178 protein-coding genes, 1 other RNA gene and 1 riboswitch are annotated in these 179,223 nt (G+C 58.9%); of the genes, 112 read left to right on the top strand and 67 right to left on the bottom strand.

Features of this window, described 5'->3' with window-relative positions:
- Positions 1-254 precede the first annotated feature (254 nt).
- The 7 genes from GOW09_RS18450 (at position 255) to GOW09_RS18420 (ending at position 5,964) form a co-directional block, all read left to right on the top strand.
- Positions 255-1,409, top strand: a complete 1,155-nt coding sequence (locus tag GOW09_RS18450; RefSeq protein WP_171119972.1) for a phosphoserine transaminase — start codon at positions 255-257, stop codon at positions 1,407-1,409.
- Between the two features lie 64 nt (positions 1,410-1,473).
- Complete coding sequence (gene serA / locus GOW09_RS18445) at positions 1,474-3,069, top strand: phosphoglycerate dehydrogenase (RefSeq protein WP_171119971.1); 1,596 nt, start codon at positions 1,474-1,476, stop codon at positions 3,067-3,069.
- Positions 3,070-3,188: 119 nt separating this feature from the next.
- On the top strand, positions 3,189-3,917 hold the full coding sequence (locus GOW09_RS18440) for a metallophosphoesterase family protein (RefSeq protein WP_171119970.1): 729 nt from the start codon (positions 3,189-3,191) through the stop codon (positions 3,915-3,917).
- 36 nt (positions 3,918-3,953) lie between these two features.
- Positions 3,954-4,832 (top strand): phosphoserine phosphatase SerB, encoded by an 879-nt coding sequence (gene serB, locus GOW09_RS18435; RefSeq protein ID WP_171119969.1) that lies wholly within the window; start codon positions 3,954-3,956, stop codon positions 4,830-4,832.
- Between the two features lie 42 nt (positions 4,833-4,874).
- Positions 4,875-5,204, top strand: coding sequence for a helix-turn-helix transcriptional regulator (locus GOW09_RS18430; protein WP_171119968.1), 330 nt, complete (start codon positions 4,875-4,877; stop codon positions 5,202-5,204).
- A complete protein-coding gene (locus GOW09_RS18425) occupies positions 5,192-5,620 on the top strand; it encodes an SRPBCC domain-containing protein (protein ID WP_171119967.1) in 429 nt (142 codons plus the stop codon). Before GOW09_RS18430 ends, GOW09_RS18425 begins: the two co-directional genes overlap by 13 nt.
- 23 nt (positions 5,621-5,643) lie before the next feature.
- A complete protein-coding gene (locus tag GOW09_RS18420) occupies positions 5,644-5,964 on the top strand; it encodes a YciI family protein (RefSeq protein ID WP_171119966.1) in 321 nt (106 codons plus the stop codon).
- A 5-nt stretch (positions 5,965-5,969) separates the two neighbouring features.
- Here GOW09_RS18420 and GOW09_RS18415 read toward each other — a convergent pair whose 3' ends face one another.
- The gene (locus GOW09_RS18415) at positions 5,970-6,968 is read right to left on the bottom strand and encodes an asparaginase (RefSeq protein ID WP_171119965.1); all 999 of its coding nucleotides are present in this window, start codon (positions 6,966-6,968) and stop codon (positions 5,970-5,972) included.
- A gap of 179 nt (positions 6,969-7,147) precedes the next feature.
- Here GOW09_RS18415 and GOW09_RS18410 point away from each other — a divergent pair, with 179 nt between their 5' ends.
- From GOW09_RS18410 to GOW09_RS18395, 4 genes are all read left to right on the top strand, one after another.
- Positions 7,148-7,684, top strand: a complete 537-nt coding sequence (locus tag GOW09_RS18410; RefSeq protein ID WP_171119964.1) for an invasion associated locus B family protein — start codon at positions 7,148-7,150, stop codon at positions 7,682-7,684.
- Positions 7,685-7,826: 142 nt separating this feature from the next.
- Complete coding sequence (locus GOW09_RS18405) at positions 7,827-7,997, top strand: hypothetical protein (RefSeq protein ID WP_171119963.1); 171 nt, start codon at positions 7,827-7,829, stop codon at positions 7,995-7,997.
- A gap of 117 nt (positions 7,998-8,114) precedes the next feature.
- Complete coding sequence (rlmN, locus tag GOW09_RS18400) at positions 8,115-9,302, top strand: 23S rRNA (adenine(2503)-C(2))-methyltransferase RlmN (protein ID WP_171119962.1); 1,188 nt, start codon at positions 8,115-8,117, stop codon at positions 9,300-9,302.
- Between the two features lie 285 nt (positions 9,303-9,587).
- Positions 9,588-10,205: a cytochrome P460 family protein gene (locus GOW09_RS18395; protein WP_171119961.1), complete on the top strand. Its 618-nt coding sequence runs from the start codon at positions 9,588-9,590 to the stop codon at positions 10,203-10,205.
- A gap of 6 nt (positions 10,206-10,211) precedes the next feature.
- Here GOW09_RS18395 and GOW09_RS18390 read toward each other — a convergent pair whose 3' ends face one another.
- From GOW09_RS18390 to GOW09_RS18380, 3 genes are all read right to left on the bottom strand, one after another.
- Complete coding sequence (locus GOW09_RS18390; protein ID WP_171119960.1) at positions 10,212-11,873, bottom strand: U32 family peptidase; 1,662 nt, start codon at positions 11,871-11,873, stop codon at positions 10,212-10,214.
- Between the two features lie 63 nt (positions 11,874-11,936).
- Entirely contained in the window at positions 11,937-12,275 is a 339-nt protein-coding gene (locus GOW09_RS18385) for a hypothetical protein (protein ID WP_170345537.1), read from the bottom strand.
- Positions 12,272-13,192 (bottom strand): DnaJ C-terminal domain-containing protein, encoded by a 921-nt coding sequence (locus tag GOW09_RS18380; protein ID WP_171119959.1) that lies wholly within the window; start codon positions 13,190-13,192, stop codon positions 12,272-12,274. The genes GOW09_RS18385 and GOW09_RS18380 overlap by 4 nt, the downstream gene beginning before the upstream one ends.
- Positions 13,193-13,352: 160 nt before the next feature.
- Between GOW09_RS18380 and GOW09_RS18375 the strand changes: the two genes are divergently transcribed.
- On the top strand, positions 13,353-13,736 hold the full coding sequence (locus GOW09_RS18375) for a hypothetical protein (protein WP_171095725.1): 384 nt from the start codon (positions 13,353-13,355) through the stop codon (positions 13,734-13,736).
- On the opposite strand, the gene GOW09_RS18370 is transcribed toward GOW09_RS18375, so the two are convergent.
- Together GOW09_RS18370 and GOW09_RS18365 are read right to left on the bottom strand one after the other, a co-directional pair.
- Entirely contained in the window at positions 13,737-14,834 is a 1,098-nt protein-coding gene (locus GOW09_RS18370; protein WP_171119958.1) for a cystathionine gamma-lyase, read from the bottom strand. It abuts the gene before it with no gap.
- Positions 14,835-14,837: 3 nt separating this feature from the next.
- Entirely contained in the window at positions 14,838-15,680 is an 843-nt protein-coding gene (locus tag GOW09_RS18365) for a TIGR00730 family Rossman fold protein (protein ID WP_152459318.1), read from the bottom strand.
- 79 nt (positions 15,681-15,759) lie between these two features.
- Here GOW09_RS18365 and GOW09_RS18360 point away from each other — a divergent pair, with 79 nt between their 5' ends.
- From GOW09_RS18360 to dapD, 3 genes are all read left to right on the top strand, one after another.
- Positions 15,760-16,671: a threonine/serine dehydratase gene (locus tag GOW09_RS18360; protein ID WP_171119957.1), complete on the top strand. Its 912-nt coding sequence runs from the start codon at positions 15,760-15,762 to the stop codon at positions 16,669-16,671.
- A 44-nt stretch (positions 16,672-16,715) separates the two neighbouring features.
- Entirely contained in the window at positions 16,716-17,315 is a 600-nt protein-coding gene (locus GOW09_RS18355; protein WP_171119956.1) for a GntR family transcriptional regulator, read from the top strand.
- A gap of 107 nt (positions 17,316-17,422) precedes the next feature.
- On the top strand, positions 17,423-18,250 hold the full coding sequence (gene dapD / locus GOW09_RS18350; RefSeq protein ID WP_171119955.1) for a 2,3,4,5-tetrahydropyridine-2,6-dicarboxylate N-succinyltransferase: 828 nt from the start codon (positions 17,423-17,425) through the stop codon (positions 18,248-18,250).
- 139 nt (positions 18,251-18,389) lie between these two features.
- Here the strand turns inward: dapD and GOW09_RS22260 are convergent, their stop codons facing one another.
- Positions 18,390-18,857, bottom strand: a complete 468-nt coding sequence (locus GOW09_RS22260; RefSeq protein WP_174829458.1) for a hypothetical protein — start codon at positions 18,855-18,857, stop codon at positions 18,390-18,392.
- 337 nt (positions 18,858-19,194) lie between these two features.
- Here GOW09_RS22260 and GOW09_RS18340 point away from each other — a divergent pair, with 337 nt between their 5' ends.
- Positions 19,195-19,539 (top strand): hypothetical protein, encoded by a 345-nt coding sequence (locus GOW09_RS18340; protein ID WP_171119954.1) that lies wholly within the window; start codon positions 19,195-19,197, stop codon positions 19,537-19,539.
- On the opposite strand, the gene GOW09_RS18335 is transcribed toward GOW09_RS18340, so the two are convergent.
- Entirely contained in the window at positions 19,536-20,594 is a 1,059-nt protein-coding gene (locus tag GOW09_RS18335; protein WP_171119953.1) for a transporter substrate-binding domain-containing protein, read from the bottom strand. The two genes, GOW09_RS18340 and GOW09_RS18335, sit on opposite strands and share 4 nt — an antisense overlap.
- Positions 20,595-20,804: 210 nt before the next feature.
- Between GOW09_RS18335 and dapE the strand changes: the two genes are divergently transcribed.
- From dapE to rnr, 3 genes are read left to right on the top strand one after another with little or no spacing between them, the layout of a single operon-like run.
- Positions 20,805-21,944, top strand: coding sequence for a succinyl-diaminopimelate desuccinylase (gene dapE, locus GOW09_RS18330; RefSeq protein WP_171119952.1), 1,140 nt, complete (start codon positions 20,805-20,807; stop codon positions 21,942-21,944).
- A 3-nt stretch (positions 21,945-21,947) separates the two neighbouring features.
- A complete protein-coding gene (locus GOW09_RS18325) occupies positions 21,948-22,523 on the top strand; it encodes a TIGR04282 family arsenosugar biosynthesis glycosyltransferase (protein ID WP_171119951.1) in 576 nt (191 codons plus the stop codon).
- Between the two features lie 47 nt (positions 22,524-22,570).
- The gene (gene rnr / locus GOW09_RS18320; protein ID WP_171119950.1) at positions 22,571-24,829 is read left to right on the top strand and encodes a ribonuclease R; all 2,259 of its coding nucleotides are present in this window, start codon (positions 22,571-22,573) and stop codon (positions 24,827-24,829) included.
- Here rnr and GOW09_RS18315 read toward each other — a convergent pair.
- Positions 24,820-25,206: a DUF1801 domain-containing protein gene (locus GOW09_RS18315; RefSeq protein WP_171119949.1), complete on the bottom strand. Its 387-nt coding sequence runs from the start codon at positions 25,204-25,206 to the stop codon at positions 24,820-24,822. The two genes, rnr and GOW09_RS18315, sit on opposite strands and share 10 nt — an antisense overlap.
- On the bottom strand, positions 25,203-25,901 hold the full coding sequence (locus tag GOW09_RS18310) for a glutathione S-transferase family protein (protein WP_171119948.1): 699 nt from the start codon (positions 25,899-25,901) through the stop codon (positions 25,203-25,205). The genes GOW09_RS18315 and GOW09_RS18310 overlap by 4 nt, the downstream gene beginning before the upstream one ends.
- Positions 25,902-25,986: 85 nt before the next feature.
- On the opposite strand from GOW09_RS18310, the gene GOW09_RS18305 reads away from it, so the two are divergent.
- Together GOW09_RS18305 and GOW09_RS18300 are read left to right on the top strand one after the other, a co-directional pair.
- Positions 25,987-26,700, top strand: coding sequence for a YafY family protein (locus tag GOW09_RS18305; RefSeq protein ID WP_171119947.1), 714 nt, complete (start codon positions 25,987-25,989; stop codon positions 26,698-26,700).
- A 62-nt stretch (positions 26,701-26,762) separates the two neighbouring features.
- On the top strand, positions 26,763-28,079 hold the full coding sequence (locus GOW09_RS18300; RefSeq protein WP_171119946.1) for a lytic murein transglycosylase: 1,317 nt from the start codon (positions 26,763-26,765) through the stop codon (positions 28,077-28,079).
- A gap of 54 nt (positions 28,080-28,133) precedes the next feature.
- Here GOW09_RS18300 and GOW09_RS18295 read toward each other — a convergent pair whose 3' ends face one another.
- Positions 28,134-29,531: an aspartate aminotransferase family protein gene (locus GOW09_RS18295; RefSeq protein ID WP_171119945.1), complete on the bottom strand. Its 1,398-nt coding sequence runs from the start codon at positions 29,529-29,531 to the stop codon at positions 28,134-28,136.
- A 77-nt stretch (positions 29,532-29,608) separates the two neighbouring features.
- Positions 29,609-30,292: a GntR family transcriptional regulator gene (locus GOW09_RS18290; RefSeq protein ID WP_171119944.1), complete on the bottom strand. Its 684-nt coding sequence runs from the start codon at positions 30,290-30,292 to the stop codon at positions 29,609-29,611.
- A 140-nt stretch (positions 30,293-30,432) separates the two neighbouring features.
- Between GOW09_RS18290 and GOW09_RS18285 the strand changes: the two genes are divergently transcribed.
- From GOW09_RS18285 to GOW09_RS18265, 5 genes are all read left to right on the top strand, one after another.
- Positions 30,433-31,518: a polyamine ABC transporter substrate-binding protein gene (locus GOW09_RS18285; protein WP_171119943.1), complete on the top strand. Its 1,086-nt coding sequence runs from the start codon at positions 30,433-30,435 to the stop codon at positions 31,516-31,518.
- Positions 31,519-31,593: 75 nt separating this feature from the next.
- Positions 31,594-32,721 carry an ABC transporter ATP-binding protein gene (locus GOW09_RS18280; RefSeq protein ID WP_171119942.1) on the top strand — a complete coding sequence of 376 codons (1,128 nt, stop codon included), beginning with the start codon at positions 31,594-31,596 and terminating at the stop codon, positions 32,719-32,721.
- Positions 32,721-33,611: an ABC transporter permease subunit gene (locus tag GOW09_RS18275; protein WP_152459301.1), complete on the top strand. Its 891-nt coding sequence runs from the start codon at positions 32,721-32,723 to the stop codon at positions 33,609-33,611. The genes GOW09_RS18280 and GOW09_RS18275 overlap by 1 nt, the downstream gene beginning before the upstream one ends.
- Complete coding sequence (locus tag GOW09_RS18270; protein ID WP_171119941.1) at positions 33,608-34,426, top strand: ABC transporter permease; 819 nt, start codon at positions 33,608-33,610, stop codon at positions 34,424-34,426. The genes GOW09_RS18275 and GOW09_RS18270 overlap by 4 nt, the downstream gene beginning before the upstream one ends.
- Positions 34,423-35,724, top strand: coding sequence for an FAD-binding oxidoreductase (locus tag GOW09_RS18265; protein ID WP_171119940.1), 1,302 nt, complete (start codon positions 34,423-34,425; stop codon positions 35,722-35,724). Before GOW09_RS18270 ends, GOW09_RS18265 begins: the two co-directional genes overlap by 4 nt.
- A 9-nt stretch (positions 35,725-35,733) precedes the next feature.
- Here GOW09_RS18265 and GOW09_RS18260 read toward each other — a convergent pair whose 3' ends face one another.
- From GOW09_RS18260 to GOW09_RS18250, 3 genes are read right to left on the bottom strand one after another with little or no spacing between them, the layout of a single operon-like run.
- Entirely contained in the window at positions 35,734-36,600 is an 867-nt protein-coding gene (locus GOW09_RS18260; RefSeq protein WP_174829457.1) for a phosphotransferase, read from the bottom strand.
- Between the two features lie 53 nt (positions 36,601-36,653).
- Positions 36,654-37,316 carry a flagellar hook capping FlgD N-terminal domain-containing protein gene (locus GOW09_RS18255; protein ID WP_171119939.1) on the bottom strand — a complete coding sequence of 221 codons (663 nt, stop codon included), beginning with the start codon at positions 37,314-37,316 and terminating at the stop codon, positions 36,654-36,656.
- Positions 37,317-37,319: 3 nt separating this feature from the next.
- Complete coding sequence (locus GOW09_RS18250) at positions 37,320-38,543, bottom strand: flagellar hook-length control protein FliK (protein ID WP_171119938.1); 1,224 nt, start codon at positions 38,541-38,543, stop codon at positions 37,320-37,322.
- 110 nt (positions 38,544-38,653) lie between these two features.
- On the opposite strand from GOW09_RS18250, the gene GOW09_RS18245 reads away from it, so the two are divergent.
- The 6 genes from GOW09_RS18245 to GOW09_RS18220 all read left to right on the top strand — a co-directional run bounded on the left by GOW09_RS18245 (position 38,654) and on the right by GOW09_RS18220 (position 42,343).
- Positions 38,654-38,929 carry a rod-binding protein gene (locus GOW09_RS18245; protein ID WP_171119937.1) on the top strand — a complete coding sequence of 92 codons (276 nt, stop codon included), beginning with the start codon at positions 38,654-38,656 and terminating at the stop codon, positions 38,927-38,929.
- Positions 38,919-39,278, top strand: a complete 360-nt coding sequence (locus GOW09_RS18240) for a flagellar biosynthesis protein FlgN (protein WP_152459294.1) — start codon at positions 38,919-38,921, stop codon at positions 39,276-39,278. The genes GOW09_RS18245 and GOW09_RS18240 overlap by 11 nt, the downstream gene beginning before the upstream one ends.
- Positions 39,279-39,487: 209 nt before the next feature.
- Positions 39,488-40,699, top strand: a complete 1,212-nt coding sequence (locus GOW09_RS18235) for a flagellin (RefSeq protein WP_171119936.1) — start codon at positions 39,488-39,490, stop codon at positions 40,697-40,699.
- 77 nt (positions 40,700-40,776) lie between these two features.
- Positions 40,777-41,151, top strand: a complete 375-nt coding sequence (gene flaF, locus GOW09_RS18230; protein ID WP_170345565.1) for a flagellar biosynthesis regulator FlaF — start codon at positions 40,777-40,779, stop codon at positions 41,149-41,151.
- Entirely contained in the window at positions 41,151-41,552 is a 402-nt protein-coding gene (flbT, locus tag GOW09_RS18225; RefSeq protein ID WP_152459291.1) for a flagellar biosynthesis repressor FlbT, read from the top strand. The genes flaF and flbT overlap by 1 nt, the downstream gene beginning before the upstream one ends.
- Positions 41,549-42,343 (top strand): DUF1217 domain-containing protein, encoded by a 795-nt coding sequence (locus GOW09_RS18220; protein ID WP_171119935.1) that lies wholly within the window; start codon positions 41,549-41,551, stop codon positions 42,341-42,343. Before flbT ends, GOW09_RS18220 begins: the two co-directional genes overlap by 4 nt.
- Before the next feature lie 100 nt (positions 42,344-42,443).
- Here the strand turns inward: GOW09_RS18220 and GOW09_RS18215 are convergent, their stop codons facing one another.
- From GOW09_RS18215 to GOW09_RS18205, 3 genes are all read right to left on the bottom strand, one after another.
- Positions 42,444-44,018, bottom strand: a complete 1,575-nt coding sequence (locus GOW09_RS18215) for a DUF427 domain-containing protein (protein ID WP_171119934.1) — start codon at positions 44,016-44,018, stop codon at positions 42,444-42,446.
- 106 nt (positions 44,019-44,124) lie between these two features.
- On the bottom strand, positions 44,125-44,826 hold the full coding sequence (locus GOW09_RS18210; RefSeq protein ID WP_152459288.1) for a helix-turn-helix domain-containing protein: 702 nt from the start codon (positions 44,824-44,826) through the stop codon (positions 44,125-44,127).
- On the bottom strand, positions 44,798-45,085 hold the full coding sequence (locus GOW09_RS18205) for a hypothetical protein (protein ID WP_171119933.1): 288 nt from the start codon (positions 45,083-45,085) through the stop codon (positions 44,798-44,800). Before GOW09_RS18205 ends, GOW09_RS18210 begins: the two co-directional genes overlap by 29 nt.
- A gap of 176 nt (positions 45,086-45,261) precedes the next feature.
- On the opposite strand from GOW09_RS18205, the gene GOW09_RS18200 reads away from it, so the two are divergent.
- The 4 genes from GOW09_RS18200 (at position 45,262) to GOW09_RS18185 (ending at position 49,180) form a co-directional block, all read left to right on the top strand.
- Positions 45,262-45,720, top strand: coding sequence for a hypothetical protein (locus tag GOW09_RS18200; protein WP_171119932.1), 459 nt, complete (start codon positions 45,262-45,264; stop codon positions 45,718-45,720).
- 111 nt (positions 45,721-45,831) lie between these two features.
- The gene (locus GOW09_RS18195) at positions 45,832-46,449 is read left to right on the top strand and encodes a ribonuclease HII (RefSeq protein WP_171119931.1); all 618 of its coding nucleotides are present in this window, start codon (positions 45,832-45,834) and stop codon (positions 46,447-46,449) included.
- Between the two features lie 107 nt (positions 46,450-46,556).
- The gene (locus tag GOW09_RS18190; RefSeq protein ID WP_117871999.1) at positions 46,557-47,657 is read left to right on the top strand and encodes a site-specific DNA-methyltransferase; all 1,101 of its coding nucleotides are present in this window, start codon (positions 46,557-46,559) and stop codon (positions 47,655-47,657) included.
- A 140-nt stretch (positions 47,658-47,797) separates the two neighbouring features.
- Positions 47,798-49,180: an adenylate/guanylate cyclase domain-containing protein gene (locus tag GOW09_RS18185; protein ID WP_171119930.1), complete on the top strand. Its 1,383-nt coding sequence runs from the start codon at positions 47,798-47,800 to the stop codon at positions 49,178-49,180.
- A 79-nt stretch (positions 49,181-49,259) separates the two neighbouring features.
- On the opposite strand, the gene GOW09_RS18180 is transcribed toward GOW09_RS18185, so the two are convergent.
- Both GOW09_RS18180 and mutY read right to left on the bottom strand, forming a co-directional pair.
- Positions 49,260-50,396 carry an alkane 1-monooxygenase gene (locus tag GOW09_RS18180; protein WP_171119929.1) on the bottom strand — a complete coding sequence of 379 codons (1,137 nt, stop codon included), beginning with the start codon at positions 50,394-50,396 and terminating at the stop codon, positions 49,260-49,262.
- Between the two features lie 61 nt (positions 50,397-50,457).
- The gene (gene mutY / locus GOW09_RS18175) at positions 50,458-51,513 is read right to left on the bottom strand and encodes an A/G-specific adenine glycosylase (RefSeq protein WP_171119928.1); all 1,056 of its coding nucleotides are present in this window, start codon (positions 51,511-51,513) and stop codon (positions 50,458-50,460) included.
- Positions 51,514-51,594: 81 nt separating this feature from the next.
- Here mutY and GOW09_RS18170 point away from each other — a divergent pair, with 81 nt between their 5' ends.
- Positions 51,595-52,101, top strand: a complete 507-nt coding sequence (locus GOW09_RS18170) for a DUF721 domain-containing protein (protein ID WP_152459280.1) — start codon at positions 51,595-51,597, stop codon at positions 52,099-52,101.
- 13 nt (positions 52,102-52,114) lie between these two features.
- Positions 52,115-52,777 (top strand): DsbA family protein, encoded by a 663-nt coding sequence (locus GOW09_RS18165; protein ID WP_171119927.1) that lies wholly within the window; start codon positions 52,115-52,117, stop codon positions 52,775-52,777.
- A gap of 39 nt (positions 52,778-52,816) precedes the next feature.
- Here the strand turns inward: GOW09_RS18165 and lpxK are convergent, their stop codons facing one another.
- The 5 genes from lpxK to GOW09_RS18140 all read right to left on the bottom strand — a co-directional run bounded on the left by lpxK (position 52,817) and on the right by GOW09_RS18140 (position 58,893).
- Entirely contained in the window at positions 52,817-53,818 is a 1,002-nt protein-coding gene (gene lpxK / locus GOW09_RS18160) for a tetraacyldisaccharide 4'-kinase (protein WP_171119926.1), read from the bottom strand.
- Complete coding sequence (locus GOW09_RS18155; RefSeq protein WP_171119925.1) at positions 53,805-55,043, bottom strand: 3-deoxy-D-manno-octulosonic acid transferase; 1,239 nt, start codon at positions 55,041-55,043, stop codon at positions 53,805-53,807. Before GOW09_RS18155 ends, lpxK begins: the two co-directional genes overlap by 14 nt.
- Positions 55,040-55,840 carry a 3'(2'),5'-bisphosphate nucleotidase CysQ gene (locus tag GOW09_RS18150; protein WP_171119924.1) on the bottom strand — a complete coding sequence of 267 codons (801 nt, stop codon included), beginning with the start codon at positions 55,838-55,840 and terminating at the stop codon, positions 55,040-55,042. Before GOW09_RS18150 ends, GOW09_RS18155 begins: the two co-directional genes overlap by 4 nt.
- Positions 55,827-57,173 (bottom strand): TldD/PmbA family protein, encoded by a 1,347-nt coding sequence (locus tag GOW09_RS18145; RefSeq protein ID WP_171119923.1) that lies wholly within the window; start codon positions 57,171-57,173, stop codon positions 55,827-55,829. Before GOW09_RS18145 ends, GOW09_RS18150 begins: the two co-directional genes overlap by 14 nt.
- Before the next feature lie 172 nt (positions 57,174-57,345).
- Positions 57,346-58,893, bottom strand: coding sequence for a DUF2125 domain-containing protein (locus GOW09_RS18140; RefSeq protein ID WP_254442755.1), 1,548 nt, complete (start codon positions 58,891-58,893; stop codon positions 57,346-57,348).
- Positions 58,894-59,000: 107 nt separating this feature from the next.
- Between GOW09_RS18140 and GOW09_RS18135 the strand changes: the two genes are divergently transcribed.
- Genes GOW09_RS18135 through GOW09_RS18125 form a run of 3 tightly spaced genes read left to right on the top strand, consistent with a single transcriptional unit; the run spans position 59,001 to position 61,083 of the window.
- Positions 59,001-59,744: an SDR family oxidoreductase gene (locus tag GOW09_RS18135; protein WP_171119921.1), complete on the top strand. Its 744-nt coding sequence runs from the start codon at positions 59,001-59,003 to the stop codon at positions 59,742-59,744.
- A complete protein-coding gene (locus GOW09_RS18130; RefSeq protein WP_171119920.1) occupies positions 59,741-60,349 on the top strand; it encodes an enoyl-CoA hydratase/isomerase family protein in 609 nt (202 codons plus the stop codon). Before GOW09_RS18135 ends, GOW09_RS18130 begins: the two co-directional genes overlap by 4 nt.
- Positions 60,346-61,083, top strand: coding sequence for a VOC family protein (locus tag GOW09_RS18125; protein WP_171119919.1), 738 nt, complete (start codon positions 60,346-60,348; stop codon positions 61,081-61,083). The genes GOW09_RS18130 and GOW09_RS18125 overlap by 4 nt, the downstream gene beginning before the upstream one ends.
- On the opposite strand, the gene GOW09_RS18120 is transcribed toward GOW09_RS18125, so the two are convergent.
- Positions 61,084-61,380: an HNH endonuclease gene (locus GOW09_RS18120; protein WP_152459270.1), complete on the bottom strand. Its 297-nt coding sequence runs from the start codon at positions 61,378-61,380 to the stop codon at positions 61,084-61,086.
- 48 nt (positions 61,381-61,428) lie between these two features.
- On the opposite strand from GOW09_RS18120, the gene GOW09_RS18115 reads away from it, so the two are divergent.
- Positions 61,429-62,613, top strand: a complete 1,185-nt coding sequence (locus GOW09_RS18115) for a TIGR03862 family flavoprotein (protein WP_171119918.1) — start codon at positions 61,429-61,431, stop codon at positions 62,611-62,613.
- A 1-nt stretch (position 62,614) separates the two neighbouring features.
- Here the strand turns inward: GOW09_RS18115 and holA are convergent, their stop codons facing one another.
- The 4 genes from holA to GOW09_RS18095 all read right to left on the bottom strand — a co-directional run bounded on the left by holA (position 62,615) and on the right by GOW09_RS18095 (position 67,210).
- Complete coding sequence (holA, locus tag GOW09_RS18110) at positions 62,615-63,643, bottom strand: DNA polymerase III subunit delta (protein WP_152459268.1); 1,029 nt, start codon at positions 63,641-63,643, stop codon at positions 62,615-62,617.
- Positions 63,640-64,131 carry an LPS assembly lipoprotein LptE gene (gene lptE / locus GOW09_RS18105; RefSeq protein ID WP_171119917.1) on the bottom strand — a complete coding sequence of 164 codons (492 nt, stop codon included), beginning with the start codon at positions 64,129-64,131 and terminating at the stop codon, positions 63,640-63,642. Before lptE ends, holA begins: the two co-directional genes overlap by 4 nt.
- Positions 64,118-66,655 carry a leucine--tRNA ligase gene (gene leuS, locus GOW09_RS18100; protein ID WP_171119916.1) on the bottom strand — a complete coding sequence of 846 codons (2,538 nt, stop codon included), beginning with the start codon at positions 66,653-66,655 and terminating at the stop codon, positions 64,118-64,120. The genes lptE and leuS overlap by 14 nt, the downstream gene beginning before the upstream one ends.
- A gap of 72 nt (positions 66,656-66,727) precedes the next feature.
- Positions 66,728-67,210: a DUF3576 domain-containing protein gene (locus GOW09_RS18095; RefSeq protein ID WP_171119915.1), complete on the bottom strand. Its 483-nt coding sequence runs from the start codon at positions 67,208-67,210 to the stop codon at positions 66,728-66,730.
- A 286-nt stretch (positions 67,211-67,496) separates the two neighbouring features.
- Here GOW09_RS18095 and GOW09_RS18090 point away from each other — a divergent pair, with 286 nt between their 5' ends.
- The gene (locus GOW09_RS18090; RefSeq protein ID WP_171119914.1) at positions 67,497-68,552 is read left to right on the top strand and encodes a porin; all 1,056 of its coding nucleotides are present in this window, start codon (positions 67,497-67,499) and stop codon (positions 68,550-68,552) included.
- Positions 68,553-68,653: 101 nt separating this feature from the next.
- Positions 68,654-69,313 (top strand): YggS family pyridoxal phosphate-dependent enzyme, encoded by a 660-nt coding sequence (locus tag GOW09_RS18085; protein WP_171119913.1) that lies wholly within the window; start codon positions 68,654-68,656, stop codon positions 69,311-69,313.
- Here the strand turns inward: GOW09_RS18085 and GOW09_RS18080 are convergent.
- Positions 69,297-69,797, bottom strand: coding sequence for a L,D-transpeptidase family protein (locus GOW09_RS18080; protein WP_171119912.1), 501 nt, complete (start codon positions 69,795-69,797; stop codon positions 69,297-69,299). The genes GOW09_RS18085 and GOW09_RS18080 overlap by 17 nt on opposite strands.
- Entirely contained in the window at positions 69,794-70,885 is a 1,092-nt protein-coding gene (ribA, locus tag GOW09_RS18075; protein ID WP_152459261.1) for a GTP cyclohydrolase II, read from the bottom strand. Before ribA ends, GOW09_RS18080 begins: the two co-directional genes overlap by 4 nt.
- 162 nt (positions 70,886-71,047) lie before the next feature.
- Between ribA and GOW09_RS18070 the strand changes: the two genes are divergently transcribed.
- The gene (locus tag GOW09_RS18070) at positions 71,048-71,734 is read left to right on the top strand and encodes a response regulator transcription factor (protein ID WP_117872957.1); all 687 of its coding nucleotides are present in this window, start codon (positions 71,048-71,050) and stop codon (positions 71,732-71,734) included.
- 216 nt (positions 71,735-71,950) lie between these two features.
- Here the strand turns inward: GOW09_RS18070 and GOW09_RS18065 are convergent, their stop codons facing one another.
- Complete coding sequence (locus GOW09_RS18065; protein WP_171119911.1) at positions 71,951-72,769, bottom strand: DUF2189 domain-containing protein; 819 nt, start codon at positions 72,767-72,769, stop codon at positions 71,951-71,953.
- Positions 72,770-73,011: 242 nt separating this feature from the next.
- Between GOW09_RS18065 and GOW09_RS18060 the strand changes: the two genes are divergently transcribed.
- From GOW09_RS18060 to GOW09_RS18045, 4 genes are all read left to right on the top strand, one after another.
- Entirely contained in the window at positions 73,012-73,800 is a 789-nt protein-coding gene (locus tag GOW09_RS18060) for an exodeoxyribonuclease III (RefSeq protein WP_171119910.1), read from the top strand.
- A 75-nt stretch (positions 73,801-73,875) separates the two neighbouring features.
- A complete protein-coding gene (trxA, locus tag GOW09_RS18055) occupies positions 73,876-74,790 on the top strand; it encodes a thioredoxin (RefSeq protein ID WP_171119909.1) in 915 nt (304 codons plus the stop codon).
- Between the two features lie 27 nt (positions 74,791-74,817).
- A complete protein-coding gene (locus GOW09_RS18050; RefSeq protein WP_171119908.1) occupies positions 74,818-75,459 on the top strand; it encodes an LON peptidase substrate-binding domain-containing protein in 642 nt (213 codons plus the stop codon).
- Positions 75,456-75,641 (top strand): Trm112 family protein, encoded by a 186-nt coding sequence (locus GOW09_RS18045; RefSeq protein ID WP_171119907.1) that lies wholly within the window; start codon positions 75,456-75,458, stop codon positions 75,639-75,641. Before GOW09_RS18050 ends, GOW09_RS18045 begins: the two co-directional genes overlap by 4 nt.
- On the opposite strand, the gene GOW09_RS18040 is transcribed toward GOW09_RS18045, so the two are convergent.
- The gene (locus GOW09_RS18040; RefSeq protein WP_171119976.1) at positions 75,638-76,864 is read right to left on the bottom strand and encodes an FAD-dependent monooxygenase; all 1,227 of its coding nucleotides are present in this window, start codon (positions 76,862-76,864) and stop codon (positions 75,638-75,640) included. The two genes, GOW09_RS18045 and GOW09_RS18040, sit on opposite strands and share 4 nt — an antisense overlap.
- 88 nt (positions 76,865-76,952) lie before the next feature.
- On the opposite strand from GOW09_RS18040, the gene GOW09_RS18035 reads away from it, so the two are divergent.
- The 4 genes from GOW09_RS18035 (at position 76,953) to GOW09_RS18020 (ending at position 83,143) form a co-directional block, all read left to right on the top strand.
- A complete protein-coding gene (locus GOW09_RS18035) occupies positions 76,953-78,281 on the top strand; it encodes an amidase (RefSeq protein WP_171119906.1) in 1,329 nt (442 codons plus the stop codon).
- Between the two features lie 108 nt (positions 78,282-78,389).
- Positions 78,390-79,571, top strand: a complete 1,182-nt coding sequence (locus GOW09_RS18030; protein ID WP_171119905.1) for an aminotransferase class I/II-fold pyridoxal phosphate-dependent enzyme — start codon at positions 78,390-78,392, stop codon at positions 79,569-79,571.
- A 14-nt stretch (positions 79,572-79,585) separates the two neighbouring features.
- Entirely contained in the window at positions 79,586-82,507 is a 2,922-nt protein-coding gene (locus tag GOW09_RS18025; RefSeq protein WP_171119904.1) for a DNA translocase FtsK, read from the top strand.
- Between the two features lie 39 nt (positions 82,508-82,546).
- Complete coding sequence (locus tag GOW09_RS18020; protein ID WP_152459252.1) at positions 82,547-83,143, top strand: outer membrane lipoprotein carrier protein LolA; 597 nt, start codon at positions 82,547-82,549, stop codon at positions 83,141-83,143.
- 14 nt (positions 83,144-83,157) lie between these two features.
- On the opposite strand, the gene GOW09_RS18015 is transcribed toward GOW09_RS18020, so the two are convergent.
- Positions 83,158-83,739 (bottom strand): lytic transglycosylase, encoded by a 582-nt coding sequence (locus GOW09_RS18015; protein WP_152459251.1) that lies wholly within the window; start codon positions 83,737-83,739, stop codon positions 83,158-83,160.
- A gap of 61 nt (positions 83,740-83,800) precedes the next feature.
- A complete protein-coding gene (locus tag GOW09_RS18010) occupies positions 83,801-84,682 on the bottom strand; it encodes an AEC family transporter (RefSeq protein WP_171119903.1) in 882 nt (293 codons plus the stop codon).
- Between the two features lie 80 nt (positions 84,683-84,762).
- Between GOW09_RS18010 and hspQ the strand changes: the two genes are divergently transcribed.
- Positions 84,763-85,089, top strand: a complete 327-nt coding sequence (gene hspQ, locus GOW09_RS18005) for a heat shock protein HspQ (protein ID WP_117872061.1) — start codon at positions 84,763-84,765, stop codon at positions 85,087-85,089.
- Positions 85,090-85,124: 35 nt separating this feature from the next.
- Here hspQ and ggt read toward each other — a convergent pair whose 3' ends face one another.
- From ggt to GOW09_RS17990, 3 genes are all read right to left on the bottom strand, one after another.
- A complete protein-coding gene (gene ggt, locus GOW09_RS18000; protein ID WP_171119902.1) occupies positions 85,125-86,702 on the bottom strand; it encodes a gamma-glutamyltransferase in 1,578 nt (525 codons plus the stop codon).
- A 215-nt stretch (positions 86,703-86,917) separates the two neighbouring features.
- Positions 86,918-87,367: an ATP-binding protein gene (locus tag GOW09_RS17995; protein ID WP_171119901.1), complete on the bottom strand. Its 450-nt coding sequence runs from the start codon at positions 87,365-87,367 to the stop codon at positions 86,918-86,920.
- Between the two features lie 21 nt (positions 87,368-87,388).
- Positions 87,389-87,727, bottom strand: coding sequence for an STAS domain-containing protein (locus GOW09_RS17990; RefSeq protein ID WP_117872067.1), 339 nt, complete (start codon positions 87,725-87,727; stop codon positions 87,389-87,391).
- Between the two features lie 102 nt (positions 87,728-87,829).
- On the opposite strand from GOW09_RS17990, the gene GOW09_RS17985 reads away from it, so the two are divergent.
- From GOW09_RS17985 to rarD, 13 genes are all read left to right on the top strand, one after another.
- The gene (locus GOW09_RS17985; RefSeq protein WP_171119900.1) at positions 87,830-89,002 is read left to right on the top strand and encodes an acetyl-CoA C-acyltransferase; all 1,173 of its coding nucleotides are present in this window, start codon (positions 87,830-87,832) and stop codon (positions 89,000-89,002) included.
- Between the two features lie 73 nt (positions 89,003-89,075).
- Positions 89,076-89,531, top strand: coding sequence for a GAF domain-containing protein (locus tag GOW09_RS17980; protein WP_171119899.1), 456 nt, complete (start codon positions 89,076-89,078; stop codon positions 89,529-89,531).
- A gap of 141 nt (positions 89,532-89,672) precedes the next feature.
- Positions 89,673-90,422 carry a hypothetical protein gene (locus tag GOW09_RS17975; protein WP_171119898.1) on the top strand — a complete coding sequence of 250 codons (750 nt, stop codon included), beginning with the start codon at positions 89,673-89,675 and terminating at the stop codon, positions 90,420-90,422.
- Between the two features lie 333 nt (positions 90,423-90,755).
- Positions 90,756-91,325 carry a helix-turn-helix domain-containing protein gene (locus tag GOW09_RS17970; protein ID WP_152459243.1) on the top strand — a complete coding sequence of 190 codons (570 nt, stop codon included), beginning with the start codon at positions 90,756-90,758 and terminating at the stop codon, positions 91,323-91,325.
- Complete coding sequence (locus GOW09_RS17965) at positions 91,325-91,948, top strand: LysE family translocator (RefSeq protein WP_152459242.1); 624 nt, start codon at positions 91,325-91,327, stop codon at positions 91,946-91,948. Before GOW09_RS17970 ends, GOW09_RS17965 begins: the two co-directional genes overlap by 1 nt.
- Positions 91,949-91,952: 4 nt before the next feature.
- A complete protein-coding gene (locus GOW09_RS17960; protein ID WP_171119897.1) occupies positions 91,953-92,333 on the top strand; it encodes a GFA family protein in 381 nt (126 codons plus the stop codon).
- Positions 92,334-92,348: 15 nt separating this feature from the next.
- Positions 92,349-94,796 (top strand): FAD-dependent oxidoreductase, encoded by a 2,448-nt coding sequence (locus GOW09_RS17955; protein WP_171119896.1) that lies wholly within the window; start codon positions 92,349-92,351, stop codon positions 94,794-94,796.
- Between the two features lie 15 nt (positions 94,797-94,811).
- A complete protein-coding gene (locus GOW09_RS17950; protein ID WP_171119895.1) occupies positions 94,812-95,288 on the top strand; it encodes a cupin domain-containing protein in 477 nt (158 codons plus the stop codon).
- Between the two features lie 12 nt (positions 95,289-95,300).
- The gene (locus tag GOW09_RS17945; RefSeq protein ID WP_152459238.1) at positions 95,301-96,353 is read left to right on the top strand and encodes an alcohol dehydrogenase family protein; all 1,053 of its coding nucleotides are present in this window, start codon (positions 95,301-95,303) and stop codon (positions 96,351-96,353) included.
- Between the two features lie 11 nt (positions 96,354-96,364).
- Positions 96,365-97,258 carry a homocysteine S-methyltransferase family protein gene (locus GOW09_RS17940; protein ID WP_171119894.1) on the top strand — a complete coding sequence of 298 codons (894 nt, stop codon included), beginning with the start codon at positions 96,365-96,367 and terminating at the stop codon, positions 97,256-97,258.
- Positions 97,259-97,263: 5 nt separating this feature from the next.
- Positions 97,264-98,241 carry a GlxA family transcriptional regulator gene (locus tag GOW09_RS17935; protein WP_171119893.1) on the top strand — a complete coding sequence of 326 codons (978 nt, stop codon included), beginning with the start codon at positions 97,264-97,266 and terminating at the stop codon, positions 98,239-98,241.
- A gap of 89 nt (positions 98,242-98,330) precedes the next feature.
- A complete protein-coding gene (locus GOW09_RS17930) occupies positions 98,331-100,784 on the top strand; it encodes an FAD-dependent oxidoreductase (protein ID WP_171119892.1) in 2,454 nt (817 codons plus the stop codon).
- A gap of 263 nt (positions 100,785-101,047) precedes the next feature.
- Positions 101,048-101,953 (top strand): EamA family transporter RarD, encoded by a 906-nt coding sequence (gene rarD, locus GOW09_RS17925; RefSeq protein ID WP_171119891.1) that lies wholly within the window; start codon positions 101,048-101,050, stop codon positions 101,951-101,953.
- On the opposite strand, the gene GOW09_RS17920 is transcribed toward rarD, so the two are convergent.
- Positions 101,944-102,654: an SGNH/GDSL hydrolase family protein gene (locus GOW09_RS17920; protein WP_171119890.1), complete on the bottom strand. Its 711-nt coding sequence runs from the start codon at positions 102,652-102,654 to the stop codon at positions 101,944-101,946. The genes rarD and GOW09_RS17920 overlap by 10 nt on opposite strands.
- Positions 102,655-102,656: 2 nt before the next feature.
- Positions 102,657-103,067 (bottom strand): nuclear transport factor 2 family protein, encoded by a 411-nt coding sequence (locus GOW09_RS17915; RefSeq protein WP_171119889.1) that lies wholly within the window; start codon positions 103,065-103,067, stop codon positions 102,657-102,659.
- 96 nt (positions 103,068-103,163) lie between these two features.
- On the opposite strand from GOW09_RS17915, the gene GOW09_RS17910 reads away from it, so the two are divergent.
- Positions 103,164-103,811 carry an RluA family pseudouridine synthase gene (locus GOW09_RS17910; protein WP_171119888.1) on the top strand — a complete coding sequence of 216 codons (648 nt, stop codon included), beginning with the start codon at positions 103,164-103,166 and terminating at the stop codon, positions 103,809-103,811.
- Positions 103,812-103,813: 2 nt separating this feature from the next.
- On the opposite strand, the gene GOW09_RS17905 is transcribed toward GOW09_RS17910, so the two are convergent.
- Complete coding sequence (locus GOW09_RS17905; protein WP_170345624.1) at positions 103,814-104,005, bottom strand: hypothetical protein; 192 nt, start codon at positions 104,003-104,005, stop codon at positions 103,814-103,816.
- Positions 104,006-104,111: 106 nt separating this feature from the next.
- Between GOW09_RS17905 and GOW09_RS17900 the strand changes: the two genes are divergently transcribed.
- The 4 genes from GOW09_RS17900 to GOW09_RS17885 all read left to right on the top strand — a co-directional run bounded on the left by GOW09_RS17900 (position 104,112) and on the right by GOW09_RS17885 (position 107,084).
- A complete protein-coding gene (locus GOW09_RS17900; RefSeq protein ID WP_171119887.1) occupies positions 104,112-104,804 on the top strand; it encodes a YafY family protein in 693 nt (230 codons plus the stop codon).
- Between the two features lie 126 nt (positions 104,805-104,930).
- Positions 104,931-105,602: an OmpA family protein gene (locus GOW09_RS17895; protein ID WP_171119886.1), complete on the top strand. Its 672-nt coding sequence runs from the start codon at positions 104,931-104,933 to the stop codon at positions 105,600-105,602.
- A 132-nt stretch (positions 105,603-105,734) separates the two neighbouring features.
- Complete coding sequence (locus GOW09_RS17890; protein ID WP_171119885.1) at positions 105,735-106,277, top strand: NADPH-dependent FMN reductase; 543 nt, start codon at positions 105,735-105,737, stop codon at positions 106,275-106,277.
- A gap of 15 nt (positions 106,278-106,292) precedes the next feature.
- Positions 106,293-107,084: an acyl dehydratase gene (locus GOW09_RS17885; RefSeq protein ID WP_171119884.1), complete on the top strand. Its 792-nt coding sequence runs from the start codon at positions 106,293-106,295 to the stop codon at positions 107,082-107,084.
- Here the strand turns inward: GOW09_RS17885 and GOW09_RS17880 are convergent.
- Positions 107,076-108,110 (bottom strand): FAD-binding oxidoreductase, encoded by a 1,035-nt coding sequence (locus GOW09_RS17880; RefSeq protein WP_171119883.1) that lies wholly within the window; start codon positions 108,108-108,110, stop codon positions 107,076-107,078. The two genes, GOW09_RS17885 and GOW09_RS17880, sit on opposite strands and share 9 nt — an antisense overlap.
- A gap of 55 nt (positions 108,111-108,165) precedes the next feature.
- On the opposite strand from GOW09_RS17880, the gene mnmD reads away from it, so the two are divergent.
- Entirely contained in the window at positions 108,166-108,831 is a 666-nt protein-coding gene (gene mnmD, locus GOW09_RS17875; RefSeq protein ID WP_171119882.1) for a tRNA (5-methylaminomethyl-2-thiouridine)(34)-methyltransferase MnmD, read from the top strand.
- Positions 108,828-109,697 carry a DMT family transporter gene (locus GOW09_RS17870; protein ID WP_171119881.1) on the top strand — a complete coding sequence of 290 codons (870 nt, stop codon included), beginning with the start codon at positions 108,828-108,830 and terminating at the stop codon, positions 109,695-109,697. The genes mnmD and GOW09_RS17870 overlap by 4 nt, the downstream gene beginning before the upstream one ends.
- Here the strand turns inward: GOW09_RS17870 and GOW09_RS17865 are convergent.
- Positions 109,671-111,644, bottom strand: a complete 1,974-nt coding sequence (locus GOW09_RS17865; RefSeq protein ID WP_171119880.1) for a lytic transglycosylase domain-containing protein — start codon at positions 111,642-111,644, stop codon at positions 109,671-109,673. The genes GOW09_RS17870 and GOW09_RS17865 overlap by 27 nt on opposite strands.
- Positions 111,645-111,778: 134 nt before the next feature.
- Between GOW09_RS17865 and dapA the strand changes: the two genes are divergently transcribed.
- Positions 111,779-112,651 carry a 4-hydroxy-tetrahydrodipicolinate synthase gene (dapA, locus tag GOW09_RS17860; RefSeq protein WP_171119879.1) on the top strand — a complete coding sequence of 291 codons (873 nt, stop codon included), beginning with the start codon at positions 111,779-111,781 and terminating at the stop codon, positions 112,649-112,651.
- 135 nt (positions 112,652-112,786) lie between these two features.
- On the opposite strand, the gene GOW09_RS17855 is transcribed toward dapA, so the two are convergent.
- The 6 genes from GOW09_RS17855 to GOW09_RS17830 form a co-directional block, all read right to left on the bottom strand.
- Positions 112,787-113,659 (bottom strand): DmsC/YnfH family molybdoenzyme membrane anchor subunit, encoded by an 873-nt coding sequence (locus GOW09_RS17855; protein WP_171119878.1) that lies wholly within the window; start codon positions 113,657-113,659, stop codon positions 112,787-112,789.
- On the bottom strand, positions 113,659-114,408 hold the full coding sequence (locus GOW09_RS17850; protein ID WP_171119877.1) for a 4Fe-4S dicluster domain-containing protein: 750 nt from the start codon (positions 114,406-114,408) through the stop codon (positions 113,659-113,661). The genes GOW09_RS17855 and GOW09_RS17850 overlap by 1 nt, the downstream gene beginning before the upstream one ends.
- 109 nt (positions 114,409-114,517) lie before the next feature.
- The gene (locus GOW09_RS17845) at positions 114,518-117,337 is read right to left on the bottom strand and encodes a molybdopterin oxidoreductase family protein (protein ID WP_171119876.1); all 2,820 of its coding nucleotides are present in this window, start codon (positions 117,335-117,337) and stop codon (positions 114,518-114,520) included.
- Between the two features lie 90 nt (positions 117,338-117,427).
- Positions 117,428-118,435, bottom strand: a complete 1,008-nt coding sequence (pta, locus tag GOW09_RS17840) for a phosphate acetyltransferase (RefSeq protein ID WP_171119875.1) — start codon at positions 118,433-118,435, stop codon at positions 117,428-117,430.
- 22 nt (positions 118,436-118,457) lie between these two features.
- Positions 118,458-120,233 carry a sulfoacetaldehyde acetyltransferase gene (gene xsc, locus GOW09_RS17835; protein WP_171119874.1) on the bottom strand — a complete coding sequence of 592 codons (1,776 nt, stop codon included), beginning with the start codon at positions 120,231-120,233 and terminating at the stop codon, positions 118,458-118,460.
- A gap of 125 nt (positions 120,234-120,358) precedes the next feature.
- Positions 120,359-121,819, bottom strand: a complete 1,461-nt coding sequence (locus tag GOW09_RS17830; RefSeq protein WP_171119873.1) for a PLP-dependent aminotransferase family protein — start codon at positions 121,817-121,819, stop codon at positions 120,359-120,361.
- A gap of 133 nt (positions 121,820-121,952) precedes the next feature.
- Here GOW09_RS17830 and GOW09_RS17825 point away from each other — a divergent pair, with 133 nt between their 5' ends.
- Together GOW09_RS17825 and GOW09_RS17820 are read left to right on the top strand one after the other, a co-directional pair.
- On the top strand, positions 121,953-122,261 hold the full coding sequence (locus tag GOW09_RS17825; RefSeq protein WP_171119872.1) for a helix-turn-helix transcriptional regulator: 309 nt from the start codon (positions 121,953-121,955) through the stop codon (positions 122,259-122,261).
- Positions 122,254-123,285 carry a permease gene (locus GOW09_RS17820; protein ID WP_171119871.1) on the top strand — a complete coding sequence of 344 codons (1,032 nt, stop codon included), beginning with the start codon at positions 122,254-122,256 and terminating at the stop codon, positions 123,283-123,285. Before GOW09_RS17825 ends, GOW09_RS17820 begins: the two co-directional genes overlap by 8 nt.
- Positions 123,286-123,341: 56 nt before the next feature.
- Here the strand turns inward: GOW09_RS17820 and GOW09_RS17815 are convergent, their stop codons facing one another.
- Entirely contained in the window at positions 123,342-123,731 is a 390-nt protein-coding gene (locus GOW09_RS17815; RefSeq protein ID WP_171119870.1) for a hypothetical protein, read from the bottom strand.
- Positions 123,732-123,782: 51 nt separating this feature from the next.
- Positions 123,783-124,544: a DUF1013 domain-containing protein gene (locus GOW09_RS17810; RefSeq protein WP_171119869.1), complete on the bottom strand. Its 762-nt coding sequence runs from the start codon at positions 124,542-124,544 to the stop codon at positions 123,783-123,785.
- Between the two features lie 130 nt (positions 124,545-124,674).
- Here GOW09_RS17810 and GOW09_RS17805 point away from each other — a divergent pair, with 130 nt between their 5' ends.
- Positions 124,675-125,316, top strand: a complete 642-nt coding sequence (locus GOW09_RS17805) for a ribonuclease T2 (RefSeq protein ID WP_171119868.1) — start codon at positions 124,675-124,677, stop codon at positions 125,314-125,316.
- On the opposite strand, the gene GOW09_RS17800 is transcribed toward GOW09_RS17805, so the two are convergent.
- From GOW09_RS17800 to GOW09_RS17780, 5 genes are all read right to left on the bottom strand, one after another.
- Positions 125,313-125,801 carry a hypothetical protein gene (locus tag GOW09_RS17800; RefSeq protein WP_171119867.1) on the bottom strand — a complete coding sequence of 163 codons (489 nt, stop codon included), beginning with the start codon at positions 125,799-125,801 and terminating at the stop codon, positions 125,313-125,315. The genes GOW09_RS17805 and GOW09_RS17800 overlap by 4 nt on opposite strands.
- Before the next feature lie 86 nt (positions 125,802-125,887).
- Positions 125,888-126,232 (bottom strand): hypothetical protein, encoded by a 345-nt coding sequence (locus GOW09_RS17795; protein WP_171119866.1) that lies wholly within the window; start codon positions 126,230-126,232, stop codon positions 125,888-125,890.
- A gap of 153 nt (positions 126,233-126,385) precedes the next feature.
- On the bottom strand, positions 126,386-126,979 hold the full coding sequence (gene recR, locus GOW09_RS17790) for a recombination mediator RecR (protein WP_171119865.1): 594 nt from the start codon (positions 126,977-126,979) through the stop codon (positions 126,386-126,388).
- A gap of 61 nt (positions 126,980-127,040) precedes the next feature.
- A complete protein-coding gene (locus tag GOW09_RS17785) occupies positions 127,041-127,394 on the bottom strand; it encodes a YbaB/EbfC family nucleoid-associated protein (protein WP_170347293.1) in 354 nt (117 codons plus the stop codon).
- A 400-nt stretch (positions 127,395-127,794) separates the two neighbouring features.
- Entirely contained in the window at positions 127,795-129,558 is a 1,764-nt protein-coding gene (locus tag GOW09_RS17780; RefSeq protein WP_171119864.1) for a DNA polymerase III subunit gamma/tau, read from the bottom strand.
- Between the two features lie 170 nt (positions 129,559-129,728).
- Between GOW09_RS17780 and GOW09_RS17775 the strand changes: the two genes are divergently transcribed.
- Positions 129,729-130,241: a dual specificity protein phosphatase family protein gene (locus GOW09_RS17775; RefSeq protein ID WP_171119863.1), complete on the top strand. Its 513-nt coding sequence runs from the start codon at positions 129,729-129,731 to the stop codon at positions 130,239-130,241.
- On the opposite strand, the gene GOW09_RS17770 is transcribed toward GOW09_RS17775, so the two are convergent.
- Positions 130,233-130,640 carry a hypothetical protein gene (locus GOW09_RS17770; protein ID WP_171119862.1) on the bottom strand — a complete coding sequence of 136 codons (408 nt, stop codon included), beginning with the start codon at positions 130,638-130,640 and terminating at the stop codon, positions 130,233-130,235. The genes GOW09_RS17775 and GOW09_RS17770 overlap by 9 nt on opposite strands.
- Before the next feature lie 90 nt (positions 130,641-130,730).
- A riboswitch (cobalamin riboswitch) is annotated at positions 130,731-130,953 on the bottom strand.
- 133 nt (positions 130,954-131,086) lie between these two features.
- On the opposite strand from GOW09_RS17770, the gene GOW09_RS17765 reads away from it, so the two are divergent.
- Positions 131,087-131,944 carry a hypothetical protein gene (locus GOW09_RS17765; RefSeq protein ID WP_171119975.1) on the top strand — a complete coding sequence of 286 codons (858 nt, stop codon included), beginning with the start codon at positions 131,087-131,089 and terminating at the stop codon, positions 131,942-131,944.
- A gap of 39 nt (positions 131,945-131,983) precedes the next feature.
- On the opposite strand, the gene rsgA is transcribed toward GOW09_RS17765, so the two are convergent.
- The 3 genes from rsgA to GOW09_RS17750 all read right to left on the bottom strand — a co-directional run bounded on the left by rsgA (position 131,984) and on the right by GOW09_RS17750 (position 135,174).
- Positions 131,984-133,009, bottom strand: coding sequence for a ribosome small subunit-dependent GTPase A (gene rsgA, locus GOW09_RS17760; protein ID WP_171119974.1), 1,026 nt, complete (start codon positions 133,007-133,009; stop codon positions 131,984-131,986).
- A gap of 158 nt (positions 133,010-133,167) precedes the next feature.
- Positions 133,168-133,266, bottom strand: an RNA gene (gene ffs, locus GOW09_RS17755) — signal recognition particle sRNA small type.
- 39 nt (positions 133,267-133,305) lie between these two features.
- The gene (locus tag GOW09_RS17750) at positions 133,306-135,174 is read right to left on the bottom strand and encodes a bifunctional 2',3'-cyclic-nucleotide 2'-phosphodiesterase/3'-nucleotidase (RefSeq protein WP_371808058.1); all 1,869 of its coding nucleotides are present in this window, start codon (positions 135,172-135,174) and stop codon (positions 133,306-133,308) included.
- 182 nt (positions 135,175-135,356) lie between these two features.
- Here GOW09_RS17750 and nudC point away from each other — a divergent pair, with 182 nt between their 5' ends.
- Genes nudC through GOW09_RS17735 form a run of 3 tightly spaced genes read left to right on the top strand, consistent with a single transcriptional unit; the run spans position 135,357 to position 137,437 of the window.
- Positions 135,357-136,340 carry an NAD(+) diphosphatase gene (gene nudC, locus GOW09_RS17745; RefSeq protein WP_171119861.1) on the top strand — a complete coding sequence of 328 codons (984 nt, stop codon included), beginning with the start codon at positions 135,357-135,359 and terminating at the stop codon, positions 136,338-136,340.
- Positions 136,341-136,377: 37 nt separating this feature from the next.
- Positions 136,378-136,845 (top strand): SRPBCC family protein, encoded by a 468-nt coding sequence (locus GOW09_RS17740; protein ID WP_171119860.1) that lies wholly within the window; start codon positions 136,378-136,380, stop codon positions 136,843-136,845.
- Positions 136,846-136,894: 49 nt separating this feature from the next.
- Positions 136,895-137,437, top strand: a complete 543-nt coding sequence (locus GOW09_RS17735; RefSeq protein ID WP_171119859.1) for a chloramphenicol phosphotransferase CPT family protein — start codon at positions 136,895-136,897, stop codon at positions 137,435-137,437.
- A 4-nt stretch (positions 137,438-137,441) separates the two neighbouring features.
- Here the strand turns inward: GOW09_RS17735 and GOW09_RS17730 are convergent, their stop codons facing one another.
- Entirely contained in the window at positions 137,442-138,275 is an 834-nt protein-coding gene (locus GOW09_RS17730; protein WP_152459200.1) for a prephenate dehydratase, read from the bottom strand.
- Between the two features lie 120 nt (positions 138,276-138,395).
- On the opposite strand from GOW09_RS17730, the gene GOW09_RS17725 reads away from it, so the two are divergent.
- The 5 genes from GOW09_RS17725 to GOW09_RS17705 all read left to right on the top strand — a co-directional run bounded on the left by GOW09_RS17725 (position 138,396) and on the right by GOW09_RS17705 (position 144,760).
- Positions 138,396-138,908 (top strand): cytochrome c family protein, encoded by a 513-nt coding sequence (locus GOW09_RS17725; RefSeq protein ID WP_152459925.1) that lies wholly within the window; start codon positions 138,396-138,398, stop codon positions 138,906-138,908.
- A 170-nt stretch (positions 138,909-139,078) separates the two neighbouring features.
- Positions 139,079-140,983 carry an extracellular solute-binding protein gene (locus GOW09_RS17720; RefSeq protein WP_171119858.1) on the top strand — a complete coding sequence of 635 codons (1,905 nt, stop codon included), beginning with the start codon at positions 139,079-139,081 and terminating at the stop codon, positions 140,981-140,983.
- Between the two features lies 1 nt (position 140,984).
- Positions 140,985-142,079 carry a microcin C ABC transporter permease YejB gene (locus tag GOW09_RS17715; RefSeq protein WP_171119857.1) on the top strand — a complete coding sequence of 365 codons (1,095 nt, stop codon included), beginning with the start codon at positions 140,985-140,987 and terminating at the stop codon, positions 142,077-142,079.
- The gene (locus GOW09_RS17710; protein ID WP_171119856.1) at positions 142,080-143,186 is read left to right on the top strand and encodes an ABC transporter permease; all 1,107 of its coding nucleotides are present in this window, start codon (positions 142,080-142,082) and stop codon (positions 143,184-143,186) included.
- Entirely contained in the window at positions 143,183-144,760 is a 1,578-nt protein-coding gene (locus GOW09_RS17705) for an ABC transporter ATP-binding protein (RefSeq protein WP_171119855.1), read from the top strand. The genes GOW09_RS17710 and GOW09_RS17705 overlap by 4 nt, the downstream gene beginning before the upstream one ends.
- Before the next feature lie 24 nt (positions 144,761-144,784).
- Here the strand turns inward: GOW09_RS17705 and GOW09_RS17700 are convergent, their stop codons facing one another.
- Entirely contained in the window at positions 144,785-146,713 is a 1,929-nt protein-coding gene (locus tag GOW09_RS17700) for an elongation factor G (protein WP_171119854.1), read from the bottom strand.
- Positions 146,714-146,925: 212 nt separating this feature from the next.
- Positions 146,926-148,281 carry an oxygen-independent coproporphyrinogen III oxidase gene (gene hemN, locus GOW09_RS17695; RefSeq protein ID WP_171119853.1) on the bottom strand — a complete coding sequence of 452 codons (1,356 nt, stop codon included), beginning with the start codon at positions 148,279-148,281 and terminating at the stop codon, positions 146,926-146,928.
- A gap of 61 nt (positions 148,282-148,342) precedes the next feature.
- Here hemN and fnrL point away from each other — a divergent pair, with 61 nt between their 5' ends.
- Both fnrL and GOW09_RS17685 read left to right on the top strand, forming a co-directional pair.
- Positions 148,343-149,086: a transcriptional regulator FnrL gene (gene fnrL, locus GOW09_RS17690; RefSeq protein ID WP_171119852.1), complete on the top strand. Its 744-nt coding sequence runs from the start codon at positions 148,343-148,345 to the stop codon at positions 149,084-149,086.
- Positions 149,087-149,157: 71 nt separating this feature from the next.
- The gene (locus GOW09_RS17685) at positions 149,158-149,412 is read left to right on the top strand and encodes a GlsB/YeaQ/YmgE family stress response membrane protein (RefSeq protein WP_171119851.1); all 255 of its coding nucleotides are present in this window, start codon (positions 149,158-149,160) and stop codon (positions 149,410-149,412) included.
- A 37-nt stretch (positions 149,413-149,449) separates the two neighbouring features.
- Here GOW09_RS17685 and GOW09_RS17680 read toward each other — a convergent pair whose 3' ends face one another.
- A complete protein-coding gene (locus GOW09_RS17680; RefSeq protein WP_171119850.1) occupies positions 149,450-150,289 on the bottom strand; it encodes a universal stress protein in 840 nt (279 codons plus the stop codon).
- 200 nt (positions 150,290-150,489) lie between these two features.
- Here GOW09_RS17680 and ccoN point away from each other — a divergent pair, with 200 nt between their 5' ends.
- The 10 genes from ccoN (at position 150,490) to nusG (ending at position 159,593) form a co-directional block, all read left to right on the top strand.
- Positions 150,490-152,097: a cytochrome-c oxidase, cbb3-type subunit I gene (gene ccoN / locus GOW09_RS17675; protein WP_152459190.1), complete on the top strand. Its 1,608-nt coding sequence runs from the start codon at positions 150,490-150,492 to the stop codon at positions 152,095-152,097.
- Positions 152,098-152,111: 14 nt separating this feature from the next.
- Complete coding sequence (gene ccoO / locus GOW09_RS17670; protein ID WP_152459189.1) at positions 152,112-152,840, top strand: cytochrome-c oxidase, cbb3-type subunit II; 729 nt, start codon at positions 152,112-152,114, stop codon at positions 152,838-152,840.
- A 12-nt stretch (positions 152,841-152,852) separates the two neighbouring features.
- Complete coding sequence (locus tag GOW09_RS17665) at positions 152,853-153,038, top strand: CcoQ/FixQ family Cbb3-type cytochrome c oxidase assembly chaperone (RefSeq protein ID WP_050605006.1); 186 nt, start codon at positions 152,853-152,855, stop codon at positions 153,036-153,038.
- Positions 153,035-153,898 carry a cytochrome-c oxidase, cbb3-type subunit III gene (ccoP, locus tag GOW09_RS17660; RefSeq protein ID WP_171119849.1) on the top strand — a complete coding sequence of 288 codons (864 nt, stop codon included), beginning with the start codon at positions 153,035-153,037 and terminating at the stop codon, positions 153,896-153,898. The genes GOW09_RS17665 and ccoP overlap by 4 nt, the downstream gene beginning before the upstream one ends.
- Positions 153,899-154,330: 432 nt before the next feature.
- A complete protein-coding gene (gene ccoG / locus GOW09_RS17655; RefSeq protein ID WP_171119848.1) occupies positions 154,331-155,758 on the top strand; it encodes a cytochrome c oxidase accessory protein CcoG in 1,428 nt (475 codons plus the stop codon).
- A 2-nt stretch (positions 155,759-155,760) separates the two neighbouring features.
- Positions 155,761-156,219 carry a FixH family protein gene (locus GOW09_RS17650; RefSeq protein ID WP_171119847.1) on the top strand — a complete coding sequence of 153 codons (459 nt, stop codon included), beginning with the start codon at positions 155,761-155,763 and terminating at the stop codon, positions 156,217-156,219.
- Between the two features lie 2 nt (positions 156,220-156,221).
- The gene (locus GOW09_RS17645) at positions 156,222-158,399 is read left to right on the top strand and encodes a heavy metal translocating P-type ATPase (RefSeq protein WP_171119846.1); all 2,178 of its coding nucleotides are present in this window, start codon (positions 156,222-156,224) and stop codon (positions 158,397-158,399) included.
- A gap of 5 nt (positions 158,400-158,404) precedes the next feature.
- Positions 158,405-158,563 (top strand): cbb3-type cytochrome oxidase assembly protein CcoS, encoded by a 159-nt coding sequence (gene ccoS / locus GOW09_RS17640; protein ID WP_152459183.1) that lies wholly within the window; start codon positions 158,405-158,407, stop codon positions 158,561-158,563.
- A 99-nt stretch (positions 158,564-158,662) separates the two neighbouring features.
- Positions 158,663-158,860 carry a preprotein translocase subunit SecE gene (gene secE / locus GOW09_RS17635; protein ID WP_050605011.1) on the top strand — a complete coding sequence of 66 codons (198 nt, stop codon included), beginning with the start codon at positions 158,663-158,665 and terminating at the stop codon, positions 158,858-158,860.
- A gap of 199 nt (positions 158,861-159,059) precedes the next feature.
- Positions 159,060-159,593: a transcription termination/antitermination protein NusG gene (gene nusG / locus GOW09_RS17630; RefSeq protein ID WP_171119845.1), complete on the top strand. Its 534-nt coding sequence runs from the start codon at positions 159,060-159,062 to the stop codon at positions 159,591-159,593.
- 86 nt (positions 159,594-159,679) lie between these two features.
- Here the strand turns inward: nusG and GOW09_RS17625 are convergent, their stop codons facing one another.
- Positions 159,680-160,909 (bottom strand): peptidoglycan-binding domain-containing protein, encoded by a 1,230-nt coding sequence (locus GOW09_RS17625; RefSeq protein ID WP_171119844.1) that lies wholly within the window; start codon positions 160,907-160,909, stop codon positions 159,680-159,682.
- 382 nt (positions 160,910-161,291) lie between these two features.
- On the opposite strand from GOW09_RS17625, the gene rplK reads away from it, so the two are divergent.
- The 9 genes from rplK (at position 161,292) to GOW09_RS17580 (ending at position 174,933) form a co-directional block, all read left to right on the top strand.
- On the top strand, positions 161,292-161,741 hold the full coding sequence (gene rplK, locus GOW09_RS17620; protein ID WP_037314971.1) for a 50S ribosomal protein L11: 450 nt from the start codon (positions 161,292-161,294) through the stop codon (positions 161,739-161,741).
- Position 161,742: 1 nt separating this feature from the next.
- Positions 161,743-162,441: a 50S ribosomal protein L1 gene (gene rplA / locus GOW09_RS17615; RefSeq protein WP_171119843.1), complete on the top strand. Its 699-nt coding sequence runs from the start codon at positions 161,743-161,745 to the stop codon at positions 162,439-162,441.
- 122 nt (positions 162,442-162,563) lie between these two features.
- On the top strand, positions 162,564-163,328 hold the full coding sequence (locus GOW09_RS17610) for a nuclear transport factor 2 family protein (RefSeq protein WP_256368187.1): 765 nt from the start codon (positions 162,564-162,566) through the stop codon (positions 163,326-163,328).
- 322 nt (positions 163,329-163,650) lie between these two features.
- Entirely contained in the window at positions 163,651-164,169 is a 519-nt protein-coding gene (rplJ, locus tag GOW09_RS17605; RefSeq protein WP_152459179.1) for a 50S ribosomal protein L10, read from the top strand.
- Between the two features lie 79 nt (positions 164,170-164,248).
- The gene (gene rplL, locus GOW09_RS17600; protein ID WP_152459178.1) at positions 164,249-164,626 is read left to right on the top strand and encodes a 50S ribosomal protein L7/L12; all 378 of its coding nucleotides are present in this window, start codon (positions 164,249-164,251) and stop codon (positions 164,624-164,626) included.
- Between the two features lie 250 nt (positions 164,627-164,876).
- Entirely contained in the window at positions 164,877-169,013 is a 4,137-nt protein-coding gene (gene rpoB / locus GOW09_RS17595; protein ID WP_171119841.1) for a DNA-directed RNA polymerase subunit beta, read from the top strand.
- A gap of 50 nt (positions 169,014-169,063) precedes the next feature.
- On the top strand, positions 169,064-173,305 hold the full coding sequence (gene rpoC, locus GOW09_RS17590; protein WP_171119840.1) for a DNA-directed RNA polymerase subunit beta': 4,242 nt from the start codon (positions 169,064-169,066) through the stop codon (positions 173,303-173,305).
- Between the two features lie 219 nt (positions 173,306-173,524).
- Positions 173,525-173,974 carry a hypothetical protein gene (locus GOW09_RS17585; RefSeq protein WP_171119839.1) on the top strand — a complete coding sequence of 150 codons (450 nt, stop codon included), beginning with the start codon at positions 173,525-173,527 and terminating at the stop codon, positions 173,972-173,974.
- 89 nt (positions 173,975-174,063) lie between these two features.
- The gene (locus GOW09_RS17580) at positions 174,064-174,933 is read left to right on the top strand and encodes a DMT family transporter (protein WP_171119838.1); all 870 of its coding nucleotides are present in this window, start codon (positions 174,064-174,066) and stop codon (positions 174,931-174,933) included.
- Here the strand turns inward: GOW09_RS17580 and GOW09_RS17575 are convergent.
- Complete coding sequence (locus GOW09_RS17575; RefSeq protein WP_171119837.1) at positions 174,918-175,724, bottom strand: putative rhamnosyl transferase; 807 nt, start codon at positions 175,722-175,724, stop codon at positions 174,918-174,920. The two genes, GOW09_RS17580 and GOW09_RS17575, sit on opposite strands and share 16 nt — an antisense overlap.
- Positions 175,725-176,114: 390 nt before the next feature.
- Here GOW09_RS17575 and rpsL point away from each other — a divergent pair, with 390 nt between their 5' ends.
- From rpsL to fusA, 3 genes are read left to right on the top strand one after another with little or no spacing between them, the layout of a single operon-like run.
- Entirely contained in the window at positions 176,115-176,486 is a 372-nt protein-coding gene (gene rpsL / locus GOW09_RS17570) for a 30S ribosomal protein S12 (RefSeq protein WP_005621086.1), read from the top strand.
- Between the two features lie 15 nt (positions 176,487-176,501).
- Complete coding sequence (gene rpsG / locus GOW09_RS17565; protein WP_010441203.1) at positions 176,502-176,972, top strand: 30S ribosomal protein S7; 471 nt, start codon at positions 176,502-176,504, stop codon at positions 176,970-176,972.
- An 18-nt stretch (positions 176,973-176,990) separates the two neighbouring features.
- The gene (fusA, locus tag GOW09_RS17560) at positions 176,991-179,108 is read left to right on the top strand and encodes an elongation factor G (protein WP_152459172.1); all 2,118 of its coding nucleotides are present in this window, start codon (positions 176,991-176,993) and stop codon (positions 179,106-179,108) included.
- The last annotated feature ends 115 nt before the right edge of the window (positions 179,109-179,223 follow it).

Raw genomic sequence — 179,223 nt, 5'->3', positions numbered from 1 at the left:
ACAGAAACCTCGTCTGCACATGCCCCCCAATGGACGCATACGCAGACGCCGCGGAGTAGCATCAAAAACCCCGCCGAGTTTCGGCGGGGTTTTTTCGCCAATCGGAAACTCATGTTCTGATTTGAGCCCTTTTGGGATGTCGTTTTTACCCAGCGAAGCGTCTTTTTCGCTTGCTGCGCGTGCGAAGGGCTCATAGCTCTGTGCGTGGGACACCCCTCCCCAACGAGGGGCGTGTATCTGGAAGGGTAATACAGATGAGCACTCAAAAACCGGCGACGCGGCCGGCCAATCCGCGTTTTTCCTCGGGCCCTTGCGCCAAACCCCCCACATTTGATCTGACCAAACTGGCCGATGCGGCCTTGGGACGCTCGCACCGTGCCGCCGTTGGCAAGGACAAGCTGAAAGCGGCCATCGAAGGCACGCGCGAGGTGCTTGGCATTCCGGCAGATTACAGGATCGGCATTGTTCCCGCCTCGGACACGGGCGCGGTTGAGATGGCTCTTTGGTCGCTATTGGGCGAACGCAAGGTCGAGATGCTGGCGTGGGAAAGCTTTGGGTCCGGTTGGGTGACCGATGTGGTCAAGCAGCTTAAGATCGACGCCGAGGTGAAGACTGCCGATTACGGACAGATCGTGGATCTGGCATCGGTCGATTTCGCCAATGACGTTGTATTTACCTGGAATGGCACCACCTCGGGCGTGCGCGTGCCGAACGGTGACTGGATCGCCGATGATCGTCAGGGTCTGACGATCTGTGATGCGACCTCGGCTGCCTTTGCGATGGACCTGCCCTGGGACAAGCTGGATGTGACCACCTTCAGCTGGCAGAAGGTTCTGGGCGGTGAAGCCGCGCATGGGATGCTGATCCTGTCGCCGCGCGCCGTTGAACGTCTGGAGAGCTACACCCCTGCATGGCCGCTGCCGAAGATTTTCCGCCTGACCAAGGGTGGCAAGCTGATCGAAGGCATCTTCACGGGGGCGACGATCAACACGCCGTCAATGCTGGCGGTTGAGGATTATCTGTTTGCACTGGATTGGGCCCGTTCGGTGGGCGGTCTGAAGGGCCTTATTGCCCGCGCGAACGCCAATGCCGATGCCGTGCATGCGTTCTGCGATCGGAACGACTGGATCGAAAACCTGGTCGAAGACGCTGCGACGCGGTCGAACACATCCGTCTGTCTGAAATTCACCGACGCCCGAATTCAGGACGGCGCAAGCTTTGCCAAGGCTGTGGCCAAACGGCTGGAGTCCGAGAATGTCGCGCTGGACATCGGTGCCTATCGCGACGCGCCTGCGGGCTTGCGGATCTGGTGCGGCGGTACGGTCGAGACCTCGGATATCGAAGCGATGCTGCCTTGGCTGGCATGGGCCTTCGAGGCCGAAATCGCGGCGCAAACAGAAGCCGCCTGATCGCATCCCATCTTCACCGGGCAGCATCGGCCCGGACCTCTCAATACATTCAAGGACCACAAACATGGCTCCCAAAGTACTCGTTTCCGACAAACTCAGCGAAACCGCCGTTCAGATTTTCCGTGATCGCGGCATCGACGTGGATTTCATGCCCGATCTGGGAAAGGACAAGGACAAATTGGCCGAGGTGATCGGCCAGTATGACGGTCTTGCCATCCGCTCGGCCACCAAGGTCACGCCGACCATTCTGGAAAAAGCCGACAAGCTGAAGGTGATCGGCCGCGCCGGAATCGGCACTGACAATATCGACAAGGAAGCGGCGTCGAAAAAAGGTGTGATCGTGATGAACACGCCATTCGGCAACATGATCACCACTGCCGAACACGCCATTGCGATGATGTTTGCCGTGGCGCGGCAGATCCCCGAGGCCTCGACTTCGACCCATGCGGGCAAGTGGGAAAAGTCCAAATTCATGGGGATCGAGCTGACGAACAAGACGCTCGGCGTCATTGGTGCGGGGAACATCGGTGGCATCGTGTGCGAGCGCGCGCTTGGCCTGAAGATGAAAGTCATCGCCTATGATCCCTATCTGGGCGAAGAGAAAGCCGCCAAGATGGGCGTGGAAAAGGTAGAGCTGGACGAGTTGCTGTCCCGCGCCGACTTCATCACCCTGCACGTGCCGCTGACGGATCAGACCCGCAATATTCTGAGCCGCGAGAACCTCGCCAAAACCAAGAAGGGCGTGCGCATCATCAACTGCGCTCGTGGTGGTCTGGTTGATGAGGAGGCTTTGGCAGAGGCTCTGCAATCCGGTCACGTTGCCGGTGCCGCGTTCGACGTGTTCAGTGAAGAACCCGCCAAGGACAACCCCTTGTTCAACCTGCCCAACGTGGTCTGCACGCCACATCTTGGTGCAGCAACAACTGAAGCGCAGGAGAATGTGGCGCTGCAAGTGGCCGAGCAGATCTCGAACTATCTTCTGACAGGTGCGGTCGAGAACGCTTTGAACATGCCCAGTGTGACGGCGGAAGAAGCCAAGGTGATGGGGCCGTGGATTAAGCTGGCCGGCCATCTGGGCAGCTTCATCGGCCAGATGACCGATGAGCCGGTCAAGGCGATCAATATCCTGTACGATGGTGTTGCCGCTGAAATGAACCTGGCGGCGTTGAACTGCTCGGTGGTCGCCGGGATCATGAAGAAGTTCAACCCCGAGGTGAACATGGTGTCGGCCCCGGTTGTCGCCAAGGAACGTGGGATCAAGATCTCGACCACCAATCAGGACAAATCGGGTGCCTTCGAAGGCTATATCAAAGTCACCGTTGTGACCGACAAGCGCGAGCGTTCCATCGGTGGCACCGTGTTCAGCGACGGCAAGCCGCGGTTCATCCAGATCAAGGGCATCAATATCGACGCCGAGGTCGGTGCCCATATGCTCTACACCACCAACGAAGACGTGCCGGGCATCATCGGTGCTTTGGGGCAGACCATGGGCGAGAACAACGTCAACATCGCGAACTTTACCCTTGGTCGATCCGAGGCCGGCGGAGAAGCGATTGCGTTGCTTTATGTCGACGAACCCGTTCCGGCCGAGGCACGCGCCAAGCTGGCGGAAACGGGTCTGTTCACGCAGATCAAGCCGCTGGAATTTGATGTCACCTGACGTGGCCTGTTGAGTTTGAGAAACAGTTCAGGACCCGGTTGACCGAAGGCCCGGGTCCTTTGTTTTCTCGGGCTGCAATCTGCGGCACAAGCGAGCTGAACCTTACCGTCGGAGGATCTATGACACAGCCAGTCTACGTTGTTGGTGATCTGCACGGGCAGGTGGCAGAGCTGGAACGCGCGCTGTCTCTGATCCGGGGCGATGGCGGCCCGGATGCCCAGATCGTGTTTCTGGGTGACTACGTGGATCGCGGCCCGGACAGCCGCGGGCTGATCGAGCGTCTGATTGCCGGGCGCGATGCGGGCCTGAACTGGATCACTCTGCTGGGCAATCACGATCGCATGTTCGCCTGGTTCATGGAGGATACGCCGCGTCACGATCCGCATTTGCTTGTAGGATATCACTGGCTGCATGAAAGGCTGGGTGGGGTCGAGACCCTGCGCAGTTATGGCGTGGAATTCGAAGGCCAGATTCGCCTGGAAGATCTGCATCAGATGGCGCAGGCGGCGGTGCCGAAATCGCACCTGACCTTTTTGCGAGATCTGGTTCTGATGCATCAGACGCCCGAACTTGCCTTTGTTCACGCAGGCATTCGCCCGGGCGTACAGCTCAACGCGCAGCGCGCCAACGATCTGGTCTGGATCAGGCAGGATTTTCATGCTCATCGGGGCCCGCATCCCAAGCTGATCGTGCATGGCCATACTCCGGTAGACCGGGCAACGCATTATGGAAATCGCATCAATCTGGACACAGGTGCCGGATATGGGCGCCCGGTGGGTGTCGCGGTGTTCGAGGGGCAGACCTGCTGGGAATTGACCGATCAGGGCCGTTTGCCTTTGACCCCCTAGATCACCTCGCCCGGCCACGAAATTTGGAGATTGAATATGTATGTCGCCACTTTGCTGACCAATCCGGCTGCGCCTTCGCTGGACAGCGCATTGCCCGAGTCATTGCGCAATGCGTGGGGTGGCGGGGACATCCTCTGGCTCAACCCGGATGAGGCGGCAGAGTTCGAGTTGAACGCCATCCCCGACAATCGCTGGGACGTTTGGGCAGACCTGCAAGGGATGGGGGTGGACCTGATCGTGCAACCTGCGCAAGGACGGCGCAAACAGATGCTGCTGGCCGATATGGACAGCACGATGATCCAGCAGGAATGTATCGATGAACTGGCGGATGAGGCCGGCGTCGGCGACCGGGTCAAGGACATAACGGCCCGTGCCATGAACGGAGAGCTTGATTTCGAAGGCGCCCTGATCGAGCGGGTTGGTTTGCTGAAAAATCTGGATGAACGCGTCATCGGCAAAGTTCTGCAGGAACGGATCACCCTGATGCCCGGAGGCAGGGAATTGCTGGCGACGATGCGGGCCAACGGGGCCTATACAGCATTGGTATCCGGTGGCTTTACGGCCTTTACCGCGCGGGTGGCAGAGCTTTTGGGGTTTGATGAAAACCGGGCCAACACTTTGCTGGCGGAAGATGGCAAGCTGACCGGAGACGTCGCGCGTCCTATTCTGGGGCGTCAGGCCAAGGTCGAAGCGCTGGCGCAGATTTCAACGCGTCGGGGGCTGTCGGAAAGTGACGTGATCGCCGTGGGTGACGGGGCCAATGACCTTGGAATGCTTGGCCGGGCCGGGACTGGGGTTGCCCTTCATGCCAAACCGTCGGTGGCCGCACAATGTGATGTGCGGGTGAATCACGGCGACCTGACGGCGCTGCTTTACCTGCAAGGCTATTGCCGCGCCGATTTCGTAGGCGGCTGATCAGGGCTATCTTTTATTTAACATTTGTGTTAAATAAGGGGTATGAACACACTTCTGACCACGTTTTCCGCTTTGTCCGATGCCACCCGGTTCTCGATTGTCGAGCAACTGATGGAGCAGGGCGAACTGCCTGCCGGTGATCTGATCGACGGGCGCGGCATGTCCGGCGCCGCGATTTCGCGCCACCTCAAGGTGTTGCGCGAGGCCGGGTTGGTGCAGCAACGCGTGCAGGGAACCCAGCGCATGTATTCCATCCGATCCGAAGGATTGCGGGCGATTGCCGACTGGACGATTTCCAAGCGGCAATTCTGGGAAGGCAGCCTGGATCGTCTGAGTGAAATAATTGAAAGGGAGAATTCATGGCCGACCTGAAACTGGAACGGGAATTCCCCGTCAGTCCCGAAGAACTGTTTGCATGGATCAGCGATGGTGCCAAGCTGTTGCAATGGTGGGGGCCCGAAGGGATGCACGTGCCGGACCACAACCTGGATTTCTCGCGCACCGGTCCTTGGTACTCGGTGATGGAGAACGGCGAGGGCCAGCAATACAAGGTTTCGGGCCACGTGACGCATGTCGACCCGCCTAAATCGGTGGGTTTTACATGGGGTTGGCATGACGATCAGGATCAACGCGGTGCCGAAAGCCACGTGACCCTTTCCGTTTCCGCAACCGAAAACGGTGCCCGCCTTGTGCTGGACCACCGTGAGCTGGCCGATGCCGAAGCAGCTGCGAACCACACTCAGGGTTGGACGTCTTCGCTGCGCAAACTCGAAGCACTTTGCACTTAGGTTTTTTGTCACGGAGGAGCGATATGCCCAAGTTTCTGTTTGTCTATCACGGGGGTCACACCCCGACCGACCCCGCCGAGATCGAGACGACCATGGCGGCCTGGGGCGCCTGGTTTCAGGATATGGGCGACGCCCTCGATATCCCCGGAAACCCAGTGGGGCAGTCTTACACCGTCAGCAACAACGGAGTGGTCGATAACGGCGGCGCAAACCCGGCCTCGGGCTTCACGGTGATCAAGGCTGACAATATCGACGCTGCGACCGAGATGGCCAAGGGCTGTCCGATGGTCGTCAACGGCACAGGCTCGGTTGAAGTGGCCGAAATCCACGAAATCGAGATGTGAGGGCCTTAGTCGGGGAAACCCGTCGCAGGCTTGATCACGCCGCATTCCAGCCCGCGACGGCTGTATTGCGTGGCGTTCATGAATTTGCGGGTGGCCGGGTGTTCGGCCTCCAGCACGCCAAGGCTGACAAGAATGGCGGCAATCGCGCATTCACTGGCGCGGGTGGTGCCATCGGTGATCTTCAGCGCAACGCCCATGCGTTTTTCCGGAATGATGGCCACGAACACGGCCTCGGCCCCGGTTTTGATGGCAACACGTCCGTTCATCGCGCGCATCAGTTCGGTGCAGGCCCGGTTCTCACCGGCAACAAGTTCCGGGTGTTTGACCATCGCGGCCACCAGCTGCATCGCTGCATCGCTGGAACGGTCGGACCGGTCTGCGGCTGAAGCAAACCACGCCATCGAACGTGCCAAACCGAAAAGCGATGTGGCGAAATTCGGGGCGGAACAGCCATCGATGCCGTATGCCGGGCTGGTCTCGCCCGTTGTTTCTTCGACGGCAGACAGGCAGGCTTGTTGCACCGGATGATCAATTTCAAGGTATTCCGGCCCGGCGCCCATATGCTGTGCCAGAGTCAGAAAGCCGCAATGCTTGCCGGAACAGTTGTTGTGGATCTGGCAAGGCGTGTCGTCCGCCAAAATCAGCCGGTCGCGCGCGGCGGTGTCGGCGGGCTCCTGTGGGCCGCACCGAAGATCGTGCTCGTTCAACCCCAGATGGTCCAGCCACGCCGTCACGCGATCCGTGTGGATTGCCGCCCCGTTATGCGAAGCGCAGGCCAACGCGAGGTGTTCGCTGGTCAGCCCGTATTTCGCCGCCGCCCCTGATGTGACCAACGGAAGCGCTTGAATCATCTTGGCCGATGACCGCGGGTATATGACGGATTGCGGGTCGCCCCAACTGCGCACGATCTGGCCCGTGTCATCGCAAATAACCGCATGACCCAGATGCAGACTTTCCAGCAGAGGGCCGCGCCAAAGTTCTGTCATGGGTACGGGCTGCGTCATCTGGACCTCCGAAATTTATGCGCAAAATTCTGCCAATCGCCCTTTCGCCTGTGGCGAAATCTGCGTTAGTGTGTGTATGTCGGCAATCATCGGAAGACGCAAACGAATAGACGAACTGGCAGGGTTCGCAGACGTGTCCGATGGGTATGAGGTAAGGGTCGAGCTAGGAGGCTGGACAAATGGGATCAATGCTCGTTCGCACAATAGCGGGCCTGTGTGTGGCAGGCATCGCAGCAACATCTGCAATCGCCCAACAGGCGACAAGCACCAACCGCGTTGCTGCAAAAACGGATTGGAGCGTTTTTGTCGAAGACGATCCCACCGAATGCTGGAGCGTCTCGGCACCCAAGGAAACCGTAAACACCCGCGGAGGACGTGTGGTTTCCGTACGGCGCAGCGATATCCTGCTGTTTGTGTTCTATCGTCCGAATGCCGAGGTGAAAGGCCAATTGACCTTTACTGGCGGCTACCCGTTTGCCGCGGGTTCGACGGTGAACCTGAATGTGGACGGGACCGAGTTCGAACTGTTCACAGAAGGCGAATGGGCCTGGGCCGCATCGGATGCGGATGATGCAAAGATCATCACCGCCCTGAAGCGCGGAACCGAGGCGGTACTGACCGCCCGGTCCGAGCGCGGGACGCAGACGAAAGACACCTTCTCGCTGCTGGGCTTTACCGCAGCGATTGAAGACGCTGAGAAGCGCTGCACCAACTGATCTTGTCGCGTCGAGTGTTGAAAAGGCCCCGCCTCGTAGCGGGGCTTTTGACGTCTGGTCATCTGCCAGTTTTGATCCGTATCAAAGTTTCGCACTCGGCAATGTGAACTAAGTGGTTCAGCCACCTAGAGAGGACATCGTGATGAAACAGAAAACTTGGATCACTCTGGTTCTTGCCGCATCCGTCGCCGTGCTGAGCGCTTGCGAGAAGAACGCTGATTCCTATCCGATATCGGGCGAGCAATGTGGCCCGGAAGATCCGGTTCAGACCCTGGACGCCAGTGATTGCTACACACCGCCGCCGGTAAACTGATCAAAAAGGCCCGGCATGTGCGTCGTGCCGGGCCTGCCGGCTTAGGAAACCTTTTGAACTTTGCGCAGGTTCCTATATAGAGGCGCATCCCAAGCCCGATTCCTTTGAGATACGCCAATGTCGCCCAAAGCGCCGATCACCCAAGACGTCATGACCATCCCGCGCAAACTGCTCGACGGGAAGATCAACCTTGTCGGCCTTACGCGCGACAGGTTGCGCGACACCTTGATTGAACACGGCACGCCCGAGAAACAGGCCAAGATGCGCACCGGCCAGATCTGGCAGTGGATCTATCAATGGGGTGTACGCGATTTTGCCCAGATGACCAATCTCGCCAAAGCCTATCGCGCACAACTGGCCGAGCATTTCGTGATCGAAATCCCCGAAGTGGTGACGCGTCAGGTGTCCGAGGATGGTACCCGAAAGTATCTGTGCCGCATCGCCGGCGGGCATGAGGTCGAGGTGGTCTATATCCCCGAAGAAGATCGCGGAACCCTGTGCATCTCGTCTCAGGTGGGCTGTACGCTGACCTGTTCGTTCTGTCACACCGGAACCCAAAAACTTGTACGAAACCTGACATCCGCAGAAATCGTCGGCCAGATCATGATGGCGCGCGACGATCTTGAAGAATGGCCAACCCCCGGCGCACCCAAGGACGAAACTCGCCTGCTGTCGAACATCGTTCTGATGGGCATGGGCGAGCCGCTTTACAATTTCGAAAACGTCCGCGACGCGATGAAAATCGCCATGGACCCCGAGGGCATTTCTCTGTCACGCCGGCGGATTACCCTGTCGACCTCGGGCGTGGTGCCCGAGATCGCGCGCACGGCCGAGGAAATCGGGTGCCTGCTGGCGATCTCGTTCCACGCCACCACCGATGAAACCCGCGACGTTCTGGTGCCAATCAACAAACGTTGGAATATCGAGGAACTGCTGACAGCTTTGGCCAGCTATCCCAATGCTTCGAATTCCGAACGGATCACGTTTGAATATGTGATGCTGGATGGTGTGAATGACAGTGACGAAGATGCGCATCGTCTGATCGATCACATCAAGCGACACAACATTCCGGCCAAGATCAACCTGATCCCGTTCAACGAATGGCCCGGCGCACCGTACAAGCGCAGCTCGAACAACCGCATCCGCGCCTTCGCCAACATCATCTATCAGGCCGGCTATGCCTCGCCCATCCGCAAGACACGCGGTGAGGACATCATGGCGGCTTGCGGTCAGTTGAAGTCGGCGACCGAGCGGGCGCGCAAATCACGCAAACAAATCGAGGCCGAAACGGGTCTGAGCCGATAGGGTTTGGTCCATCTCGGCTTGGCTTGATCGGATCGCGCCTTAAGTGTTTTCTGGCTCTGTCTGCACGTCACAATTGTTTTGTTCAAACTTAATGTTTCAGATGCTGAAACCACATGCATAATTTGCTATATTTCTCGAGCCCGTCGCTGAATTTGCCTCTTCAATTCGATGCACAAGCCGGTGAGGTGTCCGGGTCAGAGATGGCGAGTTATTGCGATTCCGCTAGACTGTTCCAAGTGGTGCAGAAAGCGCTCAGGTGAACTGAATTTCAGGTGGGCCACGATTATGAATGCAAGTTCTTTTTCGATCATCCGTTTTGGTGCCGCTGCGCTTGCTATCGTCTCGGGTTCAGGCTTGGCCTTTGCTGACGGCCAGGACGCTCATATCGCAATCGAAAACCCTGCCGAGTTGAGCAAACAAGAGGCTTTGGAACACTACCGATCCCTCAATCGCCGCATGGCGCGTGGCTACGCCGTGGCGCAACTGGACCTAATCCTCAACTACCAAAGCTGGCCGCTTTTCAACGATGCGCCCTATATTTCGGCAACCCACGGGCAAAGGTATGTGAACAGCTATGCCAATCGCATGGCGCATAACTACGCGACGTTGCAGGAAGGTGAAGAACTTCCCATGGGGTCGGTTCTTGCCAAGGACAGCATGACCGTGACGGATGAAGGTCACGTGCATCCCGGTGCTATGTTCGTAATGGAGAAACTGGCAGAAGATGCCAGCCCGGACACGGCGGATTGGCGTTACATCATGGTCTTGCCGGACGGCTCGGTCTTTGGGGACACTATGGGCGACCGCGCCGGTGCCGTGGCCTATTGCCATGTCTGCCACGAACAGGTGGCAGATCGGGACTATACGTTTTACGTGCCGGAAGAGTATCGAACACGCGACTGAGCCGGCTCAGGCTTGTTGCGCGCCCGGCAGCTTCAGTTCCGTCGCCTCGCGGCGGCTGAGTTGTTCGCCTTGTTTGCGCTTTGACAGAACTTCACGGGCCAGCGCGTATTTGTCGTCCTGCCAGAAAATCAAGCAGCCGTTGCAACCTTTGCCACAGCAACCCTCGGTGCCGATGCGGTTGGTTTTGAAACGGCGTTCGGTGCCGTCTTCGCCGATCTTTTCAACCAAGGCGTCGCGACGGCGGGCATAGGCGCCAGGGTTGTCACGGCCCGAGGTTTCCAAACCCTGCACCAGCTTGTCAAAGCGGATGCGGCTCCAGTGTTCGTCGGTCAGGGCGCGTTCCTTGCGCAGAACGGAATAGACGGGGAACCGGGCGCGCAGATCGTCGATATCCTCGTGGTCGAACAGGGTGAAGGGCAGGCGGATCACTGTTTTGGTGCTGCCATGCACCACGTCCATCCGCGCACCATCGGATGCGCGTTCGAAATCATAAACCCGCAGCAGAACCGTCTCGCGCGAGATGGGCGAGACGAAATCCAGCACATCACCCGGTTCCAGCTTGTTCTTTACCTCGACCAGAAACGCATCCTCGGTCACTTCGGTGACGATCCCGGCATATTCCCACTGCGCGATGGACGCCGTGTGCTCGTAATCATGGGCGTAGTTGGTCAGCCGCCCTTCGTGGAACGCCAGCGTGTAGCCGCGGTTTCCCACGGTCTCCAGCTCGCGCATATAGGGTTTCGGGTCCCAGTTCTCGGGGTCGGCATAGTAATCGTCGATGGCCATGCGATAGGCGCGCGCGACGATGGCGGCATAATATTCCGATTTACCGCGCCCCTCGACCTTGAGGCTGTCCACGCCGATCTTCAGGTATTCGTCCAGCTTGGGCATGATGCACAGATCGCGCGAATTGAGGATGTACGAGCCACGATCGTCCTCTTCGATGGGCATCAGATCACCGGGGCGGCAGCCTTCCTCCAGCAGAAACTCGAACAGGTCGGCGTTTTCCTCCGTGATCCGCAATTCCTGATGGGTGCCGTCCTTCAGGCGCAGTTTCAGCGCATAGTTCCAGCGGCAGGAATTGGCGCAGTTGCCCTGGTTGGCGCCGCGTTCCGCCATGAAGTTCGATAGCAGGCAGCGGCCCGAATAGGTCATGCACATGGCACCGTGGACGAAGGCCTCGAGCTTGATGTCGGGGCATTTTTCACGGATCTCCACCAGTTCGGGGTAGGAAACCTCGCGCGCCAGAACCACCAGTTCCGCGCCCTGATCCTGCCAGAACTTCACCGACAGCCACGAACAGATATTGGCCTGGGTCGAGATATGCAGCGGCAGTTCCGGCGCGCGGTCCCGCACGTACTGAAACACGCCGGGGTCGGCGATGATCAACCCGTCCGGCTGCACTTTGCGGACCGTGTCGATATATTCGTCCAGCTTCGGGATGTCCTTGTTGTGCGAGAACAGGTTCAGCGTCAGATAGGCGCGCCGGCCATGGCTGTGGCAGAACTCGACCCCTTCGATCACCTCTTCCAGCGAAAACTCGGATTTCGTGCGCAGCGACATATCGGGCGTTCCCAGATACACCGCATCCGCCCCGTATAGGACAGCGAGTTTCAGCTTGCGCAGATTGCCCGCAGGCATCAGCAATTCGGATCTGGACTGGGTCATGGCGCCACCTGTCAAAGGATCAAGCCGGCCTTCTAATCCAAATGTTCCGAGTCCAAAACCCCGTTATCTGCGACGGAATCGCGCTGTACCGATGACCTTGACCAGTTGCTGCCGCACAGGTTCGGGCTGCGCCTCGATCGCGTTCAGAACTTCGCGCAGTTCGGCCCGCAGCCCATGCAACTGGTCGATCAGTGAGATCATCATCGACAGCGCATCGGCCTCCATGTCGTACTGTTCGTGCAACTCACAGGCCAGTTCCAGACGGGCGACGTCGATGTTTTGATAAACCAGCCCTTGATCCGACTGTTCTGGAATCACGATTTCCGCCGCCAGGTATTCGGTCAGGCGGTCCGAGGTCAGGCGGGTGACCGTTTCGATCAGTTCCTTTTCGGTCAGGGTCATGACGGCATTCCTTTCCGCGGATCGTAGCTGTGTGTTTTGCGCCAGGTCTCCATGAACTGTTTCAGATCGTCATCGATTTTGTTGGGCATCGAGACGGTCAGTTCGATCAACTGATCCCCACGCTCGGACGAGCCGCGTTTTTTGACACCCTTGCCCCGCAATCGCAGGGTTTTACCACTGCTGGTGCCCGCCGGTACGCTGACATTCACGCCGCCATCAATCGTAGGGGCGGGGACTTTGCCGCCCAGAATCGCCTCATCAATGCTGATGGGCAGCGTGATGTGGATGTCGTCGCCCTGACGATCAAACACCGGATGACTGGCGACCGAAACAGTTACCAGAGCGTCGCCAGGAGGGCCTTCGCCATATCCCGGGGCCCCTTTGCCCCGCAGGCGGATGGTTTGGCCGTCGGTAATACCTGCAGGGATTTTGACTTCGATCCGGTCGCCGTCTGGCAAGGTCAGTTTCTGGCTGGCACCGAACACGGCATCCAGAAAGCTGATCTGCAGCGAATAGTTCAGGTTGTGCCCCGGCGCGTGAAACTCATGGCCGCGCTGGCCGCCAAAACCGCCACGGCCCCTCATGAACTCGGCGAAGATGTCGGACATGTCGTCCGGGTCTGCCTGACGTCCGCGATAGGGGTTTCCAGCGGCTTCAGCATATTCACGGTAGTACTGTTGTTGCGGACGTTCCTGCCCCGAGGCGTCGATCTCACCATTGTCATACCGGGCACGGGTTTCCGGGTCTTTCAGCAGATCGTATGCGGCGGCGGCGGCTTTGAACTTTGCCTCAGCCTCGGCATCGCCGGGCTTCAGGTCCGGATGGCATTCCTTGGCGATGCGCCGATAGGCTTTCTTGATATCGGCGGCGCTGGCGTCTTTGGCCACGCCAAGAACGGAATAGGGATCGTCGCTCATCTCACACTCATGGCTCAGGGACAGGTCTGATCTTGATGAATGTGTTCTACCATGCGATTTCAACGGGTCAAAAGGAAGAGGCGATTGAATTGCCTCGTAAAATCCTGCAGGTCTGTTAACATTTCCATGTTTCTAATTGTTGATTGACGGAGATCGTCACATGTCGCGTAGAATTAAATCGGCTTTGGCCTTGCTGGCGGGGAATGCCATTGGGTTGTTGCTTGCCTCGCTGATACTGTCAGGATTTGCGATCAAGCCGATCTCTTTCATCGTCGTTGTAATCGTCTTCACCGTCGTGCAGCTGATTGCCGAACCCCTGATCCTGAAGCTGGGTGAAAAGAAAGCGCCTGCGCTGAAGGGCGGGATTGCTTTGATTGTGACCTTTGTGGGCCTGTTGGTGACTGATCTCATAACCGCTGGGCTGACCGTAGGTGGAGTTGCGAACCTGTTGGGAGCAACGCTGTTGGTCTGGCTGGGGGCGCTGATCGCCAGCGTTGTGCTGCCGATCTACGTGTTCAAAGAACTGCGCGAAGCCAAGAAGTAATCACAGCGCGTTCAGGCTGGCCTCGATGGCTTGCCACAGTTCTTCTACAGGTTCGCATCCGACGGACAGGCGGATGAAGGCGGGATCGACATCGTCGCCCCATCGCGCGCGCCGCTCGGCCGAGCTGTGGACGCCCCCGAATGACGTGGCCGGGCGCAGAAGCGGGCAATTGTTGATGAAGGCTTCGGCCTGTTCTTCGCTGTTCAGCGTCAGGGACAGAAGAAAGCCGAAACGTGTGGTCTGTTCTTGCGCCAGTTTATGCGACGGGTCGTTGGCCAGCCCGGGATAGCGCACCTGTTTCACTGCGGGATGTGCCGCCAGGCGTTCGGCCAATACTTCGGCCGAGCTGCACATCCGGTCGAACCGAACGTCCAGCGTTTCAAGGCCGCGATGCAGCAGCCATGCTTCATGTGGCCCCGGTATCGAGCCAGAGACTTTCCGCCATTCCCCGACCCGTTCCATGATGTCGCCGTTGCGGCTGGCCACATGACCCATCAGCATGTCGGAATGCCCGCCCATCGCCTTGGTATCGGACGAGACGACCACGTCGATGCCCAGATCAAGAGGACGCTGACCCAGCGGAGTCATCGTCGTATTGTCGGCAATGGTTATGCCCCCGGCAGCGCGCACCCGATCCGCCACCTCGGTCAGATCGATCATGTCCAACCCCGGATTCGAAGGGCTTTCGGCAAAGACCACATCGAACCCGTCAAAACCGCCTTCGGCAAAGGCGATGGTGGGGCGTTCTTCAACGATCACACCCAGCCGCGACAGGAAACGATCGGCCAAAAGGCGCGTCACGTAATAGCCGTCGGAGGGGATCAGCAGGCGTGATCCGGCCTTTACGGTGGCAAACAGTGCCGCGGAAATCGCCGCCATGCCCGAGGGAAAGCTGAGGCAGGGCGCGTCTTCCAAATGCGACAGAACATGCTCCAGATGCACCCAAGTCGGGTTGTCCACCCGGCCGTAACTCGCCCGCCCGTCCGGGGTGCCCGGCAGGTGGTACATGCTGCTTTGAGTCAGTGGCAGCGCTACGGGTTCGCCCTTGCTCAGGGTATTTCCACGCAGATGCAGCATCTCTCCGGTCTTGGGCGCCATGGTTCAGCGCCCCGGAATTTCGTCGCGGGGCGGGGCGGGCTCCCAGTTTTCGATGATCTCGACCGCCTCTTGCGCCGTGTCCACAAAGCGGAACAGATCAAGATCCTCGTCCGAGATGGTTCCGGCATCGGCCAGCGCTTTCCAGTTGATGACCTTTTCCCAGAATTCGCGACCAAACAGCAGGAAGGGCACGCGGTCCATCCGGCCGGTCTGAATCAGGGTCAGGGATTCGAACAGCTCGTCCATGGTTCCGAAACCGCCGGGGAAAATCGTGATGGCGCGGGCGCGCATCAGGAAGTGCATCTTGCGGATGGCGAAATAGTGAAAGTTGAAGCTGAGATCCGGCGTCACATAAAGGTTCGGGGCCTGTTCGTGCGGCAGAACGATATTCAACCCGATAGAACATCCGCCCGCATCCTGTGCCCCACGGTTGCCTGCTTCCATCACACCGGGGCCACCGCCCGTGACGATCACGTTTTCACGGCAGCCGGTCTCGTTCGATTTCACGGTCATCAGCCGCGCGAACTCGCGCGCCTCGTCGTAATAGGCCGACAGACCAGCCAGCGTTTCCGTTCGTGCGGTGTGTTTCTGCGATGGTTCAGGGATGCGCGCGCCGCCGAACATCACGATGGTCGAGGTGATCTCGCGTTCGCTCATGATCATCTCGGGTTTCAACAGTTCCAGTTGCAGACGTACCGGGCGCAGCTCGTCCCGGCACAGGAATTCGTCATCGGCAAAGGCAAGGCGATAGGCGGACGATCGCGTCTGCGGCGTGTCCGGCACTTCGCTCGCGGTCGAGCGATCTGTCTGCGCATCGCGAAACGGATTGTGGCGGTCTTCTCTCATGGGTGATCGATCCCTGCTTGCGTGTTTTCCAAACAGCTATAGGGTTCGCGGGCAGAGTGCCAGTCACGGAAAGACAAGAATGAATTGGAAGAGCGAAATATCAGCGGCGCGGGATCGTATCGCCGGACATACGCAGGTGACGCCGGTGATCGAGAGTCGAATTCCGGGCCATCCCATTGAGCTGAAGCTGGAGCACATGCAACACACGGGCAGTTTCAAGGCGCGCGGTGCGTTCAATACGTTGCTGAGCCTCGACGTACCCGATGCGGGTGTCGTGGCTGCATCCGGCGGCAATCATGGTGCAGCGGCGGCCTTTGCGGCGCAGGCGCTTGGATATACGGCCAAGATTTTCGTGCCCGAACTGGCGGGGCCATCCAAGATTGCATTGATCCGGCAAACCGGAGCGGATCTGAGCGTTGTGCCCGGCGAATACGCCAATGCGCTGACACAGGCGCAGGCGCATGAAGCGGAAACCGGAGCGATGCAGATTCACGCCTATGATGCGCCGGCTACCGTGGCGGGGCAGGGGACCTGCTTTGCGGAATGGGATGCGCAGGGTCTACAGGCAGATACGGTTCTGGTCGCCGTGGGCGGGGGTGGGCTGATCGCCGGGGCGTTGGCCTGGTTTGACGGAGCGCGCAAGGTCGTGGCGGTCGAACCCAAGACCTCTTGCGCATTGAATGCGGCGTTGCAGGCCGGTGAACCGGTGGATGTTTCCGTATCCGGGATCGCGGCAAACGCGCTGGGCGCGCGCCGGATCGGGCAGATCTGTTTCGACCTGGCACAGGGGATGACGTCGGTCCTGGTGTCGGATGATGCCATCGCGGCGGCGCAGAAGATGCTGTGGCAGGCGCATCGTATTCTGGTGGAGCCGGCGGGCGCCACGGCGTTGGCAGCCTTGACCTCGGGAGTGTATCGGCCCGAACCGGGCGAACGCGTGGCCGTTCTGGTGTGTGGTGCGAATATCGCCCCGGACCCGCTTGCGGGGTGAATTATCTGGTTGAGGATAGCTGTCGTAGATTTTATCTATAATTTATGACCGCTACGATCTCGGACACGATTTACCAGAACCTCAGCCAGCAAATCATAACCGGAGAGCTGAGCGCCGGGGAAAAGCTGCGGCAGGATCATATTGCCCGCACCTTCGACACCAGCCATGTTCCGGTGCGGGAAGCTCTGTTGCGGCTTGAGGCGCATGGATTGGCCCGGCACGAGCCGCGCCGGGGCATGCGGGTTACGGCGCTGGACCCGGCAGAGGTGCGAGAGGTCATCGAAATGCGCGTGGCGCTGGAAACACTGGCGTTGCAGCAATCGGTGCAGAACATGTCTCCGGTCGCATTGGACAAGATCGATCGCGCACGCATCGCCTGTGACGAGGCGCAGACGATGCCCCAATGGGAGGCGTTGAACAGAGCATTCCATCGCGCCATCCTGACACCTTGCGGGTTGCCCCGTCTGTTGCACACCATCGACGATCTACATATCGCAAGCGCACGCCACTTGTTTGCGCACTGGCGGTCGAAATGGGTGCAACAAACTGACAAGGATCACGCCGCACTTGTTCAGGCGCTCAGGCGGAAGGACCTGAGCACGGCAAAAGGTATTCTGACCCGACATATACGCCGCGCCAGCTGAATAGCGCCTTTCAGACGCAAAACGGCCCGTGTTCGTCGCATTGCGCCATTGGCCCGGCTTGCGTATAGGCCAAACCAACATGAACAGATTCTGTAGGGAGACGCCCCATGTCCAACGCGCAACTGGAAGCCGCCATCGAAGCCGCCTGGGAGGCACGCGACACGATCACACCCGCCACGGCAGGTGAACAACGCGAAGCGATCGAAGACACGCTGAATGCGCTGGACAGCGGGTCTCTGCGTGTTGCCGAAAAGCTGGAAAACGGTGACTGGCACGTGAACCAGTGGGCCAAAAAGGCGGTTCTGCTGGGCTTTCGCATCAAGGACATGGAAATTCAGACTGGCGGTCCGCAGGACGGCGGTTGGTGGGACAAGGTGGACAGCAAGTTCGCTGGTTGGGGTGAAGATCAATGGCGCTCGGCCGGGTTCCGCGCGGTTCCCAACTGCGTTGTGCGCAAGTCGGCCTATATCGCGCCTGGCGTGGTGCTGATGCCGTCCTTCGTCAACCTTGGCGCCTATGTGGATGAAGGCACCATGGTCGACACCTGGGCGACCGTCGGCTCATGCGCGCAGATCGGCAAAAACGTCCACCTGTCGGGCGGCGTAGGTATCGGCGGCGTGCTGGAGCCGATGCAGGCCGGCCCGACCATCATCGAGGACAACTGCTTTATCGGCGCGCGCTCCGAGGTGGTCGAGGGCTGCATCGTCCGCGAAGGCTCGGTTCTGGGTATGGGCGTGTTCATCGGCAAATCTACCAAGATCGTGGATCGGGAAACCGGCGAAGTGACATATGGCGAAGTCCCGCCCTATTCCGTGGTCGTTGCGGGTTCGATGCCGTCAAAGAACAACATCAGCCTGTATTGCGCGGTGATCGTGAAGCGGGTGGATGAAAAGACCCGGTCGAAAACCGGCATCAACGAATTGCTGCGGGACTGATCGCCCCGGTTGTACAGAAAGGCCGGAGCTGACCCGCTCCGGCCTTTCCAGTTTTTGGGGTGTTACGCGTATGTGACCGAACCTTGGTCAGAGCCGGTCCTGAGATTGTGTCCAGGCTCGGACGAACGCTCTGTGTGGATCAGCGATTTTCACCCTGCATAGCGTCAACTTCTGAGCTTCCTGCGTTGGTTTCCGTGCCTTCGCTTTCGTTGTCGCCGCCGCTTTCGCTGTCGCCTTCGCTTTCGTTGTCGCCGCCGCCTTCGTTTTCTCCACCACTCTCGTTATCGCCGCCGCCTTCGTTGTCGCCGCCGCTTTCGTTATCGCCGCCGCCTTCGTTATCGCCGCCGCCTTCGTTATCGCCGCCGCTTTCGTTATCGCCGCCGCTTTCGTTATCGCCGCCGCTTTCGTTGTCGCCGCCGCTTTCGTTATCGCCGCCGCCTTCGTTGTCGCCACCGCTCTCGCTATCGCTACCGCCTTCGCTTTCACCGCCGCCGTCTTGGGCGTAAGCTGCACTTGGCGTCGCAAAAGACAGCACGGTGACAGCAGGTACTCCGGAAAGCACAATCACACTTGCAGTTGTCATCATTAACTTGGACAGAACACTCATCTTAATTCTCCTGTAAAAAATGACTTACGCAGTGGCTGCATCTTAGAGTCGGCTTCTCTTCACCGTTGTGAAAGGCAGGAAACGCGTCGAACTCAGCAGGAAATGGCCAAAATTGAGGCCGAAATGTGGCAGAAATGTGCCCGATTCAACTCAGGGAATGGAGATGAAACGCTGCTCAATTTTTGGGCGAAAACGGGAAAAGGGCTTTGCTGAGTCGCATTTCTGCAAGTCCTCAGTGCCTATGGGCGGGGCAAGGGGCTGCGTAAGATCCCATACTTAAAGCTAGGATCGATGGAAGCAGTTGACCCTTCAAAACGCCGCGCGTAATGCAGGGCCCATGGAAAAGCGCAAGAAGCCCTCACGTCAGCAAGTCTATACCCTTCTGGTCCAGATCGGCCGTAAGGATGGCGACGGGCTGCCCGACGGTGCGACCGGGGCGGCACTGATCTGCTACGCCAGTGGCGTGGACGAAGCCGAAGCCGTGCGCGAGACGGTGGCTATTCTGAAGCAGGCCGACACCGCGCCTTTGGATGTCACCGGGTACGGGACCTTGGCCGAGCGTGAGGCACAGGGACATGAAATCGAACCTGACGAACGTGCCCTGATGCAGCGTGCTCTGGATGAAAACGCCGTGATCGTCGCGCAGATGACACCGTTCTTCGGAGACGAGGCGCAGGCCTAGTTCCGCATACCGAACCACTTGCGATAGATTTCGTCATAAGTTCCGTCTTCACGCAATGAAAGCAGAGCCTGGTTGACATCCTCGACCAGAGGCGACCCGGTCGGGAAAGCGATGCCATAGTTCTCGCGCAGGAAAACGCCGCCTGTCATCGACGCCGTTCGCCGGCCTTCATGGGCCGCATAGTAGGACAGGATTGGCGCGTCGAATACGACGGCATCCAGTTGTTTGGACTGGAACGCATCCAGCATCTGCTCCAGCCCGGGATAGCCGGTGAATTCAATATCACGCCGGTTCAGAAAACTTGCCGCGGTCGAGTCTGTGATTGTCCCGACACTTTTGCCATAAAGGTCATTCACCGAATTCACGCTGCCTGTGATCGCATCCACGGTCATGACCGAGGTGATGCGGGCCGTGAAAACGGACACGATGAACAGTGACGAAACAACCAGAACGACACCCAGAAGCCGGCCGAACGGCGTGCGCGGCATCCTCTCTTCGAACCCGCCGTTCACGACGAGGTTCAGCGCCCACCAGAACGAGGGAAACCATGCCTCGTTCAGCTTGCGATCGAAATAGGGTTGAGCACTACGCTCAAAGCTCCACATCAGCATGCCGCCGCCCAACAGAATGGCGAAGGCTAGGCCGATGGCGATAAACAACTCTTTTGAGAGCAGCGCATGCAGCAGCGAAGGCTGGCGCGCGGCTTCCGATGGCACCATGATCTGTAGGCCCGCCTCAAAGATCGGCTGGCTGAAGTCCATTTGCGTTTCCCGCAGCGCAGTGATCGAGATATTGGCGACCGCAAGATCGGCGGACCCATTCTGAACCGCCTCCAGCATATCCGAGAATGAATCGACCCGATTGATGGAATAGTCCCAGTTCAGCGCCTCTGATAGCGCGGCGAGAAGATCCATTGAAAAGCCGGTTTCCGCACCGTCTTCGACATAGGAAAACGGGGGGCGGGTCACCGTCGTAACCGTTAGAGACTGTGCCATGCTCTGCTGCGCGAGGACGGCGAAAGTCAGGCAGATCAGTGCGTAGAATGCGCGCTTCATTTTCATTCACCTGTTTCGCGGCCCTGTAACGCGATTGTGCGGCGGGCGGCAAGATGGTCGCCGGGTAAACCGCCATGATTTGTTGGGGTGTCGCTTTGATATCTGCGCAGTCGGGTGAAATGATATTTTTGCGAATTGGGGTTGGAAAACCGGCCAATTCGTTGAATCTGTGCGCGAACCCGCGAAAGATACAGTTCCAGAGGCCATTGCATGACCGACCCCGTCCAATTGACAGCCGATCTGATCCGTTGCCCATCGGTCACACCTGCCGAGGGTGGCGCGCTGGTTCTGCTGGGATCGGTGCTGGCGGATGCGGGGTTTGAATGCACGCGTGTCGACCGTGGTGGCGTCAGCAACCTGTTCGCACGATGGGGTCAAAAAGGCCATCCGCGGAGTTTCGGGTTCAACGGCCATACTGATGTTGTGCCGGTCGGCGACGAGGCCGCGTGGACGATGCCGCCTTTCGGGGCCGAAATACGCGATGGTGTGATGTATGGGCGTGGGGCAACGGATATGAAATCCGGCGTTGCGGCGTTTGCGGCGGCGGCAATCGATTTCGTGCGCGACACCCCACCGGACGGAGCCATCATCCTGACGATCACCGGCGACGAGGAAGGCGACGCGCTGGATGGCACGACCGCTTTGCTGGATTACATGGACGGCGCGGATGAACTTATGTCTGTCTGTTTGGTGGGTGAGCCGACCTGCCCGAACAAGATGGGCGAAATGATGAAGATCGGCCGTCGCGGGTCGATGACCGCATGGTTTACCATCACCGGTGTTCAGGGGCATTCGGCCTATCCGCATCGTGCCAAAAACCCGTTGCCAGCCATGGCGCGGCTGATGGATCGGCTGGCGGGGCACGAACTGGATCAGGGCACGGACCACTTCGATGCGTCGACATTGGCAGTGGTGACAATCGACACCGGGAATGCGGCCACCAACGTAATCCCGGCGCAGTGCAAGGGAACGGTGAATATTCGTTTCAATGATCTGCATTCCGGGGCCAGCCTGAGTGACTGGCTGAAGACGGAAGCAGATGAGGTGGCCGCTCAGTTCGGCGTTGAAATAGATGTCACAATCAAGATTTCAGGCGAAAGCTTTCTGACCCCGCCGGGGCCCTTGTCGGATCTGGTGGCCAAAGCGGTAGAGGCGGAAACAGGCGCATCGCCCGAGCTTTCGACGACCGGTGGTACGTCGGATGCGCGTTTCATCAAGAACCATTGCCCGGTTGTAGAGTTCGGTCTGGTCGGTCGCACGATGCATCAGGTCGACGAATGCGTCGAGGTGGCCCAGATCCAGCAACTCAAATCGATTTATACTCGTATCCTGACCGACTATTTCGCCTGATCCATGCAGCGCACATTGGTGATCATGGTGAAGGAACCTCAACCGGGCCGCGTCAAAACGCGGCTTGGGCGAGAAATCGGCATGGTCGCGGCGGCGTGGTGGTTTCGGCACCAGACCCGGTCCTTGATCCGGCGGCTGCGTGATCCCCGTTGGCGAATCGTTTTGGCCGTCTCACCCGATCAGCAGGGTCTGAACAGTCGGGTTTGGCCCGCTGACCTGCCGCGCGCCGCGCAGGGGCGTGGGGACCTGGGGGATCGCATGGGGCGGATGCTGCGCGGGATGCCCAAGGGGCCGGTTTGCCTGATCGGTGCGGATATTCCGGGCATTTCGCGCCGCCATATTGCCCGTGCCTTCGACGCATTGGGGCGTTCTCAAATGGTGTTTGGGCCAGCCCCGGATGGTGGCTATTGGCTGGTCGGCGCGCAACGATATGCAGCCTTGCCGGCAAGTCTGTTCCAAAACGTGCGCTGGTCGACGGAACACGCATTGGCTGACACGCTGGCCTCGATTTCTGGCGGTCGGGTGTCATTGCTTGATCAGCTGCGCGATGTGGATACGGTTGCCGATCTTGAACCCTGAGGCTTTTTGGTCATGACGCGGTCGCAAACGCGTGCTAGGCCGGACGTATGACTCGCATCCCTACCAAGCAGGAGGTCCTGGACTGGATCTCGGCGAACCCCACCCTGACCTCGAAACGCGATATCGCCAAAGCCTTTGGCATCAAGGGCGCGGATCGGATTGATCTGAAACGTATCCTCAAAGAGCTTGAGGCCGAAGGCCATCTTGAGAAGCGCAAGCGCAGTTACCGCGACCCGGATCGCCTGCCGCCGGTCAGCGTGTTACAGGTAAAGGCGCCGAATGCCGATGGCGACCTGTTCGCGCGGCCACTGGAATGGCATGGCGAGGGGGTCGAGCCCATCGTTCTGATCATTGCTCGTGCCAGCGACCCGGCGTTGGGCGAAGGTGATCGCATTCTGGCTCGTCTGACCGTGGTGCATGAGGAAGACCACAATTACGAAGCCCGCCTGATCCGCCGTATCGGGACGAACCCTCGGAAAATCGTGGGTATCTTCCGCAAAGGGGCTGAAGGCGGGCGGATCGTGCCGATCGACAAGGCCGGATCGACCGAATGGCTGGTGGCCGAAGGCGCTGCGCTGGGCGCCAGGGATGGCGAACTGGTCGAGGCTGAACAAGCCGGGCCGAAAAACCGCATGGGGCTGCCACGCGCGCGTATCGTAGAACGGCTGGGCGACCCGACTGCGCCCAAGGCCGTTTCGTTGATCGCGATCCATCAGCACGGCATCCCGGATGATTTCCCCGACAAGGTGATTGCCGAGGCCGACAAGGCCAAACCTGTTGGCCTGAAAGGCCGCGAGGATCTGCGGGATATGCCTTTGCTGACGATAGATCCCTCGGACGCGCGCGATCATGACGACGCCTGTTATGCCCATGCAGACGATGATCCCAAGAACCCCGGAGGGCACGTCATCTGGGTCGCCATTGCTGATGTCGCCGCCTATGTGCGGCCCGGCACCGCGCTGGACCGCGAGGCGCGCAAGCGCGGCAATTCCAGCTATTTCCCCGACCGCGTCGTGCCGATGCTGCCCGACCGTCTGTCGGGTGATCTGTGTTCGCTGCATGAAGGAGTGCCGCGCGCCTGTATCGCGGTGCGGATGCAGATCGACGCAAACGGCAACAAGATCGACCACCGGTTCGTGCGCGGGCTGATGCGCTCGGCCGCGTCCCTGAACTATGCCGAGGTGCAAGAGGCCATCGACGGCACCCCCAATGACCGGACTGGCCCGCTGCTGGAGTCGGTTCTAAAACCGCTTTATGCTGCATATGCCGCGCTGAAAAAGGCCCGTGCTGATCGCCAGCCGCTGGAGTTGGACCTGCCGGAACGCAAGATCGTGCTGAACGACAAGGGCGAGGTCGAAAGCGTGGCCTTCCGCGAGCGGCTGGACGCGCACCGGCTGATCGAGGAATTCATGATCCTGGCGAACGTGGCCGCCGCCGAGACGCTGATCGCCAAGCGCAGCCCGCTCCTGTTCCGGGTGCACGAAGAACCCGCGCCCGAAAAACTGGAAAGCCTGCGCGAGACGGCGCAGGCCGCCGGGCTGAATCTGGCCAAGGGGCAGGTGCTCCAGACCCGTCACCTGAACGCGCTGCTGAATGCTGCCGCCGGTACCGAGGATGCCGAGCTAATCAATCTCAGCACCTTGCGGTCGATGGCGCAGGCCTATTACAGCCCGGAAAACTACGGCCATTTCGGGCTGGCGCTGCGCAACTACGCACATTTCACCTCGCCCATCCGGCGCTATGCCGACCTGATCGTGCACCGGGCGCTGATCTCGGCCCATGGCTGGGGCAAGGACGGGCTGACTGAGGACGAAATTGCCCGGCTCGAAGAAACGGCCACGCATATTTCAGATACCGAACGCCGCTCGATGATGGCCGAGCGCGATACGACCGACCGCTATCTGGCGGCTTATCTCAGCGAACGTGTGGGCAACGAATTCACCGGGCGGATCAGTGGCATTGCCCGGTTCGGGGCCTTCGTGAAAATGGACGAAACGGGCGCGGATGGCCTGGTGCCGGTGCGGTCTTTGGGGCGCGAATTCTTCCATTTTGATCGAGAGGCCGGAACGCTGATGGGCTCGGATTCCGGGCTGATCATCGCCATCGGCCAGCGGGTCACGGTGCGGCTGACCGAGGCGACACCTGTGACCGGCGGGTTGGAGCTGGAACTGCTGTCCATCGACGATCAGGCCCTGCCGCGCGGGCGCGGGCCCGCCAAGCGGTCGACGCGACGCAAGGCAGCCAGCACCAAGCGCAAGAAGGACAAGATCAAGCGCAAGGTCGAACGCAAGCGCCGTCAAAGGTGATAGGTCAGCGCCCGGGCAATCAGCCAGCCATGGCGGGTTTCATCGATCTGGCTCGGGTCATCGAACAGAATGGCCCGGTTTCCGTCAATCCGGTCCTCGCCCGGAAAGGCCGTGGTGAAATCACCGATCAATCGGCTTTGGCAGTGCACGAACAGTGCGAAATCCGCGGATTTGTGAGCCCCCAGCCGGATCGTTGATCCTTTGGGGGCAAGATAGGCGGGCTGGCCCCAGCGCAGCTCTTCTCGCAATGGATTGGCGGCGGGCAGAGACTCTGCTGTGTTCAGTATCAGGTCGCGAAGAGCCAGGGCCCCCGCGCGTGCTTGCGGGGGCATGGCTTCAAAGGCCGAGGCGACCGAGGGGTAATCAAAAGGTTTCATGCAATCGGTATCGCCTGTTCCATCCGGTCTACGTAACTGTTCAACAGATTATCCTGTTTGATCCTGCGGGTCAGTGGGGTATCGGCAGGCGTTCCGCGCATGGCGGCGAGCATCGGGCCGACGCTCATATCTGCTGAAGTCGGTTGATCCGCCAGCAGGAAGCGGGATTGCCACAGATGGGCCGAGATCGCCTCGAGATCGCGTTCGACCCGGTCCATGCGCTCGGGCAACGAGAACCGGCCGATCCCTTGTGACGTGATCCCTTTCAGAACGGATTTTCGGATCGCATTGGACGCCGGCTTTCGGATCAGAGCCGGAATTCCAGTGAAAAAGGTTTCGCGAAGGATCGGCCAGACCTCGTCATTGCCCCAGCGGTCCAGAACGATGTGGAAATACAGATGCTCTTCGGCCATTCGTACCAGCGCGCGGGATTGCGCTTTTTCCACATCCGAAAGCCCCTGATCGAACTCCGCCCCCTTCTGTTCCAGCCAATCGCGGATCAGATCGCTGTCTGGTATCAACCGCTCTGGCGTGCGCAGCACTGGCAGTTTTTGATGCGGCATCCTGCGCGGGTCAAGCATGTCCGAACGCTGCCAGACCTGACCGGAGTGCTGAAGCATCAAGGCTGTCTTGACGCAGAACGGGCTGGCGCTGAACAGTCCGAAAGCGGAAGGATAGGTGAGAAGGGTCAGCATCGCGTGGCTCCGTGTTTTTGACGTGCCGGATGAGTAAACCGGCCTGATGACAGTTTTTGTCATTAGGGATAGGCTAGGGTTCATCATGTCCCGCACCGCCCGATTGTTCCAACTGATGCAAGCTCTGCGTTCTGGCCCATCGCCCAGAACGTCTGAACAACTGGCGCAGGATCTGGGAGTTTCTGCCAGGACGATACACAGGGATATTGACGCGCTGCGTGGTCTGGGGGCCGTTATCGACGGTGAGGCAGGGTTTGGGTTCACCCTGATCGAAGATGCCACTTTGCCGCCATTGGGTTTCACCGATGACGAGCTTGAGGCCCTGGTTCTTGGCCTGCGCGAAGTTCAGGTGATTGGTGACCCGGCCTTGTCAGATGCAGCCAGCGCCGCCCTGCGGAAATTGCAGGGGCGATTGCCACAGCGACAATCCCATCGGCTGAGCCACGCGGTTCTGGCGGCAACGCGGTTCAATCGCCCGCCCGCGCCGACAATCGACGTGGCCATTTTGCGGCAGGCGACGTGGGACGAACGCGCGGTCGAGTTCTCGTACACGGACGCAAAAGGCGATGCCACACATAGACGGGTCAACCCGCTGAGCATCGTCTATATGGATCGATCAAATGTGTTGCTCGGCTGGTGCCACCTGAGACAGGATTTTCGCGTCTTCCGGTTGGATCGCATGCAGGACATGTCCGTGACAGATCAAAGCTTTAGACCGAACCGGGTGCCCATGCTGCGCGAAGTTTTGGCGCAAATCCGCGCAGCGCGCGCAGCGCAAGAACGCGATGAGGGTGCCTGAGACTTTGTGATTCGCCGATTTTGCGCTACCCTGAGGTCGAGCAGTAATCAGGAAAAATCGGAATGCAAAAATGCGTAGGCGGCGTCATGACCGTCGCATTGTGGGCATCCATGGTGCAGGCGGACATATCAGAAAAAACGACTTGGCCAGACAGTGCAGTGTCAGGCGAAAAGATACAGCTGGCCTCGGCGGATGTGGCGGTTTCGATCCGTCCGGTCCCGCGCCCGGCGGTTGAGGCTTTGCGGGTGTCCGCGGCCGTGACCGCACGGTTTCAGGCCTGGCTCGGCGCGTTTCAGGAGCGCGCGAAGCAGCAGGGTATATCGGAAAGAACATTGAACAGGGTGTTCTCGGACATGATCTTTGACGAGGACATCCTGAAACGAGACCGCAATCAGGCTGAATTTTCGAAACCGATCTGGGAGTATCTGGATTCCGCCGTCTCGGACATGCGCGTTTCCAATGGTCGTGCCGCGATGCAACGATATCGGCAGGTGTTGCAGCAAATCGAGGCGGAATATGGCGTTGAAAAAGAAGTGGTCACGGCGATCTGGGGGCTGGAAACATCATTCGGCTCTTATCGTGGCAGCAACCGGACGCTGAGTTCCTTGGCGACACTGGCCTTTGATGCACGGCGGGCGCAGTTCTTTGAAACGCAGTTAATCGCCGCCCTGAGGATCGTGCAGGCAGGTGATGTCAGCGCCAAAAATATGCTGGGCAGCTGGGCAGGTGCGATGGGGCACACGCAGTTCATGCCAACCTCGTATCTGGATCACGCAGTTGATTTCGATGGCGATGGTCGGCGTGACATCTGGTCGGATGATCCGACGGATGCGCTGGCCTCGGCCGCGTCCTATCTGGCGCGGCACGGTTGGAAAAAGGGGCAGCCCTGGGGCGTCGAGGTGCGCTTGCCCGAAGGGTTCGACTATGCCATCGCCAAACGGGACTACACTCTGCTGCCGTCAGATTGGGCGGCGCGTGGCGTGGTGGGGCGTGACGGCAAACCGGTACCGGATCACGGGCAAGCCGCAATCCTTTTGCCCGCCGGGGGGCAGGGCGTGGCGCTGATGATTTTCGACAATTTCAGCGTGATCGAGGCCTATAACGGCGCCGACGCTTATGTGATCGGTATCGGGCACCTTTCCGACCGGCTTGCGGGTGGCACACCGTTTCAGTCCGACTGGCCCCGAGGTGAGCGGGCGCTGAGCTTCACCGAGAAGAAAGAGCTGCAAACCCGCCTGACTGATGCAGGGTTCGATACAAAGGGTATCGATGGGCGCACCGGGCCGAACACCATCAATGCGGTTCGCGCCTACCAACTGGCGCAGGGTTTGGTGCCGGACGGCTATCCAACTGCGACACTTTTGGAGCGGCTGAGGTGAACGATAAGAGGCGACCCAGACGGGCCGCCCCTTTATAGAAGCCTTTTTCTGAACTCAGGATGCGGCTTTCATCAGCCCCTGAGCGATGATCTCGGCCTGCGCTTCGTCCAGCGATTTGTAAATCCGCACGAACATCTCGTCGATATCCGCCGGGGTCAGGATCAGCGGCGGCGAGATGATCATGCGGTCGCCCACATGGCGCATGATCAGATTGTTGGCAAAGCAACGGTCACGGCAGATATAACCGACCGTGCCGGGCTCGGACGCGAACTTGGCGCGGCTGGCTTTGTCGGGTGTCAGAGCGATGGAGGCCATCATTCCGACAATCTTCGCCTCACCCACCAGCGGGTGATCGGCCAGCGCCTCCCATTTCTCTTTCAGATAGGGGGCGGCAACATCGCGCACATGCTCGACGATCTTCTCTTCTTCCAAAATGCGCAGGTTCTCAAGCGCCACGGCGGCGGCGACGGGGTGGCCGGAATAGGTGTACCCGTGGTTGAATTCCGTCCCGCCAATCACTTCGGCGATCTCGTCATTCACGATGGACCCGCCGATCGGCGCATAGCCCGAGCTGAGCCCCTTGGCGATGGTCATGATATGCGGTTTGATGCCCACGGTTTGCGATCCGAACCAGTTGCCGGTTCGGCCGAACCCACAGATCACCTCGTCTGCAATCAACAGGATATCGTATTTGTCGCAGATGCGCTGAATTTCCGGCCAGTAGGTATCGGGCGCCACGATCACGCCGCCTGCACCCTGAACCGGCTCGGCGATGAAGGCCGCGACACGGTCCTCGCCCAGCTCCTGTATGGCCTCTTCCAGCTCGCGCGCGCGGGCCAGGCCGAATTCCTCGGGCGACATGTCGCCGCCTTCGGCCCACCAGTTGGGTTGGTTGATGTGGTGAATGTTCGGGATCGGAATGCCGCCCTGCGCATGCATGCCTGCCATGCCGCCCAGCGAAGCCGACCCGACGGAAGACCCGTGATACGCGTTTTTCCTGCTGATGATGATATTTTTGTCCGGCTGCCCCTTCTCGGCCCAGTATGTGCGCACGAGGCGGATATTGGTGTCGTTTGCCTCGGACCCGCCAGCTGCGAAAAAGACATGGTTCAGATCACCTGGTGCCAGTTCGGCGATTTTGGCCGCCAGTGCGATTGCCGGCACATGGGTCGTCTTGAAGAAGGTGTTGTAGTAGGGCAGTTCGCGCATCTGACGCGCCGCGACATCGGCCAGCTCATCGCGGCCATAACCGATATTGACGCACCAAAGACCTGCCATTGCGTCCAGGATTTCCTCACCTTCGCTGTCGGTCAGGTAAACCCCGCTGGCGCGTGTAATCACGCGGGCCCCTTCCTGCCCCAGCGCACCATTGGCCGAGAAAGGATGGATGTGATGCGCCGCATCCAGCGCCTGCAATTCGGCGGTCGGCATATGGTTGGTTATGGTGGACATCGGAGAATCTCCTACAAGAACGCAGTTGCGGATCACAATATGATCAAATTCATCGCTGTCAATCGAATCAGGCTGAGTTAAGCGGAAGTCAGGGCGTCCGACATCAATTCCATACCTTGCTCAATGTCCTGAGCCGTTGCCTTTGCCGCTTTTTCGGCGTCGCCTTCGCGCAAGGCGGAAATGATATCCTTGTGCCGATCCGGCAGGCTTTGAGTCCCGAATCGACCACATACGACACGCAGCGAAGGGCCGAACCGCAACCAAAGCCTTTCGGCAAGATCACTGAGAATCGGTGCGTTTGCATGAGAGTACAGCGTTTCGTGGAACGCCTGATTCAGACGCAGATATCCGCCCACATCCCCGTCGGCGATCATACGGTCCAAATGCGTATCGAGCCGCTCAAGGTGATCGATGTCCTCGGCCTGCAAATTCGACGTCGCGCGCCTTGAAAGCTCTGATTCTATTGAGGTTCTTGCAAAGATCATTTCCTGGATATCGCCCGGGGACAGCAGCGGCACGCTTACGCGCCGATTGCCCTGGAACACCAATGCCCCGTCCGAGATCAACCGGCGGATGGCTTCGCGCACCGGTGTCATGCCAACACCCAGCGAATCAGTCAGGCCCTGGATCGTGACAGGTTGGCCCGGAACCAATTCGCCGAACAGGATCTGTGATCTGAGCGTTTGATAAACCTGCTCATGCGCGGGCTGTTTCCCTTTGTCGTTTGTCGACGCAGATGCCTTATTTTTGATCAAATCCAATTGGTTCTTCCCATTTCGACTAACCCTGACTTGTCAGGTGACAGACCTCGTGAAACCATACGCTGGATCGAGGAAAAACGCAAAACTTGATCAAATCCAAAAAAACGGGAAAATAGCCGTACACTTGCAGGGAGAAGAATATGACAATCAAAACGCTGACCATGACAGCGGTCATCGCATTGGGGACTTCGGCGGCATTCGCCGAAGAGGTGCGTGTTTACAACTGGTCCGACTATATCGACGAAGATTTGCTGAGCAAATTCGAGGAAGAAACCGGTCTGACCCTGATTTACGATGTGTTCGACAGCAATGAGGTTCTGGAAACCAAGATGCTGGCCGGTGGTTCGGGATACGATGTGGTGGTGCCGTCGGGCACATTCCTGCAACGCCAGATTCAGGCGGGCGCATTTCAGGAACTGGACATGGCCAAGTTGCCGAATGCGGTAAATCTGTGGGACGTGATTCAGGAGCGTACCGCAGGGTATGATCCGAACAATGCCTACTCGATCAACTACATGTGGGGAACGACGGGCATCGGCGTGAACGTCGACAAGGTCAGGGAAGTCTTGGGTAACGATGTGGCCCTGAACAGCATGGATTTGGTTCTGAAGCCGGAGAATATGGAAAAGCTGGCCTCGTGTGGCGTTCACTTCCTTGATGCGCCAGCCGAAATGATACCGATGACCTTGCAGTACATCGGTGAAGACCCCGACAGCCATGACCCGGAAGTGATCAAGAAGGTCGAAGACGTTCTGACAAGCGTTCGCCCTTACATCCAGAAGTTTCACAGTTCGGAATACATCAACGCGCTGGCCAATGGCGATATTTGCGTAGCCGTGGGTTGGTCCGGTGATATTTTGCAGGCGCGGGACCGCGCGGCCGAAGCCGACAACGGTGTGAACATCGAATACCACCCGTTCGCAGAAGGGTCATTGATGTGGTTCGACCAGATGGCAATTCCCGCCGACGCGCCGAATCCGGAAGGTGCGCACAAATTCCTGAATTTCATTCTGGATGCCAACAACATGGCTGCTGCGTCCAACTACGTGTACTACGCCAACGGCAACAAGGCGTCTCAGGAATTTCTTGAGGAAGACGTGATCGGCGATCCGGCAATTTATCCGGATGAAGCCACGATGCAGAACCTGTACATCACGACTCCGTACCCCGCGAAGACACAGCGGGTCGTGACCCGTCTTTGGACCAAGATCAAGTCAGGCACCTGATCCGGTCAAAAGCGCGGGGCGGTCTGGCGATCGCCCCGCCGCACTATTGTCCAAACTGACCATGCGGGGGCTGCTTTGAGTTCTAACGTTTTTGCGCCGTGGAATGACCCACAGGCGAAACCCTTGATCCAGTTCCAGAACGTGACCAAGCGCTTTGGTGAATTCACCGCGATCGACAACCTGTCGCTGGATATCTTCGAACGCGAGTTTTTTGCCCTGCTCGGCCCTTCTGGGTGCGGCAAGACAACGATGATGCGTATGCTGGCCGGGTTCGAGACTCCGACCGAAGGCCATATCCTGCTGGGCGGGCAGGATATCGACCCCATCCCGCCGAACAAGCGGGCCGTGAACATGATGTTCCAGTCCTATGCCCTGTTCCCGCATCTGAGTGTCTGGGAAAACATCGCTTTCGGTCTGCGACGGGACAACATGCCCAAGCACGATCTGGAAGACCGGGTGGAAGAAATGCTGCGCCTGACCCGGCTGGAACAGTTTGCCCGTCGCAAACCCCATCAGATCTCGGGCGGTCAGAGGCAGCGCGTCGCGCTGGCGCGCTCGTTGGCCAAAGCGCCCAAGCTTCTGCTGCTGGATGAACCGTTGGGTGCGCTGGACAAAAAACTGCGACAAGATACCCAGTTCGAGCTGATGGATATTCAGGAGAAGACGGGCACCACCTTTGTCATCGTCACCCATGATCAGGAAGAGGCGATGACAGTTGCCACCCGCGTCGCGGTGATGGATCAGGGCCAGTTAAAGCAAGTGGCCACCCCGGATCGGATCTATGAAAACCCTGAGTCTGTTTATGTCGCTGACTTCATCGGAGATGTGAACATCATCGAAGGCCGCGCGACGCCATCCGGAGAGGACGCCTATCAGATCGATTGGGCCGAAGGTCAGGCCCCATTTTCGGCGTCTTCGCCTGCTGTTTTCTCAGACGGTCAGTCCTGCCATCTGGCGATCCGCCCCGAGAAAGTGACGATCTCTGCCGAACGGCCCGTCGATGCGGTCAACGCCGTGCAGGGCAAGGTTCACGACATTGCCTATCTGGGCAATCTGTCCACCTATCACGTTGAATTGGCGAACGGCACAATCATCAAGGCGCAGACGGCCAACACCCGCCGCATCTCGCGCCGCTCTTTCACCTGGGAAGACCCGGTCTGGCTGTCCTGGACAGCCACGGCTGCGGTTCTGCTGGCCAACTGATGCGCCGCGCCGTTCTGATCGCCATTCCTTACGTCTGGCTGTTGGCCCTGTTTCTGGTGCCGTTCTTCATCGTTCTGAAGATTTCGCTGTCGGATACCGCGCTTGCCATCCCGCCTTATACTCCGACTTTGGACCTGTCTGCCGGTTGGGCGGGAATCAAAGAGTTCTTCAGCCAGCTTGATCTGGAGAATTATGTCTGGCTGACCGAGGACGATCTGTATTGGAAAGCCTACCTGTCCAGCGTCAAGATCGCTTTGATTTCGACATTCCTGACACTGCTGGTGGGCTATCCCATTGCCTACGGCATGGCCCGCGCGCCTCAGGAATGGCGACCGACACTGATGATGCTGGTCATCCTGCCCTTCTGGACTTCGTTCCTGATCCGGGTTTACGCTTGGATGGGCATTCTGTCGAACGAAGGGTATCTCAACCAGATCTTACTGTGGACCGGCATCATCTCGACGCCGCTGACGATCCTGAACACGTCAACTGCCGTCTATATCGGCATCGTCTACACCTACCTGCCTTTCATGATCCTGCCGATCTATTCTGCGTTGGAACGGTTGGACGGATCATTGATCGAAGCGGCCGAGGACCTGGGGTGTTCCCGTTTGCAGGCTTTCTGGCTGGTGACCATCCCGCTGTCCAAACCCGGCATCATTGCAGGGTGTTTCCTGGTGATGATCCCCGTGATCGGTGAATTCGTGATCCCATCCCTTCTGGGTGGTTCCGGTACGCTGATGATCGGCAAGGTTCTGTGGGAAGAGTTCTTTTCGAACCGTGACTGGCCGGTGGCAAGTGCGGTGGCCATCGTGCTGCTGCTGATCCTTGTCATTCCCATCGTGCTGTTCCAGCGCAACCAGCAGAAACAGGCGGAGGCAGAGGGATGAACAGATTGAGCTGGTTCAACACGGTTTCGCTGACGCTGGGTTTTGCGTTTCTGTACATCCCGATGATCATCCTGATCGTCTTCAGCTTCAACGAAAGCAAGCTGGTCACGGTCTGGGCCGGGTTCTCGACGAAATGGTACGGAGAGCTGCTTCGGAACGAAGCGTTCCTTGATGCCGCCTGGGTCACGATCCGGGTCGCGGTCTTTTCGTCGACGCTGGCGACAATTCTGGGAACGGCTGCCGCTTATGTGATGGTCCGCAGCGGGCGCTTTTTTGGCCGGACACTGTTTTCCGGCATGATCTATGCGCCGCTGGTGATGCCCGAAGTGATCACCGGCCTGTCGCTGCTTTTGTTGTTTATCGGCATCGGCCTGGATCGGGGTATTCTGACCATCGTTCTGGCACACACGACTTTCTCGATGTGTTTCGTTTCGGTTGTCGTATCCTCGCGTCTCATAACTTTTGATCGCTCGCTGGAAGAGGCTGCGCTGGATCTTGGATGCTCGCCCGCGCAAGCCTTCCGTCTTGTCACCCTTCCGATCATCGCACCTGCGGTAATCTCGGGTTGGTTGCTGGCCTTCACCTTGTCACTTGATGATCTGGTGATTGCATCCTTCACTTCGGGGCCGTCGGCAACGACATTGCCGATCAAGATATTCTCGGCCGTGCGCCTTGGCGTCAGCCCGGAAATCAACGCGTTGTCGACGATCATGATCGCTGTGGTGACGGTCGGGGTAATCACGGCCTCGCTTGTGACCAAACGCGCGATGGTACGTCAGCAGCAGGATGAAATGGCCGCAGCGCGCACCGAATGAAGCGGATTTTTCCAGACTACGCCTATGGCAGCGAACCTCGCGACGGCTGTTGGTGGGACGAAACTGTTGCCAGCCCGGATTGGCCAGAGTTCCAGGGTGACATGCATGTGGATGTGGCCATCATTGGCGGCGGATTTACAGGCGTTTCGGCTGCTCTGCATTTGGCTGAAAAAGCTTCGGTTGCGGTGTTCGAAGCCGGCGCACCGGGGTGGGGAGCCTCGGGCCGAAATGGCGGGTTTTGCTGTCTTGGCGGCTCAAAACTTGGCCACGCATCCATGCAGCGCCGATTTGGCTGCGATGCCGCTTTGGACTATGCGGCAGCGGAACAGGAAGCGGTCCGACTGGTCGCCGATCTGTTGGCACAACATCAGATCGATGCGGATACCCACTCCAGCGGGGAAACCCAGCTGGCGCATTCCAGGCGGGCGATGGACATGCTACGCCGCAATGCCGACGAGGCGGGAACCCTGCACGAAGCCAGAGACCTGCCCGCGAAGGGCATGGGTGGCGCGTTTCATGGTGGATACACTTCGCCGGTTGGTTTCGGGTTGAATCCCCGCAAATACCTGTTCGGGATTGCCCGAGCCGCCGAAGCAATGGGCGCGCATCTGTTCCGGAATTCCCCGGTTCTGAGCGTTGAAAAAACGGCGTCCGGCTTTGTGTTGCAAACGCAGAGCGGGACAGTCAAAGCGCAGGCGGTGTTGGTGTGTACCAACGGCTATTCCAGCGAGGATATCCCGGCCTGGATGTCCGGACGATACATGCCTGCTCAGTCGACCGTCATGGTAACGCGACCCCTTGGTCGAACCGAGCAGATGGCACAGGGATGGACATCGGATCAGATGTGCTATGATACGCGCAATCTGTTGCACTATTTCCGCCTGATGCCGGACGGGCGCTTTCTGTTTGGTATGAGGGGCGGCCTGCGGTCATCGGCCGAGGCTGAAGCAGCCATTCAGCGAAAGGTTCAGCAGGATTTCAAACATATGTTTCCTGCTTGGTCGACGGTCGAGGTCACTCATATCTGGTCCGGTTTGGTGTGCCTGTCGCGGGCCCTGACACCTTTTGTCGGCCCCGTTCCGGATCAACCGGGGATGTTTGCCGGTTTTGCATATCACGGCAATGGCGTCGCCATGGGCACGTATTGCGGTCGAGCATTGGCGCGGTTGGTTCTGGGGCAGGACGCCAGGCTGCCGGTCGTGATGACGCAAACACCGGGTCGGTTTCCTTTGGGTCGCTGGCGCCGTGTGCTCATGCCGCCAGCCTACGCCATGCTGGCGCTGGCCGACCTGCGATGAGGCGGGGCGTTACAGAATTGCGGTTTCCAAGTTCAACCCTGTCGCGTAATCGGGCGCACCATTTTCAGCGCGCCAGAGGCAATACGTCGCCATGCGCCACGCATACCATGGCCTGAGTTGTTCATAGCGCGCGACGATTTCGGGCCTGCCGTAGGCCGAAAGAAACTGGTCTTCCTCTTTCTTCGACAGCGGTGAGCCTCGGTAAAGCTGCTGCATTGCAGGCGACAAAAACAGCGCAAGGTCTTCGCAGGGATCGCCCAGGGCCGGGCATTGCCAGTCGATCAAGGTCAGACCACCGGTCGCCACCAGGATATTGCCTGCCACGGGGTCGCCATGGATCAGGCACGTCTGTTGCGTGGGTGCGACCGAATTTGATGGTTGCAAATCAGCGAGTTTGTCGCGCCCGTTTGACGTACAGCCTTGCAGAATTATTTTTCCATGAGCGCGCAAGTCTGCGCTGCCATTGCATCCGGCTGGCGCCTGGACGGCAATGGGCAGGGTATGAAGCTTGCGCAGCAAGGCGCCAACCTGTGCTGAATCCTGCCGCCAGGGGGCTCCGGGGGCGTGGTCGTAAAACACCCAACGGGCTTCTTTGTATTGCCCTGTGGCCCGCAGCCTTGGCACGAAGCCCGTGGTGCCAAGCGCCTTCAGGCATAGGGCCTCCAACTCTGCATCATTGCGAAACAAAGGATTGCGCAATGCCGTGCTGTAGAGTTTCAGGACTTTGTCACTGTCGCGGCCCTTGACCTTCCACACCTTGTTGGTGCGCCCGCCATACAAGGTCTCGAACCGAGGATGCGCGTTGACCAATCTTTGCGCGTGAAGATGGTCAACCAGATCACGAGGGGGGGCAGGCAGGTCGGGCAGAGGTTCCATCACTTCTTATGGCGAGTCGATTTGCCAAGGTTTGGCCCGTCCCGCCCGACAGATCAAGCACCAGTTCGGACTGCGGTGACCTGAGTTGCGGGAATCACTTGACCGCCCTGCAAGGTCAGCAAAACAGCATCGTCGCCAACCTGCGCTTCGACGACGCGATTGTAGGCGGCGACAGGTTTTTCAGAGAGCAACTTGTCGCCCTTGTAGCTTTCCAGGGTTGCGGTGTAGTTGCCTGATGCCAATGGATTGCCTGAAGAATCCACTCCGGCCCAAACAAATTCCTCGGTTGTCGTGGGTACGATGACGTTATCGATTACCGTGCCATCACTGTCGCGGATCACCAATTTCGTCGCGTCCGCATCAGGGTCGGCCTGGGCAAACAATGTCACGGGCTGGCCGTCAAAGTTAAAAGCTGACGTCGAACGGACGTCCATGCCCACCCAGCTTGCAAGCTCGTTCAGTTTCGTGCCGCCCAATGCGTTGGCCAGGTTGGACAAGAGGTCATTGGTCTGGACTTGTTGCTCGACCATCGAGAACTGCGCCAGCTGAGACGCATATTCGGTCGAATCCATCGGCTCCAACGGATCTTGATTCTTTGCCTGCGCCGTTAGCATCAGCAAGAATGTCTCAAAGTCCGACGTAATCGCGGATTTCTGAGATGCCCCGGCCTTTTGTTGATCCGCAACGGGCTGCGTGGTGTTGACAGGCGTAATCATTGGTCAAAACCTCATGTCGATGCCCCGGCCCGAGGCCAGATACTGTGTGTGGGAAGTTGTGTGATCGATCCGTTCGTGCGGCGCAGCTTCTGAATGTGAAGGGGATTGTGTGTCAGCGTCGTTTGCGTCCTTTTGATGTGCGCTAGAACCCCAAGAGGTTCCCAGATCAAAGCTCAGATCCCCATAACCCAGCTTCTGAAACTCTTCTGTCAGAACGGACAAATGACGCCGCATTAAATCGAGGGTTTCCGGGCGCTCGGTCGCAATGGTGATTTGCAGCCCGTCCTCCCGCCCGTTCAGAACAATGGACACACGCCCAAGCTCTTCCGGATTCAGCGCTATTTCCGTTGCTCCTGATCCGGTGCGGGTCTGGACAGCCGCCGACAGCTGACCAGCAATCGCCCGGGCGATTTCCGCTCGGGCGGCAGTGGACGGAGCCGCAAATTGAGGCACGGACTCACGCGAGGTCAGCGGCAAAGGTTCCTCTCTGGCGGCCGGCGGGGCCTCAGCTTCGACAACGGGTGCCACGGGTTCGGCTTCAACGGCAGTTGCCATCAGCTGAAGCTGCGCCACCGAGGGCGCCCGGTCAGGCGCTGACGATTTGGGCGTCAGAATGTTCACTTCGGGCAACGGCTTCTTTTCAGGGTCCAGCGGGAGGGGGACGGCCCCCGTTTGTTCGACCGTGCCTTTGGGCTTTGCAAGCTGATCAAACATCTGGCCGATTTCGGTCATGGCTGTCACGTGCACAGGTTGGGGCGTCGGACCCTGCACCTTCTGCGAGAGCGCCGGAACCGGGGAAGGTGTGTCGCTTTGTGTGGGCAAACCTTTTGGTACCGATACCGGTGGTTGATCCGGTGTTTCAGAGGGTGCTTGATTTACCTCCGCCACCCGAACCGGCACCACCTTTACCTTGCCCAAGTCCGGGGTTTCCAGGAATGCAGAAGGGTTTTGCTGTTTGCCGATGTGTTCTGAAATCGGGGTCGGATGGACCGTTGCAGATGCCTCGGCCGTTGTCTCCGGCACAGGTTCGGGCTCCGCTTCGACACTTTTCAGCTCGGCATTGATGGCAGCGTTTTCGCCTTCTGGGTGGCCGGTGGCACCGACCTCTTGCCCGAGGACATCCTGAAAGCTCTCCGAGCCAGTGTTTTGGCCCGGAGCCTTACGCGATGTGACGGCTTTCTCGGGTGTAGTAGGCATTGCGTTCGCCAGCGTTAGGGGGTTGGGCATTTTGCTCCGGCTCCTTGTGACTTGTCGGAACACTGCCTGTAGGAAGTTACGTTTATTTTAACCGCTTTCACCTTTGATCGAGAAAGTTCGATGCAAATTCGGAGAATGCCATGAAGGTTTCCACCCTTCCTCACGTATCTCAATCACAGTCACCCCAGACCCGGCTGGAAAACGCCGCCATAGAGCTTGAGGCCGCGTTTCTGGCCGAAATGCTGAAATCTGCCGGGTTGGGAAAGACCCGGCAGTCCTTTGGCGGTGGCGCCGGTGAGGATCAGTTTTCTTCGATGCTTGTTCAACATCAGGCGCAGCAACTGGCCCGGTCCGGCGGCGTGGGCCTTTCCGAAATTCTGTTCAAGTCACTGATGGAGAAAACCGATGACGTCTAAGGCCGATAAAGCGTTGATCAAGTCTTTGGAAGAAGTCCTGGATTTGGAACGTGCCGCACTTGTACAGGGAGATCTGGACCGTTTGTCCAGCATGGTGCCTGAAAAAGAAAAGCTGATCGGGGCAATCAATGATCTTCAGGTGCTGGAAAGTGAGGCACTGATTCGCGTTCAACAGAAAGCCGAGCGCAATCAGGCGCTGCTGAACAGCGCGGCTGAAGGCATCCGGGCGGTCGCCAGCCGAATGGCTGAATTGCGGCGCGTTCGGCAGGAATTCAGCACCTATGGTGCAGACGGACAGCGAAGTGAATTCGCGGTGCGCAGCACGGCAAAGCTGGAAAAGCGGGCATAGGCAGAAGTTTGATTCAAATCCGAAATTTCTAGGCCGGGCGCTTTAGCACTCCGTTAGGGGATCGGGTTCAAAATTGGTGTTGCACCTGAGATCAACAGGTGGCGCGAACGGCCACGCGGCGCGTCGCACAGGTCAGAAAGACACCAATGCCCGCAAATAGTGCGGGGTGAACATGGGCAAAATGGCCCGAACGGAAAAGGATGAAAGCTATGTCCAGCATTCTGACAAACAATGGCGCGATGGTTGCGCTGCAGACTCTCAAGTCGGTCAACAAAAACCTGGCGATGACCCAGAACGCAATCTCGACCGGCAAGGATGTCGCAACGGCCAAGGACAACTCGGCAGTTTGGGCGATTTCCAAAGTGATGGAGTCGGACGTCAAAGGTTTCAACGCGATCAAGGACAGTCTTGCGCTTGGCGAATCGACCGTCGCCGTTGCGCGGAACGCCGCGGAAACCGTCACCGATCTGCTGACCCAGATGAAAGGCAAGATCGTCGCGGCGCAGGAAGACAACGTTGATCGCGGCAAAATCAATGATGATGTGACTGCACTGAAAGATCAGATCGCGTCCGTCGTCAGTGCGGCGCAGTTCAATGGTCTGAACCTGGTTGACGGCTCTGCCGGTTCCGCTTCGATCCTTGCATCGCTGGATCGTGACAACACAGGTGCTGTGACCTCGTCGTCCATCACCGTTGCAGGGCAGAACCTGTCGACCGGTGGTTATGTCACCAAGCAGGTTTTTGACGGTTCGACCGGCGCATCGACAGGCAACGATCGCGTCGGCGCAACCATCGATAACGGCGCAACCGCCGCAACCGCGCTGGTCACCGACGAATCCAGCGGTGTTTTTGCCGCCGGGGACAAGGTCGTCGTAGCGATCAACGATCAGGTCGTATCCTATACCGTTTCCGCCGAAGACGCTGCCGCGACAACAACCGGTGATCTGGTTGCTGTTGGGTTGAAATCGAAGATTGAAGAGCTTGGGATTACCGGTCTGACCGTCGATTATGACTCGGGTACAGCCGGAACTTTGTCTGTTACCAACGGTACGGGCTCGGACATTTCGTTTTCGGCTCAATTCGTGAACGCCGGTGCAGGTGGTCTGGGCGCGCTGGCCGGCATTGATGTTTCGACCGGTGCGGGTGCGACCGCTGCCCTGGCCGCCGTTGAGTCGCTGATCGATACTTCGATCGACGCGTCGGCTGCTTTCGGTTCCTCTCAAAGCCGGATCGAAACTCAGAAAGAGTTCATCTCGAACCTGTCCGACTCGTTCAAGTCAGGCATCGGGTCGCTGGTCGACGCGGACATGGAAGAGACTTCGGCACGGTTGCAGGCGCTTCAGGTTCAGCAACAGTTGGCGACACAGTCGCTTTCGATCGCCAATCAGGCACCGCAGTCGATTCTGTCGCTGTTCCGCTAATTCGCGAAATCGGTTGGGGCGCGGTCTTCGCGCCCCATCAATGACTGCCTGATGACGGCCCTTTGGAAGGATTTCAAGTGACACCGCAAACCCTAGCCCATCAAACCTATGCGCAAACCGCCGCGCCGACTCGGACGCCTCGAGACACGGAATACGAAGCGATTTCAAGGATCACACGGCGTCTGAAGGCAGCAACAGCGCAAAAGGCAACGGATTTTTCGGGCTTTGTACAGGCCGTGCACGAAAACCGGCGGCTATGGGGGGTGCTCGCCACCGGCGTTGCCGATTCCGAGAATGCCCTGCCCAACGACCTGAGAGCCAGGATCTTCTACCTTGCCGAATTCACCGAACAACACAGCAGCCGCGTTCTGGGAGACGGCGCAACCGTTGAACCGTTGGTGGAAATCAACACGGCCGTATTGCGCGGATTGCGCCAGATGAGGGCAACTTGATGAGTGGTCTGGTCCTGAAGCTTGCCCCGAAAGAAAGGGTTCTGATCAACGGGGTCGTGATTGAGAACGGCGATCGCCGCGGCCGGTTTTCGATCATGACGCCACAGGCAAATGTACTTCGACTGCGGGATGCGATTCATCCGGATGAGGTGAATACGCCGGTGCGCCGCGTCTGTTATGCCGCGCAGCTTGTATTGTCGGGGGACATCGAACCTGGCCAAGCACGTCAGCAATTGTTGCGCCGCGTGGAAGAGCTGAGCCAGGTTTTTACGGATGCAGATAGCCGCCGGGTCTTGGCCGAAGCCACGGATGCCCTGGTTGCAGAGCATTATTACAAGTGCCTCAAATCGCTTCGCTCGCTTCTGCCGCGCGAAGAGCGGCTGATGGCTTATCAGCAATGACATTCCAGCCCGTCATCCCAAGCGGTGGAATCGTGGGCTGGCGGTTCTTGCAACGTACCTATGAAAGCCAGCTCCAGAGTTTTTCGTCGTCAGCTGCGAATGAAAGAGAGACACAGTTTTTTCTGGACAACATCGGAAAAATCCAATCCGCCGAACAGCTGGTGTCGGATTGCAGGTTGTTGCAGGTCGCATTGGGTGCGTTCGGACTGGAAGGAGATTTGGACAACCGGTTTTTCATACGCAAAATCCTCGAGGATGGGACACAGGCGGATGACGCGTTGTCCAATCGATTGGCCGACAAGCGATACCGGGAGTTTTCTGACGCCTTTGGGTTTGGTCCCGGTGCTGTCCGAAAAACCGCGCTGACGTCCGACATGGAGCAAATCGCCCAGGCCAATTTGACGGCCCGGTTTGAAATTGCCGTTGGCGAGTCGGATGAAACGATGCGTATTTCGCTCCATGCACAACGAGAGCTTTCAGATCTTGCCAACAGAACCTCAAGCGCAGACACAAAGTGGTTCGATCTGATGGGGTTGCCGCCCTTGCGCAGCATGATGGAAACGGCACTTGGACTGCCGTCATCCTTTGCGCAGCTGGACATTGACAAACAACTGGTCGAGTTCAAGGCCAGGTTGCTCAAACTGACCGGCTCGGAGGATCTGGCACAGTTTTCGAACCCAAAGTCCATCGAGAAACTGACCGACACCTATTTGGCCAGAAGTCAGATTTCGCAACTTCAGAACACGATCTCGCCGGCGCAGACCGCATTGATCTTGTTGGGGGCCGTTTGAGCAGAACGCCTCCGGATCGAAGTGATCGGTGGAGCATGATCGCAAGGGCGTCACGCTGATCAAGGCAATGCGGTTTTCTTCAGAACTGCAACGAAAGGCCTCAACCGTTCAGAATTTCATCGGCTGCGGTTCGCAAAGCATATGATCTGACGGGTCGGGACACGTTGTGCAGATTGACGTCTCCCAGCGGTACAGCATTGGAACAGGCCGGTTCGATGTCTTCTGAAACGACAATGCGGTGCCCTTGCGACTTGCCGAACTCGCCCAAACGTGCGGCGATGTTTGCGGCCTGACCGATAACTGTGAAATCAAGCCGTTCGCGAGATCCCACATTGCCGTAGGTGACACGCCCATACGCGACGCCGATCGAACAGTCGCAATGCCTGTCCGTACCTTCTTTGCGCAGCTCTCCCAAAGTTTCGACGATTTTGATCGCCGAGCGCTGGGCATTGGTGCGGGCCGTACTGGCATCCTCGTCCGTTGCAGGGAAGACGGCCAGCACAGCGTCGCCAATGAACTTCAGGACTTCTCCGTTGTTGTCATGAACAATGCCCGAGACCGTTTCAAAGAACTCGTTCAGGAGATTGATATACTCGCCCCGGCCCAGCTTCTCTTCCAGGCTCGTTGAATTGCGGAGGTCGCAGAACATGATGGCGGCGTCGATCTCATCCCCGTCACCCCGCCTGATTTCGCCGCCCAATACGCGCGCGCCGGTGCGTTTGCCGACATAGGTTTCCAGCAGGACCTGCGCGTTTTCGCGCTGCATGAACACTTCGTAGAAACGGGCGATTACCGAAGAACATTCAAAGACAAGACCCAGATTTTCGGTGGTAAACCCGTCCGGGTGATCGCAGGTCAGCGTCAGAACATTGGTGCGCCCGTCGGAAAACGGCAAGGGCATGGCCACGTAATCTGTTGCGCCCTTGGCCCGCAGATCCTCCATGATCGGGAAGCTGTTTTGCGGGTTTTCATCATTCAACCTTTGCCGCACGCCACCCAGGCCGTTCGAGACATGCCGCAAGGGGCTGTTGATGAAAGCTGGGTGATCATAGATTTCGTATGTCGGAGCCCTAGTCAGAATCTCTTCTTCATCTTTTTCCCAGATATAGTGCTTTCCCGCGATCAGGGGGTGAAGGGACCAGGCCAGAATGCTCAGCCTTTGTATTGCGATGCCGTGCTCCAGCATCCTTTCGGCCAGCGCTTTGGTAAAGCTTTCGGGTGTTGCCGCGGTCGAAGCACCACGCATCAACCAATCAATCAGGGGCCCGCTGATGTTGCCGTCTTCAGGTTCACGAAGGCGGTTGTCGCCCAGATCGATTTTCGTATAGGCGCCGGGCACAAAGCCGATACAGCCTTGAATGGCCGCGCTTTCGGGCAGGGCTTCTTCATAGGCCCAGACAGAATTGGCCAGGTTTTCGGACCCCAGATTGATGTCGCGATACGTGGCAGTGCCTTTGAACGGGCAGAATGTTTGCAGGTCTGTTTCTTCGCTCAGATCAACACAGACATCCGCGCGGGGAACATAGATCGTGGGCGGCAGGCGCGTTTCATACATCACCTTGGCATCTGTGCTTTCAGCCAAAAGCACATCATTGCGATAAATGGCAATTCTGCCATTTAGCGATTCAACCGAGATTCCATACCCATTGATTTTTGGTGCGGCGTGGACGTTCATATGCGACCTCCCTTGCCTGGGTTTTTTCTAGAATGGGGCTTTGCATCCCACATTCCAAGAGGCGCAGAACGGAAAAGTGTCAACGCATACGGTCATGCAGCAAGGCTCAGACCATTTGTATCACGTCTTTTTCGATGGACAGCATATACCCTTTTTTGGCGATGTTCTTGACCAGAAGTTCACTGACCATCTGGTTGCCAAGCGCATCCCGCAACCGTTTTATCCGTGTCGCGCCTGCGGCTTCGTCGCAATCGGCCTCATTACGGCCGGAAATCATCGCCTCGATCTGGGCGCCGGACAAAACCTCATCATCCAGCCGGGATTCAGCCAGAACCGAGAGGGTTTCCATCGCGGCGGGCGTGAGTTTGAAATCCATGTTGTTGAGGTAGACGGTGTTTTCCTCGCGGCTGATCAGCAACGAGGTCACCTGAATGCCGGTGCGTTCGATCTGCGCCATGCGTCGGTTCAGCAGTACCAGCATCACCAGAAAGACCAATGCCGAGGCCATCATGGCGCAGGCAAAAACCAGCAGCACATAGATCACCATCCGATAACTGGACAGGGTGTCGGCGAAGGCGGTGCCGGACTGGGCCAGAATTTCTAGCAACCGGATTTCGGTTTGCGAGGTCAGATCGGTCTCGATGAACAATCGCTCGACCCGCGCGTTGAATGCGTTGGCGTCCGGCAGGGTCCAGAACAGGAAAACGGCGGCGGTGATCAGAATGGCGACAATGGCTGCGACGCCCAGCACGACCAGACGGACCCCCGACCGGCGCGCGTCAGAAACGGAGATAGAATTTTCCGGCATTGCCTTTCCTCTGATCCAACCCTTCCGGCCCGAAAACGGACTGCACTTCAAGCAAGGTCCAGCCTGACGCGCTCAGGCGCTGGGCGATTTCTGCCTGGGCCTGGCCCTTGTCGCAGTTCGAGACCTGAATGACCCCATAGTGCAGACGCAGCGGGTTGTCTTTCTTGGCCTTGTAGTCCGCATAGCAATCCGCCGCAGACGCAGCAGAGCCAAGCGATATCAGGACCGCAAAGGTCAGAGAAGAGAGGATCTGTTTCATAGGCCGCATCCTGCGCATGAGTTGCCGCGATATTCAATAACCCAAGGGGTTTGCGGGCTCTGATATCCGATAACACCGGGCCGTTATTGCTTGTCTGGACCGGTCGCACCCAGTGTCAGGGCAATCATTACGCGCTCCGTCACACGGTCGCCCAAACACTATGAAGGACACGCATCATGCACAGGAAATTCATCGCTTTCATCGTTGCAACCGCGGTTGCAATAACCGGGGTTTCTGCGACTCAGGCACGGGCTGCGGACGCAAAGGACATTCTTGGCGGGCTGGCGGCCATCGCGCTCATCGGGGCCGGGGTTCACTATTACAACAAGGAAAAGAAAAAGGACCGGGCAACTCGCGACCAGACCTATACACCGGCACCTTACACGCCGCAACCGGTGCGTCCTCTGCCGCCGCGCGTGGCGCGCTATGATCTTCCCCAGCGCTGCCTGCGCACATTCAACGGGTATTCACAGGATCATCCGTTGCTTGGGCCGAAATGCCTCAAGAAGCACTACAAACATGCCAATAGCCTGCCGCAAGAGTGCAAAGTCGGTTTCTGGAATGGCCAAAAGGTCAAGCGGGCATACGAACCCGCGTGCTTGCGCCAGAAAGGATACCGTGTCGTTTACCAGTAATACCGGTTGAGCAGGAGCGGCGCCAAAGACGCGCCGCGTGAGAGAGGGTGGTGTGGGCTGCCCTCTCTCTTTTTTCTTGCGGCGCTGTGTGAAACGCGGTTTTCCAAGGGTATGACAAAACCAGATTTCGAACTTGAACAGGCGCTGCTGGACCGGGGCCATTTTCGCATCGCGGGAGTGGATGAGGTCGGGCGCGGCCCCTTGGCCGGCCCGGTCGTCGCCGCGGCCGTGATCCTGAGCCCACAGGCCATCCCCGAAGGATTGAATGATTCCAAAAAGCTGACGGCCAGACGTCGGGCCGCCCTGGATGCCGAGATCCGGCACAGCGCCGAGTTTGCCGTGGCCGAAGCTTCGGTCGCCGAGATTGACGAGATCAACATCCTCAGGGCATCGCATCTGGCGATGCTGCGCGCGGTCGAGGCACTGACACTGGCCCCTGATTTCCTGCTGATCGATGGGAACATGATTCCACGCGGCCTGAAAATCCCGTCGCAGGCCGTCGTGAAGGGGGATGCCCGATCGGTGTCAATTGCAGCCGCGTCGATCCTTGCGAAAAACTGGCGCGATCAGGTGATGGTGGATTTGGCGCAACAGCATCCGGGATATGGATGGGAAACCAACGCCGGTTATCCGTCAAAACAACACAAGGAAGCACTGCAAAATCTTGGCGTGACCCCACACCATAGACGTTCGTTCAAGCCGGTGCACAATATCTTGTATCAAGAGTAAATCGTAAGTCGCTGATTCAAAAAAGAAATTGACGCCGATTCGTCTTTGACTCATCCTTGTCTCAACCAAATGAGCGCAAAAGCGCCGTGGACACTTGAGGCAGTGATATGACGACAACCACCAAAAAGGGCGCGAAAGCGCCCCCTTTAAACACGATTCTATCCGGGGACTGCATCGACGTGATGAACAGTCTTCCCGAGGCGTCCGTTGACCTGATCTTTGCGGATCCGCCCTATAATTTGCAGTTGAAAGGCCAACTGCATCGCCCGGATAACAGCCAGGTGGATGCGGTCGACGATCACTGGGATCAGTTTTCCAGCTTTGGTGCCTATGACGAATTCACCCGCGCGTGGTTGAAGGCGGCGCACCGTCTGCTCAAACCAAACGGCGCGATCTGGGTGATTGGCTCTTACCACAACATTTTCCGTGTCGGTTCGGCGTTGCAAGATGCAGGGTACTGGATTCTGAATGACGTTGTCTGGCGTAAATCAAATCCGATGCCCAACTTCCGCGGTAAGCGTTTCACCAACGCGCATGAGACGATGATCTGGGCGTCCAAACGTGAAGGGGCCAAATACACGTTCAACTATGAGGCGCTGAAGGCCCTGAACGAAGGCGTTCAGATGCGCAGCGACTGGGTGCTGCCGATCTGCACCGGGCATGAACGTCTGAAGGATGAAAATGGCGACAAGGCGCATCCGACGCAAAAGCCGGAATCACTGCTGCACCGTGTTCTGATCGGCTCGACCAACCCCGGGGACGTGGTGCTGGATCCGTTCTTCGGCACCGGAACGACCGGAGCCGTCGCCAAGATGCTGGGCCGTGAATTCATTGGCATCGAACGCGAGGAAAGCTATCGCAAGGTGGCCGAGAAACGCATCGCCAAGGTGCGCAAGTTCGACCGTGAGGCTCTGGAAGTCAGCGCCAGCAAACGTGCCGAGCCGCGTGTTCCGTTCGGGCAGCTGGTCGAGCGCGGCATGCTGCGCCCGGGCGAAGAGCTCTATTCCATGAACCAGCGCCACAAGGCCAAGGTTCGCGCCGATGGCACGCTGGTCGGCGACAACGTCAAAGGCTCGATCCATCAGGTGGGCGCTCATCTGGAAAATGCGCCGTCCTGCAATGGCTGGACCTATTGGTGCTTCAAGCGCGACGGCAAAACGGTTCCGATCGACGTTCTGCGCCAGCAGATCCGGGCCGAGATGAACTGATTTCAAGAACACCGCCGGTGCCTGTGGCCTGACACAAGGCACTACGCCTTGCCCCGCCGATCCTACGGCGGGGTCTTTTGTTTTTGGACCAACAGTGATTGCATGAAGATGACCCTGACACTGCAAGAAAGATCACGGCCATGACCGAGACAACCGCGCAGCCCCGCCGCAGTCTGTTTTTCACGGAACCTGACACGTTCGATCTGGACAACAAGTACACAGAGGCCGCGTTAGAGCGGCACAAGCGCGAAGGGCTTGAACTGGCTGTACGCGCGCGCTGGGTGGCCATGGCCCTGACCGGGGCTCTGCTTATTTTTCTGAACCCGCAATGGGATGTGCTGTGGTATCATTTCATCCTGCTGCTGATCTGCGCCAATGGATGGCTGATCCGCAGCGCGGGCCGGGTGGGGCAATCCCGGGTCGAGCTTCTTTTGATCTTTGTTGATCTGTTGATCATGACACTGGGGATGATCGTACCCAATCCGTTCAGCGATGATGTCCGGCCGCTGGCCATGCAATATCGGTTTGACAACTTTCAGTATTTTTTCGTCATTCTGGCGGCTGGAACCCTAGCCTATTCCTGGCGTACGGTGATTGCCATCGGTTCGTGGACGGCAATGATGTGGACGATCGGTTGGATCGTCGCCTGGTGGGTGGCCACGCCTATTCCGGAGATCAGCGAAAAGGTTGCAGAGGCCTTGCAGGGCTATCCGGATGTTGCCGAGCTGCTGGATCCCAACAGTTTCATGGTCCCTCAACGTATACAGCAGGTGATCGTGTTCATGATGGTTGCAGTAACGCTGGGCATCTCGATGCGGCGTCTCAATCAATTGTTGATGAACAACGCGGGATTGGAACGGGAACGGGCCAACCTGTCGCGGTATTTCTCGCCCAATGTGGTGGATGAGCTGAGCCAGAACGATGAGCCGCTGAAACAGGTCCGCAAAGAAGATGTGGCGGTACTGTTCATCGATATCGTCGGGTTCACCAAATACGCCGCCGGGCGGGATCCCTATGAAGTGATCGAGGTTCTGCGCGGGTTTCATGCCCGTATGGAAACCGAGGTTTTCCGGCACCACGGGACCTTGGACAAGTATCTGGGCGACGGTTTGATGGCGACCTTCGGCACTCCGGTGCCAACGCCCCTGGACGCGAGCAATGCCCTGGACTGCGCGAGTGCGATGGTGGGTGTGATCGACCGTTGGAATCTGGAACGTCGCAGGGTGGGAGAGCCCGAAATCCATGTCGGAGTTGGGGTGCATTACGGCTCGGTCGTACTTGGGGATATCGGTGCCAACCGGTTGGAATTCGCGGTGATTGGCGATGCGGTCAATGTGGCGGCCAAGCTTGAGGCACTGACGCGTGAATTCAAGGCGCGTATCGTTGTCAGCGATGCCGTACGCCTGCGGGTTGAGCAAGAAAACCCGCAGGCGCCGGAGGTCATGGCCGGTTTTGTTGCCTGTCGCGACCAACCCGTGCGAGGGGTCGAGGCGCCGATGGATGTCTGGGTGATGAAAAGCTGAGGGCCTCCCGCCCGTCAGAACAGCATCGCAGATGCAGTGCTGACAGTTGGGCCAAGCAGCGCGCCTGTGCGCGCTGCGATCACGCTTTGGGCATGGGGTTCAAAGATTTGTTGTAGGGGTGCCAGTCGGTGATCTCGGGATAGTAGTGGCGCCGCCACGCGCGAACGCGCGAGTTCATGACCCGCCGCCAAAGCGGCGGTATCATCGCGGCTACAGTCATGACGGGATAGCCATAGGGCAATTGCGGTGCCGTGTCCGACGCGTAATGTTGCAGCAGCGGAAACCGGCGATTGGGTTTGTAATGGTGGTCCGAATGGCGTTGAAGATTGATCAGCAACCAGTTCGAAGCTTTCTGCGAGGCATTCCAGGAATGGCGTGGCAGGACATGCTCGTACCGTCCTTCGCCCAGGTGTTTTCGGGTCAGGCCGTAATGCTCGACATAATTGACCAGCTCGAGCTGCCAGATCGCGACACCAGCCTGAAGCAGAAACAGCGCCACGCCGGACCATCCTCCGATCAGGCCGGCCAGTGCCAGCATCCCACCTTGCAGCGCCCAGTACCGCCAGAACGGGTTTGAACGATCTGTCCACGGTCTGTCGATACGGGCCAGCTTGTTGCGCTCGGCCTTGAGGGCCGAAACCCAGCATTGCCACAGAACGCGGGGATAGTAGCGATGGAAACCTTCGTTGTAGCGCGCCGTTACCGGATCGCGCGGGGTGCCAACATGGCGGTGATGGACCAACAGGTGCTCGGACCGAAAATGAGAATACAGCACCATGGCAAGAAGGATGTCCCCAAGCCAGCGTTCCAAGCGGCTTTTCTGGTGCATCAACTCGTGGCTGTAATTGATCCCAATCGTGCCCGAAATGACGCCCATGCCAAAGAAGAGGCCGATTTTCTCAAGCGTTGAAAGATGGGTGTTGTGGGTTGCGTACCAGATCAGACCAAAAAGGGTGACGAACTGGATCGGGGCCCAGAGTTTTGTCAGCAATATGTACCATTGCAGCGCCGTGTCCGGCGTCTCGGGGTCGGCGTTTTGAGTGTTGAGCCCGGTGATCCGGTCCAGCACTGCAAAAGCCCACCAGGTTGCGGCAGGAACCAGCAGCAGTGACCATCCACCGGTAGCAGCTGAAAACCAGACCAGCGGAATCAGCAACAACGACACCCAGAAAGGGGATGCAGATTGCCAGCGGGACAATGTGCCTGTTGCGATCATCTTTTCTGCTCCGACTTTATGGAGATATCCTAGCCATGGCCCGAAGACTTACACAACGGACTTATTGTCCTCGCCAAAGATCATAGGCCTTGCGCATCACGGTTGGTAGGTCGCCGGGCCTGAAGCTGTGCTTGTCTACAACTGTCAGATGTTCGGGTATGTCGTGATCGGCGGCATCCGTGGTCCAGATCCGCAAAATCAGGTGGAAATGCGTAAATGTATGGCGCACTTCGCCCGACAACATCTTCCAATTCGCGGGGAACGGAGGCCGTTCGGCCGGGGCATCGTTCCACTCTGATCCGGGCCAGCCCAGCATTCCGCCCAACAAACCTTTGTCAGGCCGGCGTTCCAGCACCATGGCCCCGTCTGCGCTTTGCGCAACATACACGTGCCCATACCGCGTGGGTTTGGGCTTTTTGGGTGTTTTTCGTGGCAGGTCGGCCTGGGTGCCTGCGACGCGGCTCTGACAGGGGTGACGCAGGGGGCAAATGCCACATGTCGGCGACTTCGGCGTGCAGATGGTTGCCCCCAAATCCATGACCGCCTGCGCGTAATCGCCGGGACGTATGGCCGGGGTCAGGGCCGACGCCTTTTCCTTCAGCAGGGGTTTGGACCCGGGTAGCGGATCGTGAATGTCATGGAGCCGGGCCATGACCCGCTCGACGTTTCCGTCCAACACGGTTTCAGGCTGATCAAACGCGATGGCCGAGATCGCAGCGGCGGTATAGGGGCCTATGCCGGGTAGGTTCAGCAGCGCTTCAAAGCTGTCGGGAAACCGGCCATCGTAGTTCTGCGTGACGGCACGGGCGCATTTCAAAAGATTGCGGGCGCGGGCGTAATAGCCAAGCCCGGCCCATTCCCCCATGACCTGCTCGTCCGGTGCGGCGGCCAGAGCCTGAACCGTAGGCCAGCGGGTGGTGAAGCGCAGGAAATAGTCGCGAACGGCGGCAACTGTTGTTTGCTGCAACATCACTTCGGACAGCCAGACCCGATAGGGATCGGGGCGCATCCCGGCGGCGCGATCTGCCGGACCGATGCGCCATGGCATTTCGCGGGCGTGGCGGTCGTACCACTCCAGCAACGCATCACTGACGGTGAATTCAGCAGAGTCACGCAAGTTTTATTCAACTCCCGGTCGGGTTTCGCTGGCACATGGTGGCCTGCCCAGTACAATAGAGGTGTAGGAGCAGGAAACCAGATGCAACGCAGACGTTCTTCGACCCGCGGGTTCAAACGCACCGCATCCTTGCTGAACGATCAGATCCGGCGCGCCGGGGAAAGCCGGGGGTTTGCCGTGTCGCGGCTTTTGACCCACTGGGCCGAGATTGTCGGCCAGGAAACCGCCGCCATCGCGCGCCCGGTCAAAGTGGGTTATGGCAAGGGCGGATTTGGTGCCACCCTGACCGTGTTGACGACCGGGCCACAGGCTCCGATGCTGGAAATGCAGAAGGAACAGCTGCGCGGCAAGGTAAACGCGGTCTATGGCTATAACGCCATCAGCCGTGTCCGCATCACCCAGACCGCTCCGACCGGATTTGCCGAGGGGCAGGCCAGTTTCGACCACAAGCCGAAGCAAGCCAAACCCCAGATTGCGCCTGACATTGCCACCGAGGCCGACAAAATGTCACGCGATGTACATGATGAAGATTTGCGCGCGGCTCTTGAACGTCTCGGGCGCAACGTTTTATCCAAACAGAAACGCTGAGAAAGGGCTGAAAATGAGCCGTATTGCAACCGTAATCTGTGCGGCCGTCGCCGTGGCCGCTGGCGGCTATTGGCTGACAGGGTCGAACACCAATGTCACCATTCCACTGGTCAGTGCCGCCGAAGCGCAGGAGGCGGACCTGGATACTTCGACGATCGTCGAGATGGTGTTGGGCGCCGAGGATGCACCTGTCGAAATCATCGAATATGCGTCCTATACCTGCCCGCATTGCGCGAGTTTCCATCAGGGCGCCTTCAAACAACTCAAGAAAGACTTCATCGACACCGGCAAGGTCAAGTTTACCTATCGTGAGGTGTATTTTGACCGCTACGGCCTTTGGGCATCGATGGTTGCACGCTGCGCTGGCCCCGAAAAGTTCTTCGGTATCACAGACCTGATCTATGAAGGGCAGGCAGAATGGACACGCGCAGGTGGTCCGGCCGAGATCGTGGACGAGCTGCGCAAGATCGGTCGTTTGGCCGGCATCGATGGCGATCAGCTCGAGGCTTGCCTGCAAGACGGTACCAAGGCGCGGACATTGGCTGCGTGGTATCAGGAAAACGCCGAACGCGATGGTATCCAGGCGACGCCATCATTTGTGGTGAACGGCAAGAAGGTCGACAACCAGTCCTACGCTGACTTCAAAAAGCTGATCGAAGACGAACTGGGTGGCTAAACACCCTTTTCCGGTTGGCCCTGTCTGGGCCGACCGGGCCTATTGGGGTGCAGGTGCTGCCTTCAGCAGCATGTCGCGGACCTTGTCAGTTTCGCCGACTCGCAGACGCACCGGCAGAGTGATCACTTTGCTCCGAAAAGCCGGGGGCAGACGTACGGCATCTTTCTCGGTCGTTATCATCTGAGCACCCAGTTGGCGCGCCTCGTTTTCCAGACGGGCCATCAGTGCTTGAGTCAGAGGCTGGTGATCGTCCAGGGCTTCGGCGCGGACCAGGTCTACGCCCAGCTGCCGCAGGGTTTTGAAGAACTTCTCGGGGTGGCCGATACCAGCAAATGCCAAAGCGCGTGTGCCGGTCCAGTCCATGCCGGTTTGCAGGGGCTCGATTGCTCCGGTGACATGGGGAACGGACAACTTGTCGCCCCACTGAGCGGTGAAAGCCATTTGCGCGGCCTCATCGCCCAGAGACAACACAAGGTCGGCCCGTTTCAACCCGATGTCGACCGGTTCCCGCAGTGGCCCGGCAGGCAGGCACAAACCGTTTCCGAACCCGCGTTGAGCATCGACAACAATGATCGAGAAATCCTTGGCCACCGAGGGGTTTTGAAACCCGTCATCCAGCACGATTACCGTGGCGCCCGCCGCTGCGGCGGCCCGTGCGCCCGCCGCTCTGTCCTTTGCAACCCAGACTTCGGCAAACATCGCCAGAAGCAGCGGCTCGTCTCCTACTTCGGCAGCCGTGTGCCGGGCCGGATCAACCTGCACCGGCCCGTCCAAAGAGCCTCCGTGCCCCCGCGTGACGACATGTGGTTCGTGCCAGGCGCCTCGAAGCTGTTCAAGGGTCCAGATCACCGTTGGTGTTTTACCGGTTCCACCAGCATTGAGGTTGCCGATACAGATCACGGGCACACCCGGCTTTTCGCCGGATTCCGAGGCGATCCTACGGGCGGTTGCCGCTGCATATAGGCGCCCCAACGGTGCCAGCATACGCGCCCTCAGATCCGGTTGATCCGGAGTCGTGTTCCAGAATTCAGGTGCCCGCATGATCCGCACCCCGCTGATCCAGAATATCCTGCACCATTTCGATCAGGGCGTCAGCCTGCGGTGCGCCTTCGGTCAACAACTGCCATCCAGCCAACGCCATGCCGGCAGCTTGATCCGGTGCCAGAAGCTGCACAACGGCGTCGCCCAGTTCGGTTGCCGTCTTAACCTCTTTGGCGGCGTTCACCTGTTGCAGGCTGGAATAGAATTCCTGATGGCGATGCACATATGGTCCGAACATGATCGCAGACCCCAGCGCGATTGCTTCGGACGGGTCCTGACCGCCCGCGCCGCGTTCCAGTGAACTGCCCATGAAGGTCACTGGTGCCATGCGATGCCATAGGCCCAGGTTTTCGGGGTCCGATGTCAGGACGACCTGAGTAGTGTCTTCAATCATGTCCCCTTCATCCCAGTTGACGCAGCGCAGGTCCATCGATTCCAGCCGCCGTCTCAGCGGCGTGACTTCCGGCTCGTTTGCCACGTGCAACACCAGAACCAGCCGATGCAGCATTCGCAGCGCCTGACGGTGGGCTGTCAGAACCGAGATGAACTCCTTGTCCTGAACCCATGCCGCCAGCCAAACCGGACGCCCGGCAAGTGTATGAGTGGTCTCGATAAGTTCGTCTTCTGGCCAGGGCCGGGGGTTGGGGCTGATCCGCAAAGGCGGTGATTCCGCAACTTTTCCAGATTGGATCCCGAGGCGGCGAATCTGTCGAGCTGTCTCGGCGGATGGCGTGAGAATCTTGCGGAAACAGTCAAAGGTCACCCGTGTGATGTCGGGCAACCAACGGGCGTTCCGGGACAGTGTGACGCTGAATTGGGCATCGAACAGGACCAGCGGGGTCGCCTGTTCGTCAGCGCGCGTGACAATGTTGGGCATCAGATCGCCACCGACCCACAACCCCATGTTCGGACGCCAGTATTCGATAAACTCGCGGGCGGCGCCACTCTGTTCCAGTGGCAGGTTGATCAAAGGGAACCTGCTGTCCGGCCAGTTGGACAGATCCTCATCCGGGGGTGCTGTCAGCAGGAAATTCAGCTTGGCCCTGACCTGCGACAGCCGACGGCAGAAGTCGGTCACAGCCCGCAGCCGATCCGGTGTGGCAACATGGATCCATAGCAACTCACCTTCGGGGCGCGGCAGGTTGGATTGCGGCGCAACCCCGTTGCGCAACCCCCATGACAACACCCTGTAGGCGGCCAGGCTGAGTGAGCGCGGTTTGCTCATGTTCCGATTCCCGGCCCGGCCGGATCCAGCAGTGCCGACAGTTGCAGATGAATCGAGGCGCTGGCGGCGATCACGCCGTTCAACCTGGGACGCATGTTGTTGAAGATAAGCCGTTGACCCGTACGGTCGGAACAGACGCCGCCGGCCTCTCGGACGATCAAGTCGCCGGCGGCGATATCCCATTCCCAACTGGGGCGCAGGGTCAACATGCCATCGAACCGCCCCTGCGCGACCAAAGCCATGCGATAGGCAAGCGACGGGCGATACGCGCGTTCGAATTCTGGCGCCTGCGCGTCGCGCCAGTGCCGAGCGTCAAGATTTGGCTTGGCAGCCAGAATTTCTGATTGCAAAAGCTCTGCGGTATCCGAGGTCGTGATCGTCTTACCATTGAGAGTCGCGCCCTGACCCTGTGCCGCCGTGTAAAGCAAATCCCGCATCGGTAGGTAAATGACCGCCGCCGTCACCACGCCGTTATCGGCGACGGCTATGGAATGTGCCCAGGTGCGCGCGCCTTCTGCAAAGCTTCGGGTGCCGTCGATCGGGTCGATGATGAAAGTGCTGTTGCGGTCCAGCCGGTCGGTGGAATCCTCGGATTCCTCACTGAGCCAGCCATAGCCCGGTCGCGCCGAACACAACCGCTCCTCCAGCATCGTGTTCACGGCAAGGTCCGCCTCGGTCACTGGCCCGGCGCCATCGGGTTTGTCCCAGCGCTGTGTTTGCGTGCCGGAATAGCGCGTGGCGATCTTGCCGGCCTCCAGCGCCGCCTCGATCAGCAGGGGCAGGTCAGTTGCCGGCAAGTGTCATTCCTTCGATCAGAAGCGACGGAACCACGCGCGACAGGTATGGGCGGGCATCGTTCGCCGGGATGATCCGGCGCAGCATGTCCCGCAGATTGCCCGCGATGGTGCATTCATTGACCGGATGCGTGATCTCGCCATTCTCGACCCAGAAGCCCGATGCACCCCTTGAATAGTCACCGGTATTGGGGTTGATCGTCGATCCGATCATGGATGTGACCAGCAACCCGGTTCCCATATCGCGCAGCAGGTCGGCGCGGCTTTGGTCACCTTGTGTCAGGCTCAGGTTCCAGTTGCTGGGCGATGGTGGGCCCGAGACCCCACGAGCGGCATTTCCCGTGGACGCCATGTCCAGTTTTCGCCCGCTTGACAGGTCCAGCGTCCAGCCCGTCAGAACGCCGTTTTCCACGATTGCCCGGCGTTGTGTCGGCAAACCCTCGGCATCAAAGGGACGCGAGCCCGAAATGCGCGGGCGGTGTGGGTCTTCGATCAGGGATAGGTGCGCAGGCAGAACGTCCTGCCCCAAACAATCCTTGAGCCAGGATGCGCCCCGTGCGATCGCTGCGCCATTGCTGGCGGCCAGAAGGTGGCCGACGAGCGAGGACGAGATCCGTTCGTCGAAGAGCACCGGAAAACTTCCTGTCTCAGGTTTGCGCGCACCAACCTGTTGCACGGCGCGTTCGCCTGCTGTGCGCCCGATTTCTTCCGCGCTGCGCAGGTCGGATTGGAACGTCCGGCTGTCGCCGTCATAGTCCCGTTCCATCCCGGTGCCTTCGCCCGAGATCGCAACACAGGAAACCGACCGGCTGCTGCGCGCGTACCCGCCGGTGAACCCGTTTGTCGCGGCCAGATGCACATGGTGGGTCCCGTAACTTGCGGCCGCATCCGACACCTGGGTAACACCGGCGACGGCCAGCGCTGCGGCCTCGGCCGTCAGAGCATCCTGCATCAGGGCTTCGGCAGACGGGGCCGGGGCGGGGTCTGACAATTCCAGTGACTCTATGTCCCAGTCTGTGACCAGCTGGTCCTTGTCAGCCAGCCCGGAAAACGGATCTTCGGGGGCCTCCCTGGCCATTGCGACAGCTCGTTCCGCCATGGCGCGCAGGGTTTCAGGGCGGCTGTCGGAACTGGACACAATGGCGGATCGTTTGCCCAGAAACACCCGCAATCCCAAATCAGTCCCTTCCGAGCGTTCGGCATGTTCCAGCGCGCCGCCCCGCACTTCGACGGAAACAGAGGATCCGTCGATAACGATGGCATCCGCCGCGTCCGCGCCTGCCTTGCGGGCCACGTCAAGCAAGTGATGGCTGATTTCTTCTGGTGAGCAGGTCATGAGGCCTCCGGGTTGATTGCCAAGGACCTAGCCTTGGACCGCCCGTCTCGCAAGACCTGTGACCAGATTGTGCGTTGAGGATCGCGGTGAACCCGTGCCGTTTCAGAGGTTTGGGCAGGGGTTGGCAGGACAGAGAAAGGGCCGCATGTTGCGCGGCCCTTTCCGTTGATTGTCACTTGATACGCTGACCATTCGCGAGGATCTGGCCGTCTTCGGTGAACTCGATCTTCGAGTTCAAAGTGTCCGGTTCTTCGCCCGGAACTGCCATCAGACCCATCATCATGCGGGCGCCCAGCGCGTCTTCGTCCGAGATGATTCCCATTCCGATCAGGGTGTCGATCAACTGGTTGGCGCCAACCAGCTGAAGGTTCGCCACGCCGCTTGGGCTGGGCAGGCCATCAAACTCTTCGGTATTGGTGTTGTCGAAAGCAAAATCACCGTCACCGGTCAGTTTGGCGCCAACCAGCGAAACCAGCAGTTCGTTGACCTTCAGCGAGTGCAATTCCCCCGGCACTTCGTCGGATTCGACGTCGATTTCAGGATCGAAGATATTCATCAGCACTTTCGCGGTTCCCGTCGCATCCAGCGCAATCGTCGCCGGATCACGCGGCAACGCACCCGCAGGATCGAAAATGCCCCACAATATGTCCGACATGGTGAAATCGGTCAGGTTCAGCCCAAAGCCGAAGGGTTGAACCTCGTCCGATTGCTGGATGGGGAATTCGAAGTTCAGGCCCGCCTTGGCCATCGAAAGTTCGATCGGGAACGGCAGGCCCGCCGTGGTAACGGCCATCTTCGTGCTGTTCTGGTCAATGTCATAGACGATACGCTCTGCATCGATGCTGGCTGCAAAACGCCCGCCTTCGGACGTGCTGTTCATCGAGAACGCCTGACCTTCGCTGGTCCCGCTCAGATCCGTGCTGCCCGCGGCATAGGTGAAGGTGCCGTCAAACGAAAAACCAGCCTTGTAAAAGGCTTCTGGGTCCGAAAAGTCAAAATCCGGCGGGACCACGTTGTTGCCCTCAAATGCCAGTTGATCGAGTTGACCGTTGATCAACCCGCTTTCGCCGCTTTCAGGATCCTGAAAGTTCAGATCATAAGTTAACGTGGCTGCGTTGAACGTCTGGCTGATGTTCCGATTGTCACCGATCTGCATCCGCGAGCTGCCGGACAGATCGCTTGCTTGGACATCGATGCCAAACACATCATTGGGCAGAGCCTCACCATCGACCTCAATCGAATCCAGTTTCACGCCCAGATTGTCAGCCTTGTAGTCATAGGTCATGTCGTCCGGTGTGCCTGACACGACCATTTTCAGTTGGTTGTGGGAATAGGTGACAGTGGCTGCGAAGTTTTCGTCTTCGGCCTGACCGGTGATTTCCATGGGAAAGCTTTCCGGCAGGTCAATGGTAACGGTCCCGTCACCATTTTCGGTCAGTGTCATTTCCGGCATGACCATCTGAAACTGTCCGTCCTCTTCGGGAAGGGCCACTGAAAGTGTCATGTTGGAAATCGTGGTGACGTCGCCCGAGGTGCTTTCGTCTCCTGTGACGGTGTAACCCATCGAGGTGAAATAGCTCTGCCAATCGGACCAGACGTCATCGGCCGACAGATCGGCAAACGCCCCTTGGGTGGCAACGGCATAAGCCAGGGCAGCGCCGCAGCTGCGGCGAAGGAAAACGGACATAAGGTAACCCTTCTTGATCAATTTGTGGCGCATGGTCGGTTTTGTGGCGGGTATCGTCAAGGGGGCAAGGGCTGGACCCTTTCCCCGTTTACGCGCTACGGCTGTAGCCGACAGAGATTGCAATGCGTGAGGAAGGGCAAATGCAGGGAAAAACTGTTCTCATAACCGGGGCCAGCCGAGGAATTGGGGCCGAGGCAGGGCGCGTTTTTGCCGCAGCCGGCGCCAATGTCGCATTGGTGGCTCGCAGCAAGGACCAGATTGACGCTCTGGCGGCCGCATTGGGCGATCAGGCCATCGCATTGGCCTGTGACGTCAGCGATTTCGCGCAGGTTGAACAAGCCGTGGTCACATGCGTGGACCGGTTCGGTGGGTTGGATGTTCTGATCGGCAACGCGGGTGTGATCGATCCGATTTTTCATCTCTCGAATGCTGACACCGAGGCGTGGAGCAAGGCCATCGACATCAACCTGAAAGGTATTTTCTACGGGATGCGCGCGGCGTTGCCGGTGATGCGGGCTGCGGGAGGAGGGAGCATTCTGACGATCTCGTCCGGTGCTGCATCGAACCCGGTCGAAGCCTGGAGCCACTATTGCGCCTCGAAGGCCGGGGCCAAGATGCTCACGGAATGTCTGCATATGGAAGAAGCCCATAATGGTATTCGCGCCATGGGCCTGTCACCGGGGACGGTGGCCACCGATATGCAGCGGTCGATCAAGGCCAGCGGCATAAATCCCGTCAGTCAGCTGGACTGGGATGTGCATATCCCTGCGGACTGGCCCGCACGGGCGCTGTTGTGGATGTGCTCGGATGATGCCGATGAGTTTCTTGGCACTGAAATTTCGCTGCGGCTTGAAGACATTCGCAAACGGGCCGGGCTGATATGATCGATTTGACCAAAGAGGACGGCCTGTGGACCGTCACGATCAACAATCCCGGCAAGGCGAACGCCCTGACCGGGGCCATGCTCGCGGAACTGGCCGAGATCGCCGAATCCGCGACAGAGGCCAAGGCGTTGATCCTGACCGGCGCGGGCAAAGTGTTCAGCGCTGGGGCAGATCTGGACGAAGCGCGCGCCGGTCTGGCCAAATCGGATGTCTGGGAAAGGCTGTCCGGCGCCATTGCCGCGTTGCCCTGTCTGACCGTTGCCGCACTGAACGGCACTTTGGCAGGCGGGGCCAACGGTATGGCACTGGCCTGCGATCTGCGCATTGCCGTGCCATCGGCCAAGTTCTTCTATCCGGTGATGAAGCTGGGGTTTCTGCCACAACCGTCCGACCCCGCGCGGCTGGCGGCTCTGGTCGGACCGGCAAGGGCCAAGTTGATCCTTGTGGCGGGTCAGAAAATCACCGCGCAGGAGGCGTATGAATTTGGCCTGGTGGACCGGATTGTCGATCCCGATCACCTGATGCAAACCGCACGCGATCTGGTGGCCGACAGCGTGAACGCCGACCCCGAGATCGCGGCGGGAATCGCAAGGTTGTGCTCATGAGGCTGTCTGCACTGCGCCTGCGGGTCGCCGACCCGGATCGGCTGGCCGCGTTTTATCGCGACATTCTGGGCATGTCCGTCGGCCCAGCAGAAACCGGCTACCGTGTCGGCTATGACAGTGCAGACGCAGATATTTTGTTGCTGCCGGGTGGAGGAGGGTACACCCACGACAAGGGGCAGCGCTTCTGGAAGATAGGAATCACCGTGCCGGATGTCGATCTTGCTGCGGCTCATCTCCGCAGGTTCGACGTTCCAGTTAGCACGCCGAACCAGTTTCTGGACATCGGCTACATGTGCCATCTTGCGGATCCCGAAGGATTCGTCATCGAACTGCTGCAACATGATTTCGAAGGCAACCGGCCGCCGTATGCAGCGGATCCCGACGCGCCTTTTGCACAGGCTCGGATCGGTCAGATTACCCTTCGAACCGGCGATATTGCCGCCGAAGACGCATTCTGGCGCGCCCGGGGCATGTCGTTGCTGTCGATGCAGGAGGTCGCCCCTTACGGCTTTGACCTGCATTTCTATGCCTTTACCGACGAAACCCCGCCCAATCCTGAGCTTTGGGCTGTTGAAAACCGCGAATGGCTGTGGAAACGCGCCTATACGACGTTGGAATTCCAACATGTTGCGGGCGCACAATTCGCCCATGTACCGGACTTTCGGGGTGTCGAGATCGAAGGCATGTCCGAACCTCTCACAGATATTGTCGGCGACCAGATCCTGCCAGGTTGATCAGCGCCCGCGCCGCTTGCCCGGAACTTTCGAACGAAACCCGGGTGGACGCTTGCGGACCCAAGTCAAAAATTTCTCGAGCCTAGGATGCGCACGCAGGGCCTCGACTGTGTTGAAACTGCGTGCCAGTTCGGCTTCGGTCAGGGTGGCGTGCACCTCTTTGTGGCAGATCTGATGCAGCAGAACGGTAGGTCCGCCCTTGCCTCCTTTGAGTTTTGGGATCAGATGATGCAGGCTGCCACCCCCGTTGGGGATCGGGCGGCCGCAAAGCGGGCAGATCGGATCGCTGTTCGTCATGATGATGTGAAACTTGCGCCTGTGACGGGCGAAGGCAAGAGGGTGCGAATGGCGCAGGCAGTGGTGATCGGAGCAGGCCCCGCCGGGTTGATGGCGGCCGAGCAGTTGGCCGCAGCCGGGCATTCCGTGTTGATGGCCGAGGCCAAACCGTCGGTCGCGCGCAAGCTCCTGATGGCCGGGAAATCGGGGCTGAACCTGACCAAGGACGAGCCGCTTGGTGACCTGATCCGCGCCTATGGTGAAGCGGCAGATTGGTTGCGTCCGATCATGTCTGAATTTGATGCCGAAGCTGTTCAGCACTGGGCGCGTGGGTTGGGGCAGACGCTGTTTGTCGGCTCGACGGGGCGCGTGTTTCCCGAAGCAATGAAGGCCTCGCCCTTGTTGCGGGCCTGGTTGGCACGATTGGACAAGGCCGGGGTCGAGATCAGGACCCGCTGGCGTTGGACTGGCTGGGAAAGTGATGCGCCGGTGTTCGACACTCCGGACGGGCGGCGCAGTGTTTCGACGGATGTCACCGTGCTGGCACTGGGCGGTGCAAGCTGGGCCCGCCTTGGCTCGGACGGTCACTGGGCGCAGATATTGGCCGGAAAAGACGTGGCTTTGGCACCCTTTGAACCCGCGAACTCAGCCATTTCCGTTGATTGGAGCCCATATATGCAGCCCCATTTCGGGGCCGCATTGAAATCGATCCGATGGATGGCAGGCGATTTGGAGAGCCGAGGAGAGGCTGCGATTTCCAGAACCGGTCTGGAAGGCGGAGGGCTGTATACGCTGACACCGGCCTTGCGCGCGGGGCAGCCATTGTTTGCTGATCTGACGCCTGATCTGGACCAACAGGCTCTGCTGGCGCGGTTGTCCGCGAAACGGTCGAAAACAACACTGTCCCAGTGGATGAGAAAATCGCTGAACCTGTCTGCTCAGAAAATCGCTCTGTTTCATGAAATGGCAAAACGCGGCGGCCACCCTCAATCCGTGCAAGTGAGCATGTTGAAAAAGCTGCCTGTCCGGCATGCCGGCCTTCGCCCGATGGACGAAGCCATTTCGACCGCAGGTGGTGTCAAACGGACAGCGCTGGATGGCGGGCTGATGCTGACAGCCCTGCCGGGTGTGTTCTGCGCCGGGGAAATGCTGGATTGGGAAGCCCCGACCGGGGGCTATCTGCTTACGGCTTGCCTGGCGACCGGGCGCTGGGCCGGTCGGTCTGCCGCGGACTGGCTGGAAAAGGCTGAATGACCTAGCGGGATCGCGCCAACATCGCCAAACGGATCATCGCGCGTTCCACCAGCGCCATTGCGGGGGCTGTCTGCCCCGCAGACCGCAGCGCCAAATCCGTATCGGTCAGAACCGTCAGCGCGGTTTGCAGCTTGGCCGCCCCCCAACCTTGTGCCTGCCGCAGGATACGGTCACGCCGTTTGCCGTAAACCGGCGGACGCAGCTTGCCGATGCCCTGCGCAGCACCACCGGGATCAGAAGCGCAGGCATAGAGTGTCCGAAAATGCCGCATCGCTCCGATACACAGAGTCACGCCATTGGTGCCCTGCGCCTGCAATCTCCGGATCAGCGGCCCGATCTCACCGGCGCGGCCTTCGGCAACGACGTTGAGAACATCATCCAGCGCCGCCTCGGTCGAGCGCGGGGCGCAGGCCTCGATATCTTCGATTGTCAAATCAGTGCTGTCACCGCGTTTGTAAAGAGACAGTTTTTCAATCGTTTGGGCGAAATCACCGGGGCTGAGGCTTACTGCCAATTCGCTGATTGCAGACATGACATCACGGGGCACGTTTTTCATACCCGACTCGGCAAGAACCCGTTCCACTTCGGCGCGTGAGGGAGGGTCGTCATAAATGCCGACGGCATAGGCGGCAGGGTGGCCTTCGAACGCCTTGCGGATCTTCGAGCTGGGTTTCAATTGCCCCGCGGTCACGATGATCTGGGCGTCTCCGGGGGCCCAATCTTCGAGCGCGGCCAGAATTGCCGACGCCGCGGTTTCGGTTGCGTCTTCCACGAAAACGGCACGTGGACCGGGAAAGAAGCCGACCGCCTTGACCGCGTCCAGCAGCAGGGCGGGATCACCACGCAGATCGCCACCGGGCATGCGGGTCAGGCGCATTTCTTCTTCGGCTTGGGGGCCAAGCAGAGCGGCCAGCACCTGTTGCCGCTTGAGCGCAACCCGCATCGCATCCGCGCCATAGATAAGCAGCCCGGTCTTGTCCGCGTCCGGCTTGGCAAAATACCCCTCAGCCTCGCGCGGGCTCAGCTTCATGCGGCCAGATCCGGTGTGGCGTAAAGACGGTTCATGATCTGACCCGACAGAATCATCATCAACCGTCTCTTGGCATCGCGCTCATCCGCCAAGGTGGAAACGGTCGATCCTGCGGCAGAATATGACACGAAATCCGCCACCGAGCCCGAGGCGATGATCTGACCGGTTGCGTTGGAGCGCAGGTTGTATTGCGCGCGTCCGTCGATCGTGTAGCGCTGCGTTTCGTTTGTGGTGGTGATTGCTGCGCCACGCGTTACGGTCGAAACTTGAACATCCAGCTTGTAATCGTTCACCGACCCGGCGCTTCGCCCCAGTTGCTGTTCCAGATTTTGGACCAGCAAATAGCTTTCCACGGTGTTGGGCGCCGACACCTCGACGCGGCCATATAAGGCCGAACCCGATCCACCAGGTGCATAGACGGGCTCAAAGCCGCAGGCGGCCAGCGCCAGCGGCATCAGCAAAAAGGTTCTGCGATCAAACGACGACATTCACAATCCGGCCCGGAACGACGATCACTTTCTTCGGCGCATTCCCTTCCAGCGCCTTTTGGACAGCTTCGGTGCTGAGCGCGATTTTTTCAACCTCGGCTTTGTCCAGATCCTTGGCCACGCTGATTTCCGCGCGACGCTTGCCGTTGATCTGAATCGGCATGGTGACGGTGTCATCGACCAGCATCGCCTCGTCGGCGACGGGCCATGGCGCAACGGCCACAAGGCCTTCGCCGCCCTGATGGGCCCAAATATCTTCCGCCAGATGCGGTGTCATCGGCGACATCAGCTGTGCCAGCGTTTTGATGGCCTGCTTTTGGGCCGCGGCACCTGCCTTGGATTTCGCCAGGGTGTTGGTGAAGGCATAAAGCTTGGCGATGGCCGCGTTGAAGCCAAAGCTTTCAACACCCAAGGTCACATCGCGGATGGTTTTGTGCATCTCGCGCAGCAGTTCCTCATCGCCTTCGCCTGTGGCGTTCGGGTCCATGGCGCCGATCTTGTCGCAGAGATTCCAGACTCGGTTGAGATGCTTGTACGCGGCCTCGGCCCCCGCAGCCGTCCATTCCACGTCCCGTTCGGGTGGCGAATCGGACAGCACGAACCAGCGCGCGGTATCGGCGCCGAAGGCCGAGATGATACTGACCGGGTCGACAACGTTCTTCTTGGATTTCGACATTTTGGCCGATGGGATGATCTCGACCTCTGTGCCGTCAGCCAGTTTTCCGTCCGTGACCTCTTCGGGCAGGTGATAGACCGGACGACCGTTGGCATCGCGGGTTTGGTAGATCTCGTGCGTCACCATGCCTTGGGTAAACAGCGCGTCGAAGGGTTCGATGGCTTTGTCCGGCAAATGCCCGGTGATGTTCATCGCGCGGGCGAAGAACCGCGAATACAGCAGGTGCAGAATCGCGTGTTCGATCCCGCCGATATACTGGTCAACATTCATCCAGTATTCCGCCTCGGCCAGATCGGTGGGCGTTTCCGCGCGCGGAGCGGTGAAGCGCGCGAAATACCACGACGAATCCACGAATGTGTCCATCGTGTCGGTCTCACGCTTGGCAGGGGCGCCACAATTCGGGCAGGCGCAGTCGCGCCAGGTCGGGTGACGGTCCAGCGGGTTGCCCGGTTTGTCGAAGGTGACATCATCGGGCAGGCGAACCGGAAGGTTCTCTTTCTTTTCAGGGACCACACCACAGCTTTCGCAGTGAACGACTGGAATCGGACAACCCCAATAGCGCTGACGGCTCAAGCCCCAGTCTCGCAGGCGATATTTCGTGACCCCTTCGCCCCAACCGGCTTTTTCGGCGAAATCGATGGTGGTGTTGATCGCCTCTTCTCCGGTTGCTTCGGTCAAGCCTGCGAAATGGTTCACCCAGCGGACTTTCTCGGTCTTTGGCGGGACAAAGGCGATCTTGTCGACCGGCGTGTCGTCGTCCAGCGCAAAGAACGTATCGATCACCGGCAGATCGTATTTGCGGCAGAAATCAAGGTCGCGTTGGTCATGGGCCGGGCAGGCAAAGATCGCGCCGGTGCCGTAATCCATCAGGATGAAATTGGCGATCCAGACCGGCAGTTCCCAGTTCGGGTCCAACGGGTGCTTGACGCGGATGCCGGTGTCGAAACCCAGCTTTTCGCCAGTTTCGATGGCCTCTTCCGTGGTGCCGCCCTTGCGGCATTCGGCAACGAATTCAGCGACCTCCGGGTTCTCGGCCTCAAGCTGTTTGGCGATCGGGTGATCGGGCGAGATCCCCACGAAGGATGCTCCCAGCAGCGTGTCGGGGCGCGTCGTGTAGACAGTGATCGGTTCCCCACCATCGGTGCGCTCGAACCCGAATTGCAGGCCGCGCGACTTGCCGATCCAGTTTTCCTGCATCAGTCGAACCTTGGCGGGCCAGTTTTCCAGCGTGTCCAGAGCGTTCAGCAGTTCTTCGGAATAATCCGAGATCTTGAAGAACCACTGCGTCAGCTCGCGCCGCTCAACCAACGCGCCCGAGCGCCAGCCGCGCCCATTTTCCACCTGTTCATTGGCCAGAACGGTCATGTCGACCGGATCCCAGTTGACCACGGCGTTCTTGCGATAGACCAGCCCGGCCTCAAGCATGTCGAGGAACAGCGCCTGCTGCTGGCCATAGTATTCCGGATCACATGTGGCGAATTCACGGGACCAGTCGATCGACAGGCCCAGTGGCTTCATCTGGGCGCGCATGTCGGCGATATTGCCGTAAGTCCACTCTTTGGGATGGCCGCCGATCGCCATGGCAGCGTTTTCCGCCGGCATCCCGAACGCGTCCCAGCCCATGGGGTGCAGAACATTGTGCCCGGTGGCCAGCTTGTGCCGCGCGATGACGTCGCCCATCGTATAGTTGCGCACATGCCCCATATGGATTCGGCCGGACGGGTAGGGGAACATCTCAAGCACATAGTATTTCGGCTTGTCCGCCTTGTGGTTGGCGGTGAAGATTCCTGCCTTGTCCCAGGCCTCTTGCCATTTTGCTTCGATTTCGGTGGCCGAATAGCGCGACATTTTGCGGTCCTTCGTGAATGAAAACGCCGGGTAGGAACCCGGCGTGGTATTAGTGTGATTTTCGGCGGAGTGCTAGAACTTGTTGTCCGCGATGCGCAGCTGACGCGCGCGGGACAGAATCGCATCCTCCACCGCACGGGTTGTTGCCGCGCTTACCGGGGCGCCGCCGCTGGATTGCAGGGCGACGGACAAAGACCGGGCCGCAAGCGCCGGATCACTGATGTGTACGGTCGCCCTGTATGACCGTCCTCCGCCCGGAGGAGTGCCGTAACCCGTTACGATCACTCCGGTAAACGGATCGACCTCCTGCACAGGCAAGAAGTTCAATATGTCCAGAGAAGCTGCCCACAAGTACCGGTTTACATTGGTGGTCTGCTCGGCCGTGCTGCGGTCGAAAATGTCCCACAGCGTCGAACGTTCAGGATCGTTCAACTCGCGTTCATCGGAATTACCGCTGGCGGGATTGGCGGAATATGTCGAAGTGCTTCGATTCTGCCCGCATGCCGCAATAGTGGTGGTCAGCATGATTAATCCCAAAATCGTAGGCAGGCGCATTGTCAGCAGGTCCTGTTTTCACTTGTTGTGCAGTATTCAGGGCATACTCCTAGCCAAGGACCCTCGCTGCAACAAGCCTATTCTTCTGAAATGTAAGCGTGTCAGCCTGATCCGGGCAAAAACGAACTGTGGCATCCTTGCACCAATCTGACCCCAATGACGTGACCGGGTTTATGCCAAGCTTGCGCAACAGGGGCAAAAAGAGCGAAACGGTGTCCGTGCTGAGACATATGCCGAGGCATGTGTCGAGTAGATAACTCTTTTGAATGAAACCGAGGGAAACAAGATGAAAAAAGTTCTCTTCGCATCGACGGCGCTGATCGCGACCGCAGGCGTTGCAGCAGCTGAAGTTAACTTCAGCGGTTATGGCCGTTTTGGTATTGGCTACACTGAAGATCGTAGCGAAACCACCATCGTACGTGGCCCTGGCGCAGATGGCCTGAACGGGACAGCCGACGACGTCCTGGCAAGCTCGACCGCTCAAACCGACGACGTCATTCTGGTGTCGCGCTTCCGTCTGAACATCGACGGTATCGCAGAAACCGACGGCGGCGTACGTTTTGAAGGCCGTGTTCGTCTGCAGGCCGACGAAGACGCCAGCAACGGTGAAGCAAACTCGGCCGGCCTGAACGGCGCGCGCTTCTCGGTCATCTACGGTGGTCTGCGTGTTGACGCGGGCAACGTCGCAGGTGCCTTTGACAACCTGGCAAACTACTACGGCAACGAAGTAGGTCTGGAACTGTTCGCTGGTCAGTACTCGGGCGTTAACTATAACTTCCTGGCGTACTCGTCGACCGGTTCGGGTGCGAACGCTGTGTTCTTCCAGTACTCCGTAGGCGACTTCTCGTTTGGCGCATCGTATGACCAAGCACAGGCTACCGTTATCGGAGCTGGTGGTACAACTTCGACCACCGTTGACGCAGACCGCTGGGACATCAGCGCAACCTACACCTTCAACAACATCACTGCTGCTGTGGCCTATGGTCAGACCGACGCGGGTGTTGCCGGTGTAAGCGATCCGAGCCTGACCGTTCTGACCCTGGGTGGCGAATGGGGTGACTTCTCGGGTACTCTGTTTGTCGCGGACGACGCAACCCAAGTTGCTTCGACTGACGGTACTGCATGGGGTCTGTCGGCTGCCTACAACTTGGGCGCTGCAACCACCCTGCTGTTCACCTACGGTGACGGTAACGCTTCTGCTGACACTCAGCAGGTTGCTATCGGTGCGATCTACGACCTGGGTGGCGGTGCATCGCTGCGCGGTGGTCTGGGTGTAAACGACTGTGACTCTTGCGCAGACTCGACCATCAAGGCTGACTTCGGTGCTCAGTTCAACTTCTAAGCTGATCTGAACCGTAAGGTTTAAGGGCGGGTCTTCGGACGCGCCCTTTTCTTTTGTGCCGACTTGGTGTTTTTCTGCGCCAAAGACAGATTGAGGGCCCCATGTCGTTGCAAGAAATCACCTCACGCATTGCAAATGCCGAAGCCAGATCGGACCGCCCTGCCGGTTCCGTCAAACTGATCGCTGTATCCAAAGTACAACCGAATGAGCGGGTTCAGGCGGTGCTGGAGCAGGGCCACAGGTGTTTTGGTGAGAATCGCGTACAGGAGGCGGCCAGCAAATGGCCCGCTTTCAAAGAGCAATTCGATGCCGTCGATCTGCATCTCATCGGCCCGTTGCAGACCAACAAGGCCAGGCAGGCGATGGAACTGTGCAATGCGATCCATTCGGTCGACCGCCCCAAACTGGCCAAAACCCTGGCGCGGCTGGCGCAAGAGGTGGGATACTGCCCCGACCTTTTCATTCAGGTCAACACGGGTGAAGAAGCGCAGAAGGCAGGCGTTCTTCCTGCGGATGCGGACGGGTTTATAGCGGAATGCCGATCGCTGGACCTGCCGGTGCGCGGGTTGATGTGCATCCCGCCGGTCGATGAAGAACCCACTTTGCATTTCGCCCTCTTGGCCAAGATCGCCGCACGCAATGGGCTTGAGGGGTTGTCGATGGGGATGAGCGGTGATTTCGAGCAGGCCATCGCCTTGGGCGCGACCCATGTTCGTATCGGGTCGGCCATTTTTGGTGAGCGGGTCAAACCTCAGGGATGATCAGGCGCGTTCCAAGGGCAATTCGCCCTGCAATCCAGTGCAGATGGTCCCGACGGAAGGCAATGCAGCCCTCGGTGGGGTAGCCGGGCCTGCGCCATTGATGCAGAAAAATCGCCGATCCCTTGCCGGGAACGGCATTCGGCCAGTTCCAGTCGGTCAACAGGACCAGATCATAAAGCGGATCAGCCCGGCGCAGTTTTTCATGACTGAACGCATAAGGGGCGGGCACCATGTGATTGTAGTGGCCGTCCTCGACGTCATCCGACCACAAGTCCTGCGGCCCAATCGGGATCGCCCAGAAGTTGGGGGCGACCAGCCGGTCGGGCCGGTAGAGCATGCCGACGATTCGATGGCATCCGGTAGGCGTCGCCCCATCACCCTCGTGTTTCGTGTTGCTCAATCCGCCTTTGCCAATCGAGCAGGGGAACGTTCTGCCAAGAAAGCGAACGCCACGCGGGGTGAGCACAAGATCGTCTGGGGTCACAACAGGTGCCCAGATTTCGCGGCTTTCGTGGCCAGGTATCCCCGGTTGTGCGCGGTTTCACCCACTTTCAAAGGAACGCGCTCGGTCACGGCGATCCCCGTGCGTTCCATCATCGAGATCTTGGCAGGGTTGTTGGTCAGCAGGCGCACCGAGTTGAAACCCAGAGATTTCAGGATATCCGAGCCGAGTCGGAAGTCGCGCTCATCATCCTCGAAACCCAGCCTGTGGTTTGCTTCTACCGTGTCAAAACCCTGATCTTGAAGAAAATAGGCACGCATCTTGTTGGCCAGCCCGATACCACGCCCTTCCTGGTTCAGATACAGAAGAACGCCAGCCCCTTCGGCCCCCATTTGTGCCAGCGCGCCCCGCAATTGCGGACCGCAATCGCATTTCAGGCTGCCCATCAGATCGCCCGTGAAACAGGCGGAATGCAATCGGGCCAGCACTGGTTTGTCCCGATCCGGGCGGCCTATTTCGACTGCGTAATGTTCTTCTCCGCCATCTTCGGGGCGGAAAACATGCAGGCGGCCGGCCTCGGATACTTCCATCGGAAGACGCGCGGCAACCACCTCATGCAGGGCGCTGCGGTCCGCCAGATGCGGGGCGGCGCGCGTGTGGTCAATGCAGGTCAGGCCGTGCGATACGGCAAAGGCCCGACCGTCTTCGACCGGCACGACGACCGCGGCGGGAAGAATGCGCGCGGACTTGGCCAACGCAATCGCGATGCGGTGCAAATTGGCGTTGCCGTGGCGCTCGGTCATCAACGGGCCTTTCATCGGCGCGTTCAGATCGTCCGAGGGATCAGCAACCGCCTGCACCCAAGTGATATCTGCATCGGCGGGAATCGAAACGCGCGCGAGATCGCCGTCATAGGCCCGCGCCTTGAGTGTTTCGGCCCGCCGCCCGGTAATGGCCACCACCGGGTCTCCGAGCTTTTTCAGATCGGCCAGGCGTTGAGGGTTGAGCGTTTCCGCAGAGATCGCCACAACGCTAAAGCCGCTGTCATCGGTCAGCACCACTGGAACGCCCATGCGCAGATCGGCCCGGGCCCGGGCAAGAAGTTCGGTGATATCGGGGATGAGGCTCATCTATGTTACCCTATAACGCTCAGCCCTTCTCCTAGCTGTTTCGAAAGGAAATGTGAAACATTTCTGCCAACTCTGACACGAAGGCGTGAAACCGTTGCAGCAAATCTTGTTGATTGCATATTCCGCGCGCAAGTGATGGAAAAGCGTTTGGAGGATCGGGAAATGGCTCAACTCAAGAAAATCCTGTTGGTGGACGATGACGAGGATCTGCGCGAGGCGCTCAGCGAGCAACTTGTCATGACCGAAGACTTTGACGTTTTCGAAGCGTCAGACGGCCAGTCCGCGATGGAGCGCGCACGCGAAGCGATCTATGATCTGGTTATTCTTGATGTGGGTTTGCCGGATACCGACGGGCGGGAACTGTGCCGCCTGATGCGCAAACAGGGCGTCAAAAGCCCGATTCTGATGCTGACCGGTCATGACAGCGATGCCGATACGATCCTGGGCCTGGACGCCGGCGCGAATGACTATGTCTCCAAACCGTTCAAATTTCCGGTATTGCTGGCCCGGATCCGCGCTCAGTTGCGGCAGCACGAACAATCCGAGGACGCGGTATTTGTTCTTGGCCCCTATACGTTCAAGCCGGCGATGAAGATGCTGATCACGGAAGAAGACCGCAAGATCCGTCTGACCGAGAAGGAAACCAACATCCTCAAGTTCCTGTACCGATCAACCGACGGTGTCGTGGCGCGGGATGTGCTGTTGCACGAAGTGTGGGGATACAATGCGGGGGTCACGACCCACACGCTGGAAACCCACATCTATCGTCTGCGTCAGAAGATCGAGCCCGATCCGTCCAATGCGCGCCTTTTGGTCACAGAATCGGGTGGATATAGGCTCGTGTCTTAACTGGTTGTGGATTGATGTGGATCAAAGTGATACTCTGCACTCATAATTAGGTTACTCCCAACCCGTGCATGTCCGGGTTATGACATGTACCTCCCTGTTGGACTGCCGGGCCGAATGGCCCGGCTTTTTTTCGCTGCTGAGGGGCGGTTTCCACACAAGGCAGACAGCAGCACTGACCGGTATTCGACCAATGGTGGAGGTGAGTTCTGCCGCGGTTCACCCTTGCGCCGGGGCAACGGCGCGCTGGTAAAGGTGCCACGTGGTGTGGCCTAAGATCGGAAGGGTAAAGATCAGGCCCAGAAACGCCGGAACCAGCGACAGCAGTATGGTGACCGAGATGATCGCCGCCCAGCCGAGCATGACCGCCGGGCTTTCGGATACGACGCGCAATGAGGTCAACATGGCAGAGATGAAGTTGGTGTCCCGGTCCAGCAGCAAGGGCATGGCGACGACGGTCACCGAAAACAGTACGGCTGACAGGAACGCGCCGACACAGGTGCCTACGGCAAGGAAGATCCAACCCTGCGGCGTAAAGAAAACGGTGTTCAAAAACCCGTCGAAGTCCGAGAAGGATGCGTTCTGGAGGATGATCGCCAGCCAAAGCCGGACCTGGTAGATCCACACCCAGAAAATGAAAAGTGTGACAAAGGCCATCCAGCCCAATTCGCGTTTGCGTTGATTGGCCATGACGTTGAGGATTTCAGCCCAGCCAAAGCTTTCGCCTTTCTGCAAGCGGCGCGACATTTCATAAAGCCCGGCGGCGGCGAAAGGCGCGACCAGCGGAAAACCGACAATGGCGGGAATGATCATCCAGATCTGGCCAAGCCAGATCAGAGCCCAAACCAGCAGAATTCCGAATACTGCATAGAACAGACCGAAAAAGCCGCTCAGGACAGGGCGGGCCAGAAAGTCGGAAAACCCGGCTTTCAGCGACGCCCTGATGTCATCCGTCGTGATCTTGTTGACCTGCGGCATGTCCCGCTGCTGAGGCGTCAGATTCTCCGGTGGCGTGGAACCTGCGGTCTCGGATGCCATGACACACTCCTCCCAAAGCATGGTGCCGGGCCGGTCTGTTCGCGAACAGACCCAGCGGTGAAACAGACATTCCTCATTCGCAGACAAGTCTGCATCAGGCGAGATATCAGGGCAAGGGAAAGCATGAATGTGACGCCCGCCTAACTGCCGGCCTGTGGTCCTGGCATCGGGCCGCCTTTTCTCGTGGCAACTGGCGTTGTGCCACGCTAACCTGCGCCAATCGCGACAAAGGAATCCCCGACATGCCTTTCACCCTTGCCACATGGAACATCAATTCTGTTCGCCTGCGCGAGCCTATCGTGCTGAAATTGCTGCAAGAAGAAGCCCCTGATGTATTGTGCCTGCAAGAGTGTAAATCACCGGTTGAGAAAATCCCGACTGAAGGGTTTTCCGAGCTGGGCTACACCCACATGATCGCGCGCGGGCAGAAGGGGTATAACGGCGTCGCCATCCTGTCGCGCCTGCCGATGGAAGAGGTGGGCGACAAGGATTTCGCGGGTCTCGGACATGCCCGCCATATTGCCGGGCGGTTGGAAAATGGTGTCACGATCCACAATTTCTATGTCCCGGCGGGCGGCGACGTGCCGGACCGGGAGGTGAATGAGAAATTCGGCCAGAAGCTCGACTATCTCACTGATATGCGCGATTGGTTCCGTGCGGAAAAGCCGGCTAAATCCATCCTTGTCGGCGACCTGAACATCGCTCCGCGTGAGGATGATGTGTGGTCACACAAACAACTGCTGAAGGTCGTCTCGCACACGCCCATCGAGGTCGAGCATCTGGCCGAGACACAGGAAGCAGGTGGCTGGGTCGATATCACCCGTCAGGACATCCCGGAAGGGCAGCTTTACAGCTGGTGGTCCTATCGCGCCCGGGATTGGGATGCGGCGGACAAGGGGCGCCGGCTGGACCATATCTGGGCCACGGCCGATATCTCGAACGCGGGCCATTCCAGCCGTATTCTGCGAGACGCCCGTGGGTGGGAAAAACCAAGCGATCACGCTCCGGTCTTTGCCAGTTTCGACGTCTGATCCGCAACTCAGCACTTGGTTTCCGCGGCAAGCGGCTGCATATAGGGCGCAAGTTCGAACGAAAGAGTGATTGCCATGGACCTTCTGAACGGCGGAAACGCCCCAGCAACCGATCTGATCAAAGACGGGACCGAGGCCACTTTCATGGCCGATGTGGTGGAAACCTCGCAGGAAACACCTGTGATCGTCGATTTCTGGGCACCTTGGTGTGGCCCGTGCAAAACCCTTGGGCCGATGCTGGAAGAGGCTGTGACAGCCGCGAAAGGCGCGGTGAAGATGGTCAAGATCAATGTGGATGAGGCACAGACAATTGCCGCGCAAATGCGCATCCAGTCGATCCCGACCGTCTATGCCTTTTTCAAGGGCCAGCCTGTGGACGGGTTTCAAGGCGCGTTGCCGGGATCCGAGATCAAGGCTTTCGTCGACCGTGTGATCGAAGCCGCAGGGGGGGAAAGCCCGGGGGGCCAACTGGATGATGCCGTGCAGGCTGCTGAGGAAATGCTTGCCGAAGGCGCGGCTGCGGACGCGGCTCAGACCTTTGCCGCAATTCTCGGTGAAGATCCGAACCACGCCGCGGCGTACGGTGGGCTGGTGCGGGCGCATATCGCCACCGGTGATCTGGAGCAGGCAGAAGCGATCCTGAACGGCGCTCCGGCCGAGATCTCCACATCGGCCGAGCTGGAGGCCGCACATGCGCAGCTGGAGCTTGCAAAGCAGGCAGCAGATGCCGGCCCCGTCGCCGAGCTGACGGCGGCTGCCGAGGCGGATCCGGACAACCATCAAGCCCGCTTTGATCTGGCGCAGGCGCTGCATGCGAACGGCAATGTGGAAGAAGCCGTGGCACAATTGCTGGAACTGTTCCGCCGGGATCGTGAATGGAATGAAGGCGCAGCCAAGACACAGCTTTTCACCATCTTCGATGCGCTCAAGTCCAATGACCCGATTGTTCTGAACGGACGTCGCAAACTCAGTTCGATGATATTTGCCTAATCTCTCATCAGAGCTAGACTCGGATACATGATGCATCCCGCCGACCTGCCGGAAACGGTATCAGTTTTTCCCTTGCCCGGGGCGCTGCTGCTCCCGCGTTCGCGCTTGCCGCTTCACATATTCGAGCCGCGCTATCTTCAGATGCTGGACGACGCGTTGAAAACCAAGGAACGGTTGATCGCAATGGTTCAGCCGAATCCTTCGGTCAATGACGACGACAAGCTGCACCGTATTGGATGCGCAGGGCGGGTGACGCAGTTTTCGGAAACCGAAGATGGCCGGTACCTGATCACGTTGACCGGCATATCCCGGTTCAGGGTCATGTCAGAGCTGGATTCGTTCACGCCCTACCGGAGGTGCGCGGTCTCGTGGGACGGGTTCGACCGTGATCTGGGAAAGGCCGAGAAAGACAACGGGTTTGACCGCAACGCGTTCCTGACACTGTTGGAGCGTTTCTTTTCATCCCGTCAATTGTCCACCGACTGGGATTCGCTCAAGGACGCAGAGGATGAGCTTTTGGTGAATTCCCTGTCGATGCTTCTGGATTTCGACCCCGAGGACAAACAGGCCCTGCTGGAAGCCCCCTGCCTGCGCACCCGGCGCGAAACGTTGGTGACGCTGATTGAATTCGCCTTGCGCGGCGGATCAAACGAGGAAAAACTGCAATGACCGATCCTGAACACGCCTTTGATCGCCACATGCTCGAGGCGATGATCTGCCCTCAGACGCATACGACCCTGCACTATGACGCCGAAAAGCGAGAGCTTGTTTCAAAAGCGGCGGGTTTGGCTTTTCCCATCCGCAACGGCATTCCGGTCATGCTGGTCGATGAGGCCCGGCAGCTGGATTAAATCGGGCGCCCTTGCAACAGCTTGGGCAGATCCCCGGTCAGCCCGGCCGCTTCGCGAACGAAACCGCGACGGAGGCCGGGCAAAGCGCCGACAACCCCCATGCCAATGTCACGCCCAAGCCGCAGCAGCGGGTTGTCGTTGGAAAACAGCTTGTTGAAGATATCCGTCGCCATCGCCAGCGAGGCCGTGTCGAAACGGCGCCATTCCTGATAGCGCTCCAGTACCATCAACGAGCCGATATCCTCGCCGCGCCGTCCCGCCAAAGTCAGAACCTCAGCCAGAGCGCCGACATCGCGCAGGCCAGCGTTCAGGCCCTGACCGGCAATGGGGTGCATTCCGTGCGCGGCATCCCCGACTAGCGCCATGCGATCACTGATGAAGGAATTGGCGATGGTCAGGTTCAGCGGATAAGTGAAACGATCACCCGCCAGACTGATTTCACCAAGAAAATCGCCAAATCGCGGGCGTAGCACTTGCACGTAGTCATCCTCGGGCAGGGCGTTGATGTGCTGTGCGGTGTCGGTGCGTTCGCTCCAGACGATGGAACTGCGATTGCCAGTCAACGGCAGAATCGCCAGCGGACCGGGTGGCATGAAAAACTGATGCGCAATGCCATTATGCGGCAGCTCATGTTCGATGGCGCAGACCAATGCCGTCTGGCCGTAATCCCAACCGGTGCGTTTGATGCCGGCCCGTGACGCGGTTCCGCTGCGGCGACCGTCACAGCCAACCAGCAGGCTGCCGCCCAGGGTTGTGCCGTCATCCAACGTCACGGTCACGCTGGCCGCGTCGGCCTGTTGCGAAACGACGGATTTGCCGCTTACCTGGGTGATGCGCGGTTCTTCGGCCATCGCGTCCAGAAAAGCACGGCGCAGGTGGCGATCCTCGACCATATATCCCATCGGGCCTTCTTCGATTTCGGCATGGTCGAAATGCATGAAAAAAGGCGATGGCCCCGTTCCGGCATGTCCATCTGTGACCTTGATTTCCAGCATCGGTTGGGCGTGCTGCGCGACGCGGTCCCAAATGCCGATGGCATCCAACAAACGCTGTGAGGCCAGAGCCAGCGCATAGGCGCGCCCGTCGAATGCCGCGTTTCTGCGCACCTTTTCGACCAACGCATCGATCACCGTGACCGAATGACCGGTTTGTGCCAGTGCCAGCGCCAAAGCCGGGCCGTTCAACCCGCCGCCCACGATCAGAATGTCAGAAGCCTGTGTCATGCCCTGCAATATGCGCGCCCTTTCGGGATTGTCCATGTGCAGTCCTGTCGCTACCGTCACCCAAAGACGAAAAACCGGGAGGGATGAGATGCAGGATTGGTTGACAATGACCGCGTGTGATTTGGGCCGTGGCATTGGCATGGGTCAGATCGATCCGGTCGAACTGACGGAAACCTACCTGTCCGCTATTGACGCTCATCCGCATCGGGACCGCATCTATGCCCGCATTACCCATGACCGCGCCCGGGCTGAGGCTGAAGCCGCTCGGCAACGAGCGCAACTGGGCCTGCGCCGGTCGCTGCTGGATGGCGTCCCGATCAGTTGGAAAGACCTGTTCGACACCGCCGGCACCGTGACCGAGGCGGGTTCGGCTCTGCTGAAGGATCGCGTGCCGGATGCGGATGCGCTGGTGCTGCGCAATGCGACTCAGATGGGCACCGTTTGCCTGGGTAAAACACATATGAGCGAGCTGGCCTTTTCCGGCCTCGGGTTGAATCCGATCACCGAAACCCCGCCCTGCATTCATGACGAGGCAGCAGTGCCCGGGGGGTCGTCTTCGGGGGCTGCGGCCTCGGTCGCCTGGGGGTTGGCGGCGTGTGGCATCGGCTCGGACACGGGTGGTTCGGTGCGTATCCCGGCGGCTTGGAATGATCTGGTGGGGCTGAAAACCACTGCGGGGCGGCTCAGCCTGGAGGGTGTGGTGCCGCTGTGCCTGCGTTTCGACACGGTTGGACCTGTGGCGCGTTCGGTCGAGGACGCGGCGCATGTGCTGGCTCTGCTCGAGGGGGGAACACCTGCTGATCTGCGTGGCGCTTCGCTGAAAGGACGCCGTTTTGCCGATTTGCAGAACATTGCCAAGGACGACCTGCGCGACACACCGCGCAAGGCATATGACGAAGCCGTTGCCCAACTTGCCGACGCGGGGGCCGAGATCGTGCCGTTGGAAGTTCCCGAGTTGAACGAGGCCATGACGTTGACCAGCATCGTATACACGACCGAGGCCTATGGGCTGTGGCGCGATGTCATCGAAGCCAAGCCCGAGGCAATGTATCCCGAGATTCTCGAACGCTTCCGCATTGGCATGGGCTATTCGGGCCCCGACTATGTGGCGACCTGGGCCAAACTCAAGGCATGCCGCAGCGCCTGGGACGTGGCGACCGCCGGGTTTGATGCGGTTCTGGCGCCGACAGCGCCGATTTTGCCGCCCAATCTGGAGCGCTTGCTCAGCGATCACGACTATTACGTAACCGAGAATCTTCTGGCCTTGCGGAACACGCGGATTGGCAATCTGATGGGGCTGGCGGCGCTGAGCCTGCCCACCGGAACGCCCGGCTGCGGGTTGATGATGCTGGGCTATCCCGGCTCGGAAGAGGCGTTGTTGCGGCTGGGTTCGGCAGCGGAAACGGTGCTGGCCTGAATGCCACAATCCCCTGATTCGGAACCTCTTTGTCTGGACGAAGAGGCACACGGACTGTAATCTGCCAAAAAAACGGGGCGCCAATGACCCCGATATTGAGGCAGTACCATGGTTTTCCCCGAGCGGTTTTCGAACCTACCGGCTTATGCATTCCCGCGTCTGCGCGCCCTGTTGAATCACCATCAGCCGGGCGGTGATGTCGTTCACATGACCATTGGTGCACCGACACATGATTTTCCGGCTTGGGTGACGGATGTCATCATGGAAAACGCCGCCGGGTTCCAGGGATATCCCCCGAACGAAGGGTCGGATGACCTGCGCACGGCGATTACGGATTGGATCAAGCGGCGATATGGGGTTCAGATGGACCCTGATGCCAACGTGATGGCGCTGAACGGCACGCGCGAGGGGCTATACAACGCCGCCATGGCTTTGTGCCCGGAACAGAAGAACGGTCAGCAGCCGATCATCCTGTGCCCGAACCCGTTTTATCAGGTCTACATGGTCGCCTCGCTGTCGGTGGGCGCGCAGCCTTATTTTGTGCCCGCCACCGCCGCGACGGGCCATCTGCCGGACTATGCCGGCCTGCCTGCGGACGTGCTGAACCGCACCGCCGTGGCCTATATCTGTTCACCCGCCAATCCGCAGGGGGCCGTTGCCTCGCGCGAGTATTGGGCCGACCTGATCCGTCTGGCCGAGCGGTACGATTTCCGTATTTTTGCGGATGAGTGTTATTCCGAGATTTACCGTGAAGAAGCCCCGACAGGTGTTCTGACTGTCGCGCAGGAGCTGGGCGCTGATCCTGAACGGATCACGCTGTTCAACTCACTTTCCAAACGTTCGAATCTGGCCGGTTTGCGGTCGGGGCTTATCGCCGGTGGCCCAAAGACGATCAAACAGGTCAAGCAGTTGCGCACCTATGCCGGGTCGCCTCTGCCTCTGCCCTTGCAAGCTGCCGCGGCAAAGGTTTGGGCGGATGAGGAACACGTTCGCGAAAACCGCGCGCTGTATCAGGAAAAGTACGCCATTGCGGATGAGGTATTCGCAGGCGTGCAAGGCTATATGGCGCCCGAGGCCGGTTTCTTTCTGTGGCTGCCGGTCGAGAATGGTGAAGACACCGCATTGAAAGTCTGGAAGGAAACCGGTGTCCGGGTCCTGCCGGGCGCATATCTTTCACAAGGCGATCCGGGAAAGAACCCGGGCGAAGGATTTATTCGGGCTGCATTGGTGGCCCCAAAAACAGAGTTGCAGCGTGGTCTGATCACACTCCGCGACTGCATCTATTCGTGAGGTACGAGGGCAAAATGGCATCATATAACGCGCGCAACCGCGATCCATTGCTGGACAGCACAACGCAGGCAGCCCTTGAGCGACGCAGCAAGGAGTTGATCGGCATCGCCCTGATCCTGCTGGGTTTGGCTGCGGCCGCGATGATCTGGTCCTACACGCCCGATGATCCAAACTGGATGGTGTCCACCGACGCGCCGGTGCAAAACTGGATGGGGCGGATTGGGGCCTCGATCGCCGCACCCTTGTTCATGATCGTCGGCTGGGGAAGCTGGGGCATCGCATTGGTTCTGATCGGTTGGGGTTTTCGGTTTGCGGGCCATTTCGGGGAAGATCGCGCCATTGCGCGTCTGATTTTTGCGCCGATCTGGATCGCCGTCGTCTCGGTGTATGCCGCAACCCTCGTTCCTGATGCAGACTGGCGCGCGACCCACAGCTATGGTCTGGGCGGTTTGTTCGGCGATACGGTCATGGGCGCGTTGTTGACGCTGTTGCCGATTTCGTCACATTTTCTGGTGAAGCTGATGTCGCTGGCCATGGCGGTCGGGATGATTGCGCTGGGTATTTTTGTGCTGGGTTTCACCAAAACCGATGTCAAGCGGGGTTTCCGGGCCTTCTTGCTGGGGCTTGTGATGGCATATGATATGCTGATGACCCTGATGGGCCGTGGTGCAGCCTCGGCTGCGCAGGCGGCACGAGATCGTCGCGCGCAATGGGAAGAGCGCAAACTTGCGCGAACCGCAGGGGCCGAGGCCGTGTTCGAGGATGATCTGGCTTATACCGATCCAATCTTTGAAGAACCTGAACCGGAAAGTCCCGAACCTCCGGTCAAGTCCGGTCTGTTGGCGCGTATGCCGTCACTCATCAGGCGCCCCGATCCCATGCCCGAGCCAGAGCTGGTCGATCCGGAACCAATCGCGGGTTTCGACGAAATGCCGGGTGAAGATCGCATCCGTTCGAAAATCTCGGCCGCTGTGCGCAATCGCAAAGTGGCGACCGGTGAGTTGACACCCGAACCCGACCCGAACCTTCCGCTGACCAAGGGCCGTGGCCGTCGCCCGGGCCCGCTGATCCTGAACGCAAGCCAGCCGGATGGTCTGCCAATGGAACCGCCGGTGACATCAGCAGGACTGCCGCCCGAGCCGCCCGTAACAGCGGGTGACATGCCAGACTGGCAAGAGTCCACGCCGTTTGAAAATGCGCCCGAACCCATGCGGAACCACTATGCATCCGAGCCGGATCTGGAGGACGAGGTATTCGAGGATGTCGAAGAAGCTGTTTTGCAACCACGCCCGGCGATGAAAATCCCGGTAGCCGAACCGCGCAAGCCCGTGGTCGCGCAACCGGTACGCCGTACACCGCAACCGTCTCGCCGCGCACAGGCCGAGGCACAGCCTGCATTATCCTTTGAAGAGCGGCACTCGGACTTCGAACTGCCACCTCTGGGCCTTTTGTCGAATCCGGCCAGCATTCAGCGCCACCATCTGAGCGATGAAGCCTTGGAAGAAAACGCGCGGATGCTGGAAAACGTGCTGGATGATTATGGCGTGAAGGGTGAGATCGTCAGCGTTCGCCCCGGCCCGGTCGTCACCATGTACGAACTGGAGCCCGCTCCGGGGCTGAAGGCAAGCCGCGTGATCGGCCTGGCCGATGACATCGCGCGTTCGATGTCGGCCCTGTCAGCGCGGGTTTCGACCCTTCCGGGCCGTTCGGTGATCGGCATCGAACTGCCGAACGAAAACCGCGAAATGGTGGTTCTGCGCGAAATCCTGGCCAGCCGCGATTTTGGCGATGGCAACCAGGCACTGCCGTTGGCCTTGGGCAAGGATATCGGCGGCGAGTCCGTCGTGGCAAACCTCGCCAAGATGCCTCACCTACTGATTGCTGGTACAACCGGTTCCGGTAAGTCGGTGGCGATCAACACCATGATCCTGTCGCTGCTGTACAAGCTGACGCCGGATGAATGCCGCCTGATCATGATCGACCCGAAGATGCTGGAACTGTCGGTCTATGACGGCATCCCGCATCTGCTGTCGCCCGTTGTGACCGACCCGAAAAAAGCGGTGGTCGCCCTGAAATGGGTCGTGGGCGAGATGGAAGATCGCTATCGCAAGATGTCCAAAATGGGCGTCCGCAACATCGCGGGCTATAACGGCCGGGTGAAGGATGCGCTGGCCAAAGGCGAGATGTTCAGCCGCACGGTGCAAACCGGGTTTGACGATGAAACCGGTGAACCAACGTTCGAGACTGAAGAATTCGCACCCGAAGCGATGCCCTATATCGTTGTCATCGTCGATGAGATGGCCGACCTGATGATGGTAGCAGGAAAGGAAATCGAAGCCTGCATCCAGCGTTTGGCGCAGATGGCGCGGGCCTCGGGCATTCATCTGATCATGGCCACACAGCGCCCTTCGGTCGACGTGATCACCGGTACGATCAAGGCGAACTTCCCAACGCGGATTTCCTTCCAGGTGACGTCGAAAGTCGACAGCCGCACCATTCTGGGTGAAATGGGGGCCGAACAGCTGCTGGGGCAGGGCGACATGCTTTACATGGCTGGGGGTGCCAAGATTACCCGCTGCCACGGACCCTTTGTCTCGGATGAAGAGGTCGAGGAAGTCGTCAACCACCTGAAACAGTTCGGTCCGCCGGACTACATTGGCGGTGTCGTCGACGGTCCGGCCGAGGAAAAGGCTGACAATATCGATGCCGTTTTGGGTCTGAACACTGGCGGCAATACGAACGGAGAGGACGCGTTGTACGATCAGGCGGTGGCAATCGTGATCAAGGATCGCAAATGCTCGACCTCGTATATCCAGCGGAAACTTGCCATCGGCTATAACAAGGCGGCGCGCTTGGTTGAGCAGATGGAGGACGAAGGCGTTGTTTCTGCGGCAAATCATGTCGGTAAGCGGGAAATCCTCGTCCCCGAGCAGTAAGATATTTAATAACAAGGGCAGAAGGCCTATCTGTACGGCATGAAACAGATTGCTTTTGCCCTTGCTTTGACACTGGCCGCACCCGCCGCATGGGCGGCGGAGAAGCTGCCGCTCTCGCAGATTTCCAATTACCTGAACGGGTTGAAGACGGTTCAGACGACATTCACCCAGGTGAATGACGATGGCTCGCTGAGCACCGGCAAGCTGTGGATGCAGCGCCCCGGCAAGATGCGGTTTGAATATGACCCGCCCAACAGTGCCGTGGTGCTGGCAAGATCCGGAAGCGTTCAGATCTTTGATCCGAAATCGAACCAGCCGCCCGAGCAATACCCGCTTAAGCGCACGCCGCTGTCCATCGTGCTGGCGCGCAACGTGAACCTGAGCCAGGCGAATATGGTTGTAGGTCACAGCTTTGACGGCACGGCCACCGTCGTCACCGCGCAGGATCCCAAGAACCCCGAAGCGGGCCGGATCGAACTGATGTTCACGGACAATCCGGTCGAGCTGCGCAAGTGGGTGATTCACGACAATGCGGGCAGCCAGACAACGGTATTGCTGGGCGCCATGAATGAAGGCGGTCGCCTTGATCAGAAGCTGTTCTCGGACAAAAAGAGAAGCGGGTCAGGCAATCGCTGACCCACTTGTGCGTATCAATACCGGCAGTTTGCCAACTGTGCCTGATATAGTTGTGCGCGTGCGTCTACGTCATTGGCAACGTTCAACAACCAGGATTTGCTGTTGTAGCTGCCACGGGCGTACCCTGTATGACCTTCGTGATAGGCCAGGTATTGATTGCGCGTATCTGCCGGGTGGATACCGTTTCGCTCGTAGCTTTTGTTCATGTACCAGCCGATAAAATCCGAGGCGTCGCGGATGCGATCGCGCTTGGCCCGGCGTTTTCCTGTTTCACGCTGGTACTGTTCCCATGTGCCGTCCAGTGCCTGACCATAGCCGTAAGCGCTGCTTTGACGACCCATCGGGATGACGCCCAATACGTATCTATGCGGAGTGCGCGCATCGTGCCGATAGCGGCTTTCCTGATAGATGGTCGCCATCTGAACGTGAACCGGTACGCCCCATTTGCGCTCGGTGTTCTTGAAGGCTTTGATATAGTCGGGTTTTTCACGCGCAATACTGCACGCATCGTTTAATCTGCTGGGCGGCTGTTTAGAGCCGCCCCCACAGGATGCCAGAAGCAGCACCCCTAGGAGTACGAAAAGAATTCTGCTCATGTGCCTCGTGCCTTTTTTTGTGTATTCTAGCGCAGATTGAGCGCTGAGGAAATCACAATCGCTATAAAATGATAGCCAGAACAGCCGGTAACGCCGCTACGGAAAGCAGTGTGGACACCATGACCATGCCGGCGACGGCATCGGACTCGGCCCCGAACCGTTCGGCCAACAGGTAAGAGGTTACGGCAACCGGCGTACAGATTTGAAGAACCAGAACGCCAAATGCGATCGTACCCAAATCAAACCATCCTCCGATTCCCCATCCAAGCGCAAAGCACACCGCCAGTTTCAGCGCTGACAGCCACAGCGCCCGCCCCAGGCTGTGCGAGGTCAGACGGGCGATTGCCACACCCAACGTGACCAACATCAGCGGAACAGCCATTTGCCCCAAAAGCTCCAGCGTGTTGGTCAGAAATGTCGGCGTCTGCCACCCCTGCCACAGAAACACTGCGCCAAGGATCGTCGCCCAGGCCATTGGTTGGCGCGCAACCTGTCCCCACGCACCTTTCCCGGCGACCAGATAAATCCCGTAAGTGAAAGAAAACAGCGCGGTAACTGACAGAAAGACAACAGCATATCCCAGACCAATCTGACCAAAGGCAAAGATGCACAGCGGCAGGCCCAGATTTCCGGTATTGCCGAAGATCAAAGGTGACAGATATGTTCGCGGGTCCAGTCTCAGCCCTCGAACGATCAGCCAGAACACAACCACCAGCAGCAGATTTGCGACCAGTGTCGCCATTGTGAAGCGTGACAGATCATTGCCCGGGATCTCGGTTTGCATCAGGGCAACAAAGATCAGACTGGGCATTGCCAGCATAGTTGCAAAGCGGGTAACGAATTGCAGGCGGTATTCAAAGCCCAGCTTTACCCATGTAAAACCAACAGCCGCCAATAGAAAAACCGGCGCCACGATTTCGAACACTGTCAGTATAAGGTTCACAGACTGTTTCCCTGATTTTCACATCAATGATTGGCTTTTCCGCCCGGAAACGGGTAAAAAAAGCGTTGGGGGCTGATACAATGCTAAAGACACGTGCAAAATACGGCTTGGGCCAGGTGGTTCGTCACAAGAAACACCCTTTTCGAGGGGTGATTTTTGACGTGGATCCCGAGTTTTCGAATACCGAAGAATGGTATCAGGCCATTCCGGAAGACAGCCGCCCAAGGAAAGAGCAACCGTTCTACCATCTGCTGGCCGAGAACGACCAATCCTTCTATGTTGCTTATGTTTCAGAACAAAATCTGGTTGCAGACTATTCAGGCGAACCGGTCGAGCACCCGGATATTCCCAATATGTTCGGACCGTTCGAAGATGGTTCATACCCCCTGCATTTCCACCTGAACTAGCAGAGCCGAACCGGCGGGCATAGGTCTGCCGCAGATCAATATCCAAGCGCACAGCCGTCCTTGCGTGGGTCGCTGGCGCCTTCCAAAACGCCGTCGTTCCGGATTCGGATCGCTTGCGCTCCGCCAAGAGGTGTTTCCGGCACTTCAATATTGTGGCCGATATCGGACAATTGTTTCGCGATTGCCTCGCTATACCCACGTTCCAGTTTCAGAACCGATCCGTCGAAGAAAGCGCGCGGCGCATCGATGCTTTCCTGCAACCCAAGCCCGAAATCGGTAAGATTTGACACGAAACGCGCGTGTCCGGTTGGCTGATAGGCACCGCCCATGACACCAAACGGCATCGTGACCCGACCGTTCTGCGCCAACATTCCCGGAATGATCGTGTGCATCGGGCGTTTGCCGCCGCCCAGTTCGTTGGGGTGGCCGGGCTGCAATGTGAATCCTGCCCCGCGGTTTTGCAGCAATATGCCGTATTTTTCCGACGCGATACCGGATCCAAAGCTGTGAAAGATCGAATAGATCAGCGAAACAGCCATTTGGTCGCGGTCGACCACGGTGATGTAAACCGTGTCCTTGTGAACCGCCTCGGTCAGAGGCGCCGCAGCAGGCATCGCCTTTTGGGGATCGATCAAAGCAGCCAATCTGGCAGCGATATCCGGATCCAGAAAGCGCTCCACTCTTGCCATGTGGTCGGGATCCGCGATGAACCGGTTTCGAGCGTCATAGGCCAGTTTGGTGGCCTCGGCTTCGATATGAATACGCTCCGCTCCGAATGGATCCATCGAGGCCATGTCAAAGTGCTTGAGGATATTCAGCAGCAAAATCGCGGTTGCGCCCTGGCCGTTCGGTGGATGTTCCACCAAATCCACGCCTTTGTAGGCCCCATGTATCGGCTGCGTTTCGGTATATCTTGTGTGATGAAAATCCTCAGCGGAATGGACACCACCCCTTTCCGAAAGTGCGGTAATCATATCATCGGCGATTTCACCTGAATAGAACGCGTCGCGCCCGTGGGCCGCGATTTGGCGCAATACCTCCGCCTGTCCCGGCGCACGGAAAACCTGCCCGATCGACGGGGCTTGCCCGTCAATCAGATAGTGGTCGCGGGCGGCGCCCTGAAGTGTTGCGGCCCCCGATTTCCAATCGAAAGCGACACGGGGAGCCACCGGAACACCCGCTTCAGCATAATGAATCGCCGGGTTCAAAATCGCGCCCAACCCCAGGCGACCCTCGGTCTGGGCCAGGTGGCAGAAGGCATCGACGGCTCCGGGAATGGTCACAGCATCCGGCCCATCCAAAGGTACGGATGACAGGCCCTGATCGCGCAACATCTGGGATTGCGCGGCAGCCGGTGCGCGACCCGATCCGTTGAGCGCGCGTATCCTGCTTTCGCCGGCACGATTGAACAGAACGAAGCAATCGCCGCCCAATCCGGTCATCTGAGGTTCGCAAATCCCCAGAAGAACAGCCCCGGCGATCGCGGCATCCATCGCGTTGCCGCCCTGGCCCAAGATATCGATGGCCACCTTTGCCGCCAGCGGATGCGACGTTGCGCACATGCCTTGCGTGGCAAAAACTTCGGATCGGCCCGGGCTATGCAGATCACGCATGGCGAATTCTCTCTCTGTGGAACAAGAGAAAGCTATTCACTGATCAGCGATTGTCCAGCAGTTTCGGGGGGGAAGTTCCTCGGCGCCATTCACTGGGTGGGGGCTGTGATATGTGGCGCCGAGGGAAGCTATCTGAGCTACGAGTCACTGTATGGCGGTTGTTTGCGGCGCGACAATGTTTCGAAAATGACCTTATTGTGACCAATTGCGGTCGATCACCAGTTGGGTTCAAAGTCAAACCGCAGGGACAGACGGTTGCATCCACCGCGCCGCTCGTACCGGATATCACTGGTGAGGCGATGAATCAGGAACCAGCCGAACCCACCTTCGGGGAGGTCTTGCAGATCCGTTCCAATCGGAGCAGGGGTGCCATCCGGAAGTCGGTATCCAGGCAGCGGGCGCCCCGTATCCGAGATCAAGATGTCCAGAAGATCCCTGTCCAGCCGACAGGTGACCTGAACCTTGGCCGCGGCGATGCCATTGTAAGCGTGTTCCACGACGTTGTTGATGGCTTCAGCCAATGCAATCTTCACATCATCGGCTTTATGGGGGGGCAACCCCCGTTCCGCCAGACCGACGCTGAGCTTTGCAATGCCCACACTGGCCTCTGATTCCGTCGCAGGGAAGGTCAATTCCAGACAGGTCTTGTTTTCAATCGGCTCCACGCCATCTATCCCCTGCTGCCGTCAGGCGTCCGTCTCTGACAACGCGTCATCCAGTGTTTCAAAAAGCCTGAAAACCGTATCCATGCGTGTCAAGCGAAAGACTTTTTCGACCACTGGCTGCAACCCGGCCAGATCAAGCCTCCGGTCTTTTCCCAGCTGTTTCATTGAGGCAACGATTGCACCCAGACCGCTGGAGTCAATGAACTCGACATCGGACAGATCCAGAACAACGCGATGAGCGCTGTCCTCGGTATTGGCGCGCATGTCTTCCTTGAACTGAATGGCCATTGCAGCATCGATCCGGTCGGCATGAACGGTGATGATCTGAGTTTCGCCGGTTGTCTTGCTGGTCAGCCCCATGATCCTGCCACTTTCCAAACTGAAATTGAGTCGTAGAAATACGCTAGACGGCAATTCTTACCATTCGGTATTCAAGGGCCGGAAAGCAGGAGGAAAACCCGGATGAGAGACGTTGTTATAGCAGGGGCTGCCCGTACACCGATGGGCGGGTTTCAGGGCATGTTTGACGGTGTTGCTGCGGCTGACCTCGGGGGCGAAGCGATCCGCGCGGCTTTGCAACAGGCAGGGGTGCAGACAGTCGACGAAGTGCTGATGGGTTGCGTTTTGCCGGCCGGGCAGGGTCAGGCACCTGCGCGGCAGGCCGGATTCGCGGCAGGATTGGGCGAAGAGGTTCCCGCCACCACGCTGAACAAAATGTGTGGTTCGGGGATGAAGGCCGCAATGATGTCCTTTGACCAAATTGCCTTGGGTCACGCAGATACGATGGTTGCGGGCGGCATGGAAAGCATGACCAACGCGCCGTATCTGCTGCCCAAGATGCGCGGCGGTGCCCGCATTGGCCACGGCCAGGTGGTTGATCATATGTTCCTCGACGGCCTTGAAGATGCCTATGACAAGGGCCGTCTGATGGGGACCTTCGCCGAAGATTGTGCCGAGGCGTACCAGTTCACCCGTGAAGCACAGGATGAATACGCGCTGCAATCTTTGTCCAACGCGCTGTCTGCGCAGGAAAGTGGTGCATTCGATCAGGAAATCGCGCCCGTTACGGTCCGGACGCGCAAGGGTGAAATTCTGCTGGAGACAGATGAGCAGCCAAAATCCGCCCGCCCCGAGAAGATCCCGACGCTGAAGCCTGCATTTCGCAAGGACGGTACGGTGACGGCCGCCAACTCGTCTTCGATTTCGGATGGCGCGGCGGCGCTGGTTCTCGCGTCGGCAGAGGCCGCCGAAGCGCAGGGCATGACGGTTCGGGCCCGGATTTTGGGTCATGCGAGCCATGCTCAGGCCCCCGGCCTTTTCACGACGGCTCCGGTCCCGGCGGCGCAGAAGCTGTTGTCGCGCATTGGCTGGAGCAAGGATGACGTCGACCTGTGGGAAGTGAACGAGGCCTTCGCGGTTGTGCCGATGGCATTCATGCACGAAATGGGCTTGCCGCGAGACAAGGTGAATGTGAATGGCGGCGCCTGCGCCCTGGGCCATCCCATCGGTGCCTCTGGTGCCCGCATCATCGTTACGTTGTTGAATGCGCTGGAAAAACGTAACCTCAAACGGGGCGTCGCGGTGATCTGCATTGGCGGTGGGGAAGGCACGGCCATTGCCATCGAACGCGTTTGACCCTTCATCTTTTTCCAAATACTCCGGGGGGTTCGGGGGCCGTGCCCCCGACCATCCGAAGGGGTTGCAATCAATGACTGCCGATTATGAAACGCTTGCCAAAACCATCGCGGCCCTGACCGAAGGCGAAACGGACCAGGTTGCTCTCATGGCCACTGTCGCCTGCGAGGTTCACCATTCCGACGATCGTTTTGACTGGACCGGGTTTTATCGTGTCACCGAACCGGGCGTTCTGAAGATCGGGCCCTATCAGGGTGGGCATGGTTGTTTGGTCATCCCGTTCGAACGGGGCGTCTGCGGTGCCGCCGCAAGAACGGGCGAAACGCAACTGGTGCCGGATGTCGATGCGTTTCCGGGTCACATCGCCTGCGCCAGCTCAACCCGGTCCGAACTGGTTCTGCCCGTGCGGGATTCGTCGGGAAAAGTCATCGCCGTTTTTGACATTGACAGCGACCAGCCGGATGCTTTCACGCAACAGGATGCGCAAAATCTGGAAGACATTCTGACCGCCGTGTTTGCCGGGCTCTGACCGCTGCGGTCGTTGCGGATTTGCATCAACCCAAGGGATTCCCGGGCGATTGAACGGCCCGGCTGACTTCGTCTTGCAGGCTTCGAAGCGATCTCCTATCAAAATCCATAGCGAAGTTTCGTTTTGGGGTGTTTCTCACGGATGCAAGAGTCTGACATCAATCCGACGGTCGCGGATGAAGCGCCTCCAAAAGGGATCAGACGCGCCCATATGGCGACATTCCAGGATCGCATCGGCGTATTGCCCCATTCGGTGGCAAGCATCGCGCATCAGGTCGACAGAGTTTTCATCTGCCTGAACGAATATCAGGAAGTTCCCGATTTTCTGGGAGAGTTCGACAACGTCACCGCCGTGATCCCCGACCGGGATTACAAGGATGTCGGCAAGTTCATTTTCCAGCCGGATCCGGCAGATACCGTTTTTCTGGTCGACGATGATATCGAATATGCGGACAACTATGTCCGTCAGACCATACGCCGGGCGCGGGGCGTCGGACTGGAAAAGCGTGTCTTCGGCTATCATGCCACGACGTTCACAAACCCGACGCCCAGGTCGATACGGCAGCGCACGTTGTTGCGTATGAACCAACGGCTGACCTACTCGACCAGGGTACACCAGTTGGGAACCGGAACCGTCATGGTGTCCGGGTCGCTGTTCCCGACACTGGAATACATGGAAGGCAGCGAGAAGTTCGTCGACGTGCGTTTTGCCCGTTACTGTTTCGAAAACGGCATCGAAATGTGGACGCTGCCCAGAAATCGCCGCCGATTTCCCAGCTTGCTTGCCGGGCTTGAGCCGGAAAAGCGCGAAACGATCGCCGACAGTTTCACCCGTCGCTGGCCTCAACATGTGTTGGATGAAGTGAAGGTTTTTGCCGGCCTTCAATTCTAAAGCCGGGCGGGCTTTGCACGATTCAGGCTTTTCCAAAACTATCTCTGTCGCGAAGGGTTTCCCATGTCGCCGCAGCGCGACGGGGGAACGATATGTGCTGTCTTTTTGAAATGAAGCCCTTGTACGGCAAAAACTGAAATCCGGCTGCTGCGCCCCTGCGGTTTTTCTGGTGTTTCAGGGGCCTGTGCGCCTGCTGGTCCTCAATTCTGTCTTTCGCACACGATGAGGATCGACACCCCATTGAAACCGGGCGTGAAAAAACGCTTGGAAATTTCACCGACTTGCTCCATCGTGAAAAACGAAGGAAGAATTTCACGAGATTCGGAGCGGCCTGTGAACAGCCAAGCCCCCCAAAGCGCGACCCTTGGTGCTGACCTGAGGGCCTTGCGCAAGGCCAGAGGGTTGACCCTGACCGAGATCGCAACTCGGCTGGATCGCTCTGTCGGTTGGTTGAGCCAGGTAGAGCGCGATTTGTCCGAGCCTTCAATCTCGGACCTGCGCCAGATTGCAGAATGCCTTGGCGTGCCAATGTCGATGCTGTTTGCGCATTCCGCTGCCCCAGCAGACGAACAGGGCTACGTCGTGCGCGCCGGGTCGCGTCGCCCGATGGGGTCGGGCGAAGAAGGCCTGATCGAAGAGTTGCTGTCGCCGGATCTGACCGATGATTTCGAAATGGTGCATTCCACGTTCGAGCCAAACTCACGGATGCAGACACCCGCCAACCGCCCGACCCAGGAAGTGGGCTATATGATTTCAGGTCGATTGAACCTGACGATCGGGTCGCGTGAATTTCTGGTGGGGCCGGGCGACAGTTTTCGGATCAAACATGAACCTTATCAATGGGCCAACCCCTATGAAGAGCCTGCTGTGGCCATCTGGGTCATTGCTCCGCCGGTGTACTGATGTCATTCGAGGCCTGGACCATTTTCGCGCTGTTCTGGGTGGTATTCGTCACCACACCGGGGCCGAACGCGGTCAACTGCATCTCGAACGGGATGAGCCTGCCGTTTCCAAAGGCCATGATGGGTGTATTGGCCATACTGACGCAGGCCAGCATGTTTTTGATTCTGTCCGCGCTGGGCGTCACAGCCCTGATTGCCGCTTCTCCGACCGGGTTTTTCGTAGCCAAGCTGGTCGGCGCGGGCTTTCTGATCTGGTTGGGCGTGCGGGGATGGATGAATGCCGGCAAGCCCGCTCCGGTCTCGGAACGCCCGGCCCGGCACGTTTATCTGCACGCGCTGGCAGTGGCCACGATCAACCCAAAAAGCGTCGCGGGCTATCTGGCCGCGTTTTCGCAATTCGTGCAGCCGGACGTGCCGATCTGGCAGCAGATGGTCGTGATCATGCCAACCGCACTTTTCATCACAACGCTCAGCTATACCGGTTTTACCGTGTTGGGCGCTTTGATGGGCAAGGCGGCGCTGGGCGCAGTGTTCAACATCTGGGTGCGCCGGGTGATGGCGGCCTGTTTCATAATCTACGGCGTGTTGTTGGGAACCAGCACCGCGCCTGCGGCAAGGGGGTAATCTTATGTACAGAGGGTCCTGCCTTTGCGGTTCAGTTACCTTCACCATCGAAGGAGACCTTTCTCCGCCTTCGGTCTGCCATTGCGGGCAGTGCCGAAAGCAATCCGGCCATGTCTGGGCCTCGACCACGACCCATCAGGACAATCTGAGTTTCTCGGCCCGCGACACGCTGAACTGGTTTCGCGCATCAGACATCGCACGGCGCGGGTTTTGCAGCAAATGCGGCTCATTTCTCTTCTGGCAACAGACCGAAGAGGACACGATTTCGATTGCCATGGGCGCGTTCGATGCGCCCACGGGCCAAAAGCTCTCGAAGCACATCTTTGTGGCTGACAAGGGCGACTATTACGACATCACGGACGATCTGCCCCAACGGGCACAGTAACAGGGACCAAGACACATGAGTGATTTTCCGACAAAAGCCCGCGTGGTCATCATCGGTGGCGGTGTGGTGGGGGCTTCCTCGCTGTATCATCTGGCCAAGAAAGGCTGGACCGACTGCGTTCTGCTGGAAAAGAACGAACTGACCGCAGGTTCGACCTGGCACGCTGCGGGCAACGTGCCGACTTTCTCGACCTCGTGGGCGATCATGAACATGCAGCGGTATTCGACCGAGCTGTATTCGCGTCTGGGTGAAGAGGTCGACTATCCGATGAACTACCACGTGTCCGGCTCGATCCGTCTGGCGCACAGCAAAGAGCGGATGCAGGAGTTCCAGCGGGCCATGTCGATGGGCCGCTATCAGGGAATCCCGATGGAAATGTGGACGCCGGAGCAGGCCAAGGAACGCTACCCGTTCCTGGAAACTCATGATCTTGAGGGTGTCCTGTATGACCCGACCGATGGCGATATCGACCCCGCGCAGCTGACCCAGGCGCTGGCCAAGGGCGCGCGCGACATGGGCCAGAAGATCATCCGGTTCTGCCCTGCCACCGGCGTCACCCAGCATGACGACGGCACCTGGACCGTGCATACCGAGAAGGGTGACATCGACTGCGACTATGTCGTCAACGCTGCCGGATACTACGCGCAGCGTGTGGGTGAATGGTTCAAGCCTTATGGTGGTCGCACCGTGCCAGCGATGGTCATGAGCCACCAGTATCTACTGACTGACGAGATCCCCGAGGTCGAGGCCTGGTCGAAGGAAAACGGCGGCAAGCTGCCGCTACTGCGAGACGTGGATATTTCCTACTACCTGCGGCAGGAAAAGCATGGCTTCAACCTCGGCCCCTACGAGCCCAACTGCAAGGGCCACTGGATGACCGAGGACGACCCGATGCCCGAGGACTTCAGCTTCCAGCTGTGGAACGACGATCTGGACCGGATCGAGGATATCGTCACCGACGCGATGGAGCGGGTACCGCTGATGGCGACCTCGGGCGTGGGCCGCGTGATCAACGGCCCGATTCCCTATGCGCCCGATGGCCTGCCGCTGATCGGCCCGATGCCCGGCGTCAAGAACGCGTTCGAGGCGCATACCTTCACCTTCGGCATCGCCCAGGGCGGCGGCGCGGGCAAGGTACTGGCCGAATGGATCGTGGATGGCGCCACCGAATGGGATATGTGGGCCGTCGATCCGCGCCGCTATACAGACTACACCGATCAGGACTACTGCAACCAGAAGGGCATGGAAGTCTACGGCAACGAATACGCCATGCACTTCCCGCATCATGAATGGCCCGCCGCGCGCGACAAGAAGCTGTCGCCCGTGCATGCCAAGGTCAAGGAACTGGGCGGCGTCATGGGCGTCTACAATGGCTGGGAGCGCGCCAACTGGTTCGCGCAACCGGGCGATGACACCTCCAAGGAAAGCACCCACACCTGGGGCCGCTCGGGCCCGTGGGAGCAGCGCATCAAAGAAGAATGCGAAGCCGTGCGTGACCATTGCGGCGTGCTCGACCTGCCGGGTTTCTCGCGGTTTGTCGTCAAGGGCGAAGGCGCGGCCGAGGCGCTGCGCGGGCTGGTCACCGGTGGCCTGCCCAAGGTGGGCCGGATCAACCTGGTCTACATCGCCGACGATCGCGGCCGCATCCTGACCGAGATGTCCTGCATGCGCCTGGGTGAGGATGACTTCGTGATGATCACCGCCGCCACCGCGCAATGGCATGACCGCGACATCCTTGTGAACGCGATGCCCGCGGGCGTCACCGTCGAGGACGTGACCACCACCCGCGACACGCTGATCGTGACCGGGCCGAAATCGCGCGAGATCCTGTCGGGCCTGACCGATGCCGACCTCTCGCTGGGCTGGCTGACCCATCAGGCGGCCACCGTGGCCGGACAGCCCGCCCACCTGATCCGCGTGTCCTTCGCCGGCGAACTGGGCTGGGAGGTGCATGCGCTCAACGAGCACATGCCCGCGATCTATGACGCGATCCTTGCCGCCGGGGCCAAGCCGTTTGGCATGTATGCGCTGAACAGCCTGCGCATCGAAAAGGGATACCGCGCGTGGAAGGGCGATCTGAGCACCGACTACTCGCTGCTGGAAGGTGGGCTGGAGCGCTTCATCAAGTTCGACAAGCCGCAGGACTTCCCGGGCAAGGCCGCGTTGCTGGCCGAAAAGCAGCGTGGAGTGAAGAAGTCTTTCGTTACGCTGGTCGTCGAGGCCGGTGACTGCGATGCGCCTTACATGTCCTGCATCTGGCAGGGCGATCAGATCGTGGGCGAGACCACATCGGGCGCCTGGGGCTATCGCGTCGGCAAGTCCGTCGCGCTGGGCATGATCAAGGCCGATCTGGCCAACCCGGGCACCGAGCTCGAGGTGGAAATCTACGGCGAAAAGTGTCGCGCCGTGGTACAGGAGGAACAGCCGCTGTGGGATCCCGCAAACGAGCGGCTGCGCGCCTGACACAAGGAGGCCCATATGCGCCCGCGATATTCCAAGCAGGGACCTGGTGAAGGTCCCAACTATGACTGGGAAAACGACCATACCTTCGTGAAGGTTTCCGGTCAGGACACGGGCGGAGCCTACACACTGATGGAAGACAACTTGAAGGCCAGCTTCGCGCTTGGCCTTCATCGCCACGACAGCCATGCCGAGACGTTCTATTTCCTGGAGGGCGCCGTGGATTTCTATGTCGACGGAGACTGGCACCTGTGCACGCCGGGCACCACCATGCATGTTCCGGCGGGTGTGCCGCATGCCTGCCGGGTTGCCGACAAAAAACCGGCACGGATGCTCATGATCTTTCAACCATCCGGGTTTGATGGTTTCCTTGCGGAACTGGCAAGCATGACCCCGGCGGATTTCGAGGACGAGGCCAAGATGGCCGACCTGAATGCCCGATATGACATCGTGCCGATGGGACCGGTTCCGCCCCATCCCGACGACCAGACCTGAGAAGCCAGCGAAATGAATGCTCCAAAGACGATGTCCGGTGTCTATCTGACGGGTCACGGTGGCCCCGAAGTTCTGGAATGGCGAGATGATATCCCGGTTCCTGAACCCGGGGCAGGGCAAGTTCTGGTTCGGGTCGCCGCCGCAGGCGTGAACAACACGGATATCAACACACGGGTCGGTTGGTATTCCTCGGACGTCACCGGCGCGACGGATGCCGTTGATCAGAAGGTCGAAGCGGGCGGTTGGGGCGGTGCATTGCACTTTCCCCGCATTCAGGGCGGAGATCTTTGCGGCATCGTGGAACAGGTTGGGCCGGGTGTTGCCTTCAAACCCGGGCAGCGCGTGACCTGTCCGATAAACCTGCCGCGCCCGCGCCCGGGAAACCCGCAGGGCTTCATTGCGCTGGGTTCCGAAATCGACGGGGCTTTTGCGCAGTACTGCCTGGTTGAAGCCGATGATCTCTATGACGTCAGCGCCTCGCCCCTTTCGGATGTGGAAATCGCCGCCATTCCTTGCGCCTTCGGGACGGCGGAAAACCTGCTGACCCGCGCAGGCGTGACTGCCGGGCACAAGGTGCTGATCACCGGCGCCTCGGGTGGCGTCGGGCTGGCGGCGGTGCAACTGGCCGCCCTGCGCGGGGCGTCGGTTTGGGCTGTAACAGCGGGCACGAAAGCCGAGATCGTGAAATCCCAGGGGGCCGAGAATACGTTTGACCGGAACGACCCGCTTCCGCAGGATATGTTCGATGTGGTGATCGACGTTGTGGGTGGCCCGGCCTGGCCATCGCTGATCCTTTCCCTGAAATCCGGCGGGCACTATGCCGTTTCGGGGGCAATAGCAGGCCCGATTGTCGAAGCTGATCTGCGGGATATATATCTGCGCGACATCACCATACATGGGTGCACGCACCAGGCGCCCGAAGTCTTTGACCGTCTTGTTGAACTGGTGAATACCGGACGGATCAAGCCACTGGTTTCCCGGACCTATCCGTTGAAGGATATTGGTATTGCACAGGCTGATTTTCAGTCAAAGACTCTTCCGGGAAAACTGGTATTGGTGCCCTGAGGAGTAATGACATGGCGGATATCACTCTTTTGGACGGCTCTATCGGGCAGGAACTGGTAAAACGCAGTGGCGATCAGGCGACACCGCTGTGGTCGACGCGCGTGATGATCGATCACCCCGATTTGGTCGCGGAAGTGCACCGCGATTATTTCAGCCGGGGTGCGACGGTCGCGACAACCAATACTTATGCCGTCCATCGCTCTCGTCTGGTGCGGGTGGGGATGGAGGATCATATGCCTACCCTGATCGACACCGCCCTGACACAGGCCGTACGTGCCCGAACGGAAACCGGGGGGCGGATCGCGGGTGCACTGGGGCCATTGCTCGCTTCATATCGCCCCGACCTTAACCCGGACCCGGCGGATGCGGCTGAAAAGTTCGCCGAACTTGTGGCCATGATGGCCGCGCGGGTCGATCTGTTTTTGATCGAGACCGTCTCGTCGGTACAGGAAGCCGAGGGCGCATTGCGTGGCACGGCAGGATGCGGAAAACCGGTTTGGCTGTCCCTGTCGGTCAATGATGACGATGGCAGCCTTCTCAGGTCCGGCGAACTGTTGGCGGACATTGCTCTGCTGGTGGAGGAGTTTTCGCCCGATGCCGTGTTGATCAATTGTTCGTGCCCCGAGGCGATCCCGGCGGCGCTGGAAGTTCTGTCCGGCATGGGTCGGCCCTATGGGGCCTACGCCAATGGCTTCACGCATATTTCGGATGATTTCCTTCAGGATGCGCCGACCGTGGATGCGCTGCAAAAACGGCATGACCTTGGCCCCGGGGCTTATGCGGATCAGGTGATGCGGTGGATCGATCAGGGGGCAACGATTGTTGGCGGATGCTGCGAAATCGGGCCGGATCATATCGAAGAACTGGCGAACCGGTTGCGGGCCACCGGTCATAACATCGTTTGAAGAAAATGGCGGCAAAATCTACTTCGGACGCTCCAAAACAGGCCATCCGGCATTTCGACATCCTTGTCGCGCCGGGTTTCGTGCTGTTGGAGCTGGCGTCGTTGGTAGAGGTATTGAGGCTGGCCAACCGCGTATGCCCAAGCCCTCCGTTCACCTTCACCTATCGCTCGCTCAAAGGTGGCCCGATTGCCAGCAGCAGTGACGCCGTGGTTCAAACAGAAGCGGTGCCGTCACAGCCAAGGGCGGATTACCTGTTCGTAATCGGCAATTCAGACCCGGACCATCCGGATTTGTCGTTGGGGCGGGTGGTGTCGGACTATACCTTCCGGGACGCCAAGGTGTTCCTGCTGGCCGAAGCCGCCAGCCGCTATATCGACGAGCAGGGAACAGACGACCTGGCAACCCATTGGGAAAACGCATCGTTCCTGCGGGAACGCGGCGCCCGGTTCGAAGCCAAACTGTCGATCGCAACCGAACAGGGCGCGGTTGTGACATGTGCCGGGATGGAGGCCACTACGGATATCGCCTTGGCGGTGATCGGGCGCCATATCTCGGGGCCTGCGAAGATGACCGTGGCCGACATCATGCTGCATGAGAATATCCGCGATTTCGCTTCGATGCAGCCATTCTCGGGCGCCAAATTGACGGCGACAGGCGATTCGAAGCTGGATCAGTGCATAAAGCTTATGCAGGCCAATATCGAAGACCCCCTGCCGATCAATCAGATCGTCGAATCGCTGCACCTGTCGAACCGGTCCCTCGAGCGTAAGTTCAAAACCTTTTTTGGAACCACTCCCAACGGATTCTACCGGGAAATGCGACTGGCCAAGGCAAATAACCTGTTGCTGAACACCACGATGAGCGTACGCGAAATTGGTTTGGCCTGTGGTTTTCCGAACGGGTTTTCGTCTGTTTACAAAAGCTTCTTCGGGGTCACGCCCTTTGTCGTACGTCGGCAAAAGCGAGCGGCATCACATCGGTGAAAACTGCGGATTTCGTGACGTTTTTGGTGCATTTGTTGTCGATCTTCCGTGGCAACCTATGCCAAACCTGACACAGCGGAGATTTCAGGATGGTTGATCTTCCCAGCAAGGCCCGAGCGGTCATCATCGGCGGTGGCGTCATCGGATGCTCGGTCGCTTATCATTTGACCAAGAAGGGTTGGAAAGACGTCGTGTTGCTTGAGCGAAAGCAGCTGACAAGTGGCACCACCTGGCATGCAGCGGGTCTGATCGCACAGCTGCGCGCCACCGCAAACATGACCAAGCTGGCGAAGTACAGTCAGGAGCTGTATGGCTCACTCGAAGAGGAAACCGGTGTCGCCACGGGCTTCAAGCGCTGCGGGTCGATCACCGTGGCGCTGACCGAGGAACGCAAAGAGGAAATCTATCGTCAGGCTGCGATGGCGCGGGCGTTTGGCGTCGAGGTCGAAGAAATCTCGAATGAGCGCGTGCAGGAACTGTATCCGCATATCAATCTCGAGGGCGTCAAGGGTGCAGTTTATCTGCCGCTGGACGGGCAGGGTGATCCGGCCAACATCGCGCTGGCTCTGGCCAAGGGCGCCCGCCAGCGCGGCGCCATCGTCAAGGAACGGGTAAAGGTCACCGATATCGTCAAACAGGGCCGCAGCGTGACCGGCGTGGACTGGGTGGCCGATGACGGCAGCGCCTCGGGCCATATCGAGTGTGACATGGTGGTCAACTGCGCCGGCATGTGGGGGCACGAAGTTGGCCGAATGGCGGGCGTCAACGTCCCGCTGCACGCCTGCGAACATTTCTACATCGTGACCGAGAACATCGACGGCCTGACGCAGCTGCCGGTGTTGCGGGTGCCGGATGAATGCGCCTATTACAAGGAGGACGCCGGGAAAATCCTGCTGGGCGCCTTCGAGCCAAACGCCAAGCCTTGGGCGATGGCGGGCATCCCAGACAGTTTCGAGTTCGATCAGCTGCCCGAGGATTTCGACCATTTCGAACCGATCCTCGAAGCCGCCTGCAACCGCATGCCGATGCTGGCCGAGGCGGGCATCCACACCTTCTTCAACGGCCCTGAGTCCTTCACGCCCGACGACGCCTATCACCTTGGGCTCGCGCCCGAGATGGACAATGTCTGGGTCGCCGCCGGCTTCAACTCGATCGGGATCCAGTCGGCGGGCGGCGCGGGCATGGCGCTTGCCGAATGGATGGACAGCGGCGAAAAACCCTTTGACCTGGGCGATGTGGACATCAGCCGGATGCAGCCGTTCCAGGGCAACAAGCAGTATCTGTTTGAACGGTCCAAGGAGACGCTGGGCCTGCTCTATGCCGACCACTACCCCTATCGCCAGAAAGCCACCGCGCGCGGCGTGCGCCGGACGCCATTCCACCACCACCTGAATGAACACGGTGCCGTGTTCGGTGAACTGGCCGGGTGGGAGCGCGCCAATTGGTTCGCCAACGAAGGGCAGGAACGCGAATACAACTACAGTTGGAAGCGTCAGAACTGGTTCGAGAACTCGGCCGCCGAACACCGCGCTGTGCGCGAAAACGTGGGCATGTACGACATGTCCTCGTTCGGCAAGATCCGGGTCGAGGGCCCCGATGCCGAGAAGTTCATGAACTATGTCGGTGGCGGCGACTATGCCGTGCCCAATGGCAAGATCGTCTACACGCAGTTTCTGAACCGTTCCGGCGGGATCGAGGCAGATGTCACCGTCACCCGCCTTTCCGAGACCGCCTATCTGGTGGTCACCCCGGCGGCGACGCGCCTGGCGGACCAGACCTGGATGATGCGCCATGCGGGCAATTTCAACGTGGTCATCACCGACGTCACGGCGGGTGAAGGCGTTTTGGCGGTGATGGGTCCGAATGCGCGGGCCTTGCTGGAGAAAGTCTCGCCCAACGACTTCTCGAACGCGGCAAACCCCTTCGGCACCGCGCAGGAGATCGAGATCGGCATGGGCCTCGCCCGCGCCCACCGCGTCACCTATGTGGGTGAGCTGGGCTGGGAGATCTATGTCTCCTCCGACATGGCGGGCCACGTCTTTGAAACGCTGCACGATGCGGGGAAGGGCATGGGGCTGAAACTCTGTGGCATGCACATGATGGACAGCTGCCGGATCGAAAAGGGCTTCCGCCATTTCGGCCATGACATCACCTGCGAAGATCACGTGGTGGATGCGGGGCTGGGCTTTGCCGTCAAGGTGGACAAGGGCTGCGACTTCATCGGCCGCGAGGCGGTGATCGCGCGCAAGGAAAGCGGCCCGAAATCGCGCCTTGTGCAATTCCGCCTGACCGATCCCGAGCCGCTGCTGTTCCACAATGAACCGATCATCCGCGATGGCGAGTATGTAGGCTATCTCAGCTCGGGCAATTATGGCCACACGCTGGGTGGCGCCATCGGTTTGGGTTACGTGCCCTGCGAAGGGGAAAAAGCCGCGGACGTTCTGGCCTCGACTTACGAGATCGACGTTTGTGGCACGAAAGTCCGGGCCGAGGCGTCGCTCAAGCCGATGTATGACCCGAAATCCGAACGGGTCAAGGTGTGACCACGGGGTTCGGTGGGGGCTCTGCCCCCGCCGCCTTCGGCGACTCCCCCGGGATATTTTCGGCCAGATGAAGATTGGTGCCCCTTGTTCATCTGGCCACAAATATCCCGGAGCGCGAGGCAGAGCCTCGCATTTCAGACCTCGCGTGAAAAGCGTGGTCTGACAACTCATCAAACATTGTTATGTGACACTTCACTGTTTTCAGAGTTTTCAACCCGTTCATTTCTGCCTTAAACCGAACCGGTATCAACCGGAGACCCGATGTGGCAGACACGCTTCTACCTTCACAGAACACGGACACACCAAAGGGGCTTGCGCTGGCAGTCACGGCCTATGTCCTGTGGGGGTTCTTGCCTCTGTACATGAAAGCGCTGGATCATATGGGCGCGGTCGAGGTTGTGGCGCACCGTGTTATCTGGTCAGTGCCTGTGGCCGGGTTGTTGCTGGTTGTCCTGGGCCGAACCCGGGATCTGAAGGCCGCGCTTGGCAATCCGAAGATGTTGGGTATGGCCGCTTTGACAGCAGCGCTTATTTCCGTGAACTGGGCGATTTACGTATGGGCCATTTCCACGGGCAACGCACTGGATGCGGCGTTGGGTTATTACATCAACCCCCTATTCAGTATCGCGCTGGGGGCAATCCTGTTGAGGGAACCCCTGACACGGACACAATTGTTCGCGGTCGGATTGGCCGCGCTGGGTGTGGTAGTACTTGTGGTGGAAGCCGGTCGTTTGCCTTGGGCGGCTCTTGGGTTGATGATCAGTTGGGGATTCTACGCGTTCTTCAAGCGCTCGCTGCCGATTGGGCCGAACCAGGGTTTCCTGCTTGAGGTCCTGATCCTTTTGATTCCGGCACTGGTCTATGTCACCTTTCTGGGTGTGCGGGGCACTGGTCATTTCGGTGTCGCGATGTCGGACACCTTGTTGTTGTCCTGTGCAGGGGTCGTGACGGCGGTGCCGTTGCTGGTCTATGCAAACGGCGCCAAACTGGTGCGCCTGTCCACGATGGGCATCCTGCAATACATCGCACCGACCATGATCTTCATTACAGCGATAACCCTGTTCGGCGAGAAGATAGACACGGGCCGGATGATCGCATTCCCACTGATCTGGGCGGCTCTGGTCGTTTACTCGATCCCTATGATCCGGCAGGCGCGCGGTCAGGCCTGAAGCAACAGACGTGCGGCTGCATCCGCCCAAAGCGCATACGCCCGGGGGCTGGGATGATAGCCATCCGGTGCAGCCAATGCCGGGTCGTCCGGCAGGTCGAGTGGCAGGTGTTGAACATGCGGAAATGCAGCCGCAACCTCTTGCAACCCCTGATCCAGGCGCGCGGCCTGGCATCCAAGCACCCAGGCCAGCGGCTGAGGCAGGGCCGGAAACCTGTTCATCTGCGGGACTGCGGTTGCGACGATGCGACGAGCCCCCAGGTTTTTTGAAAGCAAGCGGATAAGGCGGGTCTGGCGGCGCGCAAATTGCTGGCGTGTCACAGCCCGGGTGACATCATTGACGCCGAGTGCCGTAACGACAGCATCGAATTCGCCTTCCATTTGCGAAAGACGGTCGATCGTGTCCTGGGTGGTGTGCCCGGTTGTCGCTTCCAGCTGCCATTCGACCGCATAGTGCCCGGCCAGACGGTTGACCAGATGGCCGGATAACGCCTGATCCTGCGTGCCTGCGCCCACTCCGGCTGCCGAACTGTCACCGGTGATCAGAAGCCGCAGACGCGGCCCGCGCCCTGTGCGGCCTTCGCGCGGGCCAGTCGGTTCCGGCAGCAACTGCGCGTTCCTGCGTACCGATAGGCCCTGCGCGGCAAGCACCGGAAGCAACGGAACCCGCAAAATCTGATCGGCAGCCAGTGAACGAGGCATTGTCAGCTCAGCGCGTTTTTGAATTCCAGAAAACGAGCGTCTGTCATGACCCGCGCCATCATGGCATCGCGCAAGGCACCTACCGTTTTGTAGGGGCGCATGACGACCTCGAAAACCTGGATCAACCCATCGTCGTTCAACGTAACAAGATCCACGCCGATACCATCCAGATCACCGACTTTGCATTGAAACTCCAATGCCCAGTCTTTCCCGTCGCCCATGGCGCGCCGATAACGAAAATCTGAAAACACCTGCCCGACATGCCCCAGAACGGCAGCGACCGGTGCGCGCCCTGTCCAGGTGCTGTAGTATGTGGGCGGCAGGAACTGCACATCTTCGGCCAAGAGCTGGTGGATCAAGGTCTCATCGCCTTTTGCGACAACCTCTTGCATGCGTTCAATTGTCGGGTGCATGGCATCTCCTCCACTTTTGAAGAGAAGGTCACCGAACATGGGCGGGCATGCAAGGACGACGTTGCGGGAGGTCACGAGCTGGGATAGGCACCCTGCATGAGCGACACCTATGATCCCCCTCAAACCCCGCTGGATGTGTTGCATGAAGATGCACAGCTGATCGTGGTGAACAAACCATCGGGCCTGCTTTCGGTTCCGGGGCGGGGCGCGCATCTGTCAGATTGTCTGTTGACCCGGGTGCAGGATGCATTTCCACAAGCACTGCTGGTTCATCGGCTGGACCGGGACACGTCCGGTGTCATGGTCTTTGCCCAGACACCGCACGCGCAGCGCAACCTGAGCATGCAATTCGAGCAGCGTCAGACCCGCAAAACCTATATCGCCCGTGTCTGGGGGCAGCTGGAACCCAAGACCGGCACCGTGGACTTGCCTCTGATCGTGGACTGGCCCAACCGGCCCAGACAGATGGTTTGCCATGCGACGGGCAAACCTGCCGTGACGGACTGGCGTGTCGTGAAGACCGAAGGCGATACGACGCGTGTGCGTCTGTTTCCCAAAACGGGCCGGTCTCATCAACTTCGCGTTCACATGCAGGCGCTGGGTCACCCGATCCTGGGCGATCCATTTTATGCGACAGGCGATGCGCTGGACTTCCCCAGATTGATGCTGCATTCAGAAGAACTGCGTCTGAAACACCCGGAAGGTGGGGTTTCGATGAAGTTTCGGGCCCGGCCCGAGTTCTGATCTCAGGCCGTGCTGGTCCAGAGCATCTTCAGATTTCCCAACGAAAATCGTCTGGATCGTTTTTTTGAAACGGGCTGCTTGCACTGCCGAGCCATGGCGATTTCGCGCTCGATCTCGAAGGCGCGCAGGGTATGGTCCTGAGACCATTGCCCCAACCTGAGCGTCATCATGACATGGGTGTCGAGGTATGGCATTTTTCGTGCTCCTTCTTTCGATGCCATTCCAATCTGGCCCATCATTCCTGACACCCTCTTGTCAGTGGGGTGTGCTAGGATGTCAGCATGTTGACAGGAGGATGCAATGCGCCGTTCGACCCGATTGTTTGAAATCATCCAGATCCTGCGGGCTGCGGGCGCTCCGGTCACGGCAGAGGCGCTGGCCGCAAGGTTGGAGGTGTCCGTGCGCACGGTTTATCGGGATATTGCCGAGTTGCAGGCGCAACGGACGCCCATCGAAGGTGAGGCCGGTATCGGGTACGTGATGCGGCGCGGCTACGATCTGCCGCCGCTCAATTTCGATGCAGAAGAAGTTGAGGCCTTGTGGGTTGGCCTGTCTCTTCTTGCGCGTACCGGCGACAGTCACCTGCAAAGGGCCGCCAGCCGGATATGCCAGAAGATCGACGCATTGCATTGCCCAGCGGATTGGTTGCAGGTTGCCCCATGGGGTGCCCCGGCGGATGATCCAAACAAGGGTTGCGTTTCGATCGCGCATTACCGCGAAGCCATCAGGGCAGAGCGGAAAATCCGTATCACCTATGAAGATGGCGAAGGCGAACGCACGGTTCGGGTCGTGCGCCCTGTGGCGCTGATCTATCACATCGAATGCACGATGCTGGCAGGCTGGTGCGAATTGCGCAACGGGTTTCGCCATTTCCGCACCGACCGTATCTGGTCCAGTGAATGCACCGAAGATAGCTTTTCAGGACAAAGCGGGTCATTGCGCGAGCTCTGGCAGGAGCAACAGAACGCAGAAACGTTCGTAGAAGCGGTTTGAATACGTGTTTGGCGGGTATTCGCCGACTTCACCGCATTGTTGCTTGAGCCGCCAAGCCTGCCCAGTGATATACTGCGGAAAACGAAGCACGCCCGAATAACGGGTGCTGGAGCAGAAGGTGATATCATGACGATTTCCAAGTTTTTCGTGGCCACAGGTTTGTGTTCAGCCCTTGTGTTGGCGGCCTGTACCGACCCGGGCACGCTGACATTACAAGACGACCCGAACCAGAACGCCAAACAGGGCGCCGTTCTGGGTGGGCTGGTCGGCGCTGGAATCGGGGCGATTGCCAATAATTCGAACCCCGGTCTGGGCGCGTTGGCCGGTGCTGCAATCGGTGCTGCCGGGGGCGGCGTGATCGGCAACCAACTGGACAAGCAGGCTGCGGAGCTGCGTCAACAGCTGGCGAATGACGGAATTACAATCGTCAACGCAGGCGATCGCCTGATTGTGACTGTCCCGAATGACATCACCTTTGACACCGACAGTTCGACCGTGCGCCCGGCGTTGCGGTCTGATCTGGTGAAAGTGGGCCAGAACTTGGTCAACTACCCGAATTCGAACGTGCAGATCATCGGGCACACTGACAGCGACGGAGACGCAACCTACAATCAGGGCCTGTCAGAGCGTCGCGCGAATGCCGTGGCCGACATCCTTCAGGCCAACGGTGTCAGCTACAACCGTATTCGCACGATCGGGCAGGGCGAAAACAACCCCGTCGCGTCCAACCTGACGCCCGAAGGAAAATCGCAAAACCGGCGTGTCGAGATTGTCGTGGTGCCCAGCGGAAACGCTTAACCACTGCGCGGCATGAACAGCGGGGCCGCCCAATGGGCGGCTCGGATTGCGCAATGACTGTGCGTCAAATGGGGTTTGGATCGGGGTGATCTCGGTCTAACTTGCGGGAAACACAGAAACGGAGCTTTCCCGATGTCCCAACCGACCCTTCTTGGCCTGTCCGGTTCTCTGCGCCAGAACGCGACCAACCGTAAGCTTCTGCGCGAGGCGGCACGGTTGTTCGATCCGGCAAGCTTTGTCGAAGCGGATTTGAACCTGCCCCTCTACGATGGTGATCTGGAAGACGGAGAAGGGATTCCTGAGGCGGTTCATACGCTGGCCAATCAGATCGCACAGGCCGATGCGGTGATCATTTCGACACCTGAGTACAACAAGGGTCCATCAGGCGTTCTGAAGAACGCGCTGGACTGGGTCAGCCGAACGCAAGGCAATCCATGGGCCGACAAACCGGTTGCGGTAATGTCGGCGGCCGCTGGTCGTGCAGGCGGGGAACGCGCGCAGATGATCCTGCGGGCCTGTATGGTTCCATTTCAGCCGCGCATCCTGCAAGGGCCCGAAATCCATCTGGCGAACAGTTCGAACGAATTCGACGATCAGGGAAAGCTGCGTTCGGACCGGTACGAAAAGTCTTTGCATGACTTGATGCAGAAACTCCGGGCCGAGGCCGGTTTCTGATCGCGGGTCAGGCAAATGACGCAAGAGCGACAGACCGATCTCTTGGATCCGGCCCGCGCGACCGCATTTCAGGTGGCGCTGGGCGGTGTGCCGTCGATCGCCAGTGGTTCGGAATTGCCGCCCTTCTTCCATCGGCTTTATTTCTGGACCCCGCAACCGGCCGCCGAATTGGGTCGGGATGGGCATCCCAAGGTTGGGGGCCTGATCCCGGATATGGGATTGCCGCGCAGAATGTGGGCCGGCGGGCGGTTGACCTTTCACGTTCCTCTGATCGCAGGGATCACCGCCGAAAAGAAATCGGTTCTTGAAAGTCAAAGCGCCAAGGTAGGGCGGTCCGGCCCGTTGGGCTTTGTCACTTTGCGGCACGAGATCTGGCAGAACGGTCAGTTGCGCGTGACAGAGTGGCAGGATCTCGTTTATCGCGAAGATCCTGCGCCGGATGCTGAAATGCCCCAACCGCCCAGAGCGCGCACCGATGAGACCGATTGCCGCGAAGTCGGGTTCGATTCAACGTTGTTGTTTCGATACTCGGCCCTGACCTTCAATGGCCACCGTATTCACTATGATCTGGACTATGCGCGCGATGTTGAAGGATATGGCGGGCTGGTCGTGCACGGGCCGCTTCTGGCGCAGCTTCTGATGCTTTTCGCGGTTGACCTGATCGGTCCGCTCGCCTCGTTTTCGTTCCGCGCGACTTCGCCATTGATGCATTTCGAAACTGCCCAGTTGTGCCGGAGGGGTGAAAACATGTGGGTACGCGGCCCTGGCGGGCGGCAATGCATGCAAGCCGTCGTGCAGTCACAATGAGGCTTCGGGCCGGAACTCATCAGGGATCGTATCCCGATCTTCAAGCATAAGATCGGCCATGACCTCGGCGATTTTGGGGGCCATGCCGAAACCGATTTTGAACCCGCCATTGGCGATGAACTGCCCCTGATGCAGGGGATGGGCGCCCAACATCGGCGCACGGCTTTTGCTGCGCGGGCGCACACCGGCCCAGCGTTCGATCACCTCGGCCCCGTGCAACAGGGGCAGGACGCGCGTGGCGCGGTCTATCACGTCGTCCAGAGCTTCGTCCGTGCTGGTCGGGTCCTCATAATCCCGTTCCGAGGTCGATCCGATCGCAAGTGTTCCGTCTGCATGCGGGACAATGTGAATCGCGTCGGCGAATAGTTGCGGCACTTCCCCCGCGTCGAAGCGCAACAGGGCGGCCTGCCCTTTGACACCATTTCCGACGGTCTTGCCGTAGGCGTCGTTCAGTTCCTGCAATCCTGCAAGGCCCGTGGCGTGGATGACCTGCCCCTTGTCCTCGGCTTCACTGACAATGTGAACGCCCATGACCTCCAGGGCTGCGACCAGCGCGGCACAGGCCCGCCGGGGGTGCATTCGTGCCGTCAACGTATCGCGAATGACAAAGCCTGTGGGGCTGGGTGGGCACCAAGAACCCGCTTGGGTCGTGGTGATGACGCACCATTCCGCGCGGCCTTGCCAAAGCTCATCTGCGGTGCCTTCGCGCTGGCGGGCCAGTTCCAGACCACGCGCGTCCGGGATCGGCTGAAGGCGGCCCAGTCGGCCATAGCCGGGTGAAACCCCGCCGGTGTCTTCGATCTGTCGCCAGAACGGTTCAGCCATAATCAGACTGTCGAACTGAAATGCTTTCTTGGCGTTCCAGTTTTCCGGTACGTGCGGGGCCAATGCGCCGACCAGACCTCCGCTGGACCCGGCGCCGGGACCGGACGGATCGACGACCTGCACTTTCGCACCGCGGCGCGCACAAATCCAGGCGATGGACAGGCCGAAAATTCCTGCGCCGCGAACCGTCACATCGACCATTGCCAATTCCCTTTTCCTTGTTCAGTGTCGCGCCGCTTAGCTACAGGATTCCCCAATGGCAGACCAGCGCGCCGAATTGACGTGGACCGAAGATCAGATACCGGTCTCGGACCGCTTCGACGACCCATATTACTCGTTGCAGAACGGGCTGGAAGAGACGCGCCATGTGTTTCTGGCGGGAAATGACTTGCCTGCACGGTTTGCGCCGGGATTTCACATTGCCGAGTTGGGTTTTGGCACCGGCCTGAACCTGCTGGCCGCCTGGTCAGAATGGGAGGCATCCGGCCAGAAAGGGCCATTGCGCTTTACCAGTTTCGAAGCCTTTCCCATGGCGCCGGAAGACATGCAGCGCGCGCTTGGGGCCTTTCCTGAATTGCATCCGTGGAGCAGCCGGTTTCTGGCGCATTGGACAGGACGCACATGTGTGTTGGATTCGCTTCGGTTTGAGGTGGTGATCGGCGATGCACGCAAGGCATTGCCGAACTGGGACGGAACGGCCGATGCCTGGTTTCTCGACGGGTTTTCACCAGCCAAGAACCCCGAACTGTGGGGCGCGGACCTGATGCAGGACGTGGCAAGCCACACTGTCACGGGCGGTACCGCGGCCACCTATACGGCCGCAGGTTTTGTGCGCCGGGGACTTGAGAGTGCAGGTTTCAACGTAACCCGCACGCCCGGCTACGGTCGCAAGCGGCACATGACACGGGCACACAAAGCATGACCCAGAAGAACAATGTCGGCGCGGGCATCGCTTTGATGGTGGGCGCGACAATTGTCTTTGCCTTGCAGGACGGTATCTCGCGCCATCTGGCCGGAACCTACAACACCTACATGGTGGTCATGATCCGCTATTGGTTCTTTGCGGCTTTTGTTATCGCTCTGGCCGCGCGGGCCCCCGGTGGGCTGAAGGCGGCCACAAAGACAAATCAGTTGGGTTTGCAGATCCTGCGGGGCTTGTTGCTGGCGGCCGAGATCTGCATCGCGGTCTTTGGCTTTACGGTCCTTGGCCTGATCGACAGTATGGCGGTTTTCATCTGTTATCCTTTGCTTGTCGCCGCGCTGAGCGGGCCGGTGCTGGGCGAAAAGGTCGGATGGCGGCGATGGGCTGCGATCGGTGTCGGCTGCATCGGCGTTCTGATCATCCTGCAACCGGGCGCCGGGGTCTTCAACCCGTGGGCTGTCATACCTTTGATTTCTGCATTGCTGTTTGCGATCTATGGTCTTTTGACGCGATATGTCGCCCGTCAGGACAGCGCGGCGACCAGCTTTTTCTGGACCGGTGTCGCCGGGGCCGTGGCGATGACCGTGTTTGGCATGTGGTTCTGGGAGCCGATGGCGCGCAGCGACTGGCTCTGGATGGCGCTGCTTTGTGTCAGTGGGGTGTTCGGGCACTGGCTGCTGATCAAGTGTTATGAGATGGCCGAAGCCAGTGCGGTTCAACCCTTTGCATATTTCCACCTGGTTTGGAGCGCGATCCTGGGTATTTCGATCTTTGGCGAAACGTTGCGCCCCGAAGTCGTGGCGGGCGCAACCATCGTCGTAGCCGCAGGTTTGTTCACCTTATGGCGCGAACGCCGCCAGAGATGATCCGATCAGCTCCTGCGAGAACGGAATCGGAAGGGCGGGTTGCCCCAGGCGGGCACGGTAGACCGGCAGGCTTTCGGTCACGCGCATCACGTAGTTCCGCGTTTCGCTGAACGGGATCGTCTCGATCCAGTCGACGATATCGACCTCGCCTGTGCGCGGATCACCATAGCGTTCCATCCACGAGATCGGGCGCCTTGGCCCCGCATTGTACCCCGCCGCCATCATCACAACGTTGCCGTTGAAATCGGCCGCCAGACCAGAAAGATAGTTGGCCCCAAGCTTTGCGTTGTATTGCCAGTCCGTGGTCAAACGTCTCGTCTGATGGCCGCTGAGAATGCCCAGCTCGCCCGCAACCAACTTGGCCGTGGCGGGCATTACCTGCATCAGGCCGCGCGCGCCCGCACCGCTGACGACAACCGGGTCGAACTCGCTTTCGCGGCGCGCGATGGCCAATGTCATTTCCTTGGCCATCGGCAATCGCATATCTGCAACGGGATGGACTGGGTAATAGGCTGCGGGCAGAACGGTGCCCGTGGTTGCCGCCCGTTTGGCGATCATCACGGCCAGATGCGGCTGTTTCAGTTCGATAACCAGGTCGCCCAATTGATTGGCCTGCACTGGATCAAGGCTTTCGACCAGATGGGTCAGGAACCGCTCGGACAGGTTTGCTTCTTCGGCTTTCAACAACAGCAATCCGGCCTCCAAAACGCTGGAATCGGCAAACTCCGCCTGCCGCCAATGCGGCGCGCGACGCGGATTGGCCAGTTCCGCATCAAACGGTCGTCCGATCCGTTCTGCGGCCAACAGACCGTAGAATGAGGTCTGGTAATCGGCCCCCATTGCATAGGCGTCATACGCCTTGTCCGCGTCACCCAATGCCGCGTAAGCGCGCCCAAGCCAATAGCCACCACGGCCTTTCGAGATCGGAGATTTCACGGCGTCCGAAAAGTTCTGGAAGTGGCGAACGGCGGTGGCAGGATCGTTCAGTTTGCGAAGCGCCAGAAAACCGGCCAGCCATTCAAGATCGGCATAGCCGTAACCCATTTCGGGGGTCATGTGATGATTGGCGGCCACGTCATATGCGCGCGCCGCACGGCCCGATCGCATCTCAAGCCGTGCAAGACGGCGCCGTCCCTCGGCCCATTTGTCAGGCTCACCCAGGGCGTCAGGCCCGGTAGAGCGTGCCAGCATCAGATCGACGGCGCTGTCATCCAGTTCTTTCTTGTCGCGCCAGACAAAACGATCGAAGGCCAGCCCGGGCGCATCCGCCAGAGACTTGGGAACTGCTGCCACCTTGGTGTCCACACCGGGTTGGCGTTTCTGCAATGCTATGCGCGCTTCGGCCAGTTTACGTTCGTCCGGACCGACCAAAGGCAACATCTGCCCGGCGCTTACAAGATGACCGTCCCACAGCATTCTGTCCAAGCGCGCCGCGTGATGCGGCTTCAGAAGTTTGGCAAAGTTCTCCAGATAGCTTTTTTGCAGACCCGAACCCATTGGCATGGTGCGCCAAGCGGTCACAATGTCAGCCTCCGCTTCTCCGATGCGTCCCTTGGCTTTCAGGGCGACGGCATAGTTCAACGCGCCCTCTGCCGTCTGAGGCGGCATGTCGGCATAGAATTTCAGAACCCTGTCTGGATCGGCACCGGTGAAAACAGGCTCGCTCTTGCGGCGCAGCCATGCCAGCCCGGGCCAGTCCGGGCGACGTTCGAGAAACACCAACACGTCGCCAGAGCTGCCGAAGCCCTCGCGCAGCCAGTGCCAGACAATGATATCGCGCGATACGGAACCTCGCTGGCCGGATACGCGCAACGCTGCGTTCCAGTCGCCTTTGCGCATTTCGTTAAGTCCAGCGCGCAAATCAGCAGCAGCATCTGCCCGTGCTGAATGCGTCGCAGTCACCGAATACAGAATCACAGCAGTCAACAGTGCCAGAAAGCGTGTCATCCCTTGCATTTCCCAACCAACCGAGGATAGAGCCTGTGAGGATAAACCGTGCGTCGCTGGGATCAACTCACAAAGCTGGAAACGTGAGGGACCGCGGCGTAAAAACTGCAAAATGCACCTTGAAGGAGCGTGTCATGTTCAAAGGCTCGATGCCAGCCCTCGTCACCCCGTTCAACAACGGCGAGTTGGACCTGAAGACGCTCAAACATCTGGTGGACTGGCAGATATCCGAAGGCTCGACCGGGCTGGTGCCTGTGGGAACAACCGGTGAAAGCCCGACGCTCAGCCACGAAGAGCATGAAACGGTGATCGAAGAGGTTGTTAAAACCGCTGCGGGCCGCGTTCCTGTCATTGCCGGTGCCGGGTCGAACAACACGGTCGAAGCTGTCCGCTTCGTTCAGTTCGCGGAAAAAGTCGGAGCGGATGCGGCACTGGTCGTCACGCCGTATTACAACAAACCAACTCAGCGTGGCCTGATCGCGCATTTCGAGGCGCTGCATGCGGCCGCGGATATCCCGATCATCATCTACAACATTCCGGGCCGTTCAGTCATTGATATGACGCCTGCCACAATGGGTGAACTGGCCAAGCTTCCCCGTATCGTCGGGGTCAAGGATGCAACGGGCGACCTGGCCCGTGTCAGCCAGCAGCGCGCTGCCTGTGGCGCAGATTTCTGCCAACTGTCCGGCGAAGACGCCACGGCCCTTGGGTTCAATGCCCATGGCGGTGTTGGCTGCATCTCGGTGACTGCAAACGTGGCACCCAGGCTCTGCGCCGAGTTCCAGCAGGCCACGCTGGCCGGAGATTATGCAAAGGCGTTGGAGTATCAGGACAAACTGATGCCGCTGCATGAGGCGATCTTTATCGAGCCGGGCCTTGTCGGTGCCAAATATGCACTCAGCAAACTGGGCCTTTGCAGCACCGAAGTCCGCTCACCCCTGACCGAGCTGGAAGCCAGCACCAAGGAAGCCATCGAGGCCGCAATGGCCCATGCTGGCCTGATCTGACCGGTATTTCAGAATATGACGAAGGGCGGCCTCTGACTTTGAGCGCCGCCCTTTCTTTTCCATGTTTCCAGACTTCATCTGGCTAAAAATATCCCGGGGGAGTCGCGGCTTGCCGCGGCGGGGGCAGCGCCCCCTCTACCGTTTGCCGTAGTACAACCCCACGACATGTTCCGCCTGCGCAAAGAACAGCCAGCGCGACGTTGCAACGCCCGCCAGATGCGAGGCCACGGCCAGCAGGGCGAAGACGTGATTGAACGGCAGCAACAACAGCAGAACCGGCAACACGAATGCCAGAACGAACGAGATCAGCCGCAGTTTCTCGGCGTGTTTGCGTCCGACCACGTGAACGAATTCTCGCAGCAGATAATTGGTGCCGGTATGGGGCGGCTCAAAGGCGCGGATGGAACCGCGTGTGCCAAGCCCGGTGGCTGTTCCCAGATCCGTTCCCGATGATGCAAACGCCTGATCTCCCTTGCGCCAGTACAGTATCTGCACCAGCGCCGCGATCAGCAGCAGCGGCAGAGCTGCGTTTGTCTGACCTGCCAGCAATGCACCACCGGCCAGGCTGAAGCTGAGAAACATGGCAGGTGTCAGGTTCATGTTCCAGCGTGGGATGGTCTTGAGCTGCGTGTAGATCATCGAGGTCGTGAACACTGTGGCCAGCGACAACCCTGCGCCGATCCAGCCCAGAAAACCCCAGCGCTGGTCCAGAAACACCACGCCAATCGCATAGAGCCCCATGATGACCAGCGCGAGTACGGCACACCAACCTTCACGGCTGAGCCAGCTGGTTTTCCATTGAGTGAACGCCTTCAAGGCCCGTTCCGGATGGCCCAGGTGGAAGGTCGAAGCCAAAAGCCCGCCGACGGCCAGACCATAGGCAATGGCGAAGAACACAAAAGCCACCCAACCCGAGACAGCCGGAAACCCCAGGCCAAGAAAGAACAGCAGTCCAAATCCCAGACCGGACAGGGTGGTGAACAGAATGACGGAGGGTGCGGGATGCATCAGAGTTTCTCCAACGTCTTGTCGAGCCAGCCGAGGAACCCTTTGGGCTCGTCAGCGATGGGGACCAGCAGGGGGGCCAGTATGTCGATCTGGTCTTCCACGGTGTCCTTGGGGCGCGGGGGCAGGTATTTATTGACGGGTTTGGTGCCCATTTCCGGCATCAGGTCCATGCCACCCCGTTCTGCAACCAGCTGGCTGACATCGCTGTCGGGATCGCCCAGATCACCAAAGTGCCTTGCGCCCGCAGGGCAGGTGCGAACACAGGAGGGGATACGGTCGGCCTCGGGGAGGTTTTCATTGTAGATGCGGTCCACGCAAAGTGTGCATTTCTTCATCACGCCTTCGGCCACATCCAGTTCCCGCGCACCGTAGGGGCAGGACCAGGCGCACAGGCCGCATCCGATACAATCGCTTTCATTGACCAGGACGATGCCATCCTCGACCCGCTTGTAGCTGGCGCCGGTGGGGCAAACGGTAACACAGGGCGCGTCTTCGCAATGCAGGCAGGATTTCGGGAAGTGGATCAGCTGGGCATGCCCGTCGGCAGGTTGCACTTCGTAGGAATGCACGCGGTTGAGAAAGGTGCCCGAAGGGTTTGCACCATAGGCGTCCTGATCCGAAAGAGGGGCACCGTAATTTTCCGTGTTCCAGCCTTTGCAGGAAATAACGCAGGCGTGGCAGCCGACACAGGTGTCCAGGTCGATGACCAGGCCCATCTTGCGGTCAGTGGAGTTTGGTAGCTGGGTCATGTCAGTGAACCTCTTCTGTGGAGGGCAGGTGAGGGGGCCAGCCCCCTCTTGAGCCTGCGGCTCAATTCACCCCCGGGATATTTTTGGCCAGATGAAGTGCAGATCCGGGTCATTTGCCCACCTTCCAAACCAGGTTCTCAGGGCCGGTTCCGACAGGCGATTTGATCGGGTCGAAATTCGGCTGGCTTTGCGCATCGGCAGGTGCGTCGGCTTTTTCGATTTTGACCTTCAGGTCGAACCATGCCGCCTGACCAGTGATCGGGTCCGAATTGGCCCAGCGCATTCCATCATCTTTGGACGGCAGCAATTCGTGAATCAGGTGATTGAGCAGGAAACCTTTGGTCGCTTCTGGCGCGTCGTCCTGCAAGGCCCAGGCGCCCTTGCGTTTGCCGATGGCGTTCCATGTCCAGACCGTGTTGTCATTCAGCGCGGCCATCTCCATCACCGGCACGGTGATCTCACCGTGGGGGGAGCTGACTTTTGCCCAGTCGCCGTCTTGCAGGTTGTGTTCTCGCATCAGTTTGGTCGGGACGTACAGCGGGTTTTGCCCGTGCAACTGGCGCAGCCACGCGTTCTGTGTGCCCCAACTGTGATACATGGCCATTGGGCGCTGGGTCAGGGCGTTGACGGTGAAGCCTTCATTGCCCTGCTGGTCGGTTTCGTACCAGATCGGCAGCGGATCCATGGTGTCCTTGATGCGCTGGCGCAGGTGCTCGGGCGGCTGGCGGTCACCGTGACCTTCGGCAGCCAGCTGGAACCGGCGCATCGGTTCGGAATAGAGCTGGAACAGATAGGGCTGAGGGCTGTCATAGATGCCCATCCCGACGGCCCAATCCTGATAGGCGGTGTTCCACGGTTTGTAGTAATCCGCGCCTTCCGGGATATGCGCCACATAAAATCCGCCGTTTTCGATATACCGATTCAGCTGATCCGGATTGACCTCTCCGCGGCCTTCCTTGTCGCCGTCTGGACCCCGGAAACCGGCCAGCGGGCCGATGCCAGGGCGTCGTTCGTGGTTTACGATGTAATCCGCGTAGTCTTTCCACTTTGGGCTGCCGTCTTCATTCGTGAAACCCGGCAGGCTCATGCGGTTGGCCAGCTCGATCAGAACCGACTGGAAACCACGCACGTCTCGGTCGGGTTCGACCACCGGCCAGCGAATGGCGTCTGCCGCGGCGTCGGCCTCGCAGATCGGGCGATCCAGCAGCGAGATACAGTCGTGCCGCTCGAGATAGGTGGTGTCGGGCAGGATCAGGTCGGCATAAGCCACCATTTCCGAAGAATAGGCGTCGGAGTAAATGATGCGCGGGATGACGTAATTGCCGTCATCGGTCTTGGCCGTCAGCATCTCCATCACACCTTTGGTGTTCATGGAGGAATTCCACGACATGTTCGCCATGTACATGAACAGGGTGTCGATCTTGTAGGGATCACCAGCCGCTGCGTTCGAAATCACCATGTGCATCAACCCGTGAACGGACATCGGGTTTTCCCAGGTGAATGCCTTGTCGATGCGTTGCGGCGTGCCGCAGTCGTCCAGCAGCAGGTCTTCGGGACCACGTGGAAAGCCCAGATGCGGGCCGTTCAGCGGACGTCCCGGACGCCTGTCGCCATGAGGTGTCGGGTGCGCTTCGACCGGTTTGGGATAGGGTGGCTTGAAGCGGAAACCGCCCGGTACCTCGACTGTTCCCAGCATGATCTGCAGCACATGCAGAGCGCGGCAGGTCTGGAATCCGTTGGCATGGGCTGATACGCCCCGCATGGAATGGAAGCTGACGGGTCGACCAATCATCTTCGAGTGCTTTTCACCCCGAAAATCAACCCATTCCTGATTCAGTTCGATCGCTTCGTCAAAAGCGACCCTGGCGATTTCAGCGGCAATGGCCCGGATACGTTTGGCGGGGATGCCGCAGCGATCGGCCACCGCCTCGGGCGCGTGTTCGTCGCTGAGGTATTTTTCGGCCATCAGGTGGAAAACGGGGCGGTGCGTCACACCGTCCTTGTCATAGGTCGCCGACAGGTCCGGGCGCACGCCGGGCTTGTCGAATGCGGTTGGCTCGCCCGTCTTGCGATCAATAACCAGCGGCTTGCCGTCCTCGTCGCGCAGGAACAGGCCCTTTTCCGCACCCTCGCTTGCGTTCACCAGAACCGGCGCATTGGTATAGCGGCTCAGGTAATCCAGATCGATCTTGCCGGCTTTCATCAGAACGTGGATCAGCGACAAAATGAACAGCCCGTCTGTTCCGGGTGTGATGCCGACCCAGTCATCGGCAACAGCGTTATAGCCCGACCGGATCGGATTCACCCCGATCACCCGTGCGCCGCGCGCCTTGATCTTACCGATCCCCATTTTTATCGGGTTGCTGTCATGATCCTCGGCGACGCCGAACAGCATGAACAGTTTGGTGTGATCCCAGTCGGGTTGTCCAAACTCCCAAAACGCGCCGCCCATCGTGTAAATGCCACCGGCCGCCATATTGACCGAGCAGAAGCCGCCGTGGGCTGCGTAGTTCGGAGTACCGAAATTCTGGGCCCAGTAACTGGTGAAGCTCTGGCTCTGGTCGCGGCCAGTGAAGAAAGCCAGCTTCTGCGGTGCGGTTTCATGCAGTTCGTTCAGCCAGCCCACAGCAGTGCTGAGCGCCTCGTCCCACTCAATCTCGCGAAATTCACCCGAGCCACGTGGGCCGACACGCTTCAGCGGTTTGCGCAGGCGAGAGGGGGCGTTGACCTGCATGATCCCGGCAGAGCCCTTGGCGCACAAAACCCCCTTGTTGACCGGATGGTCCCGGTTTCCTTCGATATAGGCAACCTTGCCATCTTTCATGTGAACGTTGATGCCGCAGCGGCAGGCGCACATATAACAGGTGGTTTTGCGGACCTCGTCCGAAACTTTCGGAGACGTTTCAAGGATCGGCTGCTGATGGGTCATTGGCGGGTCCTGTCGGTTGTGTCGGGAGGACTTTGTCACTTTCCTTCCGATTTGAGAACATCGTTCTGGAAACGACGTGAGTTCTGAGTTTTATTCCCTGATAGCTTGCAGTGCCGTCACGGCGATCATCTGGGTCACATCTTCGGCGCTGCATCCGCGGGAAAGATCATTGGCGGGTCGGGCCAGCCCCTGCAAAACCGGGCCGATCGCGGTGTAACCCCCCAGTCGTTGCGTGATCTTGTAGCCGATATTGCCCGCGTCGAGATTGGGAAAGATCATCACGTTGGCCTGACCAGCGACCGAAGATCCGGGCGATTTGCGATCCCCGACCGAGGGCACGAAGGCCGCGTCGAACTGAAGCTCGCCGTCGACCTCGAGATCCGGGGAACTTTGGCGCAGTGTTTCAGTGGCCTCGATCACCTTATCTACGTCGGGATGCTTTGCGCTGCCCTTGGTTGAAAAGCTGAGCATGGCGATCTTGGGGTCAACCCGCAGCAGTGCCCGCGCCGATCTGGCCGAGGCGACGGCAATTTTGCTCAACTCGTCAGCGCTGGGATCGATGACCAGGCCGCAGTCCGAATAGAGCATCGCCCGCGCTCCGGGCTGAGCGTTTTCCGGCGGGTACATCAGGAAAAAGGATGATACCATTCCGGCATCAGGGGCCATGCCGATCACCTGAATTGCCGCGCGTACAATGTCTCCGGTCGTGTGAACGGCACCACCTACGGTTCCAGTGGCCCGCCCGCTGCGTACCAGCATAGCGGCATAGACTGGCGGTGTTTCAACGGCGGCTCGGGCCTTGGCCGGATCGACGCCCTTGTGTTGGCGCAGTTCAAAATAGGTTTGGGCAAATTCCTCGGTCAGGTCCGAGATTGCCGGGTCGTGAACCATGACGCCGTCAGAGCGAGCGGCATTCTGGTTCTTGAGGGCGGCTTCGACCTCGGCTTGTGGACCGACCAGAATGACATCGGCCAGTCCGGCCTGGTGGGCGGCCAGCGCCCCCGCAACGACGCGGGGATCACTGCCTTCGCATAAAGAAATCACAGGGCGCGAGGCCGGGGCGCACTGACGCAACAGCTCAATGGGTGTCATTGTCATACGCTCTGGCCTCGTCCTTTGATCACGCTTCCTGAGCTTTCATGTCGTCGGCCGAGATTCCTGCGACGGCGACGGGTTTTTTCATTGCGTCGCGGCGGAAAGGTTCGCCGAGCTCCTGGTTGATCAGGGCCTCGATCAGCGTGGTGATGCCGTTCTTCTGATCCTCGATCGCCTGGTTCAGGGCTGCGGTCAGCTCGTCCTGGGTGCGGGCCACGACGCCCTTCAGACCACAGGCCTGCGCGATACCGGCGTAAGACACTTTGGTGTCCAGTTCGGTGCCGACGAAATTGTCATCGAACCACAGGGTCGAGTTGCGCTTTTCCGCGCCCCACTGATAGTTGCGGAAGACGATCTGGGTCACGGCGGGCCATTCCTCGCGGCCGATCGCGGTCAGCTCGTTCACCGCGATGCCGAAGGCGCCGTCACCGGCAAAGCCCACGACCGGCACGTCCGGGCAGCCGATCTTGGCGCCGACGATGGCCGGCAGGCCATAGCCACAAGGGCCGAACAGGCCCGGCGCCAGGTATTTGCGCCCCGCCTCGAAGGACGGATAGGCGTTGCCGATGGCGCAGTTGTTGCCGATATCCGAGCTGATGATCGCCTCTTTCGGCAGCGCCGCCTGAATGGCGCGCCACGCCATGCGGGGGCTCATCCAGTCGGGCTTGGCCGCGCGGGCGCGCTGGTTCCAGGTGGTGCCCGGATCATCATCCTCGTGGTCCATGCTGCTCAGCTGCTGGGCCCAGCGGGACTTCTTCTCGGCGATCTTCGCCTTGCGCGCGTCGCGGCCCTCGTCGCCCGCGGTATCGCTCAGCTGGTTCAGGATGCCGGTCGCCACCTTGGCCGCGTCACCCACGATGCCCACACTGACCTTCTTGGTCAGGCCGATCCGGTCGGGGTTGATGTCGACCTGGATGATCTTGGCCTCGGCCGGCCAGTATTCCATGCCATAGCCCGGCAGGGTCGAGAACGGGTTCAGACGGGTGCCGAGGCACAGAACAACATCGGCCTCGCTGATCAGTTCCATCCCGGCTTTCGAGCCGTTGTAGCCCAGCGGGCCGGCAAACAGAGGGTGGCTGCCGGGGAAGGCGTCGTTGTGCTGATAACCCACGCAGACCGGCGCATCCAGACGCTCGGCCAGCGCCTTCGAGGCCTCGATCCCGCCCTTGGACAGAACCACGCCCGCACCGTTCAGGATCACCGGGTTCTTGGCGGTCGACAGCAGCTCGGCCGCCTGCGCCACGGCGGATTCGCCGCCCGCAGGGCGTTCGAAATCGACGATGGCGGGCAGATCAACATCAACCACCTGGGTCCACATGTCACGCGGGATGTTGATCTGGGCCGGGGCGCTGGCGCGCTTGGCTTTCATGATCACGCGGTTCAGAACCTCGGTGACGCGGGTCGGGTCGCGGACCTCTTCCTGATAGGCGACCATGTCCTCGAACAGCTTCATCTGCTCAACTTCCTGGAAACCGCCCTGACCGATGGTCTTGTTCGCCGCCTGCGGCGTGACCAGCAGCAGCGGCGTGTGGTTCCAATAGGCAGTTTTTACGGCGGTCACGAAATTGGTGATGCCGGGGCCGTTCTGCGCGATCATCATCGACATCTTGCCGGTCGCGCGGGTGTAGCCATCCGCCATCATCCCGGCGCTGCCTTCATGCGCACAGTCCCAGAACATGATCCCGGCCTTCGGGAACAAGTCCGAGATCGGCATCATCGCAGATCCAATGATCCCGAACGCATGCTCAATCCCGTGCATCTGCAAAACCTTAACAAACGCCTCTTCCGTCGTCATCTTCATCTGAGTGCTCTCCAACCAAGAGTGAGTGAAACCGGGCACTGTGCCCGGCGTTTGATATGGTTTTGGCGCAAGGGTGCGACCTGCGTTAGGGCCAAAACGAAAGCCGGATTAGGTCCAGATGAGGCTCACACGGCCCGAATTGCGTCGGCGATCAGTTTCACGCCGGGCGCGATGCGGTCTGTTGGAATGGAGGAATAGCCCAAGCGATAGAAATTCTGTGGCCTGTCGGGCCCCGAGAAGAACGGTGCGCCCGGCTCAATGTGAACACTCTGGTTTTGCAGCCTTAATGCCAGTTGAGTTGTGTCAATGTGCTCAGGGGCTGACATCCACATTGAAGAGCCGCCAATCACACCCCGTCCAGCCACGGTCAGCCCACTTTCCGCGATGGCTTCGTCCATCGCGTCGCGCCGTTCTTGCAAGGCTTTCGACATACGCCGAATTTGCGCGTCGTAATGGCCCAACGACAGGAAATACGCCGCCGTGCGCTGAATGTGGCCTGGCGGGTGGCGCAGAACCAAGGAGCGCAGCGCGCGCGCCTCGCGGATAAAGGGCTCTGAGCCGACCATGTATCCAAGTCGCAATCCTGGAAACAGCGACTTGGAAAAACTGCCGACATAAATCACGCGCCCATCCCGATCCATGGATTTCAGCGCCGGCGAAGGTGCGCCTCGGAAGGCCATTTCAAACTCATAGTCATCCTCGACGACCATCGCATCCAGATCGCGTGCTCGGTCGAGCAATTGGTTGCGGCGGTCGATCGGCATGGTCGCGGTTGTCGGGCTTTGATGGCTGGGGGTGGTAAAGATGACGTCCGCTTCGTCGGGAATCGCCTCGGGAGGCAGCCCGTCCCGGTCCACGCTCAAGGGCGTAACCGCGCAATCCCAATGGTTCAGAAGGCTTCGCAGGGCATAGTAACATGGGTCTTCTATGACGGCCGTGCGATTGTGGGTCAGCAAAATGCGCGATGCCAGCCAGAGCGCATTCTGCGCGCCCAGAGTGATCAAGATCTCTTCGGGACGGGCCGCGATGCCACGGCGAGGTAGAGTGTGACGGGCAATAAATTCGATCAACAACGGATCATCCTGATCCACGTAATCTCCGGTCAGCGAATCGAAATCCTTGTGTCCCAACGCGCGGACGGCGCATAACCTCCAGTTGGCGTGGTCAAACAAGGTTCGGTCAGCCTGCCCGTAGATGAACGGATAACGGTACTCTCGCCAGTCGCTGGGTTTTGGCAGAACGTCACTGTCCAGAAAGCGGCGCGCCAGCGCCTTGTCCCAGTCAACGGATTCGGTGCCGCGCTGGACAGGCGAATACTTGGGGGGGACAGGTGCGTTTTGCGAAACGTAATACCCGGACCGCCCCTTGGCCGTCAGGTAGTCATTGGCCAAAAGTTCGGTGTAGGCCAACGTCACCGTTATTCGGCTGACACCCAGATGCGCGGCCAGTTTGCGTGACGAAGGGAGTTTTTCTCCGACGTGAAAGCGACCGGACAAGATGCCTTCGGCAATCATCTGTTGGATCTGGGCCTGCAATGTGCCCTGACCATTGAGCTCAAGAAAGAATGTATCGACCGAAATCCCCATGCCTGCTTATAGGGTGGACTTAAGGTCGGGGCAATCTGGACTTACATCGCAGTCACGAAATTTTGTCGGCGGGGTTGACCGGCGAGTTCCTTCGGACTAAATAACTAGAAATCTAGGTTAATGGAGATAGTGGATGTGGGAAGCTGCTGCGGCCGGATTTTCTGCCATGGGCTCTGAAGCTCGGCTGAAAGTCCTCAAGAAGCTGGTCCGGGCTGGCAAAGCCGGATTGACCGTTGGCGAGATACAGGACCGGACAGGGATTGCCCCGTCGACCCTGGCCCATCACCTGCGGTTTCTTGCAGCCGGTGGTGTGGTCGAACAGGAAAAGGTCGGTCGAACCACGATCAACCGCGCCAATTACGACGAATTGAGAAATCTGGCGCAATTCATTCTCAGCGAGTGCTGCGCTGACGAAGTTGGAGAGGCTGCGAACGATGGCTGAATTGACACAGAACCCGCGCATGACTGCCAAAGTGGCGCTGGACCTGATCAAGACACCCTGGACGCTGATCGTCGTCATTCTGGCGGCGGTGGCAATCCTGGATCCCGGAAACTTGCCCGAGGTGGTGACATTTGCAGCCAAGGCTCTGGCGCATACAGGGCAATATATTCTGTTTGCAGTGCTTCTGCTGTCTTACCTCAAGTCGACCGGCGCAGAGGTGATGGTGGCGCGTGCCTTTGAGGGGCGCGAAACCCGGATGATCTTTCTGGCTGCCTTGTTCGGTGGTCTTGCACCGTTCTGTTCTTGCGAGGTTATCCCCTTTATTGCGGGTCTTCTGGCCCTTGGTGCGCCGTTGTCCGCAGTCATGGCGTTCTGGCTCAGCTCACCTTTGATCGATCCGCCGACGCTTTTGATTACCGCCGGTGCGCTGGGATGGCCCTTTGCCATCGGCAAGGCTGTTGCGGCGGTTGCGCTTGGCCTGTTCGGCGGGTTCGCGGTTCGGTTGCTGATGCGCAACGGCGCGTTTGCCCAGCCCTTGCGCGAATACAAGCCCGCCGGGTGCTGCGGATGTGGTCCGAAAACGGATGACAAACCGGTCTGGAAATTCTGGCAGGAGCCCGAGCGTCGCGCCCGGTTCCGTTCGGAATTCGTGCACAACGGTCTGTTCCTGTTGAAATGGCTTGCGCTGGCTTATGTCCTCGAGGCGCTTTTGGTCAACTATGTCCCCGCCGACCTGATCGCAGGCTTGGTTGGCGGAGAAGGCGTGCTGCCGATTGTCGTTGCTGCGCTGGTGGGTATGCCGGCATACCTGAACTCCTACGTGGCGCCGCCTTTGCTGGCAGGGTTGATGGAGCAAGGTATGACAGCGGGTGCGGCCATGTCGTTCATGGTTGCCGGTGCTGTCAGTTCCATCCCGGCGATGGCTGCAGTTTGGTCATTGGTCAAACCACGTGTCTTTGCAACCTATCTGACCTTGGGGGTCGGTGGCGCAATCGTGGCTGGTATCATCTTTCAATTGGTATGAACGCAAAAACCGCCCGGTGTCACATCGGGCGGCTTTTCTCCGTTCGGTTCCGTCGATCAACTGCGGTCGCAGAGACGCGGCAATTTGAACCGGTATCGGGCTTCTCCGCTTTCGACGTAAACGCGTTTTTCGACACAGGCCGTTGTACCCACTGTCTGCGAAATCTGCGCATCTGTGGACGTAATCGATGTGGCGGACCCATCCGGTAAGCGGACCGACGCCACGACGCCGTTCTTCAGATCTCCGTTCACCGGAGTTGCAGACAGAACCGGGACGATCAGAAACGCCTCATGCTCGTGTTCGCCTTCATCCCCCAGCAGAAACAATGTCGTGACGATGGCAATCATGACAACGCCGCCGGCCAGACCAAGCCCCCACGTTTTCAGAAAGGCATAAATCGTGACGGCGCGGTGCGGGCCAAATACCGCAGATAGAACGTTCAGCATGGCAAGTCCGTGAAAAAAGCCCCAGCCGTCATGGCCGAGGCTGTTTGCGCGTTACGGACGAAGATCGTCTTCGTCTTCGTCATCCGCCCCACCCTTGGGCAGGTTGAAAAAGCTGTCTGCGTCGATGATCGGCTCGTCTTCTTTCTCTTCCGACGGCTCGTCGGACAGCGAGAAGGTTTCCAGACCTTCAATTGCGGTCGGGATTTTCGGCGCTGCGTCCATTTCCAGCGACTGCTCGGTCGAGACCAGCTTGCGACGTTCGTCATCGCTCATCACGCCGCCTTCAGCTGCTTTCTTGGCCGCCGCTTTCTGCACGGCGGTGTCCAGTTCAGACTGTTTGCACAGACCCAGAGCAACAGGATCAATCGGCTGCATGTTGGTGATGTTCCAGTGCGTGCGTTCGCGGATCGACTGGATGGTGGGTTTGGTGGTGCCGACCAGCTTGGCAATCTGGCCGTCGCTGAGTTCCGGGTGGAACTTGACCAGCCACAGGATCGAGTTCGGACGGTCCTGGCGTTTCGAAAGCGGCGTGTAGCGCGGGCCACGGCGCTTTTCCTCGCCGGCGGCCGATGGGTTGAACTTGAGCTTCAGCTTGTGAAGCGGGTTGTTCTGTGCCGCGTCGATTTCTTCCTGGGTCAGCTGGTTGTTGGCGATCGGGTCAAAGCCCTTGACGCCGGCGGCGACGTCACCATCAGCGATACCCTGCACTTCCAACTCGTGCATTCCTACGAAATCCGCGATCTGCTTGAAGCTGATCGTGGTGTTGTCCACCAGCCATACGGCGGTTGCCTTGGCCATAAGCGGTTTTGCCATCAGCCCGTCTCCTATACATACATCTGTCCCGTCGCCGGAATTCGGCGGCCCCTTGGTTTTGGGGCAGGTTTCCGTTGTCGGGGAACTTGGCCCGTATATAGTCGCGCAAAGGCAAGAAGGGAAGAGGCGAATGCGCCAAGGGATTACGGGGCTGGTTTTGTGGGTGTTGAGCGCGGTCGCTGCGCTGGCCGAGGGCGAAAAGGCGGGCGAGTTCGATTACTACGTGCTGTCGCTCAGCTGGTCGCCCAACTGGTGCGCCCGCGAAGGTGACGCGCGCGGCTCGGATCAATGTGACGATCGGCATGATCACGGCTGGATACTGCACGGGTTATGGCCACAGTTCCATCAGGGCTGGCCGTCCTACTGCCGTACCCCCGAAAGCCCACCTTCGCGACGCATGACGCGGGAAATGGAGGATATTCAGGGCAGCTCCGGCCTTGCGTGGCATCAATGGAAGAAACACGGCACATGCTCGGGATTGTCGGCATCCGACTACTTTGCCTTGTCCCGGCGGGCTTATGAAGCGGTCAAGCGCCCTGAGGTGCTCCGCAAGCTGGATTCATCCGTCAGACTGCCGGCTTCGGTGGTCGAGGAGGCATTCCTGAAGGCCAACCCGGAGTTGGAGCGCGACATGATCACGATCACCTGCAAACAGGGCTATATCGAAGAAGTCCGCCTGTGCCTGTCCCGCGGTCTTGATCCCGTACCCTGTGGCCGCGACGTGATCCGCGACTGCACCGCCAAGGACGCCCTGTTCGATCCGATTCGTTAAAGCTTTTTGTTCTGGCAGTCCCGCGCATAGTCCAGCGCCTTGGCGGTGCCTTTCAGATCGATGGCCATCACCACTTCACCTGCCGGATTGTAGACGGTCATCGTTTTGTTCTGAGCGATGGCGTTCACAAAGCTCCGGTCGGTGAAAAACACGGTTGCGCCCGGCACGTCGCGTTCGTTGAACCCGATGGCCGTCGCATCATAGCTTTTGCCGTCCAGATCAAAGCGGATCGGATAACTCACACCCTGTTTAATGTCGCCCCATGCCTTGTTGTACACGGCGAAATACCCACGATTGCCCAACGCATCATAGCCCAGCCGCACCACCGAGAGATCCTGATACACCGTCTGGATCAGGCACCCGTTGCCAAGCGCTGGGTCCATCATGATGTTCCAACCTTCGACAAAGCCCTTGTCGATGAGGTCTTGGGCTAGGGCGGAGGTGGCTGTCAAAGCGGCGAAAGTAAGGGCGAGAAGGCGGGTCATAGCACATCCACAAATCAGACAATCTATTCATGTCATTGTAAAGTGTTGTAGAAGTTAGACAATCTATTAATTTCCCGCGGGCCGTGTCAGGTCTCCTCGCCGTTGGAACAAATCTCAAGTCTCAGGTTAACAATTGCCTGGTTTGGAACGTCTTCTGAATTCAGCGATCCTCCGACAGCTAACCATTCGGAGTATTCAGGGTTAATGCAATCAACGTATAGAACGCCGAAAAAATCGCCATACTTACCGTCACCGCGAACATAGACGTGCCTGTGTGTTTGTTCATCATACTTTTTGTCTTCTGGAATTGCGCTCCACCATTGTTTGTATGGCGGCGGTAAATCGTGCGTGTCTTCGTATAAGTAGAGAGTTTCAGCGGCCAAGGGCGAGGCGAAAGCACCAACAATTGCATAAAACGCTAAGTGTTTCATCGTGTTTGATAATCCGTGGAATTAACAGAAAGAAACTCATCCAATAACAGTACAGCTGTCAAGCTAGTTACCGCGATATTTGAGCATGCATCGTGCGCTGCGCTGGCGCCGCCTAGCGCAAAGGCCTCGCAAAAAATGAACCGGGAATTAGAGCTACAGTTCCTTCCGCGCCCGCAGCGCGGCCGTGATCGTCCCGTCGTCCAGATAATCCAGTTCTCCGCCAATCGGCACACCCTGCGCCAGTGAGGTCAGGCGCACCTGCCCCTCCAACTGATCGGCGATGTAATGGGCTGTGGTCTGGCCATCGACGGTGGCGTTCAGCGCCAGGATGACTTCGGAAATCCCTTCGGCCACAATCCGGTCCTTGAGGCGGGGAATGCGCAACTCGTCGGGGCCGACCCCGTCCAACGCCGACAGCGTGCCACCCAGAACGTGATAGCGCCCTTTGAACACTCCGGCACGCTCCATCGCCCAGAGGTCGGCGACGTCTTCGACCACGCACAGCTCGCCGGTTGCGCGGGCCTCATCGTTGCAGATGTCACAGATATCGGTGGTGCCCACGTTGCCGCAATTCAGGCATTCGCGGGCCGTGATCGCGACCTGCTGCATGGCATCAGACAGGGGCGTCAGCAGCAAGGCACGTTTGCGGATCAGGTGCAGCACAGCGCGGCGGGCTGAGCGTGGGCCGAGGCCCGGCAGTTTGGCCATCAGGTCGATCAGGTTGTCGATGTCGCTGTTCGAACTCATGGCCAATCCTGCTTTGCGCCGGAGGGAGCCTCCGGCGGGAGTATTATAGAAAAGATGAAGCTCAGAACGGCAGCTTGATGTCTGCGGGCAAGCCCATGCTTTCGGTCAGCTTGGCCATTTCTTCCTGTGAACGTTCAGCGGCTTTGGTCTGTGCATCCTTGATGGCGGCCAAGATCAGGTCTTCGACCACTTCCTTGTCATCGCCGTTGAAGATGGACGGGTCGATATCCAGACCTTTGAGTTCACCCTTGGCTGTCGCTGTTGCCTTGACCAGGCCTGCACCGGATTCGCCGACAACCATCATGTTGTTCAGCTCTTCCTGCATTTCGGTCATCTTGGTTTGCAGGTCCTGCGCGGATTTCATCATCTTGGCCATGTCGCCCAGACCGCCAAGCCCGCCGAGTCCTTTCAGCATAGTATTCTCCTGTGTCTCCGTTTGCGCTCTAGATACGGGCAGCAGCCACATGGCACAAGGGTTCTCCCGCCGGTCGGAGGCTCTACCGTTCCGGCCGGCATGTTGATCGGCGCAGGCGTCAGCAGGATCGTGCCGCCCGTCTGCGACGCCATATTCGCCTGCAGGTCCGAATAGCGCAGATCGTCCTTGGCGCGCATATGGCCTGCTGCCGAGACTGATCACACAGGGCAAAGAAAATCTGGGCGTGGTTCGAATGGCTACGCGGCATCCGGATCAGAATTGTCACGGGCCGCCTACCGCTGGCCGGTGTCGCAACAAACGATCTGAGACATGCAGGCGGATGTGTTCGATTGAAACTTCGTTCAGCTTCGTTTGAAACAGGGGGTGACGGGCGGCGGGGTCAGTCTTCCTCGAACGGGTCCCACTCGTCTTCAACCTCGGGAAGCGCTTCGGTCTCGACCTTGGCGGCGCGTTGCTCCGGCGTTTCGATCCTGGTGATTTTCGCCTTTGGAAATTGCGCCAGTACCGCCTGCACCAACGGGTGTTTTTCGGCCTCGGATTTCAGTGCCAGCTCGGCCTCGTCCCGTATTTCTGCAATTGTGGGGGCTTCTCCGTCCGAGACGATCGAGACAGCCCACCGATTTCCTGTCCAGCGTTGCAAGGCTGAGCCCAGTCGTGGCGCCAGATCTGCCGGTGCCTGGGCGGCGGGCGTAAATTCGATTCGTCCGGGTTGATAGGAGACGAGGCGCACGCCGTTTTCCACCTCGACCAGCAACTTCACGTCGCGATTGGTCCGGATCAGTTCCACCACGTGGTCGAAGGTTGGGTACCGGGCAAGGGCCGTCTGGGTATCCTGCGCCAGGGCTGCAACCGGTGCGCCACCGGCACCGCGAGGGGGCGGCGCATAGGCAGGTGGATGGGCTGCGCCAGCCGGCGCCGGACCGGTGCCCGGTCGGGATATCGAAACGCCGCCATTGGGCCCGCCCGGCGGCGGTGGCGGGGCATCTTGCAACCGTTTGATCAGCTCTTCGGGGCTGGGCAAATCCGCCACATGGGTCAGGCGAATAACGGCCATTTCAGCGGCCATCATGGCGTTGGGGGCAGCCGAGACTTCCTCGAGCGCCTTCAGCAGCATTTGCCACATCCGGGTCAGAACCCGCATCGGCAGAGCCTCGGCCATCTGTTGGCCCCGGGTCCGTTCGTCCGGAGAAACCGTCGGGTCCTGGGCCGCGTCAGGTGTGATCTTTACGACGGACACCCAGTGCGTGATCTCGGCCAGATCGCGCAGCACCGCCAGCGGGTCCGCGCCTTCGGCGTATTGCCCGCTCAACTCGGTAAGTGCGCCCGCGGCGTCGCCGCGCAGGATCATATCCATAAGGTCCAGAACCCGGCCACGGTCTGCCAGTCCAAGCATTGCACGGACCTGATCGGCGGTCGTCTCGCCAGCCCCGTGCGAAATCGCCTGATCCAGCAACGAGGTTGCATCCCGGGCCGATCCTTCCGCTGCTCGGGTGATCAGCGCCAGCGCGTCTTCGGCGATCTGGGCGTTTTCCGCTTCGGCGATCTTGCGCAGCAGGCCAATCATGTCTTCGGGTTCGATCCGGCGCAGGTCGAAACGCTGGCAGCGGGACAGCACGGTGACAGGGACTTTGCGGATTTCAGTGGTTGCGAAGATGAACTTCACATGCGCGGGCGGTTCTTCCAACGTCTTGAGCAGCGCGTTGAACGCGCTGGTCGAGAGCATATGAACCTCGTCGATGATATAAATCTTGTAACGCGCGCTGGCGGCGCGATAGCGAACACTGTCAATGATCTCGCGGATGTCGTTGACGCCCGTACGGCTGGCGGCGTCCATCTCCATCACGTCGACATGGCGGCCTTCCATGATGGCGACACAATGTTCACACTGACCGCAGGGCTCGGTTGTGGGGCCACCGGTTCCATCGGGTCCGATGCAGTTCATCCCCTTGGCGATGATCCTTGCGGTCGTGGTTTTGCCGGTGCCGCGAATACCGGTCATGATGAAGGCCTGCGCGATCCGGTCGGCCGCGAACGCGTTTTTCAGGGTGCGCACCATGGCATCCTGACCCACCAGATCGGCAAAGGTTTCCGGGCGATATTTGCGGGCGAGAACCTGATAGGCGGGGCTGGAGCTGTCTGTCATGTCTTCTCGTTGGGATTCGGTGCTTGGGCACAGCGTAGTGGCCACCGTTGCCCGCGTCCACAGCGGGGCGCGATGATTTTTGATTTAGAAACGAGTCGCTTTCGCACTAAACTGCATCAGCGGATTTAATGGCTCATTTTGTAAAGAGTTCTTTGGGGAGGACAGGATTCATGTCGCAGTTGGTGATCTACGCCCTGCAAGTCGGTGGCGGAACGCTGGCGCTGACCTCGATGCCCGGACGCGGCGGAGATTACTCCAGCGATCTGGATATGATCGCAGCCTGGCAGCCGGGGCTTGTTGTTTCGATGACGACGGATGTCGAAATGCTTCAGGACGGGGCGCAGGAATTTGGCAGCGATATTCAAAGCCGCGCCAGCCGATGGGTTCACCTGCCGATCGAAGATTTCGGAGCGCCGACAAAAGCGATTGATGACGCGTGGCCGTCCGTCAGCGCCGCGGCCCGGCACGCGCTTTCCGGCGGAGGTCGCGTATTGGTGCACTGCCGCGGGGGATGTGGCAGGTCAGGTATGATTGTCCTGCGGCTGATGGTCGAATGCGGCGAACGCGCGGACACGGCGCTGCAACGATTGCGGGCGGTGCGCCCTTGCGCCGTCGAAACGGATGCGCAACTGGCCTGGGCCTCTCGGCGCGCCCAGGCACAGGTCAGTCTGGATTCAGATTGAAATCTGCACGGGCGCGCAAGCAGGTTTCCGAGGCCGGATCGTGGAAACTTCGATCATCGCGCAGGGTGGGGTCTTCACGACGCCGGATGGCATCGCACTGAACGTGTTTCCGAAGATCAGGTCGGCATAGCCGTTCAGCGGCTCAAATGCGGTTTCGGGCTGCGTTCCGCAAAAGACACGAATGCTGTCTGATCGCGCGCGGAAAATTGCATGACATCCTTCGGCGCAATGTGACAGCTCGCTGCTGCCCTCAATCTCGAAATCGTCACTTGTGGCCGAGGTCGCCTGGGCCATGGCTTCGGATATCGAGCGCGCCAGCCGCGCCAAAGCGGGACAGGTTTTGCCCGTCCGCTGACATACTGTTGCACTGAATTCATGTGTTTTTGTCTTCCAGATCATCCTGCGCCCTCCGCGCTTGGTGGACAGGATATTTTGGACAGGTGGGACATCGTGATGCCGTCAGGACCTGCCCGGACACCCCGCCCGAGTTTCGGTTTCGTTTCCGATGGCAGGTCTCCTGACTTGCGGGTCATCGCTTTGCCGACCTTCCCAGCCTTCGGGGCCAGTGGTGTTTCGGCATCGCTTACCGCTTACAGTTGCGGGGGCAGTCGCGGATTTGGTTGTTGCCTGCATGACCAGACATTACCGCACCGTGTTCCCTTTTCATCCCGACCCCTTGTGGAGGCCGGAAACCATCACACAACCGCTAGCGTTTGAGCACGCATCGAGTCAAGCCGATCTTTTGACCGGACGCTTGGTCATGCTGGATACGATGTTGGTTCATGCATAGTGTCGAGGGCGTTGAGGTTCGGAAACCGGATTTACCAAGCGCAAAGCCAGAGATCATGTTGGACACAGAGCAAACGGTATTGACCGAAGAGTTTCGCTTTCCGTCCGGGCAGAAAACACTGTCTGCACGGTTGTACAGCCCGCTGACCTCGCCCGAAATCGTCGTCGTGCTGAACAGTGCAACGGGTGTGCCGCGCGATTATTACCGTCATTTCGCACGATGGCTTGCTGCCGAGCAGGGTATGGCCTGCCTGACCTATGACTATCGCGATTACGGGCATTCCTTGACTGGCCGCCTGAAAGACTCGCGTGCGACCATGGCGGATTGGGCCTTGATCGACATGCCCGCGGCACGGGCGGAAATGCGCAGACGGTTTCCCGATTCGCAGCATTGGACCATCGGTCATTCGATCGGCGCGATGTTGGGGCCTGTGCAGCCGGATATCGATCTGATTGACCGGATGATCTGTGTGTGTTCGGGGCTGGTAACCGTAAGCGACCACCCGTGGCCCTATCGGGGTTTGGCAGGATTGTTCTGGTATGGTCATGCCCCGCTTTTGGCCCGAGCCCTTGGCTACCTTCCCGGAAAGGCGATCGGGTTCGGCTCGGATCTGCCGGCATCGGTCTATTGGCAGTGGCGCAAATGGTGTACCGCGCCTTTGAATTATGTGCCTGAAATCGGGCATGAGTTACCTGCGGCGCAGTGGAAGGATTCTGGAACGCCCGTGGATTTGTTCACCTTCGAGGACGACCAGATGGTGCCGCCGGACGCGGTTTGGCGGCTTGCGGATCTTTACGGCCCCGATGCCAACCGCCACCTGCTGAGCCCCGCCGATTTCGGGTTGCCCGAGGTTGGTCATATCGGAGCATTTGCCCGGCGCAATGCAGCGGTTTGGCCGCGACTGATCGCTTGATCAGACGCGGCGCAGAACGGGCCAGGCCCCGACCCGCCATCACCGGTTGCGAAGTTTCTTTTCCTTCATGACGCCACGGACCATCTTGCCGAACGCTTTGTCCCGCGCCCGGGACTGCGCGACGGTCTCAGAATTGCGCTGATCTTCGCGCCAAAGCTTGCGCCACCGGTCCAATCGAGCCGGATCAAGCATGCCGTGGCTTATTGCCTTTTGCACGGCACATCCGGGCTCGGAGCTGTGCTGGCAATCCGAAAAACGGCAGTCCCGGCTCAACTCGGCAAGGTCCGAGAAAACGTCGTCGATCCCGTCCTGAGCGTCCAGCAGGCGCAACGCGCGCATTCCAGGTGTATCGATCAACCAGCCGCCGTTGCGCATCCGGTGCAGTGCGCGTGCGGTCGTCGTGTGTCGGCCCCGCGCGTCATCCTCGCGAATGTCCGAGGTGGCAAGATCCTGATCGGTCATGGTATTGGCAAGTGTCGTCTTGCCAACGCCCGACGAACCAACCAGCACTCCGGTCTGGCTTTTGGGGCACCAGGACAGCACCTTTTCAACCTCTGCCGGGTCCAGTGCGTTGATCGTCAGAACCGTCAGGAACGGGTCCAGTGATTGCACCTGTCCCGAGAAACTGTCAGGGTCCGCCGATTTGTCGGCCTTTGTCAGAACGACGACCGGGTAACACCCGGCCTGATACGCAAGCGCCAGATATCGTTCCAGCCGGGGCAGGTTGAAATCGGCATTGCAGGAGCTGACGATGAACAGCACATCGACATTGGCTGCGATCAGTTGCATTGCGGCGCCTGTACCGGCGGCGCGTCGGTGCAGCAGGCTGCGCCGGTCGAGCAAATGGCGCACGCGTTTGTCGTCATCGGTGAGAACCCAATCGCCAACGGCATAGCTGCCGGTCGTTTGATCGGGAGACAGCAACGGGACTTCGCCGTCAGGGTTCAGCCCGATCAGGCGGTCCCGATGAACGGAAGTGATGCGAAAAGGTGTGCATGAAGGATAAGCCGCGTGTTGCGCAGCAAAGTGAGAGGACCATCCCAGGTCCGAAAGTGCAAGAAACATTGGTTTGCCTGTCGTCAGAAACAGCACTCCCGACGGATGGCGATCGCTCATCCCCGGGTCATGTGTTCAGGCAGTCAGTCGATACCGTGAGGTCAGAACCGTGCTGCCCGAAGGGTCTTTGCTACAATCATAAAGCCCTCCTGCGGCTAAGGTTCGTAAAGTGAGAGGTTGGACATCGACCCAAGCGGGGCTCGTTGTGGCTGCTTCCTTCCGGACCTGACCAGGTTGGCGAGGCGCTCGCCCGCGCCAACCTCTCGACTCTGGATATAGGGAAGGCTTCGGCAAAAGACAACCCGTCAGAGCGTCAGCCGAATGCGTGCAAAACCGTTTTCGTCAGGTTCCAGAATCTTGGGGGCAAACCTGTTCAATTCGTCGACATACTTCAAAGCACCGGGACCGGTCCGAAGAATGGTCGTCATCCCCGATTTCGGCATCAGAGAGAACGGGTAAGGTTGCCGGGCCAATGGGTCGGGTGGCAGGCGGTGCGTCATGTAGTCCCGCAAAATGTCCCGGATATCCAGCGGGGGCAGATCGATGGCCGGGGCCGATGACACATGCGGGAAATGTCCGCCCCCGCTTGCGCGATAATTATCGAGCGCAACGACAAATGCCTGATCGGGTTGCACGGCCTGGCCTGCGCAAGTCAGATGATGCACCCGCCTGTGGCCGGGATGGATCATTTGCCCCCCGACATCGTAACGCGCCGGTTGCGACGGGTCGATCTGATAGGACAGGCCAAAGATGACATCGAAATTGTATCCCGCCCGATCCCGGTCGAACAGCTCTGCCTCGGCGTCGGGGAATTGTTGGTTGAATGCGCTGGCTGACATCTCCAACCACTCCAGCAGCTGCGCGCCCGTGATCTGAACCGCGCGCAACTCGTTGGGAAAGACATGCAGGTCCGCCACGTGACGCAGACAGATTTCACCGGGCGGCACGTCCGTATAGTGCCTGGGGCCAGAGCGTCCGCCGCATTTGGCCGGTGACGCGGCTGACAACAGCGGCAGCTCTGCAAGCGTGGTGCCGTGTAAGAAAGGGCGCAACGCGGCTGCCTGTGCGGCTGCCACAAGCGTCAATCCACGATCCGGCGCACAGAAACTGAAATGGCTGTGCAATGTGTCCGAGACGCGCGCAACGGGCGCGGCCATGTCCTGACGGGTCTGCTGATGTGCGGGTTCAACCAGATGCGCGATTTCCAAATCTTCGCCAATCGCGGTGCCGTCCACCGAAACCAGGCGCAATTCGGCGTGGCTGTCGACAACGCGCAGCCCCGACTCGTGCTGTAGGGTAACGGCCAGATCGATTACTCCAAGATATGCGCCTGCCGAGCCGGGCATGACAACCGGCGTTCCATGCACCAGCCCTTTCACGTAATCCACATTCGGGGTTTGCGCGCCGGTGCGTGCGGGAAGGGTCAGGTGAGTGTGCCCGGCGACAACAGCGTCGATGCCCTCGATCGCGGCCAGGGGAATAACGGCATTTTCAGTGTCGGTCGCTGCGTCCGGGTGTCCAAGCCCGGAATGGGCGAGCGCCACGATCAGATCGCACCCCTTTTCGCGCAAGATACGCGTCAGGGACCGTGCCGCGACAACGATGTCGTCCGCCGCTACGGTTTCGTTCAGATTGTGTTCTTCCCAACGCGTCGTCTGCGGCGGCAGAACCGAAAACACGCCGACGCGAATGGGCACATCCTTGTTTCCCACTCTCACGACACGGTCAAGGATCGTAAAACGCTGCCATGATTGTTGTTCTCCGGACCGATGAAGATTGCCGCACAGAACCGGGCACGGGGCTTGTGCAAGGGTCTTGTCCAATGTCGGCAGCCCGAACCCGAAATCATGGTTGCCCAGACCAATCGCATCATAGCCCAGCGCCTTGAATGCCTGCATCATCGGGTGGGGATTGTCGTTCCGAACGGCCCATTCGCCCATCGGCGTTCCCTGGAGCGAATCCCCGTTGTCGAAAATCAGCACCAGCGCGTCTGTGGCCTCGTGTCGGGCCTTGCGGATCAGGCTGGCGGTGCGTGTCAGCCCAAGCGTCGGGTCCGGTGTGTCCGCGTAATAGTCAAAACCGGTCAGATGCATGTGCAGGTCGGAGGTGGCAAGAATACGAATACGCCCACGGTCTTTTGTGGGTTGAACCTGCGTCGATGGGTTTTGCTTCACTTTTTTTGTTCTGCTTTTGAATGTGGTAATGGGCTAAAATCATCAAAGCGCAGTCTAGATGATTTTTCCGAGGCCGCCATGCGGCTTTTCGGCGGCGCGTCTCTGCGTTTTGCGTCTTGAATTGCCATTGCAACAGGGCCTGAGACATGGCAGCCCTGTGCGCAAGACCAGAAGGAATTCCAATGAAAAACGCAGAGCAGGTGACTTTCGGTGGCTCGGGCCTGAATCGGGCAGCGCATCTTCGTGGGGATTCAGAGAAGCTGTCCGAGATGGCGCGCGACCCTGCTGCGCGATGCATATTGCTGTGGCGAGGCAAGCTTTTGGTCGTGGGCGCGGCGCTGGATCAGCTTGCCCTGACGCAGATGACCCACCCGCTGGTATGCGATGGCCCCGGCGGCGTGATCGAAGCACCGGTTTTTCTGGGCCTGAGCGCAGAGGGCGCACCCCTGTTTGCCGCGGATATCTCGGCCTGGGCGGCAGAGGGATTGGATCTGACCGGCCTGGGAGAGTTCGTGGACAGATCCGAACAGCAGCACCCGGATTTGCCTGAAGGGCATGTTTTCGCCGAGCTTCGCCGGATCATGGCGCGATTGTCGCCTCGTGATGCCGAACTGGCCGCATCGGCCAAGGCGGTTGTGGGTTGGCACGAAACACATCGCTTCTGCGCTCGCTGCGGCGCAGCCAGCGATATGTCGCAAGCGGGATGGCAGCGCAGTTGCCCGTCATGCGGCGGGCAACATTTTCCGCGCACGGATCCGGTTGTGATCATGCTGATTACGCGTGGGGACAATGTGCTTATGGGGCGGTCTCCGGGTTGGCCCGAGGGAATGTTTTCCTTGCTGGCGGGATTTGTCGAACCCGGCGAAACGCTCGAAGCGGCGGTGCGTCGCGAAGTGATGGAAGAGGCAGGCGTACCTGTTGGTGCGGTGTCTTACCTGTCCAGCCAGCCCTGGCCGTTCCCGGCATCCCTGATGTTCGGATGCGCCGGCGAGGCCCTGTCGCGCGACATCGTTATCGATCCGGTCGAGATCGAAGAGGCGATGTGGGTCAGCAAATCCGAAATGATGCAGGCATTTGCCGGCGAACATCCCCGGTTGTTGCCGGCTCGCAAGGGAGCTATCGCTCATTTTCTGCTTCAGAACTGGCTTGCGGATACGCTGGACTGAGGAAAAACTGGTGAAGCCATAAACAGCAAAGGTCATTATGCAGTTTTCAGCGCGCGAAGATATCGAAGCCCCGATCAATTCGGTGTTCGACATGGTGTCGGATTTCGAAAGGTTCGAACGTATGGCGATGCGTCGTGGTATCGACGTGCGGCGTCTGGAGGCTGATGCAATGGTGGTTGCCGGCACTGAATGGAAAACCGAATTCAAGTTGCGTGGAAAGCCGCGCCAGATGTCGGTGGTGATGACGGATTACGACAAGCCGTCGCAAATGCGGTTCGAGGCGGCCAGCAAAGGGATGACCGGCCTGACGACAGTTGATTTTCTGGCCCTGTCTCCGCGCCGGACACGCCTGAGCATCGAAATGTCCTTGGCCGCAAAGTCCTTGCCCGCGCGGTTGCTGTTGCAGTCCATGAAGCTTGGACAGTCAAAGTTCCGCAAGCAATTCCAGGTGCGGTTCAGCGAGTTTGCGCGTGAACTGGAGCAGCGTCACCTGCACGGGGCGTGAACGGCGTCTGCTGGGCTGATCGGGGCAAGGATTGGAAAAGAAACCGCAGATGTCGCACATCATTTTTCTGCATGGCGCATCAAGCAGTGGTAAATCGACGATCGCGCAGGCTTTGCAACAGAAGATAGCGAAGCCGTTCTGGCATATCTCGATCGACCACTTGCGAGATTGTGGTGTTCTGCCGCTGGATCGCTATCGCCGTGGCGAGTTCGATTGGTCCGACGACCGATCGGCAGTCTTTGATGGGTTTCATCAGTCGCTGGCTGCCTACGCGGCCTCGGGCAACAATCTGATTTTGGAACATATTCTGGATACGCCGGGGTGGGACAAAGATTTGCGCGACCTTTTCCGCCCGTTTGATGTTCTGTTCGTGGCTGTCCATTGCCCGGTTCCCGAGTTGAACGCGCGCGAACGATTGCGCGGCGACCGTCCGGTGGGAAGCGCCCAACGGGACCAAACCATGATCCACGCTGGCAGAGTTTACGATATCGAAATTGATTCCATGGACGGCATTGAAGCCAACGTACAGACAATTCTTCAGGCATGGCGCAGTGACCTGCGCCAATCGGAATTCAGCCAGTCTTTCGCGTGACCTGTCAGCCGCGAGGATGGGCCGCAGGGTAGACGCCAAGAACCTCGACATTGGTCGTGAAATGTTCCAGCTCGTCCATTGCCAGCTGCACATTGCGGTCTTCGGGATGTCCAACGATGTCTGCATAAAACTGCGTTGCCGTGAAGGATCCGTCGACCATATAGCTTTCCAGCTTGGTCATGTTGATCCCGTTAGTGGCAAAGCCACCCATGGCCTTGTACAGCGCGGCCGGGATGTTGCGGACCTGAAACACGAAGCTGGTGATCATTTCATACTCACCCCGACGTGACAGATCCGCCTCTCGTGACATGACAAGAAAACGGGTCGTGTTGTCGTCATTGTCCTCGATATGGCGGGCCAGCACGTTCAGGTCGTAGATTTCAGCCGCAAGCTCGCTGGCCAGAGCGGCGGAATGCAAATCCCCGATTTCGGCCACTTCGCGCGCGGCGCGGGCATTGTCGGGACTGACACGGCCGCGAATACCGTGTTCTTTCAGAAAGCCGGAACATTGCGGCAGCAGCACCAGATGCGAATGCGCTTCGGTGATGTCTTCCAGTTTTGCGCCGGGTACACCAAGTAGGTTGATGTGAACACGCACGAACGCTTCATCGATGATGTGAAGCCCGCTATGGGGCAACAGCCGGTGAATATCGGCAACCCGACCATAGGTCGTATTTTCGACCGGCAGCATCGCCAGATCGGCCGCGCCCGAGCGAACTGATTCGATCACATCCTCGAATGTGCGGCAGGGCAGGGCCTCCATTTCGGGTCGTGCGTTGCGGCAGGCCTCGTGACTGTAGGCGCCGGGTTCGCCCTGAAAAGCAATGCGATTGGTCATTTGGTCGATTCCATGCAACAAGTTCGCGATTTGGTCGTTTCGTCGCGGTGTCTATACCTTGCCTCTCGCAAGTGGAAGCCTTAGACACCTGCGCAGACAGCTGAAATGGACACGCGATCAATGTTCGACACGATGACAGTTACGAAGGCCGCCGCAGGCCTGTTCGGCACTTTCCTGGTGCTGCTTCTGGCCAAATGGGGGGCTGACATCCTCTATTCTTCCGGTGGCCATGGCTCGGCTGAGGCCGCCTACATTATCGAAACCGAAAGCTCGGGCGAAAGCGCCGACGGCGAAGAAGTGGTCTTTGAAGATCTGCTGGCCGCCGCTGACGTTGAGAAGGGCGCGAAAGTATTCCGCAAGTGCACCGCGTGCCACAAGCTGGAAGACGGGGCGAATGGAACCGGCCCTTACCTGTATGGCGTAGTTGATCGCCCGGTTGCCTCGGCAAAAGGTTTCACCGGTTACTCAGCCAGCATGCAGGCCCATGGCGGCAACTGGACGCCCGAAGCGCTGGATGCCTTCCTGGAACGCCCAAGCGCCTATATCTCGGGAACATCGATGAGTTTTGCTGGCTTGAAAAAACCTCAGGACCGCGCGGACTTGATTGCTTATCTGCAGACAATTGGCAACTGATTGCCTGAGAGACCATTGAAGTTCAGAGCCGCTGCCCCGCGCAGCGGCTTTTTTTGTCTGAAGGGAACTTCACAAAGCGCTCACGCATTCTAAACTTGAAACTGTCAGCGTTGGCACTTTAGCTAGCGTATGCGACATAAAAGATTACAATAACCCAGAGGATGAGCCCCATGATATCCCTAATGCCTGCTGCACGTGATCTTAAGGTCAGGCCATTGGCTGGCATATTCGGGCTTTGTGCTGTTCTGCTCTCACCGCAAGCCGCTTTGGCATTGGATGAGGGGGTTACCCGCAGTCATGGATATTCGTATTTCGGCAATCTGGATTACACTGCTGACTATCCGCATCTGAATTACGTGAATCCAGATGCGCCCAAAGGTGGTGAGTTGTCCTTGGCGGCTTCGGGGACGTTCGATTCCCTGAATCCCTATTCCCGCAAGGGGCGCGCAGGCGCCTTGACGACGCTGCAATATGATCGCCTGTTCGAAAGCTCTGATGACGGTGTCGGGCAGTATTACGGCGTGCTGGCGGAAAGTCTGGAATATGATGAAGGGCGCAACTACGTCATTTTCCATTTGCGACCCGAAGCAACCTTTTGGGATGGCACGCCGGTGACGGCCGAGGATGTTGTCTACAGCCACCGCCTGTTCATCGAACAGGGCCTGCCTTCGTACGCCCAGGCCGTGGGCCGCATGGTGACGGGGGCCGAAGCGCTGGATGATCACACGGTCAAGTTCACGTTCAATCCGGAAGTCACACGCCGCAGTTTGATCGAGACCGTTGGGTCGACCCCCGTCTTTTCGAAAGCATGGTTCGAGGCGGACGAGTCCCGGCGTCTGGATGAGCCGCGTCTGGAAGTTGCGGTCGGCTCGGGCCCCTACAAACTCGACAGCTATGACATCAATCGCCGTATCGTTTACAAGCGACGCGACGACTATTGGGGTAAAGATCTGCCATTCAATGTTGGTCGTAACAATTTCGATACCATTCGCGTCGAGTATTTCGCCGATCAGACAGCGGCGTTCGAGGGGTTCAAGGCCGGTGAGTACACGCTGCGGATTGAAAGTGATCCCAAGCTTTGGGCGACGGCGTATGATTTTCCGAAGCTGAACGAAGGAGTGATCGTACGGGACGAGATACCGGATGGCAGCCCGCCAACACCGTCAGGCTTCGTCTTCAACCTCGGAAAACCGCAGTTCTCCGACAAAAACGTACGCAAGGCCCTTGCCTTGGCCTTCAATTTCGAATGGGCAAATGAATCCCTGCTGTTTGGTCTGAATTCACCGCGCAATTCCTTTACACAAGGCACCCCGCTGGAAGCGCAAGGCCTGCCCGAGGGCGATGAACTGGCGTTTCTTCAAGCGCTGGGTGAGGTTGTGCGCGAGGACCTTCTTTCAGAACCTGCCGTGACGGTTCACGAGTCAAACCCCGCGCGCCTGAACGATCGCAGAAATCTGCGAAAAGCCGCGAAATTGCTGGACGAGGCCGGGTGGCCTGTCGGCGATGGCAACGTGCGGCGCAACGCGGAAGGACAGACGCTCAAGGTGGATTTCCCCTATCCTTCAAATCTGCCGACTTCGACGGCCACGATGATTGAAACCTATGTCCAGAACCTGCAAGCCATTGGCGTGGATGCGTCGGCGGAAAAGGTTGACCCGGCGCAATACACGCTGCGCAGCCGCGAGCGGGACTATGACATGGTCTATTCCACACGTTACGGGTCTTTTTTGTCGACCGGTGGCGGGTTGAGTCAGATGTACGGCTCGGAAGAGGCCGCATTCAGTCTTTTCAACCCGGCCGGATTGGCAAGCCCATTGGTTGACGCAATCATCGAAGCATCCTTTGATACCGACAATCAGGCGGATCAGGACACGGCGTTGAAGGCGTTGGATCGCGCTTTGCGGTACGAGTTCTTCGTGATCCCCGTAGGATACATCGCTGACCACTGGGTGGCATATTACGATATGTATGAATACCCGGAAAACCTGCCGCCTTATTCCTTGGGCTATCTGGATCTGTGGTGGATCAATCCGGAAAAAGAGGCCGCACTGAAAGCGAAAGGCGCGCTGCGATAACATGGGCGCCTATATTCTAAGACGTTTGTTGCTGATCATCCCGACCCTTCTGGGCATCATGATCGTCAACTTCACGCTAGTACAATTCGTGCCTGGCGGACCGGTCGAGCAGATCATTGCCCAGATCGAAGGTCAGGGGGATGTTTTCGCCGGTTTTGCGGGTGCGGGCGATGCCGGCGCGGGGGCAGAGCCGGCGGGCGGCGTTTTCGACGACAAATATGTCGGTGCGCGGGGCCTGCCGCCCGAGTTCATTGCTGAACTTGAAAAGGAGTTCGGCTTCGACAAACCGCCCTTGGAACGTTTTCTGATCATGATGGGCAACTATCTGACGCTGGACTTCGGCGAGAGCTATTTCCGCTCGATCAGCGTGATTGATCTGGTGCTCGAGAAAATGCCGGTCTCGATCTCGCTGGGCCTGTGGTCAACGCTGATTGCCTATCTGGTTTCGATCCCTCTGGGCATTCGCAAGGCGATCAGGGACGGTTCGCAGTTCGACACGTGGACCAGCGCAGCGATCATCGTGGCCTATGCGATCCCTGGCTTCCTGTTTGCCATTCTACTGCTGGTGCTTTTCGCCGGTGGATCCTATTGGCAGATCTTCCCGCTTCGGGGGCTGACATCCGACAACTGGGACAGCCTGAGTCTCTTTGGCAAGATCGCAGATTATTTCTGGCATATCGCGTTGCCGACCATTGCGCTGACGATCTCGGCCTTCGCGACACTGACGCTGCTGACCAAGAACTCTTTTCTTGATGAAATCAAAAAGCAATATGTCATGACCGCCCGCGCCAAAGGCCTGAGCGAACGCAAGGTGCTGTATGGCCATGTGTTCCGCAACGCGATGCTGATCGTCATAGCCGGATTTCCGGCTGTGTTCATAGGCGTGTTCTTCGGAGGTTCGATCATCATCGAAACGATCTTCTCACTTGATGGTTTGGGACGTCTGGGTTTTGAAGCCGCCGTGGCGCGGGATTACCCGGTGATTTTCGGCACGCTGTTCATCTTTGGCCTGATGGGGCTGGTGGTCGGCATCATCAGCGATCTGATGTATGTGCTGGTCGACCCGCGTATCGATTTTGAAAAGCGGGAGGGGTAAATGGCATTGTCCCCCCTGAACCAGCGCCGCTGGAGCAACTTTCGCCGAAACAAGCGCGCCTTCTGGTCGTTGATCATCTTCGCCGTGTTGTTCGGCCTGTCGCTGTTTGCCGAGTTCATCGCCAATGACAAACCGATTCTGGTGAAGTACCGGGGCGAGTTCTACATGCCGGTCTTCAACTTCTACGCGGAAACCGATTTTGGCGGAGACTTCCAGACAGAGGCGATCTATCGCGACCCCGAGGTTCAGTGCCTGATAGACAGTGGCGGGCTTGAGCAGTGTTTTGACGATCCCGAAGGCATTATCGAACAGATCGACGCCGGCACGTTCCAGGCGGAGGGGTTCGAGCGTGGCTGGTCGCTTTGGCCGCTGATCCCTTATTCCTACAACACGTCTGTGGACCGCCCCGGGGCCGCACCTTTGCCGCCCAACGGCCAGAACCTGCTGGGCACCGATGACACCAAGCGCGATGTGCTGGCACGGGTGATTTACGGCTTCCGCTTGTCGATCCTGTTCACGCTGTTGGTGACGGGCGCTGCCAGCCTGATCGGTGTTTTTGCCGGTGCCATACAGGGTTTCTTCGGCGGTTGGCTGGATCTGATCTTTCAGCGGATCATCGAGATCTGGTCAGCGACACCATCGCTTTACGTCATCATCATCATGTTCGCGGTATTGGGGCGAAGTTTCTGGCTGCTGGTCGCGTTGATGATCCTGTTCAGCTGGACCGGGCTGGTTGGCGTGGTGCGCGCAGAATTCCTGCGGGCGCGAAACCTTGAATATGTGCGCGCTGCACGGGCATTGGGTGTGGGCAACATGACCATTATGTTCCGCCACATGCTGCCCAACGCAATGGTGGCCACGCTGACCTTCATGCCCTTCATCGTTACGGGCACCATAGGCGGGCTGGCTTCGCTGGATTACCTGGGTTTTGGTCTTCCGTCTTCGGCCCCCTCGCTGGGGGAGCTCACCTTGCAGGCGAAACAGAACCTTCAGGCCCCATGGCTGGCCTTCACGGCCTTTTTCACCTTTGCCATCATGCTGTCCCTGCTGGTCTTCATCTTTGAAGGCGTGCGGGATGCGTTCGATCCCAGAAAGACCTTCTCATGAGCCTGCTGGATGTAAACAACCTGAAAGTCTCGTTCCGGCAGGACGGTCAGATCAGTGCTGCGGTCCGGGGCGTGTCATTCCATGTCGATCGTGGGGAAACCGTGGCGCTGGTGGGCGAATCCGGATCGGGCAAATCTGTCACCGCGCTCAGCACCGTATCTTTGCTGGGCGACAGCGCGATCGTCGAAGGGTCCGTCACCTATGACGGACAGGAGATGATCGGCGCCTCGGAGCAACGCCTGATGGATGTGCGCGGCAATGACATCAGCTTTATTTTCCAAGAGCCGATGACATCGCTGAACCCGCTGCACACGATCCAGAAGCAGATGGCGGAATCGCTGGCCCTGCATCAGGGGGTCACGGGTGATGTCGCGCGCGAACGAATTCTTGAATTGTTGAACAAGGTCGGTATCCGCGACCCCGAAGACCGGCTGGACAGCTATCCGCACCAGTTGTCTGGCGGACAGCGGCAACGCGTGATGATCGCCATGGCGCTGGCGAACAAGCCGGACATCCTGATCGCCGATGAACCGACAACGGCGTTGGATGTTACCATTCAGGCACAGATCCTCGAGTTGCTGGCCAGTTTGCAGAAATCCGAAAATATGGGGATGCTGTTCATCACCCACGATCTGGGCATCGTGCGGCGCATCGCCGACCGGGTTTGCGTGATGAAGGATGGTGAGATCGTCGAGACCGGCGCGACCGCCGAGATCTTCGACAACCCGCAGCACCCCTATACCCGCAAGCTCCTGGCCGCGGAACCTTCGGGTCAGCCAGACGCCGTTGCAACAGATGCCGAGGAAGTCGCGCGCACCGATCACCTGAAGGTCTGGTTCCCGATCCAACGCGGGTTTCTGAAACGCACGGTCGGCTATGTGAAGGCGGTGAATGACGCCACGCTGAGCGTGCGCGCGGGTGAGACCTTGGGGATCGTGGGCGAAAGCGGGTCGGGCAAGACCACGCTGGCGCTGGCGATCATGCGTCTGATCGCGTCCGAAGGCGGCATCACCTTCCGCGATCAGGATGTTCGAAAATGGTCCACGCGAGAGCTGCGCCGGCTGCGCAAGGATATGCAGATCGTGTTTCAGGACCCGTTCGGCAGCCTCAGCCCACGCATGACCTGTCAGCAGATCATCGCGGAAGGTCTGGCCATTCACAACATTGATCCTCATCGCGCGCCGCGCGAGCTGGTCGCTGAGGTGATGACCGAAGTGGGCCTGGATCCTGCGGCGATGGACCGGTATCCGCACGAGTTTTCGGGCGGTCAGCGTCAGCGCATCGCGATTGCGCGCGCGATGGTCTTGCGCCCCAAGCTGCTGGTTCTGGACGAACCGACCAGCGCGCTGGACATGACGGTTCAGGTTCAGATCGTCGATCTGCTGCGCGACCTGCAAAAGAAATACGGGCTGGCTTATCTGTTCATCAGCCATGACCTGAAAGTTGTGCGGGCGATGTCGCACAAGGTGATCGTCATGCGAAACGGAGATGTGGTTGAAATGGGCACGGCCGAGGATTTGTTCGAAAATGCCCAGACCGACTATACCCGCGAATTGATTGCTGCGGCGGGCTGAAATCAGCCCGCCACCGTCAGTCCATCAGGCGCTGGCTTTCTCTTTGGCCGCCGTTTTCGGCACCGGCCCGCGCAGTTCTTCATAGTGATCAAAGCTCAGCTTGACCCACCCGGTTCCGCGCGTGGCACTGGCAAGAGTGCGATGCAACTCATCCTCGGCCACGGCGGGAATCAGGGCGTTGAAAATCTCCCAGCCTGATGCGTTTGGGTTGCCCTCAAATCCCAGAACCTGCCCTTGCAGAGAGCTGATCGTCGGCACGAGGTCGCCGACAAAATCAGAAGGCAGGTGGATTTCGGCGTTCAGGATTGGCTGCAAAACAACGGGCTTGGCCTGTGGCAGCGCTTCGCGCACGGCGTTCTTGCCCGCGGTGCGGAAGGCATAATCGGAACTGTCCACGTTGTGATGTTTGCCGTCATGCAGCGTGATCTTCACATCCACCACCGGAAAGCCCTCGGGGCCTTGCTCCAGCGCGTCTCTGGCGCCCTGTTCCACGGATGGGATGTAATTCTTGGGCACCGCGCCGCCCTTGACCACCTCTTCGAACTGGAACCCAGATCCGCGCGGCAGCGGCGCGACCGAGATCACGACATCCGCGAACTGCCCAGCCCCGCCGGATTGTTTGCGGTGTCTGTGGCGATGTTCGACAGGTGTTCGGATGGTTTCGCGATAGGCGGTTTCGACCGGGTCGGCTTCAATCTCGATCCCGAAATCCTCGGCCAATTTGGCGGTTACGCGTCGCATGTGCTGCGGACCTTGAGACCCAAGAACGGCGTGTCCGGTAAGCTCATCCTGTTGCAGGTGAAGGCCGGGGTCGATTTCGGCCAGACGGCTCAGGGCGTTTGACAGGCGCACATCGTCCCGCTCATGCGCGGGCGAGACGATCTGACGATGCGCCACCGGATGCGAGGCTGCCCATTCCGGCAGTTCCGTCGCCGAATTGCTGTCGTAGATGTAGCCGGGGTTTAGGTGATCGGATTTCACCGCCAGACCAATCTGCCCGGCCTCAAGCGTGGCGATCTGGGTTTTGGCATCCAGCGTTGTCAGATTGCCGACGGTCTCACCGCCCAAGGCTTCATGGGCTTGCACGCCGTCCCCCAGGCCGCGCAGAACCACGATTTTTCCGATGTGCTTTTTGACATCTGCAAAACCGGCAATGGCGCGGGCGCTGTCTGCGGCCTCGTCGCGCCCGGCGGCGATGTCAAATTCGGGGGCTTCGTGCCGCAGCGCCTTCATCAGACGCGTCAGCCCGTTGCCATGGCTCGCGGCACCCAGGCAGGCGGGAATCAACTGATGGTTCTGCAAAACCTGTGCTGCCAGATCATAGACCTCGTCACTTGGCGGCTGTTTGTCTTCGATCAGCTGTTCCAGCAGGTTGTCATCGAAATCGGACAGGGTTTCGAGCAGCTCGGTTCGCGCTTCCTGCTCGCGGTCTTCGACGGATTGAGGCAGTTCGATCAGGGCCGAGGGCTGGCCCTCCTGATATTTCCAGGCCCGTTCCGAGATCAGATCAACCGCCCCGATGATCGTATCCCCTTCGCGGATCGGCACCTGACGCAGGGCAATGTGGTGGGTGCAGTATGTTTGCAGAGCGGCGATGATATCGCGGACGCGGCCATTGGGGTTGTCCATCCGGTTGATGAACAGAAAACAGGGGATGCCGGCCTCTTCGACCAATCGCAGGTAGGGCGCGCACAGAACGGCGGCATTCGGGTCGGGGGGCACCACGACCACGGCGGCGTCCGAAATCGCCATTGCAGGGCCGACATAGGCCAGTGCATCGCCGCCCCCATCGACGTCGATCGCGCACCAGGGCTCGTCCAGGTAAGAAAAACCGTGCAAATGCACGGTTCCGGAAACATCGAATGTGGTGGGGCGCCCGTCGAGGCGGCTGATGGCCTCGACAAGCGTAGATTTGCCCGTTTGGCTGGGCCCGAGGACGGTGAAAACGCGCATGAGTGTTGTCCCTCTTTCAGGTTGCAGATTGGCTACACGAAAGGGACCGACCGACGCGTTGGCGCCGACAAGGATTGTCTGTATTTTGCCCGCCTCAGACCGCAGAGCGAGATGCCGCCCTACAACATGAGTGTGGGAAAAACCGCAGGCGTGCGTCAAGCCCCTGATGTGTTTTGCGCGTCACGGGCCGAATGTTGCCCGCCGAAAAAGGGTCAGATGGCCGAGCTGTGCCCGGCTTTGCTGAGGTCATAGGCGTCAAAGCTGCGGGCGATCATCCGGGTCAGCGCCCGCGCTTCGGGCGGTATGAAAAGCCCGGCTTCAGTGATTTGCAGCATCCCGTCGAAAGATGCGTTGGCTGCGCGGTACATCTCGTCCAAGTCAGAGGCCGAAATATCGTGATCCCGCAGGATTTCCGCCGAGTCGATCTTGAAATCGCACATCAATGCCTCGATCAGACGGGCACGCAGAATGTCCTGACCTTTGAAGAGGTGCCCTCGGGAAGTCGAAAACTGCCCATCGCGAATGGCTTTGGTATGGGCAGAGGTGGCCGGAGCGTTCTGCGCGTAACCTTGCGGGAAACGAGAGATCGAGCTGGCCCCGACACCAATCAGAACATCGGCCTGATCGTCGGTGTAACCCTGGAAGTTCCGCTTGAGGCGGCCCGCGCGCAAAGCGTGGGTCAGACCGTCATCCTGAGTGGCGAAATGGTCGATACCGATCTCAGCATAATTGTCCCAAAGGAACAAACGTCGGGCCGTGTCGAACAGTTCAAGGCGCTGTTCCGGTGTGGGCAGGGCGTCCGACGGAATCAGCTGCTGCCGCTTGGCCATCCAAGGCACGTGGGCATAACCGTAAAGTGCCACGCGATCCGGGTTGAGCGACAGGAGTTTCTGCACGCTTTCCGTCATGCGCGCCTTGGTCTGATGTGGCAGACCGTAAAGGATATCCGCATTCAGGCTGGTGATGCCACGTTCACGGATCATGTCGATGGCGTCGCGCGTGGTGTCGTAGCTTTGAATACGGCCTATGGTTTTTTGGATTTCGTCATCGAAATCCTGCACCCCAATCGAGGCGCGGTTCATGCCCGCGTCTGCCAGCGCATCCAAACGCGCCTCGTCAATCTCGTTCGGGTCGATCTCGACCGAGAATTCGGCATTCGGCCCCATGGGCACGATACCCAGGATGTGTTGTGCCAATTCGCGCATCAATTGGGCGTTCAGCAATGTTGGTGTGCCGCCGCCCCAGTGCAGGCGCGACAGAACCACTCCTTCAGGTAGACGTGCCGCCAGAAGGTCCAGTTCGGCCTTCAGAACATCGACATAGGCGATTACCGGATTATCGGTTTGTGTCCCTTGTGTTCGGCAGGCACAGAACCAGCATAGCCTGCGGCAGAATGGGACATGAATGTACAGCGAAATTGCACTGCCGGGTTTGATCCCGGAAATCCAGTCGCCGAACATATCTGCTCCCACGTCGTTGCTGAAGTGGGGGGCGGTGGGGTAGCTTGTGTAACGCGGTACTTTCGCGTCAAAAAGTCCAAGCTTTGCCAATTGTGGTTTCACTATCATGGCGATACCCTTATGCGACAGGCGACACAGGTGCTTTGATGGAGATCAAGTGGGAACGCGCATGACAGTAAAAGCACAATTTGACCATTCAAATTGCGGAGATTGCCCGATTCGTCATCGCGCCGTCTGTGCCCGTTGTGATGCCAATGAGCTGGAAGAGCTTGAAAGCATAAAATATTACCGCAGTTTTGAGGCTGGTCAGACGATCATCTGGTCTGGGGATCAGATGAGTTTTGTCGGCTCGGTTGTGGCCGGAATCGCATCGTTGACTCAGACGATGGAAGATGGCCGCACCCAAATGGTTGGTCTGCTGCTGCCAAGCGACTTCGTTGGCCGCCCGGGTCGCGATACTGCGCCTTATGATGTTCAGGCCACGACGGATGTCGTGATGTGCTGTTTCCGCAAGAAACCGTTCGAAGAGTTGATGGACCACACCCCGCATATTGCCCATCGTCTTTTGCAGATGACTTTGGACGAGCTTGATGCCGCCCGCGAGTGGATGCTGGTTCTGGGGCGCAAAACGGCGCGTGAGAAGATCGCCAGCCTGCTGTCGATCATTGCGCGCCGGGACGCTTCGGTCAGCCAAAAGGGTCTGACTGGATCTATCGTGTTCGACCTGCCCCTGACCCGAGAAGCAATGGCGGATTACCTGGGTTTGACATTGGAAACGGTCAGTCGCCAGATATCAGCTTTGAAAAAAGACGGGGTGATCACACTTGAAGGAAAGCGACACGTGACCATCCCCGATCTGGGCCGCCTGATGGAAGAGGCAGGTGACGATTCGGATGGCGGCTTTCCGGTCTGACGCGAAAGGTTTTTGACCGCCAACAGCCGTCGCGGTCTTGTTCGCAGGAATGTCTGATTCAGGAGATCGACATGGAATTTACCAGTTTGTTGGCAATGCTTTTGGTCGGCGCAATCGCCGGTTGGCTTTCCGGAAAGATTATGGAGGGCCGGGGTTTTGGTCTTTTCGGAAACATAGTTGTCGGAATCTTAGGTGCGTTTCTGGCGGGGTTGATTTTTCCGGCGCTTGGATTCGCCGTTGGCGGCGGCCTGCTGTCATCTATCCTCTTCGCAACAGCAGGTGCCGTGATCCTGTTGTTCCTGATAGGCCTGATCCGCAGAGGATGACAAAAGCCGCCAAGTCGGGCGGCTTTTGAAGGGCGGATCAATGAGCCAGGAATACCGGTACGGTAGACTGCTCCAGCATGTTGCGTGTTGCGCCGCCCAGAATGGCCTCGCGAAAACGGGAATGACCGTAAGCGCCCATGACGATCAGATCTGATTCTGTATCGGATGCGTGGCGGTTGAGAATATCCGACACGCGCGTCATGCTTTTGCTCAGCACATCAATCTCACATTTGACCCCGTGTCGCGCCAGCATCTGTGACAGCATTCCGCCTGGATCAGACCGGTCCGGCCCATGGCGGGGCGGATCGATGACCACGATTCGGACCAGCTCGGCCTGTTTCAGGAAGGGCAGGGCGTGACGAATGGCGCACATGGCCTCTACGCTTTCGTTCCAACCTATCATGATATTGCGCGGCACCGTCAGGGGCTCGGCGTCGTCCGGTACGACCAGAACCGGGCAATGCCCTTCGAACATGGCGGCTTCGATGATGGGTTCGGCCTCGGCACCGCGGTCTTTGCCATAAGGGTGCGGCAGGACCACCAGATCGGAAAACCGTGCCCTATGCGCAACATGGCGTCCGATATCGGCGATCTGAGCGACGCCGTGCTCGGCGGACCAGCGAACGCCGGACTTGCCAAGGTAGTCATTGGCAAAGTTCAACAGCTCCTGGGCCTCGGCATTGGCCCGGCTCAGTGTTTCCTGAACGATAAGCGCATTGGCACCCGCATAGTAATAACCTGTCTGACTGCGATCGACGCCAAGGCACAGGGCTTCGGCATGTGCATCCTGCGATTCTGCCAGGGCCACCATCTGCGCCAGAGCGGCGGGTGCCGTCTGCGTTTCGGTCATGACAGTGAGTAGTGATTTGTAAGTCATTGCGACCTCATGATTCGGGCATTTGGTCTCATGTGACCAGTCGGCCTATTTCCTCTACAATGCGTGTCACAGAAAACGCAGAACTGTCTTGATACAGATCAAAGCAGTAACAGCTGCCGTGCTTCAGAACGGCAGCCAGTCAAATGGGTTTCGCGCGTACAAGAATCAAAAACGCGCGGGGCATGGCAAAGGGACGCAATATGTCGAATTACATCAAGCTGATCGTGCTTGGTCTGATCGCGCTGTTTGCAGCGATCGGAACCAATTATGCACGCGATTTGGCGTATCAGGTACATGCACTGCTGGTGATGCTTATCGCCGGTGGCCTGTTTATCTGGACGCTTCGAAACACTGACGAGCCAGATATTCTAGTCGATCGCTCGGGCGAATACATGGATGACGTGATCCGCTATGGCGTGATCGCAACCGCCTTCTGGGGCGTGGTCGGGTTTCTGGCCGGGACCTTCATCGCGTTTCAGCTCGCCTTTCCGGTGCTGAACTTTGAATGGGCACAGGGGTATCTGAATTTCGGTCGTTTGCGTCCGCTGCATACGTCGGCAGTGATTTTTGCCTTTGGTGGCAACGCGCTGATCGCAACGTCGTTCTACGTCGTTCAACGTACCAGCGCCGCGCGTCTTTGGGGCGGCAATCTGGCCTGGTTCGTTTTCTGGGGCTATCAGCTGTTCATCGTGCTGGCGGCGACGGGCTATGTTCTGGGCGGAACGCAGTCCAAGGAATATGCCGAGCCTGAATGGTATGTCGATCTGTGGCTGACCATTGTCTGGGTCGCCTACCTGGCCGTGTTCCTGGGCACGATCGTCAAGCGGAAAGAGCCGCATATCTATGTGGCCAACTGGTTCTACCTGGCCTTTATCGTCACCGTTGCGATGCTGCACCTGGTCAACAACATGACCGTTCCTGTCAGCATCTGGGGTTCGAAATCGGTCATCGTCTGGTCGGGCGTACAAGACGCCATGATCCAGTGGTGGTACGGCCACAACGCGGTGGGATTCTTCCTGACTGCCGGCTTCCTGGGCATGATGTACTATTTCATCCCGAAACAGGCCGAACGCCCTGTATTCTCGTACAAGCTGTCGATCATCCACTTCTGGGCACTGATCTTCCTGTATATCTGGGCCGGTCCGCACCACCTGCACTATACCGCGCTGCCTGACTGGGCTTCGACGCTGGGCATGGTGTTCTCGGTGGTCCTGTGGATGCCGTCCTGGGGTGGTATGATCAACGGTCTGATGACTCTGTCGGGCGCATGGGACAAGCTGCGCACTGACCCGGTGATCCGGATGATGGTGATCTCGGTCGGCTTCTACGGCATGTCCACCTTCGAAGGCCCGATGATGTCGATCCGCGCGGTGAACTCGCTGTCGCACTACACAGACTGGACCATTGGTCACGTGCACTCGGGCGCGCTGGGCTGGAACGGCATGATCACCTTCGGTGCGCTGTACTTCCTGGTGCCCGTCCTGTGGAAGCGTGAGCGTCTGTACTCGCTGCAGATGGTCAGCTGGCACTTCTGGCTCGCCACCATCGGCATCGTGCTTTACGCCGCGTCGATGTGGGTCACCGGTATCATGGAAGGCCTGATGTGGCGCGAAGTGGATGCCAACGGCTTCCTGGTGAACTCGTTCGCCGACACCGTGGCTGCCAAGTTCCCGATGTATGTGGTGCGTGCTCTGGGTGGCGTGATGTTCGTCGCCGGTTCGCTGATCATGTGCTACAACCTGTGGATGACTGTGCGGAAAGCGCCGGCCAAAGAGGCCAGCCTGACCGTCGCGGTCCCGGCTGAATAAGGAGGGCCGGAGCAATGGCAATTCTCGACAAACACAAGATCCTCGAGACCAACGCGACCCTCCTGCTGATCTTCAGCTTTCTGGTCGTGACCATCGGCGGCATCGTTCAGATCACCCCGCTGTTCTATCTTGAGAACACAATCGAAAAGGTGGAGGGCATGCGCCCTTATACCCCTCTCGAAATGGCGGGGCGCGAGATCTATATCCGCGAAGGCTGCTATGTCTGCCACAGCCAGATGATCCGCCCGATGCGGGATGAGGTCGAACGCTATGGCCACTACTCGCTGGCGGCGGAATCGATGTACGATCACCCGTTCCAGTGGGGGTCCAAACGGACCGGACCGGATCTGGCGCGTGTCGGTGGCCGCTATTCTGACCAATGGCATGTCGACCACCTGCGGGATCCGCAATCCGTTGTGCCGGAATCCGTGATGCCGAAATACGGCTTCCTCGAACACCGCAAAATTGACGGCAAGTACATCGGTGATGTGATGGCCGCCAATGCCCTGGTCGGGACGCCCTATTCCGAAGAGATGCTGGAAAACGCACAAGCCGACTTCCTCGCTCAGGCTGACCCGGACAGCGACTATGACGGGCTGCTGGAGCGCTATGGCGACAAGGTCAACGTGCGCAACTTCGACGGCCAGCCCGAGTTGACCGAAGCTGATGCGTTGGTTGCCTATCTTCAGATGCTGGGCACGTTGGTCGATTTCTCGACCTTCACCCCGGACGCAAGCCGCTAAAGGAGGATCGTGATGGAAGAATACACAATTCTCAGGCAGTTCGCGGATAGCTGGATGCTGCTGCTGTTGTTCGCCTTCTTCGTTGGTATCGTCATCTGGGTTTTCCGCCCCGGTGCCAGCAAGGAATACAAGGACACCGCCAACATCCCCTTCCGGCATCAAGACAAACCCGCCACATCCAAGGAGGCGCGGCAATGAGCAAGACACCTGAAAAACAGCCGGGTGATCCGAATACAACCGGGCACAGCTGGGACGGGATCGAAGAGTTCGACAACCCGATGCCGCGCTGGTGGCTGTGGACCTTCTACGCCACTATCTTCTGGGGCGTGATCTACACGATCATGTATCCAGCATGGCCCCTGGTGCAGTCGGCAACCGCCGGCGTCATGGGATGGTCTTCACGGGCTTTGGTCCAGCAGGAGATGGTCGCATTCGAAGAGGCAAATGCACCCTGGAACGCCAAACTGGTAGAAACACCATTGGAAGACATCGCGAAGGACGCTGAGCTTCAGCAATATGCCGTGAACTCTGGCGGTGCCGTGTTCCGTACCTGGTGTGCACAGTGCCACGGTTCCGGTGCGCAGGGCGCGCCGGGTTTCCCGAACCTGCTGGATGACGCCTGGCTGTGGGGTGGTACGATGGAAGATATCGTCTACACCGTCAGCTATGGTATCCGGAACGAAGAAAGTGACGATGCGCGCTATTCCGAGATGCCTGCCTTCGGTGAAATCCTGGAGCATGACGAAATCACGCAGGTGGTTCAGTATGTCATGTCGCTGAGCAACGCTCAGACCGATGACGCGGCGGCACAGGCGGGCAAGGTAGTCTTCGAAGACAACTGCGCGGCCTGCCATGGTGAAGATGGCAAAGGTGACATCTTCCAGGGGGCGCCGAACCTGACCGACGCGATCTGGCTTTATGGCGGTAGCGAAGAAGCTCTGACCGAAACAGTGACTTACAGCCGCTTTGGTGTCATGCCGCCCTGGGATACCCGACTGACCGAGGCGCAGATCCGTGCGGTATCCGCCTATGTCCACCAGTTGGGTGGTGGCCAGTAAGACCTAGAGGGCACCTTCGGGCGGCTGGCCGCCCGAAGGCTGTAGCACCGGCTGTTCCATCTGTTCGCGCGTTTCCTGAACAGCCGGTGCTTTCTTACACTGAATTCCTGTTGTTTTGCCATTCCGTTCTTTGCAACGACTCTTTGCAACGACGGCTGATCACCCGCGTTCGGGCAGGGCTGACCCGGGGCTGCGACAATTGGTCGGCACTTGGAAAACTGCATGTACCACGTGTAGCTGGTATCGCGCCACAAGTAGATTTTCCGCCAAAATAGGCTGAAAATCGGCTAAAACACCTGATCTCCGGCGCCGGCAAGATGGGCTGATCTTCAAAAGATGTTTGCTCGATGCGCTTTTTGACCCATGTCAAAGTTCGCCTAGGCATGATCTGGAACAAGACGTCTTCAGAAGACCCATTTGTGGAGCCAGCCAGTGAGCGATTCCGATCCCGCCCCCAGCCTTTACGCCGCGCGTGAGCCGATTTTTCCAAGACGTGTTTCGGGGCCGTTTCGAAACCTGAAATGGATCATCCTCATCGTGACACTGGGCATCTACTATGTGACACCCTGGATCAGATGGGATCGCGGCCCCAGCCTGCCTGATCAGGCTGTCCTGCTGGATCTTGCAAATCGACGTTTTTATTTCTTCTGGATCGAGATCTGGCCGCACGAATTCTACTTTGTCGCTGGTCTGCTGATCATGGCAGGTTTGGGTCTGTTCCTGTTTACGTCCGCTCTGGGTCGCGTTTGGTGCGGATACGCATGCCCGCAAACCGTCTGGACGGACCTGTTCATTCTGGTCGAGCGGTGGATTGAAGGTGACAGAAACGCCCGCCTGCGCCTGCACCGTCAGGAAAAGCTTGATTTCCGAAAGGCTCGCTTGCGGGCCACCAAATGGGCGGTCTGGTTTCTGATCGGTTTGGCGACAGGTGGTGCCTGGGTGTTCTATTTCGCGGATGCACCTACGCTGGCCCGTGATCTTGTGACGGGCAACGCGCATCCCGTTGCCTACACGACGATGTTGATCCTGACGGGTACAACCTTCTTCTTCGGCGGGTTCGCCCGCGAGCAGATCTGTATCTATGCCTGCCCATGGCCGCGCATTCAGGCGGCGATGATGGATGAGGACACGCTGGTTGTCGGCTATCGCGAATGGCGGGGTGAACCGCGCGGCAAAGGCAAGCGGACGGCCGATTCTGAACTGGGGGATTGTATTGACTGTATGGCCTGCGTGAATGTCTGCCCTGTCGGGATCGATATTCGGGATGGTCAGCAGCTGGAATGTATTACCTGCGCCCTTTGTATCGACGCGTGTGATGACATGATGGCCAAGATCGGAAAGCCACGAGGGCTGATCGACTACATGGCGCTGAGCGATGAAGAGCATGAGCGATCCGGCGAGCCCGCCAAGAATGTCTGGAGGCATATTCTGAGGCCGCGCACGATCATGTACACCGCATTGTGGGCGCTAGTCGGGTTCGGGCTGTTGTTTGCACTCTTCATCCGTTCTGACATCGATCTGACTGTTGCACCGGTGCGCAACCCCACTTTCGTCACCCTGTCGGACGGTACAATCCGCAACACCTATGACGTTCGACTGCGCAATAAGCACGGTGAGGACCGTCTGTTCAAACTGTCTTTGGCGGGCGATCCGGCGATGCGACTGGAAATCGAGGGAACCAATATCGATACTGTGAATGTCACGGCGGATACGGCACAATTGACCCGTGTATATATCGTGGCCTCCCGCGATAGCGATCCGGCCGCAGCAGAGGCGACACCAGTACGGATCTGGGTCGAAGACCTCAGCAGCGGCGAACGCGCCTACAAGGACACCACGTTTAACGGACGAGGGAACTGATCATGGCCGAACGTAAATTCACCGGAAAGCACGCCCTTGCCGTGTTTGTCGGCGCTTTTGGCGTGATCATCGCGGTGAACCTCGTGCTGGCGTATAATGCGGTGAAAACCTTTCCCGGGCTGGAGGTCAAGAACTCCTACGTCGCCAGTCAGGAGTTCAACGAGCGCCTGAAAGAGCAGCAGGCGCTGGGCTGGACAGTTCGGGCGGAAACCAAAGGCGGCCTTCTGATCCTGCACATCACCGACGAAAGCGGTGCGCCGGTTGAGGTGAGCGAATTGCAGGCCGTGGTCGGTCGGGCAACCCATGTGCGCGACGACTTCGTGCCGGATTTTACGTTCGACGGTACGGCCTATGCCACGCCTGCTACACTGGGCAAGGGCAACTGGAACATCCGATTGGTGGCGCGTGACGGAAACGGTGCCGAATTCTCGCAGCGCGTCCCGCTTTACGTGGAGGGGTAAGCATGACGGCTCAGCTTTCATCCGGCACAGCAGCCTGCCCGGGCTGTCTTGCGGCCCCGGCAGAGCCGGCCCGGCCCATACCGAAGGATGTGCAGATCGCCTTGTCGCTGCCGGGCATTCATTGCTCGGCCTGTATCGCGACGGTCGAGCGTGAACTGAACGCGCAACCCGGCGTCGAAGACGCCCGGGTGAACCTGACGCTCAAACGCGCGATGATCAAAGCCACGCCGGAGACGCGTGCAAGCGATCTGATCCCGGTGCTTGAACAGGCAGGATTCGAAGCACATGAACTTGATCCGGGGGCTTTGTCCGCAACGCAGACAGACAAGGCCGGGCGTGATCTTCTGATGCGGCTGGCCGTGGCCGGGTTTGCATCCATGAACGTGATGTTGCTGTCGGTGTCGGTATGGTCCGGTGCGACGGATGCAACGCGGGACATGTTCCACTGGATTTCAGCGGCCATTGCGCTGCCGGCCATTGCGTTCTCGGCCCAGCCGTTCTTTGCCAATGCCTGGAGCGCCCTGCGCGTGCGACGGCTGAATATGGATGTGCCGATTGTGCTGGCGATCCTGTTGGCGCTGGTCACGTCGCTGTGGGAAACCGCGTTGAGCGGCGAGCATGCCTATTTCGACGCAGCCCTGACATTGACCTTCTTTCTGCTGGCCGGACGGTATCTTGATTACCGCACCCGCGCCGCGGCGCGATCTGCGGCCGAGGAATTGACCGCGTTGGAAGTTCCCCGCGCCATTCGTGTCGCTGATGGGGTTGAAGATGAAGTTCCCGTTGCCGAGTTGCGCGTCGGAGATCTGATCCTTGTGCGACCGGGTGGGCGCATGCCCGTGGACGGCCAGATCGTGTCGGGTCAGTCAGAACTGGATCGATCCCTTCTGACGGGTGAGACGGTGCCAGTCTTTGCCGAAGCCGGACAGACTGTGAGCGCGGGCGAAGTCAACCTGACGGGTCCGTTGACAATCCGGGCAACGGCGGTCGGGGAAGACACGTCGCTCCATCGTATGGCTGATCTGGTCGCCATCGCCGAGTCTGGCCGGTCCCGTTATACCTCGTTGGCCGACAAGGCCGCCAAGCTGTATGCGCCGGGTGTTCACATTCTGTCGGCGCTCAGCTTTGTTGGGTGGTACATCTATTCCGGTGACTTGCGCACGGCGCTGAATATCGCGGCGGCTGTTCTGATTATTACCTGCCCCTGTGCGTTGGGTCTGGCCGTGCCAGCAGTAACCACGGCCGCGTCGGGCCGGTTGTTCCGCAAGGGAATGCTGATCAAGCACGCCACGGCACTGGAGCGGCTGTCCGAAGCCGACACGGTTGTATTCGACAAGACAGGCACGCTGACATCCGGCGCGCCGGAACTGGTCAATCTGGCAGACCATGCACGCGCCAAGATCGAGGTCGCTCTGGCGCTGGCCGAGGCTTCTGCACATCCTTTGTCCGTATCACTAGCAAAAGCGGCACGTGCGGCAGGGATCAAACCAGCAAATGTGCGGGGAATAGCCGAGGTTCCCGGCTATGGCACCGAGGGCGAATTCCGTGGTCAACGTGTTCGTCTGGGGCGGGCGGCCTGGGTCGGCGCGGATCAGGGCACCGATACTTCGGCCTGGCTTGCAATCGGCGAGGACGCACCCGTGGCCTTCCGATTCTCGGACGCGTTGCGCCCCGGCGCTGCTGAGGCGATGGATGCCCTGCGTACTTCGGGCAAGCGTGTACTTTTGATTTCAGGGGATTCGCAGGGGGCGGTGCGCGTCTTGGCGGAAAAACTGGGAATTGCGGACTGGATCGCCGAGGCTTTACCGCAGGACAAGGCAAGACGCATTCAGGATCTCAGCGATGAAGGCCACAAAGTTCTGATGGTTGGCGACGGGCTGAACGATACCGCCGCTTTGGCGGCAGCGCATGTGTCGATCTCTCCGGCCTCTGCGCTGGATGCGGCGCGGGTCGCGTCGGATATCGTGCTGTTGGGCAATGATCTTTCGCCCATTGCGGATGCGTGTGACACGGCCGTCAAAGCCACCAGACGCATTCGCGAAAACTTCCAGATCGCAACCGTTTACAACGTGATCGCCGTTCCTCTGGCCGTGATCGGACTGGCGACACCGCTGATCGCGGCCTTGGCGATGTCGACCTCGTCCATTACCGTGTCCATGAACGCCCTGCGGCTGAGGTAACCTGAATGGAAGTGCTTGCTTATCTGATCCCGATTTCCCTGTTCCTGGGGGGCGTTGGTCTGGCTGCCTTCGTATATACCGTTCGTACGAACCAGTACGAAGACCCCGAAGGTGATGCGCGCCGGATCCTGAGCGACGAATGGGATGACAAACCCAAACCCTGAACGAATGCCCTATAGAGGCAGAGTTGAACCAACTGCCCTTGAAATTGCCGCAATGCCCGGCTATGTCCGGCCCATCCGCTAGCAGAGAGAACACGCCAAATGGCCACCACCAATCCGATCCAGTTCATTCAGCAAGTCCGTGCCGAAGTCTCCAAGGTCGTCTGGCCGACCCGGCGCGAGGTGCTGTTGACCACGGTAATGGTCTTCATCATGGCGGCGCTGACGGCTGTATTTTTCGCTTTGGTCGATTTGGGTATTCGGGGTGGTCTTCAACTGATCCTGGGTGCTTTCAGCTAGACGGGATCAGCGCGCTGAAACGTCTCTGCCCCCTTGCGCTGCGGGCAATGTCAGAGTAGGTGACGCGGTACTATTCGGAATGGGCGTGTGGCGATTCGGGCTGCGCGCCGCTTTTTATTCCGGATGGTGTGACAAGATTTTAATGACGGGTGTGTCCGGTACGCTTGATGCCCCGAAGACAAACAAGGACGACAGGTTCATGGCGAAACGGTGGTACTCGGTCAGCGTTCTTTCGAATTTCGAAAAGAAGATCGCAGAACAGATCCGCACGTCGGTGGCTGAACAGGGCCTTGAGGACGATATCGACGAAGTTCTGGTGCCCACCGAAGAGGTGATCGAAGTGCGCCGGGGCAAGAAGGTCACGACCGAACGCCGCTTTATGCCTGGTTACGTTCTGGTGCATATGGAAATGTCGGATCAGGGGTATCACCTGATCAACTCGATCAACCGCGTCACTGGTTTCTTGGGCCCGCAAGGCCGCCCGATGCCGATGCGCGACGCCGAAGTGAATCAGATCCTGAACCGTGTTCAGGAAGGTGAAGAAACACCCAAGCTGATGATCAGCTTCGAGGTCGGCGAGAAGGTCAAAGTCAACGACGGCCCGTTCGAGGATTTCGACGGCATGGTCGAAGGTGTGGACGACGAAAACCAGAAGCTGAAGGTTTCGGTTTCGATCTTCGGCCGGGAAACTCCGGTCGAGCTGGACTTCACGCAGGTTACCAAGCAGAGCTGAGGAAACGTTCCTCGAGAATTGAAGCGCCGCGATGCCAAGGGCAACGCGGCGCTTTTTGTTTGGGTATTCGCTGAAAACGGATCGACCTATTGCGCCTGAACCATGGCCGCGCGCAAGAGTTGCGGGCGGTCGGTCTGGGAAGGCAGGAACACAGCCTGCGATCCGGCATCCAGTGCCGACAGGCTCGCGTCATACCACTGCATCGCAAGATCGCGACGTTTCTGCACACCGAAGCCTTCGCGCAGATGGTGGCCAATCAGCTCGCCATAGGCGGGCTCACCCATTGCGACCAGCATCAGGGCAGACCCAAGCGCGGCATCCATGTTGTCCTGACGATAGCCAATCGCAAGGCAAACCTTACTTGTCGCGGCAAGATCTTGGGGGCTGAGGCCCGAGTCCAGCGCCAGCTTGCGCATCTGGGTTTCAGCCTCAGTTTTCGAGTTGATAGACAGAGCATCAACCTGAGGCGCCACCATTTCACCATACGAGTCGCATTGAGCACTCACCTGATCCGGCGTGAGCCCCTGGATATCCTGAATCAGATCTTCACCGCGCGCCATCGCGTAGCTGCGGGCAAGACAGAACTGTTCGCTGAGCGCAAAGTCGGGATCCGACATGTTCGCCAGGGTCGTATAACCGCCATTGGTAGATGTTTGCAGCATGACCCCGCTACAGCGATTGGCCAGCGACGGGCCTCCGGTGCCGCCGGAAAACAGGCTCGGCAGGCTGGCAGACGTTGTTTCGGTTGTCTCCGGCTCAGGTTCTTGCGGTGTCGCAACCGGAACAGGTTGTGCCGGGGCGGTTTGTGCCGGAGCTTGCGGGGCAGTAGCCAAAGCAGATCCCGTCTGCACCTGACGGCGATACGCCATCAGAAGCGGTTGGCCCGCAAGTTGAGTCGTCGCCTGTCCACCGCTTGTGGCCCAATAGTAGGCTTGCATCAGAAAGTCATACTGATACGGCTGAAAATCATAGCCGTTTACAGGATAACCCATCGAGGCCTGATAGCGCTCGATTGCGGACCGGGTGCCGCGACCGACCTGACCATCGACGCGTCCTGCATTGTACCCGAAGTAATTGAGCGCGGTCTGAGTTTGCGCGCCTTGCGTGGTCGATGGAATACCTGACCGATAGGTGCGGTTCGATGTAGTTGTTCTCTGAGATTTTTTCTTTTGTTGGTCCTTGCCAATTGCGTAACCAACGATCCCGCCGACGACCGCACCACCAAGAAACTCTCCAGCGTCGGCCCGTGCCGTTTGAGGGATGGCAGCAGCAAGAGAAAAGGCGATGCCAAGAGTTAAAGCTAAACGAAGTATCATAATTAACCTCCACCAATAATCACAATTTTTAAGGAGTATAGCACGGTCATCTGCGTTATGGCGAAGCAAGCGCCAATGTCGCGTTCGATTGGCTGCAAACTGGCGGTTTTACATGTCTTTGCAGATTGTTAGAGGAATTTGAAGTCGCGCGGACACTCGCGTGTAATCACGCAGGCAGCAAGAATCCTCTCAGGGTTTGATTCGGTACAACCCAAATGGTGCTCCAACCACTTGTCATCTCTCCTGATCCCATGTAAACGCCGCCTTTATCGTCTTTGGGCGAGATTCTCTCGTGGGAGGTTGCCGGGGTCGCGATCCCGGACCGGACCACGCAACATAATCTGGGTGGGACGCGTTTCACCCAAGTTGAAAGGAAAACCAAATGGCCAAGAAGCTTGCTGGTACAATGAAACTGCAGGTTCCTGCAGGTCAGGCGAACCCGTCGCCGCCAGTTGGTCCGGCGCTGGGTCAGCGCGGCATCAACATCATGGAATTCTGCAAGGCGTTCAACGCCAAGACCGCAGACATGGAGCAAGGCGCACCTTGCCCGACCGTGATCACCTATTATCAGGACAAGTCCTTCACCATGGACATCAAGACGCCGCCCGCGTCTTATTACCTGAAAAAAGCAGCTGGTCTGAAGCCGGTTGGTAAGCGTAACCGCCCCCGTGGCGCGGAAAACCCAGGTCGTGAGACCGTGGCAACCGTGACCTCGAAGCAGGTTCGCGAAATCGCCGAAGCCAAAATGAAAGATCTGAACGCCAACGACGTCGAAGGCGCAATGCAGATCATCCTGGGCTCGGCCCGCTCTATGGGCATCGAGGTTAAGTAAGATGGCAAAACTCGGTAAACGTACGCGCGCCGCGCGCGAAGCTGTCGCTGGCAAGGAAAACCTGTCGGTAGACGAAGCAGTTGCCCTGGTCAAAGCCAATGCAACGTCGAAATTCGACGAAACCATCGAGATCGCTCTGAACCTGGGCGTTGACACCCGTCACGCGGACCAGATGGTTCGAGGTGTTGTCGGCCTGCCGAACGGCACCGGTAAAGCGATGCGCGTTGCTGTTTTCGCTCGTGGCCCCAAGGCAGACGAAGCGAAAGAAGCAGGCGCGGATATCGTTGGTGCAGAAGACCTGATGGAAACCATCCAGGGCGGCACCATCGAATTCGATCGCTGCATTGCCACCCCGGACATGATGCCGATCGTCGGTCGTCTGGGTAAAGTTCTGGGCCCCCGCAACCTGATGCCGAACCCCAAGGTTGGCACCGTGACCATGGACGTGAAAGCGGCCGTGGAAGCAGCCAAGGGCGGTGAAGTTCAGTTCAAGGCGGAAAAAGGCGGCGTTGTGCATGCCGGTGTTGGCAAAGCGTCGTTCGACGAAGCCAAACTGGCTGAAAACGTCCGCGCGTTTGTCTCGGCTGTAGCCAAGGCGAAACCGTCGGGCGCCAAAGGCACCTATATGAAGAAAATCGCGCTGAGCTCGACCATGGGCCCCGGTGTGACCGTTGATGTAGCAGAGGCCTCGGGCGAGTAAGCCAGACAAATCTGATGCAAAGAATTGATCCCGGGTGGTGCAAACTGCCCGGGATTTTCATTTTGCCGGGTTCGGTGCGAAGATAAATCGCATGCATTTCAGTTCTGGCAATCGAACGGACCATGGTTATGGAAACTAAGCGCGAACTCCTCCAAAGATTTCTTAAGGGATTGGAAACCGGTGACGCCATGGCGGCAGCGGTTGTGAATGAAGAGAAGTACATCCAGCACAACCCTCAAACTCACGAAGGCAGCGAAGGTATTGCCGACCTGTTCGCAAGGCTGTCCAAAACCTCACCCAAGGTTACATTCAAAAGGGTTTTCGAGGATGGCGACTTTGCCTTTGCGCATATCGAGTACGATTTCAGTAGCCTGCGCGCCGCGTTCGAGGTGTTTCGGTTCGAAGATGGCAAAGCCGTAGAGCATTGGGACAACATTCAGCCCTTGCGCGGTCCAAACCTTTCTGGGCGTGGAATGCTGGATGGTCACACCGAAGTAACAGATCTTGAGAAGACGGAAGAAAACCGGGCCGCTAGCAGCATGTTTGTAACAGACGTTCTGATAAAGCGCAGGTTTGACAGATTGGCGGACTTTGTTGCAGAGGATCTAAAACAGCACAATCCGGACATGGCCGACGGAATCGTAGCGCTCAAGAACGTGTTGGAAGGAACAAGCGAAAGCGGGTCAAAATTTGTCTACAAGCATTTGCATCGGGTTTTGGCAGAGGGAAATTTCGTCCTTTGCGTGTGTGAAGGGGAAAGAAATGGGGTGCATTCCAGCTTTTATGATTTGTATCGTTGGGACGCTGATCAGATCGTCGAACATTGGAGCACCATCGAAGCGGTTCCGCCGCGCGAGGAATGGAAAAACGACAACGGGAAGTTCTGAAAACATGCCCTTGGAATTTGGGTGCTGTATGATCTGAATTGGGTGCAATTTACCCCTTGGAAACCCCCTCCATCTGCCCTAAGAAGACCTGCGGAACAAAGCGTGCGATTCGTCGTGCGCTTTGTTTCGTTTCGTCCAAGACGGTGGGTGGGCCCATTCGGTCCCTTAATTCCCTGCCTGAGACGGGTAAGACCAAAGAATTCTGGGGGTCCCACCCTCGGGCGCATTTTGGCCAATCCCGTAACAAGGACCTGAACGCCGGAGCGAAAGCTGCGGCAAATATGAGCCGGGGTGAGATTTCGCCCCTAACTTGGAGAGAACTGTGGATAGAGCCCAGAAAGAGAAAGTGGTCGAGGAACTCGGCCAAATCTTCGAAAGCTCTGGCGTCGTAGTGGTTGCCCACTACGCCGGTCTGACAGTTGCCGAGATGCAGGACCTGCGCGCGCGTGCACGCGAAGCGGGCGGTTCCGTGCGTGTTGCCAAAAACAGGCTCGCCAAAATCGCCCTTGAGGGTAAGCCGTGTGCAAACATGGCCGACCTGCTGACAGGGATGACCGTTCTGACCTATTCCGAGGACCCCGTGGCAGCAGCCAAGGTGGCCGAGGACTTCGCCAAGGAGAACAAAAAGTTCGAAATCCTTGGCGGTGCAATGGGCGAGAACGCTCTGGACCGCAAAGGCGTCGAAGCTGTTTCGAAAATGCCGTCTCGCGAGGAGCTTATTGCTTCGATCGTTGGCTGCATTGGCGCACCTGCTTCGAACATCGCCGGCGCGATTGGCGCACCTGCAAGCAATATCGCAAGCATCCTTTCCACCATCGAAGAGAAGGCGGAAGCTGCGTAAGCGGTTGGCACTGAATGATCTGCGTGGGGCATGTGCCCTGACGTTGGAACACACACTGTAAACGGAAAGAGCTGATAAAATGGCTGATCTGAAAGCACTCGCAGAAAGCATCGTGGGTCTGACCCTGCTGGAAGCACAAGAACTGAAAACCATCCTCAAAGACGAATACGGCATCGAGCCCGCAGCTGGTGGCGCCGTAATGGTCGCAGGTGCAGCTGGCGACGCCGGCGGCGCAGCTGAGGAAGAAAAAACCGAATTCGACGTCGTTCTGAAGAACGCCGGCGCATCGAAAATCAACGTCATCAAAGAAGTTCGCGGCATCACCGGCCTGGGCCTGAAAGAAGCCAAGGAACTGGTCGAAGCCGGCGGCAAGATCAAAGAAGGCGTGGACAAAGCAGAAGCAGAAGACGTCAAAGCCAAGCTGGAAGCAGCTGGCGCCGAAGTCGAACTGGCCTAAGCTTATCCTCAGGTGCATCGCTGATGTGCCGAAAAATTTGGCTGGGTCCGGAGAAATCCGGGTCCAGCCGAACCTGTCTTAGAAAGGGCCTCAAGACGCGAGGCGTTTTCTAAGACACGGTTTTCGGATCGGGAGGCCGCCTTCGGGACGGTGGCCATGAATTGATCCGGACGTGTTGTCTCGATTGTGCAAGATGCCGGGGCCCGACGGTGTCTTTGCCCGCTGAGAACATCGAAAGGTGACATCTGACATGGCTCAAACGTTCCTTGGCCAGAAACGTCTTCGTAAATATTACGGCAAAATCCGCGAAGTGCTGGAGATGCCGAACCTTATTGAGGTCCAGAAATCTTCTTATGATCTTTTCCTGCGCTCCGGCGATGCAGAGCAGCCCACTGACGGCGAAGGCATCAAGGGCGTGTTCCAGTCGGTTTTCCCGATCAAGGATTTCAACGAAACCTCCGTTCTGGAATTCGTGAAATACGATCTGGAAAAACCCAAATACGACGTTGAAGAATGTATGCAACGCGACATGACCTACAGCGCGCCGCTGAAGGTAACGCTGCGTTTGATCGTTTTTGATGTCGATGAGGACACCGGCGCAAAATCGGTAAAGGACATCAAGGAACAGGATGTCTTCATGGGCGATATGCCTTTGATGACGCCGAACGGCACATTTGTCGTGAACGGGACCGAGCGTGTGATCGTATCCCAGATGCACCGTTCGCCCGGCGTGTTCTTCGACCACGACAAGGGCAAGACTCATTCCTCGGGCAAGCTGCTGTTTGCCTGCCGCATCATCCCGTATCGCGGCAGCTGGCTGGACTTCGAGTTTGACGCCAAGGACATCGTGTTCGCCCGGATCGACCGTCGCCGCAAACTGCCGGTGACAACCCTGCTTTATGCATTGGGTCTGGATCAGGAAGCGATCATGGACGCGTATTACAACACCGTGTCCTACAAGCTGGACAAGAACAAGGGTTGGGTCACACCGTTCTTCCCCGAGCGCGTGCGCGGCACCCGCCCGACCTATGATCTGGTTGACGCCAAGTCCGGTGAAGTGATTGCCGAAGCGGGCAAGAAAGTTACCCCGCGCGCGGTCAAGAAGCTGATCGACGAAGGAACCGTCACCGATCTGCTGGTTCCTTTTGATCACATCGTCGGCAAATTTGTCGCAAAGGACATCATCAACGAAGAAAACGGCGCGATCTATGTCGAAGCCGGTGATGAGCTGACCCTGGAATATGACAAAGACGGCGACCTGATTGGCGGCACCGTGAAAGAGCTGATCGATGCGGGTATCACCGACATCCCGGTTCTGGACATCGACAACGTCAATGTTGGTCCGTACATGCGCAATACCATGGCTCAGGACAAGAACATGAGCCGCGAAACCGCGCTGATGGACATCTACCGCGTCATGCGTCCGGGCGAGCCGCCCACCGTCGAGGCTGCGTCGGCGCTGTTCGACACCCTGTTCTTCGACAGCGAGCGTTATGACCTGTCCGCCGTTGGCCGCGTGAAGATGAACATGCGCTTGGCTCTGGATGCGCCGGACACCCTGCGTACCCTGCGCCGCGAAGACATCGTGGCCTGCATCAAGGCGCTTGTTGAACTGCGTGACGGCAAAGGCGACGTGGACGACATCGACCACCTCGGCAACCGTCGCGTGCGTTCGGTTGGCGAACTGATGGAAAACCAGTACCGCGTCGGTCTGCTGCGCATGGAGCGCGCGATCAAAGAGCGTATGTCGTCGGTTGAAATCGACACCGTCATGCCTCAGGACCTGATCAACGCGAAACCTGCTGCGGCTGCTGTCCGCGAATTCTTCGGCTCGTCGCAGCTGTCGCAGTTCATGGACCAGACCAACCCGCTGTCGGAAGTCACTCACAAACGCCGTCTCTCGGCGCTTGGCCCCGGTGGTCTGACACGTGAGCGTGCGGGCTTTGAGGTGCGTGACGTACACCCGACCCACTATGGCCGGATGTGTCCGATTGAAACGCCGGAAGGTCCGAACATCGGTCTGATCAACTCGCTGGCCACCTTTGCCCGCGTGAACAAGTATGGCTTCATCGAAACACCGTACCGCGTCGTCAAAGACGCCGAGGTGACCGATGAGGTTCACTACATGTCCGCGACCGAGGAGATGCGTCACACCGTGGCGCAGGCGAACGCGACCTTGGATGCCGATGGCAAGTTCATCAATGATCTGGTTTCGACACGTCAGGCCGGTGACTACACGCTTGCCCCGCGCGAGAATGTGGACCTGATCGACGTGTCGCCGAAACAGCTGGTCTCGGTCGCTGCATCGCTGATCCCGTTCCTTGAAAATGACGACGCTAACCGCGCTCTGATGGGCTCGAACATGCAACGTCAGGCGGTTCCGCTGCTGCGGGCCGAGGCGCCGCTGGTCGGTACCGGTATCGAGGAAAAGGTTGCGATTGACTCGGGTGCTGCGATTCAGGCGAAACGCGCCGGTATCATCGACCAGGTCGATGCCCAGCGTATCGTTATCCGCGCCACCGAGGATTTGGAACTGGGCGACGCTGGCGTTGACATCTATCGTCTGCGCAAGTTCCAGCGTTCGAACCAGAACACCTGCATCAACCAGCGTCCGCTGATCAAGGTGGGTGACACCGTCCAGAAGGGCGAGGTCATTGCCGATGGTCCGTCGACCGATATGGGCGAACTGGCTTTGGGTAAGAACGTGGTCGTCGCGTTCATGCCGTGGAACGGTTACAACTACGAAGACTCGATCCTGATCAGCGAACGTATCGCGCGTGATGACGTCTTTACCTCGGTCCATATCGAGGAATTCGAAGTCGCCGCCCGTGACACCAAGCTGGGCCCGGAAGAGATCACCCGCGACATCCCGAACGTTGGTGAAGAAGCGCTGCGCAACCTCGACGAGGCGGGCATCGTTTACATCGGCGCGGATGTTGAGCCGGGCGATATTCTGGTCGGCAAGATCACTCCGAAGGGCGAAAGCCCGATGACCCCGGAAGAAAAGCTGCTGCGCGCCATCTTCGGTGAAAAAGCATCTGACGTGCGCGACACCTCGCTGCGCGTGAAGCCGGGCGATTACGGTACGGTCGTGGAAGTCCGCGTCTTCAACCGTCACGGCGTCGAAAAAGACGAACGTGCGTTGCAGATCGAGCGTGAGGAAGTCGAACGTCTGGCCCGTGACCGGGACGATGAGCTGGCGATCCTGGACCGCAACATCTATGCGCGTCTGCAAGGTCTGATCCTGGGTAAAACTGCGGTGAAAGGCCCGAAAGGCGTCAAGGCAGGGTCGGTGATCACCGAGGAGCTGCTGGAAACCCTGACCCGTGGTCAGTGGTGGCAGCTGGCGCTGGAAGACGAGCAGGATGCACAGATCGTCGAAGCTCTGAACGAGCAGTACGAAGTGCAAAAGCGTGCTCTGGACGCCCGTTTCGAGGACAAGGTCGAGAAAGTCCGTCGTGGCGACGATCTGCCGCCGGGTGTGATGAAGATGGTCAAAGTCTTCATCGCCGTGAAGCGCAAGTTGCAGCCGGGCGACAAGATGGCTGGTCGCCACGGGAACAAAGGTGTGATCTCCAAGGTTGTTCCGATGGAAGACATGCCGTTCCTGGCCGATGGTACGCCGGTTGACTTCTGTCTGAACCCGCTGGGTGTGCCGTCGCGTATGAACGTCGGTCAGATCCTTGAAACCCACATGGGGTGGGCCGCACGCGGTCTGGGTCTGAACATCGATGAGGCGCTGCAGGAATACCGCCGTTCGGGCGACCTGACGCCGGTACGTGACGCGATGAAACACGCCTATGGCGAGGATGTCTATGAAGAGGGCATCAGCGGCATGGACGAGGACCAGCTGATCGAAGCGGCCAGCAACGTCACCCGCGGTGTTCCGATTGCTACCCCGGTCTTTGACGGCGCCAAAGAGGCTGACGTCAACGACGCGCTGGTGCGCGCGGGCTTCTCGGAAAGCGGTCAGTCGATCCTGTTCGACGGTCGTACCGGTGAGCAATTCGCGCGTCCGGTGACCGTGGGCATCAAGTACCTGCTGAAACTGCACCACCTTGTGGACGACAAAATCCACGCGCGTTCGACCGGGCCGTACAGCCTGGTGACCCAGCAGCCGCTGGGTGGTAAGGCGCAGTTCGGTGGTCAGCGCTTTGGTGAGATGGAAGTCTGGGCTCTGGAAGCTTACGGCGCCGCCTACACTCTGCAGGAGATGCTCACCGTGAAATCGGATGACGTCGCCGGCCGGACCAAGGTCTATGAGTCGATCGTCAAGGGCGAGGATAACTTTGAAGCGGGCGTACCGGAATCGTTCAACGTTCTGGTGAAAGAAGTCCGTGGCCTCGGCCTGAATATGGAACTCCTGGATGCGGAGGTTGAGGAGTAAGGGCGCTGCCCTTTCTCCCGTCCCCCCTTCCGCAAGATTTGAGGTAACAAATGAACCAGGAAATCACCAATAACCCGTTCAACCCGCTGACGCCGCCGAAAGTCTTTGACGAGATCAAAGTCTCCCTGGCGTCACCAGAGCGGATTCTGTCTTGGTCCTATGGCGAGATCAAGAAACCCGAAACCATCAACTATCGGACGTTCAAGCCCGAGCGTGACGGTCTGTTCTGCGCGCGTATCTTTGGCCCGATCAAAGATTACGAATGTCTGTGCGGCAAATATAAGCGGATGAAGTATCGCGGCGTTGTCTGCGAGAAATGCGGTGTGGAAGTCACCCTGCAGAAAGTCCGCCGCGAGCGAATGGGCCACATCGAACTGGCAGCACCCGTTGCGCACATCTGGTTCCTGAAATCGCTGCCGTCCCGCATCGGTCTGATGCTGGACATGACGCTGCGCGATCTGGAACGTGTTCTGTACTTTGAAAACTATGTCGTCATCGAGCCCGGTCTGACCGACCTGTCTTATGGCCAGATGCTGACCGAAGAAGAGTACATGGACGCGCAGGATGCCTATGGCATGGACGCGTTCACGGCGAACATCGGTGCGGAAGCTATCCGTGAAATGCTGGCTCAGATCGATTTGGAAGCCGAAGCCGAGCAGCTGCGCGCTGATCTGGCCGAAGCAACCGGCGAGCTGAAGCCCAAGAAGATCATCAAGCGTCTGAAGGTTGTTGAATCCTTCCTCGAGTCGGGCAACCGGCCCGAATGGATGGTGATGACCGTGATCCCGGTTATTCCGCCGGAACTGCGTCCGCTGGTTCCGCTGGATGGTGGCCGTTTCGCGACGTCTGATCTGAACGATCTGTATCGCCGCGTCATCAACCGGAATAACCGTCTGAAGCGTCTGATCGAGCTGCGCGCACCTGACATCATCGTCCGCAACGAAAAGCGGATGCTGCAGGAATCCGTTGACGCTCTGTTCGACAACGGCCGTCGTGGCCGCGTGATCACTGGCGCCAACAAGCGTCCGCTGAAATCGCTGTCGGACATGCTGAAGGGTAAGCAGGGCCGCTTCCGTCAGAACCTTTTGGGTAAGCGCGTCGACTTCTCGGGCCGTTCGGTCATTGTGACCGGTCCGGAACTCAAGCTGCACCAGTGTGGTCTGCCCAAGAAGATGGCGCTGGAACTGTTCAAGCCGTTCATCTACTCGCGCCTTGAAGCCAAGGGTCTTTCTTCGACCGTGAAACAGGCGAAGAAACTGGTCGAGAAAGAGCGTCCCGAAGTGTGGGATATCCTCGACGAGGTGATCCGCGAACACCCTGTCATGCTGAACCGTGCGCCGACGTTGCACCGTCTTGGCATTCAGGCGTTCGAGCCCGTTCTGATCGAAGGTAAAGCCATCCAGCTGCACCCGCTGGTCTGTTCGGCCTTTAACGCCGACTTCGACGGTGACCAGATGGCCGTTCACGTCCCGCTGAGCCTTGAGGCCCAGCTGGAAGCGCGTGTTCTGATGATGTCGACGAACAACGTTCTGTCGCCTGCAAACGGCGCACCGATCATCGTTCCGTCGCAGGATATGATCCTGGGTCTGTACTATGTGACCCTGGAACGCGAAGGCATGCCGGGCGAAGGCAAGGTCTTTGGGTCGATCGAAGAAGTTCAGCACGCGCTGGATGCGGGCGAGGTGCATCTGCACTCGAAAATCACGGCCCGGATCACGCAGATCGACGAGGAAGGCAACGAAGTTCAGAAGCGATATGAAACCACCCCGGGCCGTCTGCGTCTGGGTGCGTTGCTGCCGATGAACAACAAGGCACCGTTCGATTTGGTCAACCGCCTGCTGCGGAAGAAAGAAGTGCAGCAGGTGATCGACACCGTCTACCGTTACTGCGGTCAGAAAGAGTCGGTGATCTTCTGTGACCAGATCATGTCGATGGGCTTCAAGGAAGCGTTCAAGGCGGGCATCTCGTTCGGCAAGGATGACATGGTCATTCCGAAGGACAAGTGGAGCATCGTCGATGACACCCGCAGCCAGGTGAAAGACTTTGAACAGCAGTACATGGACGGCCTGATCACTCAGGGCGAAAAGTACAACAAGGTTGTCGATGCTTGGTCGAAGTGTAACGACCGCGTGACCGAGGCAATGATGAGCACGATCTCGGACGTTGCCAAGGCCGAAGACGGGTCGGACATGGAGCCGAACTCGGTCTACATGATGGCCCACTCGGGTGCGCGTGGCTCGGTCACTCAGATGAAACAGCTGGGCGGTATGCGTGGCCTGATGGCCAAACCGAACGGTGACATCATCGAGACGCCGATCATCTCGAACTTCAAAGAAGGTCTGACCGTTCTCGAGTACTTCAACTCGACCCACGGTGCCCGTAAGGGTCTTTCGGATACCGCTCTGAAGACGGCGAACTCGGGTTACCTGACCCGTCGTCTGGTGGACGTGGCGCAAGACTGTATCGTTCGTGAGATCGACTGCGGCACCGAGCGTGCGATCACAGCCGAAGCAGCCGTGAACGACGGTGAGGTTGTCGCCTCGCTGGCCGAGCGCGTGTTGGGCCGTGTAGCCGCTGACGATGTTCTGCGTCCGGGCACCGATGAGGTGATCGTCGCAGCCGGTCAGCTGATCGACGAACGTATGGCCGACACCATCGACGAAGCCGGCGTTCAGTCGATGCGCATCCGCTCGCCTCTGACCTGTGAGTCCGAGGAAGGCGTCTGTGCGACCTGCTATGGTCGTGACCTTGCACGCGGTACGATGGTGAACACAGGTGAAGCTGTCGGCATCATCGCGGCTCAGTCGATCGGTGAACCGGGTACACAGCTGACCATGCGGACCTTCCACATCGGTGGTGTTGCGCAAGGTGGTCAGCAGTCGTTCCAGGAAGCCAGCCAGGAAGGTATCGTTTCCTTCGAGAACCCGCAGATTCTGGTCAACGCAGCCGGCGAAAGCCTGGTCATGGGCCGGAACATGAAGCTGGTGATCAAGGACGAACACGGCGAAGAGCGTGCCAGCCACAAGCTGGGCTACGGCTCCAAGCTGTTCGTCAAGGACGGCACCAAGGTGGCCCGTGGCGACAAGCTGTTCGAGTGGGACCCGTACACCTTGCCGATCATCGCCGAGAAAGCCGGTACTGCGAAATATGTCGATCTGGTTTCGGGCCTCGCTGTCCGCGACGAGACCGACGAAGCAACCGGTATGACGCAGAAGATCGTGATCGACTGGCGCGCCGCCCCCAAAGGCAGCGACCTCAAGCCCGAGATCATTCTGGTTGGCGAAGATGGCGAGCCGGTCCGCAACGATGCGGGTAACCCGGTTCACTATCCGATGTCGGTCGATGCGATCCTGTCGGTCGAAGACGGCCAGAAGGTCGAAGCCGGTGACGTCGTCGCGCGTATCCCGCGCGAAGGTGCCAAGACCAAGGACATCACCGGTGGTCTGCCGCGTGTGGCCGAACTGTTCGAAGCGCGCCGTCCCAAGGATCACGCGATCATCGCCGAGGCCGATGGTTATGTGCGCTTTGGCCGCGACTACAAGAACAAGCGCCGCATCAGCATCGAACCGGCTGACGAGTCCATGGAGACCATCGAGTACATGGTACCCAAGGGCAAGCACATCCCGGTCGCCGAAGGGGACTTCATCCAGAAGGGTGAATACCTGATGGACGGTAACCCTGCGCCGCATGACATCCTGTCCATCATGGGTGTCGAAGCGCTGGCGGATTACATGATCGACGAGGTGCAGGACGTGTATCGTCTGCAGGGCGTGAAGATCAACGACAAGCACATCGAGGTCATCGTGCGCCAGATGCTGCAGAAGTGGGAGATCCTGGATTCGGGCGACACCACCCTGCTGAAGGGCGAACATGTCGACAAGCAGGAGTTCGACGCGGCCAACGAGAAGACCATCGCCCGCGGTGGTCGCCCTGCTCAGGGTGAGCCGATCCTGCTGGGGATCACCAAGGCCTCGTTGCAGACGCGCTCGTTCATCTCGGCGGCGTCTTTCCAGGAAACCACACGCGTGCTGACCGAAGCTTCGGTTCAGGGCAAGAAAGACAAGCTGGTTGGCCTGAAAGAGAACGTCATCGTTGGTCGCCTGATCCCCGCCGGTACCGGTGGTGCAACGCAGGCTGTCCGCCACATCGCGCAGTCGCGTGACAACGTGGTGATCGAAGCCCGCCGGGAAGAGGCCGAGGCCGCCGCCGCCCTGGCCGCGCCGATCATGGATGACGATATGGTCGGGGATGAGCTGGACGTTCTGGTCGAAACACCGGAAAGCCGCGAATAAACCGCGTCATTCAGAACCAAAAAAGGCCCTGCGATTTCGTGGGGCCTTTTTTTGTCGCCTCTCCTGATACGCAATTGTGAACCGTCGTGACAGAGCACAGCCTTTGACGCGATTTCATCAGGCTTGTGGTTCTGCAATCGGTGGTTTAGCGATGTTCTGTGTTTTCGGATTATTTTGAGCTGAACAATGGACACCAAAAGCAACTCTTTCGAGGACCGAGTGGCGCGGATCAAAAAGCGTTCGGCAGAAAACACACACAAGTCGCCTATGCCTCGAACCGAGAGTATCTGGCAACGTCTGGGGTATCCCGCTGCGTTTCTGGGGGCTTTTTTACTGGGTGTTTTTGCGGTCTTCCTGTCCCGCCTGATTCAATACCAATCGGTTGGCATTCCGGTGCCCGGCAAGGTAGGAACGCAGGATTTCGTAAGCCTCGGCCTCGCAGGCGGGGCCTGCATCATGGTTATGCTGTTTTTGAAAGGTAAACTGCGAGAGTTCGCTGGGGCGCTCACGGTTGGTGCGTTGGTGACGACCTTTTCCTTTCATAATTTCGTGTGGAAATATCCTGTGTTTTTCGAACTTGTATACGGGGAAGACTGGGTGGAGTTTGTAAAAGACACGACAGAGCCTTCCAGCCTGAATCTGTTCGGGACCATCCTTCCATTCGGTTGATGATCTCTGCACCCCTTGTGCGTTGTTGACATCCAGCCCGTCTCGGCGGCCAATGCGGGGCGATCAATAGCCCCGGAGCCCGAAGCAGCATGACTCCAAACACCAAAGGCGCTTTGCTGATGATGGGCAGCATGGCTGCCTTTACCCTGAACGATACGCTGGTGAAGGTTGCCTTGCAGGATCTGCCATTGTTTCAGTTGGTGGCCATGCGCGGGTTTCTGGCGGTATTTCTGATCTATGTGCTTGCCCGGTCACTGGGCACGTTGCATCTGAATTTTTCGCGCCATGACAAGTGGCTGGTTGCACTGCGCTGCCTTGCAGAGCTTGCGGCGACATTCTTTTTCCTGACGGCGCTGAAGAACATGCCGCTTGCCAATGTTACGGCCATTCTTCAGGCATTGCCTCTTACGGTAACATTGGGTGCTGCTCTGGTTTTTTCCGAACAGGTTGGTTGGCGACGCGCTTTGGCAATCGCCGTGGGTTTCGTCGGAATGCTGCTGATCGTAAGACCCGGCCCAGGGGGGTTCAGCGTGTATTCCATCTATGCGCTGGTTGCAGTGGTTTCGATTACAGTTCGGGACCTCATCACGCGACGCATGTCAGCCGACGTGCCGTCAATGCTGGTTACCCTTGCCACCTCGGTTTCCATAGCGGGGGCTGCGGCAATAGCCTCGGTTTTCGAAGGATGGGTTGCGGTTTCGGCAACGGCGGGTTCTCTGGTCGCGGCGGCGGCCGTGTTTGTGCTGCTTGGCTATTTGTTCAGCGTCATGGTCATGCGTCAGGGAGATGTCGGATTCGTTGCACCGTTCAGATATTCCAGCCTGATCTGGGCGCTCGGGTTGGGTTGGGTCGTGTTTGACGAATGGCCTGACAGCCTGACGATGCTGGGTGCTGTCCTGATCGTGGGTGCCGGTCTGTTCACCTTGTTCCGGGCACGTGCGCGTCAGGGCTTGGCGTGACGCCGTCTGACCACGTCCGGATCAATGGCGAAACGGGTTTGAAACTCGAGCTCCTGCTGCCGGGTAAGAGGGTTGAGCGCTACATCCATGTTTCTGGTTCGCGGTGAGTCATTGAACCGGTTCAATCCCCGTACCCACATCGGACTATCGGGTCGGGTCACAACGGGCATCGCGCGGTTGATCCTGTTATGGGCAAAATTCATGATCGATTTCCGCTGCCCGCCCCGCACGTACATTCCCAGACCGGCAGTGATCAACGGGCGATGCACGCGCGTAGCCCGTATCCCCTCGGAATTGGCGCGGGCCAGATAACCGCAGTTGAAGTCAACGGCGACCATCGCGTGCCTTTCGAACAAGCCGACACATTCCCTGACACAGCCCCGAAACCGCTCGACAAAATCCACGGCCACTGCATCATCATCGTCGTGGCGAAACTGAAGGCAGGGTTGATCAGGATCGTTCCGCGCCGAATTCAGGACATCCTGCATGACTTTTCTGTGCCGCCCCGGAGGTTTCGCGACAATGCGCACCTGTTTCAGCCCACCGGTCAGATCGTTGAGGCGGTCAAATGCCGGCTTGGGCAGGCAGTCGCCGACCACGATCACCAACTGGAAATCTTTGTCGGACTGTTTTTTGAAACCGGGCAGGGCGACCGTCTCGAACAGGCGAAACCGTTCTTCCAACCTGTCGTGCTGGTACAGGAATTGCCGTCTTTCTTCGACACTCTCGTGCGTTGTCTGAAAGCCGCCAATTGCGGGATAGGAAAACCGGCAAAGGCCAATCACTTGCATCTGTAATCCATCAGCAGATATTCGACCCGACTATGCCCTTGCCGCGGTTCAGCCGCAACCGGGACAGCGGCGCGCAGGAATGGCAATCCGACAGGCTGCATTCAACGCGCGCGCCGGGGCGCCGGGATAGGGCTGTTGACACTTGGAACGACTCCCCCTATACGCGCGTCATCTCGGTACCGGGGGCCGCCCCGTAGCCGATTCCAGTAATGAACTGGTCAAGGCCCGGACAATTTTGCAGTTCGCGCCCTCTGAGAACCAACCGCGACGTTCACCTCGGAATGGGAACGCTCGTGGGTTTTGCGCTTGTGGACGCATAAGTGCAGCGAATTTAGCCGCACGCAACGCGCGTGCATGTCATGTGTGTTGCAAAACGGGGAAAGAACCGGAATGCCAACTATTCAACAGCTGATCCGCAAGCCGCGGCAGCCCAAAGTCAAACGCTCGAAGTCCATGCACCTGGAGCAGTGCCCGCAAAAGCGCGGTGTCTGCACACGTGTCTATACCACAACGCCTAAAAAGCCGAACTCGGCGATGCGTAAGGTTGCCAAGGTGCGCCTGACCAACGGGTTCGAGGTCATCTCGTACATCCCCGGTGAAAGCCACAACCTGCAGGAACACTCGGTTGTTCTGATCCGTGGCGGCCGTGTGAAAGACCTTCCCGGTGTGCGTTACCACATCCTGCGCGGTGTTCTGGATACTCAGGGCGTCAAAGACCGTAAGCAACGTCGTTCGAAATACGGCGCGAAGCGTCCCAAGTAAGAAGGAGAGGCTGATATGTCACGTCGTCACGCCGCCGAAAAACGCGAAGTCCTGCCTGACGCCAAATTTGGCGACAAGGTACTGACCAAATTCATGAACAACCTGATGATCGACGGCAAGAAGTCGGTCGCAGAGCGCATCGTCTACAACGCATTTGACCGCGTTGAGAACAAGGTAAAGCGCGCTCCTGTCGAAGTGTTCCACGAAGCGCTCGACAACATCAAACCTTCGGTCGAGGTTCGCTCGCGCCGGGTTGGTGGTGCAACCTACCAGGTTCCGGTCGAAGTGCGCCCCGAGCGCCGCGAAGCACTGGCCATCCGCTGGCTGATCACCGCTGCGCGCGGCCGCAACGAAAACACCATGGAAGAACGCCTCGCCGGCGAACTGCTGGACGCCGTACAGTCCCGCGGTACTGCCGTTAAGAAGCGCGAAGACACCCACAAGATGGCCGAGGCGAACAAAGCCTTCAGCCATTACCGCTGGTAATTCTAGAGGCTTATCCAAATGGCACGCGAATATCCGCTCGAACTATACCGTAACTTCGGTATCATGGCGCACATCGATGCAGGCAAGACGACCTGCTCGGAACGCATCCTGTATTATACTGGCAAATCCCACAACATCGGTGAGGTGCACGATGGTGCCGCCACCATGGACTGGATGGAGCAGGAGCAGGAACGCGGCATCACCATCACTTCGGCTGCGACCACCACGTTCTGGGAACGCACCGAGGACGGTAAAACCGCCGATACCCCCAAGCACCGCCTGAACATCATCGACACCCCCGGCCACGTTGACTTCACCATCGAAGTTGAACGCTCGCTGGCGGTTCTCGACGGTGCCGTCTGCGTTCTGGACGCAAACGCCGGTGTTGAGCCCCAGACCGAAACCGTGTGGCGTCAGGCTGACCGCTACAAGGTTCCGCGTATGGTTTTCGTCAACAAGATGGACAAGATCGGCGCAGATTTCTTCAACTGCGTTCGCATGATCGAAGACCGCACCGGCGCACGTGCTGTTCCGGTTGGTATCCCGATCGGCGCCGAATCCGAGCTGGAAGGTCTGATCGACCTGGTCACCATGGAAGAATGGTTGTGGCAGGGTGAAGACCTGGGCGCAAGCTGGATCAAAGCTCCGATCCGCGACAGCCTGAAAGACATGGCGGAAGAATGGCGCGGCAAGATGATCGAAGCGGCCGTCGAAATGGACGACGACGCGATGATGGAATACCTGGAAGGCAATGAGCCCGACGTTCCGACCCTGCGTAAACTGCTGCGCAAGGGCACACTGGAAATCGCGTTCGTTCCGGTACTGGGTGGTTCTGCGTTCAAGAACAAAGGCGTTCAGCCGCTGCTCAACGCTGTGATCGACTATCTGCCCAGCCCGCTGGACGTTGTCGATTACATGGGCTTCAAACCCGGAGACGAGGACGAAGTTCGGGACATCGCCCGTCGTGCTGACGACAACATGGCGTTCTCGGGTCTGGCGTTCAAAATCATGAACGACCCCTTCGTCGGTTCGCTGACCTTCACCCGGATTTATTCGGGCGTGCTGAACAAGGGTGACTCGATCCTGAACTCGACCAAAGGCAAGAAAGAGCGCATCGGTCGTATGATGATGATGCACTCGAACAACCGGGAAGAGATCGAAGAAGCGTTTGCAGGCGACATTATCGCGCTGGCGGGTCTGAAAGACACCACCACCGGTGACACCCTGTGTGACGCGAAGGATCCGGTGGTTCTGGAAACCATGACCTTCCCCGATCCGGTGATCGAGATCGCGGTCGAGCCCAAAACCAAGGGCGACCAGGAGAAAATGTCTCAGGGTCTGGCGCGTCTGGCGGCCGAAGACCCGTCCTTCCGTGTGGAAACCGATCTGGAATCGGGTCAGACCATCATGAAGGGCATGGGCGAACTTCACCTGGACATCCTGGTTGACCGCCTCAAGCGCGAGTTCAAGGTCGAGGCCAATATCGGTGCGCCGCAGGTGGCCTATCGTGAAACCATCTCGATGCCGGTCGAGCACACCTACACCCACAAGAAACAGTCTGGTGGTTCGGGTCAGTTCGCCGAGGTCAAGCTTGAGATCACTCCGACCGAGCCGGGCGAAGGTTATTCGTTCGAAAGCCGCATCGTTGGTGGTGCTGTTCCGAAGGAATACATCCCGGGTGTCGAAAAAGGCATCCAGTCTGTCATGGACAGCGGCCCTCTGGCTGGCTTCCCCGTGATCGACTTCAAGGTTGCCCTGCTGGACGGTAAGTTCCACGACGTTGACTCGAGCGTTCTGGCGTTCGAAATCGCTGCCCGTATGTGCATGCGTGAAGGCATGCGCAAAGCCGGCGCGAAACTGCTGGAACCGATCATGAAGGTCGAAGTGATCACCCCGGAAGAATACACCGGCGGTATCATCGGCGACCTGACCTCGCGTCGTGGCCAGGTGTCTGGTCAGGAACCGCGCGGCAACGCAATCGCGATCGACGCGTTCGTTCCGCTGGCGAACATGTTCGGCTACATCAACACTCTGCGTTCGATGTCGTCGGGCCGTGCCCAGTTCACCATGCAGTTCGACCACTACGATCCGGTTCCGCAGAACATCTCGGACGAGATCCAGGCGAAATACGCATAAGCGAAGATTTGAGGGAGCGTGGGTATCACGCTCCCTTCATTACCGAAAAAGGAGGCCATCATGGCAAAGGAAAAGTTTGAGCGTACAAAACCGCACGTCAACATCGGCACGATTG

This window comes from Ruegeria sp. HKCCA5463 (assembly GCF_013034175.1).
In the GTDB taxonomy this organism is placed as follows: domain Bacteria; phylum Pseudomonadota; class Alphaproteobacteria; order Rhodobacterales; family Rhodobacteraceae; genus Ruegeria.
This window is presented reverse-complemented; position numbering and strand designations above follow the sequence as displayed.

Bases quoted from the DNA above. Each gene is read 5' to 3' on its own strand.
- GOW09_RS18450 (WP_171119972.1), top strand. From the start codon at position 255: ATGAGCACTCAAAAACCGGCGACGCGGCCGGCCAATCCGCGTTTTTCC.
- serA (WP_171119971.1), top strand. From the start codon at position 1,474: ATGGCTCCCAAAGTACTCGTTTCCGACAAACTCAGCGAAACCGCCGTT.
- GOW09_RS18440 (WP_171119970.1), top strand. From the start codon at position 3,189: ATGACACAGCCAGTCTACGTTGTTGGTGATCTGCACGGGCAGGTGGCA.
- serB (WP_171119969.1), top strand. From the start codon at position 3,954: ATGTATGTCGCCACTTTGCTGACCAATCCGGCTGCGCCTTCGCTGGAC.
- GOW09_RS18430 (WP_171119968.1), top strand. From the start codon at position 4,875: ATGAACACACTTCTGACCACGTTTTCCGCTTTGTCCGATGCCACCCGG.
- GOW09_RS18425 (WP_171119967.1), top strand. From the start codon at position 5,192: ATGGCCGACCTGAAACTGGAACGGGAATTCCCCGTCAGTCCCGAAGAA.
- GOW09_RS18420 (WP_171119966.1), top strand. From the start codon at position 5,644: ATGCCCAAGTTTCTGTTTGTCTATCACGGGGGTCACACCCCGACCGAC.
- GOW09_RS18415 (WP_171119965.1), bottom strand. From the start codon at position 6,968: ATGACGCAGCCCGTACCCATGACAGAACTTTGGCGCGGCCCTCTGCTG.
- GOW09_RS18410 (WP_171119964.1), top strand. From the start codon at position 7,148: ATGGGATCAATGCTCGTTCGCACAATAGCGGGCCTGTGTGTGGCAGGC.
- GOW09_RS18405 (WP_171119963.1), top strand. From the start codon at position 7,827: ATGAAACAGAAAACTTGGATCACTCTGGTTCTTGCCGCATCCGTCGCC.
- rlmN (WP_171119962.1), top strand. From the start codon at position 8,115: ATGTCGCCCAAAGCGCCGATCACCCAAGACGTCATGACCATCCCGCGC.
- GOW09_RS18395 (WP_171119961.1), top strand. From the start codon at position 9,588: ATGAATGCAAGTTCTTTTTCGATCATCCGTTTTGGTGCCGCTGCGCTT.
- GOW09_RS18390 (WP_171119960.1), bottom strand. From the start codon at position 11,873: ATGACCCAGTCCAGATCCGAATTGCTGATGCCTGCGGGCAATCTGCGC.
- GOW09_RS18385 (WP_170345537.1), bottom strand. From the start codon at position 12,275: ATGACCCTGACCGAAAAGGAACTGATCGAAACGGTCACCCGCCTGACC.
- GOW09_RS18380 (WP_171119959.1), bottom strand. From the start codon at position 13,192: ATGAGCGACGATCCCTATTCCGTTCTTGGCGTGGCCAAAGACGCCAGC.
- GOW09_RS18375 (WP_171095725.1), top strand. From the start codon at position 13,353: ATGTCGCGTAGAATTAAATCGGCTTTGGCCTTGCTGGCGGGGAATGCC.
- GOW09_RS18370 (WP_171119958.1), bottom strand. From the start codon at position 14,834: ATGGCGCCCAAGACCGGAGAGATGCTGCATCTGCGTGGAAATACCCTG.
- GOW09_RS18365 (WP_152459318.1), bottom strand. From the start codon at position 15,680: ATGAGAGAAGACCGCCACAATCCGTTTCGCGATGCGCAGACAGATCGC.
- GOW09_RS18360 (WP_171119957.1), top strand. From the start codon at position 15,760: ATGAATTGGAAGAGCGAAATATCAGCGGCGCGGGATCGTATCGCCGGA.
- GOW09_RS18355 (WP_171119956.1), top strand. From the start codon at position 16,716: ATGACCGCTACGATCTCGGACACGATTTACCAGAACCTCAGCCAGCAA.
- dapD (WP_171119955.1), top strand. From the start codon at position 17,423: ATGTCCAACGCGCAACTGGAAGCCGCCATCGAAGCCGCCTGGGAGGCA.
- GOW09_RS22260 (WP_174829458.1), bottom strand. From the start codon at position 18,857: ATGAGTGTTCTGTCCAAGTTAATGATGACAACTGCAAGTGTGATTGTG.
- GOW09_RS18340 (WP_171119954.1), top strand. From the start codon at position 19,195: ATGGAAAAGCGCAAGAAGCCCTCACGTCAGCAAGTCTATACCCTTCTG.
- GOW09_RS18335 (WP_171119953.1), bottom strand. From the start codon at position 20,594: ATGAAGCGCGCATTCTACGCACTGATCTGCCTGACTTTCGCCGTCCTC.
- dapE (WP_171119952.1), top strand. From the start codon at position 20,805: ATGACCGACCCCGTCCAATTGACAGCCGATCTGATCCGTTGCCCATCG.
- GOW09_RS18325 (WP_171119951.1), top strand. From the start codon at position 21,948: ATGCAGCGCACATTGGTGATCATGGTGAAGGAACCTCAACCGGGCCGC.
- rnr (WP_171119950.1), top strand. From the start codon at position 22,571: ATGACTCGCATCCCTACCAAGCAGGAGGTCCTGGACTGGATCTCGGCG.
- GOW09_RS18315 (WP_171119949.1), bottom strand. From the start codon at position 25,206: ATGAAACCTTTTGATTACCCCTCGGTCGCCTCGGCCTTTGAAGCCATG.
- GOW09_RS18310 (WP_171119948.1), bottom strand. From the start codon at position 25,901: ATGCTGACCCTTCTCACCTATCCTTCCGCTTTCGGACTGTTCAGCGCC.
- GOW09_RS18305 (WP_171119947.1), top strand. From the start codon at position 25,987: ATGTCCCGCACCGCCCGATTGTTCCAACTGATGCAAGCTCTGCGTTCT.
- GOW09_RS18300 (WP_171119946.1), top strand. From the start codon at position 26,763: ATGCAAAAATGCGTAGGCGGCGTCATGACCGTCGCATTGTGGGCATCC.
- GOW09_RS18295 (WP_171119945.1), bottom strand. From the start codon at position 29,531: ATGTCCACCATAACCAACCATATGCCGACCGCCGAATTGCAGGCGCTG.
- GOW09_RS18285 (WP_171119943.1), top strand. From the start codon at position 30,433: ATGACAATCAAAACGCTGACCATGACAGCGGTCATCGCATTGGGGACT.
- GOW09_RS18275 (WP_152459301.1), top strand. From the start codon at position 32,721: ATGCGCCGCGCCGTTCTGATCGCCATTCCTTACGTCTGGCTGTTGGCC.
- GOW09_RS18270 (WP_171119941.1), top strand. From the start codon at position 33,608: ATGAACAGATTGAGCTGGTTCAACACGGTTTCGCTGACGCTGGGTTTT.
- GOW09_RS18265 (WP_171119940.1), top strand. From the start codon at position 34,423: ATGAAGCGGATTTTTCCAGACTACGCCTATGGCAGCGAACCTCGCGAC.
- GOW09_RS18260 (WP_174829457.1), bottom strand. From the start codon at position 36,600: ATGGAACCTCTGCCCGACCTGCCTGCCCCCCCTCGTGATCTGGTTGAC.
- GOW09_RS18255 (WP_171119939.1), bottom strand. From the start codon at position 37,316: ATGATTACGCCTGTCAACACCACGCAGCCCGTTGCGGATCAACAAAAG.
- GOW09_RS18250 (WP_171119938.1), bottom strand. From the start codon at position 38,543: ATGCCCAACCCCCTAACGCTGGCGAACGCAATGCCTACTACACCCGAG.
- GOW09_RS18245 (WP_171119937.1), top strand. From the start codon at position 38,654: ATGAAGGTTTCCACCCTTCCTCACGTATCTCAATCACAGTCACCCCAG.
- GOW09_RS18240 (WP_152459294.1), top strand. From the start codon at position 38,919: ATGACGTCTAAGGCCGATAAAGCGTTGATCAAGTCTTTGGAAGAAGTC.
- GOW09_RS18235 (WP_171119936.1), top strand. From the start codon at position 39,488: ATGTCCAGCATTCTGACAAACAATGGCGCGATGGTTGCGCTGCAGACT.
- flbT (WP_152459291.1), top strand. From the start codon at position 41,151: ATGAGTGGTCTGGTCCTGAAGCTTGCCCCGAAAGAAAGGGTTCTGATC.
- GOW09_RS18220 (WP_171119935.1), top strand. From the start codon at position 41,549: ATGACATTCCAGCCCGTCATCCCAAGCGGTGGAATCGTGGGCTGGCGG.
- GOW09_RS18215 (WP_171119934.1), bottom strand. From the start codon at position 44,018: ATGAACGTCCACGCCGCACCAAAAATCAATGGGTATGGAATCTCGGTT.
- GOW09_RS18210 (WP_152459288.1), bottom strand. From the start codon at position 44,826: ATGCCGGAAAATTCTATCTCCGTTTCTGACGCGCGCCGGTCGGGGGTC.
- GOW09_RS18205 (WP_171119933.1), bottom strand. From the start codon at position 45,085: ATGAAACAGATCCTCTCTTCTCTGACCTTTGCGGTCCTGATATCGCTT.
- GOW09_RS18200 (WP_171119932.1), top strand. From the start codon at position 45,262: ATGCACAGGAAATTCATCGCTTTCATCGTTGCAACCGCGGTTGCAATA.
- GOW09_RS18195 (WP_171119931.1), top strand. From the start codon at position 45,832: ATGACAAAACCAGATTTCGAACTTGAACAGGCGCTGCTGGACCGGGGC.
- GOW09_RS18190 (WP_117871999.1), top strand. From the start codon at position 46,557: ATGACGACAACCACCAAAAAGGGCGCGAAAGCGCCCCCTTTAAACACG.
- GOW09_RS18185 (WP_171119930.1), top strand. From the start codon at position 47,798: ATGACCGAGACAACCGCGCAGCCCCGCCGCAGTCTGTTTTTCACGGAA.
- GOW09_RS18180 (WP_171119929.1), bottom strand. From the start codon at position 50,396: ATGATCGCAACAGGCACATTGTCCCGCTGGCAATCTGCATCCCCTTTC.
- GOW09_RS18170 (WP_152459280.1), top strand. From the start codon at position 51,595: ATGCAACGCAGACGTTCTTCGACCCGCGGGTTCAAACGCACCGCATCC.
- GOW09_RS18165 (WP_171119927.1), top strand. From the start codon at position 52,115: ATGAGCCGTATTGCAACCGTAATCTGTGCGGCCGTCGCCGTGGCCGCT.
- lpxK (WP_171119926.1), bottom strand. From the start codon at position 53,818: ATGCGGGCACCTGAATTCTGGAACACGACTCCGGATCAACCGGATCTG.
- GOW09_RS18155 (WP_171119925.1), bottom strand. From the start codon at position 55,043: ATGAGCAAACCGCGCTCACTCAGCCTGGCCGCCTACAGGGTGTTGTCA.
- GOW09_RS18145 (WP_171119923.1), bottom strand. From the start codon at position 57,173: ATGACCTGCTCACCAGAAGAAATCAGCCATCACTTGCTTGACGTGGCC.
- GOW09_RS18140 (WP_254442755.1), bottom strand. From the start codon at position 58,893: ATGCGCCACAAATTGATCAAGAAGGGTTACCTTATGTCCGTTTTCCTT.
- GOW09_RS18135 (WP_171119921.1), top strand. From the start codon at position 59,001: ATGCAGGGAAAAACTGTTCTCATAACCGGGGCCAGCCGAGGAATTGGG.
- GOW09_RS18130 (WP_171119920.1), top strand. From the start codon at position 59,741: ATGATCGATTTGACCAAAGAGGACGGCCTGTGGACCGTCACGATCAAC.
- GOW09_RS18125 (WP_171119919.1), top strand. From the start codon at position 60,346: ATGAGGCTGTCTGCACTGCGCCTGCGGGTCGCCGACCCGGATCGGCTG.
- GOW09_RS18120 (WP_152459270.1), bottom strand. From the start codon at position 61,380: ATGACGAACAGCGATCCGATCTGCCCGCTTTGCGGCCGCCCGATCCCC.
- GOW09_RS18115 (WP_171119918.1), top strand. From the start codon at position 61,429: ATGGCGCAGGCAGTGGTGATCGGAGCAGGCCCCGCCGGGTTGATGGCG.
- holA (WP_152459268.1), bottom strand. From the start codon at position 63,643: ATGAAGCTGAGCCCGCGCGAGGCTGAGGGGTATTTTGCCAAGCCGGAC.
- lptE (WP_171119917.1), bottom strand. From the start codon at position 64,131: ATGTCGTCGTTTGATCGCAGAACCTTTTTGCTGATGCCGCTGGCGCTG.
- leuS (WP_171119916.1), bottom strand. From the start codon at position 66,655: ATGTCGCGCTATTCGGCCACCGAAATCGAAGCAAAATGGCAAGAGGCC.
- GOW09_RS18095 (WP_171119915.1), bottom strand. From the start codon at position 67,210: ATGCGCCTGCCTACGATTTTGGGATTAATCATGCTGACCACCACTATT.
- GOW09_RS18090 (WP_171119914.1), top strand. From the start codon at position 67,497: ATGAAAAAAGTTCTCTTCGCATCGACGGCGCTGATCGCGACCGCAGGC.
- GOW09_RS18085 (WP_171119913.1), top strand. From the start codon at position 68,654: ATGTCGTTGCAAGAAATCACCTCACGCATTGCAAATGCCGAAGCCAGA.
- ribA (WP_152459261.1), bottom strand. From the start codon at position 70,885: ATGAGCCTCATCCCCGATATCACCGAACTTCTTGCCCGGGCCCGGGCC.
- GOW09_RS18070 (WP_117872957.1), top strand. From the start codon at position 71,048: ATGGCTCAACTCAAGAAAATCCTGTTGGTGGACGATGACGAGGATCTG.
- GOW09_RS18065 (WP_171119911.1), bottom strand. From the start codon at position 72,769: ATGGCATCCGAGACCGCAGGTTCCACGCCACCGGAGAATCTGACGCCT.
- GOW09_RS18060 (WP_171119910.1), top strand. From the start codon at position 73,012: ATGCCTTTCACCCTTGCCACATGGAACATCAATTCTGTTCGCCTGCGC.
- trxA (WP_171119909.1), top strand. From the start codon at position 73,876: ATGGACCTTCTGAACGGCGGAAACGCCCCAGCAACCGATCTGATCAAA.
- GOW09_RS18050 (WP_171119908.1), top strand. From the start codon at position 74,818: ATGATGCATCCCGCCGACCTGCCGGAAACGGTATCAGTTTTTCCCTTG.
- GOW09_RS18045 (WP_171119907.1), top strand. From the start codon at position 75,456: ATGACCGATCCTGAACACGCCTTTGATCGCCACATGCTCGAGGCGATG.
- GOW09_RS18040 (WP_171119976.1), bottom strand. From the start codon at position 76,864: ATGACACAGGCTTCTGACATTCTGATCGTGGGCGGCGGGTTGAACGGC.
- GOW09_RS18035 (WP_171119906.1), top strand. From the start codon at position 76,953: ATGCAGGATTGGTTGACAATGACCGCGTGTGATTTGGGCCGTGGCATT.
- GOW09_RS18030 (WP_171119905.1), top strand. From the start codon at position 78,390: ATGGTTTTCCCCGAGCGGTTTTCGAACCTACCGGCTTATGCATTCCCG.
- GOW09_RS18025 (WP_171119904.1), top strand. From the start codon at position 79,586: ATGGCATCATATAACGCGCGCAACCGCGATCCATTGCTGGACAGCACA.
- GOW09_RS18020 (WP_152459252.1), top strand. From the start codon at position 82,547: ATGAAACAGATTGCTTTTGCCCTTGCTTTGACACTGGCCGCACCCGCC.
- GOW09_RS18015 (WP_152459251.1), bottom strand. From the start codon at position 83,739: ATGAGCAGAATTCTTTTCGTACTCCTAGGGGTGCTGCTTCTGGCATCC.
- hspQ (WP_117872061.1), top strand. From the start codon at position 84,763: ATGCTAAAGACACGTGCAAAATACGGCTTGGGCCAGGTGGTTCGTCAC.
- ggt (WP_171119902.1), bottom strand. From the start codon at position 86,702: ATGCGTGATCTGCATAGCCCGGGCCGATCCGAAGTTTTTGCCACGCAA.
- GOW09_RS17990 (WP_117872067.1), bottom strand. From the start codon at position 87,727: ATGGGGCTGACCAGCAAGACAACCGGCGAAACTCAGATCATCACCGTT.
- GOW09_RS17985 (WP_171119900.1), top strand. From the start codon at position 87,830: ATGAGAGACGTTGTTATAGCAGGGGCTGCCCGTACACCGATGGGCGGG.
- GOW09_RS17980 (WP_171119899.1), top strand. From the start codon at position 89,076: ATGACTGCCGATTATGAAACGCTTGCCAAAACCATCGCGGCCCTGACC.
- GOW09_RS17975 (WP_171119898.1), top strand. From the start codon at position 89,673: ATGCAAGAGTCTGACATCAATCCGACGGTCGCGGATGAAGCGCCTCCA.
- GOW09_RS17965 (WP_152459242.1), top strand. From the start codon at position 91,325: ATGTCATTCGAGGCCTGGACCATTTTCGCGCTGTTCTGGGTGGTATTC.
- GOW09_RS17960 (WP_171119897.1), top strand. From the start codon at position 91,953: ATGTACAGAGGGTCCTGCCTTTGCGGTTCAGTTACCTTCACCATCGAA.
- GOW09_RS17955 (WP_171119896.1), top strand. From the start codon at position 92,349: ATGAGTGATTTTCCGACAAAAGCCCGCGTGGTCATCATCGGTGGCGGT.
- GOW09_RS17950 (WP_171119895.1), top strand. From the start codon at position 94,812: ATGCGCCCGCGATATTCCAAGCAGGGACCTGGTGAAGGTCCCAACTAT.
- GOW09_RS17945 (WP_152459238.1), top strand. From the start codon at position 95,301: ATGAATGCTCCAAAGACGATGTCCGGTGTCTATCTGACGGGTCACGGT.
- GOW09_RS17940 (WP_171119894.1), top strand. From the start codon at position 96,365: ATGGCGGATATCACTCTTTTGGACGGCTCTATCGGGCAGGAACTGGTA.
- GOW09_RS17935 (WP_171119893.1), top strand. From the start codon at position 97,264: ATGGCGGCAAAATCTACTTCGGACGCTCCAAAACAGGCCATCCGGCAT.
- GOW09_RS17930 (WP_171119892.1), top strand. From the start codon at position 98,331: ATGGTTGATCTTCCCAGCAAGGCCCGAGCGGTCATCATCGGCGGTGGC.
- GOW09_RS17920 (WP_171119890.1), bottom strand. From the start codon at position 102,654: ATGCCTCGTTCACTGGCTGCCGATCAGATTTTGCGGGTTCCGTTGCTT.
- GOW09_RS17915 (WP_171119889.1), bottom strand. From the start codon at position 103,067: ATGCACCCGACAATTGAACGCATGCAAGAGGTTGTCGCAAAAGGCGAT.
- GOW09_RS17910 (WP_171119888.1), top strand. From the start codon at position 103,164: ATGAGCGACACCTATGATCCCCCTCAAACCCCGCTGGATGTGTTGCAT.
- GOW09_RS17905 (WP_170345624.1), bottom strand. From the start codon at position 104,005: ATGCCATACCTCGACACCCATGTCATGATGACGCTCAGGTTGGGGCAA.
- GOW09_RS17900 (WP_171119887.1), top strand. From the start codon at position 104,112: ATGCGCCGTTCGACCCGATTGTTTGAAATCATCCAGATCCTGCGGGCT.
- GOW09_RS17895 (WP_171119886.1), top strand. From the start codon at position 104,931: ATGACGATTTCCAAGTTTTTCGTGGCCACAGGTTTGTGTTCAGCCCTT.
- GOW09_RS17890 (WP_171119885.1), top strand. From the start codon at position 105,735: ATGTCCCAACCGACCCTTCTTGGCCTGTCCGGTTCTCTGCGCCAGAAC.
- GOW09_RS17885 (WP_171119884.1), top strand. From the start codon at position 106,293: ATGACGCAAGAGCGACAGACCGATCTCTTGGATCCGGCCCGCGCGACC.
- GOW09_RS17880 (WP_171119883.1), bottom strand. From the start codon at position 108,110: ATGGTCGATGTGACGGTTCGCGGCGCAGGAATTTTCGGCCTGTCCATC.
- mnmD (WP_171119882.1), top strand. From the start codon at position 108,166: ATGGCAGACCAGCGCGCCGAATTGACGTGGACCGAAGATCAGATACCG.
- GOW09_RS17870 (WP_171119881.1), top strand. From the start codon at position 108,828: ATGACCCAGAAGAACAATGTCGGCGCGGGCATCGCTTTGATGGTGGGC.
- GOW09_RS17865 (WP_171119880.1), bottom strand. From the start codon at position 111,644: ATGACACGCTTTCTGGCACTGTTGACTGCTGTGATTCTGTATTCGGTG.
- dapA (WP_171119879.1), top strand. From the start codon at position 111,779: ATGTTCAAAGGCTCGATGCCAGCCCTCGTCACCCCGTTCAACAACGGC.
- GOW09_RS17855 (WP_171119878.1), bottom strand. From the start codon at position 113,659: ATGCATCCCGCACCCTCCGTCATTCTGTTCACCACCCTGTCCGGTCTG.
- GOW09_RS17850 (WP_171119877.1), bottom strand. From the start codon at position 114,408: ATGACCCAGCTACCAAACTCCACTGACCGCAAGATGGGCCTGGTCATC.
- GOW09_RS17845 (WP_171119876.1), bottom strand. From the start codon at position 117,337: ATGACCCATCAGCAGCCGATCCTTGAAACGTCTCCGAAAGTTTCGGAC.
- pta (WP_171119875.1), bottom strand. From the start codon at position 118,435: ATGACAATGACACCCATTGAGCTGTTGCGTCAGTGCGCCCCGGCCTCG.
- xsc (WP_171119874.1), bottom strand. From the start codon at position 120,233: ATGAAGATGACGACGGAAGAGGCGTTTGTTAAGGTTTTGCAGATGCAC.
- GOW09_RS17830 (WP_171119873.1), bottom strand. From the start codon at position 121,819: ATGGGGATTTCGGTCGATACATTCTTTCTTGAGCTCAATGGTCAGGGC.
- GOW09_RS17825 (WP_171119872.1), top strand. From the start codon at position 121,953: ATGTGGGAAGCTGCTGCGGCCGGATTTTCTGCCATGGGCTCTGAAGCT.
- GOW09_RS17820 (WP_171119871.1), top strand. From the start codon at position 122,254: ATGGCTGAATTGACACAGAACCCGCGCATGACTGCCAAAGTGGCGCTG.
- GOW09_RS17815 (WP_171119870.1), bottom strand. From the start codon at position 123,731: ATGCTGAACGTTCTATCTGCGGTATTTGGCCCGCACCGCGCCGTCACG.
- GOW09_RS17810 (WP_171119869.1), bottom strand. From the start codon at position 124,544: ATGGCAAAACCGCTTATGGCCAAGGCAACCGCCGTATGGCTGGTGGAC.
- GOW09_RS17805 (WP_171119868.1), top strand. From the start codon at position 124,675: ATGCGCCAAGGGATTACGGGGCTGGTTTTGTGGGTGTTGAGCGCGGTC.
- GOW09_RS17800 (WP_171119867.1), bottom strand. From the start codon at position 125,801: ATGACCCGCCTTCTCGCCCTTACTTTCGCCGCTTTGACAGCCACCTCC.
- GOW09_RS17795 (WP_171119866.1), bottom strand. From the start codon at position 126,232: ATGAAACACTTAGCGTTTTATGCAATTGTTGGTGCTTTCGCCTCGCCC.
- recR (WP_171119865.1), bottom strand. From the start codon at position 126,979: ATGAGTTCGAACAGCGACATCGACAACCTGATCGACCTGATGGCCAAA.
- GOW09_RS17785 (WP_170347293.1), bottom strand. From the start codon at position 127,394: ATGCTGAAAGGACTCGGCGGGCTTGGCGGTCTGGGCGACATGGCCAAG.
- GOW09_RS17780 (WP_171119864.1), bottom strand. From the start codon at position 129,558: ATGACAGACAGCTCCAGCCCCGCCTATCAGGTTCTCGCCCGCAAATAT.
- GOW09_RS17775 (WP_171119863.1), top strand. From the start codon at position 129,729: ATGTCGCAGTTGGTGATCTACGCCCTGCAAGTCGGTGGCGGAACGCTG.
- GOW09_RS17770 (WP_171119862.1), bottom strand. From the start codon at position 130,640: ATGATCTGGAAGACAAAAACACATGAATTCAGTGCAACAGTATGTCAG.
- GOW09_RS17765 (WP_171119975.1), top strand. From the start codon at position 131,087: ATGTTGGACACAGAGCAAACGGTATTGACCGAAGAGTTTCGCTTTCCG.
- rsgA (WP_171119974.1), bottom strand. From the start codon at position 133,009: ATGTTTCTTGCACTTTCGGACCTGGGATGGTCCTCTCACTTTGCTGCG.
- nudC (WP_171119861.1), top strand. From the start codon at position 135,357: ATGAAAAACGCAGAGCAGGTGACTTTCGGTGGCTCGGGCCTGAATCGG.
- GOW09_RS17740 (WP_171119860.1), top strand. From the start codon at position 136,378: ATGCAGTTTTCAGCGCGCGAAGATATCGAAGCCCCGATCAATTCGGTG.
- GOW09_RS17735 (WP_171119859.1), top strand. From the start codon at position 136,895: ATGTCGCACATCATTTTTCTGCATGGCGCATCAAGCAGTGGTAAATCG.
- GOW09_RS17730 (WP_152459200.1), bottom strand. From the start codon at position 138,275: ATGACCAATCGCATTGCTTTTCAGGGCGAACCCGGCGCCTACAGTCAC.
- GOW09_RS17725 (WP_152459925.1), top strand. From the start codon at position 138,396: ATGTTCGACACGATGACAGTTACGAAGGCCGCCGCAGGCCTGTTCGGC.
- GOW09_RS17720 (WP_171119858.1), top strand. From the start codon at position 139,079: ATGATATCCCTAATGCCTGCTGCACGTGATCTTAAGGTCAGGCCATTG.
- GOW09_RS17715 (WP_171119857.1), top strand. From the start codon at position 140,985: ATGGGCGCCTATATTCTAAGACGTTTGTTGCTGATCATCCCGACCCTT.
- GOW09_RS17710 (WP_171119856.1), top strand. From the start codon at position 142,080: ATGGCATTGTCCCCCCTGAACCAGCGCCGCTGGAGCAACTTTCGCCGA.
- GOW09_RS17705 (WP_171119855.1), top strand. From the start codon at position 143,183: ATGAGCCTGCTGGATGTAAACAACCTGAAAGTCTCGTTCCGGCAGGAC.
- GOW09_RS17700 (WP_171119854.1), bottom strand. From the start codon at position 146,713: ATGCGCGTTTTCACCGTCCTCGGGCCCAGCCAAACGGGCAAATCTACG.
- hemN (WP_171119853.1), bottom strand. From the start codon at position 148,281: ATGATAGTGAAACCACAATTGGCAAAGCTTGGACTTTTTGACGCGAAA.
- fnrL (WP_171119852.1), top strand. From the start codon at position 148,343: ATGACAGTAAAAGCACAATTTGACCATTCAAATTGCGGAGATTGCCCG.
- GOW09_RS17685 (WP_171119851.1), top strand. From the start codon at position 149,158: ATGGAATTTACCAGTTTGTTGGCAATGCTTTTGGTCGGCGCAATCGCC.
- GOW09_RS17680 (WP_171119850.1), bottom strand. From the start codon at position 150,289: ATGACTTACAAATCACTACTCACTGTCATGACCGAAACGCAGACGGCA.
- ccoN (WP_152459190.1), top strand. From the start codon at position 150,490: ATGTCGAATTACATCAAGCTGATCGTGCTTGGTCTGATCGCGCTGTTT.
- ccoO (WP_152459189.1), top strand. From the start codon at position 152,112: ATGGCAATTCTCGACAAACACAAGATCCTCGAGACCAACGCGACCCTC.
- GOW09_RS17665 (WP_050605006.1), top strand. From the start codon at position 152,853: ATGGAAGAATACACAATTCTCAGGCAGTTCGCGGATAGCTGGATGCTG.
- ccoP (WP_171119849.1), top strand. From the start codon at position 153,035: ATGAGCAAGACACCTGAAAAACAGCCGGGTGATCCGAATACAACCGGG.
- GOW09_RS17650 (WP_171119847.1), top strand. From the start codon at position 155,761: ATGGCCGAACGTAAATTCACCGGAAAGCACGCCCTTGCCGTGTTTGTC.
- GOW09_RS17645 (WP_171119846.1), top strand. From the start codon at position 156,222: ATGACGGCTCAGCTTTCATCCGGCACAGCAGCCTGCCCGGGCTGTCTT.
- ccoS (WP_152459183.1), top strand. From the start codon at position 158,405: ATGGAAGTGCTTGCTTATCTGATCCCGATTTCCCTGTTCCTGGGGGGC.
- secE (WP_050605011.1), top strand. From the start codon at position 158,663: ATGGCCACCACCAATCCGATCCAGTTCATTCAGCAAGTCCGTGCCGAA.
- nusG (WP_171119845.1), top strand. From the start codon at position 159,060: ATGGCGAAACGGTGGTACTCGGTCAGCGTTCTTTCGAATTTCGAAAAG.
- GOW09_RS17625 (WP_171119844.1), bottom strand. From the start codon at position 160,909: ATGATACTTCGTTTAGCTTTAACTCTTGGCATCGCCTTTTCTCTTGCT.
- rplK (WP_037314971.1), top strand. From the start codon at position 161,292: ATGGCCAAGAAGCTTGCTGGTACAATGAAACTGCAGGTTCCTGCAGGT.
- rplA (WP_171119843.1), top strand. From the start codon at position 161,743: ATGGCAAAACTCGGTAAACGTACGCGCGCCGCGCGCGAAGCTGTCGCT.
- GOW09_RS17610 (WP_256368187.1), top strand. From the start codon at position 162,564: ATGGTTATGGAAACTAAGCGCGAACTCCTCCAAAGATTTCTTAAGGGA.
- rplL (WP_152459178.1), top strand. From the start codon at position 164,249: ATGGCTGATCTGAAAGCACTCGCAGAAAGCATCGTGGGTCTGACCCTG.
- rpoB (WP_171119841.1), top strand. From the start codon at position 164,877: ATGGCTCAAACGTTCCTTGGCCAGAAACGTCTTCGTAAATATTACGGC.
- rpoC (WP_171119840.1), top strand. From the start codon at position 169,064: ATGAACCAGGAAATCACCAATAACCCGTTCAACCCGCTGACGCCGCCG.
- GOW09_RS17580 (WP_171119838.1), top strand. From the start codon at position 174,064: ATGACTCCAAACACCAAAGGCGCTTTGCTGATGATGGGCAGCATGGCT.
- GOW09_RS17575 (WP_171119837.1), bottom strand. From the start codon at position 175,724: ATGCAAGTGATTGGCCTTTGCCGGTTTTCCTATCCCGCAATTGGCGGC.
- rpsL (WP_005621086.1), top strand. From the start codon at position 176,115: ATGCCAACTATTCAACAGCTGATCCGCAAGCCGCGGCAGCCCAAAGTC.
- rpsG (WP_010441203.1), top strand. From the start codon at position 176,502: ATGTCACGTCGTCACGCCGCCGAAAAACGCGAAGTCCTGCCTGACGCC.
- fusA (WP_152459172.1), top strand. From the start codon at position 176,991: ATGGCACGCGAATATCCGCTCGAACTATACCGTAACTTCGGTATCATG.